Source organism: Methermicoccus shengliensis DSM 18856, assembly GCF_000711905.1.
In the GTDB taxonomy this organism is placed as follows: Archaea; Halobacteriota; Methanosarcinia; order DSM-18856; family Methermicoccaceae; genus Methermicoccus; species Methermicoccus shengliensis.
In genome coordinates this window covers 1-221,706 of record NZ_JONQ01000008.1, presented here as the reverse complement: position 1 = coordinate 221,706, position 221,706 = coordinate 1, and the positions used below count along the sequence as shown (strand labels likewise).

Here is a 221,706-nt window from a genome sequence, read left to right as displayed (position 1 = left end):
TCGCTCGCCGATGCAACCGATGATGAGGCGTCCCAGAGCGGGGGCTGTCCAGAGTGCAGGATACCCGTTTTTGAGGAGTAGTTAGCTATATAAGCTCACCTCATGTATGCTGGCATGTGATGAAGCATGCTTAGCGTCAACGAAGGTGCGATGGCCGTCATTGAGGAAATGCTTGACTACACCGAAGAGCTGAAGGTCAAGGCACACGAGCTTTCCAATGGAGGGCTTGTGATCGACTGTGGTGTGGAGGTGGAGGGCAGCTATGCTGCTGGACTGATGTTCTCTGACGCGTGCATGGGCGGGCTCGCCACCACTTCCCTGCGCACGGGGGAGATAGCGGGCGTTCCCCTGCAGTTCATCGATGTGGTGTGTGACCACCCTGCCATAGCCTGCCTTGGGGCTCAGAAGGCGGGCTGGCAGATATCGGTCGGGGACTACTTTGCCATGGGCTCGGGTCCGGCGAGGGCACTGGCGCTCAAGCCCAAGAAGACGTATGAGCGCATCGAGTATGAGGACGACTCCGATGGTGCAGTGATTGCCCTCGAGTCCAGAAAGCTACCAGATGAGAAGGTGATTGAGTACATCGCGGAGAGCTGTGATGTGGACCCCTCGGGTGTGGTTGCCCTCGTGGCCCCCACGGCATCCATCGTGGGCAGCGTGCAGGTGTCCGCAAGGGTGGTTGAGACGGCGGTATTCAAGCTCAACGAGCTGGGATATGACACCAGAAAGATAGCAGTGGGCGCTGGATGTGCACCCATTGCCCCTGTGGTGAAGAACGACATGATGGCGATGGGTGCCACCAACGACAGCGTGATATACTACGGTGCTGTGCAGCTCTCGGTAAGTGAGTTCGACGAGGAGCTCTTCAAGAAGGTACCCTCAGAGACATCGAGGGACTACGGCAAGCCCTTCTATCAGACGTTCGAGGATGCTGGACACGACTTCTACAAGATTGACCCCTATATATTCGCTCCAGCCAGCATCACTGTGAACGAGCTTTCCACTGGGAAGACCTATCAGATGGGAAGGCTCAACGCAGAGGTGATACTGGAGTCTTATGGCATACAGAGGCTTTAAGCCTCTTAATTTTTTGCACAGCCCCCTATGAGGGACACGAATGAAGAGGCATTGCCGAACAATGGAGCACTCGGGAATGCCTTTATACCACCTCGGTACGTGGGGGCTCCCTTTCATGAGTCAGCACGCTTGTGGCAAGATGGCAGCACTGGAGGCTGGAGATGCCCGCATAGGGAGAACGACGAAACCCGCCATCTGAATTCTGAAAGCGACTTATTGCTCGCATGTTCGAGGCTCGTGGAGTGCATCCAAGCATGCGCTCGAGCATGCATCCAGCATATATGTCCTCGATGTACACCATGCGGGTGTTTGGGGTTGCCGAAAAGCCACCTTCGGGGTGCTCGCATGAGCGCACGAACCTCTCGAGCTTTTGGTCGCGGATGTCCACCCCCACGAGCCGAAGGCAGGCTGTGGCAAGGTAGGTCGTCCTGATGTCCGAGGTGCCCGCACCAAAGCCCCCATCTTCGCATCTCATATCCAGCACCCTCGATGCAACATCCTCCTCGTGTCCCCTTATCTCAAACCACTTACAGAGGACGAGCATCATCAGCAAAGTGCACAGGGGGGATGAAAAGCCTCCATAGCCCACATCGGCATTTCCGCTCCCAGCTCCCCTCAGGAACCCTTCTACATCCACCACCCTCCTAACCACACGAGCATATTCCTCGATGGGCTGCTCAAGAGCCAGAAGAGAGCCCAGTGCATAGTATGTCTTGAAGAGAGTGGGGGTCTCATCGAGCACCGCTCTGGCGTACTCCATGCTCCTCATGGGCTCTTGAGGGGTAACTCCCAGCCTCCTCAGACAGGAGAGGGCGTAGAAGGTGTCCTGAGGGGTGGACGGGAGCCCCCTTGCAAATACGTACCCCCCATCTGGGTTTCTCCTCTTCCTGATATATGCTATGAGCTTTTCTCTGTCCATAAACTCACCTGCACTCATAAAAGAGGCCATCATCCCCATGGGATGTGGGGCGGTTGGGGCGAGCCTCATCGCCCATACACACCCGTCCCGCCAGCTTATAAACTTTGTGAGACTCCCAGCGCCACCAGCACATCCTTCAGGTCATCCGCTAACTGCAGCACCGCCCGCTCTGTGGCATGGGGCATGATCACAAGCCTGAGACACTCTGGCTGGCGGGTGATGGAGGTGTACCATCCCCTCCTCATCAGTGCCCTTTCCACCTCTCTGGGCTCTGGCACCCTCAGGGTGAGCACGTTCATCAGGGGTTCTATCGCTGGCTCTATACCCATGTCCCGTGCCTCTTCTGCCAGCATCCTCGTGAGCCGCATGCACTCACCCACCACCCTCGCATATCCCCTCCTTCCCAGATGTCGCATCACGGCATATGCCCCAGCAGCGGTGGCTCCCGTCCTTGTTCCCGTAAGGGAGTACTGCCTTTTAGATGTCAGGTAGGGCGTATCCACGCCCAAGCCATCGAGGAGGGTTTCCTGCCTGAACAGCAGTGAGCCACAGGGGATGGTGGACATTCCCATCTTATGGGGGTCTATGCACATCGAGCTTATGCCCTTGCACTCGAAGTTCCACCTCATGGATGTGTGAAGAAACGGAATCACAAATCCCCCAAACGCCGCATCCACGTGCAGGTGGACTCCCCACTCCAGAGCCAGCTGCGAGAGCTGCTCGATGGGGTCAATCTGACCAAACTCCGTTGTTCCCGCAATACCCACAATGGCAGCCGTACCCTCGTCGATGAGGGACTCCATGGAGCCCACATCCACCCGCATCTGTTCGTCGAGTTTGGCCCTTCGAAGCTCTATGCCCAGCATCGAGGCAACCTTCTCAAAGGAGAAGTGAGCGCTCTCTGGAACCACCACATTGGTGGGTGTTGCTCCCTGCATCCTCGCCATGTGGAGAGCTGCCCTGATGGCCTGTATGTTGGACTCGGTGCCTCCAGTGGTGATATAGCCGCGCACCTCTTCACCTCCAGCAAGCGAGCCCAGCATGCCTATGAGCCTGCGCTCGATTTCCACGCTGGCTGGAAACAGACCGGGGTCTCCAAGGTTGGACTCCATGTAGAGCAGGTGGGCTCTCACCGCCACTGGATGGGGCCTCGTGCACATCGAGGAGAACACCCTCGTGTAGTCGGTGTCCAGTTCGTGCAGCTTGGAAAGCTCGAGCATCACGCTCTCAATTCCCTCGCCCTTCTCAGGAATCATGCCCTTCAACCTCCATCAGCTCTGCCCTCACGCCATCCCCCACCCACACGAGGGCAGCCATTGCGTTGAACGCTGGACCTGGGTTCACCACCAGCGTGCCCTGCACCCTCTCGATGCCCCGTGCCTCGTGGATGTGTCCGCACAGAATGGCGTCCACCCTTCCCAGCAGCGCCGCCACCGCGCGGCTGCCCACATGTGTCCCCCCCACCTCGTCCAGCACACCATACGGAGGGGCATGGCTCACGAGCACACGGGTGCCCCCCATCTCCTCGGCTTTCTCCATGAGCGAGGTCAAGATGGAGCCAATCTTCTCCTCGGGAAGCTCGAACGGGGTGGAAAAGGGTGTGGGGTTCGAGCCACCCACCCCCATGAACACCACATCATCGAGTGTGTGAAGTGTCGCGTGCACGCACACGCCTCCCGCGCGCTCAATCGTGTGGTGCACCTCTGGGGGGTCGCAGTTTCCCCCAACCGCGAGCACGGGTGCTGGCAGCATACCGATGAGGCGTGCAGCCAGCATGGGAGGTCCAAAGTTGGTAAGGTCGCCCGCTATCACGCTGACATCCACACTTCCAGCATCGTGCACGAGGTGGGGAATCCATGTGTACCGCCCATGGGCATCTGCAACCAGCAGCACCTTCATCTCAGCTCTCCTCCATCACCATGGGCCTTGGGGGCGCTATTAACGCATATACGTATGCATCCTCTCCATCCGGGTAGTACATTGGAACCCTATATATCTGGGTGAATCCCAATTTCCTGTACAGCCTCTGGGCAGCATAGTTGCTCACCCTGACCTCAAGCATCACATAGGAGGCTCCAGACGCGATGAGCGAGGTGAGCAGGCGAATCATGAGGGAGCTGCCTATGCCCCTTCCCCTGAACATGGGGTGAACTGCTATCGAGAACACCTTTCCCATCTCCCCGCTCACATAGCCCACCGCATATCCCACCACTCTGGTGTCAAGCTGTGCCACGAAGAAGTGTTCCCTCTGCATGAAGTAATAGCTCACATACTCCTCTGCCTCCCTGTCAGAGAACACGAGCCTCTCTATTCCCAGCACCTCATGGTAGTCCTTGGGCTCGAAGTGTCGCACTGTGAGCATCACATCAACACCTGCATGTACTGTCTTAAAAAGGCTTGTGGAGAGTACCTCTCCTCGTGCATCTCGAGCGCTCCCCTCTTCAGCTGAGAGATGTCGGAGCTCTCCACGGCATCGAACACCTCGCCGAGCCGCTCGCCCATCACGAAGCCACTCTTGCCATGCGCAACCATCTCGGGCAGGCCCCCCATTCTCGATACGAGCACTGGCACTCCGCTCGCATACGCCTCTATCACCGCCATCGGGCAGTTCTCATACCATCTCGAGGGGAGCACCACAAACGACGCCCTTGCCCTTAGCTGCTCGAGCGTGCTGCTGTCCACCCATCCGAAATACTCGACCTGCTCGTGGCGATTGGCAAGATGAGAGAGCCTCCTCGAGAGGGAGCCCCTTCCCACCACCACGAGTGTGTAGGGTGTGCTCGTGGAGCACATCTGCTCTGCGAGCTGCAGGATGCCCTTGTGGGGCTCGAGCACGCCCGAGTACAGGATATGAGGTGAGGGGCTGGGATGATACGTCAGCTTGGGTGAGAAATTGGGAATGTGCACCACCGGCACCGAGAGATGTCCGAGCAGCTCGGCATAGAACCTGCTTGGCGCCACGACGCAGTGTATGTGCTGCAGGGCTCTCTCCAGCGCTGATGTCAACCTCCACAGCTGGGGTGGGCGGGCATGGGCGAGCGTGCATGCCCAGCACCTTTTTGGTGTGGCGCACACCCTTCCCCCCCTGAGAAGATCGCTCTTGGGGCACAGCAGCCATGGGTCATGGGCAGTGTACAGCGTGCGCTCTGCCCTGAGTCTCAGCACATCGAGCCCGAGGAGAGAAATGTTGTGGTGGTGCACCACGTCAGGTGAGAGCTCTCTTGCGAGCTGCTCGAGCGAGGAGGCGTTGGGCGTGCGTCCCGTGAGATATGCCCACAGGGGGTCGAGCGTTTTTTTCCATATGGGGTGGAGGTACACGCCATGCTCCTCCTCTGCCAGCTCTTTTAGCCTTCCTCCCTTCATGCGAAACGCCGCCGGGCTGAACACCACGTGCACCTCATGGCCCAGTGATGCAAGGAGCTCTGCCTGAAGCCTCACGGAGACCGCATCCCCACCCACGTGGTATGGGGGATAGAAGGTGGTGGTGAGCAAAAACACGAGCGTCTCCATGCTACCTCCCAAGCAGGGTCTCTGGCGTGCGCTCTGCTGTGCGCCTTGGAACTCCCTCCCCACACAGCGACTCGCATGCCAGCTCCCTTGCCCTTACCTCCTCCAGCCGCTCCACGGTGTGTGCCACCTCGTCCTCCTTCACTATACGCTCGGTGCCAGACACGTGCACGCCCTTTTCGCCCCTTTGCCTTGAGGAGCGCATCCTCACATTGAACATTGTGTTCTCCTGGATGGAACCCCTTAAGGTTTTTTGTATGTGTTGCTTACTTTGTAAGCAACTGTTGATATGCGTTCTCTCACCTGCTGGATAGCTTCAGGCTGCCTGCCCTGCGTGGTCCGTGGATGCACCCTGGATGCCGTGGTGCACCAAAAAGTAGATAACCACCTGAGGGGAGTGTTAACACCCATGGAGGCATGTGCGTGAGATGGCTGCCGATGGCTCTTGTAATCATGATGGTGCTTTTTGCCGCAGGATGTGTTGAGGAGCAGCCCGCCCAGAAGAGCGAGCTGGCGGGGCTTTTGCCCCAGAGCAACCTGCCAGAGGGGCTCACTCTCATGGCCGTGCTCACACCCCAATCGAGCGTGAACTCCACGCAGGACGTGCTGGTGGAGATGGGCAACGCCTCCATCCCACGTGTGGTGGACAGCGTGGAGGGCGTGTACGGCACAGCTGGAAGCTATGACGTGAATGTGTACATCGTGCAGCTCGCATCTGCACAAGATGCCGAGCGGGCATACATCCACTACATCAACCAGTCGAGGTTCAAACAGCGGCTTCCAGACGACATGGAGCGGTTTGGTGTGTGGATCACCCATGGAAAACAGCTCACAGAGATTAGGGAGCTCGCAGCCGATGGGGGCATCAGGTACATCTATGCATGGCACAGCAATGAGCTGCTGTTCATCGTGAAGGGAAACGATGATGTCCAGCAGACAAGGGAGCTCACGTCGCTGGTGCTCGACGCCACCACCTCAAAGAGCAGCATGTGAGCGCTCTGCCCTGATGTGGGCTGCGAGCACGTGCACCAGCGGAGGCTGCTGAAGATAGTGCAGATGAGAGGTACACGAGCAGTCTGAGCACCCAAAACCCCTTACCTCCCCCATCTTCTCGGAGAGTGCCCTGGCGATTAGGCACTCCGCACTCTTTGACAGGTATGACATCACACAGCCAGCGATGTGCACGTGAGGAAGCAGATAGTCTATGTGCCATCTTCTCACGTTTCGTCCTGCCACAGAGAGATGGCGCAGCACCCTCTTCATTCCTCCAGCACCCCATGCCGAGCCCGTGTAGGTGTAGTACCCCTCCTCGAGCACGAGCTCTCCGAGCGAGCCCACCTCTATGCTGCTACGGGTGGGAAGGTATACGATCAATGTGTACACTCCCTTGCGCCCCCAGTACATGGTGCATGGTTATCACTACTGTTATATATGAATGAGGGATGATGGGGCTCATACATGAGCATTCTGAGAAGGGGGAGGTTCACCTCTCCCATGGACGAGCATGTGATGGCATTCACCTCATCCATGCAATGGGACAGCTGGCTGTTCCCTCACGACCTCGATGTGGACAGGGCTCACGTGGTGATGCTGCACAGGATGGGGCACATCTCCACTGATGATGCTGCACGCATACTCACAGGGCTGAAGGAAATCGAAGAGCAGGGGTTCGATGGGCTACCAGAGGCAGAGGACGTGCACGAGGCAGTGGAGAGTGCGCTCGTCGCCCGCGTGGGCGAGGTGGGGGGCAGGATGCACACCGCACGCTCACGCAACGACGAGGTGGCAACGTGCCTTCGGATGGCTGTGAGGGAGGAGATGCTCGCCATGCTGCACGCCCTCATCGAGCTCAGGGATGTGCTCCTCAGCATAGCGGCAGAGCACAGACGCACCATCATGCCGGGGTTCACACACCTGCAGCATGCCCAACCCACCACGCTCGCACACCACATGCTCGCCCACGAACAGGCATTCTCGAGGGACTGTGAGCGGATACTGGACTGTCTTTCGAGGGTCAACGTGTGCCCGCTTGGCTCAGCTGCGTTTGCCTCCACCTCGTTCGAGATAGACAGGGAGCTCACCTCCAAGCTTTTGGGCTTCGATGCACCACTCGAGAACACGATGGATGCCATAAGCTCGAGGGACTTTGCCATCGAGGCAGTGGGCTGTGCCAGCATGGTCATGCTCAATCTCTCGAGGCTGTGCGAGGAACTCGTGATATGGAGCACCAGCGAGTTCTCTCTGGTGCAGCTTCCAGATGCGTACACCTCCACCTCGTCCATCATGCCACAGAAGAAGAACCCCGATGTGGCAGAGATTGCGCGGGCAAAGAGCGGCACGGTGGTGGGGGAGCTCATGTCCCTGATGATGATTGTGAAAGGGCTTCCCCTCTCGTACAACAGGGACCTTCAGGAGGCAAACCCCCACATCATGCGGGCCCTCAAGGAGACGCTCTTCACACTCAAGGTGTGCACAGGAATGCTCGAGGGGGCGGTGTTCAACACAGAGAGGATGAGAGAACTTTCGCCAGCGGGCTTTGCGTGTGCCACCGAGCTTGCCAACACGCTCGTGAGATGCACTGGAATACCGTTCAGGCATGCCCACTCCATCGTTGGCGCACTCGCAAGAGAGGGAAAGGAGCACCCCACGCCCTCCGACATCGACAGAATAGCCCTCGAGGTGGTGGGAAAGCCGCTCTCCGAGATGGGGCTTGAGCCATCAGATGTGCAGGGGGCGCTGGATACATTCTCGTGCGTGCAGCGCCATGCTGGCACTGGAGGACCCTCTCCAGAGAGCACGAAAGGTGCGATTCAGCGGGCAAGGGGGCTACTTGAAGCTCACGAGAGGGTGGTGAGAGAAGTGGAGGAGCGGGTGCACACTGCAAGGCTCATGCTCAAAGAGGCGTGCAACACTATCATGGGTGCAGAGTGATGGGGCGTGTACATCAAGAGGCTTGAGATTCAGAACTTCAAGTCGTTTGGAAGGCGGGTGAGCATCCCATTCTTTGAGGGTTTCACCACGGTGTCTGGACCAAACGGCAGTGGAAAGTCCAACATCGTGGATGCCATCGTGTTCTGCCTTGGGCTCTCCACCTCGAGAGCGATGCGCGCAGAGAGGCTCACCGACCTCATCCACAGCACCGAGAGATACCATCCCGACTTTGCCGAGGTCAGAATCGTGCTGGACAACTCAGACCGCAAGATACCCATCGACACCGATGATATCGAAATCGTGCGAAGGGTCAGGAGAACGGAAAGCGGGCACTACAGCTACTGCTACCTCAACTCCAAGAGCGTCTCACTCACCGAGCTGCATCGCCACCTCGCAAAGGCGGGCATCACCCCGGAGGGATACAACATCGTGATGCAGGGGGACGTCACCCGCATCGTGAACATGACCCCCACCGAGCGAAGGAAGATTATAGACGAGATAGCGGGCATCGCCGAGTTCGACGAGAAGAAGGAGAGGACGCTTGCCGAGCTCTCCATCGTGAAGGAGCGCATCGAGAGAGTGGGGGTCATCCTCGAGGAGGTGCAGGTGCAGCTCGAGCGGCTGAAGGGAGAGCGTGCCCATGCGCTGAGGTACGCATCTCTGAGGGAAAAAAAGAGACTGTATGAGAGCTACATGGTGCTCTCGAGGCTAAAGGAGGCACAGAGCGAGCTCTCAAGGCTCGATAAGGAGATACACCTGGCAGCCGGGAGGGAAGACTCACTTAAGGAGAAACTATCCCACGCACAGCAGCAGCTCGAGCAAAAAAAGAGGGAGCTTTCTGCCCTGACCGAGCAGATTTCGCAAAAGGGCGAGCAAGAGCAGCTTGCCCTCAGGCTCGAGATCGAGGAGCTGAAGGGCAGGGCAGCACGATGCAACACCGCCATCGAGGTCGCACAGCTGCAAAACACGAGGCTCGATGAGCAGATGCGGCACATCTACCACGAGATGGACGAGCTCTCGGAGAGGCTCTCCCATATAGAGGAGCAGCAGGAGAGCGAGGAACTCAACCTGCTGGCACTGCAGGGCGAGGTGGAGGAAAAGCTCGAGCACTGCAGGAGCCTTAAGGAGCAGATGGCATCGCTCGATGCGAGATTCGAGGGCTTGAGGGAAGAGCTCGCCAGCGTGAGGGAGAGGCTGGAAAAAGAGCGACAGAGGCGGGCAGAGCTGCTGAGGGAGCAGGACAGGCTCCTCGATACCGCACGCAGGAGGAGCATGGAGGAGCACGAGGTGGCAGAGAGAATCGCACAGGCCGAGCAGCTGATAGCCTCGGCTGGAACGGATGCCGACGATGCCAAGACAGAGCTCGCCTCGGTGCAAAGGCAGCTTCACACCACACAGACGGAGATTGATGAGCTGGAGGCGCGACGCACGAGGCTGCAGCGCGAGCTCACAAGGGTGGAAAGGGAGCTTCGGGAGCTGGAGGACCAGTATGCGAGGATGGAGATGCGGGTGAGGGCAGCAGAGGATGGTGCGGCATACTCAAAGCCCGTGGAGATGCTGCTAAAGGCGCGGGACAGAGGGGAGCTGCAGGGAATATATGGCACCATTGCCCAGCTTGGAGAGGTGGACCAGCGGTATGCACTGGCGCTGGAGATTGCTGCTGGGGGGCGGCTGCAGTCCATCGTGGTGGACAGTGATGCCGACGCCGCAGAATGCATCGAGTACCTCAAGAGCAAAAAACTGGGAAGGGCTACCTTTTTGCCCCTGAACAAGATGGAGCGGGCAAGAGCGCTCAGGGCAGAGGGGAAAGATGGCATAGTGGACTTTGCCATCAACCTGGTGCGCTTTGAGCCCAAGTTCGCTCCGGCGTTCTGGTACGTGTTCAGGGACACCCTCGTGGTGGAGGACCTGGACACGGCTCGGAAGCTGATGGGTGCGCACCGCATGGTGACACTCGATGGCGAGCTCGTGGAGAAGAGCGGCGCCATGACGGGAGGACACATCACCCGAAGGGGCGTATCGTTTGCAGCCTCTGAGCAAAAAAAGCTCGAGGCACTTGCAGAGCGCATAAGGGAAAAGCAGGCGGAAAGGCACACCCTCATCGACAGTATAAACGATACCGCTGGGCTCATTGCAAGGGCAAAGCGGGAGATGGCAGAGCTGGAGGGAAGAATGGGTACCATCGAGATGAGGCTCAGGGAGATATCCACCCGCAAGGAGCGGCTCTCTGCAGAGATCGAAAGATGGACCGCGCAGCTCTCCGAAATCAAGGAGGAGCGTCAGCAGCTTCGAAGCTCGATGGAGCACACCGAGCACCAGCTCTCGAAGATGGATGAGAGCATATCCCAGCTGACAAGGATCGCAGAGGGGCTGGAGGCACAGCTCTCCAAGAGCGAGATTCCAGCCCTCTCGGCCAGGCTCGAGCAGGCGGAGGCAGAGCTCGCCCACCTTCAGGAGAGGGTGAGGGACACGCAGGCTACCCTCAGAAGGCTCGAACTCGACAGGGAGTATGTGCTAAAGCAGGAATCAGAACTCAAAAACAAAAGGGCACACATCGAGCAGGAGAGGCGCGCGAACCTCGAGAGGATTCAGACCCACGCCCAAGAGAAAAGAGAGATAGAGGAAAAGGTCGAAGAGAAACAGCAGCGGCTCGAGCAGGTGTCCCGTGAGATTGCCCACCTTCAGCAGATAAGGCGTGCGCTCGAGGAGGAGGTGGAGCAGCACAGGACAGAGCTGATGTCCATCCAGATGCAGCTGAGTGAGGTTGCGAGCAAAAAGGAGGGGCTCATGGAGGAGCGGGAGAGGCTCGCACGGGATGTGGAGCAGGCGAGGGCGCTCGTGGAGGAGAGGGGCGTTGACATCGAGGAGGATGTACCCTCAGTGGAGGAGCTGCAAAGGAGGATAGCCTCGATAGAGCGCCAGATGGAGAGGTTGGAGCCAGTGAACATGAGGGCGCTGGAGGAATACGATGCAACGCTCACCAGAAAGAAAGAGCTCGAGGAGCGAAAGAGCATCCTTGAGAGGGAGCGCGAGGAGATTCTCCAGAGGATAGAGCACTACGAGCATATGAAGCGGCAGGAGTTCATGAGGACGTTCAACGCCATCAACGACAACTTCCAGAAGGTGTTCTCCGAGCTGTCCCATGGCACTGGCACGCTCGTGCTGGAAAACGAGGACGACCCGTTTGCAGGAGGAATGAGCATCAGGGCAAAGCCCGCCAACAAGACTGTGCAGAGGCTCGAGGCGATGAGTGGAGGTGAGAAAAGCCTCACTGCGCTGGCGTTCATACTCGCCATCCAGCAGCACAACCCAGCCCCCTTCTACGTGTTCGACGAGGTGGACATGTTCCTGGACGGTGTGAACGCCGAGAGAGTGGCAAAGCTCATCCAGCACTCCTCAGAGAATGCCCAGTTCATCGTGGTCTCCCTGAGAAAGCCCATGATAGAGGCCGCCACATATCTGGTTGGGGTGGCGATGCAGGAAAAGGACACGTCCTACATAACGGGCGTGAGGCTGAAGAAGCCAGAGGTGCTCAAAAAAGAGATATAGTATCATATCCGATTGGGATGTGATGTCCGAGCAGCACGAGAGCACGGCGCCAGCAGGGGAGCCCCTGTACGGGGGCGAGATATGGATAGAGAAGTACCGTCCCAGAACGCTCGACGAGGTCGTGGGTCAGGACGAGATCATAGAGCGGCTCAAGTCCTACGTGAGAATGAGAAACCTCCCCCACCTGCTGTTCTCTGGCCCCCCAGGGGTGGGCAAGACCGCCTCGGCGATATGCATCGCGCGGGAGCTGTTCGGCGAGGGCTGGCAGAGCAACTTCATCGAGCTCAACGCCAGCGACGAGCGGGGTATAGACATCGTGCGAAACAAGATCAAGAACTTCGCCCGCACCTCTCCGCTCGGGGATGCCGAGTTCAAGATAATATTCCTCGATGAGGCAGATGCCCTCACTGCAGACGCCCAGTCTGCCCTCCGCAGGACGATGGAGATGTACACCAAGACGTGCAGGTTCATACTCTCGTGCAACTACTCCTCCAAAATCATAGAGCCCATTCAGTCGAGGTGTGCCGTGTATAGGTTCAAGCCCCTCTCGGACGAGGCGATCTCCAGAAGGCTGCGGTATGTGGCACAGGAGGAAGGGATAGAACTCACAGAGAGCGCGCTTGGAGCAATTGTGTATCTGGCAAGAGGAGACATGCGAAGGGCGCTGAACGCCCTTCAGGCGGCGGCGATGCTGGGCAACACAGTGGACGAGCAGAGCGTGTGGCAGGTGGCATCTGCCGCAAGGCCAGAGGAGGTGCACGAGCTGGTGAGAACCGCACTCTCTGGCGACTTTCGCCGTGCCCGAGAGCAGCTCGATCACTTCCTCATGGAGCTTGGGCTCTCGGGAGAGGACGTGCTCATCCAGATATACAGGGCATTGGGAGAACTCAACATATCAGAGCGGCTGAAGGTGGAGCTCATGGATCACATCGGGGAGATAGACTTCAGGATGAGCGAGGGTGCCAACGAGCGCATACAGCTCGATGCCCTGCTCGCCCACTTCGTATGGGTGGGCACGAGGTCAAAGGGCACGAGGTCGAAGGAACCATCTTAATGAGCGAGCATTCGAGCGGAGGTGAGCAGACCACCCTCAACCACTACTGAGCCACCCGATAGTAGTACTCGCCCACCCTTTTCTGCTCCCTATCCAGCCTCGAGCCCGCCTTGTTCACCCGTGGGCGTAAGGTGTCCTCGTCCCTCCTGAACGTGATGTCCAGTTCCCTTAGGAAGGTGTTCATGCCCGTGCGCATGTCAAACGGACCCATCGCCCTTCCCCACCGCCCGGACTCCCCCTCGAACACGAGCAGCCGCTCGCTCAGCAGGTCTATCAGATATATGTCATGGTCCACCACGAGGCTGGTGACCTCGTTCCTCTCGGAGAACCTGCGGATCGCCCTCAGCGCCCCCATGCGCTGCTCCACATCGAGGTGGGCGCTGGGCTCATCAATTAGGTAGAGGTCAGCCCGCCTGGAGAGGCATGCTGCAATCTCCACCCTCTGCAGCTCGCCGCCAGAGAGCTCCGGAAGGTAGCTGTCCATCAGGTGCTCGAGCTGCAGGGGTGCCACGATCTCCGTTCTGTACAGGCTGGTGTCCACCTCATCTGAGAGGGAGTGCAGGTACTCCCTCACGGTGATGTACTCCTCGGCGCGAAGATACTGGGGCTTGTACGAGATGTCAAGCTCCAGCTCCACCTGCCCTTCCGTGGGTTCCACCTCCCCCGCGAGCATCCTGACGAACGTGCTCTTTCCCGTACCGTTTTTGCCCAGCACACCGAGCACCTCTCCCCTCCTGAGCTCTCCTGGACTCACCGTGAGGGTAAAGCCCTCGTATCGCTTGACGAGGGTGCCATACGTGCACAGCACGGGTCTCTCGATGCACTCGGCGGGTGCGTGGGCATAGAACTCGATTCTCTCTGGTCTTATCCTTATATTCTCCTCTGGAAGATAGCCCTTGAGATACTGGTTGATGCCCACCCTTATGCTCTTGGGAAGCGTGATTACCCCATACACACCCGGCGTACCGTAGGCGAGGTGTACCACGTCTGCCAGCAGATCGAGTATCGCAAGGTCGTGCTCCACCACCAGCACCGAGGCATGCGCAGAGAGCCGCTTGATGAGCTTGGCGGCATTGATGCGCTGATATATGTCCAGATAGGGGCTGATCTCGTCGAAGAAGTAGAACTGGGCGTCCTTGAGCATGGTGGCGGCGATGGCAACGCGCTGCAGCTCCCCGCCCGATAGCTCTCGTATGTCCCTTCCCAGCACGGGAGAGAGCGAGAGCTCCTCGGTGAGCTCGTCCAGCACACCCCTCTCGTCGGTGCGCTCCAGAAGCTCTCTCACCTTTCCAGAGAACACCCTCGGTATCGCATCGAGGTACTGGGGCTTGTGGGCAACCCTCACCTCACCCTGCGCCACCGCCCTCAGGTAGTCCTGAAGGGTGGAGCCCGCATATATCCCGATGAGCTCCTCCCAGCTGGCACTGCTCTTGCCGAGATTGGGCACAATCACCCCAGAGAGTATTTTCACCGCCGTGCTCTTTCCCGTGCCGTTGGGCCCGAGCAGTCCCACCACCCTTCCCTGCTGGGGCATGGGAAGCCCATACAGGGCAAAGCCGTTCTGCCCATATCGATGAACGGGCTGCTCCAGCTGCTCCGGAAGCCCCACGACGCTGATGGCACCAAACGGGCACTTGTTCACACATATCCCGCATCCCACGCACAGCTCCTCGGAGATAATGGGCTTTCCATCCTCTCCGAGCACTATCGCCTCATCGCCCGTCCTGACCCTCGGGCAGAAGCGTATGCACAGCTCACCACATTTTTTTGGATGGCACCTGTCCCTGTTGATCACAGCTATGCGCACGCCAGTCCTGCCTCCCCTATGGAGAGTTTAGATAGATTGCCCAGCTCACAAACAGAAAGTCAAACGTCATGAACACGATGTATGCCCAGTCCTTGGTCTCGAGTTCCCTCGGGTCAACGCCCACAAGAGGAAAGATGAGCTTCTGGATATATACACATGCCACCAGCAGAAACAGAAACGGAACCACGAGCCCCTTTGCGACGCCCAGTGATGCACCAGCTCCAACGCCAGCCACCGTGCCCACTACTGCGGGAACCAGCGTCTTCTTGATGGCCTCAACCCTTCGCTCCCTCGTGCTCTTCTCCTTTAGTGTGTCCGTGGGACGAGCCCCCCGCTGCTCATTTGGCATCGTAGAACCCCTCAAGGCACCCCTCCCAAAGGCAGAGGAGCTTATATAGTTATCGCGGCACACAGACCACATCTTTTATATATAGGAATGCCCGATTAGCGCAACTGCCCGTAGGCAGGGATAGCCCTGTTGGCGGATGGGCAGGTGCCCGAACGCAAGAATTTGCGTGAGTCAGCCCGGAAGGGTCCTTACGGGAGGTAGCAAATGGCAAAGAGGCGTGAAAAAAGCAATCCCCGCATAGGTAAGCTCATAGATGAGCTGAAGGCGGCATCGAGGAAGACGGGTGCTCGCGTTTGGCTGGATGTGGCAAAGAGGCTCTCGGGTCCCACGAGGAGATATGCCGAGGTGAACGTGAGCAGAATCAACAGGCACACCTCTGATGGGGATGTCATAGTGGTGCCGGGCGTGGTGCTGGGGGCTGGCACCATCGAGCACAGCGTGAAGGTGGGAGCCCTCAGGTTCTCGCAGTCGGCAATGGAGAAGATAGAGCAGGCAGAGGGCGTGTGTATGAGCATCGAGCAGCTGCTGGAGCATAACCCAGAGGGCAGAAACGTGAGAGTGTTCAGGTGATGCACATGGTGGTTATCGACGGTGATGGACTCATACTGGGAAGGTTGGCAAGTCTTACTGCAAAGCGCCTGCTTGCGGGTGAGCACATTCACATAATCAACGCTGAAAAGGTGGTGATATCTGGCTCAAAGAGGCACATCCTCGAGCACTACCTCGAGAAGAGAAGCAGGGGAACCAAGGAGAAGGGACCATACTATCCAAGAAGACCCGACAACATCGTAAAGCGCACGGTAAGGGGCATGTTGCCATACAAGCGCAGGCGAGGAAGGGAGGCACTCTCCAACCTCAGGGTATATGTGGGGGTGCCAAGAGAGCTCGAGAATGAGAGTGCGGAGAGGCCAGAGGAGGCAAGGATGGAAAGGCTCAGCACCAGAAAGTACGTCAGGCTGGGCGAGGTCAGCACGTTCCTTGGTGCGAGGTTCTGAGGGGATGAAAATGGGCAAGATCGTCAACGAGAGTGGAAAGAAAAAGACCGCCATAGCCAAAGCCACTGTCAGAGAGGGAAGGGGCAGGGTGAGAATAAATGGCGTGCCCATAGAACTCATAGAGCCCGAACTCGCAAGGCTCAAGATGCTCGAGCCCCTCGAGCTTGCGGGAAGCCTGCGGGACAGGGTGGACATCTCTGTCAGGGTGAGGGGCGGAGGCATCATGGGACAGGCTGGAGCCGTGAGAACAGCCATCGCACGGGCGCTCGTGGAGTGGAGCGGGGACGTGGAGCTTAAGGAGGTGTACCACTCATATGACAGAACACTGCTAGTGAGTGACACCAGAGTAAAGGAACGCAAGAAGTCCGGCGGACGCGGTGCCAGAGCCAAGAGGCAGAAGTCATACAGGTGATGTATGATACCAGTTAGATGCTTCACATGTGGTAAGGTAGTATCCTCCGTGTACGAGGAGTACGTGCGGCGCATCCAGTCCGGGCAGCATCCAAGGGATGCACTGGATGAGCTGGGCATCACGAGATACTGCTGTCGGAGGATGCTGCTCTCCCATGTGAGGCTCGTGGAGGAGTTTTCCAAGTACAGGTGAGGGGTTGTGGGGTAGCTTGGACCATCCTGCGGCGTTCGGGACGCCGTGACCTGAGTTCGAATCTCAGCAACCCCATACTCTTGCCGAGGAAAAGGATATGATGGCCAGATGTGTGCTCAGCATCAGAGGTGGTGGCTTGGATGACATGAAGTACACGAGGTTTGAGCGTGCAAGGATTGTGGGTGCACGGGCACTTCAGATAGCAATGGGTGCCCCAGTGCTGCTCGAGGATGCAGGCACCACCCTTTTGGAGATTGCCCTCAGGGAGCTCGAGGAGGGCATAATACCGATTACCGTCAAGAGGGATAAGGATAAGAAGAGAAGATAGATGGAGGCTTTCTATGGAGGCAGAGGTAAAGGAGAGCGATTACGAATCACTGATTCCCATGGAGGACTACCTTGCGGCAGGGGTGCACATAGGTACACAACAGAAGACTCGCGACATGCTGCCCTTCATATACAGGGTGAGGACTGACGGGCTGTATGTGCTCGATGTGCAATCCACAGACAACCGCATACGGGCTGCTGCCAAGTTCCTTGCCAGATACGAACCATCGCAGATACTCGTGGTGTCTGTCAGGCAGTATGGACACCACCCTGCGAGGATGTTCGCACGGTCGATAGGAGCAAGGGCTGCGGTGGGAAGGTTCATGCCCGGCACGCTGACCAACCCCGCGCTGGAGAACTACATCGAGCCCGATGTGCTGCTGGTGACCGACCCAGCAAACGATGCGCAGGCAGTGACCGAGGCAGTGTCTGTGGGCATCCCGGTGGTGGCGATGTGCGACACCAACAACCTCACTTCAAATGTGGACCTCGTGATTCCCACCAACAACAAGGGAAGAAAGGCCCTCGCACTGCTGTACTGGCTGCTGGCAAGGGAGGTTGCCAAGGAGAAACAGATACAGTTCAGCCACAGCCCAGAGGATTTCGAGGAGCCAGAGCCCGAGGTATAGCTTTATAGCTCTGGCCCGACATACCCTCGTGGGGGTTTCATATGAGAAGACCAGCAGTGGCTGGACGATTCTATCCAGCAAGCCCAGAGGCTCTGCTGCTCGAGCTCAAGCGGTGCTTTGAGGGGCTTCCCACGCGGGAGGATGCAAGCATAAAGGGCGTGGTGTGCCCCCATGCTGGGTATATGTACTCTGGAAGGACGGCGGCCCATGCGTATGCAGTGCTTCCCAGCGTGGATACGTATGTGATAATGTGCCCAAACCACACGGGCATGGGCTCTGGGGTCGCGCTCTCCACAGACACGTGGAGCACGCCACTTGGCACGGTGGATGTGGACAGGGAGTTCGTGAGCGCCCTGCCGAGGGACATCATAGACCTCGACGAGAGCGCCCACATCTACGAGCATGCCCTCGAGGTGCAGCTTCCGTTCCTGCAGTACAGGTTTGGTGATGGTTTTAAGATAGTGCCCATATGCCTTGGGATGCAGGACAAGGAGACCGCTGCAGAGGTCGGGGCAGAGATTCAGGAGGCGATGGAGCGCACCGGAAGGCGGGTGGTGGTGATTGCCTCCAGCGATTTCTCGCACTACGTGCCCGTGGAGATGGCAAGCCGCAACGATCGCTACGTGATAGACGCCCTGCTGCGTGCCGATGTGGACGAGTTCTACAGAAGGCTCGCAGAGAGCGGTGCAAGCGTGTGCGGGTATGGTGCGATAGCCTCGATGCTGTATGCGGTGCAGCCAGAGAGCGGAGAGCTGCTGGACTACTCCACGAGTGGTGATTCCACGGGAGACTACGTGGCCGTGGTGGGCTATGCGGCAATAGCGATGCGATGAGCATGACACAGGCATCCGCCCCGGGGAAGGTGTATCTGTTTGGCGAGCACGCGGTGGTGTACGGCAGACCAGCGTTGGCGTGTGCGATAGAGCTCAGAGCGAGGGTGAAGGTGCTCTCCACGAGGCGCGAGGGTGTGCACGTGGGGGGCAGCAGGGGACCTGAGAGCATCCACAAGTATCCATACCTCGCAACTGCCGTGAGGCTGCTGGAGCAGCGGTGCGCGGCACCCATCTCGGGCGTGAAGCTCAAGATCACATCGAGCATACCCGCCGGGGCGGGGCTGGGTTCCAGCGCAGCCGTGACGGTCGCCACCATCGGTGCCCTCTCACATGCACTCGATGTGGGCCTTGGCGAGGAGGACATTGCAAGGATGGGGTACGAGGTGGAGAGGAACGTGCAGGGAAGCGCATCCCCCACTGACACATATCTTTCCACGTTCGGTGGTGCATACATCATGCCAGAGGCAAGGAGGCTCACACCTCCAAGGTGCGGCATAGTGGTGGGTGATACCAAGAGGAGTGCAAGCACCAAGGCACTCGTGGCGATGGTCAGAGAGCTCAAAAGCCACCATCCAGAGCTCGTGGAGGACATCATGGATGCAATGGCCACCCTCTCGCGAGAAGGTGAGCGGCTGCTGGAGGCTGGTGAGCTCTCTGAGCTTGGAAGGCTCATGAACATCAACCACGCCCTTCTCAACGCCCTCGGTGTGGGCACACCAGAGCTGGACAGGCTGGCGAGCGCTGCGAGGGCTGCTGGAGCACTTGGAGCCAAGATCACCGGAGCAGGGGGCGGAGGGTGCATCGTGTGCCTTGCGGACGAGGAGGACACCCCTCAGGTGGCGAATGCCATACGTAGGGCAAGAGGAAGGGCATACATCGTGCGTCCTGCCGAGGTGGGGCTCGTGGTGGAGGGATAGCGTGAAGGTGCTGAAGATAGGCGGAAGCGTGCTCACAGAGAAGCACACAGAGGAAAAGAAGGTAAGGATGGAGGTGCTCGACCGCATTGCTTCTGAGATTGCCCCACGGGCAGATGGGCTGATACTGGTGCACGGAGCTGGCTCATTCGGGCATCCCGAGGCGATAAGGCACGGGGTGGGCAGGAGGTTCAGCACCGAGGGTGTGCTAAAGACCCACCAGAGCGTGTGCCTTCTCAACAGGATAGTGGTGAGCGCACTCGTGAGAGGGGGCGTGCCCGCCGTCCCGGTGTCCCCACTGGGCTGTGCCATCGCAGATGGCGGAAGGCTCGTATCCATGGAGATGACGCCCATACTCCACATGGTGGAGCGTGGACTCGTGCCTGTGCTGCACGGCGATGTGGTGATGGATCGCACCCTTGGAGCGGCAGTGGTGTCTGGAGACGCGCTCGTGGCGCACATCGCAAAGGGACTGGGTGCGCACCACGTGGGCATGGGCACGAGTGCACAGGGGGTGCTGGATGCCCATGGACGCACCATTCCGGAAGTAACGGAGCACAACATCGAGCAGGTTAGACAATGGGTGCGTCCCTCTGGAGGCGGGGATGCCACTGGAGGAATGGTCGGAAAGGTGGAGGAGCTGTGGAGGCTGGCGGGCGAGGGCATAGAGTCGTGGGTGTTCAGCGCCCTCGATGAGGGGGCGGTGGCGGCGTTTCTAGATGGGCATCCAGTGGGCACGAGGGTGAGAAATGTTGAACTATGATGAGCAGAAAGCCAACGAGCGTGAGGTAGAGCTAGCTACCTCACGACGCAAGATCGAGCACATCGATATATGCACGCAGCGGCAGGTAGAGGCAAGGCCAAGGGCAGATGGAACGCGGGCGAGCGGGCTGGACGACCTGATGCTCGTGCACAGGGCGCTGCCCGAGCTGAACATGTCCGAGATAGACCTAAGGTGCACATTTCTGGGAAAGCGGCTCGATGCACCCCTGCTGATATCCTCGATGACGGGAGGACATCCCGAGACGCTCGACATCAACAGAAACCTTGCCATCGCTGCCCAGAGGCTGGGCATAGGCATCGGTGTGGGAAGCCAGCGGGCAGCCCTCGAGGATGCATCCCAGCAGGAGAGCTACACGGTGGTCAGAGAGGTGGCACCAGACGCGTTCATATATGGCAACATAGGCGCAGCCCAGCTTGCAAGATATGGTGTGGACGGCGTGATGAGGAGCATCGAGATGCTCGACGCCGATGCGATGGCGATACACCTCAACTTCCTTCAGGAGGCGATACAGCCAGAGGGGGATACCGATGCCGCAGGGGTACTTCATTCAATCGAGGAGGTATGTGCGAGCGGCATCCCAGTCATCGTGAAGGAGACTGGGGCTGGCATCAGGAGAGAGGATGCCCTGAGGCTCAAGGAGGTGGGCGTGTCCGCGATTGACGTGGCTGGATGCGGGGGGACCTCGTGGGCAGGCGTGGAGTACTACAGGAACAGGAGAGAGGGAATGCACACAGAGGAGGTGTTCTGGAACTGGGGGATACCCACCGCGGTGAGCGTGGTGGAGTGCGGTGTGGGGATGCCCCTCATCGCCTCTGGCGGCATAAGGAGTGGGCTGGACTGTGCCAAGTGCATTGCGCTGGGTGCGGACGTGTGTGCCATCGCCCTGCCACTCGTGAAAAGAGCGATAGAGGGCAGCAATGCAGTGGAGGCGTACCTCACGCAGGTAATCCAGCAGCTGAAAATAGCGATGTTTCTGAGCGCAAGCCATGACGTGGATGCGCTTAAGAGAGCTCAGATTGTGATTTGCGGGCTCACTTGTGAGATTCTCACGCAGAGGGGCCACGATACGCGACGTTTTGCGATGCGCTGACAAAAAGGTGATTGTATATGGGAAATATAAGGCTGATAGCCGTTGGTGGCTACAATGAGATGGGCAGGAATATGACTGCCGTGGAGGTGAACGGGGAGAGCGTGATATTCGATATGGGGCTCAGTCTGGACAGAATCCAGATACACGAGGACGTGGAGCTCGAGAAGATGCACTCGCTCGACCTCATAAAGATGGGAGCGATTCCAGATGACACCGTGCTCAATGGAAACATAGGCAATGTGAGGGCAATCGTGTGCACCCACGGGCACCTCGACCACGTGGGTGCCATACCCAAGCTCGCCCACAGGTACGATGCCCCCATCGTGAGCACCCCGTACACCACTGAGATCATACGGGAGCTCATCAACAAGGAGAGGAAGTTCGGAGTGGAGAACAAGCTGCTCTCGCTGAGCGCCGGCGAGACTATGGAACTGGGAAAGAACCTCACGCTCGAGTTCGTGAGGAGCACTCACAGCATCATCCAGACGGTGTTCGCTGTGCTGCACACCCCATACGGGGCTGTGTTCTATGCCAACGACTTCAAACTCGACCGCACCCCCACGCTGGAGAAGCCGCCTGACTTCCAGCGCATAAAGCAGATAGGCAGGGAGGGCGTTGCCCTCATGGTGGTGGAGAGCACGAACTCGGGAAAGCCCGGAAAGACGCCCTCTGAGAAGGTGGCAAAGGACATGGTGCACGACGTGCTGCTCGGCACAGAGGAGACCTCGTGCGGTGTGATGGTGACCACATTCTCATCCCACATCGCCAGAATCAACGCCATCATAGAGGCGGCAGCCAAGATGGACAGGATTCCCGTGCTGCTGGGAAGGTCGATGAAACGATACGTGCTGACGGCGAGCAACATGGGGCTCATAGAGTTCCCCGAGAACATAGAGGTGTACTCCTCTGGAAAGGCGATTCAGAATGCCCTTTCGAGGATAAGCACGGAGGGTCGGGACCGCTACCTTCCCATCCTCACGGGCCATCAGGGCGAGCCCGGGGCGGTGCTCACCCGCATCTCCAACAAGGAGTTCAACTACCACATTGAAAAGGGTGATAAGATAATATTCTCTGCCAACAAGATACCGAGCCCCATGACACTCGCCAACCGCTATGCCCTCGAGACAAAGCTCAAAATGCAGGGTGCGCGCATATACGAGGATGTGCACGTGTCAGGGCATGCCTGCAGGGAGGACCACTGGGAGCTTATCAGGATGGTAAAGCCCCAGCATGTGGTGCCCTCCCATGGCGACCTCTCGATGCACATAAACTACATCGAGATGGCAGAGGATGCGGGATACGAGCTGGGCTACAATGCCCACATCGTGAGAAACGGAGAGGAGATACTGCTCGAGGTGTAGCATGCTGCAGCACGAGCTTAAAGCAAGGGCGAGGGTGGTGGATGAGTGCCTCGGGACCATATTCGAGGGTGCCAGCCCAGAGCAGCTGTACAGGGCATGCACGCACTACATATATGCTGGCGGAAAGCGGCTGAGACCAGTGGTGGTGATGCTCGCCTGCGAGCTCTCTGGGGGAGAGGATGACCCTATTCCATGTGCCGCCGCGGTGGAGCTCATCCACACCTTCACCCTCATCCACGATGACATCATGGACCGCGACGAGCTTAGGAGAGGCATTCCCACCGTGCACACGCTGTGGGGTGAGGCAGGGGCAATCCTCGCAGGGGACACCCTGTACTCCAAGGCGTTCGAAACGATAGCACACTCTACCATGCCTCCGGAAAAGAGGAGTGAGTGCATTGCGGTGCTCTCGAGGGCGTGCACCAGCATATGTGAGGGGCAGTGGATGGACATGTCCTTTGAGGACAGGGCGAGCGTGAGCGAGCAGGAGTACCTCGAGATGGTGGAGAAGAAGACTGCGGTGCTGTATGGCGCCGCCGCAGAGGTCGGGGGTATCGTGGGTGGAGCCTCAAAAGGACAGAGAGAAGCACTCTACGAGTTCGGAAGGCTGTGTGGGATAGCGTTTCAGATTCAGGATGACGTGCTCGACCTCGTGGCATCAGAAGATGCTCTGGGCAAGGATGCCCTGAGCGATATTCGCCAGGGCAAAAAGACGCTCATCGCCATCCACGCCCTATCAAAGGGTGCCACCATCCCTGCGTTCGGGGATACACACGCCAGCACCGATGAGCTGAGACGGGCGATGGAGGTGCTGGAGACCACTGGCTCCATCCAGTATGCAATGGACACAGCACAGCGCTACCTTGCGATGGCGAAGGCAAAACTCGATGTGTTCGAGGACTGCGAGGTAAAGACCCTGCTACTTGAACTTGCCGACTTTCTTGTGAGCAGAGGGTACTGAGTCAACTGCCCACCTGCAGGGAGGTGAGCTAGGGAGGTGAGCTTGCCTCCCGAAGAGGCTTCGGGGGTGGTTGACTGCACCCTATCTGCCCCTTACCGGCAAAAACGAGGGTGCGGGTATATCCTGCACTCAGGGGCTGCGGTGACCCAGCCCGAAAGGGGCGTCTTATGCACACTCCCCAACCTCCCCCAAGGGCTTCCGGTGGAAGCCCCATGCGTAAGCGTGGGGAGGAGGTCACGCATAAATCAGCGAGTTCTCACCTCTCACCTTCCAAACCTTCTCTGCCTTCGCTGAAAGTCACGAACGGCGCGCAAGAAATCCACCTTTCTGAAGTTCTTCCAGTTGACGTCGGTGAAGTATATCTCGGAGTACACGCTCTGCCACACCAGAAAGTCTGCCAGCCGTCTTCCCCCACTTCGAATCACGAGGTCTGGCTCGTTGGGAAACAGCAGGTGGGAGGCGAGCTCGTCCTCATCTATGTCCTCTGGGCGCAGCCTGCCCTCCTTCACCTCGCGGAGCAAGGCACGCACCGCATGCACGAGCTCGCTCTTTCCCCCAAAGCCCACCGACATGACCACCTCAGGGGGTGCTGGCGAGGAGGGGATGCTCACATCCTCCCTCACCGCATCATCTGCGAGCTTTTTTATCACGACAACACTATATGGAGAGCGCTCGAACGTGCGTCTTACCTCTGACACTACCCTCTCTACGATTGCCTCCTCAAGCTCCCCCACCTCGAGCACATCTATGTACACCGAGAGGGTGGTGATGCCCAGCTCTCCACACCAGCGCACGAACCTCTCCACACTCTTGGCACCAGCCTCCAAAACATCCCGCTCAGAGAGCACGAGCGTTATGTAGGTGGGCAGCCTCGAGGTATGGCGCAGCACGTCCCGCATGAGCTTCCACTCATACGCAAAGAGAAGGTTCATCTACCATTGCCATAGGTGGGATGGAATAAAACAGTTATGAAGGATCTGACCTCCTCTCCCCGCTAAAGCGAGGAGGTCCCCGGAACCCCGCACTGCCCACACTGAAGTGCGGGGCTTCCTTGCGCGGATGTGTGATGGGACGATGGAAGAGCAGCACGGCATTGCAGGATGGAAGAGGCAGCTGCTGCACATGGTAGCTGGCATGCTGGTGCTGGTGCTACCCTTCGTGCCCACCCAGCTGCTCCTGATTGGTTGTGGGCTGGTGCTGGTGGTGCTCGCATTGGTCAAGTATGTGCACCGTGTCCCCATTAGCAGCGATGACCTCGGGAGCGGGATGATGCTGGTGTTGGCAGCGCTCGTGTTGGTCGCCTTCGTGCTGCTCTCAGAGATGGCATACTCCCACTACCCCAGCATGATGAGCGGGGCGCTTCCACTGTTCGTGGTGGGTGCTGCCCTTTCAATTGCCACCATTGCTGACTCGATTGCCAACATATATCAGCACACGAGGCAGGGCACGGGAGCCGAGCCAAAGCTCAGGGACGTGAGCTCCAGCCTCGTATTTTTGTTCTCGAGCATGGTGGTGGCGCTCGTGATTGGAGGGTGGATTGCCCTTCAGGAGGGCATGATGGTGTCTCTCGATGTGCTGTTTTTCGTGTCGGTGATGGGAGCCATAAGCGCCACGCTGCTGGGCTCCATCAGCCCCCGCACCACATACAACCTCGTGGTGCCCATGGGAAGTGCCATGGTGATGTGGCTGTTCTTCGATGTGGGCTACACCACTCCCATCCTGCACGTGCTCGGTGTGCTCGTGGGCGCCCTCGTGCTGGGCTATCTTGCATACAGAGTGGGCATTGCAGACCTCTCTGGACTGCTCTCCGCCACCCTCGTGGGCGTGCTCGTGATGGTGTTTGGCAGCGTGTGGTGGTTCGTGCTCGTGCTCTCGTTCTTTGTGCTCGGAGGAGGGTTCACCAAGTACAGGTACGCCTACAAGGAGTCGCTTGGAGCCGCCCAGAGCAGAAGGGGCGTGAGGGGATACGAGAATGTGTTTTCCAACACCCTTCCGGCACTGGCATTAGTGGTGCTCTACAGGGTGTTCCCAGAGCTGCACCCAGTGATATTTGCGGCATTTTTGGCCAGCATCGCCACCGCCACCGCCGACACGCTGGCAAGCGAGGTGGGGGAGACATCCAGAGCGGTGCCAAGGCTCATCACCAATCTCAAGCCCGTGAGGGTGGGAGAGGATGGTGGAATCACGCTTCTTGGAGAGGCAGCATCGCTGATGGGTGCCCTTGCCACGGCGCTGCTCGCATTCGTGCTGTTGGAGCTGGGTCTCGAGCCGATGCCAACCGAGCCCTCTCACATGCTCGTGGTGGGTGTCATCTCCGGGTTCGCTGGCACCAACATCGACAGCCTCCTTGGAGCCACGCTTCAGAGAAGGGGCGTGCTGGGAAACAGCGGCGTGAACCTCGCATCCACGGCGATGGCAGCCATTCTGGGGGCTGCCATGTATAATTACTTATAGATATTTCGACCATTTCCCAGTGGTGATCACATGGACGTGCTGGTGATATCTGGAAGCCCGAATAAGAGCGGCAACTGTGAGCAGATGGCAGCCGATGTGAGGAGCATCGTGGAGGAGAGGGGGTACTCCACCGCGCTGTTCAGCCTTGCTCACAAGAAGGTGGAGCCATGCACTGCGTGTAATGCGTGTGCCAAGGAGCCAAGGTGTCCCATCGAGGACGACATGGAGGAGGCGTATGGGTTGCTGCGCAGCGCGAAGGGCGTGTTTGTGATAGCTCCCGTGTACTTTGGATGCGTGAGTGCCCAGCTCAAGGCGCTGTTTGATAGGACGCTGCTGCTGAGAAGAGATGGCATGGCCCTCAAGGGCAAGGTGGGAGCGGCAGCGAGCGTTGGCAGGGCACGAAATGGTGGACAGGAGCTCACGATACAGGCGGTGCACGCATGGATGCACATCAGTGGAATGGTGGTCGTGGGAGACGACAGCCACTTCGGGGGCACGGTGGTGCACCCCTATGCCGAGGACGAGTTTGGAAGGCAAACAGTGCGCAACACTGCATCCAAGCTGTGCGACGTGCTGGACATGCTACGATGACTCCCCCAGCACCTTGAGAAAGCCAGCGGTGAACGCATCGCCCAGCCCAGTGCTGGTTGCCCTGTGCTCCACGTGGTATGTGGGCACCAGCACCTCCACGTGCCCATCCCACTCGAGGGGCGAGAGGTGTGCGATGGTGCGCATGCCCTTGACGCTGGTGGCAAGTGGGATATCGAGGTTGTCCCTGCTGACATGACCGCAGAGGGCAAGCACCCCTGCACACCTTGCCCCAAGCTGGGCTGCCCTCTCTGCCACCTCTGGCTCCCGACTCATGCAGTACACCACGTGGGTGGAGTGCACGCACAGGGTGTGCATCTCCATGTGCTCAAAAAACTCGTGCATGCGCTGCCTCGCCTCCACGCTGCTCCAGCTCCCCCCAAACAGCTCCGTAGCCTCCTGCTCGTTCATGCTGATGCTGAACAGCACACCCCTGAGAGAGCTCAGCACATCCTTCAGCACCCCCACGTCGGCTGGAGAGCCAAGCTCTGAATGAATCCTCAGCTCTGGACGCAAAGCGTGCACGCGCCTTAGCAGCGCCACCACCTCATGGGCATCCCGCCTTCTTTTTAGCAGGTGAAACCCAGAGGCGAGTGCTGCCGATACCCCCTCGAGCCCTTCGAGCAGCTCTTCCTCGAACGCCTTGCTCACCACCATCCTCGTGTTCAGAGGGTCGTAGGTGATGATTAGCCTGTCGCTCTCGGGCACCACCACCCTCTCACTCCCAATGTGCACCACATCGCCACGGGTGAACTCGAGCACGGAGTGCACGAGGTCGATTTCAGAATGGGCATCGAGGGGTACATGCACCCCAGACGGAATGAGCGCCATCTGTCTTCTGGAGGGGGCTGCCACGTTCAAAAGAGCAGGGCAGCCAAGGGCTGCAAGCCCGGCTGCACTGTTTGCGGCATTGCCCCCAAGCCTGTCGACGCCCGAGAGCCCGAGCCTCTCAATGGGGGCGGGGTCGTCGATGACCACCTCCCTTCCCACACCCTTCCTCATGCAGTGCAACAGGGCAGAGAGCACGTCCGCCTCGTCCTCTATGCTGGATGGAGGGGTCTCAAAATCGCACCCCACATCCCTGCACAGTGCCTCCACCATATTGCCCGAGAGCCTTACCACATGGTCTATGTTGGTGTTGAACGCACACACAAACATGCACAGGCAGCTTGGAAATGATGATATTTAACTTTCTGTTGCTGCTGTACAAAAATAGCAGTAACAAATGTGGGGCTGGGTCAGTCCCGAATGCCCGTGGACATCTGGCACCTCTGCCCAGAAGGCTGAGAGAGCCGCCGGGCACGTGCTGATGGATGAGGCAGGAAGCCCCTTGCGTGAGCGAGGGCAGTTCACTTTGTGCATTAAGTCCATCGCTATTTCTTTTCTCTCCTCGAATCCTCGAATACTTCTGCATTAGCCTTTTAGCAGTTTTTTGAATTAGTTTTAGACAACTTTTGAATTAGTTTTAGACAACTTTTGAATTCTCCTTCTCTTCTCCTCATAAACCCTGTGAACGTGATATAGCTCTCTTAAATCAAATCTGACAACTCTGTTATTTATCAGTCCAGTATGTTAGTAAGAGTAACATTTACAAGACCTGTCGCTGTTTTGCTATGCAAAAAACCGAGAAAGCCCCTCTCCCGCACGAGCCGCACTGCCTCTATCGAAGGGCGGTCTCGTCTCCAGGTCCCAGATTCAAAAACAGCCCCATTGGTGTGCAAAAGGCTAAAGAGGATGAGGTCGGAGGGGTGTGCATGACAGATGCGGTGGTGCTGCTCTCTGGTGGGCTGGACTCTCTGGTGTGCATGGCGGTGGCGGCACAACACCACGAAGTCCTCGCCATAACGTTCGACTATGGACAGCGGGCTGCAGTGCGGGAGAGTGCCGCTGCAGAGGCGATAGCCCGCCACTATGGCGCATCCCACAGGGTGGTGGAGCTTGGCTTTCTTGCGGGCGGTGCGCTCACCGAGGGTGGTGCACTGCCAGAGCCCACGCCAGATGAGCTCTCTGGGGATGCAGCCAGAAGGAGCGCAAGAGCGGTGTGGGTTCCAGCCCGCAACCTCGTGTTCTGCTCGATTGCTGCGAGCGTGGCAGAAAGCCTCGGGGCACACACGATATTCATCGGGGCAAACGCAGAGGAGGGAGAGACGTTCCCAGACAACACACCGGCGTTCGTGGAGAGCTTCAACAAAACGCTACATCATGCCACACTCGAGCGGATGGAGCTCGTGGCGCCCCTCATCGAGCTTGAAAAGCCAGACATCGTGCGGCTCGGGGCAGAGCTTGGCGCACCGTTCGAGCTGTCGTGGTCGTGCTACCGCTCTCTCGAGAAACCGTGTGGGAAGTGCGAGTCGTGTGTGAGACGAAGGAGAGCGTTTGCACGGGCGGGCGTGAGGGACCCTCTGGGGTGATGCCATGAGGGCATGTGTGCACGAGCTGTTCTCCTCCATTCAAGGGGAGGGCACGCACGTGGGCGAGTGGCACGTGTTCCTGCGCTTTTCTGGCTGCCCTTTGCGCTGCATATACTGCGATACCGTCCAAGCCCGCACCGTCCGCTCATCGTGCGTGGTGCACACCAGCCCCCCCTCGGTGCTGCACAACCCCGTGGGGCTGGACGAGGTACTGGATGCGATAGAGTGTCTGTGGAGCACAAGATGCGAGTTCGTGAGCCTCACGGGTGGCGAGCCGCTGCTCTATCCCGACTTCATCCTCGCCCTCGCAGAGCACTGCCCTCACCCTCTGTATCTCGAGACCAGTGGCGTGCCCCACAGCTCCGCGCTTCGGGTCGCCCACACGATAGACGTGGCTGCGTGCGACATCAAGCTCAGAGAGCATGGGGCGACCTCTCACTATGGGGGGCTGGTGGAGCAGGAGATTGCCACCATCCGTGCCCTCGTGGAGGAGGGCGTGGAGGTGTGCGTCAAGGTGGTGGTGCTCGAGAGCACGGAGGTGGACACAATAGAGCAGGTGGCATCGCTGCTCGAGAAGCTTCCCATCACGCTGGTGCTCCAGCCCGCGGCTGGCACGGTGATGGACATGGAGAGGTTAGCGCGCATGGCGGATGTGGCGGCAGAGCACGTGGAGCACGTGAGGGTGGTGCCCCAGCTTCACACACTGCTCAACATCAGATGACCTTGGTACTCCACTTGCACCTCCTTAACATCTCGTCCCATTGCCATCCAGCCTCGCTATCGGAGTGATACCAGCCCTGACGGTTTCGCCCACGGCAGCGCACACCCTCCACGGCTCATCGAAGTGCACCTCCACCCTCGAGCCCAGCACGATTCTTCCTATGCGCTGCCCCTGCTCCACGCTCTCACCCTCCCTCACAAAGGGGTCGATTCTTCTTGCCAGGGTGCCAGATATGAGCACCACCTCCACATCACCGTGCTCCGTGCTCATCCTCATGGACAGGCGCGCATTGCCCCTCGAACGGGAGAGAAACGCTGGAAGATGGGAGTCCCCGATGCTGCGCATGTGCACCACCCTCGCATCACATGGAGACCTGCACACGTGCACGTCCCACAGGCTCATGAACACCGCCACCCTTCCCTGCTCTGCCTCCACCACCGTGCCATCGGCTGCCGAGAGCAGCACACTCGAATCATGAGCGCAGGCTCTCTCGGGGTCCCTGAAGAACAGCACGAAAAAGCCCCCAAGGACGAACAGCCCGATGCCAAAAAGCAGAATCCAGCTCATCTGCCTCGCCTCCTGAGCAAGGACACGAACTCGTCTATCACATCCAGCAGCTCTGGAAGCAGCCATAGCACCACATAGGCTATTGCCACGAGGGCAAGGGTGGAGCCCACCTTGGCGAGCACCGCATGAGCCACGTAGAAGCTCTCATACGGGTCAGAGGAGAACCACAGGTACCCTGTGGCGATGACCACGAACGCATTTCTGAAGAGGTTCAGCACGTATATCACGGGCACCGAGGCAAGAAGCGCCATGAGTTTTCTCCTGCCAGCAGCGTCTGTGGCGAGGATGAGCCCAGTGAACAGGGCGATGCTCTCGATGGCTGTGCACGCCAGCACTATCTCGATGTCGAAGCCCTGCACCACGATGTGGCTTGGGGGCAGAAGGAGGGCGGCATGTCCCAGCGCACCCACGAGCCACACCGTCTGGGATGCCACCTCCATCTCGAGCATGCTCTGGAGTGTGTCGAGCTGTGCAAAGGGAAAGTATACCATCCCGCCTATGGCGCTCGCCCGCGTGAGGGTGAGCAGAGCCCTCTCTGAGAGTGCGGGACTGCCCCGATAGAAGGAGAGCATGAGGTACCCGATGAGGGCACACAGCGCGGCAGCTCCCAGCGTGACCACCACGTTGTACCAGTCTGCAATCGCCGCATAGTGGGATGGCTGGAGCAGCCAGTGCACACAGAACGCCCACCAGCCAGCAGCGCCCAGCAGCATCCGCTCCCTTCTGGGATAGAGCGAGGCTGAGAGCAGCAGGAGGATGGACACCCAGAGCACGCCTTGGAGCATGAGCACACCTCTCACACGCCCTATAAATCGGTTGTGTCTGGCACGTCAAGTCCCAGAGCCCTCGCTGCGAAGAGCAGACCAAAGCATCCAGTGAGCATCATGTCCCCGAACGGTGCGGGAAAGCTCACACTCAGGCTCGAGCCCCTCATGATGTGCCTGTTGGGTCCAGTGACGAGCACCCTCGTCTCGCCTATGGGCTCTTTCACGTATGCCCCGTGTCCACCCTCCTCGAACACCTGCTCGTGGGTGAGCGTGCCGCTCCATAGCCCCTCTATCAGGGCGTCGAGCTTTCTCGCGTCCACCAACCGAGTGTGGTGCTCGAACAGCCCCACCACCCTGCCATCACACACCGCCGCCCCGAGGGTGTGCCCGTTGCCCACATTGACCACCACACAGCTGCCCTCTTCTTCCGTGAGGCATCCAAAGATGGCTGCGGGTCCCGTGTCCATCACGAGGCACCGTCTGGGCGCGGCATCGGCACACACCTGACGCATGCGGGTGAGGTGCTCTGGCACGTTGCCCATGTATGCAAAGTGCTCTATTCTGCCCCCCCTCTCCAGCGTGCGGCGCAGGTGCTCGAACCTGAACACCCTGTTGGATGACAGGGAGAACCCGTGGTCCTGCACTGCCACAGCCACCACCTCTGGAAGTGGCTCGTCCACGCACAATAGCATGCGCTCGAGCATGGGGAGGTCGAGGTCTCTGAGCTCCACCGCCACTGCATCCTCTGGAGCCTCATCCTCGTGCTCGATGAGGCGCACCCCCATGCGCTCCACCCTTCTGAGGTCGTCCTTGAGGGTGAGCGCCGCATCCCTCGTGGCATATACCCGCAGCCCAGCCTCGATGTGCTCCCTCACCGCACGGGTGATGTGCCCCCCTCCCATCACGCCGCCCGTGAGCACCACGTCCCTGCCAAGCGCCCGTGCCCGCCTCACGGCGCTGGCTTTCAGCAGCGTGGGCGAGGGCAGCACCAGCTTGGTGCAGTTCTCCATCCTCCTCTCTGGGTCGTACACGAGCACGTCCTGCGTGCCCATGCCTATGTCGATTGCAATGAGCCTCATCACCCATCCCATCCACTCAAGTGAAAAGTAATTTATGGTGGGTATGGAAAGAGGCTCACTGTCCGTGGTCAGCATGCATCTCATAATCACAGAAAAGCACAACACAGCAAAGCGCATAGCCCACATACTCTCGGGTGGAAGGGCAGAGCACAGGAAGGTGGAGGGCATAGATGCGTACACGTTCTCCAACACCACGGTGGTGGGGCTAAGGGGGCACGTGCTCTCTCTTGACTTCCCAGAGCAGTACAGGAGCTGGCAGGCAACGAGCGTTAGGGAGCTCATTGGGGCAGAGGTCGTGCATGTGCCCACAGAGAAGCGCTATGTGAGGGCAATTCAGAAGCTGGCAAAGGATGCAGAGGAGATTACAATAGCCACAGACTACGACCGAGAGGGGGAGCTCATAGGGGTGGAGGCTCTCAGGATAATAGAGCAGGCGCATCCTGGGTTGCTCGATGGGGTGAGGGTGAACAGGGTGCGCTACAGCGCCCTCACCAAGCAGGAGATAGAGGAGGCGTTCTCACATCCAGTGGAGGTGGACTTCAGGCTTGCCGCCTCTGGGGAGGCGAGGCAGACCATTGACCTCGTGTGGGGGGCGGTGCTCACCCGCTACCTCTCAATTGCAGGGGGAAGGCTGGGCGATAACTTCCTCTCGGTGGGCAGGGTGCAGTCCCCCACCCTCGCCCTCATCGTGCAGAGGGAGAGGGAAATTCAGGCGTTCGTGCCCCAGAAGTACTGGGAGATTGAGGCAACGCTCGAAAACGATGTGGTGGCAAGGCACGAGCATGGCAGGTTCGACGACAAAAAAGAGGCAGACGAGGTGCTTCAGAGGATAGTGGGCAGGGCAACGCTGGTGGGGCTCGATACTGGAAGGCGCACCGACCGCCCACCCACTCCTTTCAACACCACCGAGTTTCTGAGAGCCGCGAGCGCCATTGGCTTTTCCGCATCGAATGCCATGAGGATAGCAGAGTCCCTGTACACCAACGGATACATTTCCTATCCAAGAACGGACAACACAGTGTATCCCAAGAGCGTGAACCTGCGGGATGTGCTCTCTGCCCTGAGGGATGGGGAGCTCGGGGAGTATGCCGCAGAGCTGCTATCCAAGAAGCGGCTATCCCCCACCCGAGGCAAAAAAGAGACCACCGACCATCCTCCCATCCATCCAGTGGCGGCGGCAAGGCGCTCGCAGCTGAGCGAGCAGGAGTGGAAGGTGTACGAGCTCATAACGAGACGCTTTTTTGCCACGCTCGCAGACCCCTGCATCGTGGAGACACAGCGGGCGGTGTTCGAGGTGAACGGCGAGCAGCTTGTAGCCACGGGGCTCAGGGTGCTCGATGAGGGCTGGAGGCGGTACTACATCTACTCGAAGGTGGAGGACAGGCCCCTGCCAGAGATGCAGGTGGGAGAGCGGTACGCAGTGGTGGAGCCAAGGCTGCTGGAGAAGCACACAAAGCCCCCAGCGAGGTACACCCAGGGCGCCCTGATAAAGAAGATGGAGGAGCTTGGCATAGGCACAAAGTCCACGAGGCACGAGATCATCGCCAAGCTGTACAGCAGGGGCTATGTGGTGGGCAACCCCATGAAGCCCACACAACTATCGTTCTCGGTGATAGACGCCCTCGAGAGCAATGCCCCCAACATCACCCGTCCCGAGATGACGCGCAAGCTCGAGCAGGACATGGACAGGATAGCCGAGGGGGCAGTGAGCGAGCAGGACGTGATAGAGGAGTCGAGGGACATGCTCTATCGGGTGTTCGACCAGCTCGAAAAGAACACCGAAGCCATATCGAGGTCCATAAGGGAGGGGCTGCGGGAGGATGCGGTGCTCGGCAGGTGTCCCTCGTGTGGCAAGGACATGCTCATAAGGCGCTCGAGAAGGGGAGGAAGGTTCGCTGGATGCTCTGGATACCCGGAGTGCACGTTCACGCTGCCCCTCCCAAGGTCGGGCAAGATAGTGGTGAGCGACAGGGTGTGCGAGAGGCACGGGCTCTTCCACATCACGGTGGTGAGCAAGGGCAAGCGGCCATGGAGGGTGGGCTGTCCCATGTGCAGCTTCGAGGAGTGGAAGAGCTCAAACGGCAACACGAATGGCGACAAGGGTCAGGACCTCACTGACATCGAGGGAATTGGCAGGACGTATGCCAAAAGGCTGCGGGAGGCTGGAATAAAGAGCGTGGATGCCCTAAGGCAGCTATCGCCAGAGAGGGTCTCGGAGCTCACGGGCATACCGCTCTCGAGGGTGAGGAGGTGGGGGGTGTGGTGATGGACTCGATGCTCTGGGTGTGCTCTCATTCGGCAATCTGCTCAAGATATATCACGAGGCTCAAGATATATCACGACGATGGCTTTATGCAGTACCATCCAACCAGCACAAGGGTGTTCTGCTGAAAATAGAAAAATTTAAAATTTAGTTAAGTCGTTTTCTGTGGGGAAGTTTATGAAGGGTAGGATAGTTGCAATTAGCATAGCTGTAATATTTGCCATTGCAATCATATTGCCCTTCTTGGTGAACGTTTCTGGAGAGCAGAAAGTTGAGCACATTCAAATTAATAACATCGAAATAAAGGCAAAGAAGGTTAATGAAAGTCATGCAGATATTGAGTTTATACTCACTGTTTACCGCTCAAAGGTTGTCAGCAATGCAACGTTAATTGTGAGTGTGTATGACAAAAGAACGAATTTACTCCTTCAAAAGTATGAAATTGAAGTTTTAAGAGAAGGAAAGGAAGGGCTGAATGAAATGAATGTAACTGTAGCTTTTGAAAAGGATAAAGATTACAACATTGCTTTTGAAATAAGAAAGGATAACAAGATTGTAAGCTCGAGAGGTATGAGTCTTAAAGGCTTGGATACGCTCCTTCCGAAGGATAAGGAGCTGAAAATGACCCTGAAAGATGCGGACTTCAAAATTGTTGAGGTCAGCGGTAATAAAGCGGTTGTGAAGACGAGATTTTACATAGAAACAATGGAAAACTACGATGACACTGTTTTTCACATCAAAGCAATACAGTATGAGTCCAATGTGCTCGCTGCTGAAAAGTGGCTGGAGATTGAGATTAAAAAAGGCAAAACTCTGCTTGTGGAGAGCAATCTAACAGTGCCTAAGGATTACAATTACCTTGTCAAGCTTGAGGTATGGAGAAACGGCTCACTGCTTAAAAGCTGGAGCAAAGTCCTAAACTTAGCTCCAACGAAGAGGATTCCTGAAAATGTGACTGAAGAGGGGGTGAAATTTGAAGTTAGCCAGTTTGTAAAGCCCGAGGGAGCTTATGAGACGCCTCCAACTCCAGTACCAACTCCAATAAAAGATTATGGTGACAAAGTTGGAATGCCTGGCTTCGAAGCTGCTCTTGGCATTATAGCATTGGGAGGTGCCTTAATATGGAGGAGACTAAGATGAAAAAGTTTGAGTTGGAAGACGTACTAAAGAAAATCTTCATAGCTCTAAGCGTGATACTTTTAATATTTTCAGTCTGGGGGCTTTACAGCTCTCTGAATGAGCTAATACGCATATGGATAGGCTACAAATATGCTCCAATCTACAGAACTTTACTAAATCTTGCAATATTGATTTTAGCTATTTACGTCCTCAATCTACTCGCCAAAGGCAAAAAGTCATGAGGCGACAACTTGGAATATCGAAGTCTTCTTTACAAAAAATCGCTAAGAAAGCCCCTCTCCTTTGAGGGGATGAATTAAATGAGGTGGGCTGGGGCAGGGGGTAGTTAAAAAAGAGTTTGCTCAAGATGTTCTGATTTTTATTCCCAACACAGAGAAAAATTACTACAGCAGCAAAGAGGCAGGGGCTGCGGTGACTCAGCCCGAAGGACTACATTGATATAATTCTTGGTTTTACTGATTACTGATTTTGATGAAATTATTCCATAGGGTTACCATATCTCTCACCGACGAGGAGATGAAACTTCTGGAAGAGCTCAGAAGGGATAGTGGAGAGAGTTTAAGTCAGATTTTCAGGGATGCACTTTACATATATTACCGGCTGGTTAAAGCGGGGAAAAAAGCTGGAGTTGATTACAGGAAGTATTTTAATGATATAGAGAGGCTCGCATATCATATATATAATGTTGAAATGAGGCAATTTGTAATTCTCGACAGAGAATTTTACAGAGTTTTACTGAAAAAACTCCAAAAAATTGAGAGACCAGAGGAAATAGTTGATGAAGAATTTGTGAATGCTGTAAAAGGTATTGCAAGGCTGTTTTTAATCGATTATGGGTGGAATGAGAATACAAGTGATGTTGAAAAAGCCGAGGCAGTTTTAAGAACAATCGAATTCGCTGGAGGAGGGACTTTTGTTAAGGTTAATGAGCATGAATTCGTATTTCGAACACCTCCTGAAAACCTGATTGTAACAAAAATAATAATAAAAACTCTTCTCGAATCAGGCGGAATAAAGGCGAGTTTTGAGACTACTTCGGAGAGAATTTTCATAAGAGTCGAAAGCTAGTCCGAATTAAAAATTTTTTACTCAAAGTCAAATAAATTTGTTATGAACTCCTTCGTAACAGAATTTATGTAAGAGAGTCACAATTTTTCAAAATGGGGTGTCTGTATGACGGACGTAAGAGAAGAGCTCGTAAACGCACTGGCTGACCTCGATGAGGCAAAGGCAATAGAGCTTACGAAAAAGAGGGTTGAGAGCGGTGAAGACCCTTTCGCAATTCTCGAGGATGTTAGAAAAGCTACGGACATAGTCGGAAAACGTTTCGAGGAGGGCAGATACTTCGTTTCTGATTTAATGATGGCTGGAGAGATACTCAAGCAAATAATGGATGTCGTGAAGCCGCTGATTGGAGAGAAAGCTGGAGAAAAGAAGGGCAAAGTCGTGATAGGCACGGTGGAAGGAGATGTGCACGACATAGGGAAGAGCATAGTCATAGCGCTTTTAGAGGCTGAGGGGTTTGAAGTTGTGGATCTGGGAGTTGATCAGCCACCTGAGGTTTTTGTTAATGCCGTTAGGGAGCATAACCCGGATGTTGTTGGGCTCAGCGGGCTGCTCACCGAAGCCATAGATTCGATGAAGAAGACTGTAGATGCTGTAAAAAAAGAGGCTGAAGTGAAGATAATTATTGGTGGAGGCAGAGTTGATGAAGAAGCCAAAGAATACACGGGAGCAGACGACTGGACAGATGATGCTGCTGTTGGTGTAAGGAAGATAAAGGCTCTGGTGGGGGTGGAGTAGATGGATGTTGAAGAGTTAAGGAAAGAGAGGCTGGAAAGGCTTGAAAGAGCCTTGAAGTGTAAAGAGCCGGACAGGGTACCCATATTAGTGTTTAACGACGTTTGGTGTGGTACCTATTCTGGATACACGGCAAAGGAGGTCTATTTCGAGTACGATAAATGGATAAAAGCTACTCTGAACGTTGCAAAGGACTTCGAGTTCGACTACATATTCACCCTCAACGGTCTTGAAGGAATGTTCCTTTTCGCAAGCTTCATCGAAAAAGCACCAGAAGTCGCTACGAACATGAGATTCGTAACAGCGCCTTACCACGACATCCTGCAGGATGTATATACAAGGTGGCCGGGAAGAGAGCTCAGAGAAGACATGCACCCGCAATTTATCGGAAAAGAGATAATGAAAAAGGAAGAGTACAACAAGTTCATCGAAGCTCCAATCGATTTCATGCATGAAGTCGCACTTCCGAGAATCTGCAAGAATGTTGCAAATCCGGGTTCTGCCGACTACAACGCCGCTCTCGCCAAGCTCGGGATGGAAGCCGGGAAGTACAACGCCGCAACGAACAGCTTCATAATGGAGCTTATGAAGATTGGCTATCCGATGTGGCCGATGGCTCACGGCTACGCACCTCTTGATTTCATCGGCGACTTCCTTAGAGACATAAAGAACATCGTCATCGACCTTTACAGAGTGCCCGACGTCGTGATACAGGCCGTCGACGCAATCACTCCGCACCTTGTCAAGACCGCCAGCATATCCGGAAGTGTTCCGGAAGAAGTCATGAAAATGCTCGGAGTAAACCTGATCTGGTGTTTCTACCCGTTACACCTGAACGAATATCTCAACCCCAAGCAGTACAGAGAATACTACTGGCCTTCGCTCCTCCACTGCTGGAAGGAAAACGTAAAGGCTGGACTGCTCCCGTTCGTGCTGTTCGAGGGAAGACACGACGCACATCTCGAGACGCTTCTTGAAATTCCAAAGCGCGGTATCGCTGGAATGTTCGAGAAGACGGACGGAAGAAAGGTAAAGGAACTGGTAGGAAACGATATGTGCATAATGTACGGACCCACGAACACGCTTCTCGCCAGTGCCACTCCCGAAAAAGTTTACGAGTGGACGAAGGAGCTTGTGTTGGACATGAAGGAGGGCGGTGGATTTGTCCTGTTCCCGGGTGTCGACGCTGCAGGAATTTCCAGAGAAGCCAAACTCGAGAATATCAAGGCCATGATTGAGGCTGTGCACAAATACGGTCAATATTAGTTAGCCTTTTCATTTTTATTAATAAATAAGAATCAATATTAATGATTGTGGTGAAGTGAATGGACATCGAAGAGTTGAGGAGGGAGAGGCTGGAAAGGCTCGAGGCTGCTATAAAATGCAAAGAGCCAGACAGGGTGCCAATAAGGGCTTTTACACACATATGGCATGGAGCATATGCAGGACACACGGCTAAGGAAGTGCTTTTTGATAATGGGAAATGTAAAGATGCGTGGCTTAAAGTAGCAAAGGATTTTGATTTTGACACTTTCACAGTTATCAGTGGGCTGGCAGGATGGATTTACGCTGTAGCTTTACTCGACCAACAGGACATATCAGCCACAGCGCCTCTCATTCTTGGCCCAACCCACATTGCCCTGATGGACGTGTACACAAGATGGCCAGGTTATGAACTGGAGGAAAATGCCCACCCACAGTTCATAGGCAAGGAAATAATGAAGGTGGATGAGTACGACCAGCTAATCGAAAACCCTCTGGAGTTCATAAACAAAGTTGCGATGCCGAGGATAAACAAAAAACTCTCAAACGTTGGTTCTGCAGAATACAACGCCGCTCTTGCAAAGTATGGCGTGGAGCTTGCAAGATTCGGAGCTTTCATGGCTGAAGTTTCGATGGAACTTGCAAAAATTGGATACCCAGCCATCCCGATGTCATGGGGCTATGCTCCGCTTGACTTTATAGGCGACTATCTCAGAGACATCAAGAACATGGTAATGGACCTCTACAGACATGGCGATGTAGTAAAGCAGGCTGTAGAAGCAGTAACTCCCCTCCTAATAAAAGTTGCTGAAGTCTCGGCTCCTCCGGCAGAAGTCAGAAAGCAGATTTTCGGAACAGATGTTGTGGAATGCCTCATCCCGCTCCATCTCAATGAATACCTGAACCCAAAGCTCTACAACGAGTTCTTCTGGCCCTCGCTCAACGAGGTTATCAAGGAAGTTGTTAAGATGGGGCAAACACCATTCGTGCTTTTCGAAGGAAGGCATGACGCACATCTCGAAACGCTGCTTGAAGCTCCCAGGAGGAAAGTGGTTGGAGTCTTCGAGAAGACTGACCCAAGGAAGGTCAGAGAAGTGCTTGGAGACCACGTCATACTTGTCTCAGGGCCTCCAAACTCTCTGCTGATTGGAGGAACGCCGCAGAAAGTGGAGGATTTCATGAAAAAGCTGCTTGAGGATTGCAAAGAAGGAGGGATGATGATTTATCCTGGAGTTGATGGTGGAATTTCGAGAGACGCGAAGCCCGAGAACGTTAAGGCTATGATTGAGGCTGTTGAAAAATATGGAACTTACTGATTTTTATTATTTATGAATGTTTTCATAACAATCTTTATAGCCGCCACCTTCCCAGTTGGTGATATGATGTTCAGGGAAAAAAGAGAAATCTATCTGATTTCTGCGGCGATTCTTGCAATGTTTGCAATGTTTGCAATGTTTTCACTGATATGGAGTCAGTCCTATCTATTCATCATGAAAAACTACGCTCTTAACTCTGTTTCTACAGTTGCTCTTGCAGCATCTTTCTCTGCTGCTGGAAATCTCTTAGTACAGGTTCTTGCAGCTGCAGCTTTACTTCATTTTCTTTCCGTGATGGTAATCCTTGCAGGGAGAAAACATGCAGGAGGTGTTGAAAGTGTTTAGGTTCGGGAACCAGAAGGCATTCGAGATAGGCAAAGTGAATATAGGCGGTGAGCCCGGAGATAACCCGACAGTCCTGATAGGCAGCATATTCTACGGGAAACATAAGATCGTGGAGGACGAGAAGAAGGGGATTTTCGATAAAGAGAAGGCAGAGAAGCTGATAAAAGAGCAGGAGGAGCTGAGTGATAAAACGGGAAATCCTGGACTTGTTGATGTTGTTGGCATGAGTGAGGAAGCGATAAGGGGATACATGGAGTTCGTTGCTGATGTAACTGACAAACCATTCCTCGTTGATTCTGCAATAGCTGACATCAAGATAGCCGCAGTCGAATATGCAAAGGAGGTGGGGCTTGAGAAAAGAATCATCTACAACTCGATCTCTCCCGAGTCGAAAGACAAGGAAATCGAGGCATTGAAGAACAGCAATATAGAGGCTGCTGTTGTGCTCGCTTACACATTCAACGTTACAAGCAGTAAGGCAAGAATCGATGCTCTTGAAAAAGTTCTTCCAAAGCTTGAGGAGGCGGGGATAACGAAGCCCCTCATCGATACGTTTGTCATGGACGTTCCCAGCCTTCCAGCGGCTGCGAAAGCTGCGATGGAGATAAAGAAAAAATATGGATTCCCCTGCGGCTCAGGAGCTCACAACGCAATAGCGAGCTGGAAAGGGTTTAAGAACATGCTTGGAAAAGAGGCTGAGAAGCCTGCAGTTCTGATGGCAAACACCCTCCAGATAGTCCTTGGGTCGGACTTCGTACTCTACGGCCCGATTGAAGACAGCAAACTCGTCTTTCCTGCAGTGTTCACAATAGACACGGCCTACAGATACTTTGCAAGGACAAAAGACCTAATAGAAATTTAAGTTGAAATATGAGCGATGAGCGTCAGAGTAACGTTCGAGCCAGCAGGAAAGAAGATTGAAACCTCCTCCAATTTTATTCTTGAGATTGCGAGAGAGGCCAATGTTTCTTTGCGTTCAGACTGCGGTGGAAAGGGCGTTTGCGGGAAGTGCAGAGTAGTCATTGTCGATGCAAGAGGAGAGATGAGTGAGGTAAACGAAGTGGAGAGGAAGCACCTAACTCCAGAAGAGATTGAAGCTGGCTACAGGCTTGCGTGCCAGGCAAAAATACTGAGCGGGAGGGCAACTATCTTCATGCCTCCTGAAAGCAGGATGGAGGCGAGGAAGGTCGCTGAGGTGGCAGTTGAGGAGAAGGTTGAGCTGAATCCTGCGGTTAAAAAAGTGCATTTGAGGCTGCGAGAACCAACGCTTGAGGATGTAAAGCCAGATTTCGAAAGGTTAAAGTCAGCACTTGGAGAGGTTGAGATTCCATTGAGCCTCCTGAAAAATCTTCCGAAATTACTTAGGGAGGCTAACTGGGACATCACGGCGGTTTTGTGGAACGGAAAGCTGATTGGGATTGAGAGAGGAGACACCACGAACAGGTCTTTCGGGCTCGCGATAGATATAGGCTCATCGAAGGTAATTTGCCACTTAGTTGATTTAGTTACCGGCGAAACCATTGCAAGAGGATACGCAGAAAATCCACAGGTTGCTTACGGAGAGGATGTGGTATCAAGGATTACTTACGCATCAAAAAGCGACGAAAATCTGGAAAAATTGCAGAGGATCGTCGTCGAAGTAATAAATAAAGTAATAGATGAAGTTTGCAGGGAAGCCGGAGTGAGCAGCGAGGAAGTTTACGAGGCAGTTGTCGTTGGCAATTCGGTAATGCACCACCTCTTCTTTGGTATCTATCCGAAATACATCAGCGTTTCCCCCTTCACCCCTGCTGTGAGAAAAGGGATAAGCTATCCGGCAAAAGAAATCGGACTTAAGATAAACAGCGAGGGATACGTGAGCTCTTTGCCATTAATCGCCGGCTTTGTTGGGGCAGATGCTGTGTCAAACCTGATTGTCACAAAGATTCACAGAAAAGAAGAGGTCAGCATGGTTATAGACATTGGAACCAATACAGAAATTCTTCTTGGAAACAGAGATAGAGTCCTGGCCTGCTCAACACCTTCTGGCCCAGCTTTTGAAGGCGCACACATAAGTCATGGAATGAAAGCTGTTAGCGGAGCGATAGAGAAAGTAAAAATCGAGGACGAGGTTGTTTACGAAACGATCGACAACGTGAAGCCGAAGGGAATATGCGGGAGCGGGATGATCGACCTCGTGGCTGGGCTCTACAAAGCCGGGATAATAAACGGGAAGGGGAAGTTCGTCAGAGAGACTGAGAGGATAATTAAAGACCGCGTTCCAAAATTCGTTGTTGCGTGGGCAGATGAAACCGAGACGGGAAAGGAGATTACAGTTACCGAAAAGGACATAAACGAGCTTCTGATGGCAAAGGGGGCTATAAGGTCTGGATGGATGATTCTGATGGAGAAGCTCGGAATTGAAGCGGAGAATATTTCTAGGATATATTTGGCTGGCTCCTTTGGAAGGCACATAAATATCGAGAACGCGAAGCTCATCGGACTTCTGCCAGATGTTCCAAATGACAGAATTGTCTTTGCTGGAGACACAGCTGTTGGTGGTGCAAAGATGGCTCTGAAATCTGTTAAGGAGAGAGAGGAGATTGAGGAGGTTGTTGACTTTGTCGAGTATGTCGAGCTTTCCGTTGACAGGAACTTTTACCGAACTTTCGTAAGGGCGATTCCGATATCGCAAATTTTAAATTCCAAAAAGTTTCAGGTGAAAAATGGAGAAAAACTCTCTTCATGATCCTTTAAAACATGAAAAAGCACATAATTAGGGAGCTTTCCGGAGAGCTGCCCCTCCTTGAGTTTAAATGTCTCAAAAAGAGATAATCGAGGAGACAAGATTGACGAAAGGGACGGTATCAAAGAAAGAAAGCGGTGATGAAAAAATTACCTCAGAGATTAACGAGATTCTCTTGAAAAACTTCACCGAAGATGAAAAGCGGACTCTGCAAACCCTTCTGAAAAAAATGCTGAGAAATATTGAGCTTACGGGTGATGTGGCTTGAAAGAGTTGCGAGGAGTTGAAGTTCTCACAGGAGACCCGAAAAAGGCACTTGTAAAGCTATCTATTCCGATGATGATCAGCAACCTCGTTTTCACTCTCTACAATTTAGCAGATGGAGCGTGGGTTGCTGGGCTGGGAGCTGATGCTTTATCTGCAGTGGGCATCTTCTTCCCACTTTTCATGGTTTTCATCTCATTATCAATGGGAGTTGGAATAGGGGCGAGTTCAGCCATATCAAGAAGAATAGGGGCTGGGGATAAGAGGGGAGCAGACAACATCGCGATGCACGCAATCGTAACGGGTTTTGCTGCGGCATTAATACTCACCTTAACTATAATCAGACTTGAGCATTTGCTGAAACTGCTCGGAGCTGAAGGCAAAGTTTTGAGCCTTGCCTTAGAGTATTCGAGAATAGTTGTTGCAGGCAGTGTTTTCCTCGTTTTCAACAACATTGCAACGGGGATACTGAACGGCGAGGGGAATACGAAAAAGACGATGTATGCAAATGTTGCTGGAAGTGTCATCAACATCATTCTGGATCCGGTCTTCATCTACATTCTTGGCTTTGGTGTTGCGGGAGCTGCATATGCAACCGTTCTGTCGATGGCAATCTCATCCGCTGTTTTCATCTACTGGTTCCTTGGCAGAAGTTATGTTGATGTGGGGCTAAAGAACTTCAGCGCAGATAGAAAGATCCTGTTCGACATTCTAAGAGTTGGTCTGCCCTCCTCCTTCTCCATGCTTACCATGTCGATCGCAATGGTCTTCCTGAACGCCATAATCATCAGAGCTGGAGGGAGCGATGGGATTGCGGTTTTCACAAGTGCATGGAGGCTGATAAGCGTTGGTTCCATCCCCACCTTCGGGATGGCTGGAGCGGTAACTGCTGTTGTCGGGGCATCTTTCGGAGCAAGGAATGCTGAGAAGCTGAGGATAGCCTATCTTCATGCAATAAAACTAACAGTTCTGATAGAAGTACTCATAGTTTCGGCAATGATAATTACTGCTCCAAAAATAGCAATCGTTTTCACATACTCCGAAGCTTCATCAAGAATCTATCAGGGGCTCGTTAATGCCATGAGAATTCTACCTGCTTTCTTACTCTTCGCACCCCTCGGCATGATGACCGAGTCTATGTTTCAGGGAATAGGGAGGGGTGAAAATGCCTTAGCTATCACAATTCTGAGAACCATAATTTTTGAGCTCATCTTCGCCTACATTCTCGCCTTTCCATTCGGCTTTGGATTTTTCGGAGTGCTGATGGGAGTTACCGCCGCAAACATAGCCGGAGCTCTGATCGCATTCATTGGGGGGACGATGAGCATCAGAAGGCTTGAAAGAGAGTTACGGTAGAGGTGAGAGTATGAGGAGAGCGGCGCTTTTAACAATAACTCTCGCTTCATTCCTAACTCCCTTCGCGCTTTCATCTGTAAATGTCGCTCTCCCGATGATTGGAAAAGGGTTTGCGGTGGATGCGATAACGCTCAACTGGATTGCTACCGCTTATCTTCTTTCTTCCGCCATGTTTCTCATTCCATTCGGCAGGATAGCTGATATTAAAGGAAGGAGAATGGTTTTTGTCCTCGGAGTGGGTGTTTTTACTGCAGGATCACTGTTCTCAGGCCTATCCACTTCTGCAGAAATGCTGATAGCATTCAGAGTCCTGCAGGGAATTGGAGGTGCAATGGTATTTGCGACAGGAATGGCAATTCTAATCTCCGTTTTCCCGCTAAATGAGAGGGGAAAAGTTTTAGGAATCAATGTGGCTTCAGTTTACACCGGCTTAAGCCTTGGCCCCTTCTTCGGCGGCATTTTAACCCAGAACTTCGGATGGAGGAGTGTTTTTCTTGTAAATGTCCCTCTCGGCATCATTGTTGTTGCAGTCGCCCTATGGAAGCTGAAAGCGGAGTGGGCTGATGCTAAAGAGGAGAGGTTCGATTTGGTTGGCTCTGCAATTTACAGCCTGATGCTCGTGCTGATAATGATTGGTGTGTCTGAATCAACCCTGATTCTGATAACAGCGGGCTTGGCTCTGCTGATTGTCTTCATTGTCTGGGAAAGCAGAATCGAACATCCCGTCCTTGAAATAAGGCTTTTCAGGCGAAACATAACTTTTGCATTCTCAAACCTTGCGGCTCTGCTGAACTACGCTGCCACTTTCGCCGTAACCTACCTCTTAAGCCTATACTTGCAGTACATCAAAGCTTTAACGCCCCAGCAAGCAGGTTTCATTTTAATCGCACAGCCAGTCGTTCAGGCAATGCTTTCACCATTTGCAGGGTGGCTTTCAGACAGAATAGAGCCGAGGGTTGTTGCCTCAACAGGAATGGTTTTAACGGCATTGGGCCTATTTATATTCTCCAATATCAACGAGAGCACGGAAATCTCGATGATAGTGGCGAATCTAATGCTTCTTGGCCTTGGCTTCGCTTTATTCAGCTCTCCGAACACGAATGCAATCATGAGTTCTGTAGAGAGAAGGTTTTACGGCATCGCCTCAGCAACCCTTGCAACGATGCGTTCTGTGGGACAGATGTTCAGCATGACCATTGTTATGCTCATCTTTGCCATCTACATTGGAAAGACTTTAATCACTCCTGAAGTTTATCCGCTGCTTATTGAAGCCACACGCACGTCCTTTGCCATTTTCTCAGTGCTATGCTTCTTCGGGATATTCGCATCACTTGCGAGGGGGAGGATAAGATAGCTTTTTAAAAAGCCAGAAGAAAAAAGTTAGATGAAGTGATCCCATGGGGTGGAAGAATGAAGAAAGAAAAACATCAAAAGAAAGCCAGAATCATACTATTTTGCACTCCAATCCTCTTGGGGTTCACTCAAGCACATGGGAGGATTGAAAGCCACTAAAGAACTGATTGAATTGTGCCACGTTGACAAAAATTCGTATGTCTTGGATGTCGGTTGCGGTGTCGGAATAACCGCCTGCTATATGGCAAAGAGGTATGGCTGTAAGGTAAATAGAATTTGGCGGGATGACAGAATCGTTCCTTTTGAGGATAATATTTTCGATGCGGTTATAAGCGAGTCCGTAAATGCCTTCACGGGGAATAAACAAAAAGCGATAGGCGAGTATAAGAGGGTTGTAAAATGAAATGACCTTTGTTCTGAAGCCTTCTCTAAAGCCCTACCGTTTTTGCACTTTTGTCTTCAGCCGTGTTAGCAACCTGGAAAGTTTCGGAGATTCACTTCTTCAAACAAGCCCAGATTTAGAAGCTGGTTGATGACATATGACATCAAAGAGATCCTAAAACTGGGAAAGGTTCGAAGTGGACTCCGCCAAAGCTGCCTTGTTGATGCGGGCTATCTTGGAGGCCCAAGCCTTAAGCCCACGGTAAGGGTGGAATTTACGAGTACTTCGGTCTCAGGAAAGAGCAACACGGCTCTTGAAGAGACTTGGAATTCGCAAATAATTTTTGTTATGTTAATCTTCATAATATCTTAGATATAAATCTTATTTAGTAAGACAAAAACGAAAAATTTTAATATATTGTTAAACCTAAATACCAACATGCGTAATAACGAACTCCTCACCCGAAAGCAGATGTGGCTGGAGAGGCTCAAAAAGGAGAGAAAGTTGCGGAATCCAACCGAAGATCACAAAATTGGTCTGACGGCCTTGCAAAATAGAAGCAGAAGAGGGATAATTAAGTTTATTGGAATTGAGGGGAAGAAGAGTCTGGATTTACTTGAGCAAGCTCTGTTTTTGGAATCTTTTGAGGAGGACGGAAAGAGATTCTACAGGTTCACGCCGAGGGGGGAGGCTTAGAAAACGTGGAGTGGAGGTGAATCATGGAGGTTGAAAAAATCCTGAAGGAGGTGGACATAGATTTCGAATCCTTTCGACAGCAGATAAAAAGATGGGGCGATTTCAGCAATCTTGAGCTTGCACTCGGGGAGGGAATAAGCAGGGAAGAGCTGATCGAAGACTTGTTGCATCCCTTATCAGATTCGGATCGGTTTGAGGTTTTTGGAAAAGGATTTGGGAGGCGATAATTTTGGAGCTGAAACCAAATAAGAGGGAAATCACCATACCAATGCCACTAGTCCTCATCTCAACCCTGAGCAAGAACGGTGTAAGAAATGTTGCACCTTACTCAAACGTAATGCCGATACTGAGACCTTGGGATCTGATAGCAATATTCTCATGGATAAAGAGGGATACCCTGAACAACATAAGAGATACAAAGGAGTTCGTGATAAGCGTTCCAACGGCAGATATGGTTAACGAGACCATGGTGACCTCGAAAAACTATTCGCCAACTGTCGATGAATTTGAGATGGCTAATCTCAAACCATATCCCTCAAAGATCGTTAAACCACCCGGTGTGGCAGGATGTATAGCGTGGATGGAATGTGTTCTGGAAAAAGAAATTCTTGAAGAAAACAAATACTCAATCATTATTGGAAAAATAGTCAGACTTGAGATCAACGACGAATACGTTAATAAAAACGGAGATTTGGATTTTGAAAAGGCAAAACCAGCCGTGATGATATGCGGAAACAGAGGAATGTATTTCACATTCCCAAAATGGACCGGAGAGTTTAGAGAGTATTCTGAGATGTTTTTGAATAGTAAAGATCCTTTGTCTGGAGGTGATGCGGATGAAGATTCTGGTGTGCGGTAAGGGAGGTTGCGGGAAGAGCGTTGTTGCCGCCCTCATTGCAAAGGAGCTGGCGAAGAGGGGCAAGAAGGTTCTCGTAGTGGATACGGACGAATCAAACTTCGGTATCTACAGGAACTTCGGCGTTGAACAGCCGAGGGACTTCATGGAGTTCCTCGGGGGGAAGGAGAAGGTCAGAGAAAGGCTGTTAAGCTTCCTGAAAAGTGGCGAAGGTGAGAAAACAAGAATGCCCGACAAAATCAGCCTGAATGAGCTTCCAAAGGACTTCACAGCTGAAAAGGATGGCATAAAGGTTATTGCGATAGGCAAAATCCACGAGTTTGGAGAGGGCTGTGCATGTCCGATGGGGGCTGTTGCCCGGGAGTTTCTGCAGGCTTTGAAGCTTGGCGAAGATGAATTCGTAGTCGTGGATACGGATGCGGGGATAGAGCATTTCGGCAGGGGAGTTGAGGCTGGAGGTGATGTCGTCGTTGCAGTAATCGAGCCGAGCTACGAATCAATCAGGCTGGCTGAGAAGATAGTGGAGCTGAGCAGAAAAATAGGTAAGAGGGTTGTTAAAGTCGGGAACAAGGTCGATGAAAGCTCGAAAGAGTTCGTTAAAGCAGATGCTTATCTCCCTCTAAGGAAGGAGATACAGCAGGCCTGCCTTCTTGGAGAAGAATTGCCTTTGGTCGATGAGGCGAGGGGAATAGTGGATGCAATCCTCGAAAGATAACGGGTGAGGCGTATGGAGTGTTCGAAGTGCGGGGGAGAGATAAAGCCCGAAGAAGCGGTAAAAATTGGAAACAGAGTTCTATGTGAGGATTGTTATTTCGATGAAATAGACAGAGTTCGAACATGCGATCCATGGGCAGTAATGCTTGCCAAAAAAGCTAAGACTGGAAAAAAGCTGACACAAAGGCAGCAGGCGATCTATGACATCGTGAAAGAGAGAGGAAAGGCTAAGATCGAAGAAATCGCAAAGGAACTCGGAATTAGGGGGGGAGACGTTGAAAGGGAAATCGCCGTTTTGAGGCACCTCGAACTTGTGAAGGGAAGAAAGGAGGGTAACGAAGTATTCATAGTTCCCTTCGACAGTTGAGGTGATTGTGATGGAAGACCCCATGGAAAGATTAGCCTCAGAGCTGCCAGAGGTGTTTGAGAAGTTCGGCAAACTTCACGAAGCTGTTTTTTCAGATAGAAGCCTTTCGGTGAAGCAGAAGGAGCTGATAGCCGTAGGAATTGCTGTAGCTATCAGATGCTCTCCCTGCCTGAGGCACCACGTGGAAGAGGCTCTGAAAGCCGGGGCGACTAAGGATGAGATACTCGAAGCGGTCTCGGTCGGGTTGACCATGCGCGGCGGACCAGCGATGCACTATGCTGCGGAAGCGATTGAGATGCTGGAAGGAGATCATGAACATTGAACCCGTCGGCATCATCAGGTCGCCTTACAAGAGTTTCGATGAAGCACCGCATCAGGGGAGGTTCTCGAAGGAGATCTACGAGATCGAGATCTTCCCCGAATTCGAAGCAGGTCTGGAAGATATTGAAACTTGCACTCACCTGATCGTCCTCTACTGGCTTGACAGAGCTAAAAGAGATACCCTTATAGCGGTTCCACCGCACGATAAGAAGGAGCACGGTGTTTTCGCAACCCGATCACTTCATAGACCGAATCCAATTGGCTTCGCAGTTGTGGAGCTTCTGGAAAGGAATGGAAGAGTTTTGAAGGTCGAGGGGCTTGATGCCCTTGACGGGACGCCCGTTGTAGACATAAAACCGTATTCATCCCAGCTCGATTGCGTTGAGAATGCAAAAATAGGGTGGTTTGAGGAGGTGAAAAAAGAATGAAGAAAATCTCTCTTCTCCTCTTGGTTTTGGTGCTCACCTTAGCTTTCTCTGGATGCACTCAGCCAGAGCAGCAGGTTGGAGAGACTGTAAAGGTGACCGATCTCGCTGGCAGAGAGGTGGAAGTTCCAAAGAACGTTGAGAAGATTGTCGCAATAGGTCCCGGAGCTTTGAGGCTGATAACGTACATGCAAGCCGAGGACATGCTCGTTGGAGTGGAGAACGTTGAGAAAACTCCGACTGCAGCTCGCCCATATTCGCTCGTGATTCAGGAAGAGATAGCCGATCTGCCCGTCATAGCTCAGGGCGGTCCCGACGATCCTAAGGTGGACGTTGAAGTTCTTTTGAGCGTTAAACCGGATGTTATATTTGCTTCGAGTGCCGTAAGCACGCAGATCGTCGAGGACATTCAGCAGAAAACAGGGATTCCCGTCGTCGTCATCAGCCTCGGAACTCCTGGTAGATTCGATGAAGAAGAGCTGTTCGAGTCATTCAGGATCATAGGAAAGGTTCTTGATAAGGAGGAGAGGGCTGAAGAGATAATTGACTACATCAACGCAACCATCGAAGACCTCTCGAGCAGGGTTGCCGACTATCCCGAAGATAAAAAGCCGAAGGTCTACGTCGGAGCCCTGAGCTTCAAGGGCGGGCACGGCATCGAATCAACGCAAAAGATATTCCCACCGTTTGAGGTTCTTGAAGCCAAAAACATCGTGAAAGAAGCAAACGTCACGGGCAACTTCATACAGGTTGACAAGGAGTTCCTTCTATCGGCTCAGCCGGACATCATATTTCTGGATGCCAACAACGTTCAGCTCGTAAAGCAGGACTACGAGAAGAACCCCGGATTCTACAGATCTCTGAAAGCCTTCCAGAACGGCGAGGTTTACTCAATATATCCCTTCAACTGGTACTGGACGAACATAGAGCTCGCTCTGATCGACACGTACTGGATAGGCAAGGTGATCTACCCGGAGCGCTTTGCCGATGTAAGCATAGCCGAGAAAGCCAACGAGATATCGGAGTTCTTCCTCGGAGAGCCGCTTTACGACGAGCTCGTAGGAGAAATAGGTGAGCTGGGGAAGATAAATGTCAGTAGCTGGTGATTACAGGAAAGAGCTTCAGAGGAGAGTTTCCTTTAGCATTTTCGTCCTTATTTTTCTCCTTCTCATCACCTTCGTAGCTCTAAATCTGGGAAGCTATCAGATGAGTCTTGAGGAAATTCTGAGAGGATTTTTAAGCGGAGATGCTGTCTTGTGGAATGTCAGAATTCCGAGGATTGCTACATCTCTGCTCGTTGGCGCAAGTTTAGCCATTGGTGGAGCTGTTTTGCAGTGTGTTCTAAAGAATCCTCTCGCATCCCCCTACACCCTTGGCATCACCCACGGATCGGCCTTTGGGGCGAGCATTGCAATAGTTTTCTTCGGTGCTGGCTTGACGCACAGAGTGGGGGAAGGTGTCACGATCACAAATCCCTACTTAGTTCCCCTCTTCGCATTCGCTGGGGCAATGATTACTGCCACAGTCATACTTCTCCTCGCAAGGCTCAGGAACCTCTCGCCCGTTGCGATAATTCTGGCTGGAGTTGCAATGTCTTCCCTCTTTCAGGCTGGTGTCATGCTAATACAGTACTTCGCCACCGATATTCAGGTTGCGGCAATCGTTTTCTGGACTTTTGGCGATGTTGGAAGAGCGAGCTGGAGCGAGATTTACATAATTTTTGCCATCTTCGTGGTATGCTTCCTTTACTTCTTTCACAGAAGGTGGGACTACAACTCCCTCCTTCTCGGAGATGAAACTGCGAAGTCGCTGGGCGGAGAAGTTCAGAGGATAAGACTCGAAGGGCTAATACTCACATCACTCCTCACTGCCACATGCGTTTCTTTTACTGGAATAATCGGCTTCGTTGGGTTAGTTGCTCCACATATGGTTAGATTGATGATAGGGGGTGATTACAGGTTTCTAATTCCTTCGAGCACAATTCTTGGAGCGTTAATTCTTTTGGCCTCAGATACTGTTGGAAGGACGGTAATTGCGCCAGTCATCATTCCAGTTGGGATTATCACATCCTTGCTCGGTGCACCGATGTTCATTTATCTGCTCTTGAGAGAGGGTGGTGGATATGATTGAAGTAAAAAACGTCATTTTTAGTTATAACTCGAAAGAAGTGTTAAGAAACGTTAATCTGTGGATTGAGAGAGGTGAAGTTGTCTTTTTACTCGGTCCGAACGGAAGCGGGAAGACCACTTTACTGAAATGCATTGCAGGAATTTTGAAGGCTAAGGGTGAAGTGGTTGTGGATGGCAGTAATCTATGGAAGCTTTCGAGAGCTGAGATAGCTAAGATTTTTGGCTACGTTCCACAAAGGGGAGAAATCAGTTTTCTTACAGTATTCGATGTGATACTGCTTGGAAGGAAGCCGTACATACGGTGGGAAGCAAGTGAAGATGACTATAGAGTAGCTGAAGAAACTATAAAGATGTTCAACCTGGCAAATCTTGCTTCAAGGAAGTTGAATGAGCTGAGCGGAGGAGAGATTCAGCTCGTTCTTATAGCCAGAGCCTTTGCCCAAAGACCGAGGTACATTCTCCTCGATGAGCCGACGAACAATCTTGATATAAAAAATCAAATCTCCGTAATTAAAATTCTGAGGAAAGCTGTAAAGGAAACAGGGGTCTCGGCAATCATCACGACTCACGAGCTTAACTTGGCTGCAAATTTTGCGGACAGGATAGTTTTAATCAAAGACGGGGGGGTTTTCGCCAGCGGTGGAATTGAGGTGTTAAGCAGAGAAAACATAAAGGCTGTTTACGGAATCGATGTTGAAGTTGTTAAGATGAACAAAAAGGTGGCAATTCTGCCGGGTGATTAAATGCTGGAAACTCCCGAACTGGCTGAGAAGTTTGAGAGTTAGAGCTCTTCGGCTTCGCGGGCTTCTCGTATTTCTTTATGTCCTCAAGCTCTATCGCCATCCAGAGCCTCTTCCTTGCTTCTCCCTTTCTCCTTTGCTTCCATCTCTCCTGAGATTTGATGTATTCTTCCAGTACCGTTTCAGGATCGGAGACATCATTCGTCAAAAAGCAGAAGAGACAAGCAGTTCAAGAACTACAGCGATGTATCCTTCGTGCTCTTCGCTGCGGAAGAACTTGATCATTTCGATTCACACTTTAACCTTAAACCTGCTCGCGTTGAGAACTGTTATTCCAACAAGCTTGTCCTCTCTGTATCTCAGCAGGATACCCTCTTCTGTAACTTCTGTATCTGTAGCTTTCTGAGGTCTTTCAAAGCTTATGTAGAGAACATCAGCTTCTTTATCGTAATCAACATGAAATCTTTTTGTAGGAAAATTCAGAAGCATAGGAACTGCATCAACTATTTTCTTCACTTCTTCTGCCATATCACTCCTCTCCTCAACACCTTATCTAATTTCTTAGTTATGAAAGCCGTAATTATAAAGCCATCGTCCTCAAGTTCTTTGTAAACCACAATTAGATATTTGGCATTGATCTTTCTTACTGCCAGAAGTTCATCAATCCAGCCTTTAACTATGAAGTCTGGATCCTCGATGGTTAGCAGAACTTCATCCGATAAACCAGCAAGTTCGTCATGGTTTTCCACGATGTGAAACCATCTTTCTTCGGTTAGCCTTATCGGGACTCCATTTTTAGATATAGCTCTTCCTGTCATTTTGCCACGCTCATGATTAGCTCGTAGTCTTCCTCGGGAATCTCCCTCATCGCCTTACCCATCAGATGACCCGACCATTTCCTCTTGTTCGTTATGAACTTCAGCTTCGGGATCAGAGGCTTGAATTCAACGGGTTTTTCGAAGATCTTAATCGGTTTGAGCTTTATTCTCAGCGGAAAAGTTTCATTCCCCATTCCCTTTGGAGATTTGAAGATTCTCGAAGAATCTCTGAAAACCTCAGAAGCCACTTCGTAAACAGCAACGATTCGAGGCTCTTTAATTTCATCTTTCTCTCTTTCCTGCTTAACGTAAATCAGAAGCTTATCTCCGGGTCTCACCCTCTTTATCGTGTTCTCGTGCCTTTCGGGAACGCCCCACATGTTTTTCTCCTTGATCACCTTCCAGTTCTCTTCATTGGTGATGCAGAGCCAGTAGGGCATGTTATCTTTTTTGCTTGGAACTTTTATAATCATTTCTCAACCAATTTAAATTCACAGACTTATGAAATTATAGTTAAATTCAAGAATCAATAAAATCAAAAAATATTGTTGTGTTTTAAATCTTTTAACCTTATTGTTCTCTTTGTATAGAAATTATTGGTATAGTTTTTCTACTTCAACTACCTTGCCATCGAGGGCAAATTGCTTGGAACGTACATCGCTGAATTCAGGAATACTCTTTTTGGGGAAGAATTTAATTTGCTGCTTTCTGTAGTGTCTCATCCCTCCAGAGAATCTCCATCTCACCATCTCCTTATCTTCTCCCCTCAGCAATTTTCTTAAACCTCTCTATTTCCCTCCACTTCTACATGATGATGCCGAGGAACTCCGGTTTTGAGAAGATCTCCAGAAGCTTTCTCTCCTCTTCCTCCCATCTCTCGATCTCCCGGGAGGCCTTCTTCGTCAGCGGAAGACCGCATCTCGAGCAGAATTTCGAGTCTCCCGGGTTGATGAAGGTGCATCTGGGACACCTTCTGACCTCGAGATCCTTCTCGCTCTCCTTCTTCAGCCCGTGCATCTCGAGGATGGCATCTTCAACATCCCGATCCGTGAGATGAAGATAGACTCCGACCATCTTGCTTCCCGGAACCCAGCCCATGTACCTCGCTCCGACTGATTCCGTGATCTCGGTGAGGATCTTCGTCGCCCGGGTGTGCCTGAAGAGGTGCGGATAAATCCTCTTCCTGATCCCGGCCCTCCTCGCAACCTTCTTGAGCTGTATCTGGAAGTCCTTGTACTGCATCGGAGCGGATCGGTTCTTCCCTGTGAGTCTTACCCACAGAGGGGCTTCCGGATTCTCCTTGAGAGGGTGATCGAAGAGCCACGCGCTCAGGAACTTCGTGGAGTAAACAACTCTGAGCCTCCTTTTCAGGGTTTTTCGATTTCGGAAGCCAGATCACAGCCCCGTACTCGTCGAACAAGACGTCTTTGATCCTCATGCTTGCTATCTCTCCGATCCTCGCACCGGTTTCGTAGAGCAGTGAAAGAAAAGCTCTGTCTCTGGAGTTCAGGCATGCGTCCAGCATCTTCCTGAACTCCTCCTCTGTTATGAGATCCTGCGGGGATACTTTGGTTTCCACATTCCCCAATGTGAACCAGTTCACGAGATCATCTTTTTCCAGCCCCCTGAAGAACTTCTTCAGGGTCTTCTTCACCTCGAAAACCACGCTGTCCGAGAACTCACCTCTGTTGACGAGTTCCTGATAGTGAATATGACTTTTCGAACATCCTCCCTCGTGAACTCCCGGAAATCCTTTTTCACGACATCCAGGATCTTCCGAGGTAGTGCACGTAGCTCCTGACCCTGAGTTCGGAAATTCCCTGGGGATTGAAAATGAGTAAAACATGCCCAGACCCGGATTTGAACCGGGGACACTCGGCTCTTCAGGCCGATGCTCTCCCAGACTGAGCTACCTGGGCATTATTTCACGCACTACCATCATACCTCACCTCCTTAAAAGATTTACTGTTGTTATGGTTTACTGTTGTTATGGGCACGTCATAGTTGGGGGATTCAATCTCCCGTATTTGCAGATGACATGGTAGAATTCATGACCCATTTTAGTAATGCTGGGCAGTGAGATACCATACCACACCCCCACAACCTTTATATACTGGCTATCACATGGTGGGGCAAAGCCAAGAGAGAGATATGAAGGTGGCAGGTGGCAATCTCGCCATCTTGATACCGTCCTCGTTCGGCTCCGAGGAGAGAGACGAGCGAATAAGGACGTACAAGATTGGCCAGGTTGCGCGGGCAGCATCTGTGTTCCGGGTGGATGATATATACATCTACAGGGACGAGGATCGTGATGACAGCAGGCTCATAGACCTCGTGCTGAGATATGCCGAAACCCCGCAGTACCTGCGAAAGCTGCTCTTCCCAAAAAGAAGAGAGCTGAAGTATGCGGGCGTCGTGCCCCCGCTGCGAACGCCACACCATCCGACGACATCGGACACATCGAAAACGAACATCGGAGACATCCGAACAGGTGTAGTGACCAAGGTAGGATCTGACGGCAGCGCATGGGTCGAACTCGGACTCGAGAGCCCAGCTCCACTCAGAAACCCGAAAGGTGTGAAGGTGGGGCAGCGCATAGACGTCAGGATCTTTTCGAAGACGCCACTTACAGTCGAGTATATAGCGAGGGAGCACATACCCACATACTGGGGCTACAGAACCCATGTGTGCGGACCCCTCCACTCCACGCTCAGCGCCCTGCGCTCTCGGGGCTGGTGGGTGCTGGGCACATCGAGGGAGGGAAGACCGCTGGACGCCAATGCCCTCATCGCTCTCAAAGGGCACATGAGCGGCAGGGTCTGTGTGGTGTTCGGCTCCCAGAAGAGAGGCATCAGAGAGATGCTAAGTGCCCATGTGGGCGATGGATGGAGGCAGCACTTCGATGAGGTGCTGAACACCATCCCGAATCAAGGGACGCACACCGTGAGGGCAGAGGAGGCGCTGATGGCCACCCTCGCCCTGCTCAACATCGTGCGCTCCTGAGAATGAAAAGCGAAGAACACGAGAGGGAAAGAAGATGGGACACATTCACCGTCCAAGACGTGGCTCGCTGGCGTTTAGCCCGAGAAAGAGGGCAAAGAGCGAAACGCCGAGAATAAGCTCGTGGCCCACATCAGATGAGCCAGGGCTGTTGGGGTTTGCGGGATACAAGGCAGGCATGACCCACGTGATGATGATAGATGACATGCCCAACAGCCCGACCGCTGGGATGACCGTATCTGTCCCAGTGACGATTATCGAGACCCCTCCGCTGAGGGTTGTGGCAGTGAGGGGCTATGAGGACACCACATATGGGCTAAAGGCGGCTGGCGAGGTGTGGGCATCTGAGCTGGATGACGACCTGAATAAGGTGATAAGGATTCCAGCCTCCTCAGGACAGGAGGTCTCGGTGTTGGAGGAAAAGCCCCTTTCAGACGTCAGGCTCATCGTGGCCACCCAGCCATCCCTGGTGAGCGGTGTGCCCAAGAAGAAGCCAGAGCTCATGGAGATGGGTGTGGGGGGCATGGATGTGTCCTCCAAGCTGGAGTATGCGGCGTCGGTGCTCGGCTCGAGCATATCCATTACTGATGTGTTCTCGGAGGGGGAGCTGGTGGATACGATAGCAGTCACCAAGGGTAAGGGCACGCAGGGCCCTGTGAAGCGCTGGGGCGTCCAGATGCAGAAGTCAAAGCACTCGAGGACAGGAAAGCTAAGGCACGTAGGCACCCTTGGACCATGGCATCCTCACTATGTCAGGTGGACAGTGCCCCAGCTCGGACAGACTGGGTATCACCAGCGCACGGAGTACAACAAGCGCATCATCAAGATTGGTGAGAGAGGCGAGGAAATCACACCAGCTGGTGGCATTCCTCACTATGGGGTGGTGAAAAATGCCTATGTGCTGCTGCAGGGCAGTGTGCCAGGTCCAAGAAAGCGTCTGGTCAGAATGAGGGCTCCAATAAGGCCGAGGAAGGTGCCAGAGGGCACACTGAACATAAGCTACATCAGCACGCAATCCCAGCAGGGGGTGTGAGCAATGCATGTTTCAGTAGTCGGTGCCGATGGAGTGAAGGTGGACGAGATGGAGGTCAGTCTGTTCGATGTGCCATACCGTCCAGATGTGATAAAGCGGGCAGTGCTCGCTGCACAGGCGAACAGACTGCAGCCCTATGGGCCCAGGCTCTATGCTGGCATGGAAAGCTCAGCAAGGTCTTGGGGTCCTGGCAGGGGCGTGTCCAGAGTCCCAAGGCTGGTGAACAGCTCGAGGGCTGCGATAGTTCCGCAGGCGAAGGGAGGAAGGAAGGCACACCCCCCAAAGCCATATGCAGATTACTCTGAGAAGGTGAACAAGAAGGAGAGGAGGCTTGCCATGCGCTCTGCCATAGCGGCTACTGCCAGCCCAGAGCTGGTTGCGGCGCGTGGCCACAGGTTCAGCTGCACACTCCCCCTCGTGTACGAGGACTCCATAGGGGAGATTGCCCACACCAAGGATGTGGTGGCCCTGCTCTCAAAGATGGGAGTTTACGAGGACGTTGAGCGTGCCAAACTTGGAATATCCATACGGGCTGGAAAGGGAAAGATGAGAGGAAGGCGATACAAGGTACCAAAGAGCGTGCTCATAGTGACACCCTCACGGGCGAGCATAGAGCGTGCAGCCCGTAACCTTCCTGGGGTGGATGTGGTTGATGCAAGGGGGCTCAACGTGGAGTATCTTGCTCCCGGTACACACGCTGGAAGGCTCACAGTGTGGACAAAGGGCGCCCTGAGCATGCTGGAGGAGTGGCTATGGTGATTGGATATCCGTTCGTGTCCGAGAAGGCAACGATTCTGCTCGAGGAGCAGGGCAAGCTTCAGATGATTGTGGACGTGAGGGCAACCAAGCAGGACATCAAGCGTGCCATTGAGAGCATGTATGAGTTCAAAGTGAAGGCGGTGAACACAATGGTCACGCCAGATGGGAAGAAGAAGGCTATCATAACGTTTGAGCAGAGCGACGCTGCCCACGAGATTGCCTCGAGGATAGGTGTGTTCTGAGGTGGTTGTATGGGTCATAGGATAATCTCACAGAACAGAGGAAGGGGAGGACCCAACTACCGTGTGCCCTCCCACAGATACAAGGCTGCCCTAAGGCACAGAAGGCACGCTCCGGAGGAGACTGTGAAGGGCACCGTGGTGGCGATAGAGCACGACCCAGCCCGGTCGGCGCCAATCGCAAAGCTTCGGTTTGAGGATGGAGCAGAGCAGTATGTGGTGGTGCCAGAGGGCATTGCCGTGGGCGATGAGATGGCATATGGCAGAGATGCCGACATCAAGGTGGGAAGCACTCTACCGCTCCATGCAATACCAGAGGGGCTGCCCGTGTGCAACGTGGAGGCAAGACCCAACGATGGTGGGAAGTTCATACGGGCCTCTGGCACGTACGGAATCGTGGTTGCCCATGAGGCAGAGAGAACGGGTGTTCAGATGCCGAGTGGTACGATAAAGTGGTTCAACCCCAAGTGCCGTGCCACAATCGGCGTGGTCGCTGGTGGAGGAAGGCTTGACAAGCCCATCGTGAAGGCTGGAAAGAAGTACCACAAGATGAGGAACACTGCGTCCAACTGGCCAAGGGTGAGGGGTGTGGCAATGAATGTCATAGACCATCCGTTTGGTGGTGGAGGGCATCAGCACACGGGAAGACCAAAGACGGTTGCAAGGGGCGCCCCGCCCGGAAGAAAGGTGGGCTCCATAGCGGCGAGAAGAACGGGCAAGAGGTAAGAGGTGAGTGGATGGCAAAAAAGAGTGCTGCCAAGATACCAAAGCGAAAGGGTGAATTCACATACCGTGGATACACGGTCTCTCAGCTTAAGGAGATGAGCCTCGAGGAGTTTGCACAGCTCCTTCCCGCAAGGCAGAGGCGAAGCCTCTTGAGGGGGCTCTCAGAGGAGTCGAAGAAGGTGCTCGAGAAGATTAGAAAGGGCAAGCGTGAGATCAGGACCCACCGAAGGGATATGATAATCATCCCGGAGATGATAGGCACCACGATATATGTGCACAACGGCGGAAGACCACAGACGAAGTCGGAAAGCGAGATCAAGGCGTACCACAGGGTGGACATCACTCCAGAGATGCTGGGTCACTACCTTGGGGAGTTTGCCCTGACCAGAAAGAGGGTGGTGCATGGAAGTGCGGGCGTTGGTGCCACAAGGTCGAGCAGATTCGTGCCACTGAAGTGAGGTGTGATGATGGCAAGGATACAGTACACGAGGGAGTTTGACCCACAGCGCAGTGCCAAGGCAATGCGATATGAGCTACACATCTCACCCAAGAGCTCCAGAGAGGTTGCCCGTGCCATAAGGGGCATGAGCCCCAAGGAGGCGAGGCAGCTTCTGGAGGACGTGGTGGCGATGAAAAGGGCGATACCGTACAGGTGGCACGTGAAGGGCGTGGGGCATCGAAGGGGGAAGATTGGTCCCGGAAGGTTCCCCCAGAAGTGTGCCCGAGAGTTCCTGAAGCTGCTCGAAAATGCAGAGAACAATGCCCGCTATAAGGGGCTTAACCCAGAGAGGATGAGGATTGCCCATGCATGTGCCAAGCGTGGAAGGGTGATTCATGGCTTCATTCCAAGGGCGTTGGGCAGGGCTACGGCAAAGAATACGGAGACGGTGAGCATAGAGATGGTGCTCGTGGAGGTGTGAGAGTGGCAGTGGAGAGCAGGTTCGTGCGGGAAGGGCTCACCAAGGCACGGCTCAACGAGTTTCTATCCAGACGGCTCGAGAGGGCTGGCTACGGAGGGATGGTGGTCAAGCGGACGCCCATGGGCACGCACATCACGGTGTACTCCGAGAAGCCCGGGATGATCATCGGCAAGGGTGGAAGGACAATCAAGCAGCTCACAGCAGAGCTGGAGACGAGATTCGATATGGACAATCCCCAGATAGAGGTACAGGAGGTGAAGGTGCCAGAGCTCAATGCCCAGATGATGGCCACACGGCTTGCCAGCACTCTTGAGAGGGGATGGTACTTCAGGAAGGCTGGGCACACCCTGCTGCAGCGCATCATGGAAGCAGGAGCCCTTGGATGTGAGATAGTGATATCTGGCAAGCTCACAGGCCCCCGCTCAAGGACCGAGAAGTTTGTGGCAGGGTACATAAAGCACGCTGGCGAGCCTGCAGAGGACCTCGTGCAGGAGGGCTTTTCAATCGCTGTGAAGAAGCTGGGTGTGATAGGGTGCAGGGTGAGAATCATACCACCAGATGTGGAGCTTCCAGACGACTTTCGCATCGTAGAGCCGGCTGCTGAGGCGTCCGAGCAGGAGGAGGAGCCCTCGAGACCGACTGAGACCGAAAAGCCCACCCTTGTTGAGGAGCTGGAGGCCTCTGAGGAAGGTGAGGCAGGTGCAGAACAGGCGCCTGCGGAGAGTGAGGATGAGATGCCAGCGGAGCCGTCCGAGCCGAAGATCGAGCTTCCAGAGCCCACCCTTCCGGGTGAGGAGATACGGGAGCGCGATGGCAGAATCGAGCACAAGCACGAGGGCTACGAGTACTGGCATCCGTATGAGCGTGTACACAAGAAGGCAGGTGAGCAGTGATGCCAGAGCTTAAGGTGTCTGAGATGCGAACGATGACCAAGCAGGAGCTGGATGACGAGCTTGCCTCCTTGAGGGCAGAGTTGATTGCGGAGAGAGCAAAGCGCTCTGCTGGAGGCGCTCCAGAAAACCCGGGGCGCGTCAAGAGCATCAAGCGGACGATAGCCCGCATCCTCACAGTAAAGAGGGAGAGGGGAATTCCATGATCACTCCGAGCAACCTGCCAAGCCACGAACTCATGGGGCTCAAGGTGAAGGTGGAGCACAGCACCAACCCGTGCCTTGAGGGAATCGAGGGCAGGGTGGTGGACGAGACCCAGCGCATCCTCGTGATAGAGGAGCCCTCTGGGCGAAGGGTCAGGGTTCCAAAGGACGTGTGCACCTTCGTCTTCGAGCTCCCTCCAAGGGTGAGGGTGAGCGGCAGGCTGCTCGTTGGGAGACCAGAGGACAGAATATCCAAGCGGTATAGGAGATGATGTTCATGGCAAAAGACATAGGAATCGAGGTCAAGCCCCCCAAGCAGGAGTGCAATGATGAGCACTGTCCCTTTCATGGACACCTCTCCGTGAGAGGGCAGATGCTCGAAGGGGTGGTGGTCTCGGATAAGATGGAAAAGACGGTGGTCGTGGAGAGGGAATATGAGCTGTGGGTGAAGAAGTACGAGCGATACGAGAAGAGACGTTCCCGAATCCATGCCCACAACCCACCGTGCATCGGTGCCAAGGTGGGGGACAGAGTGCTCATAATGGAGTGTAGACCACTCAGCAAGACCAAGAGCTTCGTGGTGGTGGAGGTGAGATGATGTACAGCCACAAGGGAACGATTACGAGGGCGCTCAATGCTGGCGCGCTGCTCACGTGTGCCGATAACACGGGAGCCAAGGTACTCCAGATAATCTCCGTGAAGAGGTACAGGGGTGTGAAGAACAGGATGCCAAAGGCTGGCATAGGCGACATGTGTGTGGTGAGCGTGAAGAAGGGCACCCCAGAGATGCGAAAGCAAATCATGAAGGCGGTCATCATCAGGCAGAAAAGGCCCTACCGGAGGCCAGATGGGCTGATGGTCAGCTTTGAGGACAACGCTGCCGTCATCACGGACGACTCGGGCGTCCCCAAGGGCACCGAGATCAAAGGACCAGTCGCCAAGGAGGTTGCCGAAAGGTATGGAAAGATCGCCTCGGCAGCTACCATAATAGTGTGAGGAGTCATCATGATCAGGTCAAGCAAGCCTTCCAAGCAGAGAAAGTTCAGGGCAAGAGCCCCCCATCACACGAGAAGGAAGTTCCTCTCTGCTCATCTCAGCGAGGAGCTCAGAAAGGAGTATGGGAGGAGAAGCGTGCCCGTGCGGGTGGGCGATACAGTGAGGGTGCTCAGGGGCGACTTTAAGGGCACTGAGGCAAAGGTGGAGGCAGTGGACTACAAGAACATCACCATCGTGGTGGATGGTGTGAGCGTGCTCAAGGCGGATGGCACAGAGGTACCAAGACCCATCCATCCGTCCAACGTGATAATAACCAAACTCGACCTCTCAGATGAGAGGAGGTTGGGAGGTAGAGCATGAGTGGACATCAGAAGGCGGTCTCGGCACCCAGGAGCTGGAGGCTGCCGAGAAAGGCACACAAATGGGTAGCCAAGCCCATGCCCGGTCCCCACTCGAAGCACACCAGCATAACACTGCTCATGGTGCTCAGGGATGTGCTGGGTCTCGTGGACAACGCGAGGGAGGCAAAGAGGGTGCTTAACGAGGGCAACGTGCTCGTGGACGGTAAGGTCAGAAGAGAGCCCAAGTTCCCGGTGGGGGTGTTCGATGTGCTCTCCATCCCCAAGCTCGAGAGGCGCTATCGTGTGCTGGTGGACAGGCACGCTCGCCTTTACCTCGTGGAGGACATGGAGCAAAACCTCGTAAAGCTGTACAAGGTTAAGAATAAGAGGATGCTCAGAGGTGGCAGGATTCAGCTCAACCTCCATGATGGTACCAACATCCTCGTGGAGGACGAGGGCATCAGGCCAGGAGACTCTCTCGTGCTGAGCCTTCCAGACAAGAGTATCATCGAGCATGTTCCGTTCAGGAAGGGCACCCTCGGATACGTTGTGGAGGGTAAGCACGCTGGCGAACTCGCCAAGGTGAAGGACATCCACGTGTTCAAGCGCCCCACCAAGAACACCGTGACTCTCGAGGTGCGTGGTGAGGTTGTGGAGACTGTGGTGGACTACGTGTTTGCTCTGGGCAGGGAGGAGCCAGCCATAAGCATTCCAGAGACGTTAGAGGAGGTGGCGTGATGGCTGAGAATCCCATGAGGGCGCTCGTGGTGGACAAGGTCGTGGTGCACATGTGTGTGGGCGAGAGTGGGCAGGCCCTTGTCAATGGAGAAAGCATCCTCGAGCAGATATCGGGCCAGAAGCCAGTGCGCTCCAAGGCAAAAAAGACATTGCCGAGCTTTGGCATAAAAAAGAGGGAGCCCATTGCTGCCAGAGTGACCTTAAGGGGCAAGCGGGCGGTGGACTTTCTCACACACGCTCTCGACATCGTGGACAGACAGATTCCAGGGGCGAGCTTTGACGAGAATGGGAACTTCTCCTTTGGCATAGAGGAGCACACAGACTTTCCGGGAATGGCATATGACCCTAACATAGGCATATATGGAATGGACGTCACGGTGTGCATCGCAAGGCGCGGATACAGGGTGGCCAGAAGAAGAAGGCAGAGGGCAAGGCTCGGTGCCCATCATAGGGTGACGAGGGAGGAGGCGATGCAGTTCATGAGGGACGCCTTCGGTGTGGAGGTGGTGTGATTGGTGCAGACGAAGAGGAGCTTTGGAAGAGGTGCTCACGAGTGCAGGCGATGTGGTAGAAAGCAAGGGCTCGTGAGAAAGTATGGCATCTACCTTTGCAGACAGTGCTTCAGGGAGATTGCCAACAAGATGGAGTTCGAGAAGTACTGAGGTGAGTGTGATGTCTCTCAATGATCCGCTGGCAGATGCCCTTTCTGCCATAAAGAATGCCGAGGCTGTTGGAAAACTCTCATGCACGCTCAAGCCCGCGTCCAAACTGATTGGCAGCGTGCTCAGGGTGATGAGGGAGTACGGATACATCGAGGAGTTCGAGTTCATAGATGATGGCAAAGCCGGAGAGTTTCATGTCAAGCTCAGGGGCAAGATAAACACGTGTGGTGTCATCAAGCCCAGGTTTTCTGTGAGGCTCACCGAGTTTGAGAAGTGGGAGGCAAGGTTTCTGCCAGCAAGGGGGTTTGGAGTGCTGATACTAACCACCCCCAAGGGCGTGCTCTCGCATTACGAGGCACGAGAGATGGGGACAGGAGGTCAGCTGCTGGCATACGTGTACTGAGGTGAGGCTCATGGGCAAGGAGATAAGAAAGACCATACCCATCCCAGAGGGAGTGATGGTGAAAAAGGAAGGCAATGTGCTCACTGTGAGCGGGGAGCTTGGAACCCTCACGAGGGAGTTCACATATCCCAACATCGTGGTGGATGTTCAGCAGGATGAGGTGGTGGTGGACACCCGCGTCCCAAGGCGCATCTACAAGGCGATGGTGGGCACGTTCGCATCCCACATCCAGAACATGATCAAGGGAGTGCGTGAGGGATACAGGTACGAGCTCAAGGTCGTGTTCTCCCACTTCCCAATCCAGCTCTCTGTGGAGGAGGGCAGGGTGGTAATCCAGAACTTCCTTGGTGAGCGAAGCCCAAGATATGCCTCAATCGTCGGGGACACCAATGTGGAGATTTCGGGAGATCGTGTGATTGTGAGCGGGATAAACAAGGAGGATGTTGGCCAGACAGCCGCCAACATCGAGCAGGCGACACGCATCAAGCGGCTCGACCCGAGGGTGTTTCAGGACGGAGTATACATCGTGGCGAAGGGTGAATGACATGAGCGACACTGTAGAGAGAATGCTCAACATCCGCAGGCGACAGAAGGCGAGCAAGCCCAAGTTCAGAAGGTACGGATGGCGCACCAAGGCAAAGCTCTCCAGCGCTTGGAGAAGGCCCAGAGGGCTGCACAACAAGCTGAGACAGCACATAAGAGCAAAGGGAAGGGTTGTGCGCGTTGGCTTTGGCTCGCCACGCATTGTGAGGGGCTATCATCCCTCTGGGGTGCAGGAGGTGCTCGTGCACAACCCATCCATGCTCGATTCCGTGGATGGGAGCACACAGGCCGTTCGAATCGCTGGAGGGGTGGGGCGCAAGAAGAGACTTGAGATACAGAGAAGGGCAGCCGAGCTTGGAATAAGGGTGTTGAATCCCGTTGAGGAGCCAGTAGAAGGGGAGGCAGGTGAGGACAATGACTGACCTCAGAGTGCAAAAGAGGATGGCTGCAAGCCTGCTTGGTGTGGGCGAGGGCAGGGTATGGATAGACCCCGAGGAGGCTGAAGAGGTCTCCAAGGCAATCACCAGGCAGGATGTGCGCGAGCTCATAGAGAAAGGAATAATCAAAAGAAAGCCAGTGCAGGGCATCAGCAGGGTGAGGGCAAGAGCTCTTGCTGCAAAGCGGGCGTATGGACACCGGAAGGGGCCTGGCTCGAGAAAGGGTGCGAAGGGCGCGAGAGCTCCCCGCAAGGAGCAGTGGATAAAGCGTATAAGGGCCCAGAGACGGCTGCTCTCAGAGCTCAGAGACAGTGGAAAGCTTACGAGGTCTGAATACCGCATGCTGTACAGAAAGTCAAAGGGTGGGGAGTTCAGGAGCACTGCCCATCTCAGAACATATATAGAGACGCACATCGCTGAGCGGAGTGAGTGATATGGCCACAGGACCGGGATATAGAGTTCCGTTCAGGAGGAGAAGGGAGGGCAGGACGAACTACAGAAAGAGGCTCGCCCTGCTGCTTTCCAACAAGCCAAGGATGGTGGTCAGAAAGAGCAACAGGGATGTGCTCATCCAGCTCGTGGAGTTCTCCCGAGAGGGTGATCGCACTGTGCTCACATGCAGTGCGCGCATGCTCAGGAGGTATGGGGCTGAGCCTCCATTTAAGAGCGTTCCAGCCGCCTATCTCACAGGGCTGCTGTTTGGATACAGGGCTCTTGAGGCAGGATATGAGGAGGCGGTGCTCGACATAGGGCTTGCCACCTCCACAAAGGGTGGAAAGGTGTACGCTGCCGTGAAGGGAGCACTGGATGCTGGTCTGCACGTGCCCTGCGATGAAGAGATGTTCCCAGATGAGACGAGGCTCAGGGGCGAGCACATACGGGACTATCGTGGGGTGGACGTGCCCTCGGTGGTCGAGACCGTAAAACAGAATATATTGAAGGAGTACGGTGATGGTCGATGAGTGGTATCAGGGGTGGCAGGAGAGCCAGAGGTCCCGGTGCAGAGGAGATTGACCTATCAGAGTGGAAGCCAAGGACAAGGCTCGGCAGGCTGGTTGCCTCTGGAGAGATTGCGAGCATTGACGATGCGCTGCTCTCTGGGCTTCCCCTGCGGGAGCCAGAGATTGTGGACATGCTGCTGCCAGGGCTTGCCGATGAGGTCCTCGAGGTGAACATGGTCCAGAGGATGACCGACTCTGGAAGACGCGTGAAGTTCAGGGTGACCGTGGTGGTGGGAAACTCGGATGGCTACGTGGGCGTGGGCCATGGCAAGGATGTGCAGGTGGGTCCAGCCATCAGGAAGGGCATAGAGAACGCCAAGCTCAACCTCATCAAGGTAAAGAGGGGCTGTGGCTCGTGGGAGTGTGCATGTGGAACAGAGCACTCGGTCCCGTTCGATGTGGTGGGTAAGTGCGGCAGTGTGAGGGTAAAGCTGCTTCCCGCTCCTCAGGGGCTTGGAATAGCCGCCGCTCCCACTGCACGCAAGGTTCTCGAGATGGCGGGCATCAAAGACGTGTGGACGCGCACCACTGGGGAGACGAGGACCACCATCAACTTTGCCAAGGCCACATTCGACGCACTTCGCAAGGTCAATTTAATGAAAACCCCAGACAGGATACATGTGGGCGTGAGAGAGGGTGAGGAGTGATGTACGCAGTGGTTAGGCTCAGAAGCACCATAAAGACCAAGCCAGACATCAGGACCACTCTCAAGTTACTCAACCTCACGAGGAACAACCACTGCACGCTGGTGCAGGACACTCCCCACTACAGGGGAATGCTTCAGGTGGTGAAGGACTACGTGGCATACGGTGAGGTGGATGCAGACATTATCGAGGAGCTGCTCACTCACAGGGGTGAGCTCGTCGGGGGCAGGAGGCTCACCGATGAGTATCTGAGGGAGCACACACCTTTCTCTTCCATCAGGGAGCTCGCAGAGAAGCTCTCCGCAGATGAGATCAGACTGAAGGATGTTCCCAACCTGAAGCCCGTGCTGCGCCTTCACCCACCCCGCAAGGGACACAGGGGCATCAAGAGGACGTATCAGCAGGGTGGGGAGCTCGGCTATCATGGAAAGGCTATTGCCGAGCTGCTTCACAGGATGAGGTGATGGCAATGCAGATCAAGAAGTTCAGGGGCACGAGAACGTGTGGCGGTGGCACCCATAAGAACCGCAGGGGTGCTGGCAACAGAGGTGGAAGAGGCGGCGCAGGAGATAACAAGCATCACTTCGTGAAGAACCTCCTCGCGGGCATGAGAAGGGGGAAGCATGGATTTAAGCGCCCCATGGCGGTGTCGAGACCCACCCACACGATTAATGTGGGGGAGCTCGAGCAGCTCGTGCATGCCCTCATGGCTACTGGTGCACCCTCCCATGTGGTGAACACAGAGGAAGAGCCCGTAAGGGTGAACGTTGGTTCACTCGGGTTCGACAAGGTGCTGGGCTCTGGAAGAATGAGCACCCCAATGGTTGTGGTGGCACGGGAGTTCTCTGCCTCCGCCATCGAGAAGATAGAGGCAGCAGGTGGTAGGGCAGTGTTTGAGGAGTGAGAGGGGGAAGGCTGGTTGGATGAGCAGACCAAGCTGCGGCTCGTGGAGATATTCAGCAAGCTGCCAGCTGTCAGGCGTCCCGAGGGACACGTGCATTTCAAGCAGAAGATGTACTGGACGGCGGGCATTCTCATCCTCTATTTCGTGCTCGCCAACATCCCCCTGTTTGGCCTCTCACCACAGTCAATAGACCTGTTCGAGAGCTACAGGGCGTTCTTTGCAGGAGCCTCGGGCACCATCATACTGCTCGGAATTGGGCCAATCGTCACGGGCTCCATCGTGCTTCAGCTGCTTGTGGGCGCGGGCGTGCTCAAGCTGGACCTGAGTCAGCCTCTCGATCAAGCCGTGTTTCAGGGGCTTCAGAAGGCGCTCGTAATACTGATGATAGTGGTAGAGGGTCTGCCACAGGTGCTGGCTGGGTACATCGCTCCGGACCCTGCCCTTGCGAGCACGCTCGGCATCTCGCTGGGCACGCTCTCCATGATTCTGTTCATCCAGATATTCATAGGGGCACTGCTCATTCTCTACATGGATGAGGTGGTGTCCAAGTGGGGTATAGGCTCTGGCGTGGGTCTGTTCATCGTGGCTGGCGTCTCTCAGGGCATCATTACGGGACTGCTCAACTGGCAGATGGTGGAGGGACTGCCCGCTGGGCTCATCCCAAGGTGGATATATCTGCTGCAGCATGACTTTGGTGAGTTTGTTGCCAACTCCACCCTGATAGAGGTGCTGGTCACCACCCATCTGCTCGCCCTCATATCCACGGTGGCAATCTTCCTGTTCGTGGTGTTCGCAGAGAGCACCCGCATCGAGATTCCCCTTGCCCATGCGGCCGTCAGGGGGGCCAGGGGAAGGTTCCCTGTGAAGCTGATATACGCCAGCGTGCTGCCCATGATTCTGGTGAGGGCACTGCAGGCCAACATCCAGCTGTTCGGCACGGTGCTCTCATCGAGGGGCATCAACGTGCTTGGAGAGTATGTGCTCACGCCCGGAGGGGGCTCGTATCCTGTACCGGGCTCCATAATGTACTACCTCAACCCCATCCATGGTCCGAGCGACTGGATTCCATCGTTGGTGGTGCACAACGAGACGGTTGGCCAGATTGCGCTGAGGCTCGGCGTGGATGCCTTCCTGCTCGTGGTCGGAGGCATAATATTCTCCATATTCTGGGTGGAGACAACGGGAATGGGCGCGAAGAATGTGGCTCAGAACATCCACATGTCTGGAATGCAGATTCCGGGCTACAGACGCAGCATTGGCTCCATCGAGAGGGTGATGAGACGGTACATCCCGAAGGTGACTGTGCTGGGTGGAGCCACCATAGGTGTGCTCACACTGGGTGCGAGCATGCTGGGCACGCTGGGAGGCGTGGGAGGCACGGGGCTGCTGCTCACGGTGTCCATTGTGTATCGACTGTACGAGGACATAGCCTCTGAGCAGATGATGGAGATGCACCCCATGCTCAGACAGTTCTTTGGGAGGGAGAAATGAGGCTCGTGATGTTTGGAGCCCCTGGGGCTGGAAAAGGCACACAGGCAAAGAGGCTTTCAGAGCATCTGGGCGTGCCTCACATCTCCACAGGGGATATGCTTCGGGAAAACATCGAGCAGCGCACAGAGCTTGGCAGGGCTGCCAGGAGCTACATGGACAGGGGAGAGCTCGTGCCAGACGACATCATAAATGGTATGGTGAGGGTGCGGCTTGAAGAGAGCGATTGTGAGCATGGTTTCATCCTCGATGGCTATCCCAGAACAATTCCACAGGCTGAGGCGCTCGATCGCATGCTCGGTGAGATGGGCATTGAGCTGGATGCTGTGTTCGACCTCGAGGTTCCAGATGAGGAGATTGTGAGGAGGCTTTCTGGAAGGAGAGTGTGCAGGCAATGTGGTGCGAGCTATCATGTGGTTTTCAACCCCCCAAAGCAGCCCGGCGTGTGCGATGTGTGCGGTGGGCAGCTCTATCAGCGAGAGGATGACACGGAAGAAGCGGTACTCAACCGCATCGCAGTGTACAAGCGAAAGACCAAGCCCCTGCTCGAGTACTATACGAGGCGGGGTTTGATGAGGACTGTGGATGGCACTGGCTCAATCGATGAGATATTCGGCAGGCTCTTGGGCTTGCTGCCTGGAGGCAAGTAGTATGAAGAAAAAGAGACAGCAGATGTATGCTGGGGTGGCAAAGGGTGTGGACAGAGGCCTCATTGCCCTCGGCCTGTTTCTGATGCTCGGTGCAGTGCTGTTGGGCACAGACTTTCGAGACACTGTGGGCAGCATTGTGGGCGGAGTGCTCTCACCCCTCACGGCCATGCTGCCAATGGACATGGTGATTTTCGTGCTCGCTGTGATCACGGGTCTGTATTCCTCGCTCATACAGAAGTACACCATGGACTGGACCCTCATGCACAGGATACAGGACAAGATGCGGAAATTTCAGCGGGAGTACATGGAAGCTCAGAAGGCAGGAAACAAGCAGAAGCTTGCAAAGCTCGAGCAGGAGCGTGCCCAGATGATGGCAGAGCAGGGGCAGATCATGAGGCAGCAGTTCAAGCCCATGATGTACATCACAGTGGTCACCCTGCCCATATTCTACTGGTTATATCTTCAGGTGAATGCCGCCCCCTACACTATGGTTTTGCCCGTGCTGGGAGAGAGGTCGCTCTCTCAGGGCATTATGGGCTTTCTTCAGTACTGGATTGTGTGGTACGTGCTGTGCTCGCTCATGATAAGCCAGGTGATCAGAAAGGCGATAGATGTTGGAGGGAGGTAGTTGAGGCTCGCAATAGGCGGGCTTCCCGGAAGCGGCACCACCACCCTCGCAAGGCTGCTCTCAGAGAGGCTCGGCATTCCCATGGTGTCCTCTGGTGAGCTGTTCAGAGAGATGGCGAATGAGAGGGGGCTCTCACTCTCTCAGTTTGGAGAGCTGTGTGAGAGGACGCCAGAGGTGGACAGAGAGATAGATGAGAGGATGCGTAGAGCTTCACGGGAGATGGATAGTGGAATCTTCGAGGCAAGGCTGGCTGCACACTTTGCCATCGCCGACCTTAAGGTGTGGCTGAAGGCGCCAGCAGAGGTTAGAGCCATGAGGGTTGCCCAGAGAGAGGGAATCGAGGTAGAGCGGGCACTCTCGGTGATGCTCGAGCGGGAGAAGAGCGAGCACACACGGTACATGAAGTACTACGGCATAGACCTTCATGACCTTAGCCCATATGATGTCGTGCTCGACTCCCATACGTTTAACCCCGAGCAGCTTGCGGAAATCGTGCTGTGCTGCATTGCTCAGCTGTCTTCCGGAAGGTGAGCATGGAGAGAAAGTTACTTCACAGGATGAGGGCCGAGAGCGACCCAGCGTATGGGTGCCGCCCAGTGGCACGACCGATGGAGGAGTACCTGCGGATGGGCGTGGTGAACATAGACAAGCCGGCAGGTCCCACGAGCCACGAGGTGTCTGCCTGGGTCAGGGATATACTGCACATCGAGAGGGCTGGGCACGTGGGAACCCTCGACCCCCATGTGAGTGGTGTGCAGCCCATACTGCTGGGAAATGCCACGAGGGCTGCCCTCGCACTCTCGAGAATCGACAAGGAGTACGTGTGTCTCATGGAGCTCCACAGCTCTGTACCCACATCTGTGGTTGAGCAGGTGCTGGAGGAGTTCACGGGCGAGATATATCAGATGCCTCCTATGAAGAGTGCCGTCAAGCGTCAGCTCAGGGTGCGCACCATACACCACATCAGCCTGATAGAGCACGAAGACAGGAGGGTACTGTTCAAGGTGGGATGTGAGGCTGGCACCTATATCAGAAAGCTGTGCTTTGATATAGGAGAGGTGCTGGGCTTTGGTGCCCACATGAGGGAGCTGAGGCGCACAAGGAGTGGGCAGTTCTCAGAAAAGGCGTTGTTCACGCTCCATCAGCTGAAGGACGCCTATGTGGCGTATGAGGAGGGAGACGATTCTGAGCTGAGAAGAGTGGTGCGTCCGGTGGAGGAGGCTCTCACCCACCTGCCCGCGATATATGTGCGAGACAGTGCAGTAGATGCCCTGTGCAGAGGGGCATCGCTCGCAGCACCAGGTGTGGTTTCGGTGGATGCCTCGATGAAAATGGGTGACCTCGTGGCGGTGTACACCCTCAAGGGCGAGGTGGTGGCGCTTGCAGACGCTCAGATGGATGCCACGTCTGCATACGAGGCAGAGGGGGGAATCGTTGCCACACCAAGGCGCGTGCTCATGCCACCTGGCACGTATCCTAAGGGATGGACATCTAGGGCATAGGGCATCGAGGAGTCAACCACTCACCGTCAAACGGTGTGTAGTCCTTAGGACATGAGCTTGGGTGACCGCAGCCCCTGCAATAGCTGCATCAAAAAGTTAACTTGCAATTCCCCCAAGTTTTTGCGTTGCTTCCGACTGAAAAGAGGGTGCATCATCGCCCAAGGAACCACCATAGAACGAGAAAGAAGATGGAAAGGTGTACCGTGAGCATTATCAGCCAGAACCACTTCACGATTAGCACTCTGGTCCTAATGCTAACCCTCACCTGCCTCCTCCTTGACCTTCTTTATGCGCTTTAAGGCGAAGAAGCTTTCCCTCTCGATTTCGTCCAGTCTCATGGAGATGTACGCCATCTGCTCCTCAGAGCGAGGGATGAGGATGAACTCGATGGCGTTCACCCTTCTCTTGGTCTTCTCGATGTCCCGAAGCAGGCGTCTGATGGCGGTCTCCTTCTCGGCTATCTGCAGCACGAGGTCGAGCGCTCTCTCGAAGTGCTTCATCACCTCGTCTATCTTGGCAGAGCCCTCGAGCACGCTGCTCTCCCTCGTGAGCAGGCTCTTGATAACATCGAGCTCGCTCACCTCTGGCACCTTGACGCCCATGATGTTCTTGCTGCTCACCCTCAGACCCTTTTTGTCGATGGCATCAACGGCGAGGGCAATGCTCTCGAGGGCGAGCGCGCCGTGCTGAATCTCAGCAGAGGCGAGCGCCCTGTAGGCTGCGTTCAGCTGCTTGTACAGTTCTCCCTGAAGGTCTCCGGCTTCCCTGAGTATTCTGAAGAACTCGAGGATGAGTGCATCTCGCTTCTGCTTGAGCAGCTTGTGCCCCTCTTTAGCGAGCTTGATACGCTGCTTGAGCTTTATCAGCTCCATCCTCGTTGGCTTTATTCTTTCCCCACTTACAGCCATGCTCACTCACGCCTGCTGCTTCATCTTTTCCCACACTGGCCTGCCATACTTTTCGATGTGGTCGAGCTTTATTCTCTTCAGCTCGCTCTCTGGCAGGATGGACAGCAGCTCCCATCCAAGGTCGAGGGTCTGCTCGATATCCCTGTTCTCGTACCTACCCTGTGTGACAAACCGCTTCTCATACTCATCTGCGAACTGGAGGTACTTCTTGTCGCTCTCTGTGAGTGCTTCCACACCCACCACGGCAGCGAGATTCCTCACATCTCGACCCTCTGCATACGAGGCATACAGCTGGTCGGCGACGCCCCTGTGGTCCTCTCTTGTCTTGCCCGCTCCGAGGCCAGAGTTCATGAGCCTCGAGAGCGAGGGCAAAACGTCCACTGGTGGGTATATCCCCTTCCTGTGAAGCTCTCTGGAAATCACGATCTGGCCCTCGGTGATGTAGCCAGTGAGGTCTGGAATGGGGTGTGTGATATCGTCTCCTGGCATGGAGAGAATTGGGAGCTGGGTGATGGTGCCCTTCTTGCCCTGGATGCATCCAGCTCTCTCGTATATTGACGAGAGGTCGGTGTACATGTATCCAGGATATCCACGTCTTCCCGGCACCTCGCCCCTCGCAGAGGCTATCTCTCGCAGTGCCTCGCAGTAGTTGGTCATGTCGGTGAGAATCACGAGCACCTGCATGTCCTCTTCGAAGGCGAGGTACTCGGCCATTGTGAGCGCCATTCTCGGAGCAATCAGTCTCTCCATTGAGGGGTCATCTGCGAGGTTCAGGAACAGCACGGCTCTCTCGAGCGCTCCCGTCCTCTCGAAGTCCTTGATGAAGAACTGTGCCTCCTCGTGAGTGATGCCCATGGCGGCGAACACGACGGCAAACGCCTCCTCCTCCTTCAGCACCTTTGCCTGTCGCGCAATCTGCACCGCCATCTCATTGTGGGGAAGCCCCGCAGCAGAGAATATGGGAAGCTTCTGCCCCCTCACAAGGGTGTTCATGCCATCGATGGTGGAGATACCAGTCTGAATGAACTCAGCAGGGGGCCTTCGGGTGTAGGGGTTAATTGCCATCCCGATGATCTCGACCTTCTCCTTGGCGACGATGGCAGGTCCCTTGTCCCTTGGCTCTCCAAGGCCAGAGAACACCCTTCCGAGCATCTCATCAGATACGCCGAGCCGTGCGGTCTCCCCCAGAAACCTCACCCTCGTGCTCTTCGTGCCAAGGCCAGTGGTGTCTCCGAATATCTGCACCACTGCCATTCCCTTGCTGGTCTCGAGCACCTGCCCCTTCACTTTCTCACCAGAGGGCATGGTGACCTCCACCATCTCACCATAGCCAACGCCCTCCACGCCCTCTACGAAGATAAGAGGCCCCTCGACGTTTCTTACAGTCTCGTACTCCTTCAGTGCCATCTTCTCTCACCCCTGCAGAGCCTCGAACTCCCTGTCTATGTGTTCGTTGATTTCCTCTACCCTCTCCTCGATTATGTCCTCTGGAATCTCCTTCATCCTCGCAATCTCGCTTCTTACGTGCATGGACTTGATTTTCTCGAAGCTCACACCCATGTAGAGGGCATCCATCGCGCGCTGGTGGAACTTCATGATGGTCCGCAGCATGAGGTACTGCTTTTTGAGCGAGGAGTAGGTGTCCACCTCGTGGTAGGCACTCTGCTGCAGAAAGTCCTCTCTGAGCATGCGAGCACTCTCGAGCACCATTCTCTCCTCCTCTGGAAGGGCGTCTGGGCCCACGAGCTGCACAATTTCCTGAAGCTCTGCTTCCTTCTGGAGCACCTTCATGGCTTCGTTCCTGAGAGGCATCCAGTTGGTGGAGATGTTCTGGCTAAACCACTCCCCGAGGTTCTCCAGATAGAGGGAGTAGGAGAGCAGCCAGTTGATGGCTGGGAAGTGCCTGCGGTGGGCGAGTGAGGCATCGAGTGCCCAGAACACCCTCGCCACCCTCAGCGTGTTCTGCGATACGGGCTCCGAGAGGTCGCCACCCGGGGGAGATACAGCCCCTATGATGCTCACAGACCCCATCCTGCCGTTGCCGATACACTTCACCCTGCCAGCCCTCTCATAGAACTCGGCGATCTTCCTTCCAAGGTATGCTGGATATCCCTCCTCACCCGGCATCTCCTCGAGCCTTCCTGAAATCTCTCGCAGCGCCTCTGCCCACCTCGATGTGGAGTCTGCCATCAGGGCAACATCATATCCCATGTCCCTGTAGTACTCGGCGATTGTGATGCCCGTGTAGATGGAAGCCTCTCTCGCTGCCACTGGCATGTTGGATGTGTTGGCGATGAGCACAGTCCTCTCCATCAGCGGCAGCCCAGTTTTTGGGTCCTCCAGCTCTGGAAACTCGGTGAGCACATCGGTCATCTCGTTGCCACGCTCACCACATCCTATGTACACCACGACGTCGGCATCTGCCCACTTGGCGAGCTGATGCTGTGTCACAGTCTTGCCGCTTCCGAACGGTCCGGGAATGCACGCAATTCCACCCTTGGCCACCGGAAAGAACGTGTCGAGAACTCGCTGACCCGTGATCAAGGGGATGTTGGGCTCGTACTTCTCCACAACCGGACGCCCACGTCTGACGTACCAGCTCTGCATCATCGGTATGTCCTTCTCCTCCCCCTGCTTCGTCTTGATGGTGCACACGGGGTCATTCACGGTGAAGGAGCCATCCTCAATTGAGGTGATGAACCCCTCAACCCCGTGGGGTACGAGCACCCTGTGCTGGATGGCGGCGGTCTCCTGCACGGTGCCCAGAATCGCGCCAGGCTGCACGGCATCACCCTCTTTCATCTCTGGCACGAAGTCCCACTTTTTCTTCATGTCGAGCGGGCTGACCTGCACACCTCTTCGGATGTAGTCTCCAGCTTCGAGGGCAACGAGGTCGAGGGGGCGCTGGACGCCATCATAAATGGACCTTAGCAGCCCAGGTCCAAGCATGGTGGATAGGGGCATGTGAGTGTTCACAACTTCCTCGCCGGGAGTTAGCCCGCTGGTATCTTCATATACCTGAATTGTGGCTTTGTCTTCTCTGATCCTGATAATCTCACCTATCAGCTTGTGCTCGCCCACCTGTACCACATTGTACATCTGGGCATCGTACATCTCATCTGCAACGACCACAGGTCCAGAAACCTTGCTAAGAACTCCCATGACTATCCCACCTCATTTCATCAGCTCTACTCCCAATGCCTTCTTGATGGTTTCACTCAGCGTCTCGGCGGGAGCGCTCTTGGCAGCCTCTCTGTCTGGTATGAATACCACCACGGGTTTTGCCATCTGCTCCAGCTCCTTGGCAAGCCTCCAGTGGAGGTGCTCCCTTATTTTCAAGTCTGCGATGATTATCCCCACATCTCTCTCCTTGAGCAGCTCCTCGAGCTTCTTTGCACCCTCCTCTGGGGGGAGGGTGTAGTGCTCATCCACACCAGCCAGCCTGAACCCCAGCGTCATCGCACCATCACCAATCACCGCTATCCTGTCATAGGTGTCCATCCCATCACCTCTCTATCTTCTTGCCGAGTATGCTGTGCTTGCCCATCCCTATGATGTATCTCTCGGTCTCCTCTGGAGGAATCCCATACTCCTTTGTCTTGGCGATTCTCCTGATGTTGGATACCTCTGCCTCCTTGAGATAGAGGTAATGCACGATGACGCTCATGGACAGGCTTCCCAGCGAGAGTCTTGCAAGCCCCTCCTCCATCACGAGCCGCTCGAGCATGTCCTCAAAGGGCACTATGGAGCCCGTGTGCTGGTACTCGTCCATTGCAGGGGTGAGGTCAAAGTATTTCCTCACCTTATTTACGACATCCTCTATTGTCTTTGAGCGGGCGATGTCCCCCATGTCCTTTTCCGGGATGTTCCCCCCTTCGATGAGCACCTTGGGAAGCTCGGTCTCGCTTATTCCCTCGTGGATGAAGCGCAGCACTGTCATCACATTCTTTGCGTCTATCTCTGAGCGCACCTGTCTCTTCACAAACACCTCATCCCCAAACCGCACATCCACGCACTTTGAGAGGTTCTCGTAGTACGCCTTGTACAGTGCGTTGACCATGGGAATCAGGTCTCCGCTCTTTTTGTATGAGTCGAGGTGAGGTGTGAGAAGGGAGTGGAACTTCGTGCCCACGAGCGCCAGCACCACACCCTCCACATCCTTGGCATCCATGAGTGCCTTTATGTCCTCCTTGGTGAGGATGCCCGCAAACACCAGATAGGGCTCTATCTCCTTGAACTCTTTGCCAGTCCGCTTTGCCTGAAGCACCGTCCTCAGATTCCACACGTCCCATTTTCCCAGAATGGCGTTGACTGTCTTCCTCGCCACTCTTGGTGTTAGCGCTCTGACCTTGCGTGCCGTGGCTGCAAACTCCCGCGAGAGTGCCAGCTCTATGAGGTCGACCCCACTGTACTCTACAGAGAGCTCTGCGATATATGGTTTATATGGTGTGTTATCCAGGAAGGCAATCATCTCTGGAATGCTCTTGACGTGGATGAGGTTGAGCATCTGCTCCTCAGTGAGGAGTTCTGGTTTCATCGCCCTTATTCTGGCGTTGGAGTAGGCGTAGGTGAACACCCTGTTGGTCATCGCTCTTCACCGAATATGTGGTTATACACCTCAAGTCGAATGCTCTCCATCTTCTCCTCGACAAGGCTCTCGAGGGTGTTCTCGAACCTCACACTACCATCAGGGCTCACGAGCACCACACCACCCCTCGATTCGAGGGGCTCATCCGAGACCACGAGACTGGGAAACTCGGCAGCGATAGCTTTAACCTTCTCGAGGTCGTGGGGTGCAGCGTAGACGGTTGCGGAGCCCCCAAGCTCCCGCACTCCCTGCTGTATCGCCCTTCTCAGCATCTCTTGGTATTCTGGAGAGTCCCTGAGACTCTCCAGCACATCCCAGAGCTGGTGGATTGCCCTCTGGACTACCTCCTCCCTTGCCTCCACAATCATTCTTCGGGCATCGAGCCTCGCGCTGGATAGCCTCTCCCTTCGCTCAGAGGCTGCAAGACGCCTTGCCTCCTCCTCGTAGCTCAGGATGAGCTTCTCCTTTTCGCGCTCGGCATCCTTCAGAATGGCGTCTGCCTGTGCCTTCCCCTCCTCGAGAATCTTTGCCCTTCTCTGCTGAGTCTCTTGCTCGATGTCCTCGATGATCTCGGTAAGCCCCATGCTCCTCACCGCGTAAGATGCTCAGCCGAAGATTCTGAGCAGAAGAATCAGCGACACCACGAACCCGAATATGAGCAGCGTCTCTGGGATGACCATCAGGAAGAGTACGGTTCCGAGCTTCTCAGGCTTTTCCGCCACCACACCTATGCCAGCAGAGCCGATGGCTCCCTGTGCTATTCCAGTGCCGATACATCCACCTACCATGGATATGCCCGCACCAATTGCAATCATTCCCCAGTCGGTCAGTTCTGCAACCATCTCTACTCACTTCCTTACTCGTTATGACCATACTTCACGTACTTGCCTATGAACCTGAACGGTGCAAACAGCACGCCATTGCCCTCATAGAATCTGGAGAAGAACTCCACATAGTGCAGTCGAATGCCCTGAAGGAAGGGCTCGAACACCCCGAGCACGAAGTTCACGGTGTGCCCTATGAGAAATATCAGGAGCATCACGAGGATGAGGGTTATGGAGCCATGCTCTATGGCAATAGCAAGCCGCTCGTCCAGCACGAGGGCAAGGATGAGGGACACCAGCCCCACGCCGAGAATTCGGGTGTACGAGAGCACAAAGCTCGCAAGCGATGAGATCTCCATCACTGCCATAGGTCCCTCTGTCTTCAGGTTGATCAGCAGCCCACCGAGCAGCATACCCACACCGAGCATGGATGAGGCACTTGCCATCGGGTTCAATGGTACGTCCATGAAGAAGTTGTATACGAGCAGCACGCCACCGTACAGTATCAGGAGCCAGCCCATCTTGCTCAGCATGTGGTCGTACTCTCTGTGCTTGTAGGTATGTATTATCCCGAGCACATAGCCAAGTGTGATGTGGGCAATTCCCACAAAGATTATGAGCACCAGCAGCTCTGGAACGGCGTGCAGCCTTGGAAGCAGGGGCTCATAGAACGGAATCTCCAGCCCGAAGAACTCACCATAGATTAGCCCGAAGACGATGGTGGCGATGGCAGCAAATATGAGTGCCTCGCCGAGTTCTACAAACGCAGCCGCGTATCTCGAGAGCTTCTTTATGAGCAGATATGAGAGTCCGAGGATTAGCAGCGCATACCCGATGTCTCCGAGCATCATTCCAAAGAATATCGGAAACGTGATTGCCATGAATATGGTGGGATCCCACTCCGTGCTCTTGGGCCACGAGAAAAAGCCCACCAGAAACTCCATTGATTTGAGGGCACGGGGGTTGTTGAGCAGTGTCGGGGGAAGCTCGTCGGTGTTTTCGGTCTCTATGAGTGTCCTCCCCTCTGTGATGGCGTTCAGCGTCTGCTCTATGGACTGTCTATTGCGCACTGGAATCCAGCCTGTGAGTACAAAGATGTGCTCCTCCCTCGCGAACTTGAGGGGTGCCTTCGCCTGCTCCGCCTCAATCTCGAACATCTCCCGCAGCACTGCCACCTTCTCATAGTACTCATCCGAGAGCTCGTCGATGCGAGCCTCTATCCTGGAAAGCTCCGAGGCTATCTCCACGAGCTTTCTCTCGGTCTGGGCAATCACCTCGCCGGGCTTTCCCCTCACCCTTGGTAGGTCGAGAATGGAGCACGAGAAGCCCTCCAGCAACTCGAGGGTCTCCGATGCGAGCTTTTTGTCCACTGCGAGCAGGAACACCACCTGCTTTCCTCTCTTTGTCTTTGTGGGCGGCCCCACGAGGTAGTCAAACTTCGTAGTTCTCTCGGAGAGGGCGGAGATGAACTGCTCGAACTCGCTCGCCTCAATCCTGCCAGATATGAACGCCACAGATTCCACTTCAAACAGGGAAAAATCGAGTCCAAAGGCTTCAAGCTCGCTTACCACTTCTTTTATTCCTTCCTGCTCTCGCCTAAGCTCGTTGAGCTTCTCCTTTTCGGCAAGCAACGCTGCGAGCTCATCGTCGATGCCTATCTCTCTTGCCTGCTCGAGCATCTGCTCGAGGGGCAGCTTTTCATACATGTTCTCAATGTGCCTTGGCTTGAGGGCAGCCTCAAGCCCCCTTAGCCTCATGAGCTGTTCTGAGATTGTGGGAAACTTGTCGAGGGGCTTGTCTGGCTGCGTGTGCTCCAGCACCTCATCACTTACCTTCTCCAGCTGCACGCAGCCTGCCTTGTGAAGGGCTTCTATTACCTTCTCCAGATCACGGCGCACGCCCGTGACCCTCACAAGCTCCATCTTCTCTGGACGCAGCATCTCAACCCACTCAGATTTCAGACGTTATAATCCTGTGAGCCAGCTCCCTGATGAACTCATCAGAGGCACTCAACTTCCTGATATCTCCTGCCTCCTCTTTTGCCTTGGAGAGAATGTGAGCCACCTCTTCATCGACCTTTTTCCTCTCGGACTCGAGAAAGTTCTGCTTTTGCTCTTCTGCAAGCTTTCGAGCTTCATCCAGCAGAGCCTTTGCCTTTCTCCTGGCATCGGCTATAATCGCCTCTTTTTCAAGCTCAGCAGCCTTGATTTCCTCTCTTGCCCGATTTTCTACTTCCTTTAGAGTGATAAGCGAGCTCTCAAAGGAGTGCATGACGGCATACACAGAGCTATCATTATATAAATCTTGCGAGCCCCAGGCCGAAAAAACGATAGCAGCATCCTTAATTATCGATTGTGAAAATAACAGAAAAAGGAGAGGAGGTGCGCTCACTCCTGCTTTTCAGCCACCCCAGCCTCTGCGAACGTGCGCATCTCCCTCAGCACCCTAACGCTCGCCTCTGCGATACCAATGCCAAGGGCCGCACCAGTGCCCTCACCAAGCCGCATTCCGAAGTCCAGGATGGGCGTCACTCCCATCTTTTGAAGGATGGCGGTGTGCCCTGGCTCCACAGACCTGTGGGCAGCTATGAGGTAGTCTCGAATGGTGGGGCACAGCTCGTATGCCAGCAGAGCCCCCGCCCCAGAGATGAAGCCGTCGCTGACCACTGGAACCCTTCTCGCACACGCACCCAGTATCACGCCACATATCCCTCCTATCTCGAACCCACCAACCTTTTGCAGCACATCTATGGGGTCGTTGGGGTCTGGCTTGTTTCTGGCGATGGCCCTCTTCAGCACCTCTATCTTCCGAGCAAGCCTCTCATCATCTATCCCAGTCCCTCTTCCAGTGACCTTTTCGATTGGAAGTCCCGTGAACACTGCAGTCATGGCAGAGGAGGGAGAGGTGTTTCCAATCCCCATATCTCCCGTGCCCACGATGTTGCACCCATTCGCATACACCTGCTCAAACACATCGATTCCGGCCTCTATGGATGCTATTGCCTGCTCCCTCGTCATCGCTGGGCCCTTTTCCATATTGTTTGTTCCATGCCCAATCTTCTTGATGATGAGCTTTGGATGCGGCTCGAGCTCGCCCTTTACTCCCATGTCCACCACCACGATGTCTGCCCCCACATGGCGGGCGAGCACATTGATGGCAGCCCCACCCGAGAGGAAGTTGTACACCATCTGCATGGTGACCTCTTGGGGAAATATGCCTATCCCAGACTCCACTATGCCATGGTCACCAGCCATCGTTATAATGTACTTCCTGTCTATGGTGGGTGTGGGATCTTTCGTGATGCCGGCAATCTGTATGGAGATGTCCTCCAGTATTCCAAGGCTTCCAGCGGGCTTGGTGAGCTCCTCCTGACGCTCCCTCGCCTGCTGCATTGCATCCTCATCCAGTGGCTCTATCCGTTCAATCGTTCTTTCCAGCTTCCCCATGATGCTCAACCTACCTTTTCCAGTTAATCAAGTTCATTTTATTTAAATAAAGTCTCTTTGAAATTATGCATATGAACCATCTATAAAAGCCTTTTGATGAAAGTATGCGATGGGCTACACATCTCGCTGGGTGAGAGGTGCATAAGCTACCCAAAACTATATATAAATGCATAAATAACAACACAAAGGTAAGGGGTTGTTTATGAACGCTCTTCGGCACAAGATTAAGCAGAGGTTGGAAAAATACCTCGAAATGGACAAGAGCGGGATTAGGAGCCACCTTATAAAGACTGTGTTAAAGCTGAGGAAGTTCACAGTGGACAAGGTACATCGGATTCTCTCGAGGAAGTTTCCAGTGTCGAGAAACATGGTTGCCTCCATGGTGGGCTACATCTACTCCAAGCTCGGCATTCTTCGCGCTCGAAAGGACTCCTACAAGACCCCCACGGTGTACTATGTGAAAGAGGAGTACCTCGATATCATCACAGCGGCGCTCAAAGGATAACTGTGCCCCGACTCGTCTGTTGGAAAAGTTTAAGGCAAGCAATTTCTGTATATCCGTTGCCTTTGTGGCGAGCTTAGCATCGGCGAGGTGAGCTTGTTTGGTCGTTGATGTCAACAGGTATGTGTGTGGGTACTGTGGAGCCTGTGTGAGTGTGTGCCCCGTAGATGCGCTAGAACTCGTGGAGACGTGGCTTGAGGTACATGAGTGCTGCACGGAGTGTGGGGCATGTGTGAGGGTGTGCCCAGTAGGTGCCCTCGAGGTGAGAGCATGAGTGAGAGCTATGATGTGGTGGTCGTGGGGGCTGGCCCCGCAGGCTCGATTGCCGCAAGAGCTGCTGCCAGAGAGGGCGCAAGGGTACTGCTCATCGAGAAGAGGCAGACCATCGGCGACCCCGTACGCTGTGCGGAAGGTATAGCCAAGGAAGCGGTCCACAGACACATAGACCCTGACCCCAGATGGATAGCAGCGGAGGTGGAGGGGTTCAGAATAGTCTCCCCAGATGGCACTCCACTGGAGATGCGTGGCGTCTCTTCTGGAGAGGTTGGCTACGTGCTGGAGCGCAAGCTGTTCGACAGGGCACTCGCCAGCGATGCAGTGCAGCATGGCGTGGATGTCAGGGTGAAGACAAGGGCAGTGGGGTTGCTGAGGAGCGATGGAGCGGTGCGTGGTGTGGTGATGGAGCACCTCGGCGAGCGCCACGAAGTGGAGGCAGGGGTTGTGATAGGTGCCGATGGCATAGAGTCCAAGGTGGGACGCTGGGCTGGCATAGATACCAGACTTGCACTAAAGGACATAGACGTGTGCGCCCAGATGCTCGTGCACGACCCCTCCATTGACCAGAGCATTTGCCAGTTTTATCTGGGAAACGAGGTGGCTCCCGGGGGATATGCGTGGATATTTCCAAAGGGCAACGAGTGCGCCAACGTGGGGCTTGGAATGCTGGGTTCAAGGTCAAATGGCGGGCTTCCCATGCAGCGCCTTAGGAGATTTGTGAGCGAAAGATTACCCAAAGCCAACATCCTCGAGGTGATGGTCGGCGGGGTGCCCGTGAGCGAGCCGATGCATGGGATCGTGGCAGATGGGCTAATGCTGGTCGGAGATGCTGCCCATCAGTCGAGTGCCCTCACGGGTGGTGGGATTGCCAATGCGATGGATGCTGGTGCAATAGCAGGAAGGGTCGCAGCCGCCGCGATAGCCGATGAGGACACCTCGAGGGAGCGGCTGAGCGAGTATGAAAGGGAGTGGTTCGAGCTTAAGGGCAAGAGCCTGAAGAGGGACTGGGTCGTGAAGGAGCGGCTGGTGAAACTCACGGACGAACAGCTCAATGGCTTCATGCACTCTCTTCAGGGTGTGGAGTTTAGAGAGATGCACGTTCATGAGATACTGGTGCACCTTCTCAAGAGAAATCCCAAGCTGCTATGGTGGCTGAAGGACCTGCTGTAGCTACACATCCCACATGGGCACGAGGTCGCACCCCCCACATGCAAGGCACATCGTTCTGGCGGCCCTTGTATCGAGTCCGTACCTCTCGAGTATTCTTCTGAGCTCTCTTGCCAGATAGAGCAGCCGCTCCTTGCTTGGCCGCTCTGCCTCTATCTCACCCTTTCGCAGGGGGTGGGGGCTGTATGGGCGGAGGATGGGAATCACGCCCATGCGTGCGAGCTCCTCCACGCCATTGAGCACGGTTTCATCACTCTCTCCAAGCCCTATGATGAAGTTAGAGAACACCCTGTTCCTGCCAAACACCTTTACGGCTTCCTTTAGCTCCCCAAGCACCTCATCGAGGTCGCAACCCACACACAACCTTGAAAACAGCTCTCTGTCCATCGTCTCCACATTGTACTTCACCTCATCTGCCCCAGCCTCTTTGAGGCGCCGTGAGGCACCTGGGACGGGATACACGGACACACCTATGGGCACATGGTATCGTCTCTTGAGCTCTCGCACGATATTGCATGCGAGCTCCACCTCCTCCTCCTTGGAGTGGGCAATTCCCGATGTTAAGGCAATTGCCGAAAGAGGTGCTCGCTTCAACCCTTCTTCAATGATTGCCGTAATCTCCTCGAGGCTCTTTCTTTTTCCCCCAAGCTTTGGCACAGGGCAGAACTTGCAGTCCATGATGCACGACTCGGTGATGGTGATGTATGCCTGCTTTGGGCAGTGGGAGAATATCCTGTCGAGCCTACCTCTGATGATTTCTTTGCCCTCGTGAATTATAGCTATCTCATCCCCCCTGGGCACTGCCTCAAGCGGGGCATCGTCCGCTATGGAGAGCCTCACGCGGTGTCCTCTCCACGTTATGAAGAACGACTCGCCCCCGGCACCCGGGCCAGCAGTGGGCACGGTGCTTTCCTCTCCCAGCAGGCTCCGATCTATCCTGCACCTGCCAATGCTGAGCAGATATGCCTTTATCTCTGCGTCCAATTCTGGGGTGTGCATCGTGTGTGCATTTGCCTCATCCATAAAGAGGGTTGTGTTAGTGGCAACCTCTCCAGAGTATATCGGGCAGCTCAAGCTCACACCCCACCACTGGGCTCTCCAGCGAGAAGTTGAGTATCACCTCTGGATGCACCTCTCCAAACAGGCCCATCCTCTCACCATCCAGTAGCACGCTCGCCTGCCTGCCCTCTATGAACGCTGGGTCAGTGCCCTCCTCTATATCGTAGTCGAGCGCCATCTCACGCATCAGGCTGACCACATATGACTTCATCTCGGTGAGGTTTGCCGCAGGATGGGCAGACACAAACGCGAGATGGGTGTGCGTCTTGCCCCTTATGAGCACATCCCCGATGCAGAACAGCCTGTGGGGCATCTCCCTGTGCAGGTTGAGTGAGAGTATTTCCAGCAGGCTTGGAAGCAGGCTTGAGCACACCATTGTGTGCTCCTCAGATATGGGATGAAGTACACGGGTCTCCTCGCCAGCGCTCTTTCTCCTCATCCATTCGTAGTGCACCCTCTCGCACGTGAGTGAGAATGGCATCACCTCGAGAAAGCCCATACCCACCATGAGCTCCCTGAGCATGGCTTTTGCCTCTGAGAGGGGGTGGGGCACGCCCACCGTGGAGGTCTGAGGCAGCTCGTGGGGAATGCGCTCGTATCCGTATCCGATGGCAATATCTTCTATGATGTCCCACTCGTGCAGCACGTCCGCCCTGTACGCTGGAACCTCCACCACAATCTCATCGCCATCTGGATGGGCTCCATATCGCATCCTCTCGAGGCACTCGCACGCCTGCTCCATCGTGAGCTGCACACCTATCAGGGAGCGCACCTCGTCCAGATGCACCCTTCGCCTCTTTGGCGTGAGGTCTGGCGTGATGGTGGTGCCCTCTGGCCCCACCACCCTGACCGCCTCTATGCTTCCTCCCCGCTCTGCAAGCGCAGTGACCACTATGTTCAGTGCGGTGTACACATTTCTGTCGGTGCCCGTGACATCGATGAACAGCTCTGTGCTCTCCTCTGTGATGCGCGTGAGCGTGCCATTGATAATGGGTGGAAACGAGAGCACCTCGTCTCGGGAGTCCACTATCAGCGGATAGCGCTCAAACCCCTTTACGATGTGTCCATATGCTATGCCCTTTGGGTGCCTTTCGAGTATGCTCTCCATGCTCATGCGCTCCTCGAACCCGAGGGGCACGAACTCGAACGAAGGGGACACCGCCTTGTATGTAAAGGGCGGCCTCACGCGGGAGAGGTCGTGCACGCCAATGGACACCTTCTTTCTATCTCTTCCGAGCGCCCAGTGGAGGTCCTCCTGCAGCTCCATCAGGGAGCGTATGGAGGCGTCCGTAAAGTGCACGTTGCGCACCACTCCGCACGCGATGTATGGTCTTATGGGCACGATGGATGCATCCTTGAATAGCTCTATCTTTGGTGGGGCGACCTCGTAGGTGGCAAGCCCAGTCTCGATGCCCAGAAACCCCTTCATCGCCCTTGCCACGCCCTCCACACAGTAGAGGTCTGGGCGGTCTGGAAAGAACTCGATATCCACGTGGTCGTCCTCGACCCTCTCGACATCTGAGCCCAGCATCGGAACACTCTCGAGGAAGGATTGTCTGTCGATGCCTGCGAGCTGCTCGATATCCTCGAACTCTATCGTGATTACGGGCACACCATCACCTTCCGAACACGGGCTCGCTCCTGAGCCACTCGATGTCTGGCTGATAGAGCTGCCTTAGGTCCTTTAGCCCGAGCCTGAGCATGGCCACTCTGCTCACCCCCAGACCCCATGCCAGGACGGGATGACGGATGCCAAGCGGCTCGGTGACCTCCTTTCTGAATATCCCGGCTCCACCCAGCTCCACCCATCCCAGCCCCTCTATGTACACCTCTGGCTCCACACTTGGCTCTGTGTAGGGGAAGTAAGCTGGGCGGAACCTCACCTCCTCAAAGCCCATCTTGGCATAGAATGTGGAAAGATACCCAAAGAGGTGCTTTAGTGATAGTCCCTTATCCATCACCACCCCCTCGAGCTGCTCGAACTCTGGGGTATGGGTGGCATCTATCGCCTCCCTTCGATACACTCTATCGATGCAGAACGCCTTTACTGGGGGCTCTGTGTGCTCGCTCAGGTATCTTAGGCTTATGGCAGTGGTGTGGGTGCGAAGCACGTGCCTTCTTGCCATCTTCTCGCTCCACACACCCCCCCAGCCCTCTGAGCCTATGTCTCCTCCGTGCTCGTGCATCTCCTTCACACGCTCATATCCCGGCGGAAGGGGCTCCTCAGAGTCGAGGTAGAACGTGTCCTGCATCTCCCTTGCTGGATGGTCCTGTGGCTGAAACAGGGCGTCAAAGTTCCAAAACGAGCTCTGTATGATCTCGCCCCTGATTTCGGTAAACCCCATGGAGAGCATTATTGAGCGCATGTGCTCCAGCATGCGTACGTAGGGATGCCTCTTGCCCATGGGGGCGGGCTTCGCATATGCATGCACATCATACCTTCTCAGGGGCCTTTTTTGCCATGCCCTGCTCCTTATGAGCTCTGGCGTGAGCTGGGCGATTTCTTCTGTCAGCTCTATGCCCTTAGCGCACGTCAGACCCTCTTCGGTTGCCCTTGTGAAGAACGCCTTTTCTGTGGAGGATGTCACGAGTCCCCTGCGCTCGAGCACCTTCAGGGTGTCCCTTTCCTCCTCAGTCAGCTCATCCCCACAAGCCTCATTGCTGAGTAATCTCCTTAGCAGCCGTTCGTCCTCACCCACGGGGGCGCCGAGGGGCACAACCCTGCCCTGCTCGATGCGGGCCCATCCCTTCTTCTTGAGCCAGCCAAGGGCAATCCCAGCAGCATCGCCCATCTGCCCTTTTATATCCTCGAGGGAAGTGGGGCCATGGAGCATAGAAAAGCATTTTCGCTCTGGCAACCCTTCTTGTGCATATCGCTTGCCCTCCTCTGTCAGGGAGAACACATCGGTGGCTTTTTCCATCACCTGTGCAAGCCCTTTCTCCTGCAGCATGTAGCTTGCCTGCAGTACGGCCTCTGGGCTTATACCCACAGCACTGGCGAGCTCATCTATGGAAGCATATCTCGATTGCAGGCTCCTTAGCACCTTCTTCTCGTTTGGGGTGAGTACGAGCTGGCGTTCCATGTTAACATCGCCCCTCCCCCTCTATACAAAATGTATATAAAACGAACGCCCCAACTTTTCATCATGACAGAGGGGGACATCATCCTCGAAAGGCTGAAGGAGCATGCACGCTCCATGGGAGCAAATGCAGTGGTCAGCGTGAGCTTTGACTCCTCGGACATCAGCCAGATGATGACTGAGATACTGGCATACGGCACTGCAGTGGTGGTGGAGAAGGAGGATGAGCCATCTAAGCCAGTGAGACTGGTGTGATTGGGGCAAGAGGGGATGGATATGGGACGTCCAGAGAGGTACCTCGAGGACTACAGACAAAGCTTGGAGGATAGCTTTACAGAGCACCTGCTCAAGGTGTTTCTGATAGTGCTGGCCACAGCCCTCGTGCTGATGATCTCTGGGTATGGTATCAAGTACCTGATAATCTTCAGAGAGATGCCCATCGAACTACCGTATCTGCTCTTTTTGGCATCACTCAGCTTCGTGTTCTCGTGCATACTGCTCCAGTGGTACAGGGGTGTGGATGCAAAGTTCTCGCTGGTGGGAGGGGCACTGATTACCCTCGTGCTCGTGGTGCTCATCGTGCTCATGGGCAGCGGGATAACATATGGGTGGCTCGTGTACAAGGTGAGCATCGCAGCTGACCCTTCGTACATCGAGATGGCACAGGAGTACGGGATGAGTACATCCGATGAGTTCAACTTTGGTGGACTGTTCGCTGTATTGGGAGTATGCATAACAATCAGCATGGTGGCATACACACTTCTAAGGCACTGGCTGGTGGAAAGATACTAAAAATATAGCTCGATGTGCTGGTGCCTACATGCTGCCCCCCATATGCAAGAGCTCCATGACCCTCAACGGCTACAGCTTTATCTGGTCTGGTGAGAAACCTTTCTCCACGAGCAGCTCGACCATGCGGCTTCCGTGGTTGCCCTGAAGCTCTATGGAGCTTCCCTTGACGGTGCCTCCACATGCGAGCTTTGATTTTAGATGCGTGGCAAGCTCGTGGAGGTCTATCTCGTGAGGGTCCAGCCCCTCGATCACGGTGACCTCTTTGCCGTATCTGCGCCTGTTGATCTTTATGGTGATTCTTTGTTGCTCCTTTGCGACTTCCTCACAGATGCAGAGCTCCTTGGGAAGACCGCACACCTTGCACATCTCATTGCTCATCTCTTCTCTTACTCCTCCGCTGTTTTTGAACAACTGGAGGTAGTATCATCTGCTATTAAAGTTTAATGTGGCTATCGCTGACCTCCTCCCCCCACTAAGGCGAGGAGGTCCCCGGAACCCCGCATAAGCGGTCGGTTGGTGTCATCGGGCTGGGTCAGAGCATTTCTTAGCACCTGCACTTGTTGCGTCCTCGCCCTCATGAGTTGCGGGAAGCACAGCCTTGAGCTATATCAGCCTCCATTTTCCCCCTTTCTCGGTGATGAGCCCCATGCTCTTGAGCCTTCTGAGCGCCCCCTCCAGAGCCTCTGGGGATATATCGAGAGCCTCCAATAGCTGGGCGCTCGTCTTGGGCTCTCTCAACAGGTATGCCATGATTTCGGCCGATAGGGGGTCTGGCGATAGCGTCTCTATGTGCTCCATGGCAGCATCGATGGCGTTTACCAGCTGTATCTGGAGGCTCTGCTTTGCCCTCGATAGCTCCCTCTGGGCGTTCTTCAGCTGCTCTATTCTTCTGACAAGGCCCGATAGGGCAATCCTCGATGAGTTGTATCTCTCTTTGTCTTCAGTGCTGGAGGGTTTGTCTTCAGTGCTGGAGGGGGATGCTGCCATTGGTGTACGCTGGATCAGGGCTGCGAGCTGGGGGGGCGGGGGGGATTCGAGATAGGCCTCTATCCTGAAGGTGTATGGGGAGAGGAATATCTCAATGAGTACGTTCTCAGATATCTGAAAATACTTGCGCCTTTGATGTCCCTCAAAGCTGCTCACGATACCCGCGCTCTCCAGTGCTTCTAAGTGCTGAAGAATTGCCTTGGGGGCGACCTTCAGCCTTCCCGAGAGCTCACTCACGTAGCATGGGCGCTCAGACAACAGCTTTAGTATGCGGCGCCTGTTCTCGTTTCCCAGCACGTCCAGCAACCCTGTGGAGTCCATTTCTCACTAACCTCTGGTCACTAACCTAAGGATAGTGAAGGTATATATAATTACACCTCATGAGAGAATGTGGGCCATGGGGTGTGTTTTACAACATTTGGCGAGAAAGCTCGTGGTTTGCATGGAGGTCGTTAGTGACCCATTGTTTGCTCATACATGGGCGAGACTGCTCCAGTTCAGTCGGGGGCTGCCGTGAGCCAGCCCTGATACATTGTGAGGCTCAGGCTCTGAGGAAGGCGAGAGGGGTGGCACCAGAGCCCGTTAACTGCCAGCCCCACGCCGTGGTGGCATGCTTAGGGAAGCCCCCATCCTTAGATGGTGATAGTTCACGTCAGTTTAGGTCCACCAGCTCCCCAGTGAGGGCGTATATCACACCCTCACAGATGTTGGTGATGTGGTCAGCAACCCTCTCGAGGTACCATGCCGCAAACAGCATCCTCGAGTCATCTGGGACCCTCTCCTGCCTCTCAATCATGTGTTGCACTATGCCCTCATGCAGGCTGTGCAGCAGCCCATCCACCACATCGTCTCTTTTGGCGACACTTCTGGCAAGCTCAACGTCTTGCGTTTTGAATGCCTCAATCGCATCGTGGAGCATGTGCTCGGTGGTCTGATACATCTCGTGCAGCGGCTCCCTGAACTCACTTGGCACCTCACCCCTCATCCCCACCGTGAGCTGGGCAATGTCCACTGCCAAATCTCCAATCCTCTCTGCATCTATAACCCACTTGAATATGGACTCTATCAGCCTGAGGTCCTTTGCCATGGGCTGCTGGAGCGCAATCAGCAGTGTGCAGCTGTGCTGTATGTCCATGCTCATCCTGTTTATCACGGGGTCATGCTGTATCACGGCTTCGGCAAGCTCCTTGTCCCTCTTCATGAGCGAGTCAACCGACCTCTCAAATGCCGTGTTGGCCTCCCCCGTCATCTCAAGTATCAGCTCTCTTAGCTCATCCAGCTGCTCATGGAACTTCCTTCTCATCGCACACTCACCCAAACCTTCCAGCCAGCTGTCACCACACTTGAGGTAAATATATATTTTTTGTAGGTAATCTATATGATATATATGTTATCCATTATTTACGTATATTCGTTATGTGTCCATATCGCCCGCGGTTGCCTGGAGGTTTATCACGCTCTCGGCAATGCCAATGGTGTAGCTCTTAATCCTGTCGAGTGAGCTTAGGATTCCCCTTCTCATCAGTGCCTCATTGGCCGGAATATCCTTGGCATTCATCATATGCCCAAGCCTGTGTAGGAGCATCTCGTTGATGCTGTTTTCCATCTCGAACACCTCCGGGGGCACTGAGTACTCCCTCGAGATGATGGGCTGAAGTGCCCGTTCATAGAGTGAGAGTATCGAGGAAGATACATCCACGAACTCTTTCAGTGTAGCCCCTCTTTCGGCCACCTCCAGTATGCTAAGCACGTTTTTCGAAATGCGCTCCATGTGGTCGGATATCCGCTCGATGTTCTGCACAACCACCCTGTACTCGATGGCATCACCGGTGTTCTGAATGTCGAGCTTCTTGGCGAGCTGGGAAGAGGACGCAGCCTCCTTGAGCTGTCTTATCGCGAGGAAGTATAGCCTGTCTACCTCGTTTTCCCTCGTTTGCATATCGGATGCCAGCTTAGTATCTGCATTTTCGAACACCTTCACGGTGTCCCTCATCATGGAGTGGCACACGTTGCTCAGCTTTCGCAGTGTCTTGGTGATGGGTATCCGCTCGGGGTCGAGAAGCACCTCAATCGAGAGTTTGCTTAGGGTGTCTTCTATGATCTCCACACCTATGAGTCTCTGGGCTACTGCCCACGCCACTTTTCTGAAGTAGGTGGGGTCGTCCACGTCCATCTCCAGTGCAATGGTGTCATAGCCTGCAAGATAGTATGCAATCAGCGTCTTTTCGAACAGCTGGGGGGATGCGATTTTGGAGCACTTTATCGTTTTGGTGGTGGGGGGCTTGCTCTTGAAGCTGGGCGAGAACACTATGGCATCGTTTTCCTCGCTCACTATCAGGGAGTCACCCTGCGATAGGCGGTGCCGCTCTACCCATCGCTTGGGCAGTGATACCACGTAGGTGGATCCTCCCGAGAGGTATATCTTTCTCGTCTCCATGTAAATCAGTATTTTATTTAGATTTTAGTGTACATAAAGATTACTACATTTATTTGGAAAAATTACATATCTACTGTGGGGGAGTGCGGTGTGTGGTTGGCATGAAGTCAATATATTTGCTGGCAGCTGTGGCTGTTATGCTGTCCTCTGTGGCACTGGGGTGCATGGCTCCCCAGAATGGAACTCAGCCAGAGCAGGCAACATCGGTAGCTCATCAGACGACGCTGTATGGAAGCGGTGCGACCTTCCCCCAGCCTCAGATTGAGAAGTGGATTGGTGTGTATACCTCGGGCAAAAACGTCAGGATAGAGTACACAGGTAAGGGAAGCGGTGGTGGACAGAACGACTTCAAGCAGGGCTTGGTCGATTTTGCAGCCAGTGACCCGCCGTTGAAAGAGAGTCTGTGGAACGAGCTCAGGAGTAAGGGACAGCCCCTCCAGTTTCCGGTGATAGTGGGGGCGGTTGTGGTTGCTTACAACGTTCCGGGGGTCAACGAGCTGAAGCTCGACGGAAAGACGGTCGCAGACATATTCATGGGGAAGGTGGAGTACTGGGACGACCCCGCAATCAAGGCATTGAATCCCGGTGTAGACCTTCCACACGAGAAAATAATCGTTGCCCACAGAAGTGATTCCAGTGGAACCACCAACATATTCACGACCTACCTGAGCATGGTAAACGAAGAATGGAATGATACGGTTGGTACTGGAAAGATGGTCAGCTGGCCAGTCGACAAGGCCGGACGAGGTTTCGGTGGGAAAGGAAATCAGGGGGTTGCCACGATTATAAAGCAGAGCGACTACTCCATAGGCTACGTAGAGCTCGCCTATGCATTGAAGGAGAAGTTTCCAGTGGTTGCCCTGAAGAACAGAGATGGATATTACGTCAAAGCCAGTCCAGAAACCATACAGTGTGCCATTTCGAGGGTCGGCATCAACATCCCATCACCCTATGAGGGTTACAAAGAAAACATGGCAGCATTCATGAATGCGGCTGGCAAGGACTCCTACCCCATAGTCGCCTTCAGCCACATGGTCATCTGGGAGCACTACGACGACAGAGCAAAGGAGGAGGCGATGAAGAACTTCGTTAAGTGGGTGCTCACCAGTGGACAGAAAAGCGAGTACATCGTTGACGGATACGTTGGCCTGCCGGGCGATGTTTCTCAAAAGCTTCTGAAGGAAATGGGATTGCTGTGAGGGCAGATTGCCATGAAAGATAAATTCAAAATTTCTTTTTTACCTTTTTCTGCCCTTGTTTTTGGCATATTTGCTCTAATGCTCATAGTGTACTTCACAGTATCCATGCCCATCTTCCAGAAAGAGGGAATACACATATACACCACAAATCAGTGGGAGGCTACGGAGGGAAAGGAGTTTTATGGTGTTCTCGCAGCAATATACGGCAGTATATACACCTCCATTCTCGCCGTCTTGATTGCCCTGCCCCTCTCAATAAGCTTTGCCGTTTTCGTGATAGATTACGTCCCCAAAAACATTAAAGAGCCATTAATCGTTGCTACAGATGTTATGGCCGGTTTGCCCACCATAATATATGGTATATGGGGGGCTTTTGTGCTCGTTCCATTTTTAAGAGACTTTGTTATGAAACCGCTTTACAGGTACCTCTCATTTGTGCCCTTCTTCTCCACCGAGCCCATAACCGGCTATAGCTTTCTGTCTGCCGGTGTTTTGCTTGGAATAATGATCACTCCATTTGCATCTGCAATCATAAGAGAGGCGTACAGAATGATTCCATTCACGTACCGGGAGGCAGTTTATGGAGTTGGAGCGACGAGATATGAGGCTACCAAGGTTCTGATAGGGTGCATCAAACCCGCAGTTATTGCCGGAACTCTCCTTGGGTTTGGAAGGGCCATCGGCGAAACGGTAGCAGTTACACTTGTCGTTGGAAATACATTCAATATTAGTCCCAGTCTCTTTTCCCCGGGTTATACCGTATCCTCGCTCATAGCAAACCAGTTCGGAAATGCGTTCATATACGAGTACATGCCAAGCGCCCTCTTTGCCGCGGGCCTATCCCTGTTCTTTATAGGGCTGGCAGTAAACGTACTCGGAATACTCGTTTTGAAGAGGTGGTATGAGAATGCTCATCAGGCAGCTTAAGGAGAGGCTCTTTATAGCCACGATTGTTATCTTGGCATTTCTTGTGGTTTTCCCGCTCTTTCACATAATATACAGCGTGGCGATTGAAGGATTGCCTGTGGTGATCAAGGGGGGGTGGGGCTTTGTAACCGGGACGCTTGCCCCTCCAGGGGGCGGTCTTGGAGGCATAGGACCGGCAATAGTCGGGACATTTGTGTTAACTTTCCTGGCCTCGCTGATGGGTTTACCGATGGCAATCATCACGGGCATCTACGCTGCCGAGTACCCCAACAGCCTTCTTGGAAGGCTTACGCGCCTTCTGCTCATGGTCATGATGGAGTTTCCCACGATACTTGTGGGTCTGTTTGTTATGCAGCTCGTGGTTATTCCAGTGGGCAGCTACTCCGCGATAGCTGGTGCCCTTGCCCTGGTCATTGTGTTGATGCCGTACGTGGCGGTATACACGGAAGAGGCTTTGAAGGAGATACCGCCAACGTACAGGGAAGCTGCGTTCAGTCTCGGACTCACGAGGTTCAAGGTCGTTTTCAGGGTACTGGTGGGCATGGCGAGGAAGGGCATTCTCACGGGCATTTTGATAGGGATGGCAAAGGTCGCCGGAGAGACCGCTCCATTACTTTTCACTGCTGGAGGCTCAAGCAGAATATACTTTGCGGGCGTCGACAAGCCCATAGGGGCGATACCTCTCTTGATATACGATCTCATTCAGCAGCCTTACGAGAACTACCATGAAATAGCGTGGGGTGCATCTTTCCTGCTCCTGATGATCTTTCTGGCGATATTTCTGCCGATAAGGCTCAGCTTTAAGGAGGTAAAACTTTGAACGCGGTAGAGACAAAAGACCTGCATGTGTATTATGGAAATAATCACATAATAAAAGGTGTAAATCTGGAAATCCCAAAAAAGGTTGTTTTTGCTATCATGGGTCCGAGTGGGTGTGGGAAGTCCACACTGCTCAGAGCGTTTAACAGGCTCCTTGAGCTAAACTCGAATACAAGGGTTGAGGGCGATATAGAGCTCATGGGAAAGAGCATATTTGAGATGAATCCGATAGAGGTAAGAAGACGGATAGGCATGGTCTTTCAGCAGCCGAATCCTTTTCCACACATGAGCATACAAGATAACGTAACGCTGGGGCTGAGGTTGAACAAGCTCGTCAAGTCCAAAAAAGAGCTTTATGAGGCTGCAGAGTGGGCTCTAAGGAAGGCTGCCTTATGGGATGAGGTGAAGGATAGGCTACGCAGTCCGGCATCGGAGCTCAGTGGAGGGCAGATGCAGAGGCTGTGCATTGCCAGAGCGCTTGCGATGAAGCCCCAGGTTTTGCTCATGGACGAGCCCACGGCCAACCTCGACCCCATAGCAACTGAAAAAATCGAAGAGCTGATTTACGAGCTCAGCAAGGATTATACAGTAGTTATAGTGACTCACTCTCCCTCACAGGCTGCCAGAGTTTCTGATTTCACCGCGTTTGTTTACATGGGGGAGCTGATAGAGGTCGAGAGGACCGAGAAGATTTTTGAGCATCCCAAGGAAAGGCTGACAGAAAAGTATCTCACCGGGAGGATTGGATGAAGGGGACATGAAAACCACACACAGGTGTGGTGATGATGTCTGGTGCGATGTACCTCCGATACCGTCTCAGAAGCCGCAAACGGCGGGAAGACACATTCTGAGCAATGGCTTATTAGTGTTGACACCCCACTATGAAGTATGAAGTGCGCACTGTGCAGCAAAAAGAGTTGCTACGAGGCACTGCCATGCGATGCCTCTCCCCCTTCTGAGGAATATGAGGGAGAGGACCTTGCGATGCTGAGAGCAGCGGCAGAGGTGGAGGCAGAGGGCTACATGCGGCTGTGCCGCATCGAGGAGGTCGTGGAGTTCGCAAAGAAGATGGGCTACCACAGGCTCGGGATTGCGTTCTGCATCGGGCTCGAGAGAGAGGCTGCGATGCTCCACCGTTTTTTGGTGGCAAGGGGCTTTGAGGTGTGCTCTGTGATGTGCAAGGTGTGTGGGGTGAGCAAGGACGAGCTTGGGCTAAAGAAGATTGGGAGGAGTGGGGTGGAGGTGATGTGCAACCCCATCACGCAGGCGAAGGTGCTAAACGAGGAGGGCTGTGAGCTCAACCTCGTGCTGGGCTTGTGTGTGGGACACGACATCCTCTTTACCAAGCACTCCGCGGCTCCCGTGAGCACGATTGCCGTAAAGGACAGGATGCTCGCCCACAATCCCCTCGGCGCGTTGTACTCCTCATACTGGAGAAAAAGGCTCGGGGTGTAGTGATGCCCTCCAGCCGAGGTTCAACACCTCTCTTTAAGCTCCCCCCCCCCCCCTTAGGTGGTTATCTGGTTGAGCCTTTCCTCCAGCAACCTTCTTGCCACCTTCGGGTCAGCCCTGCCCTTTGTGAGGCTCATAACCTGGCCCACGAGGTAGTTGATTGCCTGTGGCTTGCCTGCGAAGTAGTCAGACACTGCCCGCTGGTTATCTGCCAGCACCCTCTCCACCACTGGCTTAAGCTCATCCTCTCCCGCCTTTCTAAGACCCTCGCGCTCTACCACCTGCTCTGGGCTGAGATTCTCATCGAGACAGGTGCGTATCACCTGCACAGCCGCCCTGTCGGATATCTCTCCACGCTGAAGCATTTTGAGCACGTCCACGATGTGGGCTGCATCGAGAGCATCCGAGGGCAGCCCCCTGTAGTTGAGCTCGCCCTTGATTACATCTGCAATCCACGCTGCACTGAGCGCTGGGTCGCACTGCCCTGCCACCCTTTCGAATAGGTTGGCAAGCCTGATGTCAGAGGTGAGGGACCTCGCATGGGTGGGGGCGATGCCATATTGAGCAATGAAACGCTCTCGCTTCTCATCGGGAAGCTCTGGAAGGCTTTTGGCAATGTTGGACACCCACTCCTCCTTTATCCTGAGGGGCACGAGGTCTGGCTCTGGGAAGTAGCGGTAGTCCTCTGCCCTCTCCTTGGTGCGTAGCGAGACCGTCACCCCCCTTGCCTCATCGAAGTGGCGTGTTTCTTGCACAATCTTGCTGCCCCTTCTCAGTGCGTTCTTCTGGCGCACGATTTCATAGTGCAGCGCCCTCTCCACCCCTTTATGGGATGAGATGTTCTTGATTTCCACTCTCGTGCCACCCTCGAGCGATATGTTGGCGTCCACCCTCATTGCCCCTTCCTTGTCTGCATCGAACACCTCGAGGTATTCGAGGATGCTTCGAAGCTTGTCGAGGTAGCGTCTTGCCTCCTTGGGGGATGAGAGGTCTGGCTCACTCACCACCTCGAGCAGGGGCATTCCGCTCCTGTTGTAGTCAACGAGGGTGTATCTCGCATGCTCGATGGAGCCAAGGTGCACCAGCCTTCCGGGGTCCTCCTCCATGTGCACCCTTGTTATTCCCACACTCTTGGTGCCCTCATCGCCCTCGATTTCCACATGGCCATGTTTTCCGATTGGGTAGTCGTACTGGGATATCTGGAAGCCCTTGGGAAGGTCTGGATAGTAGTAGTTCTTTCGATAGAACTGTGTCCACTCTCCTATCTGACAGTCGAGGGCGAGGGCAACCCTGATGGCTGCCTCCACAGCCCCCTCGTTGAGCACGGGCAGCGAGCCGGGAAGTCCAAGGCACACTGGGCACACATGAGTGTTGGGCTCTGCATCGTGGTACTCTGTGGAGCACCCACAGAACATCTTGCTCTTCAGGGTATTCAGCTGCACATGCGTCTCCAGCCCTATGACCACTCTCGGCTCTGCCATCACTTCCACCCCCCTGCAAGGGCAAGACTCACCAGTGTGGCCTCCTCGAAGTTGCGCCCTATGAGCTGAATGCCAAGTGGCATTCCTCCCTCACCCTTGCGTCTTGCTGGAACCGAGAGGGAGGGCACGCCTGCGAGGTTGATGGGTACGGTGAACACGTCCGAGAGGTACATCGATAGCGGGTCATCTACCCTCTCACCAATCCTGAACGCAGGATATGGCATGGTGGGGGCAATGAGGGCATCCACGTCGGAAAGCGCCCTATCGAAGTCCCTCTTCACGAGCGTTCTGACCTTCAGTGCCTTGAGGTAATAGCGGTCGTGATACCCCTTGGAGAGAGCATACGTTCCAAGAATCACCCTGCGCTTTACCTCAGTGCCGAATCCCTCGCCCCGCACCCTCGAGAAGGTGTCGTGCCAGTTGGTGTCCTTTGTGCGAAGCCCATATCTCAGACCATCGAAGCGGGCGAGGTTGGACGATGCCTCACTCATGGCGATTATGTAATAGGCGGGCAGGGCATACGGGACATGGGGAAGGCTCACCTCTCTGTGCTCCACCCCTGCATCCTCGAGCGCATGCACCATCTCCCATGCAGCTCTTTCCACATCCTCGTCGAGACCCTCTGGATAGAACTCCCTTGGAATCCCCACCACCATCCCCCTGACGTCCTCTTTCAGGTTGGGAACAATGGGTTTTGCCTCAACAGAGGTGGAGTCCCTTTTGTCTCGACCCGCTATCACATCAAACAGCACTGCCACATCCTCCACGCTCGATGCCATTGGACCAATCTGCTCCAGTGAGTTGGCATACGCCACCAGCCCGTATCTCGATACCGCTCCGTACGTGGGCTTTAGACCCACGCACCCGCAAAACGCCGCGGGACAGCGTATGGAGCCCCCGGTATCGCTTCCAAGGGCGATGGGCACCTCACCCGCTGCCACGGCTGCGGCACTTCCCCCAGAGGAGCCACCTGCAACACGGGAGTGGTCGTGCGGGTTTTTGCATGGTCCTATGAAGCTGTTTTCGCACGTGGACCCCATCCCAAATTCGTCCATGTTGGTCTTACCCACGATGATGGCACCCGCCTCATACAACCTCTGAACAACGGTGGCATCGAACGGTGGCACATACCCCTCGAGAATCTTGGAAGCACACGTGGTGGGTATGCCCCGTGTGGAGATGTTGTCCTTTACTGCCACGGGCACGCCAAAAAGCGGTTTTTCCCTCCACAACTTCTCGTTTTCATCGAGCCTCTCTGCCCTCGCAGTTGCCTGCTCTTTGGAGATGGTGATGAAGTCGTTTAGCTTCCCCCCTTCGAGCCCCTCGACACACCTGCCGACTGCCTCCACACACCCCTCATCTTCTGCGAGTTTTCTTGCCTCGGATATACTCATTCGCCCACCTCACACGATTCTTGGAGCCCTGAAGTACCCGTTCTCGCTTCTTGGGGCGTTTGCGAGCACTTCTTCCTGTGAGAGTGAGGGCTCCACCTCATCCTTTCTGAACACGTTCTCTATGTTCAGCACGTGATATGTGGGCTCCACATCCTCGGTGTCCACCTCGTCCAGCTTGTCAAAGTAGCCCAGCACCGTGTTTAGCTGCTGGGTGAAGAGCTGCTTCTCGTCCTCGGCAAGCGCAATCCTACACAGCCAGCAGATGTGCTCTAGGTCTTCCTGGGTTATCAACGCCACAATCCCCCATACAGCCGGAGATGTGTAGAGGGCGTTTCGATTTAAGCCTTGTGCATCGCAGCTGACATGCTGTGGGTGCATGGCTCATGGAACAATCAGCTTGATGTACTCCATTTTTCCGGTTGTCTGGAACATCTCCACCAATCTTTTTATCCTGCGGGCATCACCGCTCAGGATGAGTATCTCAAGACACTTGTCCTCCCTTAGGTGGTGGTGCACATGGGTGCTTACCACCTCCTCGAACTGATGCTTTATCTCTGTGACGGTGTCTTCCACATTCTGGGCGTGCACCAGCAGCAGGATTGAGCTGATGTCGCCAGTGAGCCTTTCCCTCTCCCTGCTGTCTGCCATGAGCATTCGTATCCCCGCCCTGATAACCTCCGACCTTCCAGAAAAGCCAAGCTCCCTTTGTATCCTGTCTATCCCATCGAGGAGTTCCTCACTCATCGATATGCTGATGATTTTTGACATGGCGGGCACCTATTTAATAGTTAACTTATAAAGATTATCATAAAAACTATTAACAAAACTTTTAAATATTATTAATCATTAGCCCGTACAGGGAGGTAGCAGAGTTGAGCGGAAGGGTGCTGTTGGGTAGGGTGCTGACACTGCTTTTGGTGCTGGCCTTGGCAGCGGGCACGCTTGGGTGCACACAGCCACAGCCGGAGGATACGGGCAGGATACAGGTGGTGGCATCCATCATGCCCCTCGGTGACTTTGCGAAGCAGGTGGGGCAAGAGAGGGTGGAGGTCCATGTGCTCCTCCCCTCTGGTGCCAGTCCTCATTCGTGGGAGCCCACGCCACGCGACCTTCAGTGGTTCTCACGGGCTGACCTCTTCATAGAGAATGGAGGGGGGCTTGAGTTCTGGGCCGAGAAGGTGGTTCTCTCTGCGGCACCTGAAGGACTGCGGGTGATAAATGCCTCGGAGGGAATACACATGGTGGCGAGTGAGCATGAGGAGGATGCCCACCACGTGAACGATGTCCACCACGTGAACCCCCACGTGTGGCTCGACCCATTGCTCGCCAAGAGACAGGTGGAGAATATACGGGACGCCCTCATAGCCATCGACCCAGAAAACGCCACCTATTATACGCAGAACGCACGGGAGTATCTGGATGAGCTCGATGCCCTCCACCACGCCTATGTGGAAGAGACTTCCAAGTTCAAAACCCGCACGTTCATAACGTTCCATCCAGCATGGACGTACATGTGCATGCGATACAACCTCACCCAGATTCCCATAGAGGAGTCGCCTGGAAAGGAGCCGAGCCCTGCATATATTGCCAGCATCATAAAGATGGCAGAAGAGCACAATGCAGGTGCGGTGTTCGCAGAGCCCCAGTTCAATCCGCAGAGTGCACACATCATCGCAGAGGAGACAGGGCTCAAGGTGCTCTATCTCGACCCCCTCGGCGATGTGAGCAATCCAGAGAGGAACACCTACATCAAGCTGATGAGGTATAACCTCGCCCAGCTCTCAGAAGGGTTAAAATAGCCCCATCCCCTCCTATTGCACGATGAGAGTAGTCGAGCTCGTGGGCGTGTATGTGAGATATGGTGACCGTGTGGTGCTCGAGGATGTGAACCTCGTCATAAATAAGGGGGACTTTCTTGGGCTGATAGGTCCCAACGGTGGCGGAAAGACAACGCTGCTCAAGGTAATCCTCGGCTTCATAAAGCCATGCAGAGGGACTGTTAGGGTGTTTGGTGTGCCCGTGGAGGAGCTGGATGGGCAACGGGGACGGATTGGGTATGTTCCCCAGCACACCGATTTCGACCCGAGATTTCCCATCACGGTTGAGGACGTCGTGCTCATGGGAAGGCTCAACAGAACTGTACCCTTCTACAGGCCCAGCAGGGAGGACAGGAGAGCAGCGCTCGATGCCCTCGAGATGATGGGTGTGGCAGACCTCAGGGACAGGCAGATTGGACAGCTTTCTGGAGGTCAGCTCCAGAGGGTGCTAATTGCAAGGGCACTCGTCTCCCGCCCAGAGCTGCTCTTGCTCGATGAGCCCACCACGGGAGTGGACATCCAGTCGAGGGACGTGCTGCTCGAGCTGATAGATGAACTCAGAGCCAAGGGCACCACAGTCGTGATGGCATCCCATGATGTGGGGGTGATATCCTCCAAGGTGAGCAGGCTGGTGTGTGTGAACAGGAGGGTGCACGTGCACGACGAGCCATACGAGGCGATAGCTGAGGGGCATCTCAAGAGCGTGTATGGGTGTGAGGTCGAGCTGCTCATGCATGGCAAGGTGCCCCACAGAAAGCAGGACTCACACTGGGTGGTGGGGGAGCACGATGATTGAGGTGCTTGGCTACACCTTCATGCAGCGAGCCCTCATAGCTGGGCTGCTGGTGGCAGTGCTGTGCTCGGCAGTGGGGATGTTCGTGGTGCTAAAGAGGCTGGCTTTTATAGGAGTGGGGGTGTCTCATGCCTCGTTTGGAGGTGTGGCGATTGGCTTTTTTCTTGGCATCGATCCCCTCCTCTCGGCGCTCGTGTTCTCCACTGGGATGGCGGTGCTCATAGGATGGATGAGCAGGACTGGCAGGATGTCCGAGGACTCTGCAATTGGCATAATGTTCTCGGTCTCGATGGCTCTTGGCGTGCTGCTCGTGGGGCTCACCACAGGATACACAGTGGATCTCTTTGGCTATCTGTTTGGCAACATACTCTCGGTGACCTCTGAAGACCTGCTCTACACGCTGGCGCTCTCTGCCATCGTGCTGGGATGCGTGGGGGCGTTCTATCACCAGCTTGTGTACCTATCCTTTGACGAAGAGGGCGCAAGGGCATCTGGCGTTCCAGTGGGAGCACTGTACTACATGCTCCTCGTGCTCATCGCCCTCACAGTGGTGGTGGCTATAAAGGTGGTGGGCATAGTGCTCGTATCTGCCCTGCTCATAATTCCAGCCGCAAGCTCGCTTCAGGTGCTGGGAAGGCTCAGGAGCTGCATGATCGCCGCCACCGGGCTTGGCATATTCTCAGTGCTCTCTGGGCTGGTGGGCTCTTACTATTTCGACCTTGCCACCGGGGGCACGATTGTGCTCGTGTGCGGCTTGCTGTTTGCCCTCAGCTTTGCCATTGGGAGGATGCGGTAGGATGCTGGTGGCTGGGGTGGACGAGGCTGGAAAGGGTCCAGTGCTGGGGCCCCTCGTGGTGGCGTGCGTGGTGATGGATGAGCACGCTCTGCACGAGCTCGAGCGGCTGGGGGTGAGGGACTCAAAGCGCCTTTCAGCCAGAAGGCGTGCACGGCTTGCGGATAGAATAAAAGAGATGGCGGATGTGCACATACTCGCCCTTTCACCGAGGGAGATAGACGCCATGCGGGAGCGCACCACCATGAACTGGGTGATGGTGCACTGCTTTTCCGATGTGCTCGCCCGCGCACGCGCAGATGTGGCGTATGTGGATGCGGCGGACGTGAGTGAGGAGAGGTTCGCAGAAAGGATAATGCACTGCCTACTGGAGAGGGGCTGCCCCACGAGGGTGGTCGCCCTCCACAGGGCTGATGTGCACATTCCCGTGGTGTCAGCAGCATCGATAGTGGCCAAGGTGCATAGAGACACCGCCATAGATGAGCTTGCGCGCACCTATGGCAAGATAGGCTCTGGCTATCCCTCTGACCCCAGCACGATATCCTTCCTTCGTGATTGGATAGCCGAGCACCACACCCTTCCGGCGTGTGCACGTGCCTCGTGGAGCACGTGCGCTCGGCTGCTGAAGGAAACTCGCTTTAGAGCACGTGGGGAATGAAGTACTTCTTCACCACTGTGCCGCACTTGGAGCACGAGATGAGCCACCAGTCCTTCATCTCCTCCTTCTCAAAGTTCTCAAACAGGGAGGCTCCGCAGTTTGGACACTTGTAGTAGTCGCTAAAGTATTTGCGGTAGAAGGGCTCGTTGTCTTTGAGGAACCGTAGCACCTGAAGGGAGCGCTCAAAGAACTTTCGCCTGTGCTCCTCTTTCTCCTTTGCCAGTCTGTCAATAACGCGCCTCTTCATGGTGCTCACATGGCTTTCAGCCTTCTGGGTGATTTTCTCGTGGTCGGATACATACTGTATATTTTTTATGATGTAGTCCACATACTCCTTTTCAGGATAGGGCGGTCGTCTTGCGATTACCCTCACGAAGTACTCCATCATTATATCCTCGAGGATGTCTCCACAGGCAGTGCATATCCTGTAGCCCGTGAAGTGGTCCTGATCGAGTTCCTCCCCGCAGATGCAGCAAAGCTCACCCTTCTCGACGATGGTATCACTCCTCACTCACAACTCTTGGCTCTCTTGCGTTCCTCGTGAACATCACGGGAAAGATGTTCAGCACACCAAGGAGGTCACCCTTCCTTACCTCTCCATCGCTGAGGGCGAGGGCAATCACGTACCTCACAGTTCTCTGAGCCTCCACGGGCTTGGGAGCGCACCTTCCTTCGTGCACCCTGAGGGCGGTAACTATTGGGTGCTGGTTGAATGCACACGGAAGGGCAATCGTGTGAGAGTGGAGGGTTAGGGGGCGTATTCTGATATTGACACACTCACCTTTCTTCACATCCAGGTCTTCGTCGGCAATCATCATCTCCCACTTGGCTCTCGTTCCAACTGTGAACTCGTATGGGGCTGCCTCGACTGTGATGGGCACACACTTACCGTCTTTCGTTGTTATTCTCAGGTTAACTCTCTCGAACTCCTCTCCCTCTGACATGCTTTTACCCCTCAGCTTTCCAACCTGCGGATGATATTCGGTAGGCTCTCCATAGCACCTTTTTAGTATTTACCCTTTTCCTCTAAACAGTGAAGATGGTAGAACATGGAGCTCAACTGCCATGGTGGGGATTAAGGGCATCGAAAAATGCGGGAGGCAGGATTCGAACCTGCGAACTCCTACGAGACAAGGCCCTGAACCTTGCGCCTTTGACCTGACTGGGCAACTCCCGCGAGCACTCCCACATCTACAGGCACTTATATAAGATTTTCTCAGCCGATGTACACTACCCTCACGTCTCCATCGACCACCCTGAGCTCGCTCCTCACCAGCCGCTCACTCACGACGAGCACCTTCTTTTTTGCCATTCGCTCCCATGCCGTGAGCATGAAATATCCCACAATGCCCCCACTCAAAAATCCAAGGGCGAGCAGCACGCTTGGGCCCAAGAAAAGGAGTTCCACCAGCATGGTCAGCACACCCCCCAAGGGGGTGAGGGGGTGGGTGTGTACCACATTTCTGTTCTGAAAGAGCGCGATGTGGTATCCACAGACAATGGCCACATACATCGAGCCCAGCCCAAACCCCAGCACCGTCCTCCTTAGGGCATCCACGATGTCCAGCGAGATTGCCCAATAGCCAATGACGAGGGCAAAGGAGGTGAGCATGAGGGCCACACACCCCACCACGAGGTACCTGAACCTGTACTCCCCTATGCTCGCCCTTGTGGATACAATGCGCTCACTCATATCGCAGTGCCTCCACGGGGCTCATCCTCGCTGCCTTTATGGCTGGATATACTCCGGCCATCATCCCCACGAGCAGCGACACGCCCAGACCGATTGCATACCACTCGTACACGAACACGTGAGGGATGTGAAGAATACTCTGTGCGAAATAGGAGCCCGCCTGCCCCAGCACCACACCGAACACACCACCGACCAGTGCCAGCATCGCCGACTCGGTGAGAAATGTGACCACCACATCGAACCTCGTGGCACCCACCGCCTTCATGACTCCAATCTCTCGCGTGCGCTCTGTGACGGACACGAGCATGATGTTCATTATGCCTATCGAGCCCACGAGCAGCGAAATCAGGGCCACGGCCGTGAGCAGACCACCTATGGTTCCGGATATCTGGTTGAATATCTCGAGGATGTCGAGCTGGGTGAAGATGGAGTAGGGCTTTACATCCTCGTCCTCTATCTCTCTTGAGGACAGCCCCACCGAGCGTCCGACCCTTCTGTCCACCTCGTCGCTCACGTCCTCCAGTCCTTCAAGCGAGCTTGCAGATGCGAAGATGATGTCGTAGTCATCCTCGTTCAGCATGGAGTTCATGGTCTCGATGGGAATGAACACAATCCTATTCGGATTCATTCCTCCAAGCTCTGCTGGCAGCTTGTCTGCTATTCCCTTTACCACAAAGCGCTGCGTAGCCTTTTGTCCATCCCTTCTCGTTAGGGTTATCTCTATGGGGTTTCTGGTGGAGAGCTTCCTCGAGAACACCTCATTTGCCACTTCATATCCCAGAAAAGCGGCATTGCTGTCTGTGTCCTTGAGAAAGTTTCCCTCCAGCACCTTGAAGTTTGCCACCTGTGCATAGTCGCCCTTGACACCATACACCTCTATCCTCTTGGTTTGGTGGGCATAGGTCACGCTTGCCACCCTCGTCTTGAGTGGGGTCGCGCCCACCACGCCCGGGATTCCCTTTACCACATCCACCTCTCTATCTCCAAACAGGTTGGGCTCCTGCGATGAGACGAATATGAAGTTTGAGCCAATCAGGCCAATCTGTTCGTTGAAGTATGCGGCAAACCCAGCCCCTATCGAGGCGTTGGCAATCACTGCAGCAATTCCAATCATGATGCCGAGCATGGTAAGCCCGCTTCTCAGCTTGCTGCTTGCAATCGCCTGCACAGCCATCCTGAGCTCTTGCACTACATCCACCGTCAGCTACCTCCCACGCCCCGAGGGATGTGTTCTGAGTTTACTCTATCACGAGGTCTCCAGTTCCTGTATCGATTACCTCGAGTACTCTTCTTGCCTCCTCTGAACCAATTCCCTCGAGATTTTGCAGCTCCCATCTCACGCGGTTGAGTGCCACTCCCTCACGATAGCGCATCCCGGCCGAAAAGGTGATGATCGCGTACACTTCCTCGAGTTCGAAGTTCCTTGCAGCCTTCTTTTGAAGTTCGAGCAGCTCCTCGTCGGTTAGCTCCACTTTCATCTTTCCTCGTCTGAATGTGTATGACATGGGCAAACGCCTCAGAAGGCATTTTTGGTGTTTTTCTCCTTTAAGCCTTTCCTGAGCTGATTACCCTGAGAACTGCTGCTTACCAGTGCGAGCAGCTCGAGCCATTGGCGTAGAACTCGCTGGCGATGGACTGGAGGTTGGACTGGAGGTCAGATACCATCCCACAGAAGAGGGCAGAAGAGGAGAGAGGTAGAGGAGGAGAGAGCTTGGAAGGGCGCTTGCGCAGAGTGTGAAGGGCTAATACTCCCCATCGAGCCTCATCCTCTCCACCATGAGCCGTGGTCTGCTCACTGGTCGCTCCTCCTCCACCTCTTCGATGGTGTCCATCTCACAGTTCATGACCCCATCGTGCAGCACAATCACGTAGTCAGCGGTGTTGCGAAGGGCACTCGAAAACCCGGGCTCGGCTCCAAACACGATGGTCTCCTGCCCCCATTCGTTTGCCTTTGCGAGCAGGGGCATGAAGTCGGCATCCCTCGTGACGAGGGCGAGTGTGTCGATGTGGGGGTTGTGCACGACTTCCATGCCCTCCACTGCGAGGTACACGTCTACATCACCAGGGCAAATCACTGCGTCGAATCCCTGATTTACCACTGCCTCCACGAGCTTTTCCGAGGCATACTGGTTGAGGAACACCTTTCGAATCTTTATGTCTCCGTGCTCCTTGAGCACTTCCCGTATCTCCTTGAGGTTTGTCTGAAACTCCTTTCTGAGCATGTTGGGGCCATCAACGAGGAGCGCTATCTTTCTTCTCCTTCCCTTTTTTGTCCCCAGATACTCCCTGATGGAGAGCACCCCTTTAAGGGTCTCTTTTGTGAGTCTTATGCTCTCATCTCCTTATCACATCGAGCACTCAAACTGTATTAAGCTGATAGTTCATCCCTAATATTATTTAAATGCATCGAACTTTGCTACTGGATAGAATATCGCTTCCTGTCCTTGAGCTCCTGCTGTTTGGCGGCATTCCACCCGCTGACGTCCTGAATATAGCCAGTTATTCGGGAGAGCTGAAGCACATGGTGGTTGCCACAGCCCGGACAGTAGGCGTTGCCACACACGGGACACCAATCGACCTTTCCCACTCTACCATAGCACTGTCCACTCTCCACAGAGAAGCGGTGCACCGGGCACTGCTCTGGCTCGATGCCCTCATAGGACACGCCCTTTCTCTTTGCCTCCTCTATTGTCTTTTCTATGAACTCACCAAGCTCCATGCACTTCTCTTTTCTCTCATGGTATATATCTTCTTTTTGCTGCTTACAACGTAAGCAGCAGTTGAAGAGCAATCAACTGAGCTAAGATATATAATCATGTGATAAATGATACACTTTTGAGTATTGAGTCATATCTTCGATGGATGTGGAGGTAGAGGTTTGCGAGATAAGAAGGTAGAGGTTTCCGATTGTGATGCCGCTGCTCTCGAGAGTGCAGCAGGGTCGCTCTCCAGCGTTGTGGAGGTTGGGAGCGTGTGCATGGCAGAGCCCGCCTTTTCAGACCTTTTGAGATGCGAGTACAGCCTGACGCTGGCCAGCAGGGGAAAGCCCAAGCTCGCCCTCGTGGATGACCGCAACGTGCTGGGGATGGTGCTGGAGGTCGAGGGAGCACACGTACTATTGACTCCGGTGCTTGCCAGATGCTCCAAGGCTGGCAAGAGGCTGCGCACATTGGTGGAAAAAATGGCACCCTCGTGCGAGCGTGTGCACATCACCAGATGGGAGCTAATACATGCGATAGCAGAGTATTACTCCATCGTGCTTATGCACTCTTTGCCCCATGAGCCCTCTTCTCTTTTTGGCTACCCTCCTGAGAGGGCGGAGGGCATTCGGAAGGTCGTGGAGGGGCTCGACATCTCTGGAAGGGTGCTCGAGGTGGGCTGTGGGTATGGTATGTCCACCCACGCCCTCAGAAGCTGTGGGGTGGAGCCCTTTGCAATCGACAACGATGCATCTCTTGTGTGTGAGGGCCTCGTGAGGGGGGCCCTGCGTCCAGAGCGCACTGCCGTGCTGGATGCAAGGTGGCTCTCCTGCTGCTTTGAGCCCCGTGAGTTTGATTGGGTGGTGGGGCTCATGCTGGGGACGATAGCGCCCTTCACTCAGCCTCTGTGGCGCACGATTATTCTCGAGAGTGTGGGGATGGCGAGCGAGGGTGTGGTGTTCTCTGTAAAGGAGAAGGAGGAGGTCGAGTTCATAAGAGATGTGTGCGTCTCGGCAGGTCTTAAAGGAGAGGTCATCGACCGCCGCACGGATGGGCTGTATGACCAGTGGTGGTATGTGGGGCATCCGATACAAACATTTTTATAACAGGACGGAAGAGTATGAGCACTCGTTCTTTGGAAGGATACGAAAATGGAACCAGACGTAGAGTATGTTAAAATAGCCGACCTCACCCCCGAGGCGAGGAAGGTCAACCTTTTGGTGAAGGTAATCGGTGTCGAGGAGCCACGAGACATCGAGACGAGGTATGGAAGCAAGCATCTTGCAGAGGCCACTATAGCCGATGATTCCGGCTCGCTCATCATGACCCTCTGGGAGGAGCAGGTGGGCACGGTCGAGAAGGGAGACGTGCTGCAGATCGAGAACGCCTACATATCCCTCGTGAGGGGGACCATGAGGCTCAACCTCGGAAGGTATGGAAAAATAAACAAGCTCGATGAGGAGCTTGAGGATGTGAGCACAGAGCCCAACATGAGCTTCAAGGTGTACGAGGGGCGCTCCAGACCTCCACGGTCTGGAGGGTCAAGAGGCGGGTCAAGAGGCGGCAGCCACACCCGAGGCGGAGAGAGAGGAAGCAGAGGAGGAAGATTTGGCAAGTGGGTGTGAACCCCTTGCCGTCCACAACATCTTAATTTCTTAAGCCCCAACACCCATGTATGGATGCTAAGCCTACATACATGAAGATACGGCTGAGTGGTGGTGAGGCACACTGCTACCTCATCCCAATCGAGCCAGCTCCCCTCATAGTGATAGCAGCCCGCAGGGGGTTTGTGATGTGTGGCTACCTCGATATGAGGGCGGTGGAGGAGATGGGGGTTGCTGCGGCCAAGGTGAGGGGTGTTCATAGCTTCAACGATGTGCTAAATGCACAGATAGTGGAGGCCACCTCCTGTGCACGGCAGATGGGCGTGAGCGTCGGGATGAGGGGAAAGGATGCCCTCGAGAGGATGTGTTGATGAGCACGCCAAGGGAGCTCCTCAACAGAATCAAGTGGTCTGTCTCTCCAAGCCTCGAGGATGTGCTGGTGTATTATGTTGACAGGGGTGCTCCCTCTGATGTGGGCTGTGTGCAGGGTGAGGTAATCGAGAAACTGGAACGGGGGCTTTTTGTGCTAAAGGGCGGCACCCACATCCCCTACCATCGCATATTCAGAATAGAGCACAGGGGAACACCCATCTACTACAGAGAGGACAAGGACCCCAGAGCTAAACCACCTCGTTCCTGAGGATGCCCACACCTTCTATGTCGACCTCGACGACGTCTCCCCTCTGCAGCTCTCCCACTCCGGCTGGTGTGCCCGTCATGATTACATCACCGCTCTCCAGTGTCATCACCTTTGATATGAACTCCACGAGGAAGAACACGTCGAATATCATGTTCTTGGTGCTCCCATCCTGAACGGTGGTGCCATTCACCCTGCAGCGTACTTTGAGTTCTGGAGGCCCCTCGATGGGCTGTATGAACGGCCCAATGGGTGCGAAGGTATCAAAGCCCTTGGCCCTCGTCCACTGCCCATCTCTTCGCTGCAGGTCCCGTGCGGTTACGTCGTTTACGCAGGTGTACCCCATTATCACCTCGGGACATTGGCTCTTGTCGATGTTTTTGCACCGCTTTCCGATAACGATTCCCAGCTCTGCCTCGTAGTTTAGTTCTGATGTCTCCTTGGGATACACTATCTTTTCTTCGTGGGCAATTATTGCGCTGGGTGGTTTTAAGAACAGTATGGGCTCCACTGGCGGCTCCATGTCCAGCTCCATCGCATGGTCATAGTAGTTGAGTCCCACCCCCACGATTTTTGAGGGTGTGCAGGGTGGCAGAATCTTGGAGTCTGATAGAGGAATGCTCTCTCCGTACTCCATCGAGCCCACAAAGAGCTCATCGCCCACCACTTCTCCAGTGTACACCTCTCCTGCGTACTCCACCCTAGCTATCATACAACCACCTTGCGTCCTGCACCATCCCTTTTGTAGTGTCCAAACTCAGGGCCATCGAGCACCTCACCAGAGAACACGGGCCCCTCTTTACACACCCTGAGCCCCAGTGGGTCTATACAGCACGCCCCGCACACACCAATACCGCACTTGAAGTAGCGGTGCAAACTGAACTCGACCCTCGAGAGCACGCCGGCGCGTTTGCACAGGGAGTGCACCTTTGCCATCATCCCCTCTGGACCGCAGCAGTATATCCTCTCGAACTGCTCAAGCTCCACATTCCTTAGCGCATCCACCACCGTGCCACTAATCCCACAGGAGCCATCGTCGGTAGCCACCACGGGCTCACATCCATCGAGCTCTTCGAGCAGTATCAGCTCCTCCCTTCGTCTTGCGCCCACGCACACAGTGGGGTTGCATCCATTCTCCACAAGACGAGTGTACAGATAGGCGAGGGGTGCAATGCCCAGCCCTCCCGCAATCAGCAGGGCATTTCTCTTTGCAAGGGTGAAGCCGTTGCCATAGTACCCTCTGATTCCCAGCCCGTCTCCTCTGTGCATATCACACAGCGCCCTCGTGGCAGTGCCCACCTGCTGAACGGTGATGCCCAGCCTGCCCTGCTCAAAGTGGGAGACCGCCATGGGCACTTCATCTGTGCCCCTCACCCACACCATCACGAACTGTCCTGGGTGTGGTATGCCCTCTGGTGTTGGTTCTAAGAACAGCGTGCTTATGTGGGGTGTATGTCTGACAGTCTCGACGACCTCGCAGTTCAGTGGCCTCATGAGTGTTCCCGTGCCCAATGCCGAAGGTAGCTTGGGGACGAAGGTATTAAACCTTTTGAGCCTTGTCGTGCGTGCTTTGCACCCGCTTTCCATGCTCGCTGGGTATTATCTGGAGCTTTGCATCCTCGAACTTTCGCTCTATGGCGTTGGGAAACAGCCTATCGAGCACAACTGCGAGCGCTGCCACCTCGGAGTGGGGCTGATTGCCCACTGCCACGTTGTAGTCTGCAAGCTCGTACACGTCCCTTGGCACCTTCTCAGCCCCCACGACGAGCATCACATCCCTATCCTGCTGCTTGAGCTGTGGGGCGACCTCGGATATGCTCCTGCCATACATCGTGAGGTGGCACACCACCCCTCCAGCTTCCTTCCACTCCTCTATTGCCCTCCTCCAGCTCACGCCCTCCTTCACATAGAAGCTTCCTCCCCACCTCTCCACCACGTCCGATACCGTGCGCACCACCTCCTCGTCCTTTGCGGAGAGCAGCACACCCTCCGCACCAAGCGCCCTTGCCGCAAGGCACAGGTGGGTGGTTATGCGAAAGTCCCTCCATTCCCTGTGTCCTATTCTTAGCACAACTGCTTTCATATCATCTCTCCATCACTTTTTTGCACGCCCTGTCGTAGATTACATCCATATTTGGTTATTATGTCTTGTCCCTGTACCTCCTCTGAGCGAGCGATTCCGAGCTGTGCCTCCACTGATTTTAGTCCACCTCTGATTCCTATCAGTCTGGTAGGATACAGCAGGTCAGCGTGCATGCACTGCATCTCAAGCTCTGGCATCTCAGAGAGCAGGAACGGCACATCGAATCTCCTGCCATTGAACGTGAGCAGCAGCCTGCGCCCCTCACGAACTGGCGCACCCTTTGAACTCTTCATATGCTCTCCAGTGCTCCCTTGGGGGAAGCATTCTTGCAAAGTAGCTGGCGTCCAGCGTCCTTAGTGCCTGCCTCGATTCTGTGAGGCCGATAGAGAATCTATCTTCAATATCGTTCCAGCTCGCAACTACATGGGGCAGATGCAAGAACGTCCTTTTGAGCAAGCGTATCACTTGGAATTTTGCGGGAAAGCTATTTAATCTTTTGAGGGGTGGAAACCATCCGTGAGCATCCCCAGAATACTGATATCGGCGGACAGAAGCTCGGCAGGAAAGACCACGATAGCCATGGGTCTGGGCTCTCTGCTGCACAAGAGGGGCATCAGGGTTCAGCCCTTTAAGGTGGCGCTGGACTACATAGACTCCTCCTATCACACCGAGCTCACTGGAAGGCCGTGTCGAAACCTCGATGGGTTTCTGATGTCTGAGGACACCATTCTTGAGAGCTTCTCACGTGGGGTGAAGGGGGCAGAGCTCGCCCTCATAGAGGGTGTGCGGGGGCTGTACGAGGGGCTGGAGGCAACGAGCGATGTGGGTAGCACTGCCCAGATCGCAAAGCTGCTCAGGTGTCCCGTGGTGCTCGTGATCAATGCCCGCAGCATCACTCGCTCCGCTGCCGCCATCGTGCGGGGTTATCAGGAGTTTGACAGAAAAGTGAACATCCGTGGCGTGATACTGAACCAGATAGGAAGCCAGGCACATGCACAGAAGACCATAGAGGCGATAGAGACCTACACCGATGTGAAGGTGCTGGGTGCAATTCCAAGAAGCAGCGAGATGAGACTCGTCATGAGGCATCTCGGGCTCGTGCCAGCCATCGAGGGCAAGCTCACCGACAGGAAGCAGTTTGAGCGCAGGGTGAGCACGATAGAGCGCATGCTCAGCGAGCACGTGGACATCGATGCCCTTGTAAAAATCGCCCGCGAGGCACCACCGCTGAAGCTTCCACCAGTCCCAGAGCAGGGGGAGTCCCCCTCTGATGTGAGGGTGGGGGTGGCAATGGACGAGGCATTCAACTTCTACTATCCCGAGAACATTGAGAGCCTTCAGCAGGCGGGTGCGCAGGTGGTACCATTCTCTCCAGTTGGGGATTCCCACCTGCCCGATGTGGATGGTCTCTACATAGGAGGGGGCTACCCAGAGCTGTTTGCCGAGGAGCTATCCAGCAACTGGGGGATGAGGCAGGACATACTGGAAGCGTCCAGGGGTGGAATGCCCATCTTTGCCGAGTGTGGCGGGCTGCTGTATCTTGCCCGCTCCATCAGCATAGATGTGGATGGCTTTCTGGCATCTCTCGAGGGCAAGAGGGTAGAGCAGCACGGGGAGACCTATGAGATGGTGGGGGTGGTGCCCGCACACGCCACGATGGGCGAAAGACATGTGGTCAGGTACACGGCGGGCACCCTCACGAGAGACACACCCATAGGCGCTGCTGGTACGCATCTAAAGGGGCACGAGTTTCACCACTCCCATCTGGAGGGGCTTCCCCAAGATGCTCCCCTCGTGCTCTCACTCTCGAGGGGAGAGGGGATAGATGGCAGCAGGGATGGCTTTCTCTCAGGGCAGACGCTTGCCCAGTACTGTCACATCCACGCCCTCTCATACAGGGGCTTCGCACCCTCATTCGTGAGGGCGTGCAAAAGCTTTAAGATAGGATGAGCACCTTTTCAATCCCACCTTAGTCTGATTTCAACTTGCCTCCAGCCTCCTTGTTATTTATTCGATTAACCGAACGTGATCCTTGGAATTTGGTCCTCCTTCATGCTCCACTCCATGGTCCAGAAGAAGGCCTCGCCTTTGGCTATCCTGAAAACGGCAAGCAGGGGGTCATCTGGGCCTTTTATTCCCATCTGCTTGAGGAAACTCCTTTCCTCAAGGCACCTTCTCTTCAGTTCCAAATCGTCTAAAAACTCCACAGTCCCGCTTACCCTTAGCATCTTCCCTTCCTGAGGATCCCAGAAGCATACCTCCACCTTGGGGTTCTTCTTCAATTGCCTGTAGAGGGCCTTTACCGTTTGGGTCTGAAAGTAAAAGCCGGTCTGGTCGGCAAACCACATCTCTAAGGCCCTTACCCGAGGCTGGTCTCCGTCCACGGTGGCAAGATAACTGGTCTTAACCCGATTGGCGAATTCTATACAATCCTTGAACTCCATCTCCTCCCTCCTTTTAGTTTTCTTTCAATCCTACGTGGTCTGATTTTAGTAAACATAGCAGAAAAGATATATAAGCGTTTCTACTAACTTTCAATCCCACCTTAGCCTGATTTCAACAGCAATGAGCCATCAGATGAGCAGCCCCCGAGGAGAAAGGGATGCCCGCATATGATGAGGTGCTGCTTTTGGCAGTGCTCGCCATCCCCGCATGCCTCCGCAAGTATTTATAATCTGGGAGCCAATGCGGATTGTATGATGGACCTCAAGGATTACATATTCTCTGCCGTGATGGTGGTCTCTGCCTTTGTGCTGACCCACACGTGGCTCACGAGGTTCGGCCCCTCGGATAGCGTGATCGTGGTCTCTGCAATGCTCATGGTGGGAGCGCTTGCGGGCATGATACTCAGCATAGAGATGAGACTCAGAAGGATGGAGCAGGACATGGAAAAGAGGCACAGCTCCATGAAGTTCGCGCTGGACTCGATTGAGGAGAGCCTCTCTACCCAGATGGTCAAGATGGTGGAGAGAACGAACCAGGCAATGGAGGAGCTGTCAAAGCGCGTGTATCGGTGAGTTGAAATAGGGAGCATGCATGGGGTGATACGATGAACACAAGACTCGCCTCGTATTTCATGGTGGCCATCATGGTGATATCCACGCTGTGGGTCATTGGCATAGGTCTGCTGGACAGCAGCAAGGGACCCGTGGACACTCAGCCCACGCCCACAGAAGAGGGTACGTTCAATGTACCTGGAAGGCTCGTTTATGCTTCTTTTGACTCCTTAGAGCACTGTCTCAACATCACGCCCTCTGGGGTGGTGCGTGCGGTGTTCCTCGATCCCAGCAGGGCAGAGGGTACGCCTCTTGGCACATACCTCTCCACACAGCTTTCCCAGCTCTATCCCTATCCTCTGTATTTCTCAAATGTGCAGAGGGCATACATCGCCCAGTATGGGAACGGCTCGAGCCTCGAGATGCACTACATCCGTCCAAAGACGTTCAGCTTCAACTACCTCAATGCGAGCACCTACAAGAGGTACACCGTGATAGAGCGCATCAACCCGGCTGGCTACACGGTGCTCGGAGACCCCATCGTGTACTCGCCTGAGAGGGAGCTGGTGAATGCCACGATAGACAGGCTAAGCGACCACAACGATACCGCACTCGGGCAGTACGCTGAGCTCTTTGAGGTCACGTGGGATACGGCGCAGGATGCGATGCAGGTGGTGGGCGTAGCTCCAGATGGCACCATCTACTACATGGGGCTGCATCCAAACGGCACACTCTCAGAGAGGTGGACATTCTATCTCGAGCCATCCGAGAGCCTCCTTGACTCGCTCACCTCCCGTGTGCAGAGCGGGATGGCGAGCGGCAACTTCACGGTGTACACGATGGAGAGTACTCAGCTCGAGGGAAGGGATGTGGTTGTGGTGAGCATAGATGCGGTGGACCCTGAGCTGCTGCTCACTGAACCCCTGGTGTGAGGTGGGAGCATGAGAGATGTGAGAAGCATGTCCAAGGAGCAGTGTGAGGCGTGGATGAGGGAGCTGGAGGAGAGCGGAGCCATACGGGACATCACCGAAGACCACAGGCTCAGGCTCGCAGCCCTTCAGAACCCGGCAAGAAGGAGAATACTCGAGGCATTGAGGGACAGACCAATGGGGCTCGAGGAGCTATCCCAACGCCTCAACATACCCTCCACGCAGCTCAGGTTCCATATCGAGATGCTAAGGAGCGCACTCTATGTGGAGCTCGAGGGGGATGTGGTGGACCTCACTCCGAGGGGGGTGCACTACATCAGGTATCGGTGAGTGTGTATGCTCGACCTTGTGATAAGGGGTGCCAAGGTGTTCTGTGAGGGCGAGCTGCGCGAGCTGGAGATAGCGGTGAGGGATGGGAAGATAGTAAAGCTCGCAAGAGCAGTGCCCCACGAGCAGGCGGAGGTGGAGGTGAATGCAAGGGGGCTTGTGGCACTTCCAGGTGGCATAGATGTGCACGTGCACTTCAGAGACCCCGGACACACCCACAAGGAGAGCTGGTACACGGGCTCGTGTGCTGCTGCCGCAGGGGGCATCACCACCGTGATAGACCAGCCCAACACCACACCCCCCACCGTCGATGGGCGCTCATTCAAGAAGAAGCTTCGAAGGGCGAGAAGGCTCTCGATAGTGGACTTTGGAATCAACGGAGGGGTGGTGGAGGATAACATGGAAAAGCTCGACGTGCTCGCGCACGCAGGGGTGATGGCGTTTGGCGAGATATTCATGGGCGAGTCCACCAATGCACGGGCTCTGGAGATGGAGGTGCTCAAGGCTGCGCTGGAGGAGATAGCACGGCTCGGTCTTCCAGCGTGTGTGCATGCCGAGGACATGCGCACCATCGAGAGGTGTGAGCCAGAGGCGAGAGGAGACCAGACGATGTATCACATGCTCGCCCGCCCTCCAGCCGCCGAGGCGAGAGCGGTGATGGACGTGGTCAACATCGCCCGTTCCATTGGGGGGCTCAGGCTGCACATCTGCCATGTGAGCACGCGTGATGGTGTGGGTATGGTCAGAAATGCCAAGTACATAGGCATGCGGGCATCGTGCGAGGTCACGCCCCATCACCTGCTGCTCTCAGAGGTGCACGCCCAGAGGCTCGGCTCAAGGGCGAAGGTTAACCCTCCGTTGAGGTCAGAGGAGCACGTGCGGGCGCTGTGGGCTGCTCTTCGAAGTGGCACGATAGATGTTCTTGCCTCTGACCACGCCCCCCACACGCTGGCGGAAAAGGAGCAGCACGTGTTCGATGCTCCATCTGGGCTTCCGGGCGTGGAGACGCTGCTTCCCCTGATGCTGATGTGTGTGAGGGAGAACCGCCTGTCCCTCCATAGGCTGGTGGATGCCCTGTGCACGAGGCCAGCCAGTCTGTTCGGCATCGAGGGTAAGGGGAGGATTGCGCTTGGTTATGATGCGGACATAGCCCTGTTTGACATGAAGAGACCGGAGAAGATTGATGCCGAGGTGCTCCACAGCAAGGCTGGGTGGAGCCCGTTTGAGGGCATGGAGGCAGTGTTTCCCATGCTCACGGTGTCGAGGGGGGAGGTGGTGTTCGACCGCATCAGAAATGAGGATGTGGTGGGGGAAAAGGGGAGGGGAAGGTGGGTCATCCCGGGTGGATGTGGAGATGGGGCACAGTATGGAGATGGAGATGGGGCACAGTAGCACCTCGAGGGCACATGCGCCAGCCCACATCACGGGGTTCTTTGCACCCCATATGGAGGAAGATGCGAGGAAAAGCGGTTCTGTGGGCTGTGGCATCACCCTGTCCCAGCGGGGAGGGTGTGTGGTGGCGGGCCATGGCACGAGCTATCGTGGCAAGCAGGTGAGCTGCAGGGTTGTGGAGAGAGCCCTTGCAATGCTGGGGATAGAGGGTGTGGGGGTGCATCTGTACTCGGATGCCCCTGTGGGGTGCGGGCTTGGTATGAGCGGTGCGTTTGCCCTCTCTGCATGCATGGCGGCATGCCAGCATCTCAAAACGCCAAAGACGATGCGGGAGATTCTCACTGCTGCTCACTGCAGCGAGGTGGAGTGCAGGACGGGGCTGGGTGATGTGGTTGCCCAGTGTACTGGTGGGCTCGTGATGAGACTCAAGCCGGGCATTCCCCCGATTGGCGAGGTGGACTGTATCCCAACCTCCCCTGCCATTATATCGTATGTGGCAAGGGGCAGGATGGACACCTCCGAGGTGCTCACGGAGATGGACACCTCTAAAATCGGGCGGCTTGGGAGGTGGGCATTGAGGCAGATGCTGAAAAAGCCCACTCTCGAGCAGTTTTTCAGACTCTCTCGGGATTTTGCACGTGAGAGTGGGCTTGCCACTCCGTGGGTGCTCGATGTGATGGAGGCAGTGGAGGCAGAGGGGGGCTTATGCTCGATGGCGATGCTCGGCGAGTGTGTGTTTGCGCTGGGCGTACCACGGGCGCTGGAGGAGTTTGGAACCCCACATGTGTGCTATCTGAGCACGCAGCGGGCAGGGCTTGGATAGGGCTACTCCTCGAGGGGCTGAAACGAGTCCTTAGTGGCTCCACACACTGGGCATACCCAGTCGTCTGGAAGGCCCTCAAAAGGCGTACCTGGAGGAATGCCCGCGTCTGGATCTCCCTCTTCTGGATCATACACATAACCGCAAACAGTGCAAATCCACTTGAGCATGGGCGAACCTCCAACATGGGTTATTCATATCGCTTATAGCTCTTTCGATTCCCATATCCTCACGAAGAGCCTGTAGAGCCCCTCCACATCCTTACACTCCCTGCCAGCAAGATGCTTGAACCGTCCGCGTATCCTCGTGTCGGGCTTGCACCCAAACGCCCTCATGCTGCGGGATATTTTCTGGGAGAGTCTGTCCCCCGTGGTGTCCCAGTCCGTGAGCACCACCACCTCCCCATAGTGCCTTGCCAGCCTCTCCGCAAACTCGCTCACTGGCCCCCTTGCAAGATACCTCACCTCTCCCTTTACGCCGAGGGCTCTAAGTGCCCTCACATCCTTTATTCCCTCCACCACGATAGGCACACCCTCCTCAGAGCGAGCAAGGAGCTCCTCGAGGGTCAAGAGCAACCTTCTTATCCTCTCGTCCCTTGGCTCTTCCATGCTCACCCCTCAAAAAGGGCGGTGTACACTGTGCCGGGCTCCACTCCCAGAACTTTGATGGTCTTCTTTGTGCTCGCCTCTCCTGCCACGATTCTCACACTGGATGTGGGTACTCCAAGCCTTCGGGCGATTTCCCTCACAAGCTCGGTGTTGGCTCTGCCCCCCCGTGGAGGTGCTGCCACTTTCACCACTATCCTTTTGCGCCATGCATCATATCCAGCGGGAATTTCAGTCCTCTTGGAGGACGGGCTCACCTCCACATCGAGGAGCACGCCATCATCCGTTTTTCTGATTGCCTCCATTGCGTCCATTGTTCCACATCTGTGCTCAGTGAAGAAAAGGCTTATTGCACATCATGCAGCTGTGTGAGCTGATGAGGATAGCAGAGTGTGGGTATGCGTTTCCAGAGGCTCTCCTTGAGATATACAGGAGCAGGGGAATCGTGGAGCTGTATCCTCCACAGGAGGAAGCGATTAATGCTGGGCTGCTTGAGGGCAAGAACCTGCTCGCCGCCATACCAACAGCATCTGGAAAGACCCTCATCGCCGAGCTTGCCATGGTGAGAAGCATTCTCGAGGGTGGAAAGGCACTCTACATCGTGCCCCTTCGAGCCCTTGCAGCAGAAAAGCATGCAGAGTTCTCAAAGCTCTCTTCAGTTGGGATAAGTGTGGGCATATCCACGGGAGACTTCGATGTGCGCGATGAGGGGCTTGGGGAGCACGACATCATAGTGGCAACGTGCGAGAAGGTGGACTCGCTCATCAGAAATGGTGCCTCGTGGATAGGGGAGCTCACATGTGTGGTGCTGGACGAGGTGCACCTCATCGACTCGCCCACACGGGGACCCACCCTCGAGATGACGGTGGCAAAGCTCAAGGCAATGCTGCCCCACCTGCAGATTGTGGCCCTCTCTGCAACTGTTGCCAATCCCGAGGAAGTCGCACGCTGGCTGGATGCGAACCTCGTGGTCAGTGATTGGCGTCCAGTGCTCTTAAGGGAGGGTGTTTTTCTCGATGGGGTGGTCGAGTTCTCGGATGGTACGATGAGGCAGCTCAAAGGGGGAGCAGAGCCAATCTCCAGCCTTGTGGAGAGCACCGTGAGTGAGGGTGGGCAGTGCCTCGTGTTCGAGTCCACGCGCCAGAACGCCGAGAGCTGTGCCAAGAGGGTTGCCAGCACCACACAGAGAACCCTCTCTGAAGAGGATGAGCAAGCGGTGGGCGAGATGGCTGACCAGATCGAGAGCACGAGCGACGTGCTGCTCGTGAGAAAGCTTGCGGCATGTGTGAGGAGGGGTGCTGCATTTCACCATGCTGGGCTCGATGCCCAGCACCGCGCCATCGTGGAGAGGGGCTTTCGGTCGGGGCATATCAAGTGTGTGGTGAGCACCCCCACCCTCGCATTTGGACTGAACCTCCCTGCGAGGATGGTAATCATAAGGGGCTATAGAAGATACGACCCGGCGTACGGGAGCATCCCCATTCCCGTGCTCGAGTACAAACAGATGGCCGGGAGGGCTGGAAGACCATTCCTCGACCCATACGGGGAGGCGGTGCTCGTGGCAAAATCTCAGGACGAGGCTGCATACCTCATGGAGACATATGTGAGGGGAGAGCCAGAGCGCATAACCTCCAAGCTGGCAAGCGAGAGCGTGCTTCGCTCTCACATCCTGTCCCTCATTGCCTCGGGGTTTGCCAAGAGCCTCGATGGCGTGGTGGAGTTCATGAGGGGCACGCTGTACATGTGCCAGCAGGAGGGCTTTTCCCTCTCGTTCGTGATAAGTTCGGTGATAGGGGTGTTAGAGCAGATGGGAATGCTCACAGAGGAGAGCGGCGTGCTGGTGGCAACACCCCTCGGTGAAAAGGTGTCGAGGCTGTACATCGACCCATTGAGTGCCCACAGGATGGTGCGGTGCTTGATGTCCTCCATAGAGCCCACTCCCCTCACGCTGGTGCACGTGCTGTGCTCCACGCCCGATATGCGCACCCTGTATGTCAGGAGCAGTGAGTTCGATGATGTGGAGGCCTACATAGAGGAGCATGCCCACGAGTTCTATCGTATCCCGCCAATGGAGAGCGGGGAGTACGATGCCTTTGTTCGGGAGGTAAAGACCGCAAGGGTGCTGCTCGAGTGGATGGACGAGGTTCCAGAGGATGCGCTGTGCTCCCGCTATCGGATGGGACCTGGGGACATTCGAGCCCTCGTGGAGACCGCACGCTGGCTCGCCCATGCGCTGACAGAGCTTGCGAGGCTCCTCCACGCCGATGCCCATGGGCTTGCATCCGTGATTGAGAAGAGAATGCAGTATGGTGTGAGGCAGGAGCTGCTACCCCTCGTGAGGCTCAAGGGCATAGGAAGGGTGAGGGCGAGAAGGCTGTACGACGCTGGATACAGGACGCCCGATGCCCTCGCACACAACCCAGAGGAGGTGGCAAGGATAATAGGCGAAAGAACTGCCAAGAAGCTGCTGCTTGGCATCGATGTGAAAGGTGAGGGCGTGCAGCCCCCTCAGAGGAAGCTCGGTGAGTTTTGAGGTGGTATGATGACCCATAGGCCAGTAGGGGGGTCGCTGAGGTTTGTGGTGTGCGTGTGCAGCACCTCGAGATACGCGTCTTATGGAAGGTGCACCACACCTCCACCAGATGACCGCTCTGGCAGGCTTGCGATAGAACTCATCGAGGGGGCTGGGCATACCGCTTCTTACGTGCTCGTGTCTGACGATGAGCGCATGATAGATGGGGTGATAGAGCACTTTCTCTCGGGAGAGGATGACGTGCTGCTGCTCATAGGTGGCACTGGGCTGACCTCGAGGGACATAACGATAGAGCGGGCAGAAAGGTGGTATCACAAACCCGTCACAGGGTTTGGTGAGCTGTTCAGACTTCTCAGCTTCCATGAGGTGGGAACGGCGGCGATGCTCTCGAGGGCATCTGCCGGGGTGTGCTCTGGAAAGGCAATCTTCTGTGTTCCTGGTTCCTCGAAGGCGGTGGAGCTTGCCCTCTCAAAGCTCATACTGTGTGAGGTGGGACACGTTATCAGACATGCGAGAGAGTAGGTTTAGAACAGTGTCGAGATTGTGAACTCTGCAAGGGCACCCACCACTGCTGCCGCTGGTATTGTGAGTATCCATGCCCCCACTATCTGCCTTGCCACGCCCCATCTCACCGATGTTAGGCTCTTGGTCATCCCCACTCCCATGATGGAGCCCGAGATCACCTGTGTGGTGCTCACGGGGATACCAAACACTGCCATGAGGGCGAGCACCATCCCCCCAGTGCTCTCTGCACAGAATCCCTGATATGGCCTGAGCTTTGTGACCCTCTTTGCCATCGTTGCCACGATGCGCCATCCACCAAAGAATGTGCCCAGAGCCATGGCTCCAGATGCGCTTAGGATGACCCACACAGGCACCTCGAACGAGGGTATCATTCCCTGTGAAAACAGCAGGAGGGTGATGATTCCCATCGTTTTTTGGGCATCGTTGGCACCATGGGTGAGCGAGTAAAAGGAGGCGGATACCAGCTGAAGCCTTCTGAAGTATTTGTTCATGGTCTCGGCGGTATATCGTCTGAACAGCCTTATGACGAGCGATGCCACAAAGAACCCGCCACAGAGCCCGAGTATGGGAGCCACTGCCATGAACAGCACAACCGCCGATATACCACCCACGGGAATCCTGCCAGTGAGTGTGATCATGGGTATCCCGACGGCAAAGCCGAGCAGCACGCCGATGAGCACCGTGCGGTTGCTTATGTCTATGTGCAGCACCTTGTGGATGGTGAGCCATCCCACACAGCACACGGCAACGGCGAGCAGGGAGTAGAACAGGAGGGATGCGAGCAGGGACGTGCTGGGAAGATACACCACACCCCACCCGTTGGCAGCCACTGCAGCTCCGATTAGCCCTCCAATGAGGCTGTGGCTGCTCGAGATGGGCAGCCCGAACCACCACGTGATTAGATTCCAGGAAATCGCCCCGATGAGGGTGGCTGCCAGCACCGAGAGGGTAATCACATCTGGGACCACTATACCCCTGCCCACTGTCTTGGCCACGGCGGTGGTGAACACGAGCGGACCCAGGAGGTTGAAGGTGGCGGCAAGCCCAACTGCCTGAAGGGGTGTGAGCACGCGGGTGGCGACCACCGTTGCAATGGCGTTGGCAGCATCGTGAAAGCCATTGAGAAAGTCGAAGATGAGGGCGAGAAAGATTATCGCCCCAATGACAACCTCAGCGCCCACCATGCTCACGCCTCACGCATGCTTGGATACAATGTCGCTGATGGTGTTTGCCGCATCCTCACACGCATCTGTGGCCTGCTCGAGCCTCTCATAGATGTCCTTCAGCTTTATGAGCTCAATCACGTCCTGCGTGTTGAACACATCGAGCATGCACAGCTCGAACAGCTCGTCTGCGTAGTCCTCCAGCCTGTTGGTCTCCACACAGCACGCCTCGACCTCTCTGGGATTTTTCATGTGTCTTAGGCCCCTTATGCCCCTCTCGAGCTCTTTCGTGGAGTTCAGGATTATCCTTGCCAGCTCGAGCATGTTCTCCCTCGGCTCCTTGATATCGTATATGACCAGCATCCTCGCCACCTCGTCTATGTGGTCGAGGATATCGTCCAGCTTGGACGAGAGATGAGCGATGTCCTCATGGTCGAGGGGCGTGATGAATGCGACGTTCAGCTCCTCAAATATCTGGTGGGTGATGTGGTCTCCGTCATGCTCGATGTGCTTGATTTTACTCTTCTTCTCTTCTATGTTCTCATAGTTCGTGAGAAGCTCCAGCAGAGCCTCTGCCCCAGATACGAGATTGCTCACCTCCTTTTCCAGAAGGTCGAAAAACACGTAGTTCTTGGGGATGATCCACTCTCTAAATCCCATAGCGCCCACCGAGCCATCGTGCCCTATGCACACTATTAGATAAATCTTTCCACTTGGGCTATGTTGCCATGTTGCCCCCAAAGGGGGCAGATGCCAGCATTCAGGCCATTATTTTATATTTATAGTCAAAATCTTTCTCCTTTATAACGTATTTTGCATCCCCGCGGGCTATGAGCACAAACGCATGTCGTATGATGTGCTCGAAGAACTCACAGTATGGGCTCTTGTGCATCATATCTCCCTCCACCGCGTACACCTCGGCTGGGCATGGGGCACCACAGATATTTCTGAAGGCGCATGTGCTGCAGTGCTCTATGTGCTCCACCACCCTTGCCCTCACCTTTCTAAACGGCTCGGAATCCAGTGCGCGTTCTATGTCCCTCTGGGAGGCGAGCACATTCCCTCCCCTAAACTCCTCGAATCCTATGAACTCGCCGCAGGGAACGATATTTCCATCTGCCGAGATGGCAAAGAACCGCCTTCCCCCTCCACAGGGCGTGATATCGCACATCAGCCTTCTCCCAAGGGGTGCCACGATGCCCAGCACGAGGTTTGCATAGTCTCCAATGACGATTGGGCGCCCAGACGACCTCGTGAGCTCCACTGCCCTCTCCACCGCGGCGATGAAGAACCTCGTGAGCTTCTCAATATCTGGTCTTGCCTGAACCGCTGGCGGCTGTGTGCCCCTCACGGGGTTCATGAGCGCTGCCCTCACCCCACGCTCATGGAGAAAGTCCACCATCTGGGGCAAATGCTCCACGTTGTACTTCGTTATCGTGGTCACCACGTTGAGCCCCTCATAGCCATCGAACCATTCGATTGCTCTTGTCACCTTTTCATATGTGCCCCCTCCACCCATCAGCTTCCGTATGTGGTCGTTGGTCTTTTGGTCTGGTGAGTCCAGCGACAGACCAATGCTCACCCCCCTTTCCATTATGAACTCGGCGTCCTCCTGCTCGAGGAGCGTCCCGTTAGTCTGAATGCCAAAGTGAAACACGCCATCGAACTCGTCTATCACCTCCTTCAGGCTGTCCTTTACGAGCAGGGGCTCGCTGCCATGGAATACCACCACGGGCTTTCTGCCATCCATCTCGAACTGGGAAAAGTAGTCTTGCAGTCTGTGCAGTGCAGTCCTTATCTCCTCCGTGCTCATCTTTCTGCCCGTGCTCCTCAGCGGCTTGGGGATGTAGCAGTAGAGGCAGTCAGCGTTGCACCTGTCCACTGCGTTGAAGTAAACCGCAGTGGGAAACACCTCGAACCTGAACTTCTTCATCTCCTCTGCAAGCACATCTTTGACCTCGAGGTACCTTGGTATTACCTCGTCCCTGAGGGTGGTCTGCAGGTCTCTCTTATTTGATATGAGTGCCCAGAACATTGTATCCGGGTCTATCACCACCGTCCACTCATCATTGACATCACACATCGTAAGTCTTGGATTCTCACCAGTGTTGTAGTGCATCTTTTACCCTCCAAAAAAGGGACGGGCTTAGAAGCCCGTCTTTTCCTTTGGTATGTCTCCGTAGATGATGTAGTGGGAGAGTCCCCCACTGCTCTCGCTGCAGTCCATTCGGTACATTACCAGTGTCCTGCTGTCCTTTTCCATGGTTCTCCACTCCTTGCCCCAGCGGGGCATTCTATATGGTGGCAATACAAACTATAAAAAACTTACTTTATTTAACTAAAATTAATTTGATTTATTGGTAAACTGGTTTTGTAGTTATCAAAAGTCCGCAATTAGAGTTTATTTATTCGTAAATTTGGATATAGGTGTGATGAATAGGCACCGTCCTCCTCAATCGAGCCAGTACCCTCTATCTTCGCTCATCCATGTACTTTTTCCATGTCTTGACGGCACACAGCTCCCCACACATGGAGCACACGTCGGAATCCCTGCTCCTCGAGTGTATCTGCACAGCCTTTTCCGGGTCCATGGCAAGCTCGAACTGTCGTGCCCAGTCGAGCCTAGCCCTTGCCCTTGCCATGTCGTCATCCCATGCCCTTGCCCTCTCCCTCAGCCTCACGATGTCTGCCACGTGGGCTGCAATCCTCGTCACTATGGTGCCCTCCTTGATGTCATCGGCGGATGGTAATGCGAGGTGCTCGGCAGCTGTGCACATGCATATGAAGTCTGCACCATACATTCCCGCAACTGCCGCCCCTATGGCGCTGGTGATGTGGTCGTACCCAGGAGCGACGTCCGTGGTGACGGGACCGAGGAGATAGAGGGGTGCCCCATCACACAGGTGCTTCATCCCCTTCACTGAGAGCTCTATCTCGTCGAGGGGCACGTGTCCAGGTCCCTCCACCATCACCTGCACGCCCGCCTTTCTTGCCCTCCTGACCAGCTCACCGAGGATTATGAACTCCGAGAACTTGCCCCTGTCCGAGGCATCTGCGAGGCAGCCAGGACGCAGGGCATCTCCGAGGGATATGGTGACGTCTTCCTGTTTGCACATCTCGAGCACGTAGTCGAACTGGCTGTAATAGGGGTTTTCCTCCCCTGTCTCGGCAATCCACCACGCAGTGAGGCTTCCTCCCCTCGAGACAATGCCCAGCACCCGCTCGCTTCTTTCGATGTGGACAAGGCTCTCCTTCGTTATTCCCGCGTGTATCGTGAGAAAGTCTACCCCATCATCGATATGCCGTTCCACGGCTGAAAGAAACTCATCGGCGTCCACCTCGGCGGGATGCCGTTCGATGAAGGGCTCGTACACGGGCACGGTGCCCACGGGTATGTGAACTTCCCTCAGGATTGCCCTTCTCACGGCCTGTACATCGCCCCCAGTGGAGAGATCCATCACCGTGTGGGCACCGTATCTCTCGGCAACCTTCGCCTTCTCGACCTCCTCCGCGAGCGATGAGGCGCTCTTTGAGGTGCCCACATTGGCATTCACTTTTATGCCCATGTGCTCGCCGATGCACGCGAGCCTTCGCTCCCTCTCGGCATTTTTATCACTGCACGGTGCGACCACGCGGCCCAATGCGATGAGCCGCGCCAGCTTTTCTGGGGGAAAATCCTCGCTGGCAGCGAGGGAAGCAATCCTCCCCTCTATCCTGCCAGCCCTCGCATCCTCAATCAGTGTCATGGTCTGAGATGAATCTCAATCCAACATTCTTAAGGCTGTTGTATTTTCCGATGTTTATGAGCAGGGGAGTAAGGCTTTCGACAAGATGGGCGTTCTCGAGCCCACCACCATCCAGTGCTCTCAGCACCTCGGCATCCCTCGCCAGCTGAAATGCCACCCTCTTTGCACGCTCCTGTCCACACACCACCACATCGTACGTGCGTGTCTCCCTGAGGTCTGCGAGCTTTTTGGCGGGAACGCTGTGAAACGCTGCGGCAAGGGATGTGCTCTCAGGCAGCAGGGCTCGCATGAACATCGCAGCAGAGCCCTCCTCTGGCGGCTCATACACCATCCTCTCGCCCTCTTTTCTCATGGGGACCACGGGGGATATCACCACCTTGCCCTCGAGCTGGTCCACAACCTCCTCGAGCGCATCTCTCACGTGCTCAAAGGGCACACATACCAGCACCACGTCAGCCTCACTGGCTGCCATGGAGTTGGTGCTGGTGAGCAGCTTGCACTGCGTTATCCCGGCCTCCTCAAGGCATCTTTTGTAGTCCTCGCACGCCCGCTTCGACTTCTCAATTTTCCTTGAGCCCACGATTACCTCGTGCTTCGTGCTCCACCTATACGCCAATCCCCTGCCAATGCCGCCAGTGCCGCCGATGAGAGCAATCTTCATGTGCACTCCTTGCAAATACATCTCTTTTAAAGCTAACCTCAGATGCCGTACAGCTCCTCGTCGAGATGTGCCACTGTGGTTATCATTTTGACTGAAAGGTTTTAAAGTTGGCTGATAGCAAGGAGAGGTGCGACAACTGTATCGGGCAATAAGAGAATTATTAAGTTAACAGAACCGACAGGATTATTCTTTATATTTCAAACAGTCTTCATTTTTTCACCATCATTACGACACTACGTCACTCTCTTTCTAAGGAGCCTCTAAGGAGCCCACAAAATATGTAGGTGTCTTAGTGGAAGAGGACCCATATTTTATAACCCTCTCCCTGGCAAGGTAGTAGGGGATGGAAAGGCTATCGAGAGCCCAAGGATAGCCACATTTAAGCGCTTGGTAGGGAAACTTGCGGGAGAAGCGGAGAAAAATCCAAAGTTCATATATGTGTTTGTTCACTTCATACAGTACTTATGATTGTTGATTTTCCAACTTTACATCATTAACTTTATGAGTCCAATTAAACAAACTTCACAACGGGTGCTGTCGATGGCGAGTGAGATAAGGTCATTAGAAGACTTAAAACGACGGCTTTTAGAGATAAAAGAGCTCGGATGGATACCTTCAAGAAGAAGTAGGGACACAGGTATTGGGAAAACCTTTGAAGATCTATTAGGAATCCCTGAAAACAATTTACAATTGCCAGATGTCGGCGGAATCGAGGTGAAGAGCTCACGAGAATATACTCAAAGTATGATCACACTCATAACCTTTGAACCACCGAAAGAGTGGAGAAATGTGAATTGGACACTCGATGATCTCGTAGCAACTTTCGGTGAGACAGGCTTTGAAAACGGTGGCCCTGTTTTTCATATCACAGTATATGCAACACACTACACTTCAAATGCCCAGCAGTTCAAACTCGAAGTGAGAGAAATCAATGGAACAGAGATGGTCTGTGCGGTGACAAGAAGAGAGTTTGTAGGCATAAATCAGAATCTTCCACGTGACGTTGTTGTTGCTTACCTTGTTGACGAAATTGTACAAAGAATTTCAAAGAAATTGAAGGGATGCCTTTTAATAATTGAGGCAGAAAGCAGAACAGTTGATGATAGAGAGGAATTCAAGCTGAAAAGTGCGAAGCTTTACACTGGGTTTAGTGAAAAAAGATTTATAGAACTGGTACAAGAAGGGCAAATAGCGCTGGATATTCGTTTTGGGCGATATAAAGACGGCAAGCCGCATAATCATGGGACTGGCTGGCGGATCAAAAAGAAAGATGTCCTCAAGCTCTATGCTCGTGAAATTGACCTGTTGAACGATGACATTCCAAATGATATTAACTGTGATAACCCGATAATAATCGAGGATAAAGATACAAGAGAAAAAGATAGAAAGATAACGGACTTTATATCAATACTGTTACTGCTTCTTTAGTACAACAATGTTTTCTAATGCCATTGTACTTACTGTTTCTCCTTTTTTATTGCTCGGAGAGACTTTGTGAGGCATTCTTTTGTTTGGAATCGCACGAAGATATGTGACTTCATGCCTATACCCAAAGCTCTCAAAAATCTCCACATAAATTTCGTCAGTAGGGATTTGGATCCCTCTCACAGTTCTATTTGCAACTACAAAGACAACAACCCCTCCTTCGTTTAAATAGCCGTTAATGATTTTGCTAGCTTTGTAGAAGTCTATAAAGTAGCTTAACACCTCTCTTGCTCTCTTCTCGTCAATCTCAGCAATTTTTTCTAAAACGACATTGAGTTTTTCTGAGGGGACATAGTGCATTAGAGACTTTGCTGATTTCCCCCCTAGGGCAATTCTGTCTATATTACGAACAAGTTCGTAATCAAAGTCCATCCACTGTAGTGATAACCGAGAAAACTGTCCATAAGCCACTGTTGTCCGAGAGTCACCGTAGGGAGGTGAAGTAAGTATCATATCAACATTCTCAATCTCCACTGGCTCTATAACATTGTGTGGCATTGGTTTTGCAAAAGCCCTCTTATCCTTCGCAATTCTGTAAAAGTCGCCCATTTTTCTTATGTTTCTCTCTGCATAGTCTTTAAAAGTATGAAAAACGTCCGGACTCCAACCATTTAATCTACTTTCAGGAATGCGATAAAGTTTGTACTCAGAATTTCTCGTGTTGCTCACGTACCTTACCGTCTCACTAAATGCAACCTTAAAAAAGTCTCTTACATTTTCGTCATCTATGGCCCATATCTCCTCTTTCAGAAGAGCGAGCTGTTTAGAAATATCAGGTTTAAACCAGTAGTCAATGTTGTAGTAATTTGGAATTTCAACATTGAGCTCGCCCTTTCTGAACCTTTGGATTTTTTCTTCAGTCCTTTTTACAATTCTCTCAAACTCTTGTTTTAAAATTTTGGTGTCGATTGGAGTTGTTTTTACTTTTGCGAGGAGAACAGCAAGAGGATTAATATCGAAACCGAATGAGTTTATGTCATGGATTTTAGCTTCAACGAGAACCGTCCCACTTCCCATAAATGGGTCGAGAATGTACTTAGCTTCTTTTCCCCATAGTTCGATACATTTCCTTGCAACCTGTGGGATCATCATCGCCGGATAACTGTGAAAGCCGTGTGAAAGGATTTTTGTATCTGCCCTCGTGAAATCCCAGCTCGGGTCACGATATTTGTTCTCACCAAGTTTTTCTAGCCTTGGTGCTTTTTTGAGAAAGTTGTCGAGCTTTTTCTCCATTTCACTCACCATCACTATACTGCTCAATCGTTGAAATCACCCTATCAACAACCTCATCCCAGCTCATTTTATCATAGAGCACCCACTTGATAAAGTCATCAGTGTGCATTCGCATTATCTTTAAAAACAGTTGCCATTTGACACCCATTACCTTCAGCTCTTCCTTCCAACCGTCCCAAAAGAACTTTGGAAGCCTGTTAAATGTCCAAACGGCTAAAGCATCACTGTCGATGTTGTTATCTCTTCCCAAATCTGCCCTAACCTTTTTGATAAACTCTTTAATTTCGCTGGGTTCATCGAGCCTTTTTAACCCCATACCCACATACCCAGATACCAGCATACCCACTGTGCTTATAAATTTTGCGCTCGTTAGATCCTGCGAGTGATTTTTGCTCTACTCTTTTGCAGATTTTTCAAGGTAGAGAATAATGGAGATTTACAAGACAAAGAGCAAAAAGGACATGAGAGAAAGCCCTAGCAAAGACTTTAATTGAATTATTCAAAAGATTTTCTTAAGTTTTCCTCTACAGGGAAATTTTGAAAGACTGGATGAGATGGGATGAGGGTATTGAGAGATGGAAAGGCTACAGATAGCTTTATTTTTTCGACTATAATTAGGCCTTTCAGCTATCCAGAGGCTACATCAGAGAGACCTCTACATTATCTCCCGCATCGACGGGCTCATCGAGCAGCACATAGCCATCGCACATCATGCCAGAGAGCATCGCAGAGACCACCGAGACGCTGTACTTTTTGCCCACGACTCCAATGGGTGTGAAGATGCCATTGGACAGATGCCCGTAGAGCACATACTGAAAGCCATCCGATGGTATGTCCACAGAACATCCCATGCTCGCGGTACACGTCGTGGTGGAGGGGGTGCAAAAGAGGTGGGATACCACCAGCCTCATGGCGGTGTATGCTCCAATGGGCTTTCCCGGAAGGCACACGAGGGGCGTGTCGTGCACGTATCCAAGGGTGAGGGGCTTACCAGGGCGCACACCAACTCCCCGAAACACCGTTCTCTCGAGCACCCTCCACACGTAGTCGCGCTCGCCCACGGAGGCACCCCCTATGGTGACCAGCACGTCCACCTCATCGGATACGCTCTCAAGCATCGTCTGACATGTGCGGGGCTCATCGGGCAGCACACCAAGGTGGAGGGCTTGTGCTCCCAGCCCTCGAAGAAGCCCGCACACCATGGATGCGTTGGTATCTGGCACCGCCCCTCTCCGAATCTCATCTCCGCTCGAGAGCACGCCCACCTTGGGTGCTTTGACCACCTCCACGAAGGGCGTGCACGCAGCGGCCAAGGCCATTGCTCGCCAGTCGAGCACCACCCCTGCCTTTAGCACCATCCCTTTTTTGAGGTCAGAGCCCTTGGCAAGCACATAGCTTCCTTTATGCACAGGAGGTCCCCTCACCTCCGTGCCCCTCACAATTGCATCCTCCATCTTGAGGATGGCATCGGCGCCGCATGGCAGGGGCGCTCCAGTGGCTATTCTGACCGCCTCGCCGTTTTTGAGGGGTGGGGGACACGCATCCCCAGCATACACATTTCCACATATCTTGAGGGGATAGTCCGATGAGGAGGACAGCGCAAAGCCATCCATCGTGGCGATGTCCCATGGGGGAAGATCTCTCTCGAGACACACATCGCTCGCAAGCACCCTCAGGTGCGCTTGCCACACCGCCAGTCTCTCACTTCCCAGCCTCTGTCTTAAGGCGACACCCTCTCTCTTCATCAGCTCTGTCGCTTCAGAGAGGCTCACTCTCTCCCTCTTCCTTGCTGCCATACTCCTCCTTGCTCCTTGTGCTTGGATACCACCTCGATATTCTCTATGCGGGTATACGGGTACTGTCCCTCCTCGTCCTTCTCGAGGTACTTTACCATGTCCCATATGTTGAGCAGCCCCATGCTCACACCACAGAGGGCCTCCATCTCCACTCCAGTCCGGTAGCGTGCACTCACGGCGCACGTGCACTCCACGCCATCTTCGAGCAGCGTAAACCGCACGTCGATGCTCGTTATGGGTATCTGGTGGCACAGTGGCAATAGATGGGGTGTGCCCTTTACGGCCTGAATGGCGGCAACTTCGGATATCGAGAACACATCTCCCTTTTTCACGCTCCCTCTCCTTATCGCCTCAATCGTGCTGGGCTTGAGCCTCAGCACCCCCCGAGCCACTGCCCTTCTGTTCACGAGGGGCTTTTCTCCCACATCCACCATTCCCATCTATACTCCCTCCACCCAGTACTCGCCATCCTCGGTACACTCCTTTTTCCATATGGGCACCGAGTGCTTTAGCTCCTCTATGATGTATCTGCATGCCTCAAAGGCCGCCTCTCTGTGCTCTGCAAGGGTGGCAATGAGCACTATACCCTCTCCAACACCGAGCCTGCCGTGGCGATGCGCAATAATGGCATCGTGAATGGCATATCGACTGAGCGCCTCCTGCCTGATCTCCTCGAGCCTGTGCAGGGCAACCTCCTCGTCCACCTCAAGCTCGATCCACTTTACTTTTCTGCCCTTCACCATCCCCTTTACGATGCCGATAAAGCTCACCACCGCACCAGTGGTGGCATCCAAGCTGCACAGCACTTCTTCAATTGGAAGCTCATTCTTCGTGAGCATCACCTTCTCCATGGTGTCATCCTCCGGACACGGGCGGATACACCCTCACCTCGTCGCCGCCCTCGAGCACGCTGCCGCTCTGGGCGAGCCTTTTACCAATGGCGAACAGCATGTGCTTTTTGAGCGGAGAGAGCTCTGGATGGATACGCACGAGCGCCTCTCTTAGCTCTTCGAGCGTTGCCCCCTTCTCGAGCTCCACCTCCTCACACTCCTTCTCTGCGAGCTCCCTGAGCTGAGCAAAGTAGTACACCTTTACCTTCATTCTCTCACCTGTAGTATGGCCTTCGGTTTTTCACTGCCCTCATATATGCCCTTTTCACACCCTCCAAATCGAGGCCCTTTATGTCCACCAGCCCCTCCTCAGAGAGCAGGCAGGGCTTAAGCTTTCCATCTGCGGTGAGGCGAATGCGGTTGCAGTACCTGCAGAACAGGGTGTTATCCATGGGGCGCACCACCTCCACCTCCACCCCATCCACGAGGTACCTTCTCCTTCTGTGCATCCTTCTCTCCCACACGAGGCTTGCTCGCTGCTCGAGCACGCTCTCCACTGCCGCAAGGTCCCCTTTGAGACCATTGAGTCCGTTTATGGGTATGAGCTCTATGAGCTGGAGCACTGCCGAGCCCTCAAGAGAATGCGTGAACTCCAGCATGTCCCTCAGGGCATCCTCAGAGTCGTTTATTCCCTTGAGGAGCACCATGTTGAGCTTTACGGGCGTGAGTTCGCACTCAACTGCCTTCTCGATGCCCTCCATCACACTCTTCAGAGTACCCCCTCCCGTGATGCGTCTGTATGTGCTGGGGTCGAGGGTGTCGAGGCTGACATTGACCCTGTGAAGCCCAGCATCCTTGAGCTCACATGCCCTTGAGGACAGCAGCGTGCCGTTGGTGGTGAGCGAGACATCCTCAAAGGGTGGAAGTGAACGTAGCACCTCACACAGGTCATCCCTCAGCAGGGGCTCCCCTCCCGTGAGCTTGAGCCTTCTGATTCCCAGCGAGAATCCCGCGGCACATGCCCTGACGACCTCCTCGCAGCTCAGCTCACGCCCGGAGCACACATGCCCCTCTCTGTGGCAGTATATGCAGTTGAGGTTGCACCGCTCGGTGAGGGACACTCTCAGGCTGGTGATTGTCCTTCCGTATGGGTCCACCATCGGTGCTGGAGCTTTCATCTCATCCCCTCCTCATGCACGCACTTCTCGTGCCCTTTGGTGTGCATTACCCTGCCCCTACTCATTGTGCATACGCTGTCCGCGAGCGACTCCACCTCCTGCGGGTCGTGGCTTACGAGCACGGCGGGAATGTCGAGCTCCTTTAGCACCCGTTTGAGCTCTGCCCTTGCCATGTGCTTTGCAGTGCTGTCCATTGCCGAGAATGGCTCATCGCACAGCAGCAGCCTTGGTGTGAGCACGAGCACCCTCGCAAGCGCCACTTTTTGCATCTCGCCTCCAGAAAGCTCGCGTGGCTTTTTGCTCGCAAGGTGAGATATTCCCAGCAGCTCCAGCACCTCATCTGTGCGCTCACACGCACGTGCTCTCTCAATACCGCGCATTTTTAGACCAAACGCCACGTTGGAGTGCACGCTCATGTGGGGAAACAGGGCGTAGTTCTGGAAGATGTAGCCCACGTTTCTGTGCTCTGGGGGCACGTTTACGCCCTCTTCAGAGTCGAACAGCACCCTCCCTCCCAGCACCACTCTTCCATGGTCAGGCTGTATGAGCCCGGCGAGCATGTCCAGTGTGGTGGTCTTTCCGCTTCCATTCGGTCCCACGAGGGCGAGCACACCCCGCCTCACACAGAGCCTCATGCGGATGTGTATATCCCCCCTCCTTTTTTCGAGCACCGCCTCAAGCAATTGCTTCCACCCTCCGTGCAGCGATGCGCACCGTCATGAGTATGCTGAACGAGAGAGCCATCAGGATGACGGAGAGCGTTAGCGCACTATCGAGGCTGCTCTGCAGGCTGGAGTATATGGCAAGGGGCATGGTCTGCGTCCTCCCCATGAAGTTTCCCGCAAACATGATGGTGGCTCCAAACTCTCCAAGAGCCCTCGCCCATGTCATGAGTGCCCCGGTGAGCACCGATGGGAGCGAGAGCGGCAGCGTAATCGAGAAAAAGGTGTGCACCTGCCCTGCACCGAGGGTGCGGGCGGCCTGCTCGAGCCGTCTGTCCACGCCAGAGAACCCTGCCTTTGCAGACTTTATGTAGAACGGGGCAGCCACGAACGTCTGGGCCATGACCACTGCCACGGTTGTGAATGCTATGCTCACCCCATGGGCATGGAGGTATGAGCCCAGCACCCCCATCCTTCCAAATGCCATGAGCAGCGCGATACCTGCCACCACAGGAGGTATCACGAGGGGAAGGTCGAGCAGTGTTTCGAGAACTCTCTTTCCCACGAACTCCCGTCGTGCGAGCATGTATGCCACCGGGGTGCCAAAGAGCATCGAGAGTCCAAGGGACGTGGTGGAGGTCAAGAGGCTGAGCCTGAGGGAGCTCAGCACGACGGGGCTGAGGAGCGATGTTAGAAAACCCTCCATGCTGACCTTGAGCACTACCGAGAGCAACGGCAGGGCAAAGTACATAGCCACGAGACACAGTACCACCCACATGCCCACAGCTCCAGCGGAGAGCCTCACGAGCCTGCCCCCTCGAACCCGTATGCGGCAAGTATGCTCTGTCCCCTTGGCGAGAGCACGAACTCTTCGAACTCTTCTGCGTATGGGTTGGTGTCATCGAGCACCACAATCTCGTAGGTGGCACGCACGTTGTACTCTTTTGGTATCTGGATGAACTCAGTTTCGTTGGTGATGTCGGTGCGATACACGAATGCAGCGTCCGCCTCACCGAGCACTACCTTTGCATACACATGCTTGGTGGTGTCCTCTTCGGAAATCACGTTGCTCAGCACCCTTTCCTCGAACTGCTTCCCGTACAGCCCTGAGCTATTGAGCCTCGAGAGCACCTCCCTCGCATACCTGCCAATGGGCGCATTCTCGCTGGCGATCACGACCCTCACTCCCCTCTCTGCGAGGTCAGAGAGGGAGTGCACCCTGCCGTTGGGGGGCACAGCCACCACCACGCTGTTGTATGCAAACGTCTTTGAGGATGAGGCGAGCCCCTCCCTGACGAGTGCCTCTGCATGTTCAGCGCTCGCAGAGGCGAACACATCTGCCACTGCCCCACTTTCGATCTGTGAGCGAAGCGCACCCGATGATGCAAAGCTCAATTCCACCCTCACCCCGGGATGCTCGTGCTCGAACGCATGTGCAATCTCCTCAAAGGGCTCTGTCAGCGATGCCGCAGCAAGCACCGTGAGCGTTTGCTCTGGTCTTTCGGCGCATCCATGGGCGAGGGCGGTGAGAAGTAGCATGCCCACGAGTACGTAGAGCGGTCGCATATGGGGGCGTAGGGATGGCAAGTATAAATGCTTTATTGCACCCCCTATGTAAAGTGATTCAGGTTTACACGGAGGAGCGCAGTTGAGGTGTAATGGTAGGGACGTGCTGCCAAGTGCCATTTGGATTTTTATTTCAAGAGTGAGGGCGTGAAAGACGCCAGAGCAAATGTGAATGAAAGAGTGTGAGTGAGGAGAGTAAGCCCCCTTCTGTTCTGGCGGCATTTGGCTTAGCGTACAACGGGGTGGTGGTTGGACGTCCACCATACTCCCCACTTGCACCCGCGGGGTTTGCCGTTTCATCCGCCGCCTCACGACCTCATCCTTTCGGAATCATCGCCCTCATGAGGGGCGGTGGCGTTTCTGTGCAATTGCCAGGACTCTCGCCCTGCGCCCTTGCGGACGCCCGCGCGTCCAAACGGTGGGGGGACTTTCCTCACACCTTTCGGTGCGTGAGCCGCCCTTCCTCTCTCACAATGATATGGTTGCCGCCCATGTTTATAAGCATTTTGACCTCTGAATGCCTTTCAATCTTGTCCTTGCCCTGCTCATCGTCTCACACTCTGTGCTATCCTCAGCGCCCTCTTGGCGACCTCTGTGGCGGACCTCCCAAACAGCCTGACCATAGGCTCCTTGCCCACATCACCGCCATCATACACCACATCGGCCTTCATTCGAGAGAGCACGCTCGTGATGCCCCACTCCATCGTGCTGACACCCTCTGGCTCGTCCTTTCTGGAAAAGCTGCCCATCGTAAGTCCCATGTCCATGCACGCATCGAGCACGGGTTCCGAGTATCTGATGTTCATCGCTGCCCTAAGGTCGGGATATACCTTCATTGCGGCAAGAATCATGCGGGCAACGTGTCCGCTGGCTCCAAACTCAACATCACCACACGCCCTCGCCAGTCCTCTGGCTCTGACGATTCTGCCACACACCGCAGCCACATCCCCCTCGTTCTCTGCCAGCTCGATTGCCATGCCTATGTTGGAGCCCACCTCGGGAATGAGGGATGCGAAGCCCTCATGGGACGTCAGCATGCCCACCGCCCTTCTGACATCAGAGAGCACGGTATAGCGCTCTGCGGTCATCCGAAGCTCACCCATCTGGTTTACGGGACTTGTGCCCCCTCCCAGCGATGAATGGCTGAAGCGGATGGCATTCACCACGAACCGCTTTGCCCTTTCGCACGCATCCACCATGGAGAGCCCGCTTGCGAGATAGAACGCGAGGGCTGCGGAGTATGTGCATCCAGAGCCATGCGTCCCCCCCTCGATGAGATTGCCTCCTATCTCATGTGTTCCCTCTGGGCTGAAGAGGTAGTCTGAGCCAGAAAGATGTCCTCCAGTTATTACCACTGTCGGCACGCCCATGTCCAGAAGGGCGTTGCCAGCAGCGAGCACGTCCCGCTCGTCTCTTATCCTGATGCCAGAGAGCATCTCGGCCTCCCTTATGTTGGGGGTGGCAACCGCACACCGTGTGAGCAGCTCCATCAGCGCTTTTAAGGCATCGTTTCCTATGAGCCTTGCACCGCTCTGCGCATACACCACGGGGTCCACCACCAGCTGAAGCTCGTTGGCGTGGCGCGCCACGAGCTCGATGCACTCCTCTGTGGGGAGCATACCCGTCTTTGCCCACCTTATATCGAAGTCCTCGAGCACCGCCTCCAGCTGGGCTGCCACGTGCTCTGTGGGAATGTGGTGCACGTGTTTGACGCCAAGGGTGTTCTGGGCAGTGGTGGCAGTTATCACGCTCACGCCATGGGCACCCAGCGCCGCAAACGTCTTCAGGTCTGCCTGAATGCCAGCCCCACCTCCAGAATCTGAGCCCGCTATCGTGAGAAGGGTGAGCATGGGAGAAAGTCATCTGTGGACGTTAAAAGGATTTGGATGTGCTATATGTGTTTGCGAGCCCCATGGATGCATCGTGTCAAAGTAAGCAACACTGCGAAAACTCCCTCACTCCACTCCCTCGCCCAGATACTCGCCTCGATACACCTCATCTGCTCCCTCATCGAGCACAAACAGCACGAGCTGCACAATCCGTGCGTTCCTTTTCAGCCAGAACCCATGGGGGTTGTACACCATCAGCAGGCTCATTCCCCTTCCCACGTATCCCGCATCCCACACGGCTGTGTGAAGGGTGGCACCACTTCTCAGCAGGCTCGATCTGGGCTTGGCAAGGGCGCCATAGCCACGGGGAATACTCACCACCTCGTTGAACCTCACCACATACGCCCCTTGGGGGAGATATACCCAGCCATCCTCGTCGAACGGGATGCTCTCGGTGGGAGCATTTATCCTCTCAGAGTTGTCGAATGCGAGCCTGCCCACCCCCGTGAAGCGCTCCACAGAGCTCAGCGTGAGCTCCACGCCATTGGGCTGTAGCTGAAGGGCAATGTTTGGAGCGTCTCTGATGAGTCCATCCTCCACCAGCTTTTTGAGTGTGGTCTTCGAGAGCATGGGGAGAGTTAAATACCAAGATAATAAAAAGCATATGTCCAGAGGGATGGCGATGGATGCGAAGAGGGAGAGGGACATACTCATCGAGCGGCTGGAGAACATCATAAGGCAGAAGGACGAGGAAATCGCCTCGCTCAGAGCCGAGCTTCAGGCTCTAAAGGAGGGGAAGTGGGGTGGGCCAGCCTTTGGCTATGATGGGGATGAGGTGGAGAAGCTAAAGGGCAGGCTGGAGAGGCTTGAGACCACCAGCAAGGAGATGGCAGCCACCATAAGCTCTCTCGTGGAGGAGATCATAAAGTTCAAGTCCATGATAAAGGGATGGGAACACCCTTCCAACCCCGTTGAGTCGAGGTCAGAGCCCAAGCAGGAAGAGAAGGGGAGGGACATACTGTTGTACTGAGAGGAAGATGAGGCGTTGTGGGCTCGTTTATGATGAGAGGTATCTTCTGCACGACACGGGCAATCATCCCGAAAGCCCGCTGAGGCTCTCCCACACGATGGAGCACCTTGGTGCCTCTGGCCTCTTGGACAGACTCGAGCTTGTGGAGCCCGCATACGTCCCGATGGAGAGCGTGCTTTCCGTGCACACCTTGGACTACATCGAGAGGCTACGTGGGCTCGTGGAGCAGGGCATACCTCTCGATGCAGATACCCCCCTCTCATCTTTCTCGCTGGATGCTGCGCTGCTTGCGGCTGGAGGAGTGCTCATCGGGATTGTGGGGGCGCTCGAGGGCGCAAAGGTGTTCGCCCTCGTAAGGCCCCCTGGCCATCATGCCACACGGAATAGGGGCATGGGCTTCTGTCTGCTCAACAGTCCTGCCATCGCTGCCCAGCACGTGCTCGATTGCCGTGCGGCATCGAGGGTGCTCATCGTCGACTTTGACCAGCATCATGGCAACGGCACACAGGAGATTTTCTACCACACATCCAGCGTGCTCTACGTCTCAACCCACTGCCCCCATATATTTCCCGGAACTGGCAGCATGGAGGAGATAGGGGAGGGGGACGGGGAGGGATTTACCGTGAACCTGCCCATGAGTGCGGGAAGTGGGGATGTGGAGTATGCGCTTGTTTACAGGGATGTGGTGCTTCCCATCGCCCTTCAGTATGCCCCAGATGTGGTGATTGTGTCTGCTGGCTTCGACATCCACAGATACGACCCTCTTGGTCGCATGGATGTCACCGAGAGGGGAATATGTGCAGTGGTCTCCACATGCCTTTTCATCGCGGAGCAGTGCTGTGGAGGAGGAGTGATATTCGAGCTGGAGGGAGGATATCATCTGGATGCCCTCGCTCGCTCTGTGGGGGCGGTGCTGCGGCAGATGCTCTCTGAGCACCCATCTCCTCCAGAGCACTTTGTGCCCGAGATGGATGAGAAGGTGCCCCCCTCTGTGAGGCATCTCAAGGAAAAGGTGCGTCGAACATTCTCACAGTACTGGGAGCTCTGACAACAGGGAGCTCTGACAACAAGCCTTAAATAGATGTATTGTGTTGGTAGCGACGCCCGTAGCAGACCCATCGAGGTCGTGGGGTGTTGCCCGACACTACGGGGGGATTGTATGGATGATGAGTTGGTTGAGAATGTGAAAAGGGCACTGTCCGAGGCTCCCAAGCGAAACTTTCTGGAGAGCGTGGACCTTGCCATGAACCTGAAGAACATTGACATGAGCCAGCCTGCCAACAGGGTTGACCTCGAGGTGGTGCTGCCAAATGGCCTTGGAAAAGAGCTTCGCATAGGAGTGTTCGCCAAGGGCGAGACGGCACTCAGGGCGAGGGAAGCTGGGGCAGACGTGATTGACCCCGCGGAGATAGCCGAGCTTGCAGCCGACAAGAAGAGGGCCAGAGCGCTTGCAAGGCAGTACGACATCTTTATTGCAGAGGCACAATATATGCCTCAGATAGGCAAGGCGATGGGTGCCCTGCTCGCACCGAGGGGAAAGATGCCAACGCCCCTTACGCCTGACAAGGATGTGGTGGAGCTCATCGACAGGCTGAAGAGGTCGGTGAGGGTGAGGTCAAAGGATAAGACCACGTTCCACGTCTCGGTGGGCAGGGCGAATATGGAGCCAGAGGCAATCGCCGAGAACATCGATGCGGTGCTCTCCAAGCTGGAGGCAGCCCTACCGAGGGGTGCTCAGAACATAAGGTCTGTGTATGTGTCCACCACGATGGGACCGTCTGTGAGGGTGATGTAGATGGGCGAGCTTGTCGAGGTCAGAAGGACAGAGCACATACCATCATGGAAGCTCGAGGAGGTGAGCACACTAAAGAAGCTGCTCTCCGAGTATCCCGTGGTGGCACTTGCGGGCGTGTTCGGAATCCCCGCAAGACAGATGCAGCAGATCAGACGGGAGCTTAGGGGCACTGCCCTGCTCAAGATGAGCAGGAACACCCTCATCTCAAGGGCGCTGGATGAACTGGGAGGAGAGTATCCCAAGCTCAAGGAGTATCTGGAAGAGCAGACGATGCTCGTGTTCACGAGGCTTAATCCATTCAAGCTCTACAGGGTGCTCGAAGCAAGCAAGACGCCAGCACCCATCAAGGGGGGAATGACTGCTCCGAGGGATATTGTGGTGAGTGAAGGTCCCACGAGCTTTGCACCGGGCCCGGTCGTGGGAGAGCTTCAGCGCATCGGCATACCTGCGGCCATAGAGGGTGGAAAGGTCGTCATAAGGGAGAGCAAGACAGTCGCCAGGGCAGGTGAGGTCGTGAGCGATGAGCTTGCGACCATGCTCACGAAGCTCGAGATATACCCCATGGAGATTGGACTCACCCTCAGGGCTGCCCTCGAGGACGGAGTGGTGTTCACGTCCTCTGAGCTGGCAATAGATGTCGAGCAGTATGTGTCCCAGCTGGCATGGGGCGCATCTGCGGCTTTCAACCTCGCTGTGAACATCGCCCATCCAACGGCAGAGACCGTCCCAGTGCTGCTGTCGATGGCGGCATCCAATGCCCTCAAGCTCGCAGCAGAGGCGGAGCTGTTTGTGCCCGAGGTGATGGAGCTGCTGCTCTCGAGGGGCTATGGCAGTGCCCTCAGCCTCGCATCGGTGGTGGCCTCCAAGAGCCCAGAGGCTCTGGATGAGGGCACCCTGAGGCTTGTGAGTTCATCGGCAGCTCAGGCTGCTGCCCAGCCAGAAGAGGCTGCAGAGGAGCAGCCCGCAGAGGAAGAGAAAGCCGAGGAGGAAGAGGAAGAAGCCGAGGAGAGCGGCATCGAGGGGCTCGGTGCCCTATTTGGATAATAACTCATGAGAGGTGTAAGGCGCATGGAGTATATTTACGCAGCACTGTTGCTTCACAGTGCCAAGAAGGAAATCACCGAGGAGGCAATTTCTGAGGTGATGAAGGCATCGGGAATCGAGGTTGACCCCGTGAGGGTGAAGGCTCTCGTTTCTGCTCTCGAGGGAGTGGACATCGAGGAGGCAATCTCAAAGCAGGTGGCAATGGCTCCTGCTCCAGCAGCCGTCACGGCTGCTGCCCAGCCAGAAGAGGCTGCAGAGGAGCAGCCCGCAGAGGAAGAGAAAGCCGAGGAGGAAGAGGAAGAAGCCGAGGAGAGCGGCATCGAGGGGCTCGGTGCCCTATTTGGGTGAGCCCCCTTTCTCGGTGATGCTCGAGCTCGATGGCTCTTATGGAGAGGGCGGGGGGCAGATTCTGCGGACTGCCATTGCCCTCTCTGCCATTACTGGGCAACCTCTCAGGCTGTACAACATCCGAAAGGGCAGAAGGAGCGAGGGGCTCGCACCCCAGCACCTGAAGGCAGTACAGACCGCTGCCCACATAACCGACGCAAGGGTGGATGGGCTAAAGCTGCACTCCACCGAGCTTTTCTTTCATCCTACGTGCATCCATCCGCTCAATGGAGAGGTTGACATCGGAACGGCTGGAAGCATAACCCTGCTGCTGCAGTGTATCCTTCCGATTCTTCTGCATGCTCCAAAGAGCTCCAGCTTTACCGTCAGGGGGGGCACTGATGTGGAGTGGTCGCCGAGCTGGGACTACTTCGAGCACATCACCCTTGCAGCGCTGGGGCAGATGGGTGCAAGTGTTGAGGCAGGGCTGCTGATGAGAGGGTACTATCCAGAGGGAGGAGGGGTGGTGAGCATGAAGGTGTCTCCCTCTCACATTCACATATCCCCCAGAGAGTTTGAGCGCTCGGATGCGCCCATAGCGGGAAATGTGCACAGCTTCGCCCTACCCAGCCATGTTCCGGAGCGGATTAGGGATGCTGCAGCCACATTCCTGATGCAGCATGGACACCCCGCCCACATAGCGCTGGAGCACACGCGGGCCCGCTCTGTGGGATGTGGCATCACTCTCTGGAGTGGTCTGTTGGGGGCGTGTGCCCTTGGGAGGCGCGGGCTTCCAGCCGAGAGGGTGGGAAGGATGGCAGCCTCACAGCTCCTGAAGGAGATAAAGTCGGGCGCCTCTGTGGATGTGCATCTTGCGGACCAGCTCATACCATACATGGCTCTCTCTGGCGGGGGCGAGTTTGTGGTGAGAGAAATCACAGAGCACACGAGAACGAATGTGTGGACAGTGCAGCATTTTGTGGATGTGGAGTGCACCATCGAAAGGACGAATGAGCTCTACAGGGTGTGCATGTCCACATGAGCATCCTTAAGTAGGAGAAGCTATAGCTCATATATGGAATGATTACCAAAAATGGAAACTCAGATGCTGTGAGCTGTCTTAAGCACCTTGCCATGCTGGGAGCTCTGCACGAGAACGTGGAGATGGGTGTGGTGAGGTTTGGCACCCTCATAGGCAAGAGCCCCCAGACCGCTGCTCGCAGGCTCGAGCAGCTCGAGAGGGCAGGATATATCGAGAGGGTGAGGTCTGGGGGAAGGACGGCTGTGCGCATCACCCCTCTTGGAGCCAAGAGGCTGAGGGAGGAGTATGAGGACTACAGGGCAATATTCACCAGCCAGGGAGATGACGAGTTCGTGCTGAGCGGCGTGGTGGTGAGGGGGATGGGCGAGGGACAGTACTACACGGTGGTAGATGGCTACAGAACACAGTTCATCGAAAAGCTGGGCATCGACCCATACCCCGGCACCCTCAACATCAGGCTGGATGAGGAGAGCATGGCTGGAAGAAGAAGGATGAGGATGCTGGAGGGGATTCCCATAGAGGGGTTCACCGACCAGAACAGGACGTTTGGCTCCGGAAGATGCTATCCAGCGCTGATGGAGGACATACCTTGTGCTGTGGTGGAGCCCAGCAGAACACACTATGGAGAGGACATCGTGGAGGTAATCTCCCCCGTGTGCCTGAGAGAGGAGCTTGGGCTTGCAGATGGCAGCCCTGCAAGGGTGAGAATACTTCCGAAGGACAGGTGGGAGGAATGCTTCAAGAGGCGATAGAGCAGCTCAGAAGGGGCAGACCAGTGCTGCTGTTTGACTTCGAGGATAGGGAGGGGGAGACTGACTTCGTGTTTCCTGCCACCCACATCACCCCGGCAGACATCAGGCTCATGCGGAAGGAAGGGGGAGGGCTGATATGTGTGGCGATACACCCAGAGGCTGCGAGCAGGCTCTCCCTGCCCCTCATCTCCGATGTGCTCCTGAGGTGTGGAGGGGACATCGCCTCGCTCGTGGAGAGAAGGGGTGACCTCAGGTATGATTCGAGGTCGTCGTTTTCCCTCTGGGTGAACCACAGGAGCGTGTTCACGGGGATTCCAGACAGGGACAGGGCGCTCACAATAAGGGAGATAGGAAACGCCGTGGAGAGAGTAATGCGGGGAGAGCACTATGTGTTCCACGAGCACTTCAGGACACCCGGACACGTGGCGATTCTTCGAGCGTCTGAGGGGCTGCTGGAGAGCAGAAGGGGGCAGACAGAACTCTCGGTGGCGCTCGCCATGATGGCACACATCACCCCTGCGATGGCGATATGCGAGATGCTCGATGATGAGAGCGGGAACGCCCTCTCGAAGGATGCGGCGAAGCGATATGCACGTCTGAAGGGGATACCCTTCGTGGAGGGCTCTGAGGTGGTGAGGGCATACAAAAACGCCTGAGAGCTACCGTCTCTTTTCCCAGCGCAGAAGCTGTGCGACCTGTGATAGGGTAGAACCCCGCTCGATTTCCTCCTTAAGCCTCGATTCCAGCTTTTTCACCTCCAATGCACGTCTTGCAGCCTCGTAGGCACGCTCCCTTGGCACAATCACTGCTCCGTTCTCATCTGCGAGCACAAAGTCTCCTGTTCGCACGCGCTGTCCAGCAAGGTTGAGCTCCACACCCACCTCCCCGAATCCCTTGGGCTCCCCAGCACTGGCAACGAACTTCTTGGCAAATACTGGAAAGCCCAGCCTGCGTATCTCCTCCACGTCCCTGATGGCGCCATACACCACCACGCCCGCAAGCCCCCTGTTCATAGCGCTCAGCGTGGCAAGCTCTCCCCATACCGCAACGTCATCCTCCCCCTTGATTACGAGCACATCGCCCTTTTCTGCCATGTCGATTGCCTCCACCGCCTTTGCCCAGTCCCCTCCCCATGTCTGCACGGTGAGCACCCTGCCCGCCGTCTTGCAGGGAAAGAGAGGTCTCACATGGAGACAGGGTGCCCTGTGGAGGGCATCGGAGAGGTTGGGAGTACTCACCGAGAGCAGCATGTCCACGATGTTATCCTTCCTCGCTGCCCTTCTGAGGGGCTGTCCCTCCATCTGTCCCTCCATCTGTCCCTCCATCGCCTGCTTTACACTTTGAGCCGAAAGGCGTGGCTCTGGAGAGCGGATGATGTGGCTTCCCACGATTATAATGTCGGCTCCCAGCGATACGGCCATCGCCGCCCCCGCCTCGTCCAGCCCGCCCGCCACTGCCACATCGCACTCCACCGCCTCTCTGACCTCCTTGAGCACTGAGAGGGGCTCTTTTCCCACCATCTGCTGGTCTATCCCCACGTGCACCACCACGATGGGCACGCCCATCTCCTCCAGCCTGCTTGCCCTCTCAGCGGGGTTCTCCACTCCCAGAAGGTCGGCCATGAGCCTCACACCATAGCGGTGGGCAGAGCGCAGCGCATCCTCTATGGTGGCATCATCGCACGAGGCGAGCAGCGTGACCACGCTGGCTCCAGCCTTGGCAGCCATCTCCACCTCGATGGCGCCGGCATCCGCTATCTTCATGTCCGCCACTATCACTCTCTGGGAGAACGCTGTTCTGAGGGCGCGTATGGCGTTCATTCCCTCACTCTTTATGAGGGGGGTGCCAGCCTCTATCCAGTCCGCACCGCCCTCCACGGCTTCCTTTGCAATCTGTACCGCTCTTTCCAGCTCGAGCACATCGAGGGCGACCTGAAGATTTGCCATTGCTGAGGAGAGGGTGCTCCTTGGATTTTATTCTTTTGATGTTTTCGCCTTCGGATGAGGGTCACTCTTCATGCCCAATTTGTTTTACCATATATGGCCCTTTACGCTCATAGCCCCTCTGGAGGTAGTATTCTCTTGCCCCAACCCCGCTCAAAACGGCGATACTCGAAAAACCGTCCTCTGCAGCCCTTCGCTCTGCTGCCCGAAGAAGCAGCTCTCCAAGCCCCCTGTGCTGCCATTTTGTCCCGGAGGGGCGCTCACCGATGTCCACCATCTTCCCATACACGTGAAGCTCCCTGATGAGCGCGCACTCGAAAAGCTCGGCTCGGTGGGGCTCGTTGGGGTATCTAAGCCTGATGAACCCGAACAGCACATCCCTCTTTGGGTCCTCCATCGATATGAAGTGCTCTGTTCCACCGCACGCACCATAGCTCTCACACATCAGCCTTGGCTCTGCCCCCTCCCCTCTTCCCACCTCTCGGCACCGAATGCACCTGCAGCGCGTGCCCCGTCTTTTCATCTCACGGTGCACCAGCTCCCGAAGGTTGCTCTTCTGCACACCGGCATCCACGAGCTGGCAGGGTATGTCCCTCTGGATGCGGGATACCCTGACCCATGGCGGAAGCATGGGCTTGACAGTTGCCAGAAGCTCCACCGCTCTTTTTGTGTCCATCGGGGTGTATTCGCCCTGCTCCATCAGCTCATACAGCCTCGTTCCCCTTATCACCAGCGTGGGGTATATCTTGAGGTAGTCTGGCATGAACCTCTCATCGCTGAACAGCAGCCTGAACATCTCGATGTCCCGCTCGAATGAGGAGCATGGAAGGGCGGGCATGATGTGAAACCCCAGCTTGAGCCCACTGTCCCTCAAAAGCTGGTTTGCCCTCGCCACATCCTGCACCGTATGCCCCCTCTCGATTGCTGCGAGCACGTCATCGAACACGCTCTGCACGCCAAGCTCCACCTTGGTGGCACCGAGCTCGAGGGCAATGTCGATGTGCTCCTCTCTTGCCCAGTCAGGGCGGGTCTCGAGCGTGAGCCCCACACACCTTACTGATGCCACCTCATTCATCCTCTGGGCGTGGGCGAGCTCCTCAGGGCTTGCAGCCCCTTCGGGACACACGTGCTGGCATTGCACGTTGTCGGGATACTCGTTCATTGCCTGCAGAGCCCTCATCACGAACCAGCGCTGGTATGCGGCAGGGCGGGCAGTGAACGTGCCCCCCATCACGATGAGCTCCACCTTGCTCACACCATGCCCTATCGAGGAGAGCTGGTGCAGCCTTGCACTCGTCTGCATGTAGGGGTCGAACCCCCACTGGGCGGCTCTTCGGGCTGCCGGCTCCTTTCCCACATAGCTCTGGGGCGATGCATACGGTGTATGGGGGCCTCCCGGGCATGGGACGCACACGCCATGCGGGCACGGATGGGGTGAGGTCATGATTGCGACCACCGCCACTCCGGAGAGCGTGCGTGTGGGTTTTCTCTGCAAGAGTTCCACCACGGAGCGGTCGTTGCCAGCAACCTCGAGAACCTCCGAGTTCTTTGGGAGCCTTTTGAGCTTGAAGCGAACGGCAGCCTCCCTCTTTAGACGGAGCACATCCTCTCTCGTGGTGTGTGCTTTCAGTTGGGAGCATATCCACTCACATGCTCTTCTCATCTGTGTGTCCATCATTTCTTTCTCTCACCTTTCTCTCTCGTTTTCCCCTATAAAGCCAGATGCTCACAACAGCAGGAGGGCGATGCCCATCGCAATGGTCAGAAGGCAGAGGGGCACTCCCACTCTGGCAAACTCGAAAAAGCCCATGCGCACACCGTACGCCCTTGAAAGCTCCACCACTATGAGGCTGGCAACAGAGCCCATGAATGTGAGGTTTCCGCCGAATGTGCTTGCCATTGCCAGCACATACCAGCTCGTCATGGGGTCTGGGAGGTGTGGCACTATGGGAGAGAGCATTATCACGAGGGGAACATTGCCCACCACGTTTGACATCACCACTGAGAGGACTGAGAGCCACAGGGCAGAGGACACGGCGGTGCCAGATAGCAGGGGGTCCATATAGCTCAGGATGAGCTCCATAAAGCCCTGCTTCTCCACGCCCCCCACCACCACGAAAAGCCCTGCAAAGAACAGGAGAAGCTCCCACCTTACCATCTTGAACACTTTTTTGTGCTGGACGTCTCCCGTTAGCAGCAGTATGGCAGCTCCAGTGAGGGCGACCACAGCCATCTCATCTCCCAGCAGAAAGCCCGCCACCACCCCCAGCAGGGTGAGGGCGTATATTGTGAGCTGAGTTCTTGTGAGCCTCAGGCTTGGGAGCTTTTCATTCACGAGGTCTATTTTGTCCCTCATCTCGTCGCGGTATAGGGCATAGACGACCACGATATTGAGGAGGAGCCCAGCCAGCCCAATGGGCAGAAACTTCATGAAGAAGTGGAAGAACGATGCCCCCGAGCTCAACCCTATCACCATGTTCTGGGGATTGCCCACGATGGTCATCACGCTGCCTATGTTGGACGAGGTGGCAAGAGTTATCAGATATGGCACTGGGTTGAGATGCTTCCTCAGCGTCCTTATCACGATTGGAGTGAGCGCTATACACACGGCGTCGTTCACAAAGAAGGCGGATAGCAGCCCACTGACAAACGTCAGCAGGATTAGTAGCTGAAGGGGTGTCTTTGCTATCTTCAGCACACTGCATGAGAGAACGTCCATGATTCCCGAGATATTCACATATGCGACCACAATCATCATGCCCAGCAGCAGGGCGAGGATGGGGAAGTCTATCGCTTGGATGGCTTCATCGAAGGTGAGCACACCAAAGGCGAGCATCGCAGATGCTCCGATGAGCGCCCCAGCCGCCCTGTCCACAGTTACCATGGGCAGGCGCTGCACCACGATGAGCACGTATGTGATGAGGAGGATTGCGATGGAGAGCCACATCCTCCCACAGCTGTGTGCCATCTCTATAAGAAAGTTGACACATCGATAGGCGGTTGGGATTGCACGATTTCTCACCTTCGGCGCATCCCAAAGTGCTAATTTCGACAAATATTTTTTATACTCATGGGGCGATGTGGGTGAGGGAGAAGGTGGGACGGTGACTAATGAACTTATGAGGATTGGTGTATCGATTCCAGACAACCTGCTTTCGAGGTTTGATGAGGTGATAGAGCGGAGGGGGTATTCCTCGCGCTCTGAGGGCATACGGGATGCCATCAGGATGTACATCAACCACTACGAGTGGATGGGCGCCATAGAGGGAAGGAGGCTGGGCGTCATCACGATGGTGTACGACCATCATCAGCGAGGGCTCACCAACGCCCTGAACGAGATTCAGCACCATGCCGTGGGCACCATTCACTCCTCACTGCACATCCATCTCGATGAGGACAACTGTCTCGAGATAGTGGTGCTTCAGGGCGAGGCAAAGGATGTGAGGCAGATTGCGGAGCGTCTGATGGCACTAAAGGGCGTAAAGCACCTCAAGCTCACCACCATCGTGCACGATCAGGAGATGTAGAGATGGACTTCAGGGGGCTGCTCGAGCTTCTGGCTGGGAGGGGCATGCTCGAGGTTCTCTCTCGGCCCATATCCTCCCATCTCGAGGCTGCCCGCTTTATAAGGAGTATAGATGGACCGTGCCTGCTTGAGGACTGCGACGGGCACAGGGTGGTATCCAACGTGCTATCCACGAGGGATATACTGTGCACTGCCCTCGGATGCACGAAGGAGGGCTTTGTGAGCCTGCTCTCGAGACCCGCCCATGGACGCTTGGTGTGTGTGGAGCACTCGCCCACCCTTGAAGTGGAGGAGAGAGTACAGCTCGATGAGCTTCCCATTCTCCAGCATTTCAAGAACGATGGTGGGAGATACATCACTGGAGGGGTGGTGTTCAGTGAGTACGATGGGATGAGCAACGCCTCCATCCACCGCATCCAAGTGCTCGATGATGTGCGCGGTGCCATCAGGCTGGTTGCCCCAAGGCACACATACCTGCTTCACAGAAGGGCGGCAGAGAACGGTGATGATTTGCCCATTGCGGTGTGCATAGGGGTTGACCCCCATGTGATGGTGGCTGCGTGCACCCGTGTTGGCATGGGTGAGGAGCTGAGGTATGCCAGCGCGCTGGCAGGCGAGCCAGTGGAGGTCTTTGAGTGCGAAAATGGCGTTAAGGTTCCCCACTGTGAGATGGTGCTCACGGGCTACATCTCGAAGGATGAGGTGGTGGACGAGGGGCCGTTTGTGGATGTGACGGGCACATACGACATCGTTCGTCCGCAGCCCGTGGTGAGGTTCGAGCGCATGTACTGCAGAGAGGATGCGATATACCATGCCATCATGCCAGCTGGAAAAGAGCACAGGCTGCTCATGGGAATCCCATACGAGCCCAAGCTCTTTAGGGCAGTGAGTGAGGTTGCCAAGGTGAAGAACGTGGTTATGAGCGAGGGGGGGTGCTGCTATCTTCATGCGGTCGTGCAGATAGATAAGCAGACGGAGGGGGATGGAAAGAATGCGGCGCTCGCGGCGCTGGCTGCCCATGGCTCCCTAAAGCACGTGGTGGTCGTGGACGAGGATATCGACATCTTTGACCCCACTGACGTGGAGTATGCCATCGCCACTCGGGTGAGGGCGGACAGGGACGTGTTCATCATAACGCACGTGAGGGGAAGCTCACTGGACCCCACGTGCGATGAGGACGGCACCACCACCAAGGTGGGCATAGATGCCACGTGTCCCCTATGCGAGAGGGATAAGTACTGGAGGATTACAGGGTGATGTGTGATATGTGCGATGCCCTTTCCATTTAGTAGTCATGCAGGAACCTCAGAACTCATAAGGCTCATCATGCATCAGCCGCCATCCTCATCATTGGCTCCCATCTACCTTTCTCATCGGTCCTTTTTTAGTCTTTCGAGTATTCCCTCTGGCTCCACGTGCACCACCACATCGGTGAGGCTGGGAAAGCGTTCCTTTAATCGCTCCTCCACACAGTCGGCGATGTCGTGGGCATCTCCCACCGACATGCACTCGTCAACGGTGATATGGAGGTCGAGGTACACCTCGTCCTCCCTTCCCCGGGAGCGTATGTTGTGACACCCCATCACTCCATCCACAGAGAGCGTGGTGGTGCGCACCTCCTCGCTCTCGAGCCTCTCGGCATCGCACAGCGTGTCGGAGCACACCATAACGATTCTGATGGCGGTGTATGTGATGAATGCTGCAATGCCGAGCGCGAACACCGTGTCCATTATTGGATAGCCCATCTTGGTGGCGGCAAGGCCCACTAACACACTGAGGGATACAAAAACATCGCTGAGCGTGTGCCTCGAGTCGGCGTGCAGCAGGTCACTCTTCAGCCTCTTTGAGGCAGCAGCCTCGTATGTGCTCACGCCGATGTTTATCCCCATGGTGAGCAGCATGATGGCAAAGCTCCACACCGTTATGCGCACCTGCACTGGATGGACGAATCTTCCCAGTGCCATCTGCACTATCTCGATGCTTGCCACCACCAGCAGCACGGCAATCGTCAGGGCTGCAAGTGTCTCGAACTTGCTGTGCCCATAGCTGTGGTTTCTGTCTGGAGGCCTTGAGGCTATGTACACACCAACGAGCCCCACCACGTTTGAGGAGGCATCCAGAAGGGAGTGAAACCCATCGGCGAGCATGCTGAGCGAGCCCGTGAGAAACCCGTACACACCTTTGAGAAGTGCCACAAGCAGGTTAAGAAAAAGCGTGAGCAGCAGCACGCGTATGACGCCTCTGTCTCTTTTGGCCCGCTCTTCTCTTTCCATTAAAAAACCATATATAGTGGATTGATTTAAAGGTTGTGAGCCATTGGAGTGCACATGAGAGTACTGCTACTCAACTCACCCACGATACTTCCTGACTTTGACTTCATAGCGAGGATACCCAACCTCGGCATAGCCTCGATAGCGGGCAACATAGATGACCTGTGTGACGTCCACATTGCCGACCTGCAGGCAGCTGGAGACTGGAGAGCATTCCTCTCGCGCACGCTCTCGAGGCTCTCCCCAGACATCGTGGGCATAAGCGCCATGTCGTTTCAGTTCAAAGATGCCCTCGAGGCGTGTGAGATGGCAAAGGAGCATGGGTGTATCACCCTTGTGGGTGGGTATCATCCAACGCTGATGTACAGCGAGATAGCCTCGTCCCCTGCCTCAGAGCACATAGACCTCATCATCAGGGGGGAGGGTGAGGCGACGATGCGGGAGCTGGTGCAGAGGCTGGAGCGAAACGAGAGCCTTGAAGGGGTGCTGGGGCTGTCCTTCAGGCAGGATGGCGAGTTCGTGCACAACCCGCCAAGACCCCTTCTCGACCTCTCCAAAATTGAGCTTCCCAACAGGGATGCAAGGCTCATCAGAAAGGGGTTCTATGCGTTCAACAAGCCCATCGATGCGGTGGAGACCTCGCGCGGGTGCACGCAGGGATGCAAGTTCTGCAGCATACAGGGGATGTACGGACGCTCGTTCAGGCGCTTTGCGCTCGAGCGGGTGGTTGCAGACGTGCACGACGCGGTTGACCACGGGGCACGCTCCATAGTGTTTTCGGACGACAACATCACACTCGACCCCCATCGGCTGATGAGGCTGTGCGACCTTCTGATAGAGGAAAGCTTGAGCCACATCCACTTTTACACACAGGCGAGCGTCAAGGGCATTGCATGGAAGCCAGAGGTCGCCGAAAAAATGGCGGAGGCAGGGTTCAAGTTCGTGTTCTTGGGAATAGAGAACGTGCTAAAGCGCAACCTCGAGTTCTATCAGAAGGGTGGCACCTCAGACGATGCCATGCGGGCGGTGAGGTACCTTCGTGACAACGGCATAGCGGTATCTGGGGGGCTCGTGCTCGGAACACCAGACGACACGAAAGAGGACCTGTGGACCAACTACACTCTCGCGAAGTCCATGGGTGTTGACCTTCCCATATTCTACATCTCCACGCCCTATCCAGCCACAAGGCTGAGGGAGGAGATGCTCGCCGAGGGGCTCATCACCAACGTGGACGACTTCTCGAAGTACGATGGACTAACGGCCAACATCAGGACGAGGCATCTCTCGGACAAGCAGCTCCAGTATGAGACATGGAAGATGTTCGCCAAGTATTACGATGTGCGCTGGCTGCTGCACACGAGAGTTGTGAGAAACTATCCTCTGTGGTCGCTCAAGGCCATTCTCAAGCTGTATCCCCGCTATATATGGAGGCGGGTGCTCTACACACTGCGTATAAGGAGTGAGCAGGACTTCTTTGAGCAGGATGTGGCATCGAGGGTGTACAGCAAGGGGTATTTCTGATGGCTGCCGTCCACTTGGCTTTTTACAAAAGCCGGCAAAATAGCGCATTAAGGGGTGTGGCTTAGCCACACCCCATTAATCCACTCACGTGCCAGCTTCGTTAAGCTGATGGGAGGATATTTATATTGGATGGTGGTTGTGCTCTCCAAGCAGAAAGCCAAAGGTGAGAAATAATGGGAAAGGTTGCAGTTTTTATAGACCACTCCAACATGTTCAACTCGTGTGTGAATGCTCAGGAAAAGTATGACTTTGAGCTGATATCTCGGTTTGTGCAGACGCTGGGCATTCCCGTCGTGGGAAAGGTATACCTCAACGCCAACATCAAGGGTGGAGATGCCGGGCTCGTTGACAGGCTGTTCTACAAGTACTTCGAGAACGGATACGAGCCAGTGTATGCTCCAGAGTATATATACCTCGAGCACTCCAAGAGCCTCTCTGGCTCTATGATGGCACGTGATATCATCCAGACTGTGTATGAAAAGCCATACGTGGACACGTTCGTCATCGTGAGCGGGGACAAGGACTTTCTTCCGGTGGTGAGAAAGCTGGTCGAACTCAACAAGAATGTGGTTGTGCTGGGGGTGGAAGCCTCCACGGCGCAGCCGCTGATACACGAGTGCGAGCGCCTGCAGCAGCAGTTCGTGGACTACCTCTCCTTAAAGGAAGCCTTTGAGAGTGATGAGGAGTGGTAAGGGGCCGCATCGAGCCAGCGTCCTGTCCCATTGAGAGAGATGTATGGCTTAGTAAAGCCAGCATACACCGTGGCTTTTTACAAAAGCCAGCAAAATAGCGCATTAAGGGGGATGTCGGCTTTTTACAAAAGCCGGCAAAATAGCGCATTAAGGGGGATGGCTGTGCCATCCCCCATTAATCCACTCACGTGCCAGCTTAGTTAAGCTGGCTCATCCCTCGGGCTCCTCTATCTCAAACAGGGGCACACCCTCATGCGTGGGCGGGGCCAGCCAGTCCACCATCTTTTCGGGGTGTGCGCACACCACCAGCACGTCTATCGGGCCATACAGCTCGTTCTCTATCGCAAAGCTCACCCTTCCCACGGTGGCTGCCTGCTTGTTCAGGGAGAACGTGAGCCCACCAGCACCACACCCAGCCAGCAGCACCGACCTTGCAGTGTCCAGTATCCTCTGCTTTCGCAGGAGCGCATGGAGCACCCGCAGGCCCTCCATACCTCCCCTTCCCATGAGCACCCGCACCTCCTGCCGCTCCCCCTCCACCCTCACACTCTCGAGCGGAAGCACCTGCTCCACGGCAGAGAGGACGGCGTCCTCGTCCTCTGTGGGGTATATGTCCGCTCTTACCGTGAAGTGCACCATGGTCAGAGGGTGTTGAGTATCGTTCTCCTGTTGAGCATGCCCACGAGCTCGTTTTCGTTGTTCATCACGGGCGCGCCACCAAACCTCTTCTCGAGCAGTGTCCTTGCCACCTCTGAGAGGGGGTCGTCCATGTTGAAAGACACCACGGTGCGGCTCATCACGTCCTCCACCAGCACGAGCCTTATCCTGTTTTCCTGCTGGTTTGTGGGCACGAGCTCCTTGAGCGCCCTCATCGCATTTGCCACATCTCGCTCGGTGATGATGCCCACCAGCTCACCCTCATCGAGCACGGGCAGCCTTCCCACATCCCTGTCCATCATGAGCCTTCGGGCATGCACGAGCCTGTCCTTCGGATTCACCGGATAGGGCACGATCATTGCATCCGATGCACTTCCCCTGATCATGTCATGGTCGTAGTATGCCTGCAGCACCTCCCTCGGGGCCACACACCCGAGTATGTTCCCATCCTCCATGCACACGAGCATCTCCATCCCCGAGTTCAGGAGTTCCTTTGCACTCGTCACGCTCCTGTCCGGCTCAACCACCTCGAAGTTCCTGGCCACGCACGCACTCACATGCAGGCTCGATGGGGACACGGTGGCCTTTCTCTTCTCGCCCAGCGTCTTCATGAGATTCCTCAATGTGAGTACACCATAGAGCTCACCATTGTGAGCCACCACGAGCCTTCTCGTCTTGTGCTTGTCTATGAGATCGAGGGCCGTGGAGAGGTGCTCGTTCTTATCTATCGTGTATGGCTCGCTCATTATATCCGCTACCGTCAGCTTGGAGAGTCCCATTCACACATCCTCCCTTACCAGAATGCTGGCGATGTCTGCACGCGATACCACGCCGCAAAGCTCATTGCTCTCGTTGATCACGGGCAGGGCCCTCAGGTTGTGCTCCACCATCACGCCGCACGCCTTGCTCACCCGCTCGAAGTGGAGCACCACCGCCATCGTGTTGTTCATCACATCCTTCGCCATCAGCGGCAGCTCCTTGACATATCTGTACCTTCTCCTGCCACCATGGCTGTTCTTTCTGACCATTTTCACCTCCCTGCCCCGTGTTATGTCATCGAGGAGCTCTGTCAGCTCGAGCAGTGCGAGGTTCGTGCTGGTAATCACCCCCACTGGGTGCTCGGAGTCCTTAGCCACCACAACCACGTCCACCTCGTTTTCCTGCATCTTCTCTATCACCTGAGGCATCGACTGGTTGGTATGCACGCTCACAACGAAGTCATCCATCACATCGGATACCAAGATGTCAGGGTCGAGCTCCCCGATGTACCGCACGATATCCATGAGTGTGATGATGCCCTCCAGCTTTTCATTCACCACGGGCAGCCCCTCTATCTGGTTTTCCAGCAGCACCTCGGCTGCCTCCTCGATTGTTGCGCCCCCATGTATCTTTATCAGCCCCTCAGACATGGCGTTACGCACGGGAATGGCGTCCACGGGTCTTCTCCTCCATGGGGCATCTGGCTGAAGCAGGTGATCGAGGATGTCCGTCTGGGTGATCATCCCCATGGGCTCCTCCTGTTCGTTCACCACCACCAGCCTGTTGACCTTGTGCTTGAGCATGAGATTTCTCGCCCTCGACAGGGGCTCATTGGGACCCACCACATACACTGGGGTGGACATCACCTTCTCAACCGTCGCCTCCTCCTCCAACTACGCATACCCCCTTTCGTGTAGCACGCGAACTACGTCCCTCTCAGTGATTATTCCCACAAGCTCACCCCTTCCTATCACGGGAAGGCAGCCCACACCCCATGCCGTCATGCTCAGGGCAGCATCCTTTATAGAGCTTTTTATGTCCGTGGTGAGCACGTCCATTCTCACGAGGCTCTTGAGGGGCACTTGGAGAGCCTCACCCACCGCCCCGCCCACGAGCCTCGAGAACACCTCCCCCTCTCCAAGATACCTCACAACATCGGAGGAGGTGACAACGCCGATGAGCACGCCGTTCTTTGTGAGGGGCAATCTCCTAAAACCCCGACCCACCATGAGCTTCATCCCATCCAGCAGTGCGTCCTCTGCATCGGCGCACACCACGTTTGTACTCATGACCTCTTCCACACGAATGCCGTCCAGCGCTCGTATGGCCATGGCAAGCTCCTCCATCTCGGCTGGTATGTCTCTTGCCACGAGCCTGAGCACGTCCCGCTCGGTGATGATGCCCACCACCCTACGCTCATCGTCGAGCAGTGGAAGCCCTCCCACCCCCTCCTTTGCCATCGTGCTTATGGCATCGTGCACATCGGCCTCCATCGAAAGGGTGGGCACATTCCTTTCCATGATGGCCCGGACATCCTCATTGATGGCTGCCAAGAGGTTGTTGCGGTACCTGTTCCTCACGAGCTTGTGAAGGTGCCCACCTCCAAGCAGGTTCACTATGTGAGTGGTGTACACCATTCCCTCCAGCCTGTAGGTGCCCGCATCCACCACGGGCAGTCGCCTTACTCCATGCTCCAGCATGGTCTTTACGGCACCCATGATGGTGGTGGTTCTGGGTATGCACACCACTTCTCGGGTGCCTGCCCACAGGGCCGTGCCCCCACGGATTGCCCCCTCATCTGAGGGGGTGGGCGAACCTGCTGTATGCCTCCTTCTCATGTCCACCCCTGCTTTGGCACTACTCCCTGCAGCTCTCGCACAGCAGCCTTCCATTCACAAGCTGGAGGTTCTCAGAAAACTGGCCACATGCCTCACATATCCCCTGCACAAACCCCTCATCGCTCCGCTCAGGCTCGGGGCACCCCCTGCCCTCAACGAGTAGCCTCATTATCTCATTGATCTCGGCGCTCACGCTGAGCACGTCCCGCTCGGTGATTATTCCAACGAGCCTTCCATCCTCCACAACGGGCAGCTTTCTCACCTTCTCCTTTAGCATGTTGTCTATTGCCTCCAGCACGGTGGCATCGGGATGAATTGTGATAAGGGGAGCTGTCATCACCTCTCGAAGCGTGAGCTCGTCTGGCTTTTTGTTGTTGGCCACCACCTTTCTTGCGAGGTCTCTGTCTGTGACGATTCCCACGGGCTTGTCATCCTCCACGACCACTACAGAGCCTATGTCGTGCTCTATTAGTAGCCTTCCCACCTCTGGAAGACGCGTGCCCACATCCGCCACCACGACCTCTCTGGTCATTATGTCTTTGACCCGCAAGTCCAGATTCATCTGCTTCCCCATTTCCATATTCATCCTGAGGGTATAAAAGACTCACTGAGGGTATAAAAGACTCACCATCCCATCATGCCCCATGCAGAAAGCTTTTATCCCCACCCCAATCTTAACCAAGCCTAAATGCTGGAGGATGGTGTATGGAGGAAGATAGAGACGAGCAGCAGGAGAGACAGGCAGGCGAATCTCAGGAGAAAGGGGCAGGAATAGGCTCTGTGAAGTACAGGATAATGGTGATGAGTGGCAAGGGAGGTGTGGGCAAGTCCACAGTGGCCACCAACCTTGCGATGGCGCTCGCCATGCTGGGAAGGGATGTGGGGCTGCTCGATGCCGACATCACTGGACCCAACATCCCCAAGATGCTGAACATAGAGGACAGGATGCCCACTGCCACCGAGGAGGGCTACATAGACCCAGTGGAGATACCGATAGGGTGCGACCACGGCATCAGGGTGATGTCGCTGGCGTTCTTCCTCGAGAGGGGGGCTCCCGTGATATGGAGGGGACCACTCAAGATGAGGGCAATAGAGCAGTTCATCGAGGAGGTGAGATGGGGAGATGCAGACTACCTCGTCATAGACCTGCCCCCGGGCACCAGCGATGAGCCCCTGAGCATAGCCCAGCTCGTAAAGCCCCATGGTGCGCTGATAGTCACGACCCCCCAGGAGGTCGCCATCATGGACGTCAGAAGGGCTGTGAAGATGGCAAAGATTCTTGGCGTTCCAGTGCTCGGCGTTATAGAGAATATGAGCGCCTCCGTATGCCCGCACTGTGGAAAGCCGCTCGAGATGTTCGGAAGCGGAAACGGCGAGAAGATGGCAAAGGAGATGGGGGTGCCGTTTCTGGGAAGCATACCCCTCGAGCCAGAGATTGCGCGCTCTGGGGATGCGGGCGTGCCATTCGTAGCGGGCTCGAACTCTCCAGCTGCACGGGCATTCGAGGACATCGCCAAGAGGGTGATGGAGGCGCTCGAGGGTCGCACCGCATAGCAGCAGCCTTATCACGGGACGATGTGGGGGAAAGTGGATGTTTGACCCAGAGCAGTTGAGAAATAAGGCAAAGGAAGACTTCTATGGTGCGTGGGAGCACTCCTTCGAGCTTTTGCCCAAGGTGCGTCTCGACAGGCGCTTTCCCAGACGCCCCTGTGGGTTTGGAAGCCCCCATCCCGTGTTTGAGACCATTGCAAGGCTGAGAGAGGCGTACATGCGCATGGGCTTTAGCGAGGTGGTAAACCCGCTTATCGTGGACGAGATGGAGGTGCACCGCCAGTTTGGTCCCGAGGCGCTTGCGGTGCTCGACCGCGTGTTCTATCTCGGCGGACTTCCAAGACCCAATGTTGGGCTCTCTGAGGAGAGCATCGCCGAGATCGAGCGCCGCACTGGAAGACCACTCACAGAGGAGGAGGCAGAAAGCATCAGGGAGCTGTTTCACGAGTACAAGAAGGGAAGGATAGATGGAGACGACCTCGTGTACGAGCTGGCACGACGTGCCCACACCACTGACACCATAGCCACAGAGCTGCTCGATGAGGTGTTCGCCGAGTTTCGCTCCCTCTCTCCCGTGTGCTCGAGAAGGACGCTGCGAAGCCACATGACCACTGGGTGGTTTCTCACGCTGAGGCATATGGCTGAGCGTGAAGACCCGCCCCTTAGGCTGTTCTCCATAGACAGGTGCTTTAGAAGGGAGCTTGCAGAGGATGCCACGAGGCTCATGACGTACTTTAGTGCTTCGTGCGTGATGGTGGGGGAGGACGTGAGCGTGGAGGACGGCAAGGCGGTGGCCGCTGGCCTGCTCTCCCAGTTCGGCTTTTCCAACTTCAGGTTCAGGCCAGACGAGAAGCGCAGCAAGTACTACGTGCCAGATACCCAGACGGAGGTGTTTGCATACCACCCAGGGCTCGTGGGCTCGAACACGAAGTACTCGGATGGATGGGTGGAGGTTGCCACGTTCGGGATGTACTCTCCATATGCGCTTGCCCAGTACGATGTGCCCTACCCCGTGATGAACCTCGGGCTGGGGGTGGAGAGGCTCGCCATGATACTGCACGGCTCGGATGACCTGCGCAGGCTCACATATCCTCAGATGTTCGAGCGTGAGTTCTCAGACCTCGAGATGGCATCGAGGATAGGCTTTCTGGAGGTGCCCTTCACGGACGAGGGCTGGAGCATCGCTGCCGCCATCAGCAGCACGTGCGAGCGGTACGGCAGAGAGAAAAGCCCGTGCGAGTTCACTGCATGGGAGGGCGAGCTTCTCGGTAAGAATATCAGAGTGAGTGTGGTGGAGCCCGAGGAGGGAACGCGGCTGTGCGGACCCGCAGCCTTCAATGAGATAGTGGTTCACGAGGCAAACGTGCTCGCAATACCTCCCCACGATGAGCGGTTCTCTCACATATACGAGCAGGGCGCAAGGACGAACATCAAGCTGATAGATGGCTTTGCGGTGTATGCCGCATCGAGAATCGAGCAGGCGGTGCTTGCGGGCGAGGATACCGAGGTTCGGGTGAGGGGCATCAGAACGCCAGCAGAAATCAACATAAGGATTGCCCCTTCCGTGCAGCGCCACATCACCGCGAGAAAGAAGAGCATAGACTTCAGGGGACCGGTGTTCACCACCGTGAGGAGCACCATCTTGTAGCTATCGCGTGCGCCTTGGCACATCCTCCATGGAGAGCCCCTGGAGCCACTGGAGAAATGCGGGCTCGTGCATGAGGCATCTCTTTTTGCCATCGTGCCACGAGCAACCCCTCATCCGCCTCCATATCCTCCTCAGGGGCTCCTCACACACATTTCCAAACGACACTGGAATGTACGGGCATGGCCTCACCTCTCCATCCACTCCAACGTGAATCCACCTCCTGCCAGCAAGGCATCCAAAGTCCACGCCCTCGAACACTGTGGATGCGAACATCCTCGGTCCCTCCTGTGAGGTGTTCACCCTGTGGTACATCGCGATGATATCATCCCTGTCCTGCTGTGTGGGTGGATTGCGTGTGGACTCCCACACCGAAAACTCGTGCACCCCCAGCCGCCGTGCCAGCTCATACAGGGGCACAAGCTCGTGCATGCTGGCATGGCTCACGTGGGTGCACAGGGCAACGAGCAGCCCAGCATTTAGCCCATGACGTATGGCGCGCAGTGCGGCATCGAACGCACCATCGAGATGGCGCACCGCATCGTGGGCAGCGGGGTGTGTGCTGTACAGGCTCACGAGCAGTGTGTGCAAGCCTGCCTCCCTGAGCTCATGTGCCCTCTTTTCAGTCATCTCGGTGCCGGGGGTGAACATGTTCACCACTGCCCTCTCGTCCACTGCTGCGATGATGTCCAGCACATCCTCCCTCAGGAGGGGGTCACCCTCAGTGAGCGTTATTATGCACGTGCCCATGGCAAGCGCCTGCTCGAGCACGTCGATGATGTCTTCGGTGCCCATCTCTCCCTCCCCCTCGCTCATCTCGCAGTGCTCACATCTGCACCTGCATCTTCTCGTTATCTCGATGGAAAGGGTGGAGGGTGTGTGCATCCCAAGCTGTCTTTTCACCTCTGCCCTCACGAGCCGCCTGAATGCCAGTGAGGGAATGGGAGGTAGCCACGTGGACATCACGAGCGAGCCGTCCTCGAGGAGGGCAGCGGGCTTTTCAGTGCACAGCCGCTCGTTCATGCGGGAGAGGATGGGAGCCGCGAGGGGCGAGAGCGCTCCGCTGGCAACCAGCCTGCCCTCATCAAAAAACACTTCCAGTCCTGGCAACCTGACCAGCGGGGTGTTCCTCATGATTCCTCACGGTTCCTCATGGTTCCTCACGATTCCTCATGGTTCCTCACGTCTCGTCCCAGCCCAGCAGAATCGCCCAGTACTTTGTTCCCTGATGGCCCGTGACTTCCCTCACGTACGAGTCTGCGGGCGGGGAGGGCGTTCCAGATATCACGTTCTTCACGCCCTCCACCTCCTCGACCTCTGGGAACTCCAGCGGCGGCATCACAAAGTGCACATCTCCAGACTGGTATCTGTCCTTGTACAGCACGAAGTCGTTGCTCACGAACACACAGTTGGGGTCGCCCCTGAGCTCCTCCATCCTGTCCTTGGTGAGCCACTCGCCCACACATCGACCGTTCTCATCGCATATGATTACCCATGGCTGGGGAGGAGGTCTGAACCCCTTGAGGTCATCTGCAAACACCACGACGAGCTTTTCGCGCTTGAGGGCTTCCCACACCCCCTCGTTCACGAACTTCATCATCCCCCCACATGCTCCAAAGTCCTCTGCCTGATGCTCCAGCTCCTCTATTCTCTTTCGTTGCTCCTCGCTCAGGGGCTGGGCATCGATGACCCCTTCTATCTCTTTGACACGCTCTATTACCCTTTGTGTGGTGCTCATGCCAACACCCTACAGTGTGGTTTTGAGCCTTCATATTTATTCATTTGGTGATATTGGGTGATGGCGTCAGTTTTATGTATGACCAGAGCAGATAATACTCTCTCGGGAGGGTAACGTGGAGAACATAGGGCTTGCGGGAAGTACCGACGAAAGTTCGAGGCGGGTGCTGAAGACCACGAAGTCAGTGTGCCCGGTGTGTACCGCTCTGATAGATGCCGACGTGGTGGCAGAGGACGGGCAGGTGTTCATGGAGAAGCGCTGCCCAGAGCACGGGTTTTTCAGGGATTTGTACTGGTCAGACCTCGCAATGTACCTCAAGTTTGCCAGGTTTGGATATGATGGCACTGGCGTGGACAATCCCCAGCGGCGCACCCAGCGGGGCTGCCCCTTTGACTGTGGCCTGTGTGAGAAGCACAAGACCACCACCGTCCTTGCCAACATCGACCTCACCAACAGGTGCAACATGCACTGCCCCATATGCTTTGCCAATGCGCACGTGTCTGGTAGAGTGTACGAGCCCACGTTCGAGCAAGTAAGGCAGATGCTCCTCATGCTGAGAGCACAAAAGCCCGTGCCCTGCCCTGCGGTGCAGTTCGCTGGTGGTGAGCCCACGGTGAGGGGGGACTTCGTGGACATCGTGAGGATGGCGAGCGAGATGGGGTTTGCGCAGGTACAGGTGGCGACCAACGGCCTCGAGATGGCGCGCAGTGTGGAGTACTGCCGGCGCTTGAGGGAGGCTGGACTCAAGACGGTGTACCTCCAGTTCGACGGCATCACCCCAGAGCCCTACTACACCTCGAGAGGTGGAAACTACCTTCCCCACAAGCTCCGGGCGATAGAGAACTGCAGGGAGGCCGGGCTGAAGAGCATCGTGCTGGTGCCCACGCTGGTGAGGGGTGTGAATGACGGGCAGATGGGAGATATCGTGCGGTTTGCCCTCGATAACTCTGACGTGATAAAGTGTGTGAACGTGCAGCCCATCTCATTTGCGGGAAGGGTGGAGGCAGAGGAACTAAAGAGCATGAGAATCACCATCCCTGACCTATTCGTGCTGCTCGAGGAGCAGACCGACGGTCAGATAACGAGGGACGACTTCTATCCAGTGCCCTTCGTGGTGCCCATCTCGAAGTTTGTTGAGAATCTGAAGGGAGAGCACTACGTGGAGTTCACAGTGCATCCCCACTGCGGTGCGGGCACGTACCTGTTTGAGGACGAGGGAAAGATTGTGCCCATCACCAGATTCTTTGATGTGGAGGGCATGCTGGAGTACATAAAGGAGGAAGCCGAGGAGGTGAAGGGCAGGTGGGGGAGGTGGAAGTTCTCGGCGGGGCTGTTGCGCAAGCTTCCCCAGTATGTGGACCGCTCCAAGATGCCTGAGGGGGTGGACGTGCTCAGGCTGCTCTATGATGTGCTCGTAAAGGGAGACATCTCGTCCACTGCCTCATTCCACAGAAAGACTGTGTTCCTCGGCGTAATGCACTTTCAGGACTGCTACAACTTCGATGTGGACAGGGTGTGCAGGTGCGGCATCCACTACGCCCTTCCAGATGGCAGAATCGTGCCATTCTGCACGTACAACACCCTCTACAGAGAGGAGTTTGAATCCACTCACTCAAGACCGCTCGAGTAGCCTCAGGGGCTTGGCCTGTTGAGCACCCTTCTGATTTCTTCCACTGCCTCCCTTCCCGCTGGCGTGTCCTCGAGCACGTACAGCACAGTGCCCAGCAGCAGTGCCCCCACCCCCATCGCAAGGGTGGTGGCGGGTAGCGTGAGGAGCATGAGCACGCACGAGAGCACACCGAGGGTGGGGAACAGCCCGCCCAGCGGAATTCTGAAGTACCTTTTCTCTGGAGATATGGGCTTGCCTCCCCTCATCAGAATGAGGGTGCTTGCGTTCACGAGCAGCATCGAGATTAGCACCGTCACATTCGTGAGGTCCACAATGAAGTCCAGACCACCGTGCACGATGAGCACCACTGTGATGGCAGAGCCGAGCAGGATGGAGTTGGTGGGCTGGCCATTCCTGAGCCTCGCAAACCTTCCCGGCAGCTGGTTCTCGGATGCCATTTCCATCGTGATTCTCGATGCGCCGATGATGCCTGCGTTCGCAGAGGACAGAGTGGAGAGTACGGCTGCCAGCGCCACTATGGCACCCCCATAGCCCCCGAGCAGCGCCACAGCGGCATCGAACACGCTCTCGCTGCCATAGGAGGGCAGCCCTGCGGAGAGCAGCGCCACCACCACCCCCACGTATATCGCTGCGGCGATGGCAATGGAGGCCAGCGTGGCGATGGGAACTACCCTGCTCGATTCCTTGACCTCGCCCGCCATCATGGCCACCACCTGAAAGCCCACATACGTGAAGAACACCATAGTCATCCCTTGCACCATGCCCTCCATCCCATACGGCATGAAGGGCACAAACGCGCTCGCCCGGATGTGCACCAGCCCTGCGAGCACCAGCACGCACAGTATTGCCAGCTTGGTGCCCACGAGCACCACTTCCGCCCTTCCGGCCTCCGAGAGCCCTCTGATGTTCAGCAGGGTGAGGAAGAGCACGGCACCCAGCGCAGCCAACCTCGGGTCTATGTGTGTCCCGAGCAGCAAATTGAGGTATATCCCAAAGCCCAGCACCACGAACGCTGTGGATATCATCATGCTCACGTACATAGCCCAGCCCGCAATAAAGCCCGGATACTCTCCGAGCATGCGTTTCGCATACAGGTAGCCCCCTCCGTCCTCGGGAAATATGCTGGCGAGCGTGGCATACGAGAGCCCAGAGAGGCACACGAGCACGCCGCACAGCGCATACGAGAGGATGGCAGAGGCTCCGGCGATGGCTATCACCATGCCGCTCAGCACAAAAACGCCGGCGCCCACCATGCTGCCAACCGCAAACGCGATTGTAGCCAGAAGGCTCAATCCCTCGCTGCGCTTCGGACCACCCGTCATGCTCATGTGGGGGTTGTGTTTGGATACTTAAAGGGATTGTGCATCTTGCTGTGCATCTTGCTGTGCATCTTGCTGTGCATCTTGCGCCTACAGGAATATGGGCTATGCAGCCTCTGGCATGACCACCTTCTTTGAAAACCAAAGAGCATGAGCCAGTTGTACAGCCTGACAAAGTCGAACTTCACTTAAGGGGGTCATGGAGGCGACAACATGCCTGCCAGAGCAAAGTCTAAATAATGTAAGGTAGCGACAGCTGATGGTTATCCAACGTGATAAGGCTTGCTGCATAGCGTTGCATGGTGAGGGCTCGTGGTATAGTTTGGATAACACGTGGGCCTCCGGAGCCCAAGTCTCGGGTTCAAGTCCCGACGAGCCCGTTTGCAGACCGAGCTGTTCGTGTACGGAACCCTCAAGCGCGAGGAGGTACTAAGGAAGTGGCTGCCGTCCAGCCAGCATACACCGTGGCTTTTTACAAAAGCCAGCAAAACAGCGCATTAAGGGGGATGTCGGCTTTTTACAAAAGCCAGCAAAACAGCGCATTAAGGGGGATGGCTGTGCCATCCCCCATAATCCACTCACGTGCCAGCTTAGTTAAGCTGCATGTGGGAAACGTGGCTCATCCCTTTGTGGCAAGGGTGTGCACACCCGAAAATGAGATAGCGGATGGAGTATGGTAGATGATATACAGTGCTGAGGGAGGATTGCCCATGAGTGAGTTCAAGGTGGTGGTGATAGAAACCACAGACCCCGGCGAGGGCACCACTGAGGCGCTCAAAAGACTGAACGCATGCGAGTATGTGCAAGAGGCACAGCGGGTGCTCATAAAGCCCAACTGCGTGACTGATGATTCTCCAGAGAGCGGAATCACCACCCATCCCATGATGGTGAGGGCAGTGTGCGATTACCTCATGGGATGCGGGCTCTCGGCTGAGCAGCTGAGCGTGGGAGAGGGCGGCATGGCTTCATACGATACCTTACGCACCTTTGAGCGCATTGGGCTTAAGAGCGCCTTGGAGGGCACTCGGGTGAGGCTGGTGGACCTGAACAGGGAGGAGAGGTTTGAGGTGAACATCCCCGGCGCCCTCGTGCTGAGGAGGGTGGGGGTCGCGAAGAGCTTTCTAAACCACGACTGCCTGATTTCGTGTGCCAAGCTGAAGGTGCACTCCTTAGCAACCGCCACGCTGTGCATGAAGAACATGATGGGGGGCGTGCGTCCAAAGAACATCATGCACACCAGAATCCATGAGAAGATAGTGGACCTGAACAGGGTGTTTGCCCCCACACTGAGCCTCATCGATGGCGTGGTGGGCTGTGAGGAACATGAGACGAGGGGCAGCCCAGTGGTGTCCAACGTGGTGATTGCGTCCAACAACGTCGTGGCGTGTGATGCCGTCGGGTGCTACCTCATGGGCATCGAGCCAGAGGAGGTGGGATACCTCACGCTTGCGCAGAGGGCTGGGCTTGGCGTGTGCGACCTGTCCCAGATGGACATCGAGGGAGATATCAAGCGGCTCAGAAGGCGATACAGGAGAGGACCAGAACCCTCGAAGAGCGAGGACGGGCTCATAGATGTGCTTTGAGAGGATTGCCATAGTGGGTGCCAATGTGCGCCATGTGGCACTCTCTGCCACGAGAGCTGGCTTTAGGGTGTGGGCATTCGATGGCTTTCTTGACCGCGACCTTCTCGCCATGTGCGAGCAGGCATTTGATTTTGAGGACATGGGCACAGCCCTCACGAGGGCAGATGCACTCGTAAAGGAAGGGGTGTGCGACTGTCTCCTCGTCGCAAGTGGCATCGAGACCCACCCCATCCCAGGGGGTGTGAGGATGCCTCTAAACCCACCTCTGGACGCCATCAGGAGGGCGGCGGATAAGTGTGGCCTGTTCTGGGTGCTGTCCGAGCTGGACATACCCACTCCAGAGCTGCTCACACCTCAGCATGCTCACTATCCAGCCGTGGTGAAGCCAAGGTTCGGTGCTGGGGGAAGGGATGTGACGGTGGTGTACAGCGATGAGCAGCTCAGAAGAGCCATGCGGGCAATCGCCAGCACTGGAGCAGAGCCCATCGTGCAGCAGCTGGTGGAAGGTGTGCGTATAAGCGCCTCGGTGGTTGCCACCAGAGATGGGGCCAAAACAGTGTGCCTCAACGAGCAACTCTGTGGGGAGCCGTTTCTTCATGCACCACATCTGAGATACTGTGGCAACATCTCGCCCATATCGTGCCACAGGCAGCGCAGAATAGAGAGGCTCGCAGAGCTCGTGTGCGAGGAGCTGGGGCTCTTGGGCTCGTGTGGTGTGGACTTCGTGGTGGGGGACGAGCCGTGGGTGATAGAGGTGAACCCGAGGTTTCAGGGAAGTCTCGACACTGTGGAGGAAGCGCTGGGAGTGAGCATATTCAGGGCGCACGTGGACGCCATCTTGGGCAGGGAGATAAAGCTTGCCACGTCGAGGAGTGGGGTGTGGGCGAGGGGGATATACCATACCCCGGTGGATGTGGTGGTGGGGGATGAACCATTCTTCGATGAGGGGCTAAAAAGCGGGACGCTCAGGGATGTGCCGAGGGTGGGCACCCACATGCCCGAGGGGGAGCCGCTCGTGAGCCTGATGGCACATGGCAGCTCCAGAGAGCAGGCGATGAGGAGGCTGATGGAGCTTTCTGCTCATGTGGATGCACTCGTTGGTTTTATATAGGGTATGTGCATAAGGTAGCCGATGCGCCTCGGTGGCTTAGGGGCATAGCGCTTCCTTGGTAAGGAAGAGGTCGCGGGTTCAAATCCCGCCCGAGGCTCTCTTCAAAAAACGCATGCATGAATCATGTCGCATGTCGCAGAGCTCTAAACTTGCCGCTGCCTAGGGGGAAGATGCAGGCTTGAAGAGGTGGCGGCAGGGGTGGCGGCGCTGCATTTCTCTCAGCTTTTCCCATATGTGTCTTCTTCATTTTTTTCCTCCTTGGAGGGCTCCACCACGAGTATCGCTCCCCTTCTCTCGACCACCACCACCTCGTCTCCCTTCGCTGCCCCCACAGTCGAGGTCGCCTTCCAGTATTCCCCATGAAGGCTCACAAACCCACTTCCCCCTGGAGGGATTGAAGTCACCACCCTCGCCCTCTCACCGCTTGGTCCCATGTTCATAAGGGGCTTTTTTCGCTGGACCTGCGCTACCTTGTATGCTGCGAACACGAAAAGCCCGCCGACGGCAAGCGCTGGAAGCAGGATGCTCAGAAGCAGCGTCCTGGTGAACTCGGGGGAGATGAGCTGGTCTGGATAGCCCATGGGCACGAGCAGCACAAGGCCCACGGTGGTGCATATCAGCCCTGCCACAGCGAATATCCCGTGCCCTGGGGTGGAGAGCTCGAAGAGGATGAGGGCAACTCCTAAGATAAGAAGGAAGACAGCGGCTATGCTCACATCAAACCCCATCCCGATGAGCCCAAGGGCGATGCATATCATTCCCCCTATCTCTGCTCCAGCTCCTGGGTTCGTGAGGCCAAAGATGAGGCTGTAGATGCCGATTAGAAGGAGGATGGAGTAGAGCAGGGGGTCGGAGAGGATTGCAAGAAGAGAGGTGCGCAGCGAGGGTTCGAAGCTCACCACCCTTGCTCCAGCAGTGTGGAGGGTCTGTCCCTTCACCTCGCTGCCATCCACCTCTCGCAGCAGGGAGGGCACATCTTCGACAACGTACTCGACCACACCATACTCAACAGCCTCTCTGGCGTCCATGTTGAGGTTGCTCACTATGAACTGCTCGACTGCGGTCTCGTTTCTTGCGTGCTTTTTGGCTCGCACCTTGGCGTAGCTCACGAGCGCCTTTATCACCTTGGAATCGTTCACGGGCTGTGCACCCTCTCCGGATATCTCTACTGGCTGCATCGAGCCTATCACCGTGGATGGTGCCATCGCGGCGATGTCAGTGCTGATGAGTATGAGGGTGCCCGCAGACCATGCGGTTGCCCCGTGGGGATACACAAAGCCGATGACGGGAATGTTGGTGTTCTCTATGCTCTCTATGATGGAGAATGTCTCATCGAGCCTTCCTCCGGGGGTGTTCAGGGTGATGACGATGACGTCATACCCTCCCTCCTCGGCAGTGGCCACCGCCTCCGAGATGTAGTCATCCGTGGAGGATGTTATCGCCCCGTCTATCTCGACGAGAAGGGCCGTGCCCTCCACAGCCACAGTGGGGGAGGCGAGCACAAGGAGAATTATCGACCATGTGAGAAGGACGGCAAGGGCTCTCATCTCTCTTCTTTCTTTTCCATCCCCTTTATCATGCCAATGATGGCTCCCATATCTGAGAATCCCGTGGAGGGAGAAATCACAATGAGGTTCTTCTCACGTGATATCTCCGCGAGTGTCTGGAGCTCCCTCAGTTTGAGCGCGATTGGTGTCTTCTCGTACTCCTCTGCCGCCTCACGCATCTTCTTAGATGCCATGAGCTCGGCATCCGAAAGTATGATGCGGGACCGTCTCTCCCTCTCGGCCTCTGCCTGTTTGGCTATCGCCCTGAGCATACTCTCGGGAAGGATGACATCCTTGATGGTAACGCTCGAGACCTTGATGCCCCAGTTCTCGGTGGCAGCATCCAGCTCCTCGGCTATCTTGAGGTTGAGCTCCTCGCGCCTCTGGAGCAGGTCGTCCAGCTCGAACTGGCCCAGTATTGTCCTCAGCGTGGTCTGAGAGAGCAGCGAGGTGGCACTCTGGTAGTCCTCCACATTGATTATCGCCTTGTCGGGGTCGGTGATGCGGTAGTACACAACTGCATCCACCCGCACGGTAACGTTATCACTCGTGATGACCTCCTGCGCGGGCACGTTAACAGTCACCACCCTCAGGTCAACCTTCACAACCTGGTCCACGAGCGGGATGATGAAGAATATCCCCGGACCTTTAATCCCAGCGAACTTGCCGAGCCTGAATATCACGGCTCTTTCGTACTCCCTGATTATCCTGAGTGATGTGTAGAGTATCAGCAGAACAACAAGGGCAAGGCCCATGTACTCATACGCCACCATTATTTCACTCCCCGCAGTAGATTGGCAGTGGTGCTATTTAAACTTCTTCGGCAGGGGATGAGAGCAGGAAGATAGTCATAACCCTTTTACAGATGTTCCTTTACTATCGTAAGGTGGCCTAAGGGCTGGGACGGCCCGAATGCTCGTGGACATCTGGCACCCCTGTCCGGAAATTGGTGAATCCCGTACACCCCTTCTTTACCATGACGCTCCTCCCCTCCTCCCTCCTCCCGATCCACCACCGATGGTCTCGTTGAGCACTCTCTAAATTTCCCCCTGAACCCGGTGCGGGCCTGTTCGGATTCACCAGACCCTCCTTGGGAGCAAATACCTCAATCCTTATATATGTCTATCTGATAAAATAGATGTACCGCTGCAGAGGACTCGTGTGAGGATGCAGGTGCATTGCCGTGAACACGGGTGCAAGCCAGCGGCACAGGGCGCATCTTTAGGTCCCATCGCAAGAGCGGGCAGAGCCCATGTCGATGAGCGTATGGCCAACCCAGGTGCGCTACAGCCGCACTGTCCCAGCACGAGGGTTACATGGGAGGACGCCGGATGCCGGAGGGATGATTTCCGTGAGTTAGTGCTGGGCCACATCCATTTACGTAAAGCACAAGAGCTAAATTTTATGGAGACACCCCTACGAAGTGAGGATTGAGAATGTTTCCCAACAAGATGGTCCAGAGTCTCGTGGGCATGAGGGTGCAAATTGAGATGAAGGGCGACAGGGCACTGCTCGAGGGCACGCTCAGGAGTGTGGATGAGTACCTGAATATGCATCTTGTGGATGTGGTGGAGCTGGTGGATGGACAGCGCAAGCGCTCGCTGGGCTCAGTGGTGCTCAGGGGCAACAACGTGGTATTCATCAACCCCCTGTCGGAGAGGTGATGTGCGTGGATGAGAGCGACGTATTAGCCCTCATCAGGGAGAGGGAAAGCGGGATTCTGCAGAGCAGCCTGTGGAAGGTGCTGAACATCGATAGCAGAAAGTGCTCGAGGATTGTGGCGAGACTTTTGGAGAAGGGGCTCATCACGAGAGAGCCCATAACCGCCAACGGCACTCGAACATTCCTCATAAGGCCCGTGGGTGTGGAGAGGCCAAGGCGCAGGGTGGAGCTCCGAAAGGATATTGATTACTCGTTGCTCCTCTCTGGTGGGTGCATAGCACCGTGTGCGGGATGCACAGAGGAGTGCTATCCAGAGTACTGTGGAGCCCTGGGGGAGTGGACGCACTGCCTCAATGACTCCTTTCGAGGGTGAGAGGCGGGATGGACAGCCGCGTGCTCGAGGGCAAGCTTCTGAGCGGGGAGCGACTTGAGCTTACAGAGGGCAGGGTTGTGATAGAGGATGGCGTCATCGTGGACGTCGCCGAGGGTAGGTGCGAGCTTCCGTATCTCATTGCCCCAAGCATTTTCAATGCCCACACCCATGTGGGCGATGGCGTATTCAAGGACCCTCCTCTTGGCGGATTGGATGAGCTTGTAAAGCCACCCCATGGGCTCAAGCACAGGGTACTCAGCCACACCCCAAGGCATCAGAAGATTGAGGCGATGAGGCTCTCTGCCATCCAGATGCTCGCCTCTGGGTGCACTGGCTTCGCGGACTTCAGAGAGGAGGGGGTGGACGGAGTACTGCAGCTGGATGAGGCGGTGCAGGGGATGTGCATCCAAGCCCTTAGCTTTGGAAGGCCCGATGGCGACGATGTTGGCGAGCTTTTGAGTGTGTGCGATGGGCTCGGGATTTCTGGATGCCACGACCATCCATGGGATGCGCTCATGGAGTGGGCGTCTGCGTGCAGACATGTTGGGAAAATGCTGTGCATCCATGCCGGAGAGAAGGACGGAGAGGATGTGGATGCCGCAATCGAGCTCGAGCCAGACGTGCTCGTGCACATGGTGCATGCCAGCGATGCGGAGCTCAGGAGGTGTGCTGACGAGGACATCAGCATCGTGGTGTGTGTGAGGTCCAACATGCTCACAGGTGTGGGCGTGCCAAGGGTGAAAAGGATGCTCGAGCTTGGGATAAACGTGGGGTGTGGCACCGACAACGTGATGCTCGCCTCGTGCGACCCCTTCGAGGAGATGCATGCCCTCAGCTGGGTGCTGCGGCTGGGGGAGGAGGACGTGCTCTCCATGCTCACGTGGAGAGCGAGAAGGGCGTATGGGCTCGGGGGAGGAGTAATCGAGGAGGGAGAGCCCGCAGACCTGATGGTGCTCGACCTATCCACTCCCAACCTGCGGGGATGCTCAAACCCCCTACGCTCCCTCGTTAGACGGGCACAGGCGAGTGATGTGTGTGCGGTGTATGCAAGGGGCAGGGAGGTGATTAACCGTGGAGGATGAGAAATGGGTGGAGCTGAGGTTTGATGACCATGGACTAATCCCAGTGGTGGCTCACGATGTGGAGAGTGGGCAGGTGCTCATGCTGGCATGGGCAAACAGGGAGGCACTGGAGAAAACGCTCAGCACGGGCTATGCCCACTACTTTTCCCGTTCAAGGGGGAAGCTGTGGAAGAAGGGCGAAAGCTCGGGGATGCTCCAGAGGGTGCACAGGGTACTCGTGGACTGCGATGGGGATGCCATCGTGTACGAGGTGAGCCAGACGGGAGGGGCGTGCCACGTGGGGTATCGCTCGTGCTTCTTTAGGACGCTCGATGGAAACGTGGTGGGCGTGCGAGTGTTCGAGCCAGAGGAGGTGTACCGATGAGAAATGTGCAGCAGGATGCCAACTTGGAGGCAAAGAGGAGGGCTGCGGCGCAGGCGTGCGAGTTCATAGAGGATGGTATGTTCATAGGTCTGGGCACTGGCTCCACAATCAAGGTGCTCTGCGAGCACCTCGCACAGATGGTGGACGATGGGCTAAAGGTGATGTGTGTGCCCACGTCGTACTCCACGGAGCTCATCTGCTCTGAGCTTGGAATTCCCACCACCAGCCTGCTGCAGTGTCCCATGCTGGACATGGCGTTCGATGGAGCCGATCAGGTGGACGAGCAGCTCAATGCCATCAAGGGCGGTGGTGCTGCCCACACCCTCGAGAAGGTGGTGGCAATGAGCGCCAGAAGGTTCGTGCTGGTGGTGGACGAGAGCAAGCTCTCGCCAGTGCTGAACTCTCCAGTGCCGCTCGAAATCGTGCCCCAGGCGCTGAGGCTCGTGCAGTGGCAGGTGGAACAGCTTGGAGGTGAGCCCCTGCTGAGAATGGGGCTGAGAAAGGATGGGCCCCTTATAAGCGATAACGGGGGCTGGATTGTGGATGCCAGCTTTGGAGAGATCGAGGAGCCCGCCAGGCTCGATGCGAGCCTGAATGGCATAGTGGGGCTGGTGGAGCACGGGATATTCACGTTTGCAGATACAGTGGTCGTGGGCAGTGCAAATAAGGTGAGGGTGCTCGAGAGATAGTCAGTCCAGCACCTCTATCCCCTCTGGAAGCTCGCTGCGTGCTCTTCTCATGACCTCCATACCCTCCCTGAGCACGCACTCGAACTCCTTTCCCTCGAGCCCAAACAGTCCAGAGATAGCCTCCACCTCCTTTTTGCATCGGAGAGAGAGCACATCTGTTGGCTCTGCCGTGAGCACGAGCGGGAACGAGAGCTTTCTCCAGAGCTTGATACACTCCCTGTAGCCAGCGAGCACCCTCGAGCGCGCCCCACCCCTTTGCATGATGCACTCCCGAAGGGACAGTGCAATTGCGGTGCGATTGTCCCTTGCGATTTTTGCATGGACGTGGTTCAGCCTGTCGGTTGCATAGGGGCTCAGCACCACGTCCACCCGCCTGCTTTCGAGCGCCACTCTCGTGAGCTTCTCGTTTTTTCCCCTGACCACCACAATCTCGGCACCCTTCGTGCGGGAGAGCTCATCCCTCAGCTGGGGTACAGAGTTCACATCGATAATGGCCCCAACCGCCACCCTCTCATCGGAAAGCTGCCTTAGCGAGCGCACATGGGCTGGAGGGGCGAGCACTCCCACCGCCGCATGGCCCATCTCGAGCGCCATATCTATGAGCGTGCGCGCTCTTTCTATGTCTTTCTCCACGCCCTCCAGCCGCGGCTGGAGGCACAGCTCCACAAAGCCAGCCCTATCCACAGAGCATCTCCCTCGCCCTCTTGATGGCCTCGTCCCTGCTCTTGGGGTATGTGGGTATCTTCATGCTCACCACTATGGAGTCCGCACCCCTCGTGAGCATTATCTCTCCAAGAAAAGCCCTTTGCTTGTCGAACCTGAGGTGCAACACTCCATCTGCATCCATTCTTTCTGGTATCTGTTCACACAGCACCTCTCGCATCTGCCGGCTCATGCCCTCTCTCAGGAGAGTGAGAAATGCCCTGATGTCTCTGTTCTTCTCGAGGCTTGCGCTGAGAAGGTGGATGATGTTGCCATGGTGCCCCTCATATTTTCTGATGGTGGGGCTGATATCTGGAGGAAGAAAAAGGGAGAGAGCTCTCTCCACCTTGCTCAAATCCTCGGTGGCCTGTGAGGTGGTGGTTATTGTGACCTTGCCGAGCCTCACTCACATGCGCCTCTTGGAGTAAGAGCGTCGAGAGCGCTTTGATGGGCGGTTCTTCTCGGTGCCGATGCCACGCTTTCGCATTCCCCTGCCCTTGCGTCCAGCACTTGTCCTTCCTCTGAATGCCCTGCCCCTATCGTGGGCAATCCAGCTCAGTGCTGGGTCGGCCTGTATCACTGGGTGGTTGCCATCAACGAGAATCACCTCGTACCATTTCCAGCGTCCATCCTCGCCCACCCAGTAGGAGCCGAGCACCTCCATGTTCACATACTTTCTGGCAGCTCTCTCCTCTGCTATCCTCTGGATGCTCTTGGCGCCGTAGATCTTGTGCACCCCCATCTTCTTGGTCTTTCTCCCCCTCACATACCTCGAGCGCCTTCTTCCACCCCTTCTGACCTTGACACGAACGACCACAATCCCCTGCTTTGCCTTGTATCCGAGGGCTCTTGCCCGATCGAGCCTTGTGGGTCTCTCTATGCGCACAATGGAGCCCTGCCGCCTCCATTCCTGCAGCCGCTTCCATCTCAGTTCACGAAGATAGCCCTCATTTGGTCTCTTCCAGGCCTCTTTTATGTAGTGGTACATCGACCTCATACAGTGCCTCCATCTCTGCTTTATGGTTCAGCTCAGTGAGCCACATCCCGGCGGGACACCTCCCGCAGCCACGCACCCAACATCGGCATCGCTTTTAAAGGTTTGCCATACCGATGGGAACTTCACTTAACGTTTTGCGGGTATGCGAAGCCGGGCATCTGAGGGAGGCGTAAGTGAACTGCATACCTGCTGTCGTCCATGCGATAGCACCGAAGCGAAGCGGAGAGTTGCGGGCGAGGGGCACAATTTTTACACTCCGGCATATAACACCTGCTGAATCCAGGCAAAGTTCCCGTTGTTGTCCGGTGGTATGCCATACTTAAATCTCGGATCATCGCGTGTATCTCTCGATCTTCTCAATGGCTTCAAGCATGTCCTGAATGAAGAGCAAAGGACTCCTCTTAGACATACACGACCTCTCCTTCAATGGATTTCCAGAGCGAGGGCTTGCTCATCACAGCCTTCTTCGTTAAGACATCCACTCTCATGCCCAAGAGATCTTCGAGAAACTCCTTCAGATCAACAATCTCCCAGCCTACGGGCTCCGAGAATTCAACTATTATGTCAATGTCATTGACGACCTCTTCCTCTCGTGCAAGAGAGCCGAAAATCCCAATACTCTTAATTTTGAACCTCTCGTTCAGCATTTTCTCATTATGTTTGATCTTCCGAATAACCTCCTCAAGTTTCATCCTTTCGCCCCCTAAGCCCGTCGCCCCCAATTTCGGACAACTCGTTCATATACTTGCATGTATCATCCCGAATTGTAATTATATCTGCATTACGTATATACTCATTCCGAGTGCAATCCATCCTGCTTTTCACCCGAGCACCTTCCCGAGCACCTTCATCAGCATCAGTAATACAGAGAGGCCAATCGTCAGCGTGAGCACTGCCCTGTGCTGGCGCTCAGTGAGTCTTTGACTCATCCGCCATCCGAGCATCATGCCGGGTGCACCCCCACCAATGAGCATCATCGTAAGGAGGACATCCACTTTTCCCACAGACAGGTAGCCGATGGCTGCCACCAGCATGATTACCAGGGAAAACACCATGTTGGTGCCTATGAGCTTGTGGGGGCTTTCAAAGTGCCTGCTCAGCATCATGAGCGTGAACACCCCGCTGCCCACCGAGGTGGTCTGGGTGATAAACCCCGTCAGCAGCCCCGAGAGTGTCACAAGCCACTTTCCTCTACCCACCCTTTGAGAAAGATGTGCGAGCTCGTTGCCTGCATACATTCCAGCTGACAGCAGGATGGCAATGGTCAGCAATCCCACAATTGCACTCTCCACCACATCACCGGGATAGTACGTGGTGAGCCACCAGAGAAAACATAATCCACTCACGAGTCCAATGCCTGCAGATGCCAGCATGGGCTTCAGTGAGTGTATGTCGACCTCGCCCATTCGATAGTACTTTATGGCAGAGATGGACTTGACAGTGAGAACAAAGAAGAAGTTGGCGCCTATGGCATACACCGCACCGATGCCAGCATGTAGCAGTATGGGCACCATGATAATACCACCCCCCACTGAGGTCATGGCAATGATGATGCCCATGACCATGCCAAGGGCAAACGTCATCATTGGCTCCACACCAAAGCCCCCTATGCCCTAAACGCTGGGTACGAGCCCAGTACATGCATGACATCGGTGCACTCTGCTATGGCGCTCAGCGCATCCCTCACCCTGCAATCGCCAAGCTGTCCCTCGAGGTCGATGAAGAAGTAGTACTCGCCCAGAGCCCGCCTTCTCGTTCTCGACTCAATTCTCGTGAGGTTGATACTCCTTTTTGCAAACTCGCCCAGTATCTCGTAGAGGGCTCCGGGTCTGTCCCTTTTGAGAAACAGGGCTATCGAGGTCTTGGCTGGTCCATGCACCTCCCTCAGGGGTTTTTTTGCTATGCTCACGAATCTCGTGTGGCTCTCATCGTCCTGTATGTCGCTCATGAGCACTTTCAGCCCGTAATGGGCGGCAGCCTCCACCGAGGCGATGGCTGCTGCCGAGGGGTCGAGAGCCGCCATACGTGCCGCTTCTGATGTCGAGGAGGTGGCGACCACCTTCACACCCCCCAGACGCCTGAGAAACCCCCTGCACTGGGCGAGCGCCTGTGGGTGGGACAGCACCGTACGAACATCCTCGAGCGTGGGGGCAAGGGAGAGCAGGTTATGGCGCACCTCGAGCACGTATTCCCCCACCATATACACCCGATGGGAGAGCAGACAATCCAGAGTCTCTCCCACAGAACCCTCGAGAGAGTTCTCCATGGGCACGATGCCCTCATCCACCTCTCCCCTCTCCACTGCCTCGAACACATCGGAGATGGTCTCGAAGAACACAAGTGTGCCGTCTGGTCTTGTCCTCATGGCGGCAGCATGGGAAAACGAGCCCACGGGTCCCAGCACACCAGTCCTCATGCTACTTCTCCTCGAGTGTTTTCTCCTCGAGTGTTGCCCCGTCCACGATGTACGCTCCGCTGTCCCGCTCCCACGTGGCGTGTGCATCCACGACCTTTAGCCGCTTGGAGAAGAAGGGGGCATCGAGCACCAGCGTCTCGTACTCACCACCCTCACCCATTGGGTGCACACCATATCTGCTGGAGAGCGAGATGAGCTCTTGGGCACACTCCACATCGAGCATGCGTCCAAGCCATCTGCTGTCGAGACCCATTGCCGCCACTCGCACGATGAGGATGCTCATGCGCTGCACCATCTCGAGCAGTGTATCCGCAGGCTCACATCCCCAGAGCGGGGAGAGCACCTCGAGCCCCAGCTCGTCGCACACCCGCTCGATGCGGCTCTTCTGATACACAGAGGCAACGGCGCCAGTGCACACAGCGTCCACATCGAGCGTTGCGAGCACCCTTGCGAGGTCGTCCAGCTCCCTTTCCTTCTCTCCGCACGTGGGCTCCATCACGAGCGGAATGCCACACGCCCTTGCATACAGGGGCATGAGGTGGATGTTGGGATGATGATACATGTACGACTCTGGAGAGGGTGGAACCATCGCCACGAGTGCCGTGATGTCGTGCCCCTCCTGAAGCACGCTGTACATGGCGTAGGAGGAGTCCTTGCCCCCAGAGGCGAGCGCTGCCACCCTCATACCGCTGCCACCCTCATACCGCTGCCACCCTCATACTACCCTCTGGGAGCCAGCATACACGTACAGGTTGGACCCCCTCGCAAACGCCACGAGCGTCATCCCGAGAGCTCTTGCAAGCTCCACCCCGGTGCTCAGGGGGGCTGCCTTGCTCACCACGATGGGCACCCCTGCCCGTGCTGCCTTTGCCACCATGCCTCCAGAGAGCCTTCCGGTGGTGATGAGAGCACACTCTGAGAGGTCGGCACTCGAGAGCACGGCAGTGCCTATCGCCTTGTCCACAGAGCACGCCCTGCTAACGTCCTCGCAGAACGCCACCACATCTCCCTCTGGGGTGCACACAAGCGAGGAGTGGGTGCCTCCCGTCCTCCTCCACAGCGTTGCCCGCTCCCTCAGCTGCTCCACCACGTCCAGCATCAGCTTCCTGCTGACCTCGACTTCCGAGGATATGGGCTCAATCCCCTCCCATGAGGAACGTATGCCTATGCAGCCCGAGCTTCGAATCTCCATCCACAGCTCGACATCCTCATCTTTCAGCGCTGCTCTGCACTCTATGGTGTCATCTTTCACGCTGATGGAGCGCAGCTCGTCCACATCGTCGAGCAGCCCCTCACACAGCAGAAACCCAACCCCAAGCTCGGTGAGCTCTCTTGGAAGGGCGAGGAGAGTGGCGATGGGGCGGTCGTTGAGCACCAGCCCAATGCTCTGCTCCAGCACCACGTCCACCTCGAGTTCAGAGGCACCGTGGTCTGAGAGCTCGATGCATTGTGTGGGCAGGTAAGGAGCCGAGGGGTCGTGGGGCTCCTCCCTCCAGTAGCTCACCCACCCCCCTGTCCGATTTGCGTGCCAGTCTTCTCCCATTTTTCACACGAGCTGCTTGATTTTCTCGAACAGCTGTTTTAGCGTGTGCTCATTGCTCTGCGTGAACTCGAATGGAGAGCTGGTGAATGGTCTGAAGTAGATGGGCACATCGTCCAGACGGTAGAACGTGCCATCGCACTCCATCGCATCGATTACGCCCGGCAGCACCACATCCGAGGCGAGCGTGGTCGGGCACGGGGCGATGTCTATGCACACCATCGGAATCTCGGCAAGGTACTTGGCGCACGTGGCTGGAAGGTGGGATACGAGGTCTGCGGAGAGCACCAGCGCCGCGTCCACATCCCTCTCCCTCAGCACGTCAACGGTGGTGAACTCCCCGGGGTTGTATCTTGGGTATCCTCTTCCAAAGTCGAGCCCGAATGGGTAGCCGTACAGGTAGGAGGCAATCTGGTTGAACCCTGCCACATTGCAGTGCCCCCTGAGCGCCCCGATGGCAAACTTCGTGAAGTTGTTGAGCTCCTTGGTCAGCGTCATCGCCATCTCCGCGTTTCTGTGCTTCCCATACGAGGAGGCTATGCCCAGCCCCACGTATATGGAGCCGAACTTGCAGCTCTTCATCATGTCCACCATCTGCTCCATGATGGGTATGGGCACCCCAGTGATGTCCTCCACAGAGGGATGTGGATCCTTTCCGTGCAGTATGGTGAGCAGGGCAGAGAGCAGCTCGTAGTCGGTGTTGGGGTTGAGCTGCACGTGGAGGTCTGATGCCTCCGCGGTGGGCGTCCTTCTTGGGTCCACCGTTATGATGGTCCTGTCAAACCGTCCACGTCTCGTCCAGTATCCCCTTGGAAACACGCCATACCTCGACATGTGTCTGGGCATGGACTCCAAGGGGTTGCATCCCCAGTACACTGCAAGGTCGCTCCTGAGCTTCTTCTGGCCCGCCGTTGCCCCGACCTTTCCAGCCTCCTGTATGCCCATCGCCGTGGGGCCATGGCATATCGTGGCATTGGAGTCCACCACGCCTCCGAGATACTCGCCGATGTGCAGCCCCACCTCCATTGCCTCACACGAGGTCTCGCTGCCCATGAACAGCAGGGGGCGCTTGGCAGAGGCCAGAATCTCGGCAGCCTTGGTGAGTGCTTCATCCCATTCCGCCCTTCGGAATGTGCCGTTCTCCTTTATGAGGGGCTCCCTTATTCGGTGGGGGCTCACGACCTCCTGAAACTTGGCATTGCCCATCTTGCACGCATTCTTGACCGTAATCTTGCCATTTTCGAACTCCACCTGCACGTCATCGCACGAGGCTCCGCACACCGGGCATATTATGTTCTTGAACACCATATCATCTTCCTCCTGCATACACCTTGAGCACTATCTCCTCCGCACTGAGCACCTCCTCGTCCGTGGGCTCCACGATGACGGGATGGCCCTTGTACAGGGGCGAGCCCGTGGAGAACGTCTGTGGACTCACCACCACGTTCGCCCATATTCCCCTTGGTATGAACACGTTTCCCGGCATGACGGCGTCATCGCATCTCGCATACACCACCACCTCGTGCTCACCATCCAAGGTGCTCACCTTCACCTTCTCAGGAGAGCCCAGTGCTGCAAAGTCCTCTGGGTTAATCCAGCACACCGCACATTCCTTTGTGTACTCGGGTGTGAGCTTGTCTCCCCCTTTGGCGAGCCTGCCCTCATCTATCGTGCTTCCCGTGTTCAGTATGGCCTCCATCCACACCACCTCACAGGCCCTCGTTTGCCTCTCTCGAGACGTACAGCACTCCCTTGGGCCTCTTGCTGATGGCATAGTCGCCCACGAACTTCATGAACTCTCCAGCACACTCCACATCGCCCATGGTGAGGTCGTGCTCCGTCCCCTGATGCTCGAATCCTGGCAGAAACTGCATGATGTGTCCACACACCACCAGTGTGCCACCCGTCATCTCGGCTCCAGCGGCGCGCACCGCATCGCCCCTTACCACGATGAGGCCACCGCTCTGGCGGATGGCGCAGAAGTTCTCCACATCGCCGTTCACGATGATTTCTCCTCCGCACATGCCGCCGCCGAGCTGGCTTCCCGCATTGCCCTCGATGACGATGCGTCCACCCGTCATCCCATGCCAGCTGCCCCTGTACGCACAGCCCACGTGATCCTGGGCGTTGCCCAGTATGTGGAGCACACCCCCCTTCATCTCCATGCCTGCCCACGAGCCCGCATCTCTCTTCACGAGGATGCTGCCGCCCTTCATGTTGGAGCCCACGTGCATGCCCGCGGAGCCCTCCACAATCACATTGCCAGCGCTCATGCCAGCTCCGATGAGCTTCACTCTGGGCACATCTCCCGTGATGACGATGGTGGTCTCCTCGGCAGTGGTGCCCGCAGAGCCCTCCACATCGAAGAACTCGGAGAGTGGAAGCTGCCTTGGTCCCTGCCACACCTTCAGAGCCTCTATCTCGTGTACACTCTTTCCAGCAAACGCATCAGGAGTGATGACCTCAGCTTCCACCATGATGTCGATGCTACCCTTTGGTGTAAGCACAATCTCACTCATTCTCTCACCTTCCTGCATCTACCTTTATGGGCGTTGGCTTTGTGAGATACTTCTCTGGGACAGGGTAGTTGGCAAAGCCCACGGTGTAGTACTTGAACCATTCCCTCACATCCTTCAGCATCTCCCTGTCCATCTCGTCGCTCACACTCACGTCGGAGTAGTACGTCCTTCCCTCTGGCACTGCCACCACCTCGCCCCTGTGGGCAATCACCTCACCGTCCTTTATGGTGTACTCTGCCTGCTGGAAGCCCTGCACGATTTTGGTGTACTCGTTTCTGTTCAGCCTCGTGGGGTCGATGTCGTATATCGCCACGTCTCCGTCGGCGCCTATTCCAAGATGTCCCTTCCTGTGTGCCATCCCGATTGTCCTTGCGGGGTTTGCCCTCGTGAGGATGGCTATTTCTTGAAGCGTCATCTCCCGCTCGACGCTCGCAAGCTCGCTGCGGTCATGTGCCCACTTGTGGCACTCGGAAAATGTCTGCTCCCTTGCCTTTTTCGACATGAGCCACGCAATCACCTGTGGGTACTTCACGAACGGTCCCCCGTTGGGGTGGTCGGTGGTCAGGATGGTCTTCCATGGGTCATTCACCATGAGCAGCAGCTCAAGACCCATTGCCCACTGCACGCTGTGCACTGGGTTGCTCTTGAGATACGTGAACGGCAGCACGCCAGAGCCACACTCCAGCTCCACATCCGTGTTTGACCACTTGTTTCCGGTGAGCACGTACAGGTCGTGTATCGCTGGGCCATCCCCAGTCATCACGGTGGCTTGTCCAAAGGGTACTGCTCCGTTGTCTATCACCACGTGGTCCGCCTTGTTCACGTAGTCTATCACGCCCTTTGCTCCAGACTCGAAGTCCCTCCACGATGTGCCCCCAAAGCTGTTGAACTGGGCATGGGCGAGGTACACCGTCTGGAAGCGATTGGAGTCCATCTTGGTCTCTGCTCTTTCCACGTCCACGTTGCAGCTGGGCTTCACATCACTCGGTATTGCGAGCGAGTCCCTCGTGATTTCCCAGCATCCGGGATGTCCGAGGTTGTTCCCATGCAGGTGCAGGGACATGGGCAGTCCCAGCATCTCGTTCACCTCTGCGAGCCCGTGAATCACCTCTCTTGGTGTGATTTCGAAGTGTATGTTTGCCTCGTCCAGTGAGCTCACGTTCTTTGCCCATCCCCAGTTCTCCACGCCAGCCGGGTTGACGCACTTGATTCCGTACGCCTTGTGCGTTCTCATCATCCATGCCACGTATGCAGCAGCCCTCTCGATGTCCCCCTCCTTGAGGTAGCGCATCACGAACCAGTTGTTGCCCAGCACGAGGTATGCCCCCATGTCCAGTATGGGAGTTGAGCGCATCTCCTCGTGGGTGTGGCGTGCCTCGAGTGGGGGCATCGCAGCCTCGAACACGGTGGTGTAGCCCATCGTGGCATACTCGTAACCCTGCAGGTACACCGAGGGCACGGTGTACCCACATCCCCCATGAGTGATGTCGGTCTTCTCTCTCGTCCATCGGTAGTGGTCCTCTGGACGCATCAGCCTGCCCTTGTTCACCTTTGCCCCAGCCACATGGGAGTGGGAGTCCACGCCCCCGGGCATCACGGTCTTTCCATGAGCATCGATTACCTTGGCATCCTTCATCTCGGTGCCAGAGAGCTCCTCGACCACCTTTCCGTCCTTGATGAAGATGTCCATCATTTCCCCGTTGACCTCGTTCAGGGGGTCGAACACATATCCATTCTTGATTACCACTGTTCCCGCCATCATGACACCTCCCTTCTCTCAAGCCATATTGCATCCACTGGGCATATCATGGCACATGTGCCGTCAGAGCCACACGCATCCTGATTTACCACTTTCACTGTGCCGTTTCTCACCTCGAGCATGGGCTTTTCATCCAGCTCGTTGAGGTGTCCTGCGGCAAGGTACGGGTCTGAGAGGGCGTTCACGGGGCACACGATAACACAGTTGCCACACCCAAGGCACGCCTCCTCGTCCGTCCTGAGCACCGAGGTGAGCGTGGGCCGTGGGGCAGGCACGTTCACCAGCTTCTTCTCGAACGCCTGCTTTCGCTTCATCTCGGGCACTATGGCGCTCTTCTTCACGGTAATCGCTCCCACAGGGCATGCCACAGCGCAAGCGCCACAGTATATGCACACATCTGGGCGATGGCTCACCTTCTCCACTATCTCGCCCGCCTTCCACTCCTTGTTGAACAGGGCGTTGCACGGACACACATCCACACACGTGCGGCATGCCTGACACACATCGTCGTCTATGGACAGCTCGCCAGCAAAGGGCTTTTCCACCGTTATCGCATCCACTGGGCACACCGCAGCGCACCAGCCACAGTGCACGCAGCACTCGTGGTCTATTGTCGTTTTACCATCCACACGGGCACTGCCATCGTTCGCCAGCCACTGCTCCACGGTGATGCAGCTCTGGGGGCACACACTCTCACACAGCCCACAGTGCACGCATCTTTCGTCCACCACAGTGGGCTTTATGGCACCGCTGAGATGGGAGTCGTCCCTCATCACCTCGCCCTCCTTTCTTATCTCGAGGGCGCCAGTGGGGCACACCTTGGCACACATGGTGCACAGGATGCATTCTGCCCCCTTTTCTATGAAGTCCTTCTCGATGAGTCCCCGCGCCACCGCTCCCACAGAGCCTATCACGAGAGAGCCCTTGGGGCACACAATCACGCACGTTCCACAGCCTATGCACTTGTCTGGAAGATAGACCAGCTGCTGGTCGTCCTTTGATTCAAACACTACCTCTCTCATCCCATCCTCTCCATAATCATGACTCATCATGACTCTGCTCTGCATGCGCAGCACAGTACCTCATCCTCCTGCTGCACGAAGCTCTCGCCACAGCGCTCGCACAGCACTATGTGCTTTTTTCGCTTTTGTGGCACCTGTACCTCCACCCATTTCCAGCTGTACACGCTCTCCCCGGCATCTATCAGGTCAGAGACCGCCTCCTCGTGGGGCACCTTCTCGGTGTTCATATACCATGCATGCAGCCTTGGATACCGTGCGGTCTTTTCTGGGTCGAGCACTATCCTCACGCCCTGCACACGGCTCGCCCCCTCCGGGGCACGCTTGTTCACCACCACAGCCATCTTGCCGCAGTCCTTTATCTTGAGTCTCTTGTTTCCTATCGTGGCTCCGGCGAGAATCTGGAAGGGGTCTGGAAGGCAGTTGTATGTCTCGCACGTCACATATATGCGCTCCCCATCGCGCACATCCAGCACCCTCTTTGCGATTCTTAACATCTGGATACCTATGAACGCCCCCGTGCTGAGATATCCATGGAAGGGAACTACCTTCTCTATCTCAAAAAGCAGCTCTGGGTCGGTAATCTTTCTTATGACCTCGTCCATGGGAAGACCTCTCGTCTGGACCCATCATCCAAAGGGTTAATAGGTGTTGGTCGTGTGTGTTATAAAATTATCGCTATTGGGGGGTTTTGATGAAGCAGGACGAAATAGAGAGGGCGGTCGAGGTGCTGAGGAAGGGTGGTGTGGTGGCATATCCCACCGAGACCGTGTATGGGCTTGGGGCAAGGCTGCAGAGAGCTGCCATCGAGAGGGTGTTCTCACTCAAGGGAAGGGAGAGGACAAAGCCCATCTCCATGGCGGTGAGCTCGCTGGACATGATGGCACGCTATGTGCACCTCGACTCCATGGCACGAAGGCTCATCGAGAGACTTGCCCCCGGACCATACACGTTCGTGCTGCCAAGAAGGCACACAGTCCCTCCAGAGCTCACCGGAGGTGGGGCGCTCGTGGGGGTGAGATACCCCTCCAGCACCACAGCTCTCTCCCTCATCGAGAGGCTGGGCGAGCCCATCACCTCCACGAGCGCCAACCGCTCTGGTGAGGCCCCTCCCGTGCACTGGAGCGATGTGGAGCTGGACGTGGACATTCTGATAAGGGGAAGGTGCGAGTATGAAGAGCCCTCGACGGTGATCGAGGTGGGCACCCTCAGGATACTGAGGAGGGGTGCTGGCGTCAATGCAGCAGAGCGGGTGCTGGGTCAGCTCCTATAAAGACTTATATATAAATATTGCACACCCTATTGTATGCTGGACACGAAGACCAGAAATATGGTGGCTGAGAGGCTCTCTGCCATCGAGGCTCCAGTGAGGATAACGATGTTCACTCAGGAGACGGAGTGCGCCCACTGTGGGGAAGCAAGGGAGATGGTTCAGGACGTGTGCTCCCTTTCAGACAGGGTGAGCCTTCGAGTGCTCGACTTTGTTGAGGACGGGAAGGAGGCAGAGAGGCTGAAGGTGGACAAGATTCCAGCCACACTGGTGCACGGTGAGAGGGAGTATGGGGTGAGGTTCTTCGGTGTACCCTCGGGATACGAACTCGATGCGCTGCTGGATGCGATAGTGAGCGTGTCGAGGGGGAGGGGGAGGGTGGAGTTCCCAGAAGAGGTGCTTGAGGTGCTGGAAAAGCTGAGAGAGCCCGTGCATATTCAGGTGTTCACCGCCCCCACGTGTCCCAACTGTCCCGAGATGGTGAAGCTTGCCCACAGGCTGGCAGTGGCGAGCGAGCACATAACCTCTGACATGATAGATGTGCTCGAGTTTCCCTACTACCTCCAGAGGTACTCCATATGGGGGGTGCCCAAGACGGTGATAAACGAGAAGCTGGAGTTTGTTGGCCGGGCAGATGTTCTGGATGTGGTAAAGAAGCTGGAGATGCTGTAGAGGGCAGATGGAGACGCTAAACTCCTCGCTCAAGAATCTGACCGAGTTTTTGAACAGGATGCAGAGATAGAGTATCGAGCAGCTTCAGGCGCTTGCTCCAAAGCCAGAGAATAGGTGGTGGCAGTTCTGGAAGAGGGAATAAGGGTAAATATTTAATAGGATGGCGTAAAGAGTATGTTTTGTCAGAGATTGGCAGGAGGTGTCTTTCTTGACGAAAAAGAGGATTATTCCGAGCGCTCCAGTAGAGAGGCTGATTAGAGATGCGGGTGCTGGCAACGTGAGGGTGAGCAAGGCCGGGAAGGAAGCCCTCGCCGACATTCTCGAGAGCTATGGCAGAGAGATAGCCCTCGAGGCGATAAAGCTGGCAAGGCATGCCAAGAGAAAGACAGTGAAGGGAGAGGACATCGAGCTGGCATACGAAAGGGTGTACAGAGGAAGGCGGTAAGCCCGCTGGCAGAATGCTGGCAGAATGCGCATAATAAGGGATGCAGTGCACGGGCACATTCATGTGGAGAATGATGCCCTAAGGTTGCTGGACACACCCCAGATGCAGAGACTGCGGAGGGTGGCCCAGCTGGGCTTCTGCTCTCTTGTATATCCGGGTGCCAACCACACGAGGTTCGAGCACTCCCTTGGCACATACCACCTCGCGAGCGTGCTGTGCTCCCTCATGGGAGCATCCATCCCCCAAGATGAGCTCAGGACATTCAGGCTGGCAGCCCTGCTACACGATGTGGGACATCCCCCCATGTCTCACACGACAGAGCGAGTGCTGTGCACGTTCGATGGACTCATCCATACCAATATAGAACACATCATGAGGGCGACTGAGCTCGAGGAGATGCTCGGTGAGGTGGGTCTCTCCCTCGGTGAGGTGGGAAGGCTGGCGCGGGGCAACACAGAGCTTGGGAGGCTGCTGTCCAGCGAGATCGATGTCGACCGGATGGACTACTTGGTGAGGGATGCCCACTACACGGGCGTGGCTTATGGGCTGGTGGATGTGCAGCACCTGCTTCACCAGCTCACCCTCAAGGGGGGGAAGGCAGTGCTGCTCGAAGGGGGTGTGCACGCCGCCGAGTCTCTGCTCGTCTCGAGGTTTCTGATGTACCCGACGGTGTATCTCCACCACGTCTCGAGAATAGCAGAGTGCATGCTCGGGGCTGGAATCGAGTCATTGCTTTCCTCTGGGTGTGCAAAACCCTCTGCCATTCGGATGATGGATGACTGGGAGCTTTTTCAGTTACTCGCAAGCTCGGAGGACGAGCTGGCGTCCGAGATGGTGGCTCGCATAAAGGGTAGAAGGCTGTACAAGAGAGCCGTGTATGTGGGCATGGATGCCATTGAGTGCTCCTTAGAGCTTTTGGGCAGGAAGGATAGGCTGGCCACACAGATTGCACAGGAGGCGGGGGTGGAAAAGCACGAGGTGCTGGTGGACATTCCACCCATGCCAGAGATGGAGGAGATGAAGACGCTCGTGGAGTGTGGTGGTGAGCTTAAGAGGCTGGAGCAGGTGTCCGAGGTGGTGAGGGTGCTCGGTGCTGCCCATGCGAAAAGCTGGAGGCTGGGGGTGTTCTGCCCAGAGGAGCACGTGGAAAGGGTGGCAAGGGCAGCACGTAGCATACTTGGTATCTCTCAGACGAGCCAGTGCACGCTCGACATGGAGGCAGGACATGAGAAGAACGCTTGAGGGGAGGACTGTGGTGCTCGGAGTGTGCGGGAGCATCGCAGCGGTGAGGTGTGTGGACATCGCCCACGCACTGCGAAGGAGAGGGGCGAGGGTGGTTCCCGTGATGAGTGAGGCTGCCCGAAAAATCGTTCACCCACATGCCCTTCAGTATGCATGTGGGAACGATGTGATAACGGAGATCACGGGTGATGTGGAGCATGTACGCTGGTGCGGCATAGGAGGGGAGGCTGACGTGCTGCTGATTGCCCCTGCCACCTCGAACACCATATCAAAAATCGCCCATGGCATTGACGACACACCCGTGAGCACGTTTGCCACCACTGCCCTCGCCCACATGCCAGTCCTCATAGCTCCAGCGATGCACGAGTCCATGTATACCCACCCCTTCGTGAGAGAAAGTCTGGAAGCGCTGAAGGGGGTGGGAGTGGTCATCGTGGGTCCAAGGATGGAGGAGGGCAGGGCAAAGATAGCATCCACCGAGCACATCGTGCTCGAGGTGGAGAGGGCATGTGGCAGTGGAGAGCTCTCTGGCATGCGGGCAGTCGTGACTGCTGGCGCCACTGCCGAGCCATGGGATGCCGTGAGGGTGCTCACGAGCAGGGCGTCTGGCAGGACGGGAAGGGAGATAGCGCTCGAGCTCTACAGACGGGGGGCTGAGGTGGTGCTCGTGCACGCCGGCGAGATGCACTGTCCGGCACTCGAGCAGCGGAGCGTGCTCACGAGCAGGGACATGCTCGAGGCGTGCATCGAGGAGTGTGAGAAAGGGTGCGACATCTTCATCGCCTCGGCGGCCGTCTCGGACTACTCTCCAGTGCGGGTGGAGGGAAAGGTGCCCTCTGGAGTGAATGACATGAGCATGAAGCTCGAGCCAACGCCCAAGGTGCTGCGTGCCGTAAGGCGAGCGGCTCCAGATGCGCTGGTCGTGGGGTTCAAGGCAGAGGCGGGCGTGGACGATGCACAGCTCGAGCAGAGGGCAAGGGAGTTCATGGAGGAGAATGAATTGGCGATGGTGGTGGCCAACGACATCGCCAGGGGTGGCATGGGCACAGTCGATAACCGTGTGCTCATCGTTTCAGAGGGCACGAGGGTGAGGGTGGTGGAGGGGCAAAAGGACGAAATAGCGTATGAGATAGTGAATGAGATTGTGAGGATTCTGGGGGGCAGGAGAGGTGGAGCGAGACCATAAAAGGCTCGCCCTCATAGATGAATCTCCAGAATCTCGCCGAGGAGGGCGTGTACAGAGATGAGGCGTTAGACCTCGTGCGGGAGTTCAACTTGTTTCCCCGTGGTGGGGTATCTTCGAAGGCTTAAATAAAACATCCACAATCTTTTTAACCCCTCTCTCCCTGTGGGGATGTGCATGGAGGCTGTGCTGGGAATAGAGGATGGGACGGTGGTGCACGCCTCATCTGCTGGGGCGGAAGGGGTGGTGTGCGGTGAGCTGGTGTTCACCACACAGTACACAGGATACGAGGAGGCGCTAACTGACCCCTCATACAGAGGTCAGGTGCTCATGTTCACCTATCCTCTCATAGGCAACTACGGTGTTAGCAGGCGAAGGTTCCAGTCAGAGCATGTGCAGGTGGAGGCGATGGTGGTGCACGAGCTGTGCACTACACCGAGCCACTATCAATCGAGGATGAGCCTTGGCGAGCTATTCGAGCAGGAGGGAAAGATAGCGCTGTATGGGGTGGACACCCGTGCCCTCACCATCAAGCTTCGAAGTCGTGGCACACTGAGGTGCTGCATCCTTGCTGGCAGCAGCGATGGTGAAAGGGCAGTGGAGCTTGCAAGAGCACATCCGGACATATCTGATATAGACCTCGTCCCCAAGGTAACGTGTAGTGAGCCCTACCGTATAGAGGGCAAGGGTCCAAAGTTTGCGGTGCTCGACCTTGGTATAAAGCAGAGCATGCTCGACAACCTTGTAAAGCGGGGATGCTGTGTGGACGTGTTTCCATACGGCACGCGCGCGGATGAAATCATGGCACACAAGCCAGATGCCCTCCTGGTGTCCAATGGTCCTGGTGACCCAGCAAGGGCTGTGCACGCCATCGAGGTGGTGAGGGAGCTTGCTGGCACCCTGCCCATATATGGGATATGCTTTGGACACCAAATCATATCGCTGGCGCTTGGGGCAAGGACGTACAAGCTCAAGTTCGGGCACAGGGGCGCCAACCAGCCTGTGAAGGATGTGCGCACGGGCTCTGTGTACATCACATCCCAGAACCATGGCTTTGCGGTGGATGCGCACTCCGCAGAGGACACGGAGCTTGCCATCACCCACATAAACCTCAACGACGACACGGTGGAGGGGGTGGAGAGTCGCTATCTTCAGATAAGGGGCGTGCAGTTCCATCCAGAGGCGTGCCCTGGCCCCTACGATACAGAGGGGGCGTTCTTTGACGAGGTCGTGAAGGAGGTGGCGCGCTGATGCCGAGGCGAGAGGATGTGGACAGCGTGCTGCTCATAGGCTCGGGCCCCATCGTGATAGGTCAGGCTGCGGAGTTCGACTTTTCTGGAAGTCAGGCGTGCCGCTCGCTGCGTGAGGAGGGTGTGAGGGTGGTGCTGGTGAACTCCAACCCAGCCACCATAATGACTGACCCCGAGATGGCGGACGTGGTGTACATAGAGCCCTTGACTCCGGATACTGTGGAGCGCATCATAGCCAAGGAGAGACCAGATGGCATCATCGCAGGGCTCGGTGGGCAGACTGGGCTCAATATCACGGCAGCACTCGCCGAGCGGGGCGTGCTGGATAGGTACGATGTGAGGATGCTGGGCACGCCCCTCGATGCCATCCAGAGGAGCGAGGACAGGCAGCTGTTCAGGGACACCATGCAGTCCATAGGCGAGCCCGTGCCAAGGAGCAGGGCAGTGAGTTCTGTGGAGGAGGCGCTGGAGCTCGTGGACACCCTCGGATTTCCCCTAATCATCCGTCCAGCGTACACCCTCGGGGGAGCTGGGGGTGGCATCGCAAAGAACAGGCAGGAGCTGATTGACATCGTGGAGGGGGGGCTCAAGCGCTCCAGAATCCATCAGGTGCTCGTGGAGGAGAGCGTGCTCGGATGGAAGGAGTTCGAGTACGAGGTGATGCGGGATGCCAAGGACACGTGCATAACGGTGTGCAACATGGAGAACATCGACCCCATGGGCATACACACGGGAGATTCCATCGTGGTCACTCCCTCCCAGACGCTCACCGATGAGGAGCATCAGATGCTGCGAAGCGCAGCCCTCAAGATCATAAGGGCTCTGAAAATCGAGGGAGGGTGCAACATTCAGTTTGCCGTGAGGAATGGAGAGTATGCCGTCATCGAGGTGAACCCGAGAGTGTCGCGCTCGTCTGCGCTCGCATCCAAGGCCACGGGCTACCCGATAGCGAGGGTGAGCGCGAAGATTGCCATCGGGCTCACACTCGACGAGATTGTCAATGACGTGACCAAGAAGACCCCTGCCTCGTTCGAGCCCACGATAGACTACACCGTGGTCAAGATTCCAAGATGGCCCTTCGACAAGTTCACCACCGCGGACCACACGCTGACCACCTCGATGAAGAGCACGGGAGAGGTGATGGCGATAGGGCGCACGATAGAGGAGGCGCTCATGAAGGCTGTGCGCTCGCTGGACATCGGAAGGGAGCTTGGCGACTTTGACATCGATGCCGACGAGGTGAGGAAGCTGCTCATCACCCCCACGCACGAGAGGCTGTTCGCGATATACAGGGCTTTAGAGCTTGGCTACTCCGTGGAGGAGATAGCGAGGCTATCTGGCATCGACCCGTTCTTCATCCAGAAGATAGAGAACATCCGCAGGATGGATGAGCGCCTTAGGGGTGCAAAGAAGCTCACGAAGGAGCTGCTCAGAAAGGCGAAGCAGATGGGCTTCACCGATGAGCGCATCGCCCGTCTGGTTGGCATCTCCAGAGAGGAGGTGCATGCCCTTCGCACAACGTATGGCATCATTCCCACATACAAGATGGTGGACACGTGTGCCGCCGAGTTTGAGGCAGCCACCCCCTATTACTACTCTTCGTACGAGGACGAGTGCGAGAGTGCACCCTCGGACAGAAAGAAGGTGCTGATTTTGGGCTCGGGCCCCATTCGCATAGGTCAGGGAATCGAGTTCGACTACTGCACGGTGCACGCCGTGTCTGCCCTCAGGGAGGAGGGGATAGAGACCCACATCATAAACAACAACCCCGAGACGGTGTCCACGGACTACGACACCTCGGACAAGCTGTTCTTCGAGCCCCTCACCCTCGAGGACGTGATGAACGTCATCGAGAGGGAGAAGCCCTATGGCGTGATGGTGCAGTTCGGTGGGCAGACATCGGTGAACCTCGCGGTGCCCCTCGCAGAGGAGCTCTCTCGTCTCCCGCACATCCCCACCAGAATTCTCGGCACCTCCCCAGACAGCATAGACATGGCAGAGGACAGGAAGCGCTTCAATGCCCTCCTTGCCTCGCTGGGCATACCCCAGCCAGATGCTGGTATGGCGATGTCGAGGGAGGAGGCTCTTGCAGTGGCTGCCTCCATAGGCTACCCCGTGCTCGTGCGACCCTCTTACGTATTGGGTGGAAGGGCGATGGAGATCGTGTACGATGAGAGCGACCTCGAGCGTTACATCGACGAGGCAGTGAGGGTATCACCCAGACACCCCATTCTCATCGACAAGTTTCTCGCAGATGCGGTCGAGATAGATGTGGATGCGGTGTGCGATGGAAAGGACGTGCTCATCGGTGCCATCATGGAGCACATCGAGGAGGCGGGAATACACTCTGGAGACTCTGCGTGTGTGATTCCTCCCCAGACGCTGCCCCAGCATGTGGTGGACACGGTGAAGCGCTATGTGAGGGCAATAGCCCTTGCCCTCCGTGTTGTGGGCATCATTAACATCCAGATGGCATACAAGCCCGAGGAGGACAGGGTGTACGTCCTCGAGGCAAACCCGAGAAGCAGCCGCACCATTCCCTATGTGTCCAAGGCGGTGGGTGTGCCGCTCGCCAAGATAGCGGCAAAGGTGATGCTGGGACACACCCTCGAGGAGATGGGGCTCGTGGGAGATATAGAGGCAAGGTGCATCTCGGTAAAGGAGGTGGTGCTGCCCTTTGACAAGCTCCCAGGGGCAGACACCATCCTGAGCCCCGAGATGCGGAGCACGGGGGAGGTGATGGGTGTGGACTACGACTTCGGCATCGCCTTCTACAAGGCAGAGCTTGCGGCTGGCAACCCCCTGCCCCTCGAGGGCAGCGTGTTCCTCTCGGTGAGGGACGAGGACAAGCCAGAGGTGGTGGATGTGGCGAGGATGCTCAGCAAGGCAGGGCTGAAGCTGCTCGCCACCAAGGGCACGGCGCGCTATCTTAAGGAGAGGGGGCTCGAGGTCGAGGTGCTGGAGAAGGTGTCCGAGGGCAGTCCCAATGTGGTGGACATGATGCGGGAGGGCAAGGTACAGCTCGTGATTAACACGCCCACGAGCAAGCTTTCGAGAAAGGATGGCTATGAGATGAGAAGGGCTGCGGTGGATATGGACTTCCCATACATCACCACCATACAGGCCGCCAAGGCCGCTGCCAGAGCAATCCTCGCTGTAAAGCAAGGAAGATACTCGGTAGAGCCCATCACCAAGTACCATTCAGATGAGGGAGGCAAAAGCTTTTAGCCTGCCCGCATAATGCACTCTGCATGCTGGTCGAGCACATACCACCCCTTGGCGCAGGCTCCAACGTGTATCTCGTTGATGATGTGCTCATAGATGCGGGTATGGATGCCCAGCGTGTGCTGGAGCGTGTGCTGGAATATCTCGAGGGGCGCAGCACAGCGCTGAGGATGGTGGTGCTCACCCATGCTCATTTCGACCACACTGCAGCTGTTCAGGAGATTGTGGAACACACGGGTGCCCTCGTGGCCATGGGAGAGCACGATGCCCAGCACCTTGCCGACCCCACATACTCTGTGGCTGGCTGGTTTGGGGGCGTGCCCCCCCACATAACGCCAGACGTGGTGCTCTCAGAGGGAGATGAGGTACAGGCAGGAGATGCCGTTCTCGAGGTGCTCTCCACCCCGGGGCACACCCGGGGAAGCATATGCCTGCTTGAGCGGGAGAGTGCATCGCTCTTTTCTGGAGACACGGTGTATGCGGATGGCGGCTTTGGGAGGTGCGACCTTCCGGGCGGAAGCTGCCACGACCTCCTGCGCACTCTCGAGCGGCTCTCGAGGCTCGATGTGCGCAGGCTGTATCCCGGTCATGGAAGGAGTGTGGAGGAGCGGGCGTTCGAGCACATAAAGCTGGCATACCAGATTGCCCGCTCGGTGCTCAGATGAGGTTTGCATGCACGAGAGAGTGCCAGACCTCGTGAGTGGAAGCATCATGCGCAACCTGTGGAAGCTCGCGCTTCCCATGATGGTGGGCAACGTGCTCCAGACGATGTTCGGCATCGTGGACATGATATTCGTGGGCAGGCTGGGCCCAGAGGCAATCGCCGCCGTCTCCCTCTCGGGCAGTGTGCTGTTCGTCATCATGGCGGCCACCACTGGTGTGTCGGTGGGCACCACAGCAATGGTGTCGAGGGCGATAGGTGCAGGGGACAGACTAAAAGCGGACAGGGTGGCTGCACAGTCCGTGATGCTCGGTATTATCGTCTCTGGCGTTCTTGCGGTACTGGGTATGTTGAGCTCGAGACGGATACTCATGCTCATAGGGGCAAGGGGCGAGACGCTCGTGCTCGCACAGAGCTACCTCAACATCATGTTTTTGGGGATAGTCACGGTGATTCTGCTGTTTTTGGTGATGGGTATCATGCAGGGAGCGGGAGATGCCAAGACGCCCATGAAAATCATTGCCCTCTCCAATGTGCTCAACATGGGGCTCGACCCCGTGCTGATATTCGGGCTGCTGGGCGTTCCAGCCCTCGGGGTCGAGGGTGCTGCCCTTGCCACAGTGCTGTCGAGGGGTGTGTTTTTGCTCGTGGGGCTCTACATACTCGTGAGCGGAATGACGTATGTGGGTATCAGGCTCGATGGGCTCAGAATCGAGCTTTCCATCATGAGAAAAATCGTGGAGATAGGCATTCCCGCATCAGTGAACCTCATCATCAGAAGCAGTGCAGGTGTGCTGTTCATTACCATCGTGGCGATGTACGGCACCGTGGCCATCGCAACCTATGGCGTGGGAATGAGGATAGACTCCGTTGTGCTCATGCCTGTGTTCGGGCTCGCCTCAGCTTCCTCCACCCTCGTGGGACAGAACCTTGGAGCAAGACAGCCAGAGAGGGCAGAGGCGACTGCCATGAGTGCGGCAAAGATATGCGCCCTCATACTATGTGGAGTTGGTGCGCTGTTCTATGTGGTAGCCCCCCAGATCATCTCCGTGTTCACCACCAGCCCAGAGGTGATAGCCATGGGCACGGAGTATGTGAGGGTGGTCGTGTTTTCCTATGTGTTCATGGCGTATGGTATGGTGCTCGCCATGTCGCTGAATGGTGCCGGGGACACCACACCACCACTGGTGAGTACTGCCATAAGCCTCATTGTGTTCCAAGTTCCCCTTGCTCTTTTGCTTCCCAGGGTGGTTGGGGTAAAGGGGCTGTGGGTGTCCATCGTGGTGGCTGCGATGGTGCAGAGCGTGATAATGCTGTATGTGTTCAAGCGTGGAAGATGGAAACAAAAGCACATTTAGCTGCCCCAACAATAAAGTTTTATGTTGGAAATTGAAGTGTATATGGGGTCAATGAAATGATAACGAAGGACATGCGCATAGCAGAGGTGGTGGGCAAGTATCCAGACACCATGATGGTGTTTCTGCAGTATGGTCTGGGGTGCATAGGTTGCCAGATTGCCCGCTATGAGACCATAGAGGAGGGAGCCCTCGCCCATGGTCTGGACGTTGACCAGCTCGTTGCCGACCTGAACGCCGTGGTGGAAGAGGCAGAGAGGGAAGAGGAGGAAGCTGCAGAGTAGCTGAGATGGACGAAAGGGCGCTCGTTCCAGAGGACATCGAGAGAGGGCTCGATGTAGTCGATGACGTGCTGGTGTACACACAGGACACGCCACAGCTGAAAAAGCGCCTGCTCTACAGCTACAGGAGGTGCAACGGCTGCGGTGTGTGTGTGAAGGCGTGCCCCACCGAGGCGCTCGAGCTGGGACCAATCCCGGAGATAGCTACAGGGCTGGACGTGCCCCCAATCACGTGGAACATCGACAGGTGCACGTTCTGTGGGATGTGCGCTGCGCTTTGCCCCATCGGCGCCATCGAGATGCACACTTTGGACGAGGAGGGTGAGAGCAGCACTCAATCCCTCCTCGAGATGAATGTGCACATGAACGAGCGCTGCCTTCCCTGTCTTCTGTGTGAGAGGAGCTGTCCCAACGACGCCATAACCCTCTCCCTGAACATACCACGAAAAGAAGAGCTCGTATCCTTCGAGGAAGATGCCGAGGGCACCATCGAAATCGACAGAGAGAGGTGCACGCTGTGCGGGCTGTGTGCCCATTTCTGTGATGCCCTGTTGATGGTAGAGCGAGAGCCAGAGGTGAACACTCCATGTCCGTTCGAGGATGTGCTGGTGGATGAGGACAGGTGCGACTACTGCACGCTGTGTGCCCAGCTGTGCCCAGAGGATGCCATCAAGGTGGTGCGCACGAAGGGCTCAGAGGTCACGGTAGCGCCGCCCTCAATCGAGGGGAAGGTGGAGGTGGATGCCAAGCGGTGCACGAGGGCAGGGTGGTGCAGGGCGGTGTGTCCCTATGATGCGGTGGAGCTCACCCGGCCCTTCGAGGGTACGATAAGGCTGCTCAGGGGCCCTCTTCTTGAGTGCGACCCCGTTGGCTGCCATGCGTGCTTTAACGTGTGTCCCTCAGAGTGTTTCTATGTGAAGGCTCCAGAGGACACCGAGCACGGGGGCGTGGAGGGGATACGGATCGGCGTGAGGAGCGAGTACTGCATATACTGCGGGGCATGTGAGCATGCGTGCCCCCTCGATGGCATCGTGGTGGAAAGGAGCGAGGTACGCCATCGCACACTTCCTGAGGGGGCTTGGCATGAGCAGTGGAGTAGGGCAGTGGACGCCCTGAAGGGCGCATCCAGGGGAAGGCCAGAGCTGAAAAAGACCATAGACAGGGTGGTCTATACACCCCCAACACCAGACCATGGCATCGAGAGCGTGCCAGAAAAGCACCTCGATGAGGTGAGAGAGAGCATTCGTGTGCTGGAGGAGTGCCTGAGGGACCCGAAGATCAGAAGGCGAATGGAGGATGGAGATGCGTGAGGGCACGTGATGCCTATGCAAACATGCCCTCTGGATAGCTGGAGGGCGACGACCCGGACTTTACCTTTTCGATGGCCATTTCGAAGTCCCGGTGGGTCACATACTCTCTCTCCTGCCTGATGGCAAACATCCCTGCCTCGATGGCAATCATCCTGAGGTCTGCGCCGTTCGCGCCCTCTGTGAGCTTGGCGAGCCTCTCGAAGTTCACATCACCCGAGATATTCATGTTGCGGGTGTGAATTCTCAGTATCTCCGCCCTTGCCCCCTCATCTGGCATCGGAACCTCGATAATCCTGTCGAACCTGCCGGGTCTCAAGAGGGCCGGGTCGAGGATGTCCGGGCGGTTGGTGGCTGCAATCACCTTCACATCTCCCCTTGGCTCAAATCCATCGAGCTCTGCGAGCAGCTGCATGAGCGTCCTTTGCACCTCCCTGTCCCCCGTGGTGCTCTCATACCTCTTTGCTCCCACCGCATCCAGCTCGTCTATGAACACGATGGAGGGGGCGTTCTCCCTCGCCAGCTCGAACAGCTCCCTCACGAGTCTTGCGCCCTCGCCGATGTACTTCTGCACGAGCTCAGAGCCCACTATTCTCACGAACGTTGCCCTCGTGCTGTGGGCAACCGCCTTGGCGAGCAGCGTCTTTCCAGTGCCAGGTGGGCCATAGAGCAGCACGCCCTGCGGGGGCTCGATGCCCACCTTCTCGAACAGCTCGGGTCTTGTGAGCGGTAGCTCCACGGTCTCCCTGAGCTCGCGTATCTGCTCCTTCAGCCCACCAATCTGGGAGAAGTCCACGTTGGTGTCCTCTATCACCTCGCTGTGCCTGATGAGGGTGCTGTATGTGGATGGAAGCACCTCAACGATTGAGAGGTTCTGCTGGTTCATTGCCACGCGTGAGCCCACGTCCAGCCCATCGAGCCCTGAGGACACCCTCACGAGGAACGAGTTGCCATTGCTGATTTTCACCACTGCTCTCTCCTCGTCTATGATATCGCTCACAGTGCCCACCAGCAGGGGAGGCGTCTTGAGCTTTTCGAGCTCCCTCTTGAGCCGCTTTATCTCCTGCTCCTGCTTGAGCTTGATGCGCTCGCTCATCTGTATCTCGGTTTCCATCTGGTAGTTGAGGCTTCGCAGTGTGTCATTCTTGGACTCGAGCTGCCTCATCTTCTCGAGCAGGTATCTGGAGTACTCGTTTAGCTCCTCTGTCATCTCGTGCCTTGGTTCCTCCTTCTCATTCTGCTGCTGGTGGCGCGTGGGCGCATCCTCACTGCCAGCCATGGCACACCTCCTGCGAGCGCATACAAGCTCTCATCTCTATCTCTATATCAACGTTATAGATTTTGTGCTTCTTTATGTCTGTTCAGCACCTCTTTCACGAGTGATGGATAGGCCGTTAGACAGCATCTTCCCATGGGGTTGGCAATCCTGCACTCCCTGCCTGTGGCTAACCCCGTGGCCCTCCTAACATCCTCAAGCGTATTAGCACCATTCCTAACCGCATTCTCTACGTCCTTTAGCGTGACACCCTTGCAATAGCATAGTGGTATTGGGTGCTCTCTTTCCTTCAGTGTGACTCTGCTCTTCACGTGCTCCTTGAGCAGGCAAACTTCGTCATTGAAGTACACCACATCGCACTCAGGAGAGGGGCAGAAGTACATGTCGTCCCCCACCTCGTGCCAGTGCTCCTCCTTGGTGTGGACTATTACCGTTATCCTGTCTACAGGAATGCCTTGGCTTCCACAGTGCTTACACACCATCTCACTCGAGGGTGGGGTGCGTGTGCAGCACGAGTTCTCACTTTCATAGTCCGTGGTGCAGGTTCCTGCACTATCATCTGAACAGCATGAGCATCCACACATGTGGATGCATTTAGAGCACGAGGTATAAAAGTATTGAGCTTAGGGCGCTTTTCTGCGTATCGCCTCCACCACGCGCACGGTGTGTAGCGTCTCCATCACATCGTGTGTTCGTATGATGTCGGCACCCTTGTACGCCGCAATGGCGGTTGCCCCAAGGCTTCCATACAGCCTCTCCTGTGGAGGCACACCCAGCACCTCGCCTATGAACGACTTTCTGGACACTCCAATGAGCAGTGGAAAGCCCATCTGCTTGAAGTGCTCGAGCCCGTCCAGCAGCTCAAGGTCGTGGAGGGCACACCGCTGGGGTGTCCACCTTCCTATCGCTGGGTCGAGTATTATGCTCTCACTGTCCACCCCCAGCCGCTCTGCCCTCTCGAGCGTCCTTCTTGCACACTCAAGGCTGTGGGCAAGCCCGAGCCCATCTCCCCTTCGCACGCACGATGCCATGAGCACGATGGGGCACTCATAGTCGTTTACCACACGGGCGAGTGCTGAATCGCACGTGAGCCCGCTAACGTCGTTGACGATGTGGGCGCCAAGAGAGAGCGCCTTTTCCGCCACCTTGGCGTACTGTGTGTCCACGGATATGAGCACTTCCTCATCCCCATCCAGAGCGCTCATCGCCTCCTCCACCCTCTCGAGTTCCTCTCTCACCGAGATGTGGGGGGCGTTGGGTGCGGTTGAGCGAGCGCCCACATCCACGATGTCCGCCCCCTGCTCCATCATGCGCTCTATCGTATCCGAGATGCGGGATGGAGGACAGTAGGAACCCTCATAGAAGGACTCACTGCTGAGGTTTATCACACCCATGATGGCACATCTGCCATCCCTCCTCAGCACGTCTTTTGCACGCATGTCCTATTTCCTTGAGAGTGCAGCCTTCAGGGTGTGGGACATGAGCACTGCTATGGTGATGGGTCCCACGCCCCCTGGCACTGGAGATATGAGCCCTGCCACATCCACGACCTCTGAGAACTCCACATCCCCGTACACCCTGTCTTCTATCCACGTGATGCCCACATCGAACACCACTGCCCCCTTCTTTACCATGTCGCCCCTGATGAGCCCCTTGACTCCAGTTGCCACCACGAGGATGTCCGCCTGCCTCGTGTGGTGGGAAAGGTCGTGGGTGTACACATGGCACACGCTCAACGTGGCGTTTCTGTTCAGCAGCATCGCCGCGGTGGGCTTGCCCACTATGTTGCTGTGCCCCACCACCACTGCATGCCTGCCCTGCACCTCGATGCCATACCGCTCCAGAGCTATCATGATGCCCTTCGGGGTGCAGGGTACCAACCCGCTCTCATCGCCCTGCATGAGCCTTCCCATATTGGAGGGATGAAAGCCATCCACATCCTTGGCAGGCGAGACTGCCCTCATCACCTTGAGGGGGTCTATGTGGCGCGGAAGGGGCATCTGCACGAGGATGCCGTCCACCTCATCGTCCTCGTTGAGCTCTGCTATCAGGGAGAGCAGCTCCCCCTCACTCGTGTCCTCTGGCAGCTTATGGTCTATCGAGCGGATGCCCACCCTCTTGCATGCCCAGTGTTTGAGCTTCACGTACAGCTTGGAGGGAGGGTGCTCCCCCACGAGGATGGTGGCAAGCGCTGGCTCCACACCCTCATCCTTGAGCACGCTGACCTTTTCCTTGACCTCCCCCTCTATCTCGGAGGCAATCCTTCTACCGTCGATAACCTTGTCCTCGTATCCCTTGTAGAGTTCCGAGATGTCCTGCATGTGCCACCTCACCAGATGGGGTATCTGGCACACATCTCCCGCACGCCCTCCAGTATGGATAGCTTCTCTTCTTTCGAGGGCTTGCCCCTGAGCACGTGCTCGACCCACTCTGCTATCTGGTCCATCTCTGCGGTGCCAAAGCCCCTCGTGGTTATGGCGGGCGTGCCAAGCCTGATTCCACTCGCGATGAACGGCTTTCTCGTCTCGAAGGGGATGGTGTTCTTGTTGAGTATGATGCCCACCTCTGAGAGCCTCTCCTCTGCCTCCTTGCCCGTGATGCCGATGCTGTTCAGGTCAACGAGCATCAGATGGTTGTCCGTACCCCCCGATACGAGGTCAAAGCCCCCCTGTATGAGCCCCTGTGCGAGCCGCTTGGCGTTGTCGAGAATGCGTCTCTGGTACTCGGCAAACTCCGGGGAGAGAGCCTCCTTGAGGGCCACCGCCTTTGCGGCAATCACATGCATGAGGGGGCCGCCCTGTATCCCGGGAAATAGCGCCTTGTCCAGCAGCTTGGCATACTCCTCTCTGCACATCACCATGCCCCCCCTTGGACCCCTGAGCGTCTTGTGGGTGGTGGTGCTCACGAAGTCGGCGTGAGGTATGGGGCTGTTGTGCAGCCCCACGGCCACCATCCCCGCGATGTGGGCGATGTCTGCGAGCAGGTATGCCCCCACGTCCTCTGCAATCTCAGCAAATGCCTTGAAGTCGATCTCCCTTGGGTACGAGCTTGCGCCACACACAATCATCTGGGGTCTGTGCTCTCTTGCGAGAGCCTCGACCTCGGCATAGTCAATCCTCTCGGTGTCCCTGCTCACACCATAGCTCACCACGTTGTACAGCTTGCCAGAAAAGCTGATTGGGCTGCCATGGGACAGGTGCCCACCATGAGAGAGGTCCATGCTGAGTATCGTGTCCCCGGGCTTTAGCACTGCAAAGTATACCGCCATGTTTGCCTGCGAGCCCGAGTGGGGCTGTACGTTCACGTGCTCTGCACCAAACAGCTTCTTTGCCCTCTCGATTGCGAGCTCCTCAGCCTCATCAACCCACTCACACCCGCCATAGTATCTGCGATGCGGGTACCCCTCGGCATACTTATTGGTCATGATGCAGCCCTGTGCCTCTCTCACTGCGGGCGAAGCATAGTTCTCAGATGCGATGAGGTTGATCTTGTACTGCTGGCGCTCCCACTCTCTCTCCAGTATGCGCTCTATCTCTGGGTCAACCTCTCTGATGTGATTACCGATACCATGAGTATTTGTCAAACCCTCACCTCATCAACACTCTCTTGCTCTGCAATCATGACGTATCTTTATATAGCTTCCCATCCGAACTTTTGATGATGTCCATGGATATCTTGGAGGGACTGAAATCCCCCACCCTCGACGAGGATTGGCTCAAGAAGGTGGTGATAGGTGGGCTGCTCTCCCTCATCCCAATAGTGAATCTTGTAGTGAGTGGATACGTGCTAAGGAGGTTTAGGATGGCAGCGATGGGGGAGCCCAATCTTCCAGAGTGGAAAGAGTGGGGGGAGCTGTTCGTGGGCGGGCTGAAGCTGCTGGTGGTCACCTTTGTGTACCTATTTGTGCCCATACTGCTCATCATGCTCATCACGGGGCTGGTGACCATGTCCGCCATTGGCCTCGGGGCTGGTGGCCATGCAGCGAGAATGCTTGTTCTCTCTGGCACCTTTGTGGCATCGGTGCTGATGGTGGTGTTTGCGCTCTTTTGGCCCATGGCGGCTGCGAGGCTTGCCATGACCGACAGCATCTACGAGGCCCTGAGGGTTGGTGATATCTATCACAGGATAAGAATGGTTTTAGGTGACTACCTGCTGACGTATGTGGTCTACCTGCTGGTGTATGTGGTTTTAGTAATCGTCTATGTGGCGCTCATGACTTTCCCCCAGACCCTATTCGTCGGCGTCGTGCTCTCGGTGTTTGTATCGTTCTACGTGTATCTCGCCCTTGCCAGTGTCTTTGGCAGGCTGTATGCGCTCAGTGAGCCTGCGTGAGCGGGCACCACACCTTTTTTATTCTGTTGGGGTATTCTTTGAATGATGAGGCTAAGCGGGCTTAGGGTTCTCATAACAGGAGGAGCGGGTTTTATAGGCAGCCATCTCGTGGATGCGCTCGCAGAGCACAACGAGGTGGTGGTGCTCGACGACCTCTCCAGTGGCAGGATGGAGAACATCAGCCATCACATGGACGAGGAGGGCTTTACGTTCATCAGGGGCAGCATCTTCGATGAGCATGCCCTGAGACGTGCGTGTGAGGGTGTGGACATCGTGTTTCACTTAGCGGCAAACCCGGAGGTGCGCATAGGGGCGCAGGACACGTGGGTGCACATCGAGCAGAACGTGCTCGCCACCCACAGACTTCTCGAGCAGATGAGGTGTGAGGGCATAAGGGAGATTGCGTTCACCTCCACCTCCACCGTGTATGGTGAGGCCGAGGTCATTCCCACGCCCGAGAGCTATGGGCCCCTCATACCGATATCCACGTATGGTGCCAGCAAGCTGGCGTGTGAGGCACTGATATGTGCGTACTGCCATAGCTTTAGCATGCGCTCGTGGATTTTTCGGTTTGCCAACATCGTGGGGCTTAGAAGTCGTCATGGAGTGATTCACGACTTCATACAGAAGCTGCTGGAAAACCCATCGAGACTGGAGATACTCGGCGATGGCACGCAGAAGAAGTCCTACCTCTATGTGAGGGACTGTGTGGATGCCATCCTCCACAGCATTGAGAGCGCGCAGGAGGATGTGAACATCTTCAACATAGGCTCTGATGACACCACCGAGGTGAACCGCATCGCAGAGCTCGTGCTCGATGAGATGGGGCTCGAGGATGTGGAGATAGTGTATGTGAACGAGCTGGATGGCAGGGGCTGGGTGGGTGATGTGCGCCACATGCTGCTATCGTGCGAGAAGCTCAGGAGGCTCGGTTGGGTTCCCAACCACACCTCTGAGGAAAGCGTGAGGTGTGCCATAAGGGACAGGCTGAGGGAGGTGGGCTATGCATAGCGAAACACCCTTCCCCTCCTCATCACATCCTCCCCGAAGAGCACCACTGCCCTCCCGGTGAGCACCTCATTGAGGTGTTTACCGAGTGAGCACTCCTTCAGTCTTGCCGCAACGAGCGCATCTGCCCTCTGGTGCTCTCTTCTCAGGTCAACGCAGTACCTTCCGTTCTCGATGTACACCTCTGAGCATGCACGTGGGTTATCTCTGTAGCGAGCAAGGAACCTCTCTGCATGCTCTCTGAGGTCAACCGGGGGACCCATGTGCTTTTTTATGGGGGGAAGCTCCCACACCTCGAGCTCGAACAGCATGCATATGTATCCGTCCCTCTCGCCCACCCTCTTGGAGTACACCCTGAACCCCTCCCTCTCCAGCAGGGAGGCCACCGACTCCATGGCGTGGTATATCTGTGGATACAGCACGTCGTCCACGAGTTCTGGTCTGGGGAACTCCAGAGCTAAGAGCCCTGTCCCCCTCCTTGGGTCTATCGAGAGGCTCTCCTCCTCAATCTCGAAGAACGAGGGGCTCGGAGAGCTCAAAAAAGCCCTTGCGCGATGGATGGAGCGGGCGAAGTTATCCAGCGAGAGAGCGGATGCCACATTTCTCTTCGGGTCCACGGGGTCCACCACCACGAGGGGCTCATCGTGCTTTTTTGTGGAGTGCCCCTCGATGTCTATCACAGTGCCGCGCCTCCAGCTGGCCATTGCCCTGATGCACTCCAGAAATGAGCCATAGTGTATCACGAGCAGCTCGCACAGATACCCAGAGTAGCCGCGGCGCTTGAGCTCGGAGCCATAGATGCCCGCTGCCTTGAAGAACTGCTTTAGCAGCCTGACCTCGTCCTCCCTTCCAGCGATGTGGGAGAGCACGTATCTGGTGTGGTGGGGTGTGCGGTCCACGGCGGAGAGTATGCACGAGGCATCATCGATGCGGTACGCTGGCACGAAGTCCACCTCGCCGTCCTCGAATACGAGCTGGATGTAGGGGTGGTCGGCATACCGCTCTATGACCTTTGCGTCCCCCTTATACAGCGAGGCAAACTTGCGGGCAGCCCGCCTTCCAATCTCGAGCCCAAGCCTTTCGAGCTCCTCCCAGCTCGTGCTTGGCGGAAACAGGATGAACACGTCGAAGTCGTGGTCTCCCTTAAGCCACGTGCCCCGCGCCACAGAGCCCACCAGCGTGCACGTCACACAGAGCCCGAGCTCATGTGCACACTCCTCGCAGATTGTGATGAGGCTATCCGCAAGGGCGCTCACCCTCTCGACCTCGTCCTCTGGGGGCCTTATGCGCCTCAGCACCTCCTCTTTTATCCGGATGAACTGTTCATCCTCCATCGTTCACTCCTCGAGCGTAAAAGCCTCTATCTCTTGGTATGTGGGACCTTCTTTTCTGAGTGTGCTTTCAAAGAGCACGAACTCGCCAACCTCAAAGCCACCGAACTGTGTGCTTTTGTGCCTGCTGATTACCTCCTCCAGCCTCGTGCCATCCTCCCTCGTGAGCCTCTTTACCCTTGCCAGCGTGAGATGAGGGTGGTACTGCTTTCTCTCCCTATTCATCCCCGTGGAGCAGAGAGCATCCTCCACCTTTTTGAAGAGGGATGCAAACTCGCCCTCGCACCCCATCCACACCACCCTCGCCCTTCGTGGAGAGGGAAACGCCCCCATGCCTCTAAGGAGGGCATCGAACCTATGCATGCGCACACTTCGCAGTGCATCCACGATTGGGGGTACCTTTTCCTCTGCCACCTCTCCGATGAACCTGAGGGTTATGTGGGCAATCTCAGGCCTTACCAGCTTGAGCCCATTGGAGGGGAGCTGAGCCTCCAGCTCGGCTATCACGGGCACGAGGTGCTCTGGAATCCTCACCGCAGTGAACAGCCTTGCCACCCGCTCACCTCTCCAGCTCCACGAGCTTTAGAGAAAAGCCCTTGGGACAGCCCTCTGGGGGGTTTCCCACCACCCTCGTGATGGTGCACTTGTCCCCCTCCTCGAGCCCGGTGGGATGGCACAGCTCGTACATGGGGCACTCCTCCTCACCGCACCTCATCGGGGTGTACACCACCTTTGAGCCTCTAAATGCCTTCCTTGACTCGATTGCCACGAGAAACGGTGCCTCCACCACCTCGACCGCCCTCACACCTCCCTCGTGCAAGGGACACTCGTGCACCGGAGCATCCCTGAGCGCCACCAGCCTGTACCGGGAGCCCTCGTGAAGGTTTAGACAGGCGTTCCTTAGCCTGCAACTCTTGCACTCCGTGGCTTCTCCCTTGAATATGAACTCATAACCCTCGAACGCGACTTCATTGCCGATGAGTGTTATGATGGTATCTAGCTCCTCTTCCATGTCCTCCACCAGCCCCTCTCTTGCCATAAGAGAGATATTAGCGTTTGGATGCGGGTCGCCCCCTGGGTCGCCCCCTGTTTTTCATCCTCGCCTCGTGAAACAGGTATTGCTGGGCATATCCAGCATACCTTCCAAAGTACTCCCTTGCCCATCTCGAGAGCCTCTCGTACTCACGGGGTGTGAGTGCCCTTTTGGAGCTGGAGCAGCCCACCTCATAGTGGGTGTACAGCACATGTCTCATCCATCGGTCGATGGGGAATGCCTCGAGCATTCCAAGCCCGAACAGGCTGACACAGTCCGCAACCTTGTTGCCCACTCCCTTAAAGCCCAGCAGCCACCGCCTCGCCTCCTCGTAGCTCTTGAGGGGCTGCGGCTCGAACATCTGGGTAGCCTCCAGAAGGTAGGGTGCCCTGTATCCCAGCCCACACCTCTCCAGCTGTCCGATGGAGAGATGGGCAAGCCTCTCTGGTGATGGAAAGGTGTAGTGCTCCACCATGAAGGGCTCTTTGCCCCTCACCCCTATGGGTTCACCTGCCTTTCTTCTCAGGCACAGTATCATCTTCTCTATTGCCACCACGCTCTTGTTGGTGGCACATATGAAGGAGGCGAGCATCTCCCAGAGGGGCTGTCTCATCACCCTGAGCCCCCACCATCGGTGAAGCACGCTCCTCATGTAAGCATCCTTTCCCACCTCAAGCGCTATCTCGAACAGGTCATCCTCGCATCCGAGGTACTGCGTGAGCCTGTCCTCATCCAGCTCTGGATATGCCACCACCTCGAGGACACCATCTGGAGAGCCATGCTGTCTCAGGGCGACCGCATTGCCGTCAATGACGCCCGTGTACCACCCTCCCTTTTTTTGCCAGCAGAAACTCTGACCACAGCTCAAGGTAAGGGCGAGGTCGAAGTCGCTCACCTCCAGCTTCGTCATGTGCATGAGGGGCTCTTTCTGCTCAACATAGATAAGCCCTTAGCCTCCCACTTCTGCGAGCATCTCGCCGCTCTTGGAGAGTACTTTAAGCAGTCCCGGGCGGATTCGAACCGCCGTCTTCGGCTCCAAAGGCCGAAAGGATTGACCACTACCCTACGGGACTACGCATGAGGTGTTGCACCTTTCTTCTTCTCTTGAGATATATAGCTGTTCTGACTTCTGGTGGCTGTCGTCCAGCTGCAGCTGCCGTCCACTTGGCTTTTTACAAAAGCCAGCAAAACAGCGCATTAAGGGGGATGGCATGGCATCCCCCATAATCCACTCACGTCGGCTTTTTACAAAAGCCGGCAAAATAGCGCATTAAGGGGTGTGGCTTAGCCACACCCCATTAATCCACTCACGTGCCAGCTTAGTTAAGCTGCAGCTGCCGTCCAGCTGGCATACAGCGCATTAAGGGGGATGGCACAGCCATCCCCTCATAATCCACTCACGTCGGCTTTTTACAAAAGCCGGCAAAATAGCGCATTAAGGGGTGTGGCTTAGCCACACCCCATTAATCCACTCCAGGGGCCAGCTTATTTAAGCTGCAGCTGCCGTCCAGCTGGCATACAGCGCATTAAGGGCTACTGCTAAGTAGCCCATTAATCCACTCACGTGCCAGCTTCGTTAAGCTGTTTTGGCTACCTCACCCTCACCCCAGCCCCGACCTCATGCATCGGGGAGAGCAGCACCGCCGTGCCATCCACATCGGCAGCGAGCACCATCCCCTGCGACTCTATCCCGAATATCTTTGCTGGCTTGAGGTTTACCACCACCACGACCTCCCTTCCCACGAGCTCTTCTGGTTCGTACGTGTTGGCAATGCCAGCCACGATCTGCCTCACACTATCGCCCACGTCCACCTCGAGCCGCAGCAGCTTGCTCGCACCCTTTACCCTCTCTGCCCTGATGACTTTTCCTATCCGAAGGTCCATCTTTGAGAACTCCTCATAGCTTATTTCCCCTTCCTGCACTTTTTTACCCTCCATCGCAGCCTTTATGCGCTCTCGCATTGCCCTCTCGAGCATCTTCACCTTCTCGTCCTCTATTCTCTCGAACAGCACCTTTGGAGCTTTAATGTGTGTGCCAGCCGGAACCTCCACGAGGGCGTCTTCGAGCTTGGCATCGTGCACGCTTCCAGAGAGTCCGAGCATCGCCCACACCTGCTCCATCTTGTGGGGCATCACGGGCTCGAACAGCACCGCCAGCGCCTTGCACAGCTGCAGGCAGTTCTTGAGCACGTGTGCACACGCCTGCCTGTCCGTCTTTATCAGCCTCCAAGGCTCGCTCTTCTGGAAGTATGTGTTGGCGAAGTCCGCCAGGCTCATGGCGGCATCACACATCTGCTTGAACTCATATCTGGAGTTTGCCTCCACCATATCATCGATGATTGACGAAATCCTCTCGAGAATCTCCTCATCCACCTCTCCACTTGGCACATCGCCGAAATGCCTGTGGGTGAACGTGAGCACTCTGTGGATGAAGTTGCCCAGCGATGCCAGAAGCTCTCCGTTGACCTTCTCGGCAAACAGCTCCCATGAGAAGTTGAGCTCCTTTGTGTGCGAGGTGTAGCTCAGGAGGTAGTATCTGAGCAGGTCTGGATGAAAGCCAGCGTTGAGGTAGTCCTCGGACACCCACACCACATATCCCCTGCTCTTGGAGAACGTCTTGTCCTCTATCTTGACCATTCCAGAGGCAACGACCGCACTCGGAAGGTTGTAGCCCGCTCCCCTGAGGAGTGCCGGCCAGAAGATGCAGTGGTGGTACACTATGTCTCCGCCTATGAAGTGCACTATTTTGCCGTTGCGTATCCAGAAGTCCTTCCAGTCCCTGCCGTGCTGCTCGCACCACTCCTCAGTGAACGATATGTAGCCTATTGGAGCATCCACCCACACGTACACCACGAGGTCATCGCGGCCCGGGAAGCTCACACCCCACTCGAGATTTCTCGTGATGCACCAGTCCTTGAGCCCTCTTCTCACCCACTCCTTGGCGTAGTTGATGGCATAGGGCGTGCCGTCCAGCCCATCGAGGTACTCCAGCAGGAAGTGCTCGAAGGCGGAGAGGCGGAAGAAGTAGTGCTCCTGCTCCCTGTACTCGGCGGGGGTGCCACACACCTTGCACACGGGCTCGAGAATCTCCCCTGGCTCGAGGTGAATGCCACAGCCCTGGTCGCACTCGTCCCCCCTTGCCACCGCCCCACACGATGGGCATATTCCCTCCACATACCTGTCTGGCAGGAACCTCTCACACTCTGGGCAGTAGGCGAGCTTTATGTTCTTGGGGTATATGTAGCCATTCTCCATGTTTGCCTTCACAATCTCGTGGGTCCTGTGGTGGTTGGTGGGTGAGTGAGTGCTTCCAAAGTAGTCAAAGCACACACCCATCGCCTCGAACACCTCGAGAAAGTGGGCATGATACCTGTTCACAAGCTCCTCTGGGGACACGCCCTCCTGCTCGGCATTGATCACGATGGGGGTGCCGTGAGTGTCCGAGCCACACACGAACAGGGGGTTCTTTCCCTGCTTTCTGAGCATCCTGACATATGCATCTGCAGGTATGTATGTTCGAAGATGTCCTATGTGCGCCCTTCCGTTGGCATAGGGTAGTCCGCACGTTACGAGCAAGTTTTCACTCAAGGCTACATCTCCCCTTCCGCTCATCATCCTTGGTATTTATATCCCTATCGTATGGATACCGCATCACCCTGCCACATGCAAGACACGTGATGCACACCCTCCCTTTCTTGAGCCTCACCCTCGCGCTCCTGCCCGGCACCAGCAGGCGATGGCAGCTCCTGCACATCCTGCGCTTGAGCTCTCTCGGAATCCTTACCCTCGTCCTCATGGAGATTCTTCTCGCAAGCTCGAGCCATGTGTGGCTGAGTTCTGGGTCGTGTCTGAACTCTCGCTCTGCGAGCTCAAACAGCCTCTCGATCCGCTCCTTTGCGATTCTTGTCCGCCTCCTTGCTGACACGCATGCAGCTCTTCCGTGTCAATACATAAAGCCATCGCCCGCGTGCCTTGGTCTTTTGTGGCTTGTTGGAATCAACTCTCACTTTTACAGAAAATAATCTTTGAAATAGGTGTATTTAAATTAAAGAATACTTAAAAAATTAATTATTTAAAATATTTTTAATTATAAATATATTAAAAAATTAATCTTTTATTATTAATTAATAAATTAAATTCAAATATTTAAATTTAAAAATTTTAGAAGAATCGCCTGTTTGCGCATGCAGGCGGGATGATTGCGTGAGTATTCAGTGCCCATATCCATTGGGGATTACAGAGCAATCAACTGCTGCATACACAGTAAGCATTCTCATATATTATGAAACAGATTTCATTCTTCGAAGTCTTTAGTAGGAAATTCATTTCATCTATCATAGGAATATGCGCTTTCTGGAGTGCAAAAGGGGGCTTCACGGCAGAAAATCGGCAGAATCGTACCCGCGGTGATTTTGTTCATATATATTGTGTAACGAAGATTTGATGCATAAATTGCATGGCAAAAATTAGAATTCAGCATATTTTATAACTAAGTTTATGGCTCTTTCATGGGCAAAATCGCACAGATTAAAAAGTATATATTTACTCGTATTAAAATTTATTATCTAATTTTAGTTTTTTATTTTTAAAAATGAATTCAATTATTTAATCTGATATAATCTATTTTATTATTAAAATACTTATTATTAAAATTTTATTACATAATTATATACTAATTATTAAATATATAAATACTATTTTGTGCATCTAAATCTCCACTCTGACCCCAAAAAAGTGAGAGTTAGAGGGTAGGCTTAATATCGAAGAGGGAAAGGTGTGGGCATGAAGCAGATTGTGGCGGTGCTTGGACATCCAATCGGGCACACGATGTCTCCCGTGATGCACAACGCAGCCTTCGAGGCGCTCGGCATCGATGCCGAGTATCTGGCGTTCGACGTGCTGCCAGAGCGGCTTGGAGAGGCGATAGAGGGGGCACGGGCGCTCGGGTTTGTGGGGCTCAACATCACCATTCCCCACAAGGTGGCGGCACTGCAGTACTGCGAGCCAGATCCGCTCGCTGCGAGCATAGGGGCTGTGAACACGCTCGTGTTTGGAGATGAGGTGAAGGGGTACAACACCGATGCCACGGGGGCGATGGAGGCGCTCAGGAGGGCGAAAGTGAGGGTTGGGGGCAAAGAGGTGCTCGTCATGGGAGCTGGAGGGGCTGCGAGGGCGATAGCCCATGCGCTCGTACACGAGGGTGCGAGGGTGGTGGTGGCAAACCGCACGAAACAGAGGGCTGTGGAGCTGTGCGAGGCGCTCGGAAGAGCCACGGGAACGGGGTTCGATGAGCTGCCAGCACTGGTGCAGAGCTGTGATGTGCTCATCAACGCCACCTCTGTGGGCATGAGGGGTGAGAGCCTCGTGAGAGGTGAGTGGCTGCACGAGGGACAGGTGGTGTTCGACATCGTGTACAACCCGCCCGAGACCCCGCTTCTCAAGGCTGCAAGGAGCGCTGGCGCAAAGACGATAGATGGGGTGGCGATGCTGGTGCATCAGGGTGCAAAGGCGTTCGAGCTGTGGTTTGGCGTCGAGCCGCCCGTGGACGTGATGGAAAGGGCGGTGAGAAGGGCGCTGGCAGAAGGGTGAGAAATAGCTTCAAAATTCAAAATCTTTATAATTTAAACACTATAGGAATTTAATGGGGATGTGGTCATTTGCCAGACGAATATGAGCTTGTTTTGCTTGCGGCACTTTTGCACGATGTAGGCAAGTTTTGGCAACGAACTGGCGAGCAGGGAGCTCATCAGCAGCTGGGTGGGAGGTTCATTCACCAGTATATTCCACCTCAGTGGCAGGGGTGTGCAGGCATAATCTCGAAGCACCACGACGTCTCTGCATACCTCAGCGAGGGCTACAATCCCCTGAAGATAGTGATAACTGCTGATTGGCTTTCCTCTGGTGAGAGGAAGAACCTAAACAACGAAGAATCTGCCAATGTCGTGAACACCCCGCTGATAAGTGTTTTTCCTGAAATAAGGAAGTCTCAGAGTAAGAACAGAGACATATCGCCTTCGGAGTATTGCTACCCACTGAAGAAGCTTGAGATTAGATATGATGTGCTGTTTCCAGTCCCCAAGGAGCAATATCCAAAAAGACAACTCTCTCATGAGTACAAAGAGCTTTGGAGTGAGTTCGTGAGAGAAGTGAGCAAGATAAAGGAGGTTAGTGAGTTCGAGGTCTATTTCAATACGATGTATTATATTCTGCAGAAGTACACGTGGTGCATACCCTCTGCAGTATGGAAGTCAAGGCCAGACATATCTCTCTTTAATCATCTCACGACTACGTGTGCCATAGCGGCGTGCCTTCGTGATATAGAGCTCGACCTCACATACTGTACTGCCCTATACAGATATGTGAGTAAGAAGGAGCTGACGGATGCAGAGAAGGAGTCTCTGGATGATGAGCGATTCTTGCTCATAGGGGGCGATGTGTGTGGCATCCAGAGGTTCATATACTCTGTGGTCTCCAAGGGAGCTGCAAAGGCTCTTCGAGGCAGGTCGCTGTACATTCAGCTGCTAAGCGAGACAATTGCCAAGCACGTGCTGCTTAGGTTGAATCTTCCGATTACAAACCTTCTGTACTGTGGGGGCGGCCATTTCTTAATTCTTGCACCCCACTCTGCTGCACCAAAACTGGAAGAAATCGAGAAGTGGATTGCGGAGAAGCTTCTTAAGATTCACAAGGGCGAGCTATATGTGGTGCTTGGGTCGGTGGGACTTTCCAGCAGCGACCTGTTGAGCAAGAGGTTTGGCTCGAGGTGGCACGAGCTTTCAGAGAGAATTGCATGGCAAAAGAGGCAGAAGTTCTCCAGCATTATGAACGAGGAGCACTACGATGAGCTGTTTGGAGCCACAGAGGAAGGCGGTATTAAGGACATATGCAGCGTATGTGGTTCCGAAGCTGCACTAACACCCGATGAGGATGATCCATCTCTCAAAAAGTGTGCGTTCTGCAGGTCTTTGGAACATCTTGCAAAGCAGGTGGCAGAAAAGAGATACATGCTCGAGATTCCCACCCCCACGGATGTGAATGGTGCCCCAGAGGACTCGTGGGAGCATACCCTCGGAATGTTTGGAATGAGGTACGTATTTGTGGATGAGGTTGGCACTCTACCAGAGGGTGCCCATGTTTACACGATCAACAGTACTGCCATGCCAACTGGACTGTGCTCATGTGCATCTGCTGGCTTCAGGTTTCTGCTGAACACGGGGCTCAAGGAGATGAGTAATCTTGCCAAGGGCTCACAGGGCATGAAGAAATGGGGCGTGCTGAGAGGTGATGTGGACGATTTGGGTGTAATCCTCTCCGAGGGCCTGGGAGATGACCAGAGTATCTCTCGAATATCCACTATGAGCTCCATGATGTCTCTCTACTTTTCAGGATGGGTGCACGTCATATGTGAGAGCTTCTCCAAGGAAAACAGCGAGGGTGATCTCTATGGTATATACTCAGGCGGGGATGATCTTTTTATCGTGGGCTCGTGGAGTGCTCTGCCAAAGGCTGCCGGAAAGATATACGATGACTTCAGGGCGTTCACGTGCAACAACCCAGACATCACACTCTCATGTGGTATCACCATAGCTCCCACTGAGAAGTATCCAGTGTCCAGGGCTGCCAGCTTGGCCAAGGAGTCGCTCGACAGGGCAAAGCAATCCCCGGGGAAGAACTCAATCTGCTTTTTGCGTCCCATGAGCTGGGAAGTGTTTAGTGGTGGAGTAGCACAGCTGAGGGACAGGCTGTTGGAGCTCATTAAATCAGAGTCCATTGATTCCACTGTGTCCAGGTCGCTGCTCCAGAGACTCTATGCCATCTGCAGAATGTTTGAGGATGAACGTAGCAGAGGGGGTACATTGGCTGCAAAGCATGACGATAGATATGGCAGGTGGGGGTGGATGCTGGCATATGTGATATCCCGTGCGAGGAGTGGTGGGAAGAAGGACGAGTTGCTGGAGGATGTGAAGGCGCTCGTTCAAAGCAATATAGAGCACGCCATTGTTGCTGTTCGCTGGGTTGAGTTTTTGACCAGAAAGGAGGAGGTAAGATGAATGGAGGAAGTTCCATCGTGGAGAGCACTATCCATGATATAGAGGCCATCCTGGATGGAGACAGCGAGAAGCTCGTAATGCATGCAGAGAAGCTGGGCCAGCATTTAGGTAAGGGAGTATCGACCTCTCAAATCAGGAATGTGTTCTCAGAGGTAAAGGCTATGCGCTCCTATGACCCCCACAGGCTGAACCTTCTAAGACCCAAACTGGCATACACTGCGGGAAGGCATGGGAGGAGAAAAAATGGAAAACTCACTGGAGAGATAGTGGACCTGCAGAAAATCCTTGACCACGCCATCCGCAAGGTGAATGGGGAGGAGAGGTTCAGAAACTTTCAGAGGTTCTTCGAGGCGATACTCGCGTATCACAGGTACTACGGAAAGGAGTAGGGGGCAGATGAATGGATAATGCAACATTACTTGGAAAGGTGATAGTCCGTGGGAAGATAAAGGCAGAGACTGGGCTGCATATTGGTGGCCCAAGCGTTGGGCTCGACATCGGCGGTGTGGACAACGTGGTGATAAAAGATGCGGAGGAGAAGCCCTATATCCCTGGCTCGTCTCTGAAGGGAAAGATGAGGTCTCTGCTGGAGAGGATGGAGGGCAAAAAGCCCAACAAGAACATAGGTGGGGTGCGGATACACTCGTGTGAGAATAGGGATGACCTTGCTGGCTGCAATGTGTGCAAGATATTCGGGCTGCCAGCAGATGAGTTTAGCGAGCCCACACGGCTTATTGTGAGAGACGCACACCTCACGGAGGAGAGCGAGCAGATGCTGCGCGAGGCAAACACTGACCTCGAATATACCGAGGTCAAGTTCGAAAATGCCATCGACAGGATAACCTCTGCAGCCAATCCAAGGCAGACGGAGAGAGTCCCCGCGGGTGCCGAGTTTGCCTTTGAGATGGTGTATAACGTTTTTGATGAGCAGGACAAGGATATGCTTCGATATGTGTTTGAGGCGATGGCTCTGCTCGAGGACGACTATCTTGGTGGACAGGGCTCGAGGGGATACGGGAAGGTAAAGTTCTGTGAGCTGAAGGTGTGCTGGAACTCAAAGGAGGATTATGAGTCGGGCAATGTCGATGTGGAGTCCAAAGCGGTGGGGTATGAGACACCTAAAGCCATTGTTGCGAGATTCAATGAGCTGAAGAGCGCCATGGGGTGGTGAGTACAACGCCCGAGTTCATGCTGTGCAGAATGGAGCCCAGAGCCCCATTCCACGTGGGCGAGAGGGAGATGGCTCTCGAGAGCACCGAGCACTACATACACTCGGACACACTTTTCAGCGGCATCTGTTGTATGTACAGGCTGCTCTATGGAAGGGAAGAGCTTGAGTCACTTTTGGAGAGATTCTTGCAACATGATGTCCCATTTATGATATCCTCTGCATTTCCATACGCAGGCAATGTGCTGCTGCTACCCATACCAAAGAATGTCAACTTAGCACAGTATGTCAATCAATCGCTGAGAAAGCAATACAAGAAGCTCGAGTTCGTCTCGCTGGATATTTTCACTAAGCTCGTCAGAGGCGAGGACATAGCCGAGGATGTCGTGAGGGGCAAGCTCGTACAGAACGGGAGGGTGCTCGTGAGCAGCGATGAGAGTGTGCCAGATAGAGTCTGGTGTGTGAAAGAGGTGCCAAGAGTGACAATAGACCGAAAAGACAACGCCTCCAGCCTGTATATGTTCAGTGAGGTGAGCTTTGCCCCAGGATGTGGGCTGTGGTTTCTCATGGACATGCGGGAGAAGAGGTACACAAAAAAGGTGTGGGCTGCAATTCGCCTGCTGGGAGAGGAGGGGATTGGAGGCGACAGAACGTGCGGGAAAGGACTGTTCTCGGTGTCTGAAAAGAAGATGGACGTGAGAACAAAAAGCACTGCTGACCATTTCCTCACGCTCTCCCTGTATCACCCCTCGAGAGACGAGCTATCTCTTACACGCCCCTCATACTACGAGCTGGTCAGGCGAGGAGGGTGGATATCGGGTAGTAGGGGTATGAGGAGAAAGCGTGTGCGCATGTTCGCTGAGGGGTCTGTGTTCAATGCCCCATGCGGCACATATGGAGAGCTCGTGGACGTTACCCCGGATGCGTTTTTTGACCACAGGGTATACCGCTACGGGTATGCGTTCTGTATGCCCATGGAGGTGCATGCATGAGATGTACCCTGGAGACTCTTTCACCCCTGCACATAGGAAGCGGTGGCCGTATCAGCCCCATTGAGTACATCGCTGATGACAGGCTGTACCGGCTGGATATGGACAGCGTGTTCAGAGATGATAGGTTCGATGCAGAGAGATATATCAGGGAAATGATGGGTGGTGTGGTGTATATAGGCAGCATAGATGAGGGTGTCCATAGAAGGAGCGAGAACATCCGCTATGCCGTGGACGCTGAGAGGAGAGTGCTTTCTGAACTCAGAAATCTGGCATCTCGAGGTGCTAAGGACGCTGAGATTTATGAGTTCGTCAAGAGTGCGGACAGGCCGTACATTCCTGCGAGTTCTGTAAAGGGTGCCATAAGAACGGCCCTGCTCTGGCACGCACTGAAGAACGATAAGAGGGCGCTCATGGATGAGTGCAGGTATCTGGAGAAGAACAGGAGAATAGACAAGAGAAGAGCAGACGACAAGATAGAGGGGCAAATATTCAGGGGACCCGACGGCAACACCCATCCACCCACGCATGATGTGATGAGGTCATTGCGGGTGACAGACAGCACTGCACTGCCCCTGGATAGCCTCACCATCTTGGAAGTAAAGACACTCACCACGAGGCGTGGAGGATATGGATGGAAGAAGTTCTCCACCTTTGTGGAGGCCATGAGACCAAAAACCACGGTTCATCTTGATATCTCTCTGGATAAGTTTCTGCTTGACGACTCCATCGCGAGGGAGCTGGGCCTTCAGGACAAAATCGAGATGATGAGGAGTGTTCCAGAATCCTGCAACTCCTTTGCATACGACCTAATAGACCACGAGCTTCGCTTTTTCAGGGAGCACTGTGCCCAATCGAATATGGGTGCGCGAATGCTCGAGTTCTATGAGCACATGAGGAGGCTGCCGCTTACAGGGGGAGAGTTTCTGCTGAGGTTGGGATGGGGAAGTGGGTGGGACGGAATGACGGTGGGAAGGCTGCTCAAAGAGTGTCCCAATATGGACTTTCACGAGCTACTGATGAAATTCCACCTTGGAAAGGGTGTAAGAAACATTCCATTCCCAAAAACGAGGAAGGTGGCATTTATGGGCATAATGCCCTATCCATTGGGGTGGGTGAAGGTGAGGTTGGAATGAAGGCACTGATAGCGACTGTTGGCACTGGGATAGGTGGGGGAAAAGAGGGTGTGGAGAGCCTTGCGCATGCCATAGCAAAGTCGATAAGGAGCCATAACCCAGACCTCGTGGTATTTGTTGTAACAAAGCAGAGCGAGGAGAGCACCGTCCCCGAGATAATAAAGCAGTGCCCCAACATGCCAGAGTATGAGCTGATACGCCTCGAGGATATGAGCGACATAAGGGCTGCATACGAGCTGGTTTCCAGAAAGATAAGTGAGCTCAGGGAAAAGCACTACGAGGTGGCTGTGGACTTCACATCGGGTACCAAGGCGATGAGTGCGGGTGCCGCGATTGCTGGGGCTGGGCATCTTTGCATGCTGACCTATGTGGGTGGAAAGAGGGGTGATAACAATCTCGTTCTCAGAGGGGAGGAGGATGTAAAGACGCTTGAGTTCACAGGAGTGTATGTAGATGCCGAGATGAGGCTGATAAGGAGGCTTTTCAACTGCCACCAGTACTCCTCCTGCATCGCCACAGCAGAGAATCTGCGAAGACTCACCGCAGACCCGAGTGTGGGAGAGGAGCTGGACAGATACCAGAGGCTCGCAGAAGGGTACTCGGCATGGGACCTCTTCGACCACGAGCGAGCATATGGGATTCTGAAGGGTGAAGGAGAGTGGGTACCTCCGGGAAACAAGGAGTTTCTCGGAAGGCTCAGGAGGGCAGATGAGCACGAGAGGATGGACTTCCTCATTGCAGACCTCCTGAACAACGCAGAGAGAAGAATCAAAGAGGGCAAGTATGACGATGCTGTTGCGAGGCTGTACAGGACTGTGGAGCTCACTGGTCAGACTGTGCTCTTGAGGGAGTATGGCATGAAGACATCAGAGGTAGCCATCGAGCGCCTGAGGAGGCTACTCGATGGGGTACAGCTTGCAAGGTACGAGCGGATGGCGGACGAGGAAGGTAAGCTGCAGCTACCCCTCCAGAAGACGTTCGAGCTGCTGAGGGATTTGGGCCATCCACTCGGAGGGATGATGGACACCGAGCTGAGAGACAATCTAAACAAGAGAAACTACTCAATACTCGCACATGGGCTTGACCCCGTGGGAGAGGAGAGGGCACTCATTCTCATGAATAAGGCAAGAGAGCTCGCGCGCACTGTGGTGGGCCCCTCACGGCTCGATGAGCTGATGGAAAAGAGCAGGTTTCCTCAGATTGTAGAATGTCCCTGAGCTCAGATTGTAGAATGTCCCTGAGAGTTCTCGTGCTCACATTGGACACAGGGCGTCCAGTGCGTGAGGATGCGAGCAAGCTCAGAGGGTATATTGGCGGCACATTCAGAGAGCACTTAGTGCTGCACCATCACATGGAAGCGGGCTACCTGTACACCTATCCAAGAGTGCAGTACAAGGTCATCGAGGGAACACCTGTCATCGTGGGGATTGAGGAGGGGGTGGAGCCTCTGAAGGAGATATCTGGGCAGATTGAAGAGCTGAGGCTCGGCAAGAGCACCTACAGGGTGGAGGGCGTTCAGATAACTCAGAAAAGAGCGCCCTTTGGGCCCTGCAGGAGAAACGTGCAGTACACCTTCATCACTCCGTGGCTGGGTCTGAATGCAAAGAACTACGAGAAGTTTCGTGCTGAGAACGAGTGGAAGAAAAAGAAGGAGCTGCTAAATGCCATTCTCGTGGGAAACGTGCTCTCGATGTGCAAGAGCCTCTCCTATGTAGTGGATAGAAAGCTGTATGTGCACTCTCTCTTAGACATGCACACTGCTGAGTACAAAGGCGTGCCTCTCATCGGGTTTACAGGCGAGTTCAGGTTGAACTTTCGCATCCCAGACCTGCTGGGGCTCGGAAAAGGCGTCTCTCAGGGGTTTGGCACCGTAAGAGCCAAGGTGTGAGTTTTTCCATAAGGATGATAGAAAGGCGGCTACGAAACGTTGTGATATCCGCCCACGGCTGTAGCCTGCGGCGCGAGGGGGATATGCTGAGGGTCGTGTGGGTGGATGGGGATGAGGAGAGGGTGGTCAGAGTATCGCCCCACGAGGTCGAGCAGGTAATAGTGGCAGGCGAGGCATCGGTGAGCACTGGAGCCATCAGGCTGCTTGTGGAGAACAGCACAGACCTCGTCTTCGTGAGCCACAGGCCCAGCTTTTTTGCAAGGGTCGTGCGCAGCGACTCCAACATGATAACTGAGCTGTGGCGGAGGCAGATAGCGATGGGGCTGGAGGAGAGGATGGCGATAGCACGGGAGATTCTGCTGTGTGCCACGTACAACAAGCTCCGCATGCTGCAGAGCATCGCAAAGAACCGAGATGTGGACTTCCATGATGAGATTGAGCACATCACGTCGAGAAAGGAGCAGCTCGCTGTGGCGGAGAGTACTGAGGAGCTTATGGGAGCAGAGGGCGAGGTAGCAAGGGTGTACTTCGGGGCGCTTCGCAGGGTGATACCCTCTGAGATGGGGTTCGAGAGGAGGGAGAAGCATCCACCCCACGACCCAGTGAACTCCCTGCTGAGCTATGGGTACACCGTACTGCACTCTCGAGTGGAGTGGGCGCTCATGCTCGCAGGGCTGAACCCCTATGAGGGTGTGCTTCATGTAGCATACAGGAACCGTCCAGCTCTCAGCTTTGACCTCATGGAGGAGTTCAGACAGCCGATAGTGGACAGGGTGGTGCTCACACTCATAGCACGAGGAAGTGTGAGGGTGGAGGACTTCGACAGAGGGCCCGAGATGTGCTACATGAGTGAGAACGTGAAGCGGATGTACCTCGATGCTCTGTACACGAGGATGGAGCAGCGGTATATGTATGGGGGCAAGAGGGTCGAGCTTCTGGATGTGATACATGGACAGGCAAGGAAGCTCGCGAGTGCAATCAGGGGGGATTGCGAGTACAGGGGGTTCAAGTGGAGGTAGTGTGCGGTGTATGAAGGCCTGTGGGGCACTGACAACAGGAGGGTAAAGGTATGGATGAGGGTGTGCATCTGTACATCATGTACGACATAGAGGATAACGCCATCAGAGGCAGGCTTGCGGCTCGCCTCATGTTCTACGGGATGAGGAGGATACAGTACAGTGTGTTTGAGGGAGTTGTGAGCCCAAGAGAGAAGCTAACAATCGTGGAGGAGATAGATGGGCTTGCGCTTGGGGACAACGACAAGGTGCATATAGTGGAGCTGTGTGCCCGCTGCGTGAAAAAGAGGATAGTAATCGGGGATATGCCAGAGGAGAGAGAGCATCTCGTGCTGTGATTGGCTGGTGTGGTGTAAAGGTATATAAACTATGCGCACAGATACATACCAGCCAGCACCCATGCACGTGGTAAAGGAGGCCGTATAGACCTCTAACACGAGAATAGGGTGCGCAGAGAAGGATTGCATTCACTGTCCAAAAAAACAAGGATTGAAAC

Annotated in this window: 262 protein-coding genes, 6 tRNA genes, 1 other RNA gene, 2 pseudogenes and 1 riboswitch (1 of these 272 only partly in view); of the genes and pseudogenes, 151 read left to right on the top strand and 120 right to left on the bottom strand. The window is 55.4% G+C overall.

Annotated elements, in window-relative coordinates:
* Together BP07_RS03465 and mch are read left to right on the top strand one after the other, a co-directional pair.
* A protein-coding gene (locus tag BP07_RS03465) for a carboxymuconolactone decarboxylase family protein (RefSeq protein ID WP_211247043.1) crosses the window boundary here: on the top strand, positions 1-81 show its 3' portion. Its footprint begins 369 nt before the window's first position; only the last 81 of its 450 coding nucleotides appear in the window; its start codon lies off the left edge, out of view; its stop codon occupies positions 79-81.
* 45 nt (positions 82-126) lie between these two features.
* Positions 127-1,077: a methenyltetrahydromethanopterin cyclohydrolase gene (gene mch, locus BP07_RS03460; RefSeq protein WP_042685591.1), complete on the top strand. Its 951-nt coding sequence runs from the start codon at positions 127-129 to the stop codon at positions 1,075-1,077.
* An 82-nt stretch (positions 1,078-1,159) separates the two neighbouring features.
* On the opposite strand, the gene BP07_RS03455 is transcribed toward mch, so the two are convergent.
* The 6 genes from BP07_RS03455 to BP07_RS03430 all read right to left on the bottom strand — a co-directional run bounded on the left by BP07_RS03455 (position 1,160) and on the right by BP07_RS03430 (position 5,723).
* Positions 1,160-1,996 carry a prenyltransferase/squalene oxidase repeat-containing protein gene (locus BP07_RS03455; RefSeq protein ID WP_245597038.1) on the bottom strand — a complete coding sequence of 279 codons (837 nt, stop codon included), beginning with the start codon at positions 1,994-1,996 and terminating at the stop codon, positions 1,160-1,162.
* Between the two features lie 13 nt (positions 1,997-2,009).
* Positions 2,010-2,078, bottom strand: a riboswitch (Fluoride riboswitch).
* Between the two features lie 13 nt (positions 2,079-2,091).
* Positions 2,092-3,252: a tyrosine decarboxylase MfnA gene (gene mfnA, locus BP07_RS03450; RefSeq protein ID WP_052353209.1), complete on the bottom strand. Its 1,161-nt coding sequence runs from the start codon at positions 3,250-3,252 to the stop codon at positions 2,092-2,094.
* The gene (locus BP07_RS03445) at positions 3,242-3,895 is read right to left on the bottom strand and encodes a metallophosphoesterase family protein (RefSeq protein WP_042685587.1); all 654 of its coding nucleotides are present in this window, start codon (positions 3,893-3,895) and stop codon (positions 3,242-3,244) included. The genes mfnA and BP07_RS03445 overlap by 11 nt, the downstream gene beginning before the upstream one ends.
* Before the next feature lies 1 nt (position 3,896).
* The gene (gene rimI, locus BP07_RS03440) at positions 3,897-4,358 is read right to left on the bottom strand and encodes a ribosomal protein S18-alanine N-acetyltransferase (RefSeq protein ID WP_052353208.1); all 462 of its coding nucleotides are present in this window, start codon (positions 4,356-4,358) and stop codon (positions 3,897-3,899) included.
* Positions 4,358-5,506, bottom strand: a complete 1,149-nt coding sequence (locus BP07_RS03435) for a glycosyltransferase (protein WP_042685582.1) — start codon at positions 5,504-5,506, stop codon at positions 4,358-4,360. Before BP07_RS03435 ends, rimI begins: the two co-directional genes overlap by 1 nt.
* A 1-nt stretch (position 5,507) precedes the next feature.
* Positions 5,508-5,723, bottom strand: coding sequence for a 6-carboxyhexanoate--CoA ligase (locus BP07_RS03430; protein ID WP_042685581.1), 216 nt, complete (start codon positions 5,721-5,723; stop codon positions 5,508-5,510).
* 218 nt (positions 5,724-5,941) lie between these two features.
* Here BP07_RS03430 and BP07_RS03425 point away from each other — a divergent pair, with 218 nt between their 5' ends.
* On the top strand, positions 5,942-6,496 hold the full coding sequence (locus BP07_RS03425; RefSeq protein WP_042685579.1) for a hypothetical protein: 555 nt from the start codon (positions 5,942-5,944) through the stop codon (positions 6,494-6,496).
* Here the strand turns inward: BP07_RS03425 and BP07_RS03420 are convergent.
* The gene (locus BP07_RS03420) at positions 6,479-6,907 is read right to left on the bottom strand and encodes a GIY-YIG nuclease family protein (protein ID WP_042685576.1); all 429 of its coding nucleotides are present in this window, start codon (positions 6,905-6,907) and stop codon (positions 6,479-6,481) included. The two genes, BP07_RS03425 and BP07_RS03420, sit on opposite strands and share 18 nt — an antisense overlap.
* Positions 6,908-6,961: 54 nt before the next feature.
* On the opposite strand from BP07_RS03420, the gene argH reads away from it, so the two are divergent.
* From argH to BP07_RS03405, 3 genes are read left to right on the top strand one after another with little or no spacing between them, the layout of a single operon-like run.
* Positions 6,962-8,434, top strand: coding sequence for an argininosuccinate lyase (argH, locus tag BP07_RS03415; protein ID WP_042685573.1), 1,473 nt, complete (start codon positions 6,962-6,964; stop codon positions 8,432-8,434).
* 6 nt (positions 8,435-8,440) lie between these two features.
* Positions 8,441-11,983: a chromosome segregation protein SMC gene (gene smc / locus BP07_RS03410; protein ID WP_042685571.1), complete on the top strand. Its 3,543-nt coding sequence runs from the start codon at positions 8,441-8,443 to the stop codon at positions 11,981-11,983.
* Between the two features lie 22 nt (positions 11,984-12,005).
* The gene (locus tag BP07_RS03405; protein WP_052353207.1) at positions 12,006-13,037 is read left to right on the top strand and encodes a replication factor C small subunit; all 1,032 of its coding nucleotides are present in this window, start codon (positions 12,006-12,008) and stop codon (positions 13,035-13,037) included.
* A gap of 43 nt (positions 13,038-13,080) precedes the next feature.
* Here the strand turns inward: BP07_RS03405 and BP07_RS03400 are convergent, their stop codons facing one another.
* A complete protein-coding gene (locus BP07_RS03400; protein WP_042685569.1) occupies positions 13,081-14,844 on the bottom strand; it encodes a ribosome biogenesis/translation initiation ATPase RLI in 1,764 nt (587 codons plus the stop codon).
* Between the two features lie 16 nt (positions 14,845-14,860).
* Positions 14,861-15,193, bottom strand: coding sequence for an EMC6-like membrane protein (locus tag BP07_RS03395; RefSeq protein WP_052353206.1), 333 nt, complete (start codon positions 15,191-15,193; stop codon positions 14,861-14,863).
* A 204-nt stretch (positions 15,194-15,397) separates the two neighbouring features.
* Between BP07_RS03395 and BP07_RS03390 the strand changes: the two genes are divergently transcribed.
* From BP07_RS03390 to BP07_RS03330, 13 genes are all read left to right on the top strand, one after another.
* A complete protein-coding gene (locus BP07_RS03390; protein WP_042685567.1) occupies positions 15,398-15,763 on the top strand; it encodes a 50S ribosomal protein L18e in 366 nt (121 codons plus the stop codon).
* A 5-nt stretch (positions 15,764-15,768) separates the two neighbouring features.
* Entirely contained in the window at positions 15,769-16,188 is a 420-nt protein-coding gene (locus BP07_RS03385; protein WP_042685951.1) for a 50S ribosomal protein L13, read from the top strand.
* Between the two features lie 4 nt (positions 16,189-16,192).
* Positions 16,193-16,600 carry a 30S ribosomal protein S9 gene (locus tag BP07_RS03380; protein WP_338045893.1) on the top strand — a complete coding sequence of 136 codons (408 nt, stop codon included), beginning with the start codon at positions 16,193-16,195 and terminating at the stop codon, positions 16,598-16,600.
* A gap of 3 nt (positions 16,601-16,603) precedes the next feature.
* A complete protein-coding gene (locus BP07_RS03375) occupies positions 16,604-16,792 on the top strand; it encodes a DNA-directed RNA polymerase subunit N (protein ID WP_042685561.1) in 189 nt (62 codons plus the stop codon).
* Positions 16,793-16,867: transfer RNA gene (locus BP07_RS03370), tRNA-Pro, on the top strand. It begins immediately after the preceding gene.
* A 22-nt stretch (positions 16,868-16,889) separates the two neighbouring features.
* Positions 16,890-17,120, top strand: coding sequence for a DNA-directed RNA polymerase subunit K (locus BP07_RS03365; RefSeq protein ID WP_338045892.1), 231 nt, complete (start codon positions 16,890-16,892; stop codon positions 17,118-17,120).
* A 13-nt stretch (positions 17,121-17,133) separates the two neighbouring features.
* On the top strand, positions 17,134-17,748 hold the full coding sequence (gene rpsB, locus BP07_RS03360; RefSeq protein ID WP_042685558.1) for a 30S ribosomal protein S2: 615 nt from the start codon (positions 17,134-17,136) through the stop codon (positions 17,746-17,748).
* Positions 17,749-17,789: 41 nt separating this feature from the next.
* Positions 17,790-18,581 carry an MEMO1 family protein gene (locus tag BP07_RS03355; RefSeq protein WP_042685557.1) on the top strand — a complete coding sequence of 264 codons (792 nt, stop codon included), beginning with the start codon at positions 17,790-17,792 and terminating at the stop codon, positions 18,579-18,581.
* Positions 18,578-19,498, top strand: coding sequence for a mevalonate kinase (gene mvk, locus BP07_RS03350; protein ID WP_245597037.1), 921 nt, complete (start codon positions 18,578-18,580; stop codon positions 19,496-19,498). The genes BP07_RS03355 and mvk overlap by 4 nt, the downstream gene beginning before the upstream one ends.
* A 1-nt stretch (position 19,499) precedes the next feature.
* Positions 19,500-20,258, top strand: a complete 759-nt coding sequence (locus tag BP07_RS03345; protein WP_042685552.1) for an isopentenyl phosphate kinase — start codon at positions 19,500-19,502, stop codon at positions 20,256-20,258.
* The gene (fni, locus tag BP07_RS03340) at positions 20,245-21,369 is read left to right on the top strand and encodes a type 2 isopentenyl-diphosphate Delta-isomerase (RefSeq protein WP_052353205.1); all 1,125 of its coding nucleotides are present in this window, start codon (positions 20,245-20,247) and stop codon (positions 21,367-21,369) included. The genes BP07_RS03345 and fni overlap by 14 nt, the downstream gene beginning before the upstream one ends.
* A gap of 17 nt (positions 21,370-21,386) precedes the next feature.
* On the top strand, positions 21,387-22,730 hold the full coding sequence (locus tag BP07_RS03335) for an RNase J family beta-CASP ribonuclease (protein WP_042685550.1): 1,344 nt from the start codon (positions 21,387-21,389) through the stop codon (positions 22,728-22,730).
* A 1-nt stretch (position 22,731) separates the two neighbouring features.
* Positions 22,732-23,691 (top strand): polyprenyl synthetase family protein, encoded by a 960-nt coding sequence (locus BP07_RS03330; protein ID WP_042685548.1) that lies wholly within the window; start codon positions 22,732-22,734, stop codon positions 23,689-23,691.
* 263 nt (positions 23,692-23,954) lie between these two features.
* On the opposite strand, the gene BP07_RS03325 is transcribed toward BP07_RS03330, so the two are convergent.
* Positions 23,955-24,623: an undecaprenyl diphosphate synthase family protein gene (locus tag BP07_RS03325; protein ID WP_052353204.1), complete on the bottom strand. Its 669-nt coding sequence runs from the start codon at positions 24,621-24,623 to the stop codon at positions 23,955-23,957.
* A gap of 142 nt (positions 24,624-24,765) precedes the next feature.
* Between BP07_RS03325 and BP07_RS03320 the strand changes: the two genes are divergently transcribed.
* Both BP07_RS03320 and BP07_RS03315 read left to right on the top strand, forming a co-directional pair.
* Positions 24,766-26,145: a DUF92 domain-containing protein gene (locus tag BP07_RS03320; RefSeq protein WP_042685545.1), complete on the top strand. Its 1,380-nt coding sequence runs from the start codon at positions 24,766-24,768 to the stop codon at positions 26,143-26,145.
* Between the two features lie 30 nt (positions 26,146-26,175).
* Complete coding sequence (locus BP07_RS03315; protein WP_042685544.1) at positions 26,176-26,736, top strand: flavodoxin family protein; 561 nt, start codon at positions 26,176-26,178, stop codon at positions 26,734-26,736.
* On the opposite strand, the gene BP07_RS03310 is transcribed toward BP07_RS03315, so the two are convergent.
* Positions 26,728-27,891: an ADP-dependent glucokinase/phosphofructokinase gene (locus BP07_RS03310; RefSeq protein WP_042685541.1), complete on the bottom strand. Its 1,164-nt coding sequence runs from the start codon at positions 27,889-27,891 to the stop codon at positions 26,728-26,730. The genes BP07_RS03315 and BP07_RS03310 overlap by 9 nt on opposite strands.
* A 455-nt stretch (positions 27,892-28,346) precedes the next feature.
* Between BP07_RS03310 and queC the strand changes: the two genes are divergently transcribed.
* Together queC and BP07_RS03300 are read left to right on the top strand one after the other, a co-directional pair.
* Positions 28,347-29,144, top strand: a complete 798-nt coding sequence (gene queC, locus BP07_RS03305) for a 7-cyano-7-deazaguanine synthase QueC (protein WP_211247042.1) — start codon at positions 28,347-28,349, stop codon at positions 29,142-29,144.
* Positions 29,145-29,148: 4 nt separating this feature from the next.
* Positions 29,149-29,865: a 7-carboxy-7-deazaguanine synthase QueE gene (locus BP07_RS03300; protein WP_042685537.1), complete on the top strand. Its 717-nt coding sequence runs from the start codon at positions 29,149-29,151 to the stop codon at positions 29,863-29,865.
* A gap of 24 nt (positions 29,866-29,889) precedes the next feature.
* Here BP07_RS03300 and BP07_RS03295 read toward each other — a convergent pair whose 3' ends face one another.
* The 3 genes from BP07_RS03295 to BP07_RS03285 are packed head-to-tail and all read right to left on the bottom strand — an operon-like array spanning position 29,890 to position 32,278.
* Complete coding sequence (locus tag BP07_RS03295; protein WP_052353203.1) at positions 29,890-30,432, bottom strand: phosphatidylserine decarboxylase; 543 nt, start codon at positions 30,430-30,432, stop codon at positions 29,890-29,892.
* Entirely contained in the window at positions 30,429-31,217 is a 789-nt protein-coding gene (gene artA / locus BP07_RS03290) for an archaeosortase A (RefSeq protein WP_042685535.1), read from the bottom strand. The genes BP07_RS03295 and artA overlap by 4 nt, the downstream gene beginning before the upstream one ends.
* Positions 31,218-31,237: 20 nt before the next feature.
* Positions 31,238-32,278, bottom strand: a complete 1,041-nt coding sequence (locus BP07_RS03285) for a DUF1786 domain-containing protein (RefSeq protein ID WP_042685939.1) — start codon at positions 32,276-32,278, stop codon at positions 31,238-31,240.
* A gap of 43 nt (positions 32,279-32,321) precedes the next feature.
* On the opposite strand from BP07_RS03285, the gene BP07_RS03280 reads away from it, so the two are divergent.
* The 25 genes from BP07_RS03280 (at position 32,322) to BP07_RS03160 (ending at position 52,736) form a co-directional block, all read left to right on the top strand.
* Complete coding sequence (locus tag BP07_RS03280; protein WP_245597036.1) at positions 32,322-34,544, top strand: DNA topoisomerase I; 2,223 nt, start codon at positions 32,322-32,324, stop codon at positions 34,542-34,544.
* Entirely contained in the window at positions 34,544-34,669 is a 126-nt protein-coding gene (locus tag BP07_RS09125; protein WP_276624127.1) for a hypothetical protein, read from the top strand. Before BP07_RS03280 ends, BP07_RS09125 begins: the two co-directional genes overlap by 1 nt.
* A gap of 49 nt (positions 34,670-34,718) precedes the next feature.
* Entirely contained in the window at positions 34,719-35,681 is a 963-nt protein-coding gene (locus BP07_RS03275; protein ID WP_042685529.1) for a DUF7490 domain-containing protein, read from the top strand.
* Entirely contained in the window at positions 35,663-35,902 is a 240-nt protein-coding gene (locus tag BP07_RS03270) for a hypothetical protein (RefSeq protein ID WP_042685526.1), read from the top strand. The genes BP07_RS03275 and BP07_RS03270 overlap by 19 nt, the downstream gene beginning before the upstream one ends.
* Positions 35,903-36,152: 250 nt before the next feature.
* On the top strand, positions 36,153-36,749 hold the full coding sequence (locus tag BP07_RS03265) for a ribbon-helix-helix protein, CopG family (protein ID WP_042685523.1): 597 nt from the start codon (positions 36,153-36,155) through the stop codon (positions 36,747-36,749).
* 105 nt (positions 36,750-36,854) lie between these two features.
* Positions 36,855-37,484, top strand: a complete 630-nt coding sequence (locus BP07_RS03260; protein ID WP_042685521.1) for a cobalamin B12-binding domain-containing protein — start codon at positions 36,855-36,857, stop codon at positions 37,482-37,484.
* Positions 37,485-38,747, top strand: a complete 1,263-nt coding sequence (locus BP07_RS03255; protein ID WP_042685518.1) for a uroporphyrinogen decarboxylase family protein — start codon at positions 37,485-37,487, stop codon at positions 38,745-38,747.
* A 59-nt stretch (positions 38,748-38,806) separates the two neighbouring features.
* Positions 38,807-40,060, top strand: a complete 1,254-nt coding sequence (gene mtoB2, locus BP07_RS03250) for a methoxylated aromatic compound--corrinoid protein Co-methyltransferase (RefSeq protein WP_042685515.1) — start codon at positions 38,807-38,809, stop codon at positions 40,058-40,060.
* A gap of 63 nt (positions 40,061-40,123) precedes the next feature.
* Complete coding sequence (locus BP07_RS03245; RefSeq protein ID WP_157203052.1) at positions 40,124-40,405, top strand: hypothetical protein; 282 nt, start codon at positions 40,124-40,126, stop codon at positions 40,403-40,405.
* Complete coding sequence (mtrH, locus tag BP07_RS03240; protein WP_211247041.1) at positions 40,380-41,267, top strand: tetrahydromethanopterin S-methyltransferase subunit H; 888 nt, start codon at positions 40,380-40,382, stop codon at positions 41,265-41,267. The genes BP07_RS03245 and mtrH overlap by 26 nt, the downstream gene beginning before the upstream one ends.
* Positions 41,268-41,282: 15 nt before the next feature.
* Positions 41,283-43,133, top strand: coding sequence for an ASKHA domain-containing protein (locus BP07_RS03235; RefSeq protein ID WP_042685513.1), 1,851 nt, complete (start codon positions 41,283-41,285; stop codon positions 43,131-43,133).
* 100 nt (positions 43,134-43,233) lie between these two features.
* Positions 43,234-43,398 (top strand): hypothetical protein, encoded by a 165-nt coding sequence (locus BP07_RS08995; protein ID WP_211247040.1) that lies wholly within the window; start codon positions 43,234-43,236, stop codon positions 43,396-43,398.
* Positions 43,395-44,750, top strand: a complete 1,356-nt coding sequence (locus BP07_RS03225) for an MATE family efflux transporter (protein WP_042685510.1) — start codon at positions 43,395-43,397, stop codon at positions 44,748-44,750. Before BP07_RS08995 ends, BP07_RS03225 begins: the two co-directional genes overlap by 4 nt.
* Positions 44,751-44,760: 10 nt before the next feature.
* The gene (locus BP07_RS03220) at positions 44,761-46,104 is read left to right on the top strand and encodes an MFS transporter (protein ID WP_042685508.1); all 1,344 of its coding nucleotides are present in this window, start codon (positions 44,761-44,763) and stop codon (positions 46,102-46,104) included.
* 135 nt (positions 46,105-46,239) lie between these two features.
* Positions 46,240-46,506 (top strand): class I SAM-dependent methyltransferase, encoded by a 267-nt coding sequence (locus tag BP07_RS03215; RefSeq protein ID WP_052353200.1) that lies wholly within the window; start codon positions 46,240-46,242, stop codon positions 46,504-46,506.
* Positions 46,507-46,923: 417 nt separating this feature from the next.
* Positions 46,924-47,181 (top strand): hypothetical protein, encoded by a 258-nt coding sequence (locus BP07_RS03205; RefSeq protein ID WP_042685502.1) that lies wholly within the window; start codon positions 46,924-46,926, stop codon positions 47,179-47,181.
* A gap of 23 nt (positions 47,182-47,204) precedes the next feature.
* Positions 47,205-47,408 (top strand): hypothetical protein, encoded by a 204-nt coding sequence (locus BP07_RS03200; RefSeq protein WP_042685500.1) that lies wholly within the window; start codon positions 47,205-47,207, stop codon positions 47,406-47,408.
* A gap of 2 nt (positions 47,409-47,410) precedes the next feature.
* Positions 47,411-48,040, top strand: a complete 630-nt coding sequence (locus tag BP07_RS03195) for a flavin reductase family protein (RefSeq protein ID WP_042685497.1) — start codon at positions 47,411-47,413, stop codon at positions 48,038-48,040.
* Complete coding sequence (locus tag BP07_RS03190) at positions 48,018-48,752, top strand: ATP-binding protein (RefSeq protein WP_042685495.1); 735 nt, start codon at positions 48,018-48,020, stop codon at positions 48,750-48,752. Before BP07_RS03195 ends, BP07_RS03190 begins: the two co-directional genes overlap by 23 nt.
* Before the next feature lie 12 nt (positions 48,753-48,764).
* A complete protein-coding gene (locus BP07_RS03185) occupies positions 48,765-49,118 on the top strand; it encodes a LexA family transcriptional regulator (protein WP_042685493.1) in 354 nt (117 codons plus the stop codon).
* A gap of 10 nt (positions 49,119-49,128) precedes the next feature.
* Positions 49,129-49,440 (top strand): carboxymuconolactone decarboxylase family protein, encoded by a 312-nt coding sequence (locus BP07_RS03180; protein ID WP_042685490.1) that lies wholly within the window; start codon positions 49,129-49,131, stop codon positions 49,438-49,440.
* Positions 49,430-49,867 (top strand): tRNA (N6-threonylcarbamoyladenosine(37)-N6)-methyltransferase TrmO, encoded by a 438-nt coding sequence (gene tsaA / locus BP07_RS03175; protein ID WP_042685487.1) that lies wholly within the window; start codon positions 49,430-49,432, stop codon positions 49,865-49,867. The genes BP07_RS03180 and tsaA overlap by 11 nt, the downstream gene beginning before the upstream one ends.
* Positions 49,864-50,970 (top strand): iron ABC transporter substrate-binding protein, encoded by a 1,107-nt coding sequence (locus BP07_RS03170; RefSeq protein ID WP_042685483.1) that lies wholly within the window; start codon positions 49,864-49,866, stop codon positions 50,968-50,970. The genes tsaA and BP07_RS03170 overlap by 4 nt, the downstream gene beginning before the upstream one ends.
* Positions 50,954-51,994 carry a FecCD family ABC transporter permease gene (locus BP07_RS03165; RefSeq protein WP_042685480.1) on the top strand — a complete coding sequence of 347 codons (1,041 nt, stop codon included), beginning with the start codon at positions 50,954-50,956 and terminating at the stop codon, positions 51,992-51,994. The genes BP07_RS03170 and BP07_RS03165 overlap by 17 nt, the downstream gene beginning before the upstream one ends.
* Entirely contained in the window at positions 51,987-52,736 is a 750-nt protein-coding gene (locus BP07_RS03160; protein ID WP_042685477.1) for an ABC transporter ATP-binding protein, read from the top strand. Before BP07_RS03165 ends, BP07_RS03160 begins: the two co-directional genes overlap by 8 nt.
* On the opposite strand, the gene BP07_RS09220 is transcribed toward BP07_RS03160, so the two are convergent.
* From BP07_RS09220 to BP07_RS03125, 9 genes and pseudogenes are all read right to left on the bottom strand, one after another.
* Positions 52,696-52,941, bottom strand: coding sequence for a DUF365 domain-containing protein (locus BP07_RS09220; protein ID WP_084174078.1), 246 nt, complete (start codon positions 52,939-52,941; stop codon positions 52,696-52,698). The genes BP07_RS03160 and BP07_RS09220 overlap by 41 nt on opposite strands.
* An 83-nt stretch (positions 52,942-53,024) precedes the next feature.
* Positions 53,025-53,261, bottom strand: coding sequence for a DUF2283 domain-containing protein (locus tag BP07_RS03155; RefSeq protein ID WP_052353199.1), 237 nt, complete (start codon positions 53,259-53,261; stop codon positions 53,025-53,027).
* The gene (locus tag BP07_RS03150; RefSeq protein WP_042685474.1) at positions 53,246-53,551 is read right to left on the bottom strand and encodes a hypothetical protein; all 306 of its coding nucleotides are present in this window, start codon (positions 53,549-53,551) and stop codon (positions 53,246-53,248) included. The genes BP07_RS03155 and BP07_RS03150 overlap by 16 nt, the downstream gene beginning before the upstream one ends.
* Positions 53,548-53,991, bottom strand: coding sequence for an EVE domain-containing protein (locus tag BP07_RS03145; RefSeq protein WP_042685928.1), 444 nt, complete (start codon positions 53,989-53,991; stop codon positions 53,548-53,550). The genes BP07_RS03150 and BP07_RS03145 overlap by 4 nt, the downstream gene beginning before the upstream one ends.
* 153 nt (positions 53,992-54,144) lie before the next feature.
* Positions 54,145-54,324 carry a hypothetical protein gene (locus BP07_RS03140; protein ID WP_042685468.1) on the bottom strand — a complete coding sequence of 60 codons (180 nt, stop codon included), beginning with the start codon at positions 54,322-54,324 and terminating at the stop codon, positions 54,145-54,147.
* 31 nt (positions 54,325-54,355) lie between these two features.
* The gene (locus BP07_RS08940) at positions 54,356-54,625 is read right to left on the bottom strand and encodes a hypothetical protein (protein WP_169736236.1); all 270 of its coding nucleotides are present in this window, start codon (positions 54,623-54,625) and stop codon (positions 54,356-54,358) included.
* Positions 54,626-54,655: 30 nt separating this feature from the next.
* Positions 54,656-54,832, bottom strand: a pseudogene (locus tag BP07_RS09215) (hypothetical protein); the annotation flags it as partial.
* 103 nt (positions 54,833-54,935) lie between these two features.
* A pseudogene (locus BP07_RS09210) lies at positions 54,936-55,397 on the bottom strand (tyrosine-type recombinase/integrase); the annotation flags it as partial.
* A tRNA-Phe gene (locus tag BP07_RS03125) sits at positions 55,397-55,470 on the bottom strand. The pseudogene BP07_RS09210 and the gene BP07_RS03125, both read right to left, overlap by 1 nt.
* Positions 55,471-55,675: 205 nt before the next feature.
* Between BP07_RS03125 and BP07_RS03120 the strand changes: the two genes are divergently transcribed.
* Genes BP07_RS03120 through BP07_RS02980 form a run of 29 tightly spaced genes read left to right on the top strand, consistent with a single transcriptional unit; the run spans position 55,676 to position 72,258 of the window.
* Positions 55,676-56,554 carry a putative RNA uridine N3 methyltransferase gene (locus BP07_RS03120; RefSeq protein WP_245597035.1) on the top strand — a complete coding sequence of 293 codons (879 nt, stop codon included), beginning with the start codon at positions 55,676-55,678 and terminating at the stop codon, positions 56,552-56,554.
* Positions 56,555-56,588: 34 nt separating this feature from the next.
* Positions 56,589-57,584: a 50S ribosomal protein L3 gene (locus BP07_RS03115; protein WP_042685453.1), complete on the top strand. Its 996-nt coding sequence runs from the start codon at positions 56,589-56,591 to the stop codon at positions 57,582-57,584.
* Positions 57,585-57,587: 3 nt separating this feature from the next.
* Entirely contained in the window at positions 57,588-58,343 is a 756-nt protein-coding gene (rpl4p, locus tag BP07_RS03110; RefSeq protein WP_052353198.1) for a 50S ribosomal protein L4, read from the top strand.
* The gene (locus tag BP07_RS03105; RefSeq protein WP_042685450.1) at positions 58,337-58,585 is read left to right on the top strand and encodes a 50S ribosomal protein L23; all 249 of its coding nucleotides are present in this window, start codon (positions 58,337-58,339) and stop codon (positions 58,583-58,585) included. The genes rpl4p and BP07_RS03105 overlap by 7 nt, the downstream gene beginning before the upstream one ends.
* A 9-nt stretch (positions 58,586-58,594) precedes the next feature.
* Positions 58,595-59,308 carry a 50S ribosomal protein L2 gene (locus tag BP07_RS03100; RefSeq protein WP_042685448.1) on the top strand — a complete coding sequence of 238 codons (714 nt, stop codon included), beginning with the start codon at positions 58,595-58,597 and terminating at the stop codon, positions 59,306-59,308.
* Positions 59,309-59,319: 11 nt separating this feature from the next.
* Positions 59,320-59,766 carry a 30S ribosomal protein S19 gene (locus BP07_RS03095; protein WP_042685445.1) on the top strand — a complete coding sequence of 149 codons (447 nt, stop codon included), beginning with the start codon at positions 59,320-59,322 and terminating at the stop codon, positions 59,764-59,766.
* 9 nt (positions 59,767-59,775) lie between these two features.
* Complete coding sequence (locus BP07_RS03090; protein WP_042685442.1) at positions 59,776-60,228, top strand: 50S ribosomal protein L22; 453 nt, start codon at positions 59,776-59,778, stop codon at positions 60,226-60,228.
* A gap of 2 nt (positions 60,229-60,230) precedes the next feature.
* Positions 60,231-61,121, top strand: a complete 891-nt coding sequence (locus BP07_RS03085; protein WP_042685439.1) for a 30S ribosomal protein S3 — start codon at positions 60,231-60,233, stop codon at positions 61,119-61,121.
* Positions 61,121-61,324, top strand: coding sequence for a 50S ribosomal protein L29 (gene rpmC / locus BP07_RS03080; RefSeq protein WP_042685435.1), 204 nt, complete (start codon positions 61,121-61,123; stop codon positions 61,322-61,324). Before BP07_RS03085 ends, rpmC begins: the two co-directional genes overlap by 1 nt.
* Complete coding sequence (gene rnp1 / locus BP07_RS03075) at positions 61,321-61,593, top strand: ribonuclease P protein component 1 (protein ID WP_042685434.1); 273 nt, start codon at positions 61,321-61,323, stop codon at positions 61,591-61,593. Before rpmC ends, rnp1 begins: the two co-directional genes overlap by 4 nt.
* A gap of 5 nt (positions 61,594-61,598) precedes the next feature.
* The gene (locus BP07_RS03070) at positions 61,599-61,919 is read left to right on the top strand and encodes a 30S ribosomal protein S17 (RefSeq protein ID WP_042685922.1); all 321 of its coding nucleotides are present in this window, start codon (positions 61,599-61,601) and stop codon (positions 61,917-61,919) included.
* On the top strand, positions 61,919-62,317 hold the full coding sequence (gene rpl14p / locus BP07_RS03065) for a 50S ribosomal protein L14 (RefSeq protein ID WP_042685919.1): 399 nt from the start codon (positions 61,919-61,921) through the stop codon (positions 62,315-62,317). The genes BP07_RS03070 and rpl14p overlap by 1 nt, the downstream gene beginning before the upstream one ends.
* Positions 62,318-62,326: 9 nt before the next feature.
* Positions 62,327-62,677 carry a 50S ribosomal protein L24 gene (gene rplX / locus BP07_RS03060; protein WP_394296286.1) on the top strand — a complete coding sequence of 117 codons (351 nt, stop codon included), beginning with the start codon at positions 62,327-62,329 and terminating at the stop codon, positions 62,675-62,677.
* Positions 62,674-63,396 (top strand): 30S ribosomal protein S4e, encoded by a 723-nt coding sequence (locus BP07_RS03055; protein WP_042685431.1) that lies wholly within the window; start codon positions 62,674-62,676, stop codon positions 63,394-63,396. Before rplX ends, BP07_RS03055 begins: the two co-directional genes overlap by 4 nt.
* Before the next feature lie 14 nt (positions 63,397-63,410).
* Positions 63,411-63,908 (top strand): 50S ribosomal protein L5, encoded by a 498-nt coding sequence (locus tag BP07_RS03050; protein ID WP_084174098.1) that lies wholly within the window; start codon positions 63,411-63,413, stop codon positions 63,906-63,908.
* On the top strand, positions 63,909-64,058 hold the full coding sequence (locus tag BP07_RS03045) for a 30S ribosomal protein S14 (RefSeq protein ID WP_042685426.1): 150 nt from the start codon (positions 63,909-63,911) through the stop codon (positions 64,056-64,058).
* 10 nt (positions 64,059-64,068) lie between these two features.
* Entirely contained in the window at positions 64,069-64,461 is a 393-nt protein-coding gene (locus BP07_RS03040; RefSeq protein ID WP_042685424.1) for a 30S ribosomal protein S8, read from the top strand.
* Between the two features lie 10 nt (positions 64,462-64,471).
* Positions 64,472-65,005, top strand: a complete 534-nt coding sequence (locus BP07_RS03035; protein WP_042685420.1) for a 50S ribosomal protein L6 — start codon at positions 64,472-64,474, stop codon at positions 65,003-65,005.
* Position 65,006: 1 nt separating this feature from the next.
* The gene (locus BP07_RS03030; protein ID WP_052353197.1) at positions 65,007-65,426 is read left to right on the top strand and encodes a 50S ribosomal protein L32e; all 420 of its coding nucleotides are present in this window, start codon (positions 65,007-65,009) and stop codon (positions 65,424-65,426) included.
* Positions 65,419-65,874, top strand: a complete 456-nt coding sequence (locus BP07_RS03025) for a 50S ribosomal protein L19e (protein WP_042685417.1) — start codon at positions 65,419-65,421, stop codon at positions 65,872-65,874. The genes BP07_RS03030 and BP07_RS03025 overlap by 8 nt, the downstream gene beginning before the upstream one ends.
* 1 nt (position 65,875) lies before the next feature.
* Positions 65,876-66,403 carry a 50S ribosomal protein L18 gene (locus BP07_RS03020; protein ID WP_042685413.1) on the top strand — a complete coding sequence of 176 codons (528 nt, stop codon included), beginning with the start codon at positions 65,876-65,878 and terminating at the stop codon, positions 66,401-66,403.
* On the top strand, positions 66,400-67,089 hold the full coding sequence (locus tag BP07_RS03015) for a 30S ribosomal protein S5 (RefSeq protein WP_052353196.1): 690 nt from the start codon (positions 66,400-66,402) through the stop codon (positions 67,087-67,089). Before BP07_RS03020 ends, BP07_RS03015 begins: the two co-directional genes overlap by 4 nt.
* Entirely contained in the window at positions 67,089-67,550 is a 462-nt protein-coding gene (locus BP07_RS03010) for a 50S ribosomal protein L30 (protein ID WP_042685410.1), read from the top strand. Before BP07_RS03015 ends, BP07_RS03010 begins: the two co-directional genes overlap by 1 nt.
* 5 nt (positions 67,551-67,555) lie before the next feature.
* Positions 67,556-67,990: an uL15m family ribosomal protein gene (locus BP07_RS03005; RefSeq protein WP_052353229.1), complete on the top strand. Its 435-nt coding sequence runs from the start codon at positions 67,556-67,558 to the stop codon at positions 67,988-67,990.
* Between the two features lie 15 nt (positions 67,991-68,005).
* Positions 68,006-69,481, top strand: coding sequence for a preprotein translocase subunit SecY (gene secY, locus BP07_RS03000; protein WP_084174075.1), 1,476 nt, complete (start codon positions 68,006-68,008; stop codon positions 69,479-69,481).
* The gene (locus BP07_RS02995) at positions 69,478-70,128 is read left to right on the top strand and encodes an adenylate kinase (RefSeq protein ID WP_042685406.1); all 651 of its coding nucleotides are present in this window, start codon (positions 69,478-69,480) and stop codon (positions 70,126-70,128) included. The genes secY and BP07_RS02995 overlap by 4 nt, the downstream gene beginning before the upstream one ends.
* A gap of 1 nt (position 70,129) precedes the next feature.
* A complete protein-coding gene (locus tag BP07_RS02990; RefSeq protein WP_052353195.1) occupies positions 70,130-70,756 on the top strand; it encodes a DUF106 domain-containing protein in 627 nt (208 codons plus the stop codon).
* Complete coding sequence (gene cmk, locus BP07_RS02985) at positions 70,757-71,287, top strand: (d)CMP kinase (protein ID WP_042685405.1); 531 nt, start codon at positions 70,757-70,759, stop codon at positions 71,285-71,287.
* Between the two features lie 2 nt (positions 71,288-71,289).
* Entirely contained in the window at positions 71,290-72,258 is a 969-nt protein-coding gene (locus BP07_RS02980; protein WP_042685402.1) for an RNA-guided pseudouridylation complex pseudouridine synthase subunit Cbf5, read from the top strand.
* Between the two features lie 254 nt (positions 72,259-72,512).
* On the opposite strand, the gene BP07_RS02975 is transcribed toward BP07_RS02980, so the two are convergent.
* From BP07_RS02975 to cobT, 10 genes are all read right to left on the bottom strand, one after another.
* Complete coding sequence (locus tag BP07_RS02975; protein ID WP_042685903.1) at positions 72,513-73,166, bottom strand: V-type ATP synthase subunit D; 654 nt, start codon at positions 73,164-73,166, stop codon at positions 72,513-72,515.
* Positions 73,167-73,172: 6 nt separating this feature from the next.
* Positions 73,173-74,573 (bottom strand): V-type ATP synthase subunit B, encoded by a 1,401-nt coding sequence (locus tag BP07_RS02970; protein ID WP_042685401.1) that lies wholly within the window; start codon positions 74,571-74,573, stop codon positions 73,173-73,175.
* A gap of 6 nt (positions 74,574-74,579) precedes the next feature.
* The gene (locus BP07_RS02965; protein WP_042685400.1) at positions 74,580-76,328 is read right to left on the bottom strand and encodes a V-type ATP synthase subunit A; all 1,749 of its coding nucleotides are present in this window, start codon (positions 76,326-76,328) and stop codon (positions 74,580-74,582) included.
* Positions 76,329-76,340: 12 nt separating this feature from the next.
* A complete protein-coding gene (locus tag BP07_RS02960) occupies positions 76,341-76,667 on the bottom strand; it encodes a V-type ATP synthase subunit F (RefSeq protein ID WP_042685399.1) in 327 nt (108 codons plus the stop codon).
* 4 nt (positions 76,668-76,671) lie between these two features.
* On the bottom strand, positions 76,672-77,754 hold the full coding sequence (gene ahaC / locus BP07_RS02955; protein WP_042685393.1) for an ATP synthase A1 subunit C: 1,083 nt from the start codon (positions 77,752-77,754) through the stop codon (positions 76,672-76,674).
* Positions 77,751-78,338 (bottom strand): V-type ATP synthase subunit E, encoded by a 588-nt coding sequence (locus tag BP07_RS02950; RefSeq protein ID WP_042685392.1) that lies wholly within the window; start codon positions 78,336-78,338, stop codon positions 77,751-77,753. Before BP07_RS02950 ends, ahaC begins: the two co-directional genes overlap by 4 nt.
* A gap of 21 nt (positions 78,339-78,359) precedes the next feature.
* On the bottom strand, positions 78,360-78,596 hold the full coding sequence (locus BP07_RS02945; protein ID WP_042685391.1) for an ATPase: 237 nt from the start codon (positions 78,594-78,596) through the stop codon (positions 78,360-78,362).
* Between the two features lie 14 nt (positions 78,597-78,610).
* Positions 78,611-80,518: a V-type ATP synthase subunit I gene (locus BP07_RS02940; RefSeq protein ID WP_042685388.1), complete on the bottom strand. Its 1,908-nt coding sequence runs from the start codon at positions 80,516-80,518 to the stop codon at positions 78,611-78,613.
* Positions 80,519-80,528: 10 nt separating this feature from the next.
* Positions 80,529-80,849 carry a hypothetical protein gene (locus BP07_RS02935; RefSeq protein WP_042685383.1) on the bottom strand — a complete coding sequence of 107 codons (321 nt, stop codon included), beginning with the start codon at positions 80,847-80,849 and terminating at the stop codon, positions 80,529-80,531.
* 116 nt (positions 80,850-80,965) lie between these two features.
* Positions 80,966-82,024, bottom strand: coding sequence for a nicotinate-nucleotide--dimethylbenzimidazole phosphoribosyltransferase (cobT, locus tag BP07_RS02930; protein ID WP_042685901.1), 1,059 nt, complete (start codon positions 82,022-82,024; stop codon positions 80,966-80,968).
* Between the two features lie 202 nt (positions 82,025-82,226).
* On the opposite strand from cobT, the gene BP07_RS02925 reads away from it, so the two are divergent.
* From BP07_RS02925 to BP07_RS02915, 3 genes are all read left to right on the top strand, one after another.
* On the top strand, positions 82,227-82,529 hold the full coding sequence (locus BP07_RS02925) for a DUF2551 domain-containing protein (protein ID WP_042685378.1): 303 nt from the start codon (positions 82,227-82,229) through the stop codon (positions 82,527-82,529).
* Between the two features lie 97 nt (positions 82,530-82,626).
* A complete protein-coding gene (locus BP07_RS02920) occupies positions 82,627-82,800 on the top strand; it encodes a 4Fe-4S binding protein (RefSeq protein WP_042685376.1) in 174 nt (57 codons plus the stop codon).
* Complete coding sequence (locus BP07_RS02915) at positions 82,797-83,972, top strand: geranylgeranyl reductase family protein (RefSeq protein ID WP_042685374.1); 1,176 nt, start codon at positions 82,797-82,799, stop codon at positions 83,970-83,972. Before BP07_RS02920 ends, BP07_RS02915 begins: the two co-directional genes overlap by 4 nt.
* On the opposite strand, the gene BP07_RS02910 is transcribed toward BP07_RS02915, so the two are convergent.
* The 3 genes from BP07_RS02910 to pheS are packed head-to-tail and all read right to left on the bottom strand — an operon-like array spanning position 83,973 to position 88,111.
* On the bottom strand, positions 83,973-85,043 hold the full coding sequence (locus BP07_RS02910; RefSeq protein WP_338045888.1) for a radical SAM protein: 1,071 nt from the start codon (positions 85,041-85,043) through the stop codon (positions 83,973-83,975). It abuts the gene before it with no gap.
* A complete protein-coding gene (pheT, locus tag BP07_RS02905; protein WP_042685373.1) occupies positions 85,006-86,640 on the bottom strand; it encodes a phenylalanine--tRNA ligase subunit beta in 1,635 nt (544 codons plus the stop codon). Before pheT ends, BP07_RS02910 begins: the two co-directional genes overlap by 38 nt.
* Before the next feature lie 4 nt (positions 86,641-86,644).
* On the bottom strand, positions 86,645-88,111 hold the full coding sequence (gene pheS / locus BP07_RS02900) for a phenylalanine--tRNA ligase subunit alpha (protein WP_042685370.1): 1,467 nt from the start codon (positions 88,109-88,111) through the stop codon (positions 86,645-86,647).
* 63 nt (positions 88,112-88,174) lie between these two features.
* Between pheS and BP07_RS02895 the strand changes: the two genes are divergently transcribed.
* Together BP07_RS02895 and BP07_RS02890 are read left to right on the top strand one after the other, a co-directional pair.
* Positions 88,175-88,363, top strand: coding sequence for a YbjQ family protein (locus tag BP07_RS02895; RefSeq protein ID WP_042685366.1), 189 nt, complete (start codon positions 88,175-88,177; stop codon positions 88,361-88,363).
* Between the two features lie 21 nt (positions 88,364-88,384).
* The gene (locus BP07_RS02890; RefSeq protein ID WP_042685364.1) at positions 88,385-88,900 is read left to right on the top strand and encodes a hypothetical protein; all 516 of its coding nucleotides are present in this window, start codon (positions 88,385-88,387) and stop codon (positions 88,898-88,900) included.
* A gap of 69 nt (positions 88,901-88,969) precedes the next feature.
* Here BP07_RS02890 and yciH read toward each other — a convergent pair whose 3' ends face one another.
* From yciH to BP07_RS02870, 4 genes are all read right to left on the bottom strand, one after another.
* Positions 88,970-89,278, bottom strand: coding sequence for a stress response translation initiation inhibitor YciH (yciH, locus tag BP07_RS02885; RefSeq protein ID WP_042685362.1), 309 nt, complete (start codon positions 89,276-89,278; stop codon positions 88,970-88,972).
* A gap of 225 nt (positions 89,279-89,503) precedes the next feature.
* Entirely contained in the window at positions 89,504-90,208 is a 705-nt protein-coding gene (locus BP07_RS08310) for an ArsR/SmtB family transcription factor (protein WP_052353194.1), read from the bottom strand.
* A gap of 331 nt (positions 90,209-90,539) precedes the next feature.
* Positions 90,540-91,190, bottom strand: a complete 651-nt coding sequence (gene phoU / locus BP07_RS02875) for a phosphate signaling complex protein PhoU (RefSeq protein ID WP_042685357.1) — start codon at positions 91,188-91,190, stop codon at positions 90,540-90,542.
* 111 nt (positions 91,191-91,301) lie between these two features.
* Entirely contained in the window at positions 91,302-92,324 is a 1,023-nt protein-coding gene (locus BP07_RS02870; RefSeq protein ID WP_042685354.1) for a phosphate uptake regulator PhoU, read from the bottom strand.
* Between the two features lie 101 nt (positions 92,325-92,425).
* On the opposite strand from BP07_RS02870, the gene pstS reads away from it, so the two are divergent.
* From pstS to BP07_RS02845, 5 genes are all read left to right on the top strand, one after another.
* Positions 92,426-93,523 (top strand): phosphate ABC transporter substrate-binding protein PstS, encoded by a 1,098-nt coding sequence (pstS, locus tag BP07_RS02865; RefSeq protein ID WP_042685353.1) that lies wholly within the window; start codon positions 92,426-92,428, stop codon positions 93,521-93,523.
* Between the two features lie 12 nt (positions 93,524-93,535).
* A complete protein-coding gene (pstC, locus tag BP07_RS02860) occupies positions 93,536-94,450 on the top strand; it encodes a phosphate ABC transporter permease subunit PstC (protein WP_042685350.1) in 915 nt (304 codons plus the stop codon).
* Positions 94,425-95,270: a phosphate ABC transporter permease PstA gene (gene pstA / locus BP07_RS02855; protein ID WP_042685349.1), complete on the top strand. Its 846-nt coding sequence runs from the start codon at positions 94,425-94,427 to the stop codon at positions 95,268-95,270. Before pstC ends, pstA begins: the two co-directional genes overlap by 26 nt.
* Complete coding sequence (locus BP07_RS02850) at positions 95,267-96,019, top strand: phosphate ABC transporter ATP-binding protein (protein ID WP_042685346.1); 753 nt, start codon at positions 95,267-95,269, stop codon at positions 96,017-96,019. Before pstA ends, BP07_RS02850 begins: the two co-directional genes overlap by 4 nt.
* Before the next feature lie 138 nt (positions 96,020-96,157).
* Entirely contained in the window at positions 96,158-96,724 is a 567-nt protein-coding gene (locus BP07_RS02845; protein ID WP_042685342.1) for a DUF1847 domain-containing protein, read from the top strand.
* 53 nt (positions 96,725-96,777) lie between these two features.
* Here BP07_RS02845 and gatB read toward each other — a convergent pair whose 3' ends face one another.
* From gatB to BP07_RS02825, 4 genes are all read right to left on the bottom strand, one after another.
* Entirely contained in the window at positions 96,778-98,202 is a 1,425-nt protein-coding gene (gatB, locus tag BP07_RS02840; protein WP_042685337.1) for an Asp-tRNA(Asn)/Glu-tRNA(Gln) amidotransferase subunit GatB, read from the bottom strand.
* The gene (gene gatA / locus BP07_RS02835) at positions 98,202-99,596 is read right to left on the bottom strand and encodes an Asp-tRNA(Asn)/Glu-tRNA(Gln) amidotransferase subunit GatA (protein WP_052353193.1); all 1,395 of its coding nucleotides are present in this window, start codon (positions 99,594-99,596) and stop codon (positions 98,202-98,204) included. The genes gatB and gatA overlap by 1 nt, the downstream gene beginning before the upstream one ends.
* 9 nt (positions 99,597-99,605) lie before the next feature.
* The gene (gene gatC / locus BP07_RS02830; protein ID WP_338045885.1) at positions 99,606-99,893 is read right to left on the bottom strand and encodes an Asp-tRNA(Asn)/Glu-tRNA(Gln) amidotransferase subunit GatC; all 288 of its coding nucleotides are present in this window, start codon (positions 99,891-99,893) and stop codon (positions 99,606-99,608) included.
* 84 nt (positions 99,894-99,977) lie between these two features.
* Positions 99,978-100,364 carry a CopG family ribbon-helix-helix protein gene (locus BP07_RS02825; RefSeq protein ID WP_042685331.1) on the bottom strand — a complete coding sequence of 129 codons (387 nt, stop codon included), beginning with the start codon at positions 100,362-100,364 and terminating at the stop codon, positions 99,978-99,980.
* Between the two features lie 104 nt (positions 100,365-100,468).
* Here BP07_RS02825 and BP07_RS02820 point away from each other — a divergent pair, with 104 nt between their 5' ends.
* Genes BP07_RS02820 through rnhB form a run of 4 tightly spaced genes read left to right on the top strand, consistent with a single transcriptional unit; the run spans position 100,469 to position 103,657 of the window.
* On the top strand, positions 100,469-101,395 hold the full coding sequence (locus BP07_RS02820; RefSeq protein ID WP_052353192.1) for a metal ABC transporter substrate-binding protein: 927 nt from the start codon (positions 100,469-100,471) through the stop codon (positions 101,393-101,395).
* Positions 101,396-101,417: 22 nt separating this feature from the next.
* Positions 101,418-102,209, top strand: coding sequence for a metal ABC transporter ATP-binding protein (locus BP07_RS02815; protein WP_042685328.1), 792 nt, complete (start codon positions 101,418-101,420; stop codon positions 102,207-102,209).
* Positions 102,202-103,002, top strand: coding sequence for a metal ABC transporter permease (locus BP07_RS02810; protein ID WP_042685326.1), 801 nt, complete (start codon positions 102,202-102,204; stop codon positions 103,000-103,002). Before BP07_RS02815 ends, BP07_RS02810 begins: the two co-directional genes overlap by 8 nt.
* Position 103,003: 1 nt before the next feature.
* Positions 103,004-103,657: a ribonuclease HII gene (rnhB, locus tag BP07_RS02805; RefSeq protein ID WP_042685324.1), complete on the top strand. Its 654-nt coding sequence runs from the start codon at positions 103,004-103,006 to the stop codon at positions 103,655-103,657.
* Here the strand turns inward: rnhB and BP07_RS02800 are convergent.
* The 8 genes from BP07_RS02800 to nrdD all read right to left on the bottom strand — a co-directional run bounded on the left by BP07_RS02800 (position 103,638) and on the right by nrdD (position 108,069).
* Positions 103,638-104,168, bottom strand: coding sequence for a hypothetical protein (locus BP07_RS02800; RefSeq protein ID WP_052353191.1), 531 nt, complete (start codon positions 104,166-104,168; stop codon positions 103,638-103,640). The two genes, rnhB and BP07_RS02800, sit on opposite strands and share 20 nt — an antisense overlap.
* Positions 104,158-104,601 (bottom strand): DUF22 domain-containing protein, encoded by a 444-nt coding sequence (locus BP07_RS02795; RefSeq protein ID WP_042685322.1) that lies wholly within the window; start codon positions 104,599-104,601, stop codon positions 104,158-104,160. Before BP07_RS02795 ends, BP07_RS02800 begins: the two co-directional genes overlap by 11 nt.
* A 148-nt stretch (positions 104,602-104,749) precedes the next feature.
* Positions 104,750-104,834 (bottom strand) — tRNA-Leu (locus tag BP07_RS02790).
* A 39-nt stretch (positions 104,835-104,873) separates the two neighbouring features.
* Positions 104,874-105,350, bottom strand: a complete 477-nt coding sequence (locus tag BP07_RS02785; RefSeq protein WP_042685318.1) for a hypothetical protein — start codon at positions 105,348-105,350, stop codon at positions 104,874-104,876.
* Positions 105,343-106,548 (bottom strand): ABC transporter permease, encoded by a 1,206-nt coding sequence (locus BP07_RS02780; protein ID WP_245597034.1) that lies wholly within the window; start codon positions 106,546-106,548, stop codon positions 105,343-105,345. The genes BP07_RS02785 and BP07_RS02780 overlap by 8 nt, the downstream gene beginning before the upstream one ends.
* A 40-nt stretch (positions 106,549-106,588) precedes the next feature.
* On the bottom strand, positions 106,589-106,828 hold the full coding sequence (locus BP07_RS02775; protein WP_157203050.1) for a hypothetical protein: 240 nt from the start codon (positions 106,826-106,828) through the stop codon (positions 106,589-106,591).
* Positions 106,829-107,092: 264 nt separating this feature from the next.
* A complete protein-coding gene (locus BP07_RS02770) occupies positions 107,093-107,650 on the bottom strand; it encodes a TIGR00288 family NYN domain-containing protein (protein ID WP_245597033.1) in 558 nt (185 codons plus the stop codon).
* A 116-nt stretch (positions 107,651-107,766) separates the two neighbouring features.
* A complete protein-coding gene (nrdD, locus tag BP07_RS09120; protein ID WP_052353189.1) occupies positions 107,767-108,069 on the bottom strand; it encodes an anaerobic ribonucleoside-triphosphate reductase in 303 nt (100 codons plus the stop codon).
* Positions 108,070-108,228: 159 nt separating this feature from the next.
* On the opposite strand from nrdD, the gene BP07_RS08300 reads away from it, so the two are divergent.
* The 4 genes from BP07_RS08300 to BP07_RS02745 are packed head-to-tail and all read left to right on the top strand — an operon-like array spanning position 108,229 to position 110,293.
* Positions 108,229-109,155, top strand: a complete 927-nt coding sequence (locus tag BP07_RS08300) for a class I SAM-dependent methyltransferase (RefSeq protein WP_052353188.1) — start codon at positions 108,229-108,231, stop codon at positions 109,153-109,155.
* 45 nt (positions 109,156-109,200) lie between these two features.
* Positions 109,201-109,674: a single stranded DNA-binding domain-containing protein gene (locus tag BP07_RS02755; protein WP_052353187.1), complete on the top strand. Its 474-nt coding sequence runs from the start codon at positions 109,201-109,203 to the stop codon at positions 109,672-109,674.
* A gap of 50 nt (positions 109,675-109,724) precedes the next feature.
* Positions 109,725-110,024, top strand: coding sequence for a YunC family protein (locus BP07_RS02750; protein ID WP_245597032.1), 300 nt, complete (start codon positions 109,725-109,727; stop codon positions 110,022-110,024).
* Complete coding sequence (locus BP07_RS02745; RefSeq protein ID WP_042685307.1) at positions 110,024-110,293, top strand: DUF504 domain-containing protein; 270 nt, start codon at positions 110,024-110,026, stop codon at positions 110,291-110,293. Before BP07_RS02750 ends, BP07_RS02745 begins: the two co-directional genes overlap by 1 nt.
* Here BP07_RS02745 and BP07_RS02740 read toward each other — a convergent pair.
* From BP07_RS02740 to BP07_RS08740, 5 genes are read right to left on the bottom strand one after another with little or no spacing between them, the layout of a single operon-like run.
* Positions 110,274-111,002 (bottom strand): fumarylacetoacetate hydrolase family protein, encoded by a 729-nt coding sequence (locus BP07_RS02740; protein ID WP_042685304.1) that lies wholly within the window; start codon positions 111,000-111,002, stop codon positions 110,274-110,276. The two genes, BP07_RS02745 and BP07_RS02740, sit on opposite strands and share 20 nt — an antisense overlap.
* Entirely contained in the window at positions 110,999-111,802 is an 804-nt protein-coding gene (locus tag BP07_RS02735; RefSeq protein WP_169736235.1) for a dihydroorotate dehydrogenase electron transfer subunit, read from the bottom strand. The genes BP07_RS02740 and BP07_RS02735 overlap by 4 nt, the downstream gene beginning before the upstream one ends.
* Before the next feature lie 28 nt (positions 111,803-111,830).
* Positions 111,831-112,373 carry a tRNA (cytidine(56)-2'-O)-methyltransferase gene (locus tag BP07_RS02730; RefSeq protein ID WP_042685302.1) on the bottom strand — a complete coding sequence of 181 codons (543 nt, stop codon included), beginning with the start codon at positions 112,371-112,373 and terminating at the stop codon, positions 111,831-111,833.
* Positions 112,370-112,666 carry a ribonuclease H-like domain-containing protein gene (locus BP07_RS02725; RefSeq protein ID WP_042685299.1) on the bottom strand — a complete coding sequence of 99 codons (297 nt, stop codon included), beginning with the start codon at positions 112,664-112,666 and terminating at the stop codon, positions 112,370-112,372. The genes BP07_RS02730 and BP07_RS02725 overlap by 4 nt, the downstream gene beginning before the upstream one ends.
* A complete protein-coding gene (locus tag BP07_RS08740) occupies positions 112,635-112,838 on the bottom strand; it encodes a hypothetical protein (RefSeq protein WP_157203048.1) in 204 nt (67 codons plus the stop codon). The genes BP07_RS02725 and BP07_RS08740 overlap by 32 nt, the downstream gene beginning before the upstream one ends.
* A gap of 51 nt (positions 112,839-112,889) precedes the next feature.
* On the opposite strand from BP07_RS08740, the gene cfbB reads away from it, so the two are divergent.
* On the top strand, positions 112,890-114,323 hold the full coding sequence (cfbB, locus tag BP07_RS02720; protein WP_042685296.1) for a Ni-sirohydrochlorin a,c-diamide synthase: 1,434 nt from the start codon (positions 112,890-112,892) through the stop codon (positions 114,321-114,323).
* A 65-nt stretch (positions 114,324-114,388) separates the two neighbouring features.
* On the opposite strand, the gene BP07_RS02715 is transcribed toward cfbB, so the two are convergent.
* Positions 114,389-114,817, bottom strand: a complete 429-nt coding sequence (locus tag BP07_RS02715) for a pyridoxamine 5'-phosphate oxidase family protein (protein ID WP_042685294.1) — start codon at positions 114,815-114,817, stop codon at positions 114,389-114,391.
* A 252-nt stretch (positions 114,818-115,069) separates the two neighbouring features.
* On the opposite strand from BP07_RS02715, the gene BP07_RS02710 reads away from it, so the two are divergent.
* Genes BP07_RS02710 through BP07_RS02690 form a run of 5 tightly spaced genes read left to right on the top strand, consistent with a single transcriptional unit; the run spans position 115,070 to position 118,840 of the window.
* On the top strand, positions 115,070-115,390 hold the full coding sequence (locus BP07_RS02710) for a hypothetical protein (protein WP_052353186.1): 321 nt from the start codon (positions 115,070-115,072) through the stop codon (positions 115,388-115,390).
* Positions 115,391-115,422: 32 nt separating this feature from the next.
* A complete protein-coding gene (locus BP07_RS02705; protein WP_042685292.1) occupies positions 115,423-116,301 on the top strand; it encodes a hypothetical protein in 879 nt (292 codons plus the stop codon).
* A 9-nt stretch (positions 116,302-116,310) separates the two neighbouring features.
* Positions 116,311-116,628 carry a winged helix-turn-helix domain-containing protein gene (locus tag BP07_RS02700; RefSeq protein ID WP_052353185.1) on the top strand — a complete coding sequence of 106 codons (318 nt, stop codon included), beginning with the start codon at positions 116,311-116,313 and terminating at the stop codon, positions 116,626-116,628.
* A gap of 6 nt (positions 116,629-116,634) precedes the next feature.
* On the top strand, positions 116,635-118,017 hold the full coding sequence (locus tag BP07_RS02695; protein WP_042685290.1) for a dihydroorotase: 1,383 nt from the start codon (positions 116,635-116,637) through the stop codon (positions 118,015-118,017).
* On the top strand, positions 117,992-118,840 hold the full coding sequence (locus BP07_RS02690) for a pantoate kinase (RefSeq protein ID WP_052353184.1): 849 nt from the start codon (positions 117,992-117,994) through the stop codon (positions 118,838-118,840). The genes BP07_RS02695 and BP07_RS02690 overlap by 26 nt, the downstream gene beginning before the upstream one ends.
* Before the next feature lie 2 nt (positions 118,841-118,842).
* Here BP07_RS02690 and rd read toward each other — a convergent pair whose 3' ends face one another.
* From rd to BP07_RS02675, 3 genes are read right to left on the bottom strand one after another with little or no spacing between them, the layout of a single operon-like run.
* Positions 118,843-119,007: a rubredoxin gene (gene rd, locus BP07_RS02685; RefSeq protein ID WP_042685284.1), complete on the bottom strand. Its 165-nt coding sequence runs from the start codon at positions 119,005-119,007 to the stop codon at positions 118,843-118,845.
* A 33-nt stretch (positions 119,008-119,040) separates the two neighbouring features.
* Positions 119,041-119,445, bottom strand: a complete 405-nt coding sequence (locus BP07_RS02680) for a toprim domain-containing protein (RefSeq protein ID WP_052353183.1) — start codon at positions 119,443-119,445, stop codon at positions 119,041-119,043.
* Between the two features lie 2 nt (positions 119,446-119,447).
* Positions 119,448-119,756, bottom strand: coding sequence for a DUF167 domain-containing protein (locus BP07_RS02675; RefSeq protein ID WP_052353182.1), 309 nt, complete (start codon positions 119,754-119,756; stop codon positions 119,448-119,450).
* Between the two features lie 62 nt (positions 119,757-119,818).
* On the opposite strand from BP07_RS02675, the gene BP07_RS02670 reads away from it, so the two are divergent.
* Positions 119,819-121,975: an ATP-dependent DNA helicase gene (locus tag BP07_RS02670; RefSeq protein ID WP_042685863.1), complete on the top strand. Its 2,157-nt coding sequence runs from the start codon at positions 119,819-119,821 to the stop codon at positions 121,973-121,975.
* A 6-nt stretch (positions 121,976-121,981) separates the two neighbouring features.
* Positions 121,982-122,497 (top strand): MogA/MoaB family molybdenum cofactor biosynthesis protein, encoded by a 516-nt coding sequence (locus BP07_RS02665; RefSeq protein ID WP_042685283.1) that lies wholly within the window; start codon positions 121,982-121,984, stop codon positions 122,495-122,497.
* Positions 122,498-122,499: 2 nt separating this feature from the next.
* On the opposite strand, the gene BP07_RS02660 is transcribed toward BP07_RS02665, so the two are convergent.
* The 6 genes from BP07_RS02660 to npdG all read right to left on the bottom strand — a co-directional run bounded on the left by BP07_RS02660 (position 122,500) and on the right by npdG (position 128,070).
* Positions 122,500-123,684: an inorganic phosphate transporter gene (locus BP07_RS02660; RefSeq protein WP_042685280.1), complete on the bottom strand. Its 1,185-nt coding sequence runs from the start codon at positions 123,682-123,684 to the stop codon at positions 122,500-122,502.
* 9 nt (positions 123,685-123,693) lie between these two features.
* On the bottom strand, positions 123,694-124,323 hold the full coding sequence (locus tag BP07_RS02655; RefSeq protein ID WP_042685278.1) for a DUF47 domain-containing protein: 630 nt from the start codon (positions 124,321-124,323) through the stop codon (positions 123,694-123,696).
* Positions 124,324-124,423: 100 nt separating this feature from the next.
* Entirely contained in the window at positions 124,424-125,782 is a 1,359-nt protein-coding gene (gene cbpB / locus BP07_RS02650; protein WP_052353180.1) for a peptide-modifying radical SAM enzyme CbpB, read from the bottom strand.
* A 27-nt stretch (positions 125,783-125,809) separates the two neighbouring features.
* Positions 125,810-125,956, bottom strand: coding sequence for a hypothetical protein (locus tag BP07_RS08735; protein ID WP_157203045.1), 147 nt, complete (start codon positions 125,954-125,956; stop codon positions 125,810-125,812).
* Positions 125,957-126,134: 178 nt separating this feature from the next.
* Entirely contained in the window at positions 126,135-127,409 is a 1,275-nt protein-coding gene (gene thiC, locus BP07_RS02645; protein WP_042685275.1) for a phosphomethylpyrimidine synthase ThiC, read from the bottom strand.
* Positions 127,396-128,070 carry an NADPH-dependent F420 reductase gene (npdG, locus tag BP07_RS02640; protein WP_042685273.1) on the bottom strand — a complete coding sequence of 225 codons (675 nt, stop codon included), beginning with the start codon at positions 128,068-128,070 and terminating at the stop codon, positions 127,396-127,398. Before npdG ends, thiC begins: the two co-directional genes overlap by 14 nt.
* A gap of 540 nt (positions 128,071-128,610) precedes the next feature.
* On the opposite strand from npdG, the gene BP07_RS08295 reads away from it, so the two are divergent.
* Positions 128,611-129,498: an MvaI/BcnI family restriction endonuclease gene (locus BP07_RS08295; RefSeq protein ID WP_052353179.1), complete on the top strand. Its 888-nt coding sequence runs from the start codon at positions 128,611-128,613 to the stop codon at positions 129,496-129,498.
* On the opposite strand, the gene BP07_RS02630 is transcribed toward BP07_RS08295, so the two are convergent.
* From BP07_RS02630 to BP07_RS02575, 13 genes are all read right to left on the bottom strand, one after another.
* Entirely contained in the window at positions 129,484-130,788 is a 1,305-nt protein-coding gene (locus BP07_RS02630) for a DNA methyltransferase (RefSeq protein WP_052353178.1), read from the bottom strand. The genes BP07_RS08295 and BP07_RS02630 overlap by 15 nt on opposite strands.
* 1 nt (position 130,789) lies before the next feature.
* Entirely contained in the window at positions 130,790-131,128 is a 339-nt protein-coding gene (locus tag BP07_RS02625; protein ID WP_157203043.1) for a hypothetical protein, read from the bottom strand.
* Positions 131,129-131,426: 298 nt separating this feature from the next.
* Positions 131,427-132,584 carry a molybdopterin molybdotransferase MoeA gene (locus tag BP07_RS02620; protein ID WP_042685268.1) on the bottom strand — a complete coding sequence of 386 codons (1,158 nt, stop codon included), beginning with the start codon at positions 132,582-132,584 and terminating at the stop codon, positions 131,427-131,429.
* Complete coding sequence (moaC, locus tag BP07_RS02615; protein ID WP_042685264.1) at positions 132,557-133,024, bottom strand: cyclic pyranopterin monophosphate synthase MoaC; 468 nt, start codon at positions 133,022-133,024, stop codon at positions 132,557-132,559. Before moaC ends, BP07_RS02620 begins: the two co-directional genes overlap by 28 nt.
* The gene (locus BP07_RS02610) at positions 133,025-133,435 is read right to left on the bottom strand and encodes a molybdenum cofactor biosynthesis protein MoaE (RefSeq protein WP_042685262.1); all 411 of its coding nucleotides are present in this window, start codon (positions 133,433-133,435) and stop codon (positions 133,025-133,027) included.
* Between the two features lie 4 nt (positions 133,436-133,439).
* The gene (locus BP07_RS02605) at positions 133,440-133,685 is read right to left on the bottom strand and encodes a MoaD/ThiS family protein (RefSeq protein WP_042685261.1); all 246 of its coding nucleotides are present in this window, start codon (positions 133,683-133,685) and stop codon (positions 133,440-133,442) included.
* Positions 133,686-133,689: 4 nt separating this feature from the next.
* Entirely contained in the window at positions 133,690-134,592 is a 903-nt protein-coding gene (gene moaA, locus BP07_RS02600) for a GTP 3',8-cyclase MoaA (RefSeq protein ID WP_042685258.1), read from the bottom strand.
* Complete coding sequence (locus BP07_RS02595) at positions 134,589-135,227, bottom strand: ABC transporter ATP-binding protein (RefSeq protein ID WP_157203042.1); 639 nt, start codon at positions 135,225-135,227, stop codon at positions 134,589-134,591. Before BP07_RS02595 ends, moaA begins: the two co-directional genes overlap by 4 nt.
* Before the next feature lie 40 nt (positions 135,228-135,267).
* Positions 135,268-136,032, bottom strand: a complete 765-nt coding sequence (locus BP07_RS02590; protein WP_052353227.1) for an ABC transporter permease — start codon at positions 136,030-136,032, stop codon at positions 135,268-135,270.
* 23 nt (positions 136,033-136,055) lie between these two features.
* The gene (gene modA / locus BP07_RS02585; RefSeq protein ID WP_042685251.1) at positions 136,056-136,820 is read right to left on the bottom strand and encodes a molybdate ABC transporter substrate-binding protein; all 765 of its coding nucleotides are present in this window, start codon (positions 136,818-136,820) and stop codon (positions 136,056-136,058) included.
* Between the two features lie 184 nt (positions 136,821-137,004).
* Positions 137,005-137,290, bottom strand: an RNA gene (gene rnpB, locus BP07_RS08340) — RNase P RNA component.
* Between the two features lie 75 nt (positions 137,291-137,365).
* Entirely contained in the window at positions 137,366-138,670 is a 1,305-nt protein-coding gene (thiD, locus tag BP07_RS02580; protein ID WP_042685248.1) for a bifunctional hydroxymethylpyrimidine kinase/phosphomethylpyrimidine kinase, read from the bottom strand.
* Positions 138,671-138,775: 105 nt separating this feature from the next.
* Positions 138,776-139,279, bottom strand: coding sequence for a deoxyuridine 5'-triphosphate nucleotidohydrolase (locus tag BP07_RS02575; protein ID WP_042685247.1), 504 nt, complete (start codon positions 139,277-139,279; stop codon positions 138,776-138,778).
* 52 nt (positions 139,280-139,331) lie between these two features.
* Here BP07_RS02575 and BP07_RS02570 point away from each other — a divergent pair, with 52 nt between their 5' ends.
* The 8 genes from BP07_RS02570 to ribB all read left to right on the top strand — a co-directional run bounded on the left by BP07_RS02570 (position 139,332) and on the right by ribB (position 145,295).
* The gene (locus BP07_RS02570; RefSeq protein WP_042685245.1) at positions 139,332-139,679 is read left to right on the top strand and encodes a hypothetical protein; all 348 of its coding nucleotides are present in this window, start codon (positions 139,332-139,334) and stop codon (positions 139,677-139,679) included.
* A 7-nt stretch (positions 139,680-139,686) separates the two neighbouring features.
* Positions 139,687-140,727 (top strand): histone deacetylase family protein, encoded by a 1,041-nt coding sequence (locus BP07_RS02565; RefSeq protein WP_042685243.1) that lies wholly within the window; start codon positions 139,687-139,689, stop codon positions 140,725-140,727.
* A gap of 111 nt (positions 140,728-140,838) precedes the next feature.
* Positions 140,839-141,474 (top strand): 50S ribosomal protein L1, encoded by a 636-nt coding sequence (locus tag BP07_RS02560; RefSeq protein WP_042685241.1) that lies wholly within the window; start codon positions 140,839-140,841, stop codon positions 141,472-141,474.
* Positions 141,475-142,518, top strand: a complete 1,044-nt coding sequence (locus BP07_RS02555) for a 50S ribosomal protein L10 (RefSeq protein WP_042685239.1) — start codon at positions 141,475-141,477, stop codon at positions 142,516-142,518. It begins immediately after the preceding gene.
* A 24-nt stretch (positions 142,519-142,542) separates the two neighbouring features.
* Positions 142,543-142,866 carry a 50S ribosomal protein P1 gene (gene rpl12p / locus BP07_RS02550; RefSeq protein ID WP_042685236.1) on the top strand — a complete coding sequence of 108 codons (324 nt, stop codon included), beginning with the start codon at positions 142,543-142,545 and terminating at the stop codon, positions 142,864-142,866.
* 16 nt (positions 142,867-142,882) lie between these two features.
* On the top strand, positions 142,883-143,887 hold the full coding sequence (gene rtcA / locus BP07_RS02545) for an RNA 3'-terminal phosphate cyclase (RefSeq protein ID WP_042685853.1): 1,005 nt from the start codon (positions 142,883-142,885) through the stop codon (positions 143,885-143,887).
* A gap of 38 nt (positions 143,888-143,925) precedes the next feature.
* Complete coding sequence (locus BP07_RS02540) at positions 143,926-144,639, top strand: DUF120 domain-containing protein (protein ID WP_052353177.1); 714 nt, start codon at positions 143,926-143,928, stop codon at positions 144,637-144,639.
* Complete coding sequence (gene ribB / locus BP07_RS02535) at positions 144,621-145,295, top strand: 3,4-dihydroxy-2-butanone-4-phosphate synthase (protein WP_042685234.1); 675 nt, start codon at positions 144,621-144,623, stop codon at positions 145,293-145,295. The genes BP07_RS02540 and ribB overlap by 19 nt, the downstream gene beginning before the upstream one ends.
* 3 nt (positions 145,296-145,298) lie before the next feature.
* Here the strand turns inward: ribB and hxlA are convergent, their stop codons facing one another.
* The 3 genes from hxlA to BP07_RS02520 all read right to left on the bottom strand — a co-directional run bounded on the left by hxlA (position 145,299) and on the right by BP07_RS02520 (position 149,604).
* Entirely contained in the window at positions 145,299-146,585 is a 1,287-nt protein-coding gene (hxlA, locus tag BP07_RS02530; protein WP_042685232.1) for a 3-hexulose-6-phosphate synthase, read from the bottom strand.
* Positions 146,586-146,646: 61 nt separating this feature from the next.
* Entirely contained in the window at positions 146,647-148,260 is a 1,614-nt protein-coding gene (locus BP07_RS02525; protein ID WP_042685230.1) for a tRNA uridine(34) 5-carboxymethylaminomethyl modification radical SAM/GNAT enzyme Elp3, read from the bottom strand.
* Between the two features lie 48 nt (positions 148,261-148,308).
* A complete protein-coding gene (locus tag BP07_RS02520; RefSeq protein WP_169736233.1) occupies positions 148,309-149,604 on the bottom strand; it encodes an ArsB/NhaD family transporter in 1,296 nt (431 codons plus the stop codon).
* Positions 149,605-149,686: 82 nt separating this feature from the next.
* Between BP07_RS02520 and nikR the strand changes: the two genes are divergently transcribed.
* Together nikR and BP07_RS02510 are read left to right on the top strand one after the other, a co-directional pair.
* Positions 149,687-150,109 carry a nickel-responsive transcriptional regulator NikR gene (nikR, locus tag BP07_RS02515; protein WP_157203040.1) on the top strand — a complete coding sequence of 141 codons (423 nt, stop codon included), beginning with the start codon at positions 149,687-149,689 and terminating at the stop codon, positions 150,107-150,109.
* Between the two features lie 2 nt (positions 150,110-150,111).
* Entirely contained in the window at positions 150,112-151,365 is a 1,254-nt protein-coding gene (locus tag BP07_RS02510) for a UbiD family decarboxylase (protein WP_042685226.1), read from the top strand.
* 113 nt (positions 151,366-151,478) lie between these two features.
* Here the strand turns inward: BP07_RS02510 and BP07_RS02505 are convergent, their stop codons facing one another.
* Entirely contained in the window at positions 151,479-152,381 is a 903-nt protein-coding gene (locus BP07_RS02505; protein ID WP_042685222.1) for a cation diffusion facilitator family transporter, read from the bottom strand.
* A 54-nt stretch (positions 152,382-152,435) separates the two neighbouring features.
* Between BP07_RS02505 and BP07_RS02500 the strand changes: the two genes are divergently transcribed.
* Both BP07_RS02500 and BP07_RS02495 read left to right on the top strand, forming a co-directional pair.
* Positions 152,436-153,899, top strand: a complete 1,464-nt coding sequence (locus BP07_RS02500) for a B12-binding domain-containing radical SAM protein (protein ID WP_042685219.1) — start codon at positions 152,436-152,438, stop codon at positions 153,897-153,899.
* A 173-nt stretch (positions 153,900-154,072) separates the two neighbouring features.
* On the top strand, positions 154,073-154,591 hold the full coding sequence (locus BP07_RS02495; RefSeq protein WP_042685217.1) for an NYN domain-containing protein: 519 nt from the start codon (positions 154,073-154,075) through the stop codon (positions 154,589-154,591).
* A gap of 210 nt (positions 154,592-154,801) precedes the next feature.
* Here BP07_RS02495 and BP07_RS02490 read toward each other — a convergent pair whose 3' ends face one another.
* Genes BP07_RS02490 through BP07_RS02470 form a run of 5 tightly spaced genes read right to left on the bottom strand, consistent with a single transcriptional unit; the run spans position 154,802 to position 158,431 of the window.
* A complete protein-coding gene (locus BP07_RS02490; protein WP_042685214.1) occupies positions 154,802-155,230 on the bottom strand; it encodes an RNA-binding domain-containing protein in 429 nt (142 codons plus the stop codon).
* Between the two features lie 2 nt (positions 155,231-155,232).
* Positions 155,233-156,027 (bottom strand): CBS domain-containing protein, encoded by a 795-nt coding sequence (locus tag BP07_RS02485; protein ID WP_042685212.1) that lies wholly within the window; start codon positions 156,025-156,027, stop codon positions 155,233-155,235.
* The gene (locus tag BP07_RS02480; RefSeq protein ID WP_052353176.1) at positions 156,028-156,900 is read right to left on the bottom strand and encodes a CBS domain-containing protein; all 873 of its coding nucleotides are present in this window, start codon (positions 156,898-156,900) and stop codon (positions 156,028-156,030) included.
* Entirely contained in the window at positions 156,901-157,845 is a 945-nt protein-coding gene (locus tag BP07_RS02475) for a CBS domain-containing protein (RefSeq protein ID WP_052353175.1), read from the bottom strand. It abuts the gene before it with no gap.
* Between the two features lie 19 nt (positions 157,846-157,864).
* Complete coding sequence (locus BP07_RS02470; RefSeq protein ID WP_084174063.1) at positions 157,865-158,431, bottom strand: CBS domain-containing protein; 567 nt, start codon at positions 158,429-158,431, stop codon at positions 157,865-157,867.
* A 119-nt stretch (positions 158,432-158,550) separates the two neighbouring features.
* On the opposite strand from BP07_RS02470, the gene BP07_RS02465 reads away from it, so the two are divergent.
* Together BP07_RS02465 and sepS are read left to right on the top strand one after the other, a co-directional pair.
* Positions 158,551-159,399 (top strand): Mrp/NBP35 family ATP-binding protein, encoded by an 849-nt coding sequence (locus tag BP07_RS02465; RefSeq protein ID WP_042685210.1) that lies wholly within the window; start codon positions 158,551-158,553, stop codon positions 159,397-159,399.
* A gap of 37 nt (positions 159,400-159,436) precedes the next feature.
* Positions 159,437-161,044 carry an O-phosphoserine--tRNA ligase gene (gene sepS, locus BP07_RS02460; RefSeq protein ID WP_042685208.1) on the top strand — a complete coding sequence of 536 codons (1,608 nt, stop codon included), beginning with the start codon at positions 159,437-159,439 and terminating at the stop codon, positions 161,042-161,044.
* On the opposite strand, the gene BP07_RS02455 is transcribed toward sepS, so the two are convergent.
* Together BP07_RS02455 and BP07_RS02450 are read right to left on the bottom strand one after the other, a co-directional pair.
* Positions 161,045-162,175: a radical SAM/SPASM domain-containing protein gene (locus BP07_RS02455; RefSeq protein ID WP_052353173.1), complete on the bottom strand. Its 1,131-nt coding sequence runs from the start codon at positions 162,173-162,175 to the stop codon at positions 161,045-161,047.
* A gap of 46 nt (positions 162,176-162,221) precedes the next feature.
* Positions 162,222-162,779, bottom strand: a complete 558-nt coding sequence (locus BP07_RS02450) for a hypothetical protein (RefSeq protein ID WP_042685206.1) — start codon at positions 162,777-162,779, stop codon at positions 162,222-162,224.
* A gap of 115 nt (positions 162,780-162,894) precedes the next feature.
* On the opposite strand from BP07_RS02450, the gene tes reads away from it, so the two are divergent.
* On the top strand, positions 162,895-164,409 hold the full coding sequence (tes, locus tag BP07_RS02445; RefSeq protein ID WP_245597030.1) for a tetraether lipid synthase Tes: 1,515 nt from the start codon (positions 162,895-162,897) through the stop codon (positions 164,407-164,409).
* A 2-nt stretch (positions 164,410-164,411) separates the two neighbouring features.
* Here tes and BP07_RS02440 read toward each other — a convergent pair whose 3' ends face one another.
* On the bottom strand, positions 164,412-165,737 hold the full coding sequence (locus BP07_RS02440; protein WP_042685204.1) for an APC family permease: 1,326 nt from the start codon (positions 165,735-165,737) through the stop codon (positions 164,412-164,414).
* Between the two features lie 297 nt (positions 165,738-166,034).
* Here BP07_RS02440 and BP07_RS02435 point away from each other — a divergent pair.
* The 4 genes from BP07_RS02435 to BP07_RS02420 all read left to right on the top strand — a co-directional run bounded on the left by BP07_RS02435 (position 166,035) and on the right by BP07_RS02420 (position 168,519).
* A tRNA-Arg gene (locus BP07_RS02435) sits at positions 166,035-166,108 on the top strand.
* A gap of 330 nt (positions 166,109-166,438) precedes the next feature.
* Positions 166,439-167,311, top strand: coding sequence for a DUF362 domain-containing protein (locus BP07_RS02430; RefSeq protein WP_169736232.1), 873 nt, complete (start codon positions 166,439-166,441; stop codon positions 167,309-167,311).
* Positions 167,301-168,422, top strand: coding sequence for an ATP-grasp domain-containing protein (locus tag BP07_RS02425; protein WP_042685201.1), 1,122 nt, complete (start codon positions 167,301-167,303; stop codon positions 168,420-168,422). The genes BP07_RS02430 and BP07_RS02425 overlap by 11 nt, the downstream gene beginning before the upstream one ends.
* A 25-nt stretch (positions 168,423-168,447) precedes the next feature.
* Positions 168,448-168,519: transfer RNA gene (locus BP07_RS02420), tRNA-Thr, on the top strand.
* A 121-nt stretch (positions 168,520-168,640) separates the two neighbouring features.
* On the opposite strand, the gene BP07_RS02415 is transcribed toward BP07_RS02420, so the two are convergent.
* On the bottom strand, positions 168,641-169,969 hold the full coding sequence (locus tag BP07_RS02415; RefSeq protein WP_042685199.1) for an NfeD family protein: 1,329 nt from the start codon (positions 169,967-169,969) through the stop codon (positions 168,641-168,643).
* Positions 169,966-170,742: a slipin family protein gene (locus BP07_RS02410; protein WP_042685197.1), complete on the bottom strand. Its 777-nt coding sequence runs from the start codon at positions 170,740-170,742 to the stop codon at positions 169,966-169,968. The genes BP07_RS02415 and BP07_RS02410 overlap by 4 nt, the downstream gene beginning before the upstream one ends.
* A gap of 663 nt (positions 170,743-171,405) precedes the next feature.
* On the opposite strand from BP07_RS02410, the gene BP07_RS02405 reads away from it, so the two are divergent.
* The 5 genes from BP07_RS02405 to rpiA are packed head-to-tail and all read left to right on the top strand — an operon-like array spanning position 171,406 to position 174,139.
* Entirely contained in the window at positions 171,406-171,633 is a 228-nt protein-coding gene (locus BP07_RS02405) for an LSM domain-containing protein (protein WP_042685194.1), read from the top strand.
* A gap of 5 nt (positions 171,634-171,638) precedes the next feature.
* Positions 171,639-172,004: a helix-turn-helix transcriptional regulator gene (locus BP07_RS02400; RefSeq protein ID WP_245597029.1), complete on the top strand. Its 366-nt coding sequence runs from the start codon at positions 171,639-171,641 to the stop codon at positions 172,002-172,004.
* 8 nt (positions 172,005-172,012) lie between these two features.
* Positions 172,013-173,086 (top strand): amidohydrolase family protein, encoded by a 1,074-nt coding sequence (locus BP07_RS02395; RefSeq protein WP_052353171.1) that lies wholly within the window; start codon positions 172,013-172,015, stop codon positions 173,084-173,086.
* The gene (hisI, locus tag BP07_RS02390; protein ID WP_052353170.1) at positions 173,076-173,450 is read left to right on the top strand and encodes a phosphoribosyl-AMP cyclohydrolase; all 375 of its coding nucleotides are present in this window, start codon (positions 173,076-173,078) and stop codon (positions 173,448-173,450) included. Before BP07_RS02395 ends, hisI begins: the two co-directional genes overlap by 11 nt.
* Positions 173,447-174,139 (top strand): ribose-5-phosphate isomerase RpiA, encoded by a 693-nt coding sequence (rpiA, locus tag BP07_RS02385; protein ID WP_042685190.1) that lies wholly within the window; start codon positions 173,447-173,449, stop codon positions 174,137-174,139. The genes hisI and rpiA overlap by 4 nt, the downstream gene beginning before the upstream one ends.
* Here the strand turns inward: rpiA and BP07_RS02380 are convergent, their stop codons facing one another.
* The 14 genes from BP07_RS02380 to BP07_RS02315 all read right to left on the bottom strand — a co-directional run bounded on the left by BP07_RS02380 (position 174,140) and on the right by BP07_RS02315 (position 185,696).
* Complete coding sequence (locus tag BP07_RS02380) at positions 174,140-174,823, bottom strand: RNase P subunit p30 family protein (protein WP_042685188.1); 684 nt, start codon at positions 174,821-174,823, stop codon at positions 174,140-174,142.
* Entirely contained in the window at positions 174,816-175,247 is a 432-nt protein-coding gene (locus tag BP07_RS02375) for an RNA-binding domain-containing protein (RefSeq protein ID WP_052353169.1), read from the bottom strand. Before BP07_RS02375 ends, BP07_RS02380 begins: the two co-directional genes overlap by 8 nt.
* Positions 175,248-175,838, bottom strand: a complete 591-nt coding sequence (locus tag BP07_RS02370) for a 50S ribosomal protein L15e (RefSeq protein WP_042685187.1) — start codon at positions 175,836-175,838, stop codon at positions 175,248-175,250.
* Between the two features lie 401 nt (positions 175,839-176,239).
* Entirely contained in the window at positions 176,240-176,530 is a 291-nt protein-coding gene (locus BP07_RS02365; RefSeq protein ID WP_042685185.1) for a nucleotidyltransferase family protein, read from the bottom strand.
* Between the two features lie 129 nt (positions 176,531-176,659).
* The gene (locus BP07_RS02360; protein ID WP_042685182.1) at positions 176,660-177,424 is read right to left on the bottom strand and encodes a sulfite exporter TauE/SafE family protein; all 765 of its coding nucleotides are present in this window, start codon (positions 177,422-177,424) and stop codon (positions 176,660-176,662) included.
* Between the two features lie 20 nt (positions 177,425-177,444).
* Positions 177,445-178,254, bottom strand: coding sequence for a prephenate dehydratase (gene pheA / locus BP07_RS02355; protein WP_042685180.1), 810 nt, complete (start codon positions 178,252-178,254; stop codon positions 177,445-177,447).
* Between the two features lies 1 nt (position 178,255).
* Positions 178,256-178,939, bottom strand: a complete 684-nt coding sequence (locus BP07_RS02350) for a diphthine--ammonia ligase (RefSeq protein WP_042685177.1) — start codon at positions 178,937-178,939, stop codon at positions 178,256-178,258.
* Positions 178,940-178,969: 30 nt separating this feature from the next.
* The gene (gene fdhD / locus BP07_RS02345; RefSeq protein WP_042685175.1) at positions 178,970-179,758 is read right to left on the bottom strand and encodes a formate dehydrogenase accessory sulfurtransferase FdhD; all 789 of its coding nucleotides are present in this window, start codon (positions 179,756-179,758) and stop codon (positions 178,970-178,972) included.
* A gap of 42 nt (positions 179,759-179,800) precedes the next feature.
* A complete protein-coding gene (locus BP07_RS02340) occupies positions 179,801-181,102 on the bottom strand; it encodes a formylmethanofuran dehydrogenase subunit B (protein WP_042685817.1) in 1,302 nt (433 codons plus the stop codon).
* A 1-nt stretch (position 181,103) separates the two neighbouring features.
* Positions 181,104-181,493: a molybdopterin dinucleotide binding domain-containing protein gene (locus tag BP07_RS02335; protein WP_042685170.1), complete on the bottom strand. Its 390-nt coding sequence runs from the start codon at positions 181,491-181,493 to the stop codon at positions 181,104-181,106.
* Positions 181,494-181,503: 10 nt separating this feature from the next.
* Complete coding sequence (locus tag BP07_RS02330; protein ID WP_042685814.1) at positions 181,504-182,313, bottom strand: formylmethanofuran dehydrogenase subunit C; 810 nt, start codon at positions 182,311-182,313, stop codon at positions 181,504-181,506.
* A 4-nt stretch (positions 182,314-182,317) separates the two neighbouring features.
* Positions 182,318-184,072 (bottom strand): formylmethanofuran dehydrogenase subunit A, encoded by a 1,755-nt coding sequence (locus BP07_RS02325; RefSeq protein ID WP_042685167.1) that lies wholly within the window; start codon positions 184,070-184,072, stop codon positions 182,318-182,320.
* A complete protein-coding gene (locus BP07_RS02320; protein WP_084174096.1) occupies positions 184,072-185,094 on the bottom strand; it encodes a 4Fe-4S binding protein in 1,023 nt (340 codons plus the stop codon). Before BP07_RS02320 ends, BP07_RS02325 begins: the two co-directional genes overlap by 1 nt.
* A gap of 26 nt (positions 185,095-185,120) precedes the next feature.
* The gene (locus BP07_RS02315) at positions 185,121-185,696 is read right to left on the bottom strand and encodes an FmdE family protein (protein ID WP_042685162.1); all 576 of its coding nucleotides are present in this window, start codon (positions 185,694-185,696) and stop codon (positions 185,121-185,123) included.
* An 89-nt stretch (positions 185,697-185,785) separates the two neighbouring features.
* On the opposite strand from BP07_RS02315, the gene BP07_RS02310 reads away from it, so the two are divergent.
* The 11 genes from BP07_RS02310 to BP07_RS02260 all read left to right on the top strand — a co-directional run bounded on the left by BP07_RS02310 (position 185,786) and on the right by BP07_RS02260 (position 197,985).
* Complete coding sequence (locus tag BP07_RS02310; RefSeq protein ID WP_042685160.1) at positions 185,786-186,364, top strand: L-threonylcarbamoyladenylate synthase; 579 nt, start codon at positions 185,786-185,788, stop codon at positions 186,362-186,364.
* 33 nt (positions 186,365-186,397) lie between these two features.
* Positions 186,398-187,033, top strand: coding sequence for a protein disulfide oxidoreductase (gene pdo / locus BP07_RS02305; protein WP_052353168.1), 636 nt, complete (start codon positions 186,398-186,400; stop codon positions 187,031-187,033).
* Between the two features lie 208 nt (positions 187,034-187,241).
* Entirely contained in the window at positions 187,242-187,478 is a 237-nt protein-coding gene (locus tag BP07_RS02300) for a histone family protein (RefSeq protein ID WP_042685157.1), read from the top strand.
* 24 nt (positions 187,479-187,502) lie between these two features.
* Entirely contained in the window at positions 187,503-188,720 is a 1,218-nt protein-coding gene (locus BP07_RS02295; protein WP_042685154.1) for an HD domain-containing protein, read from the top strand.
* Positions 188,704-189,906 carry a bifunctional phosphopantothenoylcysteine decarboxylase/phosphopantothenate--cysteine ligase CoaBC gene (coaBC, locus tag BP07_RS02290; protein ID WP_042685150.1) on the top strand — a complete coding sequence of 401 codons (1,203 nt, stop codon included), beginning with the start codon at positions 188,704-188,706 and terminating at the stop codon, positions 189,904-189,906. The genes BP07_RS02295 and coaBC overlap by 17 nt, the downstream gene beginning before the upstream one ends.
* 174 nt (positions 189,907-190,080) lie before the next feature.
* Positions 190,081-191,154 carry a glutamine-hydrolyzing carbamoyl-phosphate synthase small subunit gene (gene carA / locus BP07_RS02285; RefSeq protein WP_042685147.1) on the top strand — a complete coding sequence of 358 codons (1,074 nt, stop codon included), beginning with the start codon at positions 190,081-190,083 and terminating at the stop codon, positions 191,152-191,154.
* Complete coding sequence (carB, locus tag BP07_RS02280; RefSeq protein ID WP_042685145.1) at positions 191,154-194,381, top strand: carbamoyl-phosphate synthase large subunit; 3,228 nt, start codon at positions 191,154-191,156, stop codon at positions 194,379-194,381. The genes carA and carB overlap by 1 nt, the downstream gene beginning before the upstream one ends.
* 23 nt (positions 194,382-194,404) lie before the next feature.
* On the top strand, positions 194,405-195,043 hold the full coding sequence (locus tag BP07_RS02275) for an MBL fold metallo-hydrolase (protein WP_042685144.1): 639 nt from the start codon (positions 194,405-194,407) through the stop codon (positions 195,041-195,043).
* A 7-nt stretch (positions 195,044-195,050) separates the two neighbouring features.
* Entirely contained in the window at positions 195,051-196,397 is a 1,347-nt protein-coding gene (locus BP07_RS02270) for an MATE family efflux transporter (RefSeq protein WP_042685143.1), read from the top strand.
* A 56-nt stretch (positions 196,398-196,453) separates the two neighbouring features.
* Positions 196,454-196,678 (top strand): DUF1858 domain-containing protein, encoded by a 225-nt coding sequence (locus BP07_RS02265; RefSeq protein ID WP_042685140.1) that lies wholly within the window; start codon positions 196,454-196,456, stop codon positions 196,676-196,678.
* 5 nt (positions 196,679-196,683) lie between these two features.
* Positions 196,684-197,985, top strand: a complete 1,302-nt coding sequence (locus tag BP07_RS02260) for a 4Fe-4S binding protein (protein ID WP_042685138.1) — start codon at positions 196,684-196,686, stop codon at positions 197,983-197,985.
* A gap of 13 nt (positions 197,986-197,998) precedes the next feature.
* Here BP07_RS02260 and BP07_RS02255 read toward each other — a convergent pair whose 3' ends face one another.
* The 5 genes from BP07_RS02255 to BP07_RS02235 are packed head-to-tail and all read right to left on the bottom strand — an operon-like array spanning position 197,999 to position 202,841.
* Positions 197,999-199,261 carry a proteasome-activating nucleotidase gene (locus tag BP07_RS02255; RefSeq protein ID WP_276624404.1) on the bottom strand — a complete coding sequence of 421 codons (1,263 nt, stop codon included), beginning with the start codon at positions 199,259-199,261 and terminating at the stop codon, positions 197,999-198,001.
* 53 nt (positions 199,262-199,314) lie between these two features.
* Complete coding sequence (locus tag BP07_RS02250) at positions 199,315-199,842, bottom strand: (2Fe-2S)-binding protein (RefSeq protein ID WP_042685135.1); 528 nt, start codon at positions 199,840-199,842, stop codon at positions 199,315-199,317.
* 39 nt (positions 199,843-199,881) lie between these two features.
* Positions 199,882-200,697, bottom strand: coding sequence for a dihydropteroate synthase (gene folP / locus BP07_RS02245; protein ID WP_052353167.1), 816 nt, complete (start codon positions 200,695-200,697; stop codon positions 199,882-199,884).
* A gap of 3 nt (positions 200,698-200,700) precedes the next feature.
* The gene (locus BP07_RS02240) at positions 200,701-201,579 is read right to left on the bottom strand and encodes a bifunctional 5,10-methylenetetrahydrofolate dehydrogenase/5,10-methenyltetrahydrofolate cyclohydrolase (protein ID WP_042685132.1); all 879 of its coding nucleotides are present in this window, start codon (positions 201,577-201,579) and stop codon (positions 200,701-200,703) included.
* A gap of 8 nt (positions 201,580-201,587) precedes the next feature.
* On the bottom strand, positions 201,588-202,841 hold the full coding sequence (locus BP07_RS02235) for a serine hydroxymethyltransferase (protein ID WP_276624399.1): 1,254 nt from the start codon (positions 202,839-202,841) through the stop codon (positions 201,588-201,590).
* A 74-nt stretch (positions 202,842-202,915) separates the two neighbouring features.
* Here BP07_RS02235 and BP07_RS02230 point away from each other — a divergent pair, with 74 nt between their 5' ends.
* Together BP07_RS02230 and BP07_RS02225 are read left to right on the top strand one after the other, a co-directional pair.
* Positions 202,916-203,590 (top strand): DUF4013 domain-containing protein, encoded by a 675-nt coding sequence (locus BP07_RS02230; RefSeq protein WP_084174061.1) that lies wholly within the window; start codon positions 202,916-202,918, stop codon positions 203,588-203,590.
* A gap of 42 nt (positions 203,591-203,632) precedes the next feature.
* Positions 203,633-204,601 (top strand): NAD-dependent epimerase/dehydratase family protein, encoded by a 969-nt coding sequence (locus tag BP07_RS02225; RefSeq protein WP_042685128.1) that lies wholly within the window; start codon positions 203,633-203,635, stop codon positions 204,599-204,601.
* On the opposite strand, the gene cca is transcribed toward BP07_RS02225, so the two are convergent.
* The 7 genes from cca to BP07_RS02190 all read right to left on the bottom strand — a co-directional run bounded on the left by cca (position 204,592) and on the right by BP07_RS02190 (position 210,887).
* Positions 204,592-205,932 carry a CCA tRNA nucleotidyltransferase gene (cca, locus tag BP07_RS02220; protein ID WP_042685125.1) on the bottom strand — a complete coding sequence of 447 codons (1,341 nt, stop codon included), beginning with the start codon at positions 205,930-205,932 and terminating at the stop codon, positions 204,592-204,594. The two genes, BP07_RS02225 and cca, sit on opposite strands and share 10 nt — an antisense overlap.
* A 3-nt stretch (positions 205,933-205,935) precedes the next feature.
* The gene (gene thpR / locus BP07_RS02215; RefSeq protein ID WP_042685123.1) at positions 205,936-206,484 is read right to left on the bottom strand and encodes an RNA 2',3'-cyclic phosphodiesterase; all 549 of its coding nucleotides are present in this window, start codon (positions 206,482-206,484) and stop codon (positions 205,936-205,938) included.
* Positions 206,485-206,488: 4 nt separating this feature from the next.
* Entirely contained in the window at positions 206,489-206,968 is a 480-nt protein-coding gene (locus tag BP07_RS02210; RefSeq protein ID WP_245597028.1) for a UPF0179 family protein, read from the bottom strand.
* A 10-nt stretch (positions 206,969-206,978) separates the two neighbouring features.
* Entirely contained in the window at positions 206,979-207,878 is a 900-nt protein-coding gene (locus tag BP07_RS08290) for a DNA-3-methyladenine glycosylase family protein (protein WP_052353166.1), read from the bottom strand.
* A gap of 84 nt (positions 207,879-207,962) precedes the next feature.
* Positions 207,963-208,035, bottom strand: a tRNA-Gln gene (locus BP07_RS02200).
* Between the two features lie 517 nt (positions 208,036-208,552).
* Positions 208,553-210,574, bottom strand: coding sequence for a methionine--tRNA ligase (gene metG, locus BP07_RS02195; protein WP_042685792.1), 2,022 nt, complete (start codon positions 210,572-210,574; stop codon positions 208,553-208,555).
* Positions 210,543-210,887 (bottom strand): ribonuclease P protein component 4, encoded by a 345-nt coding sequence (locus tag BP07_RS02190; protein WP_042685121.1) that lies wholly within the window; start codon positions 210,885-210,887, stop codon positions 210,543-210,545. The genes metG and BP07_RS02190 overlap by 32 nt, the downstream gene beginning before the upstream one ends.
* 857 nt (positions 210,888-211,744) lie before the next feature.
* Here BP07_RS02190 and aroE point away from each other — a divergent pair.
* The 10 genes from aroE to cas2 all read left to right on the top strand — a co-directional run bounded on the left by aroE (position 211,745) and on the right by cas2 (position 221,548).
* Positions 211,745-212,551 (top strand): shikimate dehydrogenase, encoded by an 807-nt coding sequence (gene aroE, locus BP07_RS02185; protein WP_042685118.1) that lies wholly within the window; start codon positions 211,745-211,747, stop codon positions 212,549-212,551.
* A gap of 68 nt (positions 212,552-212,619) precedes the next feature.
* The gene (cas10, locus tag BP07_RS02180; protein WP_042685116.1) at positions 212,620-215,013 is read left to right on the top strand and encodes a type III-A CRISPR-associated protein Cas10/Csm1; all 2,394 of its coding nucleotides are present in this window, start codon (positions 212,620-212,622) and stop codon (positions 215,011-215,013) included.
* Entirely contained in the window at positions 215,010-215,402 is a 393-nt protein-coding gene (csm2, locus tag BP07_RS02175; protein WP_052353165.1) for a type III-A CRISPR-associated protein Csm2, read from the top strand. Before cas10 ends, csm2 begins: the two co-directional genes overlap by 4 nt.
* A gap of 11 nt (positions 215,403-215,413) precedes the next feature.
* Positions 215,414-216,184 carry a type III-A CRISPR-associated RAMP protein Csm3 gene (gene csm3, locus BP07_RS02170; RefSeq protein ID WP_084174060.1) on the top strand — a complete coding sequence of 257 codons (771 nt, stop codon included), beginning with the start codon at positions 215,414-215,416 and terminating at the stop codon, positions 216,182-216,184.
* Positions 216,181-217,173 (top strand): type III-A CRISPR-associated RAMP protein Csm4, encoded by a 993-nt coding sequence (gene csm4 / locus BP07_RS02165; protein ID WP_157203039.1) that lies wholly within the window; start codon positions 216,181-216,183, stop codon positions 217,171-217,173. Before csm3 ends, csm4 begins: the two co-directional genes overlap by 4 nt.
* Complete coding sequence (gene csm5 / locus BP07_RS02160) at positions 217,170-218,306, top strand: type III-A CRISPR-associated RAMP protein Csm5 (RefSeq protein WP_042685113.1); 1,137 nt, start codon at positions 217,170-217,172, stop codon at positions 218,304-218,306. Before csm4 ends, csm5 begins: the two co-directional genes overlap by 4 nt.
* Positions 218,303-219,523: a TIGR02710 family CRISPR-associated CARF protein gene (locus BP07_RS02155; protein WP_042685111.1), complete on the top strand. Its 1,221-nt coding sequence runs from the start codon at positions 218,303-218,305 to the stop codon at positions 219,521-219,523. The genes csm5 and BP07_RS02155 overlap by 4 nt, the downstream gene beginning before the upstream one ends.
* Before the next feature lie 14 nt (positions 219,524-219,537).
* The gene (locus tag BP07_RS02150) at positions 219,538-220,194 is read left to right on the top strand and encodes a CRISPR-associated endonuclease Cas6 (protein WP_042685109.1); all 657 of its coding nucleotides are present in this window, start codon (positions 219,538-219,540) and stop codon (positions 220,192-220,194) included.
* Entirely contained in the window at positions 220,191-221,213 is a 1,023-nt protein-coding gene (cas1, locus tag BP07_RS02145; RefSeq protein WP_157203038.1) for a CRISPR-associated endonuclease Cas1, read from the top strand. Before BP07_RS02150 ends, cas1 begins: the two co-directional genes overlap by 4 nt.
* Positions 221,214-221,263: 50 nt before the next feature.
* Positions 221,264-221,548, top strand: coding sequence for a CRISPR-associated endonuclease Cas2 (cas2, locus tag BP07_RS02140; protein ID WP_042685105.1), 285 nt, complete (start codon positions 221,264-221,266; stop codon positions 221,546-221,548).
* Positions 221,549-221,706: the final 158 nt, after the last annotated feature.

Coding starts and splice junctions, on each gene's coding strand:
- mch (WP_042685591.1), top strand. CDS start 127: ATGCTTAGCGTCAACGAAGGTGCGATGGCCGTCATTGAGGAAATGCTT.
- BP07_RS03455 (WP_245597038.1), bottom strand. CDS start 1,996: ATGGACAGAGAAAAGCTCATAGCATATATCAGGAAGAGGAGAAACCCA.
- mfnA (WP_052353209.1), bottom strand. CDS start 3,252: ATGATTCCTGAGAAGGGCGAGGGAATTGAGAGCGTGATGCTCGAGCTT.
- BP07_RS03445 (WP_042685587.1), bottom strand. CDS start 3,895: ATGAAGGTGCTGCTGGTTGCAGATGCCCATGGGCGGTACACATGGATT.
- rimI (WP_052353208.1), bottom strand. CDS start 4,358: ATGCTCACAGTGCGACACTTCGAGCCCAAGGACTACCATGAGGTGCTG.
- BP07_RS03435 (WP_042685582.1), bottom strand. CDS start 5,506: ATGGAGACGCTCGTGTTTTTGCTCACCACCACCTTCTATCCCCCATAC.
- BP07_RS03430 (WP_042685581.1), bottom strand. CDS start 5,723: ATGTTCAATGTGAGGATGCGCTCCTCAAGGCAAAGGGGCGAAAAGGGC.
- BP07_RS03425 (WP_042685579.1), top strand. CDS start 5,942: ATGGCTCTTGTAATCATGATGGTGCTTTTTGCCGCAGGATGTGTTGAG.
- BP07_RS03420 (WP_042685576.1), bottom strand. CDS start 6,907: ATGTACTGGGGGCGCAAGGGAGTGTACACATTGATCGTATACCTTCCC.
- argH (WP_042685573.1), top strand. CDS start 6,962: ATGAGCATTCTGAGAAGGGGGAGGTTCACCTCTCCCATGGACGAGCAT.
- BP07_RS03405 (WP_052353207.1), top strand. CDS start 12,006: ATGTCCGAGCAGCACGAGAGCACGGCGCCAGCAGGGGAGCCCCTGTAC.
- BP07_RS03395 (WP_052353206.1), bottom strand. CDS start 15,193: ATGCCAAATGAGCAGCGGGGGGCTCGTCCCACGGACACACTAAAGGAG.
- BP07_RS03390 (WP_042685567.1), top strand. CDS start 15,398: ATGGCAAAGAGGCGTGAAAAAAGCAATCCCCGCATAGGTAAGCTCATA.
- BP07_RS03385 (WP_042685951.1), top strand. CDS start 15,769: ATGGTGGTTATCGACGGTGATGGACTCATACTGGGAAGGTTGGCAAGT.
- BP07_RS03380 (WP_338045893.1), top strand. CDS start 16,193: ATGAAAATGGGCAAGATCGTCAACGAGAGTGGAAAGAAAAAGACCGCC.
- BP07_RS03375 (WP_042685561.1), top strand. CDS start 16,604: ATGATACCAGTTAGATGCTTCACATGTGGTAAGGTAGTATCCTCCGTG.
- BP07_RS03365 (WP_338045892.1), top strand. CDS start 16,890: ATGATGGCCAGATGTGTGCTCAGCATCAGAGGTGGTGGCTTGGATGAC.
- rpsB (WP_042685558.1), top strand. CDS start 17,134: ATGGAGGCAGAGGTAAAGGAGAGCGATTACGAATCACTGATTCCCATG.
- BP07_RS03355 (WP_042685557.1), top strand. CDS start 17,790: ATGAGAAGACCAGCAGTGGCTGGACGATTCTATCCAGCAAGCCCAGAG.
- mvk (WP_245597037.1), top strand. CDS start 18,578: ATGAGCATGACACAGGCATCCGCCCCGGGGAAGGTGTATCTGTTTGGC.
- fni (WP_052353205.1), top strand. CDS start 20,245: ATGTTGAACTATGATGAGCAGAAAGCCAACGAGCGTGAGGTAGAGCTA.
- BP07_RS03335 (WP_042685550.1), top strand. CDS start 21,387: ATGGGAAATATAAGGCTGATAGCCGTTGGTGGCTACAATGAGATGGGC.
- BP07_RS03330 (WP_042685548.1), top strand. CDS start 22,732: ATGCTGCAGCACGAGCTTAAAGCAAGGGCGAGGGTGGTGGATGAGTGC.
- BP07_RS03325 (WP_052353204.1), bottom strand. CDS start 24,623: ATGAACCTTCTCTTTGCGTATGAGTGGAAGCTCATGCGGGACGTGCTG.
- BP07_RS03320 (WP_042685545.1), top strand. CDS start 24,766: ATGGAAGAGCAGCACGGCATTGCAGGATGGAAGAGGCAGCTGCTGCAC.
- BP07_RS03315 (WP_042685544.1), top strand. CDS start 26,176: ATGGACGTGCTGGTGATATCTGGAAGCCCGAATAAGAGCGGCAACTGT.
- BP07_RS03310 (WP_042685541.1), bottom strand. CDS start 27,891: ATGTTTGTGTGTGCGTTCAACACCAACATAGACCATGTGGTAAGGCTC.
- queC (WP_211247042.1), top strand. CDS start 28,347: ATGCAAAAAACCGAGAAAGCCCCTCTCCCGCACGAGCCGCACTGCCTC.
- BP07_RS03300 (WP_042685537.1), top strand. CDS start 29,149: ATGAGGGCATGTGTGCACGAGCTGTTCTCCTCCATTCAAGGGGAGGGC.
- BP07_RS03295 (WP_052353203.1), bottom strand. CDS start 30,432: ATGAGCTGGATTCTGCTTTTTGGCATCGGGCTGTTCGTCCTTGGGGGC.
- artA (WP_042685535.1), bottom strand. CDS start 31,217: ATGCTCCAAGGCGTGCTCTGGGTGTCCATCCTCCTGCTGCTCTCAGCC.
- BP07_RS03285 (WP_042685939.1), bottom strand. CDS start 32,278: ATGAGGCTCATTGCAATCGACATAGGCATGGGCACGCAGGACGTGCTC.
- BP07_RS03280 (WP_245597036.1), top strand. CDS start 32,322: ATGGAAAGAGGCTCACTGTCCGTGGTCAGCATGCATCTCATAATCACA.
- BP07_RS09125 (WP_276624127.1), top strand. CDS start 34,544: ATGGACTCGATGCTCTGGGTGTGCTCTCATTCGGCAATCTGCTCAAGA.
- BP07_RS03275 (WP_042685529.1), top strand. CDS start 34,719: ATGAAGGGTAGGATAGTTGCAATTAGCATAGCTGTAATATTTGCCATT.
- BP07_RS03270 (WP_042685526.1), top strand. CDS start 35,663: ATGGAGGAGACTAAGATGAAAAAGTTTGAGTTGGAAGACGTACTAAAG.
- BP07_RS03265 (WP_042685523.1), top strand. CDS start 36,153: ATGAAATTATTCCATAGGGTTACCATATCTCTCACCGACGAGGAGATG.
- BP07_RS03260 (WP_042685521.1), top strand. CDS start 36,855: ATGACGGACGTAAGAGAAGAGCTCGTAAACGCACTGGCTGACCTCGAT.
- BP07_RS03255 (WP_042685518.1), top strand. CDS start 37,485: ATGGATGTTGAAGAGTTAAGGAAAGAGAGGCTGGAAAGGCTTGAAAGA.
- mtoB2 (WP_042685515.1), top strand. CDS start 38,807: ATGGACATCGAAGAGTTGAGGAGGGAGAGGCTGGAAAGGCTCGAGGCT.
- BP07_RS03245 (WP_157203052.1), top strand. CDS start 40,124: ATGATGTTCAGGGAAAAAAGAGAAATCTATCTGATTTCTGCGGCGATT.
- mtrH (WP_211247041.1), top strand. CDS start 40,380: ATGCAGGAGGTGTTGAAAGTGTTTAGGTTCGGGAACCAGAAGGCATTC.
- BP07_RS03235 (WP_042685513.1), top strand. CDS start 41,283: ATGAGCGTCAGAGTAACGTTCGAGCCAGCAGGAAAGAAGATTGAAACC.
- BP07_RS03220 (WP_042685508.1), top strand. CDS start 44,761: ATGAGGAGAGCGGCGCTTTTAACAATAACTCTCGCTTCATTCCTAACT.
- BP07_RS03215 (WP_052353200.1), top strand. CDS start 46,240: ATGGGAGGATTGAAAGCCACTAAAGAACTGATTGAATTGTGCCACGTT.
- BP07_RS03205 (WP_042685502.1), top strand. CDS start 46,924: ATGCGTAATAACGAACTCCTCACCCGAAAGCAGATGTGGCTGGAGAGG.
- BP07_RS03200 (WP_042685500.1), top strand. CDS start 47,205: ATGGAGGTTGAAAAAATCCTGAAGGAGGTGGACATAGATTTCGAATCC.
- BP07_RS03190 (WP_042685495.1), top strand. CDS start 48,018: ATGAAGATTCTGGTGTGCGGTAAGGGAGGTTGCGGGAAGAGCGTTGTT.
- BP07_RS03185 (WP_042685493.1), top strand. CDS start 48,765: ATGGAGTGTTCGAAGTGCGGGGGAGAGATAAAGCCCGAAGAAGCGGTA.
- BP07_RS03180 (WP_042685490.1), top strand. CDS start 49,129: ATGGAAGACCCCATGGAAAGATTAGCCTCAGAGCTGCCAGAGGTGTTT.
- tsaA (WP_042685487.1), top strand. CDS start 49,430: ATGAACATTGAACCCGTCGGCATCATCAGGTCGCCTTACAAGAGTTTC.
- BP07_RS03170 (WP_042685483.1), top strand. CDS start 49,864: ATGAAGAAAATCTCTCTTCTCCTCTTGGTTTTGGTGCTCACCTTAGCT.
- BP07_RS03165 (WP_042685480.1), top strand. CDS start 50,954: ATGTCAGTAGCTGGTGATTACAGGAAAGAGCTTCAGAGGAGAGTTTCC.
- BP07_RS03160 (WP_042685477.1), top strand. CDS start 51,987: ATGATTGAAGTAAAAAACGTCATTTTTAGTTATAACTCGAAAGAAGTG.
- BP07_RS03155 (WP_052353199.1), bottom strand. CDS start 53,261: ATGGCAGAAGAAGTGAAGAAAATAGTTGATGCAGTTCCTATGCTTCTG.
- BP07_RS03150 (WP_042685474.1), bottom strand. CDS start 53,551: ATGACAGGAAGAGCTATATCTAAAAATGGAGTCCCGATAAGGCTAACC.
- BP07_RS03145 (WP_042685928.1), bottom strand. CDS start 53,991: ATGCCCTACTGGCTCTGCATCACCAATGAAGAGAACTGGAAGGTGATC.
- BP07_RS08940 (WP_169736236.1), bottom strand. CDS start 54,625: ATGGTCGGAGTCTATCTTCATCTCACGGATCGGGATGTTGAAGATGCC.
- BP07_RS03120 (WP_245597035.1), top strand. CDS start 55,676: ATGGTGGGGCAAAGCCAAGAGAGAGATATGAAGGTGGCAGGTGGCAAT.
- BP07_RS03115 (WP_042685453.1), top strand. CDS start 56,589: ATGGGACACATTCACCGTCCAAGACGTGGCTCGCTGGCGTTTAGCCCG.
- rpl4p (WP_052353198.1), top strand. CDS start 57,588: ATGCATGTTTCAGTAGTCGGTGCCGATGGAGTGAAGGTGGACGAGATG.
- BP07_RS03105 (WP_042685450.1), top strand. CDS start 58,337: ATGGTGATTGGATATCCGTTCGTGTCCGAGAAGGCAACGATTCTGCTC.
- BP07_RS03100 (WP_042685448.1), top strand. CDS start 58,595: ATGGGTCATAGGATAATCTCACAGAACAGAGGAAGGGGAGGACCCAAC.
- BP07_RS03095 (WP_042685445.1), top strand. CDS start 59,320: ATGGCAAAAAAGAGTGCTGCCAAGATACCAAAGCGAAAGGGTGAATTC.
- BP07_RS03090 (WP_042685442.1), top strand. CDS start 59,776: ATGGCAAGGATACAGTACACGAGGGAGTTTGACCCACAGCGCAGTGCC.
- rpmC (WP_042685435.1), top strand. CDS start 61,121: ATGCCAGAGCTTAAGGTGTCTGAGATGCGAACGATGACCAAGCAGGAG.
- rnp1 (WP_042685434.1), top strand. CDS start 61,321: ATGATCACTCCGAGCAACCTGCCAAGCCACGAACTCATGGGGCTCAAG.
- BP07_RS03070 (WP_042685922.1), top strand. CDS start 61,599: ATGGCAAAAGACATAGGAATCGAGGTCAAGCCCCCCAAGCAGGAGTGC.
- rpl14p (WP_042685919.1), top strand. CDS start 61,919: ATGTACAGCCACAAGGGAACGATTACGAGGGCGCTCAATGCTGGCGCG.
- rplX (WP_394296286.1), top strand. CDS start 62,327: ATGATCAGGTCAAGCAAGCCTTCCAAGCAGAGAAAGTTCAGGGCAAGA.
- BP07_RS03055 (WP_042685431.1), top strand. CDS start 62,674: ATGAGTGGACATCAGAAGGCGGTCTCGGCACCCAGGAGCTGGAGGCTG.
- BP07_RS03050 (WP_084174098.1), top strand. CDS start 63,411: ATGAGGGCGCTCGTGGTGGACAAGGTCGTGGTGCACATGTGTGTGGGC.
- BP07_RS03040 (WP_042685424.1), top strand. CDS start 64,069: ATGTCTCTCAATGATCCGCTGGCAGATGCCCTTTCTGCCATAAAGAAT.
- BP07_RS03035 (WP_042685420.1), top strand. CDS start 64,472: ATGGGCAAGGAGATAAGAAAGACCATACCCATCCCAGAGGGAGTGATG.
- BP07_RS03030 (WP_052353197.1), top strand. CDS start 65,007: ATGAGCGACACTGTAGAGAGAATGCTCAACATCCGCAGGCGACAGAAG.
- BP07_RS03025 (WP_042685417.1), top strand. CDS start 65,419: ATGACTGACCTCAGAGTGCAAAAGAGGATGGCTGCAAGCCTGCTTGGT.
- BP07_RS03020 (WP_042685413.1), top strand. CDS start 65,876: ATGGCCACAGGACCGGGATATAGAGTTCCGTTCAGGAGGAGAAGGGAG.
- BP07_RS03015 (WP_052353196.1), top strand. CDS start 66,400: ATGAGTGGTATCAGGGGTGGCAGGAGAGCCAGAGGTCCCGGTGCAGAG.
- BP07_RS03010 (WP_042685410.1), top strand. CDS start 67,089: ATGTACGCAGTGGTTAGGCTCAGAAGCACCATAAAGACCAAGCCAGAC.
- BP07_RS03005 (WP_052353229.1), top strand. CDS start 67,556: ATGCAGATCAAGAAGTTCAGGGGCACGAGAACGTGTGGCGGTGGCACC.
- BP07_RS02995 (WP_042685406.1), top strand. CDS start 69,478: ATGAGGCTCGTGATGTTTGGAGCCCCTGGGGCTGGAAAAGGCACACAG.
- BP07_RS02990 (WP_052353195.1), top strand. CDS start 70,130: ATGAAGAAAAAGAGACAGCAGATGTATGCTGGGGTGGCAAAGGGTGTG.
- BP07_RS02980 (WP_042685402.1), top strand. CDS start 71,290: ATGGAGAGAAAGTTACTTCACAGGATGAGGGCCGAGAGCGACCCAGCG.
- BP07_RS02975 (WP_042685903.1), bottom strand. CDS start 73,166: ATGGCTGTAAGTGGGGAAAGAATAAAGCCAACGAGGATGGAGCTGATA.
- BP07_RS02970 (WP_042685401.1), bottom strand. CDS start 74,573: ATGGCACTGAAGGAGTACGAGACTGTAAGAAACGTCGAGGGGCCTCTT.
- BP07_RS02965 (WP_042685400.1), bottom strand. CDS start 76,328: ATGGGAGTTCTTAGCAAGGTTTCTGGACCTGTGGTCGTTGCAGATGAG.
- BP07_RS02960 (WP_042685399.1), bottom strand. CDS start 76,667: ATGGACACCTATGACAGGATAGCGGTGATTGGTGATGGTGCGATGACG.
- ahaC (WP_042685393.1), bottom strand. CDS start 77,754: ATGACCAACAGGGTGTTCACCTACGCCTACTCCAACGCCAGAATAAGG.
- BP07_RS02950 (WP_042685392.1), bottom strand. CDS start 78,338: ATGGGGCTTACCGAGATCATCGAGGACATCGAGCAAGAGACTCAGCAG.
- BP07_RS02945 (WP_042685391.1), bottom strand. CDS start 78,596: ATGGTTGCAGAACTGACCGACTGGGGAATGATTGCAATTGGTGCGGGC.
- BP07_RS02940 (WP_042685388.1), bottom strand. CDS start 80,518: ATGCTGCGTCCAGAGAAGATGGAGCTTGTGAGGGTCACGGGCGTGCGC.
- BP07_RS02935 (WP_042685383.1), bottom strand. CDS start 80,849: ATGCACTCCTTTGAGAGCTCGCTTATCACTCTAAAGGAAGTAGAAAAT.
- cobT (WP_042685901.1), bottom strand. CDS start 82,024: ATGGGGAAGCTGGAAAGAACGATTGAACGGATAGAGCCACTGGATGAG.
- BP07_RS02925 (WP_042685378.1), top strand. CDS start 82,227: ATGAACGCTCTTCGGCACAAGATTAAGCAGAGGTTGGAAAAATACCTC.
- BP07_RS02915 (WP_042685374.1), top strand. CDS start 82,797: ATGAGTGAGAGCTATGATGTGGTGGTCGTGGGGGCTGGCCCCGCAGGC.
- pheS (WP_042685370.1), bottom strand. CDS start 88,111: ATGGAACGCCAGCTCGTACTCACCCCAAACGAGAAGAAGGTGCTAAGG.
- BP07_RS02895 (WP_042685366.1), top strand. CDS start 88,175: ATGACAGAGGGGGACATCATCCTCGAAAGGCTGAAGGAGCATGCACGC.
- BP07_RS02890 (WP_042685364.1), top strand. CDS start 88,385: ATGGGACGTCCAGAGAGGTACCTCGAGGACTACAGACAAAGCTTGGAG.
- yciH (WP_042685362.1), bottom strand. CDS start 89,278: ATGAGCAATGAGATGTGCAAGGTGTGCGGTCTTCCCAAGGAGCTCTGC.
- BP07_RS08310 (WP_052353194.1), bottom strand. CDS start 90,208: ATGGACTCCACAGGGTTGCTGGACGTGCTGGGAAACGAGAACAGGCGC.
- phoU (WP_042685357.1), bottom strand. CDS start 91,190: ATGAGAAGGAAGTTCCATGAGCAGCTGGATGAGCTAAGAGAGCTGATA.
- BP07_RS02870 (WP_042685354.1), bottom strand. CDS start 92,324: ATGGAGACGAGAAAGATATACCTCTCGGGAGGATCCACCTACGTGGTA.
- pstS (WP_042685353.1), top strand. CDS start 92,426: ATGAAGTCAATATATTTGCTGGCAGCTGTGGCTGTTATGCTGTCCTCT.
- pstC (WP_042685350.1), top strand. CDS start 93,536: ATGAAAGATAAATTCAAAATTTCTTTTTTACCTTTTTCTGCCCTTGTT.
- pstA (WP_042685349.1), top strand. CDS start 94,425: ATGAGAATGCTCATCAGGCAGCTTAAGGAGAGGCTCTTTATAGCCACG.
- BP07_RS02845 (WP_042685342.1), top strand. CDS start 96,158: ATGAAGTGCGCACTGTGCAGCAAAAAGAGTTGCTACGAGGCACTGCCA.
- gatB (WP_042685337.1), bottom strand. CDS start 98,202: ATGGCAGAGCCGAGAGTGGTCATAGGGCTGGAGACGCATGTGCAGCTG.
- gatA (WP_052353193.1), bottom strand. CDS start 99,596: ATGAGTATATCCGAGGCAAGAAAACTCGCAGAAGATGAGGGGTGTGTG.
- BP07_RS02825 (WP_042685331.1), bottom strand. CDS start 100,364: ATGTCAAAAATCATCAGCATATCGATGAGTGAGGAACTCCTCGATGGG.
- BP07_RS02815 (WP_042685328.1), top strand. CDS start 101,418: ATGAGAGTAGTCGAGCTCGTGGGCGTGTATGTGAGATATGGTGACCGT.
- BP07_RS02810 (WP_042685326.1), top strand. CDS start 102,202: ATGATTGAGGTGCTTGGCTACACCTTCATGCAGCGAGCCCTCATAGCT.
- rnhB (WP_042685324.1), top strand. CDS start 103,004: ATGCTGGTGGCTGGGGTGGACGAGGCTGGAAAGGGTCCAGTGCTGGGG.
- BP07_RS02795 (WP_042685322.1), bottom strand. CDS start 104,601: ATGTCAGAGGGAGAGGAGTTCGAGAGAGTTAACCTGAGAATAACAACG.
- BP07_RS02785 (WP_042685318.1), bottom strand. CDS start 105,350: ATGAGTGAGCGCATTGTATCCACAAGGGCGAGCATAGGGGAGTACAGG.
- BP07_RS02775 (WP_157203050.1), bottom strand. CDS start 106,828: ATGAAAGTGGAGCTAACCGACGAGGAGCTGCTCGAACTTCAAAAGAAG.
- nrdD (WP_052353189.1), bottom strand. CDS start 108,069: ATGGAGCTTGGTGAGTTCATAGAAAAGACAATAGAGGAGGCAAAGAGA.
- BP07_RS02755 (WP_052353187.1), top strand. CDS start 109,201: ATGGAACCAGACGTAGAGTATGTTAAAATAGCCGACCTCACCCCCGAG.
- BP07_RS02750 (WP_245597032.1), top strand. CDS start 109,725: ATGGATGCTAAGCCTACATACATGAAGATACGGCTGAGTGGTGGTGAG.
- BP07_RS02745 (WP_042685307.1), top strand. CDS start 110,024: ATGAGCACGCCAAGGGAGCTCCTCAACAGAATCAAGTGGTCTGTCTCT.
- BP07_RS02740 (WP_042685304.1), bottom strand. CDS start 111,002: ATGATAGCTAGGGTGGAGTACGCAGGAGAGGTGTACACTGGAGAAGTG.
- BP07_RS02730 (WP_042685302.1), bottom strand. CDS start 112,373: ATGAAAGCAGTTGTGCTAAGAATAGGACACAGGGAATGGAGGGACTTT.
- BP07_RS02725 (WP_042685299.1), bottom strand. CDS start 112,666: ATGAAGAGTTCAAAGGGTGCGCCAGTTCGTGAGGGGCGCAGGCTGCTG.
- BP07_RS02715 (WP_042685294.1), bottom strand. CDS start 114,817: ATGGAGTTCAAGGATTGTATAGAATTCGCCAATCGGGTTAAGACCAGT.
- BP07_RS02710 (WP_052353186.1), top strand. CDS start 115,070: ATGATGGACCTCAAGGATTACATATTCTCTGCCGTGATGGTGGTCTCT.
- BP07_RS02705 (WP_042685292.1), top strand. CDS start 115,423: ATGAACACAAGACTCGCCTCGTATTTCATGGTGGCCATCATGGTGATA.
- BP07_RS02700 (WP_052353185.1), top strand. CDS start 116,311: ATGAGAGATGTGAGAAGCATGTCCAAGGAGCAGTGTGAGGCGTGGATG.
- BP07_RS02695 (WP_042685290.1), top strand. CDS start 116,635: ATGCTCGACCTTGTGATAAGGGGTGCCAAGGTGTTCTGTGAGGGCGAG.
- BP07_RS02690 (WP_052353184.1), top strand. CDS start 117,992: ATGGAGATGGAGATGGGGCACAGTAGCACCTCGAGGGCACATGCGCCA.
- rd (WP_042685284.1), bottom strand. CDS start 119,007: ATGCTCAAGTGGATTTGCACTGTTTGCGGTTATGTGTATGATCCAGAA.
- BP07_RS02680 (WP_052353183.1), bottom strand. CDS start 119,445: ATGGAAGAGCCAAGGGACGAGAGGATAAGAAGGTTGCTCTTGACCCTC.
- BP07_RS02675 (WP_052353182.1), bottom strand. CDS start 119,756: ATGGACGCAATGGAGGCAATCAGAAAAACGGATGATGGCGTGCTCCTC.
- BP07_RS02670 (WP_042685863.1), top strand. CDS start 119,819: ATGAGGATAGCAGAGTGTGGGTATGCGTTTCCAGAGGCTCTCCTTGAG.
- BP07_RS02665 (WP_042685283.1), top strand. CDS start 121,982: ATGATGACCCATAGGCCAGTAGGGGGGTCGCTGAGGTTTGTGGTGTGC.
- BP07_RS02660 (WP_042685280.1), bottom strand. CDS start 123,684: ATGGTGGGCGCTGAGGTTGTCATTGGGGCGATAATCTTTCTCGCCCTC.
- BP07_RS02655 (WP_042685278.1), bottom strand. CDS start 124,323: ATGGGATTTAGAGAGTGGATCATCCCCAAGAACTACGTGTTTTTCGAC.
- cbpB (WP_052353180.1), bottom strand. CDS start 125,782: ATGCACTACAACACTGGTGAGAATCCAAGACTTACGATGTGTGATGTC.
- BP07_RS08735 (WP_157203045.1), bottom strand. CDS start 125,956: ATGCCCCGCTGGGGCAAGGAGTGGAGAACCATGGAAAAGGACAGCAGG.
- thiC (WP_042685275.1), bottom strand. CDS start 127,409: ATGACACTGATTGAGGATGCGAGGGCTGGCAGGATAGAGGGGAGGATT.
- npdG (WP_042685273.1), bottom strand. CDS start 128,070: ATGAAGATTGCTCTCATCGGCGGCACTGGCGGCATTGGCAGGGGATTG.
- BP07_RS08295 (WP_052353179.1), top strand. CDS start 128,611: ATGGCGAGTGAGATAAGGTCATTAGAAGACTTAAAACGACGGCTTTTA.
- BP07_RS02630 (WP_052353178.1), bottom strand. CDS start 130,788: ATGGAGAAAAAGCTCGACAACTTTCTCAAAAAAGCACCAAGGCTAGAA.
- BP07_RS02625 (WP_157203043.1), bottom strand. CDS start 131,128: ATGCTGGTATCTGGGTATGTGGGTATGGGGTTAAAAAGGCTCGATGAA.
- BP07_RS02620 (WP_042685268.1), bottom strand. CDS start 132,584: ATGGCAGCAAGGAAGAGGGAGAGAGTGAGCCTCTCTGAAGCGACAGAG.
- moaC (WP_042685264.1), bottom strand. CDS start 133,024: ATGGGAATGGTGGATGTGGGAGAAAAGCCCCTCGTGAACAGAAGGGCA.
- BP07_RS02610 (WP_042685262.1), bottom strand. CDS start 133,435: ATGGAGAAGGTGATGCTCACGAAGAATGAGCTTCCAATTGAAGAAGTG.
- BP07_RS02605 (WP_042685261.1), bottom strand. CDS start 133,685: ATGAAGGTAAAGGTGTACTACTTTGCTCAGCTCAGGGAGCTCGCAGAG.
- moaA (WP_042685258.1), bottom strand. CDS start 134,592: ATGAAAGCTCCAGCACCGATGGTGGACCCATACGGAAGGACAATCACC.
- BP07_RS02595 (WP_157203042.1), bottom strand. CDS start 135,227: ATGAGGCTCTGTGTGAGGCGGGGTGTGCTCGCCCTCGTGGGACCGAAT.
- BP07_RS02590 (WP_052353227.1), bottom strand. CDS start 136,032: ATGTGGGTGGTACTGTGTCTCGTGGCTATGTACTTTGCCCTGCCGTTG.
- modA (WP_042685251.1), bottom strand. CDS start 136,820: ATGCGACCGCTCTACGTACTCGTGGGCATGCTACTTCTCACCGCCCTC.
- thiD (WP_042685248.1), bottom strand. CDS start 138,670: ATGCTCACCCTTCTCACGATAGCGGGCTCAGATTCTGGAGGTGGGGCT.
- BP07_RS02575 (WP_042685247.1), bottom strand. CDS start 139,279: ATGCTCTCGAAGACCACACTCAAAAAGCTGGTGGAGGATGGACTCATC.
- BP07_RS02570 (WP_042685245.1), top strand. CDS start 139,332: ATGGATGCGAAGAGGGAGAGGGACATACTCATCGAGCGGCTGGAGAAC.
- BP07_RS02565 (WP_042685243.1), top strand. CDS start 139,687: ATGAGGCGTTGTGGGCTCGTTTATGATGAGAGGTATCTTCTGCACGAC.
- BP07_RS02560 (WP_042685241.1), top strand. CDS start 140,839: ATGGATGATGAGTTGGTTGAGAATGTGAAAAGGGCACTGTCCGAGGCT.
- BP07_RS02555 (WP_042685239.1), top strand. CDS start 141,475: ATGGGCGAGCTTGTCGAGGTCAGAAGGACAGAGCACATACCATCATGG.
- rpl12p (WP_042685236.1), top strand. CDS start 142,543: ATGGAGTATATTTACGCAGCACTGTTGCTTCACAGTGCCAAGAAGGAA.
- rtcA (WP_042685853.1), top strand. CDS start 142,883: ATGCTCGAGCTCGATGGCTCTTATGGAGAGGGCGGGGGGCAGATTCTG.
- BP07_RS02540 (WP_052353177.1), top strand. CDS start 143,926: ATGATTACCAAAAATGGAAACTCAGATGCTGTGAGCTGTCTTAAGCAC.
- ribB (WP_042685234.1), top strand. CDS start 144,621: ATGCTTCAAGAGGCGATAGAGCAGCTCAGAAGGGGCAGACCAGTGCTG.
- hxlA (WP_042685232.1), bottom strand. CDS start 146,585: ATGGCAAATCTTCAGGTCGCCCTCGATGTGCTCGAGCTGGAAAGAGCG.
- BP07_RS02525 (WP_042685230.1), bottom strand. CDS start 148,260: ATGATGGACACACAGATGAGAAGAGCATGTGAGTGGATATGCTCCCAA.
- BP07_RS02510 (WP_042685226.1), top strand. CDS start 150,112: ATGGACTTCAGGGGGCTGCTCGAGCTTCTGGCTGGGAGGGGCATGCTC.
- BP07_RS02505 (WP_042685222.1), bottom strand. CDS start 152,381: ATGGAAAGAGAAGAGCGGGCCAAAAGAGACAGAGGCGTCATACGCGTG.
- BP07_RS02500 (WP_042685219.1), top strand. CDS start 152,436: ATGAGAGTACTGCTACTCAACTCACCCACGATACTTCCTGACTTTGAC.
- BP07_RS02495 (WP_042685217.1), top strand. CDS start 154,073: ATGGGAAAGGTTGCAGTTTTTATAGACCACTCCAACATGTTCAACTCG.
- BP07_RS02490 (WP_042685214.1), bottom strand. CDS start 155,230: ATGGTGCACTTCACGGTAAGAGCGGACATATACCCCACAGAGGACGAG.
- BP07_RS02485 (WP_042685212.1), bottom strand. CDS start 156,027: ATGGGACTCTCCAAGCTGACGGTAGCGGATATAATGAGCGAGCCATAC.
- BP07_RS02475 (WP_052353175.1), bottom strand. CDS start 157,845: ATGAGAAGGAGGCATACAGCAGGTTCGCCCACCCCCTCAGATGAGGGG.
- BP07_RS02470 (WP_084174063.1), bottom strand. CDS start 158,431: ATGAATATGGAAATGGGGAAGCAGATGAATCTGGACTTGCGGGTCAAA.
- BP07_RS02465 (WP_042685210.1), top strand. CDS start 158,551: ATGGAGGAAGATAGAGACGAGCAGCAGGAGAGACAGGCAGGCGAATCT.
- sepS (WP_042685208.1), top strand. CDS start 159,437: ATGTTTGACCCAGAGCAGTTGAGAAATAAGGCAAAGGAAGACTTCTAT.
- BP07_RS02455 (WP_052353173.1), bottom strand. CDS start 162,175: ATGAGGAACACCCCGCTGGTCAGGTTGCCAGGACTGGAAGTGTTTTTT.
- BP07_RS02450 (WP_042685206.1), bottom strand. CDS start 162,779: ATGAGCACCACACAAAGGGTAATAGAGCGTGTCAAAGAGATAGAAGGG.
- BP07_RS02440 (WP_042685204.1), bottom strand. CDS start 165,737: ATGAGCATGACGGGTGGTCCGAAGCGCAGCGAGGGATTGAGCCTTCTG.
- BP07_RS02430 (WP_169736232.1), top strand. CDS start 166,439: ATGAGTGAGTTCAAGGTGGTGGTGATAGAAACCACAGACCCCGGCGAG.
- BP07_RS02425 (WP_042685201.1), top strand. CDS start 167,301: ATGTGCTTTGAGAGGATTGCCATAGTGGGTGCCAATGTGCGCCATGTG.
- BP07_RS02415 (WP_042685199.1), bottom strand. CDS start 169,969: ATGAGAGCCCTTGCCGTCCTTCTCACATGGTCGATAATTCTCCTTGTG.
- BP07_RS02410 (WP_042685197.1), bottom strand. CDS start 170,742: ATGGTGGCGTATGAGTACATGGGCCTTGCCCTTGTTGTTCTGCTGATA.
- BP07_RS02405 (WP_042685194.1), top strand. CDS start 171,406: ATGTTTCCCAACAAGATGGTCCAGAGTCTCGTGGGCATGAGGGTGCAA.
- BP07_RS02395 (WP_052353171.1), top strand. CDS start 172,013: ATGGACAGCCGCGTGCTCGAGGGCAAGCTTCTGAGCGGGGAGCGACTT.
- rpiA (WP_042685190.1), top strand. CDS start 173,447: ATGAGAAATGTGCAGCAGGATGCCAACTTGGAGGCAAAGAGGAGGGCT.
- BP07_RS02370 (WP_042685187.1), bottom strand. CDS start 175,838: ATGAGGTCGATGTACCACTACATAAAAGAGGCCTGGAAGAGACCAAAT.
- BP07_RS02365 (WP_042685185.1), bottom strand. CDS start 176,530: ATGAAACTTGAGGAGGTTATTCGGAAGATCAAACATAATGAGAAAATG.
- BP07_RS02360 (WP_042685182.1), bottom strand. CDS start 177,424: ATGATGACGTTTGCCCTTGGCATGGTCATGGGCATCATCATTGCCATG.
- pheA (WP_042685180.1), bottom strand. CDS start 178,254: ATGAGGACTGGTGTGCTGGGACCCGTGGGCTCGTTTTCCCATGCTGCC.
- BP07_RS02350 (WP_042685177.1), bottom strand. CDS start 178,939: ATGAGGGTGGCAGCGCTCGCCTCTGGGGGCAAGGACTCCTCCTACGCC.
- BP07_RS02340 (WP_042685817.1), bottom strand. CDS start 181,102: ATGGTGTTCAAGAACATAATATGCCCGGTGTGCGGAGCCTCGTGCGAT.
- BP07_RS02335 (WP_042685170.1), bottom strand. CDS start 181,493: ATGGAGGCCATACTGAACACGGGAAGCACGATAGATGAGGGCAGGCTC.
- BP07_RS02330 (WP_042685814.1), bottom strand. CDS start 182,313: ATGAGTGAGATTGTGCTTACACCAAAGGGTAGCATCGACATCATGGTG.
- BP07_RS02325 (WP_042685167.1), bottom strand. CDS start 184,072: ATGGCGGGAACAGTGGTAATCAAGAATGGATATGTGTTCGACCCCCTG.
- BP07_RS02320 (WP_084174096.1), bottom strand. CDS start 185,094: ATGAGAGAGGTAGTGTTTGAATCAAAGGACGACCAGCAGCTGGTCTAT.
- BP07_RS02315 (WP_042685162.1), bottom strand. CDS start 185,696: ATGGACGAGGTCATAAGAAAGATTACCGACCCAGAGCTGCTTTTTGAG.
- BP07_RS02310 (WP_042685160.1), top strand. CDS start 185,786: ATGAAGCAGGACGAAATAGAGAGGGCGGTCGAGGTGCTGAGGAAGGGT.
- pdo (WP_052353168.1), top strand. CDS start 186,398: ATGCTGGACACGAAGACCAGAAATATGGTGGCTGAGAGGCTCTCTGCC.
- BP07_RS02295 (WP_042685154.1), top strand. CDS start 187,503: ATGCGCATAATAAGGGATGCAGTGCACGGGCACATTCATGTGGAGAAT.
- coaBC (WP_042685150.1), top strand. CDS start 188,704: ATGAGAAGAACGCTTGAGGGGAGGACTGTGGTGCTCGGAGTGTGCGGG.
- carA (WP_042685147.1), top strand. CDS start 190,081: ATGGAGGCTGTGCTGGGAATAGAGGATGGGACGGTGGTGCACGCCTCA.
- carB (WP_042685145.1), top strand. CDS start 191,154: ATGCCGAGGCGAGAGGATGTGGACAGCGTGCTGCTCATAGGCTCGGGC.
- BP07_RS02275 (WP_042685144.1), top strand. CDS start 194,405: ATGCTGGTCGAGCACATACCACCCCTTGGCGCAGGCTCCAACGTGTAT.
- BP07_RS02270 (WP_042685143.1), top strand. CDS start 195,051: ATGCACGAGAGAGTGCCAGACCTCGTGAGTGGAAGCATCATGCGCAAC.
- BP07_RS02265 (WP_042685140.1), top strand. CDS start 196,454: ATGATAACGAAGGACATGCGCATAGCAGAGGTGGTGGGCAAGTATCCA.
- BP07_RS02260 (WP_042685138.1), top strand. CDS start 196,684: ATGGACGAAAGGGCGCTCGTTCCAGAGGACATCGAGAGAGGGCTCGAT.
- BP07_RS02255 (WP_276624404.1), bottom strand. CDS start 199,261: ATGGCTGGCAGTGAGGATGCGCCCACGCGCCACCAGCAGCAGAATGAG.
- BP07_RS02250 (WP_042685135.1), bottom strand. CDS start 199,842: ATGTGTGGATGCTCATGCTGTTCAGATGATAGTGCAGGAACCTGCACC.
- folP (WP_052353167.1), bottom strand. CDS start 200,697: ATGCGTGCAAAAGACGTGCTGAGGAGGGATGGCAGATGTGCCATCATG.
- BP07_RS02240 (WP_042685132.1), bottom strand. CDS start 201,579: ATGCAGGACATCTCGGAACTCTACAAGGGATACGAGGACAAGGTTATC.
- BP07_RS02230 (WP_084174061.1), top strand. CDS start 202,916: ATGATGTCCATGGATATCTTGGAGGGACTGAAATCCCCCACCCTCGAC.
- BP07_RS02225 (WP_042685128.1), top strand. CDS start 203,633: ATGATGAGGCTAAGCGGGCTTAGGGTTCTCATAACAGGAGGAGCGGGT.
- cca (WP_042685125.1), bottom strand. CDS start 205,932: ATGGAGGATGAACAGTTCATCCGGATAAAAGAGGAGGTGCTGAGGCGC.
- BP07_RS02210 (WP_245597028.1), bottom strand. CDS start 206,968: ATGGCAAGAGAGGGGCTGGTGGAGGACATGGAAGAGGAGCTAGATACC.
- BP07_RS08290 (WP_052353166.1), bottom strand. CDS start 207,878: ATGCACATGACGAAGCTGGAGGTGAGCGACTTCGACCTCGCCCTTACC.
- metG (WP_042685792.1), bottom strand. CDS start 210,574: ATGAGCGGAAGGGGAGATGTAGCCTTGAGTGAAAACTTGCTCGTAACG.
- aroE (WP_042685118.1), top strand. CDS start 211,745: ATGAAGCAGATTGTGGCGGTGCTTGGACATCCAATCGGGCACACGATG.
- csm2 (WP_052353165.1), top strand. CDS start 215,010: ATGAATGGAGGAAGTTCCATCGTGGAGAGCACTATCCATGATATAGAG.
- csm3 (WP_084174060.1), top strand. CDS start 215,414: ATGGATAATGCAACATTACTTGGAAAGGTGATAGTCCGTGGGAAGATA.
- csm5 (WP_042685113.1), top strand. CDS start 217,170: ATGAGATGTACCCTGGAGACTCTTTCACCCCTGCACATAGGAAGCGGT.
- BP07_RS02155 (WP_042685111.1), top strand. CDS start 218,303: ATGAAGGCACTGATAGCGACTGTTGGCACTGGGATAGGTGGGGGAAAA.
- BP07_RS02150 (WP_042685109.1), top strand. CDS start 219,538: ATGTCCCTGAGAGTTCTCGTGCTCACATTGGACACAGGGCGTCCAGTG.
- cas2 (WP_042685105.1), top strand. CDS start 221,264: ATGGATGAGGGTGTGCATCTGTACATCATGTACGACATAGAGGATAAC.